General features: G+C 41.3%; 206 protein-coding genes, 2 tRNA genes and 4 pseudogenes (1 of these 212 cut by a window edge). 106 read left to right on the plus strand and 106 right to left on the minus strand.

The features are described from left to right. From JWG45_RS05535 to JWG45_RS05575, 9 genes are all read left to right on the plus strand, one after another. On the plus strand, nt 1-129 hold the 3' portion of the coding sequence (locus JWG45_RS05535; RefSeq protein WP_205278772.1) for a hypothetical protein. 108 nt of this gene lie to the left of the window's left edge; only the last 129 of its 237 coding nucleotides appear in the window; the start codon falls outside the window, past its left edge; it ends in the stop codon at nt 127-129. Between the two features lie 388 nt (nt 130-517). Then, the gene (locus tag JWG45_RS05540; protein WP_205278773.1) at nt 518-1162 is read left to right on the plus strand and encodes a hypothetical protein; all 645 of its coding nucleotides are present in this window, start codon (nt 518-520) and stop codon (nt 1160-1162) included. An 80-nt stretch (nt 1163-1242) separates the two neighbouring features. Beyond that, the gene (locus JWG45_RS05545; protein WP_205278774.1) at nt 1243-1767 is read left to right on the plus strand and encodes a hypothetical protein; all 525 of its coding nucleotides are present in this window, start codon (nt 1243-1245) and stop codon (nt 1765-1767) included. 121 nt (nt 1768-1888) lie between these two features. Continuing rightward, nucleotides 1889-3100 (plus strand): argininosuccinate synthase, encoded by a 1212-nt coding sequence (locus tag JWG45_RS05550; protein WP_205278775.1) that lies wholly within the window; start codon nt 1889-1891, stop codon nt 3098-3100. Then, nucleotides 3097-3579 (plus strand): pantetheine-phosphate adenylyltransferase, encoded by a 483-nt coding sequence (gene coaD / locus JWG45_RS05555; RefSeq protein ID WP_205278776.1) that lies wholly within the window; start codon nt 3097-3099, stop codon nt 3577-3579. Before JWG45_RS05550 ends, coaD begins: the two co-directional genes overlap by 4 nt. Nucleotides 3580-3588: 9 nt before the next feature. After that, nucleotides 3589-4002 carry a nucleoside-diphosphate kinase gene (locus tag JWG45_RS05560; RefSeq protein ID WP_100784672.1) on the plus strand — a complete coding sequence of 138 codons (414 nt, stop codon included), beginning with the start codon at nt 3589-3591 and terminating at the stop codon, nt 4000-4002. A 194-nt stretch (nt 4003-4196) separates the two neighbouring features. Continuing rightward, the gene (locus JWG45_RS05565) at nt 4197-4379 is read left to right on the plus strand and encodes a hypothetical protein (protein ID WP_205278777.1); all 183 of its coding nucleotides are present in this window, start codon (nt 4197-4199) and stop codon (nt 4377-4379) included. Nucleotides 4380-4570: 191 nt separating this feature from the next. Next, a complete protein-coding gene (locus tag JWG45_RS05570; RefSeq protein ID WP_205278778.1) occupies nt 4571-6037 on the plus strand; it encodes an NADP-dependent isocitrate dehydrogenase in 1467 nt (488 codons plus the stop codon). After that, a complete protein-coding gene (locus tag JWG45_RS05575; RefSeq protein WP_232380538.1) occupies nt 6034-7032 on the plus strand; it encodes an NAD-dependent epimerase/dehydratase family protein in 999 nt (332 codons plus the stop codon). The genes JWG45_RS05570 and JWG45_RS05575 overlap by 4 nt, the downstream gene beginning before the upstream one ends. Here the strand turns inward: JWG45_RS05575 and JWG45_RS05580 are convergent. The 3 genes from JWG45_RS05580 to JWG45_RS05590 form a co-directional block, all read right to left on the minus strand. Next, nucleotides 7014-7403 (minus strand): response regulator, encoded by a 390-nt coding sequence (locus JWG45_RS05580; protein ID WP_205278779.1) that lies wholly within the window; start codon nt 7401-7403, stop codon nt 7014-7016. The genes JWG45_RS05575 and JWG45_RS05580 overlap by 19 nt on opposite strands. Before the next feature lies 1 nt (nt 7404). Beyond that, nucleotides 7405-8943: a PAS domain-containing sensor histidine kinase gene (locus tag JWG45_RS05585; RefSeq protein WP_205278780.1), complete on the minus strand. Its 1539-nt coding sequence runs from the start codon at nt 8941-8943 to the stop codon at nt 7405-7407. A gap of 377 nt (nt 8944-9320) precedes the next feature. Then, a complete protein-coding gene (locus JWG45_RS05590) occupies nt 9321-9554 on the minus strand; it encodes a ferredoxin (protein WP_205278781.1) in 234 nt (77 codons plus the stop codon). 86 nt (nt 9555-9640) lie between these two features. Between JWG45_RS05590 and JWG45_RS05595 the strand changes: the two genes are divergently transcribed. From JWG45_RS05595 to JWG45_RS05615, 5 genes are all read left to right on the plus strand, one after another. Beyond that, entirely contained in the window at nt 9641-10210 is a 570-nt protein-coding gene (locus JWG45_RS05595; RefSeq protein ID WP_205278782.1) for a hypothetical protein, read from the plus strand. Then, nucleotides 10207-11772: an FAD-dependent oxidoreductase gene (locus JWG45_RS05600; RefSeq protein WP_205278783.1), complete on the plus strand. Its 1566-nt coding sequence runs from the start codon at nt 10207-10209 to the stop codon at nt 11770-11772. The genes JWG45_RS05595 and JWG45_RS05600 overlap by 4 nt, the downstream gene beginning before the upstream one ends. 263 nt (nt 11773-12035) lie before the next feature. Continuing rightward, nucleotides 12036-12659 (plus strand): hypothetical protein, encoded by a 624-nt coding sequence (locus tag JWG45_RS05605; RefSeq protein ID WP_205278784.1) that lies wholly within the window; start codon nt 12036-12038, stop codon nt 12657-12659. Nucleotides 12660-12750: 91 nt separating this feature from the next. Beyond that, entirely contained in the window at nt 12751-12990 is a 240-nt protein-coding gene (locus tag JWG45_RS05610; protein WP_205278961.1) for a DUF2905 domain-containing protein, read from the plus strand. Next, entirely contained in the window at nt 12987-14192 is a 1206-nt protein-coding gene (locus JWG45_RS05615) for a pyridoxal phosphate-dependent aminotransferase (protein WP_205278785.1), read from the plus strand. The genes JWG45_RS05610 and JWG45_RS05615 overlap by 4 nt, the downstream gene beginning before the upstream one ends. Before the next feature lie 198 nt (nt 14193-14390). Here JWG45_RS05615 and JWG45_RS05620 read toward each other — a convergent pair whose 3' ends face one another. The 9 genes from JWG45_RS05620 to JWG45_RS05660 all read right to left on the minus strand — a co-directional run bounded on the left by JWG45_RS05620 (nt 14391) and on the right by JWG45_RS05660 (nt 22402). Beyond that, entirely contained in the window at nt 14391-15383 is a 993-nt protein-coding gene (locus JWG45_RS05620; protein WP_205278786.1) for a M14 family zinc carboxypeptidase, read from the minus strand. A gap of 12 nt (nt 15384-15395) precedes the next feature. Then, nucleotides 15396-15821 carry an LA_2478/LA_2722/LA_4182 family protein gene (locus tag JWG45_RS05625; protein ID WP_205278787.1) on the minus strand — a complete coding sequence of 142 codons (426 nt, stop codon included), beginning with the start codon at nt 15819-15821 and terminating at the stop codon, nt 15396-15398. A gap of 10 nt (nt 15822-15831) precedes the next feature. Continuing rightward, on the minus strand, nt 15832-16560 hold the full coding sequence (locus tag JWG45_RS05630) for an OmpA/MotB family protein (protein WP_205278788.1): 729 nt from the start codon (nt 16558-16560) through the stop codon (nt 15832-15834). Continuing rightward, on the minus strand, nt 16557-17207 hold the full coding sequence (locus JWG45_RS05635; RefSeq protein WP_205278789.1) for an FFLEELY motif protein: 651 nt from the start codon (nt 17205-17207) through the stop codon (nt 16557-16559). The genes JWG45_RS05630 and JWG45_RS05635 overlap by 4 nt, the downstream gene beginning before the upstream one ends. Continuing rightward, complete coding sequence (locus tag JWG45_RS05640) at nt 17204-18349, minus strand: LIC13341 family surface-exposed protein (RefSeq protein WP_232380539.1); 1146 nt, start codon at nt 18347-18349, stop codon at nt 17204-17206. The genes JWG45_RS05635 and JWG45_RS05640 overlap by 4 nt, the downstream gene beginning before the upstream one ends. A 56-nt stretch (nt 18350-18405) precedes the next feature. Continuing rightward, nucleotides 18406-19242 (minus strand): DUF455 family protein, encoded by an 837-nt coding sequence (locus JWG45_RS05645; RefSeq protein ID WP_205278790.1) that lies wholly within the window; start codon nt 19240-19242, stop codon nt 18406-18408. A 2-nt stretch (nt 19243-19244) separates the two neighbouring features. Next, nucleotides 19245-19832 (minus strand): ATP-binding protein, encoded by a 588-nt coding sequence (locus JWG45_RS05650; RefSeq protein ID WP_205278791.1) that lies wholly within the window; start codon nt 19830-19832, stop codon nt 19245-19247. 75 nt (nt 19833-19907) lie between these two features. Continuing rightward, on the minus strand, nt 19908-21473 hold the full coding sequence (gene gltX, locus JWG45_RS05655) for a glutamate--tRNA ligase (protein WP_205278792.1): 1566 nt from the start codon (nt 21471-21473) through the stop codon (nt 19908-19910). Continuing rightward, nucleotides 21470-22402 carry an LIC_13346 family putative lipoprotein gene (locus JWG45_RS05660; RefSeq protein WP_205278793.1) on the minus strand — a complete coding sequence of 311 codons (933 nt, stop codon included), beginning with the start codon at nt 22400-22402 and terminating at the stop codon, nt 21470-21472. The genes gltX and JWG45_RS05660 overlap by 4 nt, the downstream gene beginning before the upstream one ends. A 202-nt stretch (nt 22403-22604) precedes the next feature. Between JWG45_RS05660 and JWG45_RS05665 the strand changes: the two genes are divergently transcribed. Further along, a complete protein-coding gene (locus JWG45_RS05665) occupies nt 22605-23993 on the plus strand; it encodes a DNA gyrase subunit A (RefSeq protein ID WP_205278794.1) in 1389 nt (462 codons plus the stop codon). Continuing rightward, nucleotides 23990-26125 (plus strand): toprim domain-containing protein, encoded by a 2136-nt coding sequence (locus JWG45_RS05670; RefSeq protein ID WP_118967153.1) that lies wholly within the window; start codon nt 23990-23992, stop codon nt 26123-26125. Before JWG45_RS05665 ends, JWG45_RS05670 begins: the two co-directional genes overlap by 4 nt. 453 nt (nt 26126-26578) lie before the next feature. Here JWG45_RS05670 and JWG45_RS05675 read toward each other — a convergent pair whose 3' ends face one another. Continuing rightward, nucleotides 26579-27229, minus strand: coding sequence for a TetR/AcrR family transcriptional regulator (locus tag JWG45_RS05675; protein ID WP_205278795.1), 651 nt, complete (start codon nt 27227-27229; stop codon nt 26579-26581). Nucleotides 27230-27389: 160 nt separating this feature from the next. Between JWG45_RS05675 and JWG45_RS05680 the strand changes: the two genes are divergently transcribed. Further along, complete coding sequence (locus tag JWG45_RS05680; RefSeq protein WP_205278796.1) at nt 27390-28061, plus strand: DAPG hydrolase family protein; 672 nt, start codon at nt 27390-27392, stop codon at nt 28059-28061. Nucleotides 28062-28194: 133 nt separating this feature from the next. On the opposite strand, the gene JWG45_RS05685 is transcribed toward JWG45_RS05680, so the two are convergent. Beyond that, nucleotides 28195-29541 carry a flavin monoamine oxidase family protein gene (locus tag JWG45_RS05685; RefSeq protein ID WP_205278797.1) on the minus strand — a complete coding sequence of 449 codons (1347 nt, stop codon included), beginning with the start codon at nt 29539-29541 and terminating at the stop codon, nt 28195-28197. Nucleotides 29542-30015: 474 nt separating this feature from the next. Between JWG45_RS05685 and JWG45_RS05690 the strand changes: the two genes are divergently transcribed. The 7 genes and pseudogenes from JWG45_RS05690 to JWG45_RS05720 form a co-directional block, all read left to right on the plus strand. Next, on the plus strand, nt 30016-30582 hold the full coding sequence (locus JWG45_RS05690; protein ID WP_205278798.1) for an LIC13354 family exoprotein: 567 nt from the start codon (nt 30016-30018) through the stop codon (nt 30580-30582). Nucleotides 30583-30637: 55 nt separating this feature from the next. Beyond that, the gene (locus tag JWG45_RS05695; protein ID WP_205278799.1) at nt 30638-31480 is read left to right on the plus strand and encodes an LIC_13355 family lipoprotein; all 843 of its coding nucleotides are present in this window, start codon (nt 30638-30640) and stop codon (nt 31478-31480) included. A gap of 14 nt (nt 31481-31494) precedes the next feature. Continuing rightward, nucleotides 31495-32133, plus strand: a complete 639-nt coding sequence (locus JWG45_RS05700; RefSeq protein WP_205278800.1) for a DUF6580 family putative transport protein — start codon at nt 31495-31497, stop codon at nt 32131-32133. Then, nucleotides 32096-33130 carry a nicotinate-nucleotide--dimethylbenzimidazole phosphoribosyltransferase gene (gene cobT, locus JWG45_RS05705; protein ID WP_205278801.1) on the plus strand — a complete coding sequence of 345 codons (1035 nt, stop codon included), beginning with the start codon at nt 32096-32098 and terminating at the stop codon, nt 33128-33130. The genes JWG45_RS05700 and cobT overlap by 38 nt, the downstream gene beginning before the upstream one ends. Before the next feature lie 47 nt (nt 33131-33177). Then, the gene (locus tag JWG45_RS05710) at nt 33178-33930 is read left to right on the plus strand and encodes an adenosylcobinamide-GDP ribazoletransferase (protein ID WP_205278802.1); all 753 of its coding nucleotides are present in this window, start codon (nt 33178-33180) and stop codon (nt 33928-33930) included. Further along, nucleotides 33915-34502, plus strand: a complete 588-nt coding sequence (cobC, locus tag JWG45_RS05715; protein WP_205278803.1) for an alpha-ribazole phosphatase — start codon at nt 33915-33917, stop codon at nt 34500-34502. Before JWG45_RS05710 ends, cobC begins: the two co-directional genes overlap by 16 nt. A gap of 216 nt (nt 34503-34718) precedes the next feature. After that, nucleotides 34719-35657, plus strand: a pseudogene (locus tag JWG45_RS05720) (vWA domain-containing protein); the annotation flags it as partial. 3 nt (nt 35658-35660) lie between these two features. Here JWG45_RS05720 and JWG45_RS05725 read toward each other — a convergent pair. The 7 genes from JWG45_RS05725 to JWG45_RS05755 all read right to left on the minus strand — a co-directional run bounded on the left by JWG45_RS05725 (nt 35661) and on the right by JWG45_RS05755 (nt 46414). Then, nucleotides 35661-37352: a mucoidy inhibitor MuiA family protein gene (locus tag JWG45_RS05725; RefSeq protein ID WP_205278804.1), complete on the minus strand. Its 1692-nt coding sequence runs from the start codon at nt 37350-37352 to the stop codon at nt 35661-35663. 1 nt (nt 37353) lies between these two features. After that, the gene (locus JWG45_RS05730; protein WP_205278805.1) at nt 37354-39465 is read right to left on the minus strand and encodes a DUF4139 domain-containing protein; all 2112 of its coding nucleotides are present in this window, start codon (nt 39463-39465) and stop codon (nt 37354-37356) included. A gap of 100 nt (nt 39466-39565) precedes the next feature. After that, entirely contained in the window at nt 39566-40867 is a 1302-nt protein-coding gene (locus JWG45_RS05735) for a sterol desaturase family protein (RefSeq protein ID WP_205278806.1), read from the minus strand. 212 nt (nt 40868-41079) lie between these two features. Then, nucleotides 41080-42564 carry an OmpP1/FadL family transporter gene (locus JWG45_RS05740; protein WP_205278964.1) on the minus strand — a complete coding sequence of 495 codons (1485 nt, stop codon included), beginning with the start codon at nt 42562-42564 and terminating at the stop codon, nt 41080-41082. 225 nt (nt 42565-42789) lie between these two features. Then, nucleotides 42790-44664 (minus strand): chloride channel protein, encoded by a 1875-nt coding sequence (locus JWG45_RS05745; RefSeq protein ID WP_205278807.1) that lies wholly within the window; start codon nt 44662-44664, stop codon nt 42790-42792. 68 nt (nt 44665-44732) lie between these two features. Next, the gene (locus JWG45_RS05750) at nt 44733-45506 is read right to left on the minus strand and encodes a hypothetical protein (RefSeq protein ID WP_332476295.1); all 774 of its coding nucleotides are present in this window, start codon (nt 45504-45506) and stop codon (nt 44733-44735) included. Continuing rightward, nucleotides 45503-46414, minus strand: coding sequence for a CPBP family intramembrane glutamic endopeptidase (locus JWG45_RS05755; RefSeq protein WP_205278808.1), 912 nt, complete (start codon nt 46412-46414; stop codon nt 45503-45505). The genes JWG45_RS05750 and JWG45_RS05755 overlap by 4 nt, the downstream gene beginning before the upstream one ends. Before the next feature lie 62 nt (nt 46415-46476). Between JWG45_RS05755 and JWG45_RS05760 the strand changes: the two genes are divergently transcribed. After that, entirely contained in the window at nt 46477-47397 is a 921-nt protein-coding gene (locus JWG45_RS05760) for a LysM peptidoglycan-binding domain-containing M23 family metallopeptidase (protein ID WP_205278809.1), read from the plus strand. Beyond that, nucleotides 47390-48472, plus strand: a complete 1083-nt coding sequence (locus JWG45_RS05765; RefSeq protein WP_205278810.1) for an SMP-30/gluconolactonase/LRE family protein — start codon at nt 47390-47392, stop codon at nt 48470-48472. The genes JWG45_RS05760 and JWG45_RS05765 overlap by 8 nt, the downstream gene beginning before the upstream one ends. A gap of 5 nt (nt 48473-48477) precedes the next feature. Here the strand turns inward: JWG45_RS05765 and JWG45_RS05770 are convergent, their stop codons facing one another. Genes JWG45_RS05770 through JWG45_RS05795 form a run of 6 tightly spaced genes read right to left on the minus strand, consistent with a single transcriptional unit; the run spans nt 48478 to nt 54507 of the window. Further along, the gene (locus tag JWG45_RS05770) at nt 48478-50163 is read right to left on the minus strand and encodes an NADPH-dependent assimilatory sulfite reductase hemoprotein subunit (RefSeq protein WP_205278811.1); all 1686 of its coding nucleotides are present in this window, start codon (nt 50161-50163) and stop codon (nt 48478-48480) included. A gap of 41 nt (nt 50164-50204) precedes the next feature. Continuing rightward, complete coding sequence (locus JWG45_RS05775; protein ID WP_205278812.1) at nt 50205-50807, minus strand: precorrin-2 dehydrogenase/sirohydrochlorin ferrochelatase family protein; 603 nt, start codon at nt 50805-50807, stop codon at nt 50205-50207. Next, nucleotides 50797-51600 carry a uroporphyrinogen-III C-methyltransferase gene (cobA, locus tag JWG45_RS05780; RefSeq protein WP_205278813.1) on the minus strand — a complete coding sequence of 268 codons (804 nt, stop codon included), beginning with the start codon at nt 51598-51600 and terminating at the stop codon, nt 50797-50799. Before cobA ends, JWG45_RS05775 begins: the two co-directional genes overlap by 11 nt. A 5-nt stretch (nt 51601-51605) precedes the next feature. Further along, nucleotides 51606-52856, minus strand: coding sequence for a sulfate adenylyltransferase subunit 1 (locus JWG45_RS05785; protein ID WP_205278814.1), 1251 nt, complete (start codon nt 52854-52856; stop codon nt 51606-51608). Next, a complete protein-coding gene (gene cysD / locus JWG45_RS05790) occupies nt 52856-53761 on the minus strand; it encodes a sulfate adenylyltransferase subunit CysD (protein ID WP_232380553.1) in 906 nt (301 codons plus the stop codon). Before cysD ends, JWG45_RS05785 begins: the two co-directional genes overlap by 1 nt. 8 nt (nt 53762-53769) lie before the next feature. Next, a complete protein-coding gene (locus JWG45_RS05795; protein ID WP_205278815.1) occupies nt 53770-54507 on the minus strand; it encodes a phosphoadenylyl-sulfate reductase in 738 nt (245 codons plus the stop codon). 676 nt (nt 54508-55183) lie between these two features. Between JWG45_RS05795 and JWG45_RS05800 the strand changes: the two genes are divergently transcribed. Continuing rightward, entirely contained in the window at nt 55184-56095 is a 912-nt protein-coding gene (locus tag JWG45_RS05800; protein ID WP_205278816.1) for a CPBP family intramembrane glutamic endopeptidase, read from the plus strand. Between the two features lie 534 nt (nt 56096-56629). On the opposite strand, the gene JWG45_RS05805 is transcribed toward JWG45_RS05800, so the two are convergent. Then, nucleotides 56630-58558 (minus strand): hypothetical protein, encoded by a 1929-nt coding sequence (locus tag JWG45_RS05805; protein WP_205278817.1) that lies wholly within the window; start codon nt 58556-58558, stop codon nt 56630-56632. Here JWG45_RS05805 and JWG45_RS05810 point away from each other — a divergent pair. The 6 genes from JWG45_RS05810 to JWG45_RS05835 all read left to right on the plus strand — a co-directional run bounded on the left by JWG45_RS05810 (nt 58557) and on the right by JWG45_RS05835 (nt 65840). Beyond that, nucleotides 58557-59681: a carotenoid 1,2-hydratase gene (locus tag JWG45_RS05810; RefSeq protein WP_205278818.1), complete on the plus strand. Its 1125-nt coding sequence runs from the start codon at nt 58557-58559 to the stop codon at nt 59679-59681. The genes JWG45_RS05805 and JWG45_RS05810 overlap by 2 nt on opposite strands. Nucleotides 59682-59786: 105 nt before the next feature. Beyond that, nucleotides 59787-60797, plus strand: a complete 1011-nt coding sequence (locus JWG45_RS05815; protein ID WP_205278819.1) for an ABC transporter permease subunit — start codon at nt 59787-59789, stop codon at nt 60795-60797. Continuing rightward, nucleotides 60794-61837, plus strand: a complete 1044-nt coding sequence (locus tag JWG45_RS05820; protein ID WP_205278820.1) for an ABC transporter permease — start codon at nt 60794-60796, stop codon at nt 61835-61837. Before JWG45_RS05815 ends, JWG45_RS05820 begins: the two co-directional genes overlap by 4 nt. Then, a complete protein-coding gene (locus tag JWG45_RS05825; RefSeq protein WP_205278821.1) occupies nt 61834-62826 on the plus strand; it encodes an ABC transporter ATP-binding protein in 993 nt (330 codons plus the stop codon). The genes JWG45_RS05820 and JWG45_RS05825 overlap by 4 nt, the downstream gene beginning before the upstream one ends. 9 nt (nt 62827-62835) lie before the next feature. After that, a complete protein-coding gene (locus tag JWG45_RS05830; protein ID WP_205278822.1) occupies nt 62836-63798 on the plus strand; it encodes an ABC transporter ATP-binding protein in 963 nt (320 codons plus the stop codon). Beyond that, nucleotides 63795-65840 carry an AsmA family protein gene (locus JWG45_RS05835; protein ID WP_205278823.1) on the plus strand — a complete coding sequence of 682 codons (2046 nt, stop codon included), beginning with the start codon at nt 63795-63797 and terminating at the stop codon, nt 65838-65840. The genes JWG45_RS05830 and JWG45_RS05835 overlap by 4 nt, the downstream gene beginning before the upstream one ends. A 74-nt stretch (nt 65841-65914) precedes the next feature. Here JWG45_RS05835 and JWG45_RS05840 read toward each other — a convergent pair whose 3' ends face one another. After that, complete coding sequence (locus tag JWG45_RS05840; protein ID WP_205278824.1) at nt 65915-67747, minus strand: MutS family DNA mismatch repair protein; 1833 nt, start codon at nt 67745-67747, stop codon at nt 65915-65917. Next, nucleotides 67744-67980: a hypothetical protein gene (locus tag JWG45_RS05845; protein WP_010573237.1), complete on the minus strand. Its 237-nt coding sequence runs from the start codon at nt 67978-67980 to the stop codon at nt 67744-67746. The genes JWG45_RS05840 and JWG45_RS05845 overlap by 4 nt, the downstream gene beginning before the upstream one ends. Before the next feature lie 176 nt (nt 67981-68156). Here JWG45_RS05845 and JWG45_RS05850 point away from each other — a divergent pair, with 176 nt between their 5' ends. Next, the gene (locus JWG45_RS05850) at nt 68157-68363 is read left to right on the plus strand and encodes a hypothetical protein (protein WP_205278825.1); all 207 of its coding nucleotides are present in this window, start codon (nt 68157-68159) and stop codon (nt 68361-68363) included. Nucleotides 68364-68659: 296 nt separating this feature from the next. Here JWG45_RS05850 and JWG45_RS05855 read toward each other — a convergent pair whose 3' ends face one another. The 3 genes from JWG45_RS05855 to JWG45_RS05865 form a co-directional block, all read right to left on the minus strand. Beyond that, a complete protein-coding gene (locus JWG45_RS05855; protein ID WP_205278826.1) occupies nt 68660-70282 on the minus strand; it encodes a caspase family protein in 1623 nt (540 codons plus the stop codon). A 590-nt stretch (nt 70283-70872) separates the two neighbouring features. After that, entirely contained in the window at nt 70873-71874 is a 1002-nt protein-coding gene (ilvC, locus tag JWG45_RS05860; RefSeq protein ID WP_205278827.1) for a ketol-acid reductoisomerase, read from the minus strand. A 382-nt stretch (nt 71875-72256) separates the two neighbouring features. Further along, nucleotides 72257-73846 carry a methyl-accepting chemotaxis protein gene (locus tag JWG45_RS05865; RefSeq protein ID WP_205278828.1) on the minus strand — a complete coding sequence of 530 codons (1590 nt, stop codon included), beginning with the start codon at nt 73844-73846 and terminating at the stop codon, nt 72257-72259. A gap of 276 nt (nt 73847-74122) precedes the next feature. Here JWG45_RS05865 and JWG45_RS05870 point away from each other — a divergent pair, with 276 nt between their 5' ends. Further along, nucleotides 74123-74569, plus strand: coding sequence for an OsmC family protein (locus tag JWG45_RS05870; protein WP_205278829.1), 447 nt, complete (start codon nt 74123-74125; stop codon nt 74567-74569). Nucleotides 74570-74582: 13 nt separating this feature from the next. Here JWG45_RS05870 and JWG45_RS05875 read toward each other — a convergent pair whose 3' ends face one another. The 3 genes and pseudogenes from JWG45_RS05875 to JWG45_RS05885 form a co-directional block, all read right to left on the minus strand. Beyond that, the gene (locus tag JWG45_RS05875; protein WP_205278830.1) at nt 74583-77750 is read right to left on the minus strand and encodes a SpoIIE family protein phosphatase; all 3168 of its coding nucleotides are present in this window, start codon (nt 77748-77750) and stop codon (nt 74583-74585) included. 192 nt (nt 77751-77942) lie between these two features. After that, a pseudogene (locus tag JWG45_RS05880) lies at nt 77943-79404 on the minus strand (NAD-dependent succinate-semialdehyde dehydrogenase). A 166-nt stretch (nt 79405-79570) separates the two neighbouring features. Beyond that, complete coding sequence (locus JWG45_RS05885; protein WP_205278831.1) at nt 79571-81340, minus strand: GMC family oxidoreductase; 1770 nt, start codon at nt 81338-81340, stop codon at nt 79571-79573. Nucleotides 81341-81458: 118 nt separating this feature from the next. On the opposite strand from JWG45_RS05885, the gene JWG45_RS05890 reads away from it, so the two are divergent. From JWG45_RS05890 to JWG45_RS05905, 4 genes are all read left to right on the plus strand, one after another. Beyond that, nucleotides 81459-82898, plus strand: a complete 1440-nt coding sequence (locus JWG45_RS05890) for a flavin-containing monooxygenase (protein WP_205278832.1) — start codon at nt 81459-81461, stop codon at nt 82896-82898. Beyond that, nucleotides 82885-83916: an alpha/beta hydrolase gene (locus tag JWG45_RS05895; RefSeq protein WP_205278833.1), complete on the plus strand. Its 1032-nt coding sequence runs from the start codon at nt 82885-82887 to the stop codon at nt 83914-83916. The genes JWG45_RS05890 and JWG45_RS05895 overlap by 14 nt, the downstream gene beginning before the upstream one ends. A gap of 114 nt (nt 83917-84030) precedes the next feature. Continuing rightward, the gene (locus JWG45_RS05900; RefSeq protein WP_205278834.1) at nt 84031-85356 is read left to right on the plus strand and encodes an alkaline phosphatase D family protein; all 1326 of its coding nucleotides are present in this window, start codon (nt 84031-84033) and stop codon (nt 85354-85356) included. A 7-nt stretch (nt 85357-85363) separates the two neighbouring features. Next, on the plus strand, nt 85364-86188 hold the full coding sequence (locus tag JWG45_RS05905; protein ID WP_205278835.1) for an alpha/beta hydrolase: 825 nt from the start codon (nt 85364-85366) through the stop codon (nt 86186-86188). A 7-nt stretch (nt 86189-86195) separates the two neighbouring features. On the opposite strand, the gene mtnP is transcribed toward JWG45_RS05905, so the two are convergent. The 8 genes from mtnP to folE form a co-directional block, all read right to left on the minus strand. Beyond that, entirely contained in the window at nt 86196-87059 is an 864-nt protein-coding gene (gene mtnP / locus JWG45_RS05910; protein WP_205278836.1) for an S-methyl-5'-thioadenosine phosphorylase, read from the minus strand. A 101-nt stretch (nt 87060-87160) separates the two neighbouring features. Then, nucleotides 87161-88729, minus strand: a complete 1569-nt coding sequence (locus JWG45_RS05915; protein WP_205278837.1) for a methyl-accepting chemotaxis protein — start codon at nt 88727-88729, stop codon at nt 87161-87163. A gap of 134 nt (nt 88730-88863) precedes the next feature. Continuing rightward, on the minus strand, nt 88864-90432 hold the full coding sequence (locus JWG45_RS05920; RefSeq protein WP_205278838.1) for a methyl-accepting chemotaxis protein: 1569 nt from the start codon (nt 90430-90432) through the stop codon (nt 88864-88866). 135 nt (nt 90433-90567) lie between these two features. Then, complete coding sequence (locus JWG45_RS05925; RefSeq protein WP_205278839.1) at nt 90568-91677, minus strand: poly(ethylene terephthalate) hydrolase family protein; 1110 nt, start codon at nt 91675-91677, stop codon at nt 90568-90570. Between the two features lie 113 nt (nt 91678-91790). After that, entirely contained in the window at nt 91791-92630 is an 840-nt protein-coding gene (locus tag JWG45_RS05930; RefSeq protein WP_205278840.1) for a bifunctional helix-turn-helix domain-containing protein/methylated-DNA--[protein]-cysteine S-methyltransferase, read from the minus strand. Between the two features lie 331 nt (nt 92631-92961). After that, complete coding sequence (locus JWG45_RS05935; RefSeq protein WP_205278966.1) at nt 92962-93735, minus strand: cobalamin-binding protein; 774 nt, start codon at nt 93733-93735, stop codon at nt 92962-92964. Between the two features lie 11 nt (nt 93736-93746). Beyond that, nucleotides 93747-95711, minus strand: a complete 1965-nt coding sequence (gene acs, locus JWG45_RS05940) for an acetate--CoA ligase (RefSeq protein ID WP_205278841.1) — start codon at nt 95709-95711, stop codon at nt 93747-93749. 116 nt (nt 95712-95827) lie between these two features. Continuing rightward, the gene (gene folE / locus JWG45_RS05945; RefSeq protein ID WP_205278842.1) at nt 95828-96379 is read right to left on the minus strand and encodes a GTP cyclohydrolase I FolE; all 552 of its coding nucleotides are present in this window, start codon (nt 96377-96379) and stop codon (nt 95828-95830) included. A gap of 190 nt (nt 96380-96569) precedes the next feature. On the opposite strand from folE, the gene JWG45_RS05950 reads away from it, so the two are divergent. Continuing rightward, nucleotides 96570-97781 carry a glycosyltransferase family 4 protein gene (locus tag JWG45_RS05950; protein WP_205278843.1) on the plus strand — a complete coding sequence of 404 codons (1212 nt, stop codon included), beginning with the start codon at nt 96570-96572 and terminating at the stop codon, nt 97779-97781. 107 nt (nt 97782-97888) lie between these two features. Here JWG45_RS05950 and JWG45_RS05955 read toward each other — a convergent pair whose 3' ends face one another. From JWG45_RS05955 to JWG45_RS05970, 4 genes are all read right to left on the minus strand, one after another. Next, nucleotides 97889-98086, minus strand: coding sequence for a DUF1289 domain-containing protein (locus JWG45_RS05955; RefSeq protein ID WP_205278844.1), 198 nt, complete (start codon nt 98084-98086; stop codon nt 97889-97891). After that, nucleotides 98087-99850 carry a cation:proton antiporter gene (locus tag JWG45_RS05960; RefSeq protein ID WP_205278845.1) on the minus strand — a complete coding sequence of 588 codons (1764 nt, stop codon included), beginning with the start codon at nt 99848-99850 and terminating at the stop codon, nt 98087-98089. Nucleotides 99851-100169: 319 nt separating this feature from the next. Continuing rightward, nucleotides 100170-100715: a hypoxanthine phosphoribosyltransferase gene (hpt, locus tag JWG45_RS05965; protein WP_205278846.1), complete on the minus strand. Its 546-nt coding sequence runs from the start codon at nt 100713-100715 to the stop codon at nt 100170-100172. After that, entirely contained in the window at nt 100712-101257 is a 546-nt protein-coding gene (locus JWG45_RS05970) for a SixA phosphatase family protein (RefSeq protein WP_205278967.1), read from the minus strand. The genes hpt and JWG45_RS05970 overlap by 4 nt, the downstream gene beginning before the upstream one ends. A 48-nt stretch (nt 101258-101305) precedes the next feature. On the opposite strand from JWG45_RS05970, the gene JWG45_RS05975 reads away from it, so the two are divergent. Then, a complete protein-coding gene (locus tag JWG45_RS05975; protein WP_205278847.1) occupies nt 101306-101983 on the plus strand; it encodes a hypothetical protein in 678 nt (225 codons plus the stop codon). Between the two features lie 42 nt (nt 101984-102025). On the opposite strand, the gene JWG45_RS05980 is transcribed toward JWG45_RS05975, so the two are convergent. The 7 genes from JWG45_RS05980 to JWG45_RS06010 form a co-directional block, all read right to left on the minus strand. Continuing rightward, nucleotides 102026-102631 carry a hypothetical protein gene (locus JWG45_RS05980; protein ID WP_205278848.1) on the minus strand — a complete coding sequence of 202 codons (606 nt, stop codon included), beginning with the start codon at nt 102629-102631 and terminating at the stop codon, nt 102026-102028. A gap of 1 nt (nt 102632) precedes the next feature. Further along, nucleotides 102633-104078 (minus strand): M43 family metalopeptidase leptolysin, encoded by a 1446-nt coding sequence (locus JWG45_RS05985; protein ID WP_205278849.1) that lies wholly within the window; start codon nt 104076-104078, stop codon nt 102633-102635. A gap of 117 nt (nt 104079-104195) precedes the next feature. After that, nucleotides 104196-105317, minus strand: coding sequence for a quinone-dependent dihydroorotate dehydrogenase (locus JWG45_RS05990; RefSeq protein WP_205278850.1), 1122 nt, complete (start codon nt 105315-105317; stop codon nt 104196-104198). A gap of 26 nt (nt 105318-105343) precedes the next feature. Next, nucleotides 105344-106420, minus strand: a complete 1077-nt coding sequence (locus JWG45_RS05995) for an ABC transporter permease (RefSeq protein WP_205278851.1) — start codon at nt 106418-106420, stop codon at nt 105344-105346. Next, a complete protein-coding gene (locus JWG45_RS06000) occupies nt 106417-107370 on the minus strand; it encodes an ABC transporter ATP-binding protein (RefSeq protein WP_232380541.1) in 954 nt (317 codons plus the stop codon). Before JWG45_RS06000 ends, JWG45_RS05995 begins: the two co-directional genes overlap by 4 nt. A 71-nt stretch (nt 107371-107441) precedes the next feature. Next, entirely contained in the window at nt 107442-108173 is a 732-nt protein-coding gene (locus JWG45_RS06005; protein ID WP_205278852.1) for an SDR family oxidoreductase, read from the minus strand. Nucleotides 108174-108234: 61 nt separating this feature from the next. Then, on the minus strand, nt 108235-109125 hold the full coding sequence (locus JWG45_RS06010; protein WP_205278853.1) for a fructosamine kinase family protein: 891 nt from the start codon (nt 109123-109125) through the stop codon (nt 108235-108237). A 108-nt stretch (nt 109126-109233) separates the two neighbouring features. Between JWG45_RS06010 and JWG45_RS06015 the strand changes: the two genes are divergently transcribed. Then, nucleotides 109234-110163 carry a glycosyl hydrolase family 18 protein gene (locus JWG45_RS06015; RefSeq protein ID WP_205278854.1) on the plus strand — a complete coding sequence of 310 codons (930 nt, stop codon included), beginning with the start codon at nt 109234-109236 and terminating at the stop codon, nt 110161-110163. Here the strand turns inward: JWG45_RS06015 and JWG45_RS06020 are convergent. Continuing rightward, entirely contained in the window at nt 110160-110870 is a 711-nt protein-coding gene (locus JWG45_RS06020; protein WP_205278855.1) for a hypothetical protein, read from the minus strand. The genes JWG45_RS06015 and JWG45_RS06020 overlap by 4 nt on opposite strands. Nucleotides 110871-111213: 343 nt before the next feature. Next, a complete protein-coding gene (locus tag JWG45_RS06025) occupies nt 111214-112203 on the minus strand; it encodes a GlxA family transcriptional regulator (RefSeq protein WP_232380542.1) in 990 nt (329 codons plus the stop codon). Nucleotides 112204-112353: 150 nt separating this feature from the next. Between JWG45_RS06025 and JWG45_RS06030 the strand changes: the two genes are divergently transcribed. Continuing rightward, a complete protein-coding gene (locus JWG45_RS06030) occupies nt 112354-112740 on the plus strand; it encodes a DUF1304 domain-containing protein (protein WP_205278856.1) in 387 nt (128 codons plus the stop codon). Nucleotides 112741-112863: 123 nt separating this feature from the next. On the opposite strand, the gene JWG45_RS06035 is transcribed toward JWG45_RS06030, so the two are convergent. The 9 genes from JWG45_RS06035 to JWG45_RS06075 form a co-directional block, all read right to left on the minus strand. Beyond that, on the minus strand, nt 112864-113685 hold the full coding sequence (locus tag JWG45_RS06035) for an NADH-quinone oxidoreductase subunit B family protein (RefSeq protein WP_205278857.1): 822 nt from the start codon (nt 113683-113685) through the stop codon (nt 112864-112866). Next, nucleotides 113682-115091 carry a hydrogenase large subunit gene (locus JWG45_RS06040; protein WP_205278858.1) on the minus strand — a complete coding sequence of 470 codons (1410 nt, stop codon included), beginning with the start codon at nt 115089-115091 and terminating at the stop codon, nt 113682-113684. Before JWG45_RS06040 ends, JWG45_RS06035 begins: the two co-directional genes overlap by 4 nt. Then, nucleotides 115092-116300 carry a proton-conducting transporter transmembrane domain-containing protein gene (locus tag JWG45_RS06045; RefSeq protein ID WP_205278859.1) on the minus strand — a complete coding sequence of 403 codons (1209 nt, stop codon included), beginning with the start codon at nt 116298-116300 and terminating at the stop codon, nt 115092-115094. Continuing rightward, entirely contained in the window at nt 116297-116917 is a 621-nt protein-coding gene (locus tag JWG45_RS06050) for a formate hydrogenase (RefSeq protein ID WP_205278860.1), read from the minus strand. The genes JWG45_RS06045 and JWG45_RS06050 overlap by 4 nt, the downstream gene beginning before the upstream one ends. A 17-nt stretch (nt 116918-116934) precedes the next feature. Further along, nucleotides 116935-117822 carry an NADH-quinone oxidoreductase subunit H gene (locus JWG45_RS06055; protein WP_205278861.1) on the minus strand — a complete coding sequence of 296 codons (888 nt, stop codon included), beginning with the start codon at nt 117820-117822 and terminating at the stop codon, nt 116935-116937. Next, nucleotides 117789-119510 (minus strand): proton-conducting transporter transmembrane domain-containing protein, encoded by a 1722-nt coding sequence (locus tag JWG45_RS06060; RefSeq protein WP_205278862.1) that lies wholly within the window; start codon nt 119508-119510, stop codon nt 117789-117791. The genes JWG45_RS06055 and JWG45_RS06060 overlap by 34 nt, the downstream gene beginning before the upstream one ends. A gap of 21 nt (nt 119511-119531) precedes the next feature. Further along, on the minus strand, nt 119532-121370 hold the full coding sequence (locus JWG45_RS06065) for an alginate export family protein (RefSeq protein WP_205278970.1): 1839 nt from the start codon (nt 121368-121370) through the stop codon (nt 119532-119534). Between the two features lie 364 nt (nt 121371-121734). Beyond that, entirely contained in the window at nt 121735-123399 is a 1665-nt protein-coding gene (locus JWG45_RS06070) for a SulP family inorganic anion transporter (protein ID WP_205278863.1), read from the minus strand. A 59-nt stretch (nt 123400-123458) separates the two neighbouring features. Next, nucleotides 123459-123821, minus strand: a complete 363-nt coding sequence (locus JWG45_RS06075) for a hypothetical protein (protein ID WP_205278864.1) — start codon at nt 123819-123821, stop codon at nt 123459-123461. 338 nt (nt 123822-124159) lie between these two features. Between JWG45_RS06075 and JWG45_RS06080 the strand changes: the two are divergent. Continuing rightward, nucleotides 124160-125321 (plus strand): annotated as a pseudogene (locus tag JWG45_RS06080) (FecR family protein). Nucleotides 125322-125446: 125 nt separating this feature from the next. Next, complete coding sequence (gene purT, locus JWG45_RS06085; protein ID WP_205278865.1) at nt 125447-126610, plus strand: formate-dependent phosphoribosylglycinamide formyltransferase; 1164 nt, start codon at nt 125447-125449, stop codon at nt 126608-126610. Here purT and JWG45_RS06090 read toward each other — a convergent pair. Then, nucleotides 126607-129030 carry a 1-acyl-sn-glycerol-3-phosphate acyltransferase gene (locus tag JWG45_RS06090; protein ID WP_205278866.1) on the minus strand — a complete coding sequence of 808 codons (2424 nt, stop codon included), beginning with the start codon at nt 129028-129030 and terminating at the stop codon, nt 126607-126609. The two genes, purT and JWG45_RS06090, sit on opposite strands and share 4 nt — an antisense overlap. Before the next feature lie 188 nt (nt 129031-129218). Between JWG45_RS06090 and JWG45_RS06095 the strand changes: the two are divergent. After that, nucleotides 129219-129920 (plus strand): annotated as a pseudogene (locus JWG45_RS06095) (LIC13411 family adhesin); the annotation flags it as partial. On the opposite strand, the gene JWG45_RS06100 reads toward JWG45_RS06095, so the two are convergent. Continuing rightward, on the minus strand, nt 129917-130288 hold the full coding sequence (locus JWG45_RS06100; RefSeq protein ID WP_205278868.1) for an LIC13410 family lipoprotein: 372 nt from the start codon (nt 130286-130288) through the stop codon (nt 129917-129919). The pseudogene JWG45_RS06095 and the gene JWG45_RS06100 overlap by 4 nt on opposite strands. A gap of 128 nt (nt 130289-130416) precedes the next feature. On the opposite strand from JWG45_RS06100, the gene JWG45_RS06105 reads away from it, so the two are divergent. After that, on the plus strand, nt 130417-131391 hold the full coding sequence (locus JWG45_RS06105; RefSeq protein WP_205278869.1) for an NAD-dependent epimerase/dehydratase family protein: 975 nt from the start codon (nt 130417-130419) through the stop codon (nt 131389-131391). Here the strand turns inward: JWG45_RS06105 and JWG45_RS06110 are convergent. After that, nucleotides 131388-131831, minus strand: a complete 444-nt coding sequence (locus JWG45_RS06110; protein WP_205278870.1) for a MarR family winged helix-turn-helix transcriptional regulator — start codon at nt 131829-131831, stop codon at nt 131388-131390. The two genes, JWG45_RS06105 and JWG45_RS06110, sit on opposite strands and share 4 nt — an antisense overlap. Before the next feature lie 40 nt (nt 131832-131871). Further along, complete coding sequence (locus tag JWG45_RS06115) at nt 131872-132357, minus strand: glutathione peroxidase (RefSeq protein WP_205278871.1); 486 nt, start codon at nt 132355-132357, stop codon at nt 131872-131874. A 146-nt stretch (nt 132358-132503) separates the two neighbouring features. On the opposite strand from JWG45_RS06115, the gene JWG45_RS06120 reads away from it, so the two are divergent. Together JWG45_RS06120 and JWG45_RS06125 are read left to right on the plus strand one after the other, a co-directional pair. Then, nucleotides 132504-133259: a type 1 glutamine amidotransferase domain-containing protein gene (locus JWG45_RS06120; RefSeq protein ID WP_408611606.1), complete on the plus strand. Its 756-nt coding sequence runs from the start codon at nt 132504-132506 to the stop codon at nt 133257-133259. 47 nt (nt 133260-133306) lie between these two features. Beyond that, entirely contained in the window at nt 133307-135103 is a 1797-nt protein-coding gene (locus JWG45_RS06125; protein WP_205278873.1) for a monovalent cation:proton antiporter-2 (CPA2) family protein, read from the plus strand. Between the two features lie 495 nt (nt 135104-135598). Here JWG45_RS06125 and JWG45_RS06130 read toward each other — a convergent pair whose 3' ends face one another. The 6 genes from JWG45_RS06130 to JWG45_RS06155 are packed head-to-tail and all read right to left on the minus strand — an operon-like array spanning nt 135599 to nt 140977. After that, the gene (locus JWG45_RS06130) at nt 135599-136396 is read right to left on the minus strand and encodes an LA_1326/LA_4305 family lipoprotein (RefSeq protein WP_205278874.1); all 798 of its coding nucleotides are present in this window, start codon (nt 136394-136396) and stop codon (nt 135599-135601) included. 50 nt (nt 136397-136446) lie between these two features. Then, nucleotides 136447-136701: a carbon storage regulator CsrA gene (csrA, locus tag JWG45_RS06135; RefSeq protein WP_205278875.1), complete on the minus strand. Its 255-nt coding sequence runs from the start codon at nt 136699-136701 to the stop codon at nt 136447-136449. After that, nucleotides 136702-137154, minus strand: coding sequence for a flagellar assembly protein FliW (fliW, locus tag JWG45_RS06140; RefSeq protein WP_205278876.1), 453 nt, complete (start codon nt 137152-137154; stop codon nt 136702-136704). It lies immediately after the preceding gene. 48 nt (nt 137155-137202) lie between these two features. After that, a complete protein-coding gene (locus JWG45_RS06145; RefSeq protein ID WP_205278971.1) occupies nt 137203-138468 on the minus strand; it encodes a flagellar hook-associated protein 3 in 1266 nt (421 codons plus the stop codon). A 39-nt stretch (nt 138469-138507) separates the two neighbouring features. After that, nucleotides 138508-140418 (minus strand): flagellar hook-associated protein FlgK, encoded by a 1911-nt coding sequence (gene flgK, locus JWG45_RS06150; protein ID WP_205278877.1) that lies wholly within the window; start codon nt 140416-140418, stop codon nt 138508-138510. A gap of 31 nt (nt 140419-140449) precedes the next feature. Then, on the minus strand, nt 140450-140977 hold the full coding sequence (locus JWG45_RS06155; RefSeq protein ID WP_205278878.1) for a flagellar protein FlgN: 528 nt from the start codon (nt 140975-140977) through the stop codon (nt 140450-140452). A 708-nt stretch (nt 140978-141685) separates the two neighbouring features. Between JWG45_RS06155 and JWG45_RS06160 the strand changes: the two genes are divergently transcribed. Continuing rightward, the gene (locus JWG45_RS06160; protein WP_205278879.1) at nt 141686-142753 is read left to right on the plus strand and encodes a M23 family metallopeptidase; all 1068 of its coding nucleotides are present in this window, start codon (nt 141686-141688) and stop codon (nt 142751-142753) included. A 33-nt stretch (nt 142754-142786) separates the two neighbouring features. Here the strand turns inward: JWG45_RS06160 and JWG45_RS06165 are convergent, their stop codons facing one another. Continuing rightward, nucleotides 142787-143899, minus strand: a complete 1113-nt coding sequence (locus tag JWG45_RS06165) for a hypothetical protein (RefSeq protein ID WP_205278880.1) — start codon at nt 143897-143899, stop codon at nt 142787-142789. On the opposite strand from JWG45_RS06165, the gene JWG45_RS06170 reads away from it, so the two are divergent. Further along, the gene (locus JWG45_RS06170; protein ID WP_205278881.1) at nt 143898-144494 is read left to right on the plus strand and encodes a hypothetical protein; all 597 of its coding nucleotides are present in this window, start codon (nt 143898-143900) and stop codon (nt 144492-144494) included. The two genes, JWG45_RS06165 and JWG45_RS06170, sit on opposite strands and share 2 nt — an antisense overlap. A 1-nt stretch (nt 144495) precedes the next feature. On the opposite strand, the gene JWG45_RS06175 is transcribed toward JWG45_RS06170, so the two are convergent. Continuing rightward, nucleotides 144496-144825, minus strand: a complete 330-nt coding sequence (locus JWG45_RS06175; RefSeq protein WP_205278882.1) for a hypothetical protein — start codon at nt 144823-144825, stop codon at nt 144496-144498. 25 nt (nt 144826-144850) lie between these two features. Beyond that, nucleotides 144851-146092: an ornithine--oxo-acid transaminase gene (rocD, locus tag JWG45_RS06180; protein WP_205278883.1), complete on the minus strand. Its 1242-nt coding sequence runs from the start codon at nt 146090-146092 to the stop codon at nt 144851-144853. Nucleotides 146093-146208: 116 nt separating this feature from the next. Here rocD and JWG45_RS06185 point away from each other — a divergent pair, with 116 nt between their 5' ends. The 3 genes from JWG45_RS06185 (at nt 146209) to JWG45_RS06195 (ending at nt 147578) form a co-directional block, all read left to right on the plus strand. After that, nucleotides 146209-146583 (plus strand): TRL-like family protein, encoded by a 375-nt coding sequence (locus tag JWG45_RS06185; protein ID WP_205278884.1) that lies wholly within the window; start codon nt 146209-146211, stop codon nt 146581-146583. A gap of 107 nt (nt 146584-146690) precedes the next feature. Next, nucleotides 146691-147170: a hypothetical protein gene (locus JWG45_RS06190; protein ID WP_408611609.1), complete on the plus strand. Its 480-nt coding sequence runs from the start codon at nt 146691-146693 to the stop codon at nt 147168-147170. 21 nt (nt 147171-147191) lie between these two features. Beyond that, entirely contained in the window at nt 147192-147578 is a 387-nt protein-coding gene (locus JWG45_RS06195) for a DUF423 domain-containing protein (protein WP_205278886.1), read from the plus strand. Here JWG45_RS06195 and JWG45_RS06200 read toward each other — a convergent pair. Then, nucleotides 147575-147904, minus strand: a complete 330-nt coding sequence (locus JWG45_RS06200; RefSeq protein WP_205278887.1) for a hypothetical protein — start codon at nt 147902-147904, stop codon at nt 147575-147577. The two genes, JWG45_RS06195 and JWG45_RS06200, sit on opposite strands and share 4 nt — an antisense overlap. Continuing rightward, nucleotides 147897-149450 (minus strand): carboxypeptidase M32, encoded by a 1554-nt coding sequence (locus tag JWG45_RS06205; RefSeq protein ID WP_205278972.1) that lies wholly within the window; start codon nt 149448-149450, stop codon nt 147897-147899. The genes JWG45_RS06200 and JWG45_RS06205 overlap by 8 nt, the downstream gene beginning before the upstream one ends. Nucleotides 149451-149525: 75 nt before the next feature. Here JWG45_RS06205 and JWG45_RS06210 point away from each other — a divergent pair. Next, a tRNA-Gly gene (locus tag JWG45_RS06210) sits at nt 149526-149597 on the plus strand. Nucleotides 149598-149916: 319 nt separating this feature from the next. Further along, nucleotides 149917-150531: a DUF6935 domain-containing protein gene (locus JWG45_RS06215; RefSeq protein WP_205278888.1), complete on the plus strand. Its 615-nt coding sequence runs from the start codon at nt 149917-149919 to the stop codon at nt 150529-150531. A 288-nt stretch (nt 150532-150819) separates the two neighbouring features. Here JWG45_RS06215 and JWG45_RS06220 read toward each other — a convergent pair whose 3' ends face one another. Both JWG45_RS06220 and lpxD read right to left on the minus strand, forming a co-directional pair. After that, nucleotides 150820-151017, minus strand: a complete 198-nt coding sequence (locus JWG45_RS06220) for a hypothetical protein (protein WP_205278889.1) — start codon at nt 151015-151017, stop codon at nt 150820-150822. A 64-nt stretch (nt 151018-151081) separates the two neighbouring features. Then, a complete protein-coding gene (gene lpxD / locus JWG45_RS06225; RefSeq protein WP_205278890.1) occupies nt 151082-152134 on the minus strand; it encodes a UDP-3-O-(3-hydroxymyristoyl)glucosamine N-acyltransferase in 1053 nt (350 codons plus the stop codon). A gap of 216 nt (nt 152135-152350) precedes the next feature. Here lpxD and JWG45_RS06230 point away from each other — a divergent pair, with 216 nt between their 5' ends. Both JWG45_RS06230 and JWG45_RS06235 read left to right on the plus strand, forming a co-directional pair. Continuing rightward, on the plus strand, nt 152351-153283 hold the full coding sequence (locus tag JWG45_RS06230) for a ferredoxin reductase domain-containing protein (RefSeq protein WP_205278891.1): 933 nt from the start codon (nt 152351-152353) through the stop codon (nt 153281-153283). Between the two features lie 154 nt (nt 153284-153437). Continuing rightward, nucleotides 153438-153656 (plus strand): transcriptional coactivator p15/PC4 family protein, encoded by a 219-nt coding sequence (locus tag JWG45_RS06235; RefSeq protein ID WP_100784761.1) that lies wholly within the window; start codon nt 153438-153440, stop codon nt 153654-153656. A 17-nt stretch (nt 153657-153673) separates the two neighbouring features. Here JWG45_RS06235 and JWG45_RS06240 read toward each other — a convergent pair whose 3' ends face one another. Further along, entirely contained in the window at nt 153674-155293 is a 1620-nt protein-coding gene (locus JWG45_RS06240; protein WP_205278892.1) for an anti-sigma factor antagonist, read from the minus strand. 58 nt (nt 155294-155351) lie between these two features. Between JWG45_RS06240 and JWG45_RS06245 the strand changes: the two genes are divergently transcribed. The 5 genes from JWG45_RS06245 (at nt 155352) to recR (ending at nt 158345) form a co-directional block, all read left to right on the plus strand. Then, nucleotides 155352-155819 (plus strand): nucleoside deaminase, encoded by a 468-nt coding sequence (locus JWG45_RS06245; protein ID WP_205278893.1) that lies wholly within the window; start codon nt 155352-155354, stop codon nt 155817-155819. A 35-nt stretch (nt 155820-155854) separates the two neighbouring features. Continuing rightward, nucleotides 155855-155938, plus strand: a tRNA-Ser gene (locus tag JWG45_RS06250). A 10-nt stretch (nt 155939-155948) separates the two neighbouring features. Then, a complete protein-coding gene (gene dnaX, locus JWG45_RS06255) occupies nt 155949-157406 on the plus strand; it encodes a DNA polymerase III subunit gamma/tau (protein ID WP_205278894.1) in 1458 nt (485 codons plus the stop codon). A 5-nt stretch (nt 157407-157411) separates the two neighbouring features. Further along, on the plus strand, nt 157412-157759 hold the full coding sequence (locus JWG45_RS06260) for a YbaB/EbfC family nucleoid-associated protein (RefSeq protein ID WP_205278895.1): 348 nt from the start codon (nt 157412-157414) through the stop codon (nt 157757-157759). Then, on the plus strand, nt 157752-158345 hold the full coding sequence (gene recR, locus JWG45_RS06265; protein WP_205278896.1) for a recombination mediator RecR: 594 nt from the start codon (nt 157752-157754) through the stop codon (nt 158343-158345). The genes JWG45_RS06260 and recR overlap by 8 nt, the downstream gene beginning before the upstream one ends. On the opposite strand, the gene JWG45_RS06270 is transcribed toward recR, so the two are convergent. From JWG45_RS06270 to JWG45_RS06290, 5 genes are all read right to left on the minus strand, one after another. Next, nucleotides 158342-159916, minus strand: a complete 1575-nt coding sequence (locus JWG45_RS06270; RefSeq protein ID WP_205278897.1) for a hypothetical protein — start codon at nt 159914-159916, stop codon at nt 158342-158344. The two genes, recR and JWG45_RS06270, sit on opposite strands and share 4 nt — an antisense overlap. A 3-nt stretch (nt 159917-159919) precedes the next feature. Then, nucleotides 159920-160768 carry a substrate-binding periplasmic protein gene (locus JWG45_RS06275; RefSeq protein ID WP_205278898.1) on the minus strand — a complete coding sequence of 283 codons (849 nt, stop codon included), beginning with the start codon at nt 160766-160768 and terminating at the stop codon, nt 159920-159922. A gap of 61 nt (nt 160769-160829) precedes the next feature. Beyond that, nucleotides 160830-162104: an OmpA family protein gene (locus JWG45_RS06280; RefSeq protein ID WP_205278899.1), complete on the minus strand. Its 1275-nt coding sequence runs from the start codon at nt 162102-162104 to the stop codon at nt 160830-160832. Nucleotides 162105-162207: 103 nt separating this feature from the next. Further along, a complete protein-coding gene (serS, locus tag JWG45_RS06285; protein WP_205278900.1) occupies nt 162208-163461 on the minus strand; it encodes a serine--tRNA ligase in 1254 nt (417 codons plus the stop codon). Beyond that, the gene (locus JWG45_RS06290) at nt 163454-164263 is read right to left on the minus strand and encodes a TatD family hydrolase (RefSeq protein ID WP_205278901.1); all 810 of its coding nucleotides are present in this window, start codon (nt 164261-164263) and stop codon (nt 163454-163456) included. Before JWG45_RS06290 ends, serS begins: the two co-directional genes overlap by 8 nt. 119 nt (nt 164264-164382) lie before the next feature. On the opposite strand from JWG45_RS06290, the gene JWG45_RS06295 reads away from it, so the two are divergent. The 4 genes from JWG45_RS06295 (at nt 164383) to JWG45_RS06310 (ending at nt 167223) form a co-directional block, all read left to right on the plus strand. Next, nucleotides 164383-165402 carry a M23 family metallopeptidase gene (locus JWG45_RS06295; RefSeq protein WP_205278902.1) on the plus strand — a complete coding sequence of 340 codons (1020 nt, stop codon included), beginning with the start codon at nt 164383-164385 and terminating at the stop codon, nt 165400-165402. Continuing rightward, a complete protein-coding gene (locus tag JWG45_RS06300) occupies nt 165403-165750 on the plus strand; it encodes a bactofilin family protein (RefSeq protein ID WP_205278903.1) in 348 nt (115 codons plus the stop codon). Continuing rightward, complete coding sequence (locus JWG45_RS06305; RefSeq protein WP_205278904.1) at nt 165747-166262, plus strand: YaaR family protein; 516 nt, start codon at nt 165747-165749, stop codon at nt 166260-166262. The genes JWG45_RS06300 and JWG45_RS06305 overlap by 4 nt, the downstream gene beginning before the upstream one ends. Before the next feature lie 253 nt (nt 166263-166515). Then, complete coding sequence (locus JWG45_RS06310; RefSeq protein ID WP_205278905.1) at nt 166516-167223, plus strand: hypothetical protein; 708 nt, start codon at nt 166516-166518, stop codon at nt 167221-167223. 122 nt (nt 167224-167345) lie between these two features. Here JWG45_RS06310 and JWG45_RS06315 read toward each other — a convergent pair whose 3' ends face one another. From JWG45_RS06315 to JWG45_RS06325, 3 genes are read right to left on the minus strand one after another with little or no spacing between them, the layout of a single operon-like run. Further along, the gene (locus tag JWG45_RS06315) at nt 167346-168218 is read right to left on the minus strand and encodes a ParB/RepB/Spo0J family partition protein (protein WP_205278906.1); all 873 of its coding nucleotides are present in this window, start codon (nt 168216-168218) and stop codon (nt 167346-167348) included. Between the two features lie 2 nt (nt 168219-168220). Continuing rightward, nucleotides 168221-168982, minus strand: coding sequence for a ParA family protein (locus JWG45_RS06320; RefSeq protein WP_205278907.1), 762 nt, complete (start codon nt 168980-168982; stop codon nt 168221-168223). Then, on the minus strand, nt 168960-169724 hold the full coding sequence (locus JWG45_RS06325) for an RsmG family class I SAM-dependent methyltransferase (protein ID WP_205278908.1): 765 nt from the start codon (nt 169722-169724) through the stop codon (nt 168960-168962). Before JWG45_RS06325 ends, JWG45_RS06320 begins: the two co-directional genes overlap by 23 nt. A 238-nt stretch (nt 169725-169962) precedes the next feature. On the opposite strand from JWG45_RS06325, the gene JWG45_RS06330 reads away from it, so the two are divergent. Beyond that, a complete protein-coding gene (locus JWG45_RS06330; protein WP_205278909.1) occupies nt 169963-170403 on the plus strand; it encodes a MarR family winged helix-turn-helix transcriptional regulator in 441 nt (146 codons plus the stop codon). 273 nt (nt 170404-170676) lie between these two features. Here the strand turns inward: JWG45_RS06330 and JWG45_RS06335 are convergent, their stop codons facing one another. Further along, the gene (locus JWG45_RS06335) at nt 170677-172131 is read right to left on the minus strand and encodes a M20/M25/M40 family metallo-hydrolase (RefSeq protein ID WP_205278910.1); all 1455 of its coding nucleotides are present in this window, start codon (nt 172129-172131) and stop codon (nt 170677-170679) included. Between the two features lie 153 nt (nt 172132-172284). Here JWG45_RS06335 and JWG45_RS06340 point away from each other — a divergent pair, with 153 nt between their 5' ends. Beyond that, entirely contained in the window at nt 172285-173013 is a 729-nt protein-coding gene (locus JWG45_RS06340) for a hypothetical protein (protein ID WP_205278911.1), read from the plus strand. A 2066-nt stretch (nt 173014-175079) separates the two neighbouring features. On the opposite strand, the gene mnmG is transcribed toward JWG45_RS06340, so the two are convergent. Next, nucleotides 175080-176987 (minus strand): tRNA uridine-5-carboxymethylaminomethyl(34) synthesis enzyme MnmG, encoded by a 1908-nt coding sequence (gene mnmG, locus JWG45_RS06345; protein ID WP_205278912.1) that lies wholly within the window; start codon nt 176985-176987, stop codon nt 175080-175082. A gap of 144 nt (nt 176988-177131) precedes the next feature. Between mnmG and JWG45_RS06350 the strand changes: the two genes are divergently transcribed. The 10 genes from JWG45_RS06350 to lenA all read left to right on the plus strand — a co-directional run bounded on the left by JWG45_RS06350 (nt 177132) and on the right by lenA (nt 190094). Next, nucleotides 177132-178055, plus strand: a complete 924-nt coding sequence (locus tag JWG45_RS06350; RefSeq protein WP_205278913.1) for a branched-chain amino acid transaminase — start codon at nt 177132-177134, stop codon at nt 178053-178055. A gap of 5 nt (nt 178056-178060) precedes the next feature. After that, nucleotides 178061-178999 carry a DNA polymerase III subunit delta' gene (locus tag JWG45_RS06355; RefSeq protein WP_205278914.1) on the plus strand — a complete coding sequence of 313 codons (939 nt, stop codon included), beginning with the start codon at nt 178061-178063 and terminating at the stop codon, nt 178997-178999. 321 nt (nt 179000-179320) lie between these two features. After that, complete coding sequence (gene dnaA / locus JWG45_RS06360; RefSeq protein WP_408611607.1) at nt 179321-180646, plus strand: chromosomal replication initiator protein DnaA; 1326 nt, start codon at nt 179321-179323, stop codon at nt 180644-180646. 307 nt (nt 180647-180953) lie between these two features. Then, the gene (gene dnaN / locus JWG45_RS06365; protein WP_205278915.1) at nt 180954-182075 is read left to right on the plus strand and encodes a DNA polymerase III subunit beta; all 1122 of its coding nucleotides are present in this window, start codon (nt 180954-180956) and stop codon (nt 182073-182075) included. Beyond that, nucleotides 182075-183172: a DNA replication/repair protein RecF gene (recF, locus tag JWG45_RS06370; protein ID WP_205278916.1), complete on the plus strand. Its 1098-nt coding sequence runs from the start codon at nt 182075-182077 to the stop codon at nt 183170-183172. The genes dnaN and recF overlap by 1 nt, the downstream gene beginning before the upstream one ends. Next, complete coding sequence (locus JWG45_RS06375) at nt 183169-183633, plus strand: DUF721 domain-containing protein (RefSeq protein WP_205278917.1); 465 nt, start codon at nt 183169-183171, stop codon at nt 183631-183633. Before recF ends, JWG45_RS06375 begins: the two co-directional genes overlap by 4 nt. A gap of 65 nt (nt 183634-183698) precedes the next feature. Then, nucleotides 183699-185624, plus strand: a complete 1926-nt coding sequence (gene gyrB, locus JWG45_RS06380; protein ID WP_205278918.1) for a DNA topoisomerase (ATP-hydrolyzing) subunit B — start codon at nt 183699-183701, stop codon at nt 185622-185624. A gap of 18 nt (nt 185625-185642) precedes the next feature. Then, the gene (gene gyrA, locus JWG45_RS06385; RefSeq protein ID WP_205278919.1) at nt 185643-188147 is read left to right on the plus strand and encodes a DNA gyrase subunit A; all 2505 of its coding nucleotides are present in this window, start codon (nt 185643-185645) and stop codon (nt 188145-188147) included. Nucleotides 188148-188151: 4 nt separating this feature from the next. Continuing rightward, nucleotides 188152-189108: a tRNA dihydrouridine synthase DusB gene (gene dusB, locus JWG45_RS06390; protein WP_205278920.1), complete on the plus strand. Its 957-nt coding sequence runs from the start codon at nt 188152-188154 to the stop codon at nt 189106-189108. A 242-nt stretch (nt 189109-189350) separates the two neighbouring features. Beyond that, nucleotides 189351-190094 carry a lipoprotein LenA gene (gene lenA, locus JWG45_RS06395; protein WP_205278921.1) on the plus strand — a complete coding sequence of 248 codons (744 nt, stop codon included), beginning with the start codon at nt 189351-189353 and terminating at the stop codon, nt 190092-190094. 131 nt (nt 190095-190225) lie between these two features. Here lenA and JWG45_RS06400 read toward each other — a convergent pair whose 3' ends face one another. Then, the gene (locus tag JWG45_RS06400; protein ID WP_100784522.1) at nt 190226-190789 is read right to left on the minus strand and encodes a lipoprotein LipL21; all 564 of its coding nucleotides are present in this window, start codon (nt 190787-190789) and stop codon (nt 190226-190228) included. A 138-nt stretch (nt 190790-190927) separates the two neighbouring features. Here JWG45_RS06400 and JWG45_RS06405 point away from each other — a divergent pair, with 138 nt between their 5' ends. Continuing rightward, nucleotides 190928-192481, plus strand: coding sequence for an LIC10012 family protein (locus JWG45_RS06405; protein WP_205278974.1), 1554 nt, complete (start codon nt 190928-190930; stop codon nt 192479-192481). A 23-nt stretch (nt 192482-192504) separates the two neighbouring features. Beyond that, on the plus strand, nt 192505-193374 hold the full coding sequence (locus JWG45_RS06410) for a sigma-54-dependent Fis family transcriptional regulator (RefSeq protein ID WP_205278922.1): 870 nt from the start codon (nt 192505-192507) through the stop codon (nt 193372-193374). On the opposite strand, the gene holA is transcribed toward JWG45_RS06410, so the two are convergent. Beyond that, nucleotides 193340-194428 (minus strand): DNA polymerase III subunit delta, encoded by a 1089-nt coding sequence (gene holA / locus JWG45_RS06415; RefSeq protein ID WP_205278923.1) that lies wholly within the window; start codon nt 194426-194428, stop codon nt 193340-193342. The two genes, JWG45_RS06410 and holA, sit on opposite strands and share 35 nt — an antisense overlap. A gap of 86 nt (nt 194429-194514) precedes the next feature. Between holA and JWG45_RS06420 the strand changes: the two genes are divergently transcribed. Further along, entirely contained in the window at nt 194515-194730 is a 216-nt protein-coding gene (locus tag JWG45_RS06420) for a hypothetical protein (RefSeq protein ID WP_205278924.1), read from the plus strand. Here the strand turns inward: JWG45_RS06420 and JWG45_RS06425 are convergent. Beyond that, nucleotides 194721-195284, minus strand: a complete 564-nt coding sequence (locus JWG45_RS06425) for a nucleoside triphosphate pyrophosphatase (RefSeq protein WP_205278925.1) — start codon at nt 195282-195284, stop codon at nt 194721-194723. The two genes, JWG45_RS06420 and JWG45_RS06425, sit on opposite strands and share 10 nt — an antisense overlap. A 60-nt stretch (nt 195285-195344) precedes the next feature. On the opposite strand from JWG45_RS06425, the gene JWG45_RS06430 reads away from it, so the two are divergent. From JWG45_RS06430 to JWG45_RS06450, 5 genes are all read left to right on the plus strand, one after another. Then, complete coding sequence (locus tag JWG45_RS06430; RefSeq protein ID WP_205278926.1) at nt 195345-196229, plus strand: hypothetical protein; 885 nt, start codon at nt 195345-195347, stop codon at nt 196227-196229. 9 nt (nt 196230-196238) lie between these two features. Continuing rightward, nucleotides 196239-196736 carry a hypothetical protein gene (locus JWG45_RS06435; protein WP_205278927.1) on the plus strand — a complete coding sequence of 166 codons (498 nt, stop codon included), beginning with the start codon at nt 196239-196241 and terminating at the stop codon, nt 196734-196736. Between the two features lie 6 nt (nt 196737-196742). Then, complete coding sequence (locus JWG45_RS06440; protein WP_205278928.1) at nt 196743-197486, plus strand: SDR family NAD(P)-dependent oxidoreductase; 744 nt, start codon at nt 196743-196745, stop codon at nt 197484-197486. Nucleotides 197487-197504: 18 nt separating this feature from the next. Further along, on the plus strand, nt 197505-198113 hold the full coding sequence (locus JWG45_RS06445; RefSeq protein WP_205278929.1) for an L-threonylcarbamoyladenylate synthase: 609 nt from the start codon (nt 197505-197507) through the stop codon (nt 198111-198113). Between the two features lie 129 nt (nt 198114-198242). Further along, a complete protein-coding gene (locus JWG45_RS06450; protein ID WP_205278930.1) occupies nt 198243-199934 on the plus strand; it encodes an FG-GAP-like repeat-containing protein in 1692 nt (563 codons plus the stop codon). Here the strand turns inward: JWG45_RS06450 and JWG45_RS06455 are convergent, their stop codons facing one another. Beyond that, a complete protein-coding gene (locus JWG45_RS06455) occupies nt 199935-200291 on the minus strand; it encodes an arsenate reductase family protein (protein WP_205278931.1) in 357 nt (118 codons plus the stop codon). A gap of 180 nt (nt 200292-200471) precedes the next feature. On the opposite strand from JWG45_RS06455, the gene fliG reads away from it, so the two are divergent. From fliG to JWG45_RS06490, 7 genes are all read left to right on the plus strand, one after another. Further along, nucleotides 200472-201485: a flagellar motor switch protein FliG gene (gene fliG, locus JWG45_RS06460; RefSeq protein ID WP_069605674.1), complete on the plus strand. Its 1014-nt coding sequence runs from the start codon at nt 200472-200474 to the stop codon at nt 201483-201485. 139 nt (nt 201486-201624) lie between these two features. Further along, nucleotides 201625-201813 carry a hypothetical protein gene (locus JWG45_RS06465; protein WP_205278932.1) on the plus strand — a complete coding sequence of 63 codons (189 nt, stop codon included), beginning with the start codon at nt 201625-201627 and terminating at the stop codon, nt 201811-201813. 289 nt (nt 201814-202102) lie between these two features. Then, entirely contained in the window at nt 202103-202294 is a 192-nt protein-coding gene (locus JWG45_RS06470; protein ID WP_205278933.1) for a hypothetical protein, read from the plus strand. 384 nt (nt 202295-202678) lie between these two features. Further along, on the plus strand, nt 202679-203173 hold the full coding sequence (locus JWG45_RS06475; RefSeq protein WP_332476322.1) for a hypothetical protein: 495 nt from the start codon (nt 202679-202681) through the stop codon (nt 203171-203173). Then, nucleotides 203145-204389: an LIC10025 family lipoprotein gene (locus tag JWG45_RS06480; protein WP_205278934.1), complete on the plus strand. Its 1245-nt coding sequence runs from the start codon at nt 203145-203147 to the stop codon at nt 204387-204389. The genes JWG45_RS06475 and JWG45_RS06480 overlap by 29 nt, the downstream gene beginning before the upstream one ends. A 145-nt stretch (nt 204390-204534) precedes the next feature. Then, nucleotides 204535-205239, plus strand: coding sequence for a urate hydroxylase PuuD (locus JWG45_RS06485; protein ID WP_205278935.1), 705 nt, complete (start codon nt 204535-204537; stop codon nt 205237-205239). A 4-nt stretch (nt 205240-205243) separates the two neighbouring features. Beyond that, nucleotides 205244-205600, plus strand: coding sequence for a c-type cytochrome (locus tag JWG45_RS06490; protein ID WP_408611608.1), 357 nt, complete (start codon nt 205244-205246; stop codon nt 205598-205600). Between the two features lie 169 nt (nt 205601-205769). Here JWG45_RS06490 and JWG45_RS06495 read toward each other — a convergent pair whose 3' ends face one another. Genes JWG45_RS06495 through JWG45_RS06505 form a run of 3 tightly spaced genes read right to left on the minus strand, consistent with a single transcriptional unit; the run spans nt 205770 to nt 209568 of the window. Continuing rightward, a complete protein-coding gene (locus JWG45_RS06495) occupies nt 205770-206618 on the minus strand; it encodes an inositol monophosphatase family protein (protein ID WP_205278937.1) in 849 nt (282 codons plus the stop codon). A gap of 20 nt (nt 206619-206638) precedes the next feature. Continuing rightward, on the minus strand, nt 206639-207550 hold the full coding sequence (locus JWG45_RS06500; protein WP_205278938.1) for an LIC_10030 family protein: 912 nt from the start codon (nt 207548-207550) through the stop codon (nt 206639-206641). A gap of 41 nt (nt 207551-207591) precedes the next feature. Further along, nucleotides 207592-209568 (minus strand): beta-galactosidase, encoded by a 1977-nt coding sequence (locus JWG45_RS06505; RefSeq protein WP_205278939.1) that lies wholly within the window; start codon nt 209566-209568, stop codon nt 207592-207594. 200 nt (nt 209569-209768) lie between these two features. On the opposite strand from JWG45_RS06505, the gene JWG45_RS06510 reads away from it, so the two are divergent. The 7 genes from JWG45_RS06510 (at nt 209769) to JWG45_RS06540 (ending at nt 217869) form a co-directional block, all read left to right on the plus strand. Beyond that, entirely contained in the window at nt 209769-210626 is an 858-nt protein-coding gene (locus tag JWG45_RS06510; RefSeq protein ID WP_205278940.1) for an Hsp33 family molecular chaperone HslO, read from the plus strand. A gap of 7 nt (nt 210627-210633) precedes the next feature. Then, nucleotides 210634-211146 carry a tRNA (adenosine(37)-N6)-threonylcarbamoyltransferase complex ATPase subunit type 1 TsaE gene (tsaE, locus tag JWG45_RS06515; protein ID WP_205278941.1) on the plus strand — a complete coding sequence of 171 codons (513 nt, stop codon included), beginning with the start codon at nt 210634-210636 and terminating at the stop codon, nt 211144-211146. Beyond that, the gene (gene tsaB, locus JWG45_RS06520) at nt 211143-211823 is read left to right on the plus strand and encodes a tRNA (adenosine(37)-N6)-threonylcarbamoyltransferase complex dimerization subunit type 1 TsaB (RefSeq protein WP_205278942.1); all 681 of its coding nucleotides are present in this window, start codon (nt 211143-211145) and stop codon (nt 211821-211823) included. The genes tsaE and tsaB overlap by 4 nt, the downstream gene beginning before the upstream one ends. Before the next feature lie 5 nt (nt 211824-211828). Next, nucleotides 211829-214093, plus strand: a complete 2265-nt coding sequence (locus tag JWG45_RS06525; RefSeq protein WP_205278943.1) for a ribonuclease R family protein — start codon at nt 211829-211831, stop codon at nt 214091-214093. 84 nt (nt 214094-214177) lie between these two features. Further along, complete coding sequence (locus JWG45_RS06530; RefSeq protein ID WP_205278944.1) at nt 214178-214684, plus strand: hypothetical protein; 507 nt, start codon at nt 214178-214180, stop codon at nt 214682-214684. Between the two features lie 2 nt (nt 214685-214686). Next, on the plus strand, nt 214687-216303 hold the full coding sequence (locus JWG45_RS06535) for a GMC family oxidoreductase N-terminal domain-containing protein (protein ID WP_205278945.1): 1617 nt from the start codon (nt 214687-214689) through the stop codon (nt 216301-216303). Between the two features lie 63 nt (nt 216304-216366). Continuing rightward, a complete protein-coding gene (locus JWG45_RS06540) occupies nt 216367-217869 on the plus strand; it encodes a tetratricopeptide repeat protein (protein WP_205278946.1) in 1503 nt (500 codons plus the stop codon). On the opposite strand, the gene JWG45_RS06545 is transcribed toward JWG45_RS06540, so the two are convergent. From JWG45_RS06545 to JWG45_RS06560, 4 genes are read right to left on the minus strand one after another with little or no spacing between them, the layout of a single operon-like run. Next, nucleotides 217866-218582: a type I 3-dehydroquinate dehydratase gene (locus JWG45_RS06545; protein WP_205278976.1), complete on the minus strand. Its 717-nt coding sequence runs from the start codon at nt 218580-218582 to the stop codon at nt 217866-217868. The two genes, JWG45_RS06540 and JWG45_RS06545, sit on opposite strands and share 4 nt — an antisense overlap. Nucleotides 218583-218586: 4 nt before the next feature. Beyond that, complete coding sequence (locus tag JWG45_RS06550; RefSeq protein ID WP_205278947.1) at nt 218587-219555, minus strand: KpsF/GutQ family sugar-phosphate isomerase; 969 nt, start codon at nt 219553-219555, stop codon at nt 218587-218589. Further along, nucleotides 219539-220078, minus strand: a complete 540-nt coding sequence (locus JWG45_RS06555) for a UpxY family transcription antiterminator (RefSeq protein WP_205278948.1) — start codon at nt 220076-220078, stop codon at nt 219539-219541. Before JWG45_RS06555 ends, JWG45_RS06550 begins: the two co-directional genes overlap by 17 nt. Continuing rightward, complete coding sequence (locus JWG45_RS06560) at nt 220062-220541, minus strand: LIC_10042 family TonB-like protein (protein ID WP_205278949.1); 480 nt, start codon at nt 220539-220541, stop codon at nt 220062-220064. Before JWG45_RS06560 ends, JWG45_RS06555 begins: the two co-directional genes overlap by 17 nt. Nucleotides 220542-220708: 167 nt before the next feature. Here JWG45_RS06560 and JWG45_RS06565 point away from each other — a divergent pair, with 167 nt between their 5' ends. The 5 genes from JWG45_RS06565 (at nt 220709) to JWG45_RS06585 (ending at nt 226949) form a co-directional block, all read left to right on the plus strand. Continuing rightward, a complete protein-coding gene (locus JWG45_RS06565; RefSeq protein ID WP_205278950.1) occupies nt 220709-221929 on the plus strand; it encodes a DUF445 domain-containing protein in 1221 nt (406 codons plus the stop codon). Between the two features lie 176 nt (nt 221930-222105). Continuing rightward, nucleotides 222106-223803: a methyl-accepting chemotaxis protein gene (locus JWG45_RS06570; protein WP_205278951.1), complete on the plus strand. Its 1698-nt coding sequence runs from the start codon at nt 222106-222108 to the stop codon at nt 223801-223803. 88 nt (nt 223804-223891) lie between these two features. Then, nucleotides 223892-224770: a M50 family metallopeptidase gene (locus JWG45_RS06575; RefSeq protein ID WP_205278952.1), complete on the plus strand. Its 879-nt coding sequence runs from the start codon at nt 223892-223894 to the stop codon at nt 224768-224770. Then, nucleotides 224767-225705, plus strand: a complete 939-nt coding sequence (locus tag JWG45_RS06580; protein WP_205278953.1) for a UDP-glucuronic acid decarboxylase family protein — start codon at nt 224767-224769, stop codon at nt 225703-225705. Before JWG45_RS06575 ends, JWG45_RS06580 begins: the two co-directional genes overlap by 4 nt. Nucleotides 225706-225779: 74 nt before the next feature. After that, on the plus strand, nt 225780-226949 hold the full coding sequence (locus JWG45_RS06585) for a Re/Si-specific NAD(P)(+) transhydrogenase subunit alpha (protein ID WP_205278954.1): 1170 nt from the start codon (nt 225780-225782) through the stop codon (nt 226947-226949). Here JWG45_RS06585 and JWG45_RS06590 read toward each other — a convergent pair. Beyond that, a partial coding sequence (locus tag JWG45_RS06590) for a phosphatase PAP2 family protein (RefSeq protein ID WP_205278955.1) occupies nt 226908-227217 on the minus strand: 310 nt, incomplete at its 5' end. The genes JWG45_RS06585 and JWG45_RS06590 overlap by 42 nt on opposite strands.

Genomic DNA, 227217 nt, shown 5'->3' on the forward strand with positions numbered 1-227217 from the left:
TTTTTAAAAAATCTTTCGTTGTTGGTTCTCAACCGAGATTATAAAGAAGAGACGTCCGCGGATGAATCAGAACGAATACTTCCTAAGACCGAACCATCCCATTCTTCTTCCGCGTTCCGGAAAATATAAATTCTTTCTTCGAAAATATCAACAACTTAGGATGAATTTTAAACCGACACAATCCTAAAGTTTAAAATCGGAGGAAAAAACCTTCTTCGTCGAGTGAAATCGAATTTTTGAAATTTCAACACAAACGATAATTTCTCCCGTATATTTTTTACAATTTTTCTTTCTTCGCTACAAAATTGTTTTTCCTAAAACCGCTTTCACACCTGTCGCATCTTTCCCTATTGAATCGCGGGGAGATCCGGTTTTAGAATCCTTCTTAGGAAAATTTTCCCCGCCCGCAAACTGATAAATATTTTATTTATTTTAGATTCCAGATTGAAATCTAAAATAATTCGTCTATTCTTTCTCGTTACGGAATTTGATTCCGAATTTTTTCTTTGGAGAAACCATGAAGAGATATTTAGTGTTTTGTTTGACGATTGCCTTATTCACGACCGCACTTTATTCGGAAGCGCCGACTCCGCCAAGTGAGGAAAAAGCAAAAGCGGACGTACGTTCGCATTGGGCCAAAAAATACAAAGGAGAAACGATCGAATCCATCGAAAGCGGAGGAGAACCCGTTGTTTTAGAAAAGACGGATTCGAAAGGAAAGGTCGTGGAAACGAAATACAAAATTCCTTTTATCGTTGTTTCTAAAAAGGGAAACTCAAAAACGAAATTCGAAGCGGGCGCAAATTACATTCTCAGCAAATCCAACCAGTGGAATTTTTCCGAAGTCGGAATCGGTAACGTTGAAAAGATGGCCGGCGGGGATCAGAGTGCTCCTGCAAAACCGAAGGTGAAAGAAATCATTCTCAAAACCCTGAACGATAAGTACTCGGGAGAATATACTTTTTCCGATCTCAAAATAGACGATGGAGAATTCGGAAGTTCCGGTGATAGATTCTGGTATCGATACCAGGGAGATATGAAACGGAAATCGGCTGACGGTACCTCGAACACTTGCAACGATTCGGATTTTACGATTCAAAAACAAAATACAAACGCCGATTGGACTGTTGAGATCACTTCTCTTGGAAGAGGTTGTTACTGATCGGATTGGAGATCGATTTCCGGTTAAGCGGTAATTGTAAAAAAGCGTAATAAGGATTTGGAACCGCTTGTTGAAAAGTTATGAGTTCCAAAAAATACATCCTCACGATTCTCGTCTTCGCCGTTTTTTGTATTCCGATTTTCGGCGAAGACGAACTGAATTACACCAGCAAATATACGAATCTGTCGAAAGACTGTAAGGAAGATCCTTCCTTTGCGATAGAAGGACAAGACATTCCAGTCATCTGCAAAGGTTACGGAGCTTACAAACTGGAAATTCATTCCGGAGAAAAATCAGTAAGAATCGGGATTTTTAACGGAACGGATGCGGCAATTCCCGTCGCAGAACAAGATCTCACCTTTTTGGATAAGGAACGAATGTTCGAATGGCGTTTTAAAAACGGCAAACCTTTTGCGATCATTTTTAGAATTTACCAGTATAAAAAAGATAAACACGATCAATCCGTTACTCATAAAAAGGCGCGTACCCGAGAAATTCTTTTTGTAAAAGGTTTACACGGATTTGAACATATCCGTTATGAAATCGAGACCAATCAGCCGAACGCAAATCAGAAGGCACGAGACTGGGCGGATGGAAATTCTTAAATCCTTTTTTCTAGGACTTTTCACACAAACGCCATTCTAATAAGAATGTTTCAAAATCCCCGGATAGAACCCATAAAATCCGGTTGTCCACAGACCTGGATCGGATTTCAGTGTTCTCAGAATGGCGCAAAGCAAACCAGTTAAGAAAATCGTCCTAGCTTACTCAGGCGGGTTGGATACATCCGTAATTCTAACCTGGCTGAAAGAAACCTACGGTTGTGAAGTAATCGCTTTTACCGCGGACGTGGGTCAAAAAGAAGAACTTTCGGGATTGGAAGAAAAAGGTATTAAGACCGGAGCCTCCAAGGTTTATATCCAAGACCTTCGTTTAGAATTCGCAAGGGATTTTATTTTTCCAGCCATTCAAGGAAACGCGCTCTATGAAATGCGTTATCTTTTAGGAACATCATTGGCACGACCACTGATCGCAAAAGCCATGGTAGAAGTCGCCGAAAAAGAAGGAGCGGACGCCTTCGCTCACGGAGCGACCGGAAAAGGAAACGATCAGGTTCGTTTCGAGCTCGGTGTAAAGTCTTTGGCTCCCGAAAAAACAATCATCGCTCCTTGGAGAATCTGGGAATTCGGCGGAAGAGCCGACCTCATCCAATACGCGAAGTCGAAAGGTATCCCGGTTCCCGTAACCGCGGAAAAACCCTACTCTATGGACAGAAACCTAATGCACATTTCCTATGAGGGGGGTATATTAGAAGATCCTTATAGAGAACCGGATGAGAAAATGTTCCTTCTGACGACTTCTCCCGAAAAAGCCCCGGACGCACCGGAATACGTAGAACTCGACTTTCAAGAAGGAAATTGCGTCGCGGTCAACGGCAAAAAAATGAATCCTCTAGAAGTTATGGAAACCCTCAATACGATCGCCGGCAAACACGGCATTGGTCGAGTTGATATCGTAGAAAACAGACTCGTCGGAATCAAGTCGAGAGGCGTTTACGAAACTCCTGGCGGAACCGTATTATTCATCGCTCATAGGGATTTAGAATCCATCACGATCGACAGAGATACACAACATCACAAAGACAAGTTATCCATAGAATTAGCGGAACTCATCTACAACGGACATTGGTTCTCGTCCAGAATGAAGGCGGTCCGCGCTTTTGTTTCGGAAACGCAGAGATACGTCACCGGAACTGTAAAGGTGAAAATGTACAAAGGAACCTGTTCCGTTGTGGGAAGAAAATCCTCGGTTTCCCTTTACAATCCTGAAATGGCTACTTTCGAAAAAGAAGAATTGTACAATCAAAAAGATGCGGAAGGTTTTATCAATATCTACGGACTCCCAGCGCAAGAAACGGCAAGGCTTCGTAAAAAATGAATCGAGTCGCGATCTATCCGGGTTCTTTCGACCCGTTGACAAACGGTCATCTGGATATTCTCCATAGATCTTTGACCTTGTTTGACAAGGTGATCATTGCGATCGCGGTGAATTCCAACAAAACGACTTTGTTTTCGATCGAAGAAAGACTCGGATTTATCAGCGAGGTTACAAAAGGAATGAAAGGCCTGGAGATCGATACTTTCCAAGGCCTTACCGTGGATTATTGTGCAAAGGTCGGAGCAACCAGCATCATTCGGGGTTTAAGAGCCGTTACCGACTTCGACTACGAATATGCAATTTCTCTGATGAACAAAAAACTCGCTCCCGATGTGGAAACCGTTTTTTTGATGTCTTCGAACGAATATTCTTTTATCTCATCCACGATCGTAAAAGAAGTTGCAAGGCACGGAAGAGATGTAAGCAATCAGGTTCCGGGGATCGTAAGCAAAGCATTACTTAAAAAACTCTCTCAATAAGGAAAAAAAATGTCCAGAACGTTTATCATGATCAAACCTGACGGTGTTAAAAACAAACACGTCGGAGATATTCTCGCAAGAATTGAAAAAGAAGGATTCAAAATTCTTGGTTTAAAATACCTCAAGTTGTCCCTCGAAGACGCAAAACAATTCTATAAAGTCCATTCAGCTCGTCCGTTTTACAACGACTTATGTTCTTACATGTCCTCCGGTCCGATCGTAGCTGCTGCTCTTGAAAGGGACAACGCAGTTCTTCACTGGAGAGAAGTGATTGGCGCCACCGATCCGAAAGAAGCGGCGGCGGGAACGATTCGCGCTCTTTTTGCGGAAAGCAAAGAAGCGAATGCGGTACACGGTTCCGATTCCGACGACAACGCGGCTCTCGAAATTTCCTTTTTCTTCAAAGGAAACGAGTTGTTCTAAGAATTTTCTCGGAGCCTGACAATCGTTAGGCTCCTTTATTCTCCTCCTTTTCAAAAACTTCGATTCCCACTCGACGCTACTTCGGCTAAAAAAATCGCAAAAATAAATCTTTTTTTGGTTATACCTTTGGAAAGAAATTATTAATTATTTCCGAAATCTGTCATGAAAAGGTTCTTTAAACCGACAATTCTAATATGAACGCAAGCACAAAAGATCAAATTCTGAAACACAGCGAAATCATGAGACAATACAGAGCCAACGATCCGTTTGGAGATCCCAATCATGGAACGCCGGATTGGATGGACGACGTGATGGAACTGATTTATTCCCGCGAAGAGTTTCTTGTGGATTCCGAATCGGACTTCGAAATCGAATAAGATCGATTTTACGATTCGAAGTTTCGCTTTTTTAGATTATAAAATTCTCCAATTCTTATCTTAGAATTTCGATCCCAAAAGGGATAATCCTCCGTTCGGTTCAAATTTTCTTTTCTTTCATCACGAGTGCGCAGGAAGGGAATTGACCGCTTTCCCGATTCTCTTTCTATTTGAAGTATTAGGAGACGAGAATGTCCGAAAAAACTAAAATCGCAATCGCTCATGGTGATGGAATCGGTCCTGAAATTATGGACGCGACTCTCAAGATTCTCAAAGCGGCCGGAGCCAAGATCGAACCGATCGAGATTCAGATCGGAGAAAAAGTTTATCAACAGGGACATTCCTCTGGAATCAAACCGGAAGCCTGGGACGTTCTAAGAGAGACAAAAGTATTTTTAAAAGCCCCTATCACAACTCCACAAGGAGGCGGTTATAAAAGTTTAAACGTAACTGTGAGAACTACGTTAGGCCTCTTTGCAAACGTTCGACCTTGTTTTTCCCTTTATCCTTACGTTGAAACCAAACATCCGATCTTAGACATCGTAATCATTCGCGAAAACGAGGAAGACCTTTATACCGGAATCGAACACCAGCAGACAAACGATACGGTCCAATGTCTCAAATTAATTTCTCGTCCCGGTTCTGAAAAAATCATCCGTTATGCGTTTGAATATGCAAAGGCCTACGGCCGCAAAAAAGTAACGGCTATGGTTAAAGATAATATCATGAAACAGACGGACGGACTGTTCCATGATATATTTAAGGAAGTCGCGAAGGAATACCCGGAACTCGAATCCAATTCCCAGATCATCGATATCGGAGCGGCGAACCTCGCCGATCGACCTCAAAACTTCGACGTAGTAGTAACTTTGAATCTCTACGGAGACATCATTTCCGATATCGTCGCGCAGATCGCGGGTTCGGTCGGTATGGCGGGATCGTCCAATATCGGTGAAATCGTTTCTATGTTCGAGGCCATCCACGGATCAGCCCCGGATATTTCGGGAAAGAATATCGCAAATCCATCTGGGCTCCTGAATGCGGCGGTCATGATGTTGGTTCATATCGGACAGCCCGACATTGCCGCGAAGATCAACAACGCTTGGTTGCTGACGATTGAAGAAGGAATTCATACCGGCGATATTTTTAAACCCGGTGTGAGCAGAATCAAGGTTGGGACAAAGGAATTTGCAGAAGCGGTGATCGGAAACTTGGGCCATCTTCCCGAAAAGTTCAAACCGGTATCTTTTGGAAAGGCTAAGAATATTATAATTCCTGAATATAAGAGAGTTCTACAGAAGAAAGAACTGGTTGGAACGGACGTTTTCCTAGACTGGACCGGAAACGATCCGAACGAACTCGGAAAAAAATTGGAATCCATCGCAGGCGACCTAAAGTTAAAGATTATCACCAATCGAGGCGTAAAAGTTTATCCGGACGGACAACCGGAAACGTTTCTAATCGATCATTGGAGATGTAGATTCGTCAGCAAAGAAGCTCTTTTACATCCAGAAAATCCGACCTACTACCCGATCTCTCACAAACAAATCGGGGAATTACTTTTGAAATTGGACGAAGCCGGTTTTGATGTGATAAAAACTGAAAACCTATATTACTTTAACGGAAAACGGGCTTTCTCCTTAGGTCAGGGAGAATGATAGATTTAAGAGGCAAAACCCTTTGTATAACCGGAATCGGCGGATTCATCGGAAAACGTTTAGCCGAGATCGCTAAGGAACGAGGAATTCTTGTTCGAGGAATCGAGCTCGATCCGACAAAGGTTAAGGTACTTCGTGAAGAAGGTTTTACGATCATTCACGGGAGCACGAGCAATCCCCTCGCATTACAAGAGGCAGTATCCGGATCGGATTACGTAATTCACACTGCGGCCATCGTGAGAGAAGGAGGTTCCTTAGAAGAATTCAGAAAAGTGAATGTGGATTCTTCGGTAGAATTAGCGAAGATCGCGAGAGCCTCCGGTGCAAAGGGTATGATTCATTATTCTTCCGTGATGGTTTACGGCTTTTCTTATCCTGCAAACATTTCCGAAGAAGGACCCTTTCGAGGCGAAGGAAATCCTTATTGTATGACAAAGATCGAGGGAGAATCTGCACTCCTCCCGCTCAACGATCCTCCGTCTTTCGGAATTTTATTTATCCGTCCGGGCGACGTTTACGGACCCGGATCAGGGCCTTGGGTCGTTCGACCGATTCAACTGATGAAGAAAAAATTATTTTCACTTCCGAACGGTGGCGAAGGAAGAATCAATCTAACCTATGTTGATAATCTCGTAGAAGGCACGTTACTCGCCTTAGAAAAAGAAGCTTGGGGCGAAGCGTTTAATATCACCGACGGAACCACGATGACTTGGAAAGAATACTTCTTCCTTCTGGCTGAATCCGCAGAACTTTCCAAACCACTCTCGGCTCCGGCCTGGTTACTGAAAGTTTTGATTTTTATATTGGCTGCGTTTTACAAATCCATCGGAAAAGAACCTCCCGCCACGGCGGAAGGGATTAATTTTATCCTTAGACAAAATGCGGTTTCTATAGAAAAGGCAAAATCGGTTTTAGGCTACAAACCCAAGATAGAAACAAAAGAAGGATTGCAGATAACGCGTTCTTGGATACAGACCTATTCTAAATCGTTATAAAGCTTTCGAATATGATCTTGCGTAAGCGGTTTGGAAATGTAACCCCTTACTTCCGGAAAAGAATTTGCTTTTACGATATCTCTTTCATCCACAGAAGAGCTTACCATAAAAATGGTGATTTTTTTGGCGAGATCATCTTGGATTTTTTTGAACTCGTCTAAAAATTGCCATCCGTCCATAAATGGCATGTTGATATCTAAAAGAATCGCATCCGGAAGTTCTTCCGATTTTTCGCTCAGAGTCCGAAGTTGTTTGATAGCGACCTCGCCGTCCTGAAAGTCTCTTAACTTTTTCGTTCTTCCGTCCTTTGCTAAGAATCGTTTTGCAATCATGATATAAATGGTGTCATCATCGATTAACCAAAAATTCATATTATCGTTTTTCAAAATCATTGTACTTGTTGAAATTTATGACGAAAGCTGTCCCACGCCCAGGGGAACTTTCGACCGTGATTTCGCCGCCTAAAGATTCTATCTGATTCTTAGTCATAAATAAACCGATCCCTTGTCCTTCTTTTTCCCTGTGAAAGGTCTTATTCATTTTAAATATTTGATGTCCGTATTTTTGAAGATCGATTCCGAGTCCGTTGTCTCGCGCCACTAAGAAAAATCGATTATCCTCTTTGAATGAGACGAAGGAAATTTCCAATTTGCGACTGGGTTCGCAATATTTCAAAGAATTGCTCATTAAATTCAGAAGAATACTCTCCAAATAAACTTTGGGATAAAGAATCTCAGGCGCTGCAGTAAAATCACATTTGATTTCAGCTCCGATCTCTTTGATTTGCGCGGAAAGTAGATTCTGCACTTTCAAAAAAGCTTCCTGGAAAGAAACAATCTGTTTATCGATATTTAAATTTCTTCTAATTTTTATTACTTCGATAATATCATTCAAGGTAGACATCAGATCGTTTGCACTGATTTCAAGAGATCCAAGAAGATCCTCTTTGTCCGTGGCGTCCTTTTCCAGAAGCATTTGAACCAAGGTAAAAATGTTTCCGATCGGAGCTCGGAGGTTGTGTGATACGATTTGATTGAATTCTTCCAGTTGTGCATTTCTCTCTGTTAGACGATTGCTCAGAGATTGTAGAGTTTCGTTTTTTTCGATCAAAGCGGAAAGCAAGTTTTTTCGATCCGTAATATCCTGAATCTGCGAAATAAAAAACAGAGGTTTCTTTTTAGGATCCGTTACGATCGATACGACTAAAAGGATCCAAATAATACTTCCGTTTTTATGAAAGTATCTCTTTTCCAATTTATAGCTGTCCTTTTTACCGTCGAGAAGCTCTTGAACAAGTGCAAGGTCTTCTATTAAATCGTCCGGATGAGTAATGTCTTGAAAAGTAAGCTTCAAAAGTTCTTCTCTCGAATACCCTAAAATATCCAAAAGATGCGGATTGACCTCCAGCCACTTCCCTTCCAAAGAAACCAAACCCATACCTACACCCGAATAGTAAAAAGCGTTGAAAAATTTTTCCTCGGATAAACGAACCTCTTCCAGAGCCTGTTTTTTTTCGGTCTCGTCTAAGATTGCAGTCAGCCCTAAATATTCTCGCGAGCTGGTAAGAATACCGATCACTTCTCCCTTTTCATTTTGGACGGATTGAGCAATCGTTTGAAGCCATATATACTTTCCGTCCTTTCGAAGGAACTGATATTCGATATGCTCGAAATCCGATCCTTTTTGAACGGGTTCATGAGAGTTCTTAAAAATACGTTCTTTATCCAAGGGATTGAAGAAATCATAAGGACTTCGTCCGATCAATTCCTCAGGTTGATAGCCTAACATCGAAGTGACCACAGGACTCACATAAATGTAAGAGCCGTCAGGATTATGATAACAAATCAGCTCAGGGCTTCTTTGAACCAATAGTTTAAAAAATTCTGGAGATTGAATATTCAATTTATTCAAAATAGGCCCGCCGTGAGTGATTCTAAATCAATCATTTTTTTACGAAAACAATCCGATACAAAATCGAATTCTCTTTTTTCGTAAAAAGTTGAAATAGAAAAAATAAGACGAATTCTTTCGCTAATATTCTTTTTGAAAAAAGAATCAAAAATCATTCCAAAATGACGATAAAAGCCGTTACCAACCGTCTTTCATACAAATTCAATGGAGACGATTTGCAATCATTAAACGACTCGATAAAGCCGCAAGTAACCCGAGATTTTTACGATAGAAGAGAAGAGAAGAGAAAGAAAAACTGGAAGGCAATTTTAAGCTGAAATTTGAGGAGAACGTTTTTGCCGAACTCAGGAACAAGTCCGGCTTATAGGGAATTTTATTTATTCCCCATCGTCCCCAAGAGCTTCGACAGGACAAATCTCCATAGCTTTTTTCGCCGCTACTTCTTCTTCAGGTGTCGCAGGTTGTCTATGAAAGTAAACTTTCGATTCATCATCCGTATATTTTAAAAGCATCGGAGCTTCTTCCACACAATCGTTGCAAGGAACGCAGCTGTTATCGATATAATATTTACCGGGAGCGTTTTGTTTGACTTTGTCGTTTTTGTCAGCCATGCTTAACAAAGTTAATCGAACGATTGTTTCGTCAACCCTGTTTTCAGAATTGACACCGATTCTAATATAAGAATACTCACGGAACGATGAACGTGTTTTCAGAAAAAATCTCAAGACGCAAACTTTTTGGCTTTGGTCTCGGGGGTTTGTTGAGCGTCGGTATCGGGGCCCTACTCTGTCGGAGATCGTATTCAGTCGCCGCTCCCAAGACGTTATTCTTTTCCGAATCCGAAGCTCAGTTTTTACAGGCGTATTCACAAACCCTTTTACCACCCGAAAACGGATTTCCCGATATCCAAAAAGCGGAAGTTGTTAGGCGATTGGATGAAGAATTCTTTTTCGTAGACTCCGCCATCACCGACGATTTTAAATCTCTCATTCTTATCTTAGAATTCCTCCCGCTCGTAAGCGGATATTGGAGTCGTTTTTCCAGATTAAGCGAAGAAGACAGAGCTGAATTTTTACGTTCGAAGGAAACGACAAATTCAGATACGGTTCGAGCTGCATTAGCAAATCTTAAAATGCCCGTCTTTTTGATGTACTACGGACACGAATCCGCCTTCAAAGCGATTTCATATGACGGGCCATTTGCGAATCCTCCGGAAAAATTAAGCGAATCTAGAATCTATTATAAAAAAATGCTGGGGGAATCATGAGCGGTCGCGTCTACGAATGGAAGAATTTAGGCGATTCAAGGACCGTCAAAGCCGATGTCGTAATCGTTGGAACCGGTTGTGGAGGAGCGACTCTTGCTTACGAGCTTTCCAAAAACGGAAAAAAAGTCGTTCTTATCGAAGAAGGCGGTTACTACCATACCGGAACTTTCGACAATCATGAGCTCAATATGGCCGGAAAGGTTTCTGCGGAAAGAAATATGGCCACCGACGGATCCGGAACCATCAATCTCGTGTACGGAAAGAACGTCGGTGGTGCCTCGGTTCACTATTGGGCGGACAGCTACAGAACTCCTGATGATCGGCTAAATCTTTGGAAAGAGGAATATGGAATCCACGCACATTCCCCCGCAGACCTCAATCCTTATTGGAAAGAACTGGATGAAACCCTCAGCGTACATCCAGCTAAAGAAGAATATCATAATAAAATGAATCAACTCGTTCGTAAAGCGTGCAAGTCTCTTGGTTGGGAAGGCAACCCGGTTCCGCAGGCAAGAAAAAATTGCCAGAAGTCCGGACATTGTATGCAAGGTTGTATGTTCGGCGCGAAACAAAGTCAATTAGTCACCCACATTCCGAGAGCGATGGCTAACGGCGCGGATATCTACGCTGACTGCAAAGCCGTTCGCTTGGAGCTCAAAGGAGATAAGGTAGAATTTCTAGAAGCGGTGATGATGGATCGTCCTTCCGGAAAGGAATCGGGAATCACCTTAAAATTCGAAGCTCCCGTTTTTGCGATTGCCGCGGGAGGATTCGGAAGTTCCACATTCTTACTCCGAAACGGATGGAAAAATAAATTACCCGCTCTTGGAGAGCATCTGGCAATCAATCCCTCCCCTTTCGTTCACGCTATCTATAACGAACCGATTATACAGTGGAGAAATATTCCCTCGGCATTCGGTGTGGAAGAATTTCGACTCGCCCGTTTTACAGAAGGACGATATGTCGAAGGCGGATTTCTGATCATGGCCAATCAACTACAACCCGGAAGTCTTGCGGCATTAATTCCCGGCTTCGGATCCGAACACAGGGAGCTGATGAAAATTCTTCCTCATTTCGGAGGAACGATCGGATGGATCGACGACGTTCCTTCTGAACTCGGAAATATAACGGTAAATTCTTCCGGTAAAAGAACTGTAACGTATAACTTCGGTAAGTTGACAAAAGCCTTTCTTCGAGATTGTATCCGCAAACAAGTTCAATTGAATTTTCGAGCCGGAGCAAAATGGGTCCTTCTTCCCGACCTCAAAAGAACAAAATTAGAATCCGAGAAAGAAATTGACAAAGTAGATCGACTCGAATTGAGTCCGGCCTCGATGATGATGGCTGCGCCCCATCCCGCGGGCGGTTGTAGAATGGGACAGGATCCTTCCCGTTCAGTCGTCGACTGGAAACATCGAGTCCATGGACTTAGAAATCTTTACGTCTCTGATTCAAGCGTGTTTCCAACCGGAGTTTCAGTGGACCCAAGTTATACGATTATGGCGTTCAGTAAACAGGCGGCCAAATTCATTTTAGAAGATTCATCCACATCTTCAAATTGACATAAAGATCATTTTTAGCTTAGTCTTTGAAGTAAGAATTCTCGAGTATTCGCTTCACTTTCAATCATTTCGATTTAGAATACTGATAAGAATAATTTCTTGCATTTGAAAAGGGAATGCGTAACATCTTGCTCCGTCGTCCGCAAACCATCATGAACATTTTTCGATTTCAGAAAGGGAGTATACTCCTATTCTTATCTTTTTATATAATAACAGGAAAATCATACGATCTTTCTTCATCGCCCACTCACCGGCAAGAGGACTTGAGTCCTATCATCGAAAAGATAAGACAGAGTTCTAAAAATGTCATCGCTACTTTTAAGGGAATCGATTATAAGAGAGAATTAAAAATTACGGAAACGGATCCCAAAACCGGAAAACAAATCTCGGTTTCCAAGGCTACGATAAGGAGGGTAGAATACTACTACGAGCGTCCGGTGGTCGTAGTTCTCGATTACATTAAAAACGGAGAAAAACTTCCGCCCCAAAATTACGAACCTGAAAAATCCTATCCCACTTACCCAATATTTGACGATCAATCCCAAAATCATTATTCGGTCAGGATAAACGGCCCTATCCTATTTAGAAATCGAGAAAGTTATGTGGTCGATGTTACTCCTCTTCAGCTTTCCCCTAGGCACTTTAAAGGAAAAATTTATTATGATAAGAATTCTTTACATCCTTATTATATAGAGGGAACAACTTCGAAATGGAAGTTCGGAGTTAAGGATATGCATTTTAAAATAAATATGGAATTGACTCGGGATAAAGTCGCGATCGTGCGATCAGGAGACGTTTTTGTCAAAACCCATATTCCAGTTTTGAGTCCCGAAAAAGATATCCATATTCGTTTGGAAACGATCGAAGCGGTACCGATTCGGAAATAACATCACAAAATCCGAATACAGATAACATAATCCTGTCAAAGTTGAATGCTCCTTGACTGAATCTATAATCAAAATAAGATCGAGAATGCAAATGGAATCCTTCGGAAAACCCTTTCTTATCCTAGGCGTTTTGTTTTTATTCCTCGGAATCTTTTTTCTTTATGGAAATAAACTCCCGTTTTTAAACGAGTTGGGAAAACTTCCCGGGGATATTCGAATTGAGAAGGAAAATTTTAAATTCTATTTTCCTCTTTCCACTTCGCTTCTCATAAGTATTTTGATTTCGATCGTCCTTTTTTTGATTCAGAAGTTTAGAAACGGCTCCCCATGAAAGGCGAATTTCGCTTTAGTAATCGATTCTCTTTTCAAGATGGGGAAAACGAATTCGCCGAAATCCTTTCCGAATACAAGAGTCAAAACGTTTTTTATATCGATCTGACAACTTCCAATCCTACTCAGGCAGGATTTCAATATCCCTCGGAAGCGATTCGACATAGTTTTCAAACTGCAGATTTAATCACCTATCTTCCGGATCCTCAAGGAGACAAAAAGGCCCGCGATACAATTCGCGAATACTATAAATCCAAAGGAATAGAAATCGAATCAGAGGATCTTTTTTTAGTTTCTTCCTCTTCCGAAGCCTACTCATACTTATTCAAACTCTTTTGCGACGCAGGGGACTCCATCCTTATCCCCGCCCCAGGATATCCCCTATTTGAATTTCTCTCCGTTATGGAAGGTCTAAGGACGATTTCGTATTATACAAAAAAAGAAAATCTTTGGAAATTGCAGATTTCGGATTTAGAACCTACGAATTTAGCAAGAAGCAAACTGCTTTTAATCGTAAGTCCGAACAATCCCACGGGTTCTATTTTCACTGCCGCCGATTTCGAATCGATAAAGGAATTATTAATAAATTATAATATTCCTCTGATAATCGACGAAGTTTTTTCGGATTACGTTTACGACGGCGAAGTCCATTCTACCTTGATCGACACGGAGACTCCCGTGATTACCGTAAACGGTTTGTCGAAGATTTTGGGAATGCCTGGAATGAAACTTTCCTGGATTCTACTCAGCGGTCCCGCACCTTGGAAAAGAAAAACGAAAGAATTTTTGGAATTAATTTCTGATACTTATCTTTCCGTAAATACTCCCGTGCAAAACGTCCTCTCGGATTTGATACAATGGAGAACAATGATCCAAACTCAGATTTTAAAAAGAATTCAAAGGAATCGGACTATTTTGAAGCAGATTTTTTCCGAGTTAGATCTCTCGAAAAAAATTCTCTGCGATCTACCGAAGGCCGGGTGGTATTGTATTTTAGAAAGTAAGGCCTTTTTTCCGGAAGAGACATTCTCACTTCGTTTATTAAAAGACAAACAAGTTTATATTCATACGGGGGAAATGTTCGGTTTTCCGGAAGTAGAAAATTCAGGAAGAATTATCTTAAGTCTTTTAACGGAAACTGAATCATTCGAATCCGGAATTGAAAGGATAATTAAAATTTTAAAAGAAGCCGAGAATTCTTAGACAAACAAGCTAAATCTTTTATACTTACTTCTTTCTGATTTTAGGATCCGACACTGATTAATTTTTGGAAAAAGAAAAATCCGTTAGTATCAAAACGAATCGTCTAAAGTATCTTGCGAAGTTTTAATTACACTTCTCATACGAGATTAGAAAAGAAGAATGTTGCGAAAGAAATTTTTCTTTCAAAAAACCGGAAATCTATTCAAGTCCCCAGTCTTTAGGCTTGGTCGCACCTATTTTGACAAAGTCCCTCAGAAATCCTCTATACCTTCCCACCGTCTCGATTTTGTTAAACGAAGCTGGATTAAAAATTCCTCTTTTTCGAAACAATTTGGAAGGATCCTCTTTGATATCGGACCAAGTACCGACTTCAAGAGTTAGAGGTAAGAATTTAGAATTCCAGGAAGATTCTTCCTCGTGATATTCAAGATAATGATCGTAAAATTTATCCCAAAGATCTCCGTGTGTAGTATAAGTCTCACTCTGAGGTCCATACTGAAAGTGAATGTGACCGCAGTGATTTTTGAGATGATCTCCAATCTTCTGATATAAAGGAGTATCGGGACAGGGAGCCTTTGTATAAGCATAAGGCCACCAAACATTATCTACCGTTCCAAAACCGGAATGAAGATCAAGAACCGGCATGATCGCATCTTTCACGTCAAAAAAACATTCTTGAACCAATCGAAACAAGGCTCTTGATTCGGGTTCCAATCCTTGACCTCGATAGTAAGGAAGTCGTTTGGAAATTTTTTGACCGCCAAAAAAAGGCAGAGCTTTTACAGCTTCAATTCCCGAGTTTCTCATAAGATCAACGCCGGCAGGATTCGATCTTTGTTTTAAAACGACTCCGCCTGGATTTACGATCGGCAAGATTACGATTCCCAATTTTCCTTTCTTCAATTCGGGAAGATATCCGGTTGAATCGGGATGTAAGATATATTCTAAAAAATCGAGTAAGATAAGAATCCCGATGGTCTCCAAACCGTGAACTCCGGCAACGATTCCAACGGGATGTTCTTTGAGACCTTTTTCGGTTCCAAGCCGAAGCGCATGGATCGGAAATCGAAAACCTTCCGCGGTTTTTCTGGAAAACCCGATCTGATTCAAACTAGCGAGTTTGCCCCCCAGCTTTAATATTCTGAGAAGTTTTTTATCGTATCGATTGAGTCTTTTGTAACCGCGTAACATAGATTTGACGATTTATCGTTTGGATTGAATCGATTGGAGCACGTTACAATCTTCGGAAAGGTTCAAAACACCGTTTTGAATTTTTTCGCAGGATGCAAGCGCGACAATTTGAAAACATCCTCGAACCGTCTTTTTGATCTTTTCGGGTTCTTCGTTTGCTAAAAGATATGCGTTGGATCTGCGAAATTTTTCCGCGCAATTCGCAGGATTGAGTCTTTCTTGCATCAGATTTTTTGTGGAATCCTTCAAATCCTTAGAGGTGGCTTCCGCACACGTCGCTATTTTTTGACAATAGGATGAGACCAATTCGGAAGATTCCTCTCTCCACTTTTCGTCTACGATTCCTTGCGGTGAGGAACTCTTTTTGCAGAGCGCGAAGTTAAGAATAAAGAATACTCCAAGAATGCTCAATAGAAAACTTCTGTATTTTTGTTTCATGGTTTCTCGATCAGTGTTCCGATTTTTTACGAATAAATATTTCAACTCTTTCCCCCGAGGCTTTTCCTTCCGGAGTGGAAGAAGAACTTTCAATGGCCTTGTAGGCACTCGATGCCTCGATCGAAATTTTATCTTTTGGAATTTTATAATTTTTTGACAAAGCATCCGCGATGAGTTCGGCTCTGTATGCGTTGTATTCCCAGGCGTTTCTAAAACCTTTTTGCGCGGCTTCATTTCCGTAAGGAATTTGCACTTTTAAAACGATATCAACGTCCATCGCTCCGGAAAGTTCCGATATTTTTTGAAATGCAAAAGTCATGTCTTCGTCCGGACTAAACTGACCTTCACCTAAGGAAGATCCGAAAAGGACGATCTTGATCTCTTCGGTTTCTTGAATTCCGATATTGAGTTTCGCCTTCTCTTTGAGTTTTTTCAAAGCATAGCTCACTCGTTCCCAAAAACGATAGAGTTGAGTCCGAGGTTGTAACAAAGGATCCTCTTCAATCGAAACCGCACTTCCTTGAAAAAAAGATTCTCCCAAACCGAAGCCGCCTCGTATTACGTCGGCTACCTGTTTGAGTTTCACTTGATCGACCTGTGAAATGGAATACATGATGATGAACAAACCCAAGAGCAAGGTGATCATATCGGCATACGTCAACAACCATCGTTCCCTGTTTTCGTGAGATTCATCCTTTCGACGACCCCTCTCCAAAAGTTGTCTTCGAAGACGGCTCATGCTTCCTTCCGACGATTCCCAAGCAAAGATTCGATGTATTCGGTTTCCCTCTTTTCCACTTCTTCGTAAAAAGAATTAAAGATGTTCGAGGAGACCGGCAAAGTCGCGTTATACGCTTCTTCTACGCTTTGAAAAAGAGCGGAGACTCCCAGCATTCCCGCCATAAATCGAGCAGGACGAATGAGATACGCGCTGATCGGCTTGTGTGCAAGTTCGTAAAAAACTTTCAAATTGCGAAGAACAATTTCGAGCTGTCGGATTCTTTCTTTATGATGACCCATCTGACCGTAATGAAGGTCGTATTCTTCTCTCGTAAGACGTTTTCCGTCCCAGCCGGAATCGACCAGATGTTTTGCAAGAATGGTATCCAGCTCTTCGGTCAAATTATTGAGTTCGATCAAATACTCGATATTTTCTCTAGAACTTTCCTTCATCATACCTTTCACTTTTTGGTATGTGTCCATTGCAAGTTGCAACCAGACGTCTCTTCCGTCCAAGTTATAGATTTTTTCAAAAAAATATTCCACCATAGGAATGGTTTCTTCCAGATGAAAGTAGTTGGCGTAAAAGACTCGAAACCGTTCCACTTGTGCGCGGACGACTTCGGCTCTCGCCGCTTTTAATTTTTTACCTGCTAAATCACTCATTCTTTTTTAGGAATCAACTCCAATCGGTAAGCGGAGAAACCCTGTTGGTCTGTTTGCTTTTGTACGGAACCAAATTGGTTCGGAAGATTTACGACATCTCGTCCCATACGAGTAGAAGATCGAAATAGAATGGTCGGAATTCCGTCCTTCTCAGGAGTTACGGTAAAACGAATTCCGTATTTATGATTTCTTCCCCATCCGTCTTTTGTAATTTCAACGAGCGGAACCGCCGAATTGATATACTTTCCTGCGGATGAAAAAACGCTCGAACCGGGAGAATAAATTCTCTGGCCTTCTTTTGTAGTATCGATGCTCACCTTTCCTCCGTCCGGAAACGAAAGAGAAAGATAGGTCGTTCCTGCGTAAGAGCCTCGATTCTTAAACCAAAGAACGGTCTCACCGGGAACGCCCTTTTTCCATTCAGAGGGAGCCTCTAAAGAAAGGAGGGACGGAACTGCGACTCTCGGTATATCGGGGACCATTTCCCAACCGTTGAAAATAAAATTTTGCGCATAACTTCGATTCGACGGAAAGATCGTGATATTCTTTTCTGCTTTATTGTAATCGAAGTCGATTCGTTTTGTCTTCATTAGAAATTCATGATCTTTCAGAGACAAAAGACCGTCCAAAATCTTTTGTCCTTTTCGAATACCGTAAGGAACCGAAAAAAGTCCGAGAGGTGGCTCTTCGCTTAACACTTCCAAAAATAGAGAATTGAACCCGTCACCCGGAAGTTCTTCCATTATAATTCGCTTAACTACAAAACCGGCTTCCTTTGTTTGAGGGTTTTCACCGTCGCCCGGAAGCCAAGAGTTCTTGGATGCGTCGTAGTGAAGAGGACCGATGTTCAAAAGGGAAAAGGAAAATTTATTTATCAAAGTCCATTCACCGTTTTTCTTTTTGAAAACGCCGAGAACTTCCTCGGTTCCGTTTCGAACCAGAGCGAAAGACTCTAAATCCGGATCTTCGTCGAGATTTCCCACCTTTTTCAGGACGACGTCGGGATTCTTTTGATCGGAAGGAGATAACGACAATTCTACGATTCGGGAATCGGATGGAGTTTTTGAGGAACAACTCACCGCGATAAAAATCAAAATCAATAATTGAAGAATTTTTTGAAAACAAGATACGATTGGATTCATGGTTCGATAACAGAATCCGGGAGGGAAAAAAGCCTGTCTATGATTTTCCGAGGCCCCTATTTTAGATCCAGAACCTCCCTCAAAATTCGAGAATTCACTCGTCCCGTAAACTCGTCTTCGTATCTTTCCAATTCTGTTACAAATTCCTGCGAAAATCCGGCCGCGATCCGAGTTTCCGGAAAGTAATGATACCCTTTCGCTCTCCTTGGCGTAAAAGGAAATTCAATGAGAGAAAGATAGTGCTCCCATTCATTCTTAGATTCGGGCATTTGTTTTCGAATGTATTGATATCCGCGACGTACGTGTTTGATCTCGTCTTCATAGACCTTCTTCATGATCTCAGCCTTTTGTGTATCACCAAATCGCTCGAAAGCCATTGTATAGATTTTTGAAAAGTCGAGGTTCGCTCCTTCGAAAGAAATTGCCATAATTGCGTAAAACTTTTCTAACGTTTGCATTCTTGGAATTTGCTTCCAAAAGATATAGTTGAGCGGCCGATCTCCGAGCTCCATTCCTCCGTTTTTCATTTCCGAAAGATAAAGACGGAGATGATTCTGTTCTTCCAAAAGAGTTCGATACAAACCAAAACGGACTGAAGAAGGCGCTTCTTGAAATTTAAGAATCGCGTAAGCAAAAAGTTCGATCGCCATCAACTCGTGATTGGCAAAATGATGAAGAGTAACGTATCGATTCTCATCCAGAAACAATTGTTCCAATCTGGGGATCTTGCTTTTATGATCGCTGATCTGAATCTTTTTTTCACGAATTGGAAGATTTGGTAAATTAGAAACTTCTAATGTTCGAACATCGTCCGGCGGAATTGTAGGGGAGAATAACTTATCTTCGAGGCCGGCACCGTAGAGCACCTGCTTTGCGAATTCATTCAGAGTCATTTTTAAGCAGGATGTTTAGAGGCGTCGAATCCGAGTTCGATGATGGACCCTTGAATATTCTTTTCATCCGGATTGAGAGAAATTTTTCCTTCTCCGCAGTGATACATGATCTTAAACGTATCCATCAAAGATTGAATGATCTGCAACCCTCGCCCGATATTTCTATGAGGAACCTGCGAACCTTTCCACGGAAGAATTTCACATTTTTTTTCTTGGTGTTTTTGAACACAACTGATGTAGTCTTTGAGGCTTGAATGTTCGGATGAAGTAGTTAGGGATTCTAATTTTTCGGCTTTGAGACCGGAACCGTAATCCATGATCCACAAAGTGAATTTACAATCTTGAATCATCCATCTACAGATGATCGTTTCGTCCGAACTGACTTTGACGTTAGCCGAAATTGAATTCGTTAGGGCTTCGTCGGCGGCCAACTCGATCTGTGTGATATCTTTTTTAGCAAAAGAATTCTCTGAAAGAGAATCTCTCAGGGCATTGCGGAGCGCTCGGATACTGGTTAGATCCGTTGGGAGGAACATAACGTAGGAACCCCCGTGATGTTTAACCAGCAATGATTCGTCAGAATCTCTCATTTCCGTTCCCGGTTACCCGCCTTCCAAGATTAACAGCCCAAAGCAGGCGATTTGAACAAAATATGCCGGTTTTTTTCAGGACGACAACGAAATTCCTGCTTCTCCGGCGGTTTTTTCAATTCTCTGGAGGAGTTTTTCCTTCCCCAAAAGCGGAAAAAGAATCGGTAACTCCAAACCAGCTGACTTTCCGGTGGTTGCGGCCCGGATCGGCATAAAGAGAGTTTTTCCTTTCTGACCGGTTAATTCCCCGATCTTGGACATTGAGTTCTTATAGTCCTCATCGGTTTTTGGATCAGAATTCTTCAGCATTGCATAGAATTCTTTTACTACCTTGGCACCATCGCCTTCTTTTAGGTAACCAGCCGCTTCTTCCGACTGAATCCTCAGGTCCGTGACAAAAAATTCTGCGATGTATTCCGGAGCCTGAGTCAGGTTATCCAGATACACCCTAACAGATTCGACGATCGAAGTAAGTACAGGGTTACTTATATTTTTTACTTCTTCCGGAATATCGGTTCTCTCTTTGAGAAAAGGGAGTAGGTTTTCTAATACTTTCGATATATCCAAATCTCGAATTGTTCGGTTTGACAACCAATTGAGCTTGGATTTAGGATTCATCGCTTCTGCGATCTGAGAAAGATCGGAAAAGTTTGTTACCACTTCTTCGTCTCCGCCTTTCGGTTTTTTAAATACGTCGAAAGTAGACGGCGACTTCGAACAACGATGGACGTCGAAGATTTTTTCCAACTCGTCGCTCGGAAGGTATTCTCTTCCGTCCGGAGAAGTCCATCCTAACAAAGCCATGTAGTTGCGAAAGGTTTCGGGTAAATAGCCGAGATCGCGAAACGCAAGAATCGAAGTGGCCCCCGCTCTTTTCGAAAGTTTTTTACCGTCCATCCCTACAATCTCGGAGGCGTGTGCGAACTCAGGCATTTCGTAACCCAGCGCTTCGTATAACAAAATTTGTCTTGGTGTATTGGAAAGATGTCCGACTCCCCGAATCACGTGAGTGATTTTCATAAGCGCGTCGTCCACGACAACCGCGTAGTTGTAAGAAGGAAACCCATCCGACTTTACGATGATAAAATCGCCGATCAATTTTGTTTCGAACTTTACCTTTCCTTGAATGATATCGTTGACGATCAACGTTTTGGAGGGAGTTTTAAAGCGAATCGAATACGGAATTCCCTGTTTGATTTTTTCTTCGACTTCTTCGTCGGACATGTTTGCGTGAAGACCGTCGTAGACGTACGGAACGCCCATCGCCTCTGCTTGTTTTTTCTTCGCTTCCAATTCTTCTTGAGTACAAAAACAACGGTACGCTTTTTTCTCTTTGAGAAGTTTATCCGTATATTCTTTATAGATCGAAATTCTTTCACTCTGAATGTAAGGACCGAATTCTCCACCGACGCCCGGACCCTCGTCCCAATGGATTCCCAACCATTGCAAAGATTCTAATATGATTTTAAAAGAGGCTTCGGTAGAACGGTTCTGATCCGTGTCCTCGATCCTTAAGATAAACTTTCCGCCTTGGGACTTTGCGTATAAATAATTGAAGAGTGCGGTCCTCGCGCCGCCTACGTGGAGAAATCCACTAGGGGAAGGTGCAAATCTGGTACGAACTTCTCTGTTTTGATTCATGGGGATTGGCTTTTCTCGTTCGAAATTCTTATGATAGGATAATTTTTGAAATTAGCCGTTGTGGTAAATGGTTTATTTGCTGAGAGATCGTAAAATGAAACGGTTTTTTTGAGTTCGTTCTTTCTCAGCGAAAAAAGATCCACATCCGAAGGAAAGTCCAAACAATAATAATCGACATAAGATTCTCCTTTTCTCAAAGGAAAGATCGGAATCGTTCCCGTAAGTCCGATCGCCGGCGGGTATGCCAAAGATTCGTAGTCGTAGTCTCGAGAAGAAGTTAAAGTTCCGTTTGCGGAAATAAATTCCGTCTGCATCATTCTTACCAAAATTCCCCGGAGGCTATGCTTCCACTTGAGAGTTCCGATTCCCGGAACAATCCTTGTCTCTTCGGTTTCCCGAATTCCGCCTTCGTCCCCGAGCACAAATTCTTTTCGAACGTCTTCCAAAGGTTCCGACTTTGGTTGCGGGTTGAAAATCTCCGGTAAAATTTTTGAATTTGATTTTTCGATTCTTTTGGAAATAAATTTCGGAACGAATTCAAGTTTGTTTTTGTCGTTCGGATTCGTTTGAAAATTTCCCTTCCACTCGGAAACGTCCAAAACGATTCTTTCCGTTTGTTCGGTCTTTCCGGATAATTCCATATATTTTAGAATTCCTTGAACCATTTCTTCTTTCCCGGCTTGGTTTCTTAGGAAGATATAACGAGCTTGAAAGCTTGAATTTTCGTAGTATGGAGAAACGATCGGTTTCGAAACAAAATAAATCCGTGAAGAATATTGCTCCGAAGGACTTCTCGAACTTTCAAACCAATTCACTGGAAAACTTCTACAATGAAAAAAGGAGAAGAAAATTCCGGATAAAATGAAGACAAAGAACGGAAATGGAAAACGGATTGATACCGACTCAAAGTGCCTGAAAACTTTTTTCATCTACTTGTAGATCGTGCTTTTCCGAAAAACCCGCAAGGAAAAACCCAAAAATTAAACTTTCTTTACAAAAACGGGGGGTCAGATATGCAAATGTCCGAAGGTGAATAAAACCCTCTTTCACCGGAAAAACACCCTTATTAAATCCAGTCAACTTTTTACAATTGACAGGATAGTGTTCTAGAATTTCGTTGGCCAAAACTGTATGAAGAATTCCAATCCACCAAAGCCGAAGGATGCATTCCCAAAACGTCCTTTTGAAGACCAGGTCAATGACGACCAAAGAAAATATTCGCGTTACGTTTGCGATTCCAGGGCGATTCCGCACGAAATCGACGGGCTGAAGCCAGTTCAGAGAAGAATTCTCTGGGCTATGTGGAATTCGGACGCGAGAAACCGTTATACAAAGACGGTAAAAGTCGCCGGTCTCGCAATGGGATATCACCCGCACGGGGATAGATCCATTCAAGATGCGCTTTCTCAAATGGCGCAGAACTTTACTTTTGCAAATAATATTCCTCTCGTTTCCGGTGAAGGAACCTTCGGAGACGTTTTGGATCCGAGTGCGATCGCTTCTCCTCGATACACGGAAGTAAAACTTTCCGACTTTGTAAAAGATTTGGGATTCTTTGAAAGTTTACCGGATATCGATTACGTTAAGAATTATGACGAAACCGAAGACGAGCCGATCCACTTTGTTGGAAAGGTGCCGATCGTTTTACTCAATAATATCCAAGGGATCGCAACCGGATTTCGTTGTTTTATTCCAGCTCACAGACTTTCGGATATCGTAAAGTCTCAAGTGAATTATTTAAAAACCAAAAAACCGCTCCCGCTCAAGCCCTGGTACAAAGATTTCGGCGGCGAAATCAGAATGGCGGAAACGGAAGCTGGAAACATTACGATGGCGACCTCCTTCGCTTTCAAATGGGAAGGAGACACTCTCTATCTTACCGATTCCCCGATGAACTGGAACAGAGAAAAGGTGGTTTCTCTGATCGACGATATCATCGAAAGAAAAGATTCCTGGTTAAAGGATTACGTCGACTACTCAAGCCAAACGTTTCGAATCGAACTTCAATATAAGAAGGGCGAAAAACCGACTCAAAAAGAAATCATGGCGCTTTTCAACAAAGAAGACGTTCAGACTCTTGCCATGAACGTGATTACCTATGACGGTAAATTGAAAAACTTCAAGCCGGAAGAAATCATCAAACGCTTTTGCGATTTTAGAAAAACGCATTTGATCCGAAGATTCAAACGACTGTCCGGATTGGAAGAGGAGAAGATCGAAAGGAACTCCGAACTGATCCGTTTTATCAAAGAAAAATGGAACGAAAAAGTGATCGGAATCAAATCGAAAAAGGACTTTGAAGACAAACTCAAAGCCTCTAAGTTTAAATACTTCGAATGGTTGTCCACGATTCCCGTCTATAGAATGACCATCGACGAAGTTAGAAAATGCGAGGAGGCGATCGTAGAAGCGAAGACCGCTCTTTCTCGTTACCAAGGTTTGGTGAAAGAGGACAAAAAATTGACCGACTTCATGATAACCGAATTGGACGAACTCCAGACAAAATGGGATAAAGTATGAGCGCCGACAAAACTAAAGTAAAAGAAAAATCATCCCAGGAACGAAACTTTAAAAAACTCTCCAACGTAGAACACGTTCGTATGAGAACCGGTATGTGGTTGGGACAGAATTCCTCCTCCACGTTCGAACAACATTTTTTCCGGAAGAACAACGAAGGAAAATACGAGATCGTTCACGAAGAACTCGAAGACGTTCCCGCAAAATTAAAATGTCTCGACGAAGCATGTATGAACGCCGTGGACGAATATCGTAAGAATCAAAAAGACAAAACGATTCCTGAAAAGGACAAAATGTCCAAGTTGATCATTCAACTTTCTTCGGACAGAAAGAGCGTAACGATCTCCGATAACGGAAGAGGAATTCCCGCCGCAAACGCCGAAGGCGTTTATCTTCATTTGATGTACGGTGAGAATTTCGACGACCACGTAAAACAGGATCACGTCGCCGGACAAAACGGAGTCGGAATTTCGCTCGTGAGAATGGTTTCCAGCTACTTCAAAGTAAAAACGGTAAATGGGGGAACTTCTTTTAAAAAACTTTTTACCGTTCACGACGACGTAAAAAAACAAATTCGTTCTTACAAACTTTCGAAGGACGAAACCGATCGAATCTTTCTCTATTTTGATGAACACGGAAAATTCACGGATTGTCCTCTTCTTACAAAGGATCAAATCGAAAAATTGGGTCCGCTTCTCAAAAAAACAAATATGCAGGAATTGATCGAAAAGGCTTCAAAAGAAGACCATGGAACTTCCGTGGAGTTCGAACTCAATCCGAAGTATTTCAACAATTTGGACATTACGTTTAACGTGGATTTGATGAAGCAATATCTTCAAGATATCGCGATGACAAACCCCGGATTGGAAGTCCAATTCGTCTTCAAGGGGAAAAAGGATAAGTTCAAGTTCAAAAAAGGACTCGATGAAATCTTTTCCCATTCCGATCTCGTTTACTACAAAATGGATTTTAGCGCTCCGACATCCGCTTCACAGCTTCATTTGGAGACCTATCTCGTAATCGGACAAAACAAAAACCTCACTTGGGTGAACTCGATCTTCGCTCCACAGGGTGGATCCGCGATCGAATATCTCGAAAATAGAATCTGTGACGAAGTTCGTAAAAAAAGTCAGATTGTGGCGTTAGAGAAAAAACTCAAAACGAGTTCGACAAGAAACGACGTAAGAAACTGTTTTCACATGTATGTGAATGCAAGACTTTTGAATCCACGTTTTAAATCTCAGGATAAATCCTATCTCATCAATGATTTGAACGAAGAGATTCGAAACGCGATCGATAAACATCTGGAGAAGTTCATCAAGAAGACCGGTCTTTTGGAAGAGATCAAACTTCAAATGGAAAAAAGAACTCAGCTCAAGGCTTTCGAAGACGCACAAAAAGGTCTCAAAAAAGCAAGCCGGATGAACATCCCAAAACTCATGCCGCCAACCGGGAAACCGGGAGATCCGGGAAGAGTTCTGTTTGTGGCGGAAGGAGACTCGGCGATCGCAGGTTTGCGTCCCGCAAGAAATCCGAAATTACACGGTCTATTCCCGCTTCGCGGTAAACCGCTCAACTGTAAAGGAATGAGCATCGCGAAAGCGATCGCAAACGAAGAATTAAAGAATATCGTAGCAATCGTCGGTTTACCTCTCGATCAAAAAGTGAAATCGATCGAAGAATTGAACTACGAAAAAATCAGTATCATCACCGATGCGGACTTTGACGGTTATGCGATACGTTCTTTAATGTTGTCTTTCTTCTACGAATACTGGCCAGAACTTTTCGAGTTAGGTTTTATTCACATCTCCAGCGCTCCCCTTTACGAAGTGGATGTGAAATTCGGAGATAAGAAAAAAGAAACAATCTTTTGTATCGACGACAAGGACTACGAAGACCTGATCAAACGTGTCGAAAAGGGCGGAGGAGAAATCACTCGCAAAAAACGGAATAAAGGTCTTGGCGAAACGGGCAAAGAAGCTATGAAATTCGCAGTCGATGAATGTATGACCAAGATTACGATTGGAAACAAAAAAGAAGCTTCCAAGATCCAGAATCTTTGGTTTCATAAAGATTTCGCCGAACAAAGAAGAGACGCGATTTCCGAATACGCAATGAGCGTCATCGAAGACTGATTTTTTTTCTTTTAGAATTTCCAAACGACTCGACCGAAAAAGTCGTTTGGAAATTTTCATTCCTATCTAAACCGACATTTCGAACTTTTTCTCTTCCATTCTGAAAAATCTCAAAACACATCTTACCCGATGTTGATGCGTTAAGAATGAACAGCAAGCTAAATTCATTCGTGATTCATTACAACGAAAATCCGGATAAACGAGGTCTACTTGACTAAATTGCGTTTCGTCAATCCTTTTGAAGCAGCGGGAATTGTTGTGAAAAACTGCCTTGCTCTGAAATTCTAATTTCAAAAAGATATAAAGTTCCTTTGTGATAGAATCCCGCAATCTTTCCTTACGACAAATAATTAAACACGACAAAAGAAACAGAACTTCAGGACCAAAATCACACTTTCACTAAATTCACTTATTAGAATTTTCTAAAATACTATAGATTGAAATATTTTCCGATCAATTTAATATTCCACGACCTATAATCTCGAGAATTTTTCTAAGTTCGGCCTCGTCGTCAAATTGCTCGTTCTTACTGAGGACGAATCTATAAATCAAATAAGATATATGAATGCTGTAAGAAGTTTTGACGAGCGTATCAGGATCGATCTCTTTTCGAATCTCGCCTTTCTCTTGAAAATAACGAATCGCCTTGTAGGCGGGAGCAAAGAGATTTTCCTTCCAGATGGACCCAAAGTATTCCGCGAAACTTGAGTCATGAAGAATCGCGGATGCTAGGATTCTCACTTTATGATGATTTTCCTTTGCGGCTCGGATACGATTTCTCATAATCGAAAGATACCACTGTTCAAAGGAGACATTTCTTTCTTCTAAGAATTTTCGAAGTTCGGGCATCTGTTCCGCAAAAGCGGTTTCATAGACGATGGACGACAATATTCTTAAATAGAGATCTTTTTTGGTTGGGAAATACTTGAACAGGGTTCTTTCCGTCACCCGCGCCGCTTTCGCGATCTCCGAGGTCGTGGTCCCCTCGAATCCCCTTTCTCCAAAAAGTTTTTCCCCCGCCTGAAGAATGTCCTTTTCCTTCACGCTTGTCGGATTGACGTATTTTCCGTATTCGCTTAGTAATTTTTTTCGATTCAGTTTCAAGCGGTTCCCTACACTCGATTCTGAAAATCGAGCTTAGAATGAAAGTAGAATTCCCGTTCAGATTTTTCTTTTTTTCCGATTTTACCGTAAAATTATCTTGTATAGTAAACACTATACTTATTTTTTGAAAATATAGCGTTTACTATATTTGAGGTATTTTATGAAAAAAGTAGATTTGACAATTCCCGAAATTCTTCCGGTGCCTTGGCTCAAGAAGGGGATCGAAACGGCCGCGTCAGGTTCCAAAATTCTTCCGGATGGAAGGGTTCAGTTTTGGATTCGTCATTCTCCCGTAAAAGGTGTTTCGCCGAAAATGCTTGTTTGGTGGTTTTCCCATCTGGAAGGAAAGATAAAATACGAAGGAGGCGAATATGAAAAATACAGAGTCTGGCATCCGGAAGACCACGTTCATGCGAGTTATGAAAAACGACTTCCCGACGGTTCGATCGGGCCAGGCGCTTCCATTCGTTTGGTGGAATACCTTGGGAGAAATAAAAAATTTATCGTCAATATCGTAACCGACATTGAAAAGTTAGACGAAACAGGGTACATCCACAACCCAAAGTTGGAGGGAAAGTATCCAGTTGCAAGAATGGAATATACCTTTGCGGCTTCGGGAAACGATACGATCTACGAAAACTGTTTGATTATTGGCTGGGAAGGCTGGACCTGGAAGCTCATTCGCCCCCTCTTTTTAAAGTTCGTCTTTAGTAAAGAAAGAGGATTGGCCTGGATTCGGCACAATATCGAAGAAGTTGGTCAATTCGAACGTTTTCTCCCGGAACTCTATCGAAAGGAAAATTCCCAGAGATCGGAAAGAGCCGCCGTTTGATCGAAAATCCGTTTTTAACGAAGCAAAATGAATTCGAAAAATAGAATATTCTAAATTTCTTAAAATCCTCTTGAGATCGACTTAAAAGTCTGAAAAGGAATTCTTCTTTTAAAATTCCTTTCTCAAGTTCTTTTCAGACCTGGTTGACGGCTCTGATCGCGGAAGCAAGAGCCCCTTCCACCGTCCCGTTCAATTCTGCGGTATGTTCCCCCGCAAAAAAGATTCGATCCATCGGTTTGAGCAGGGATATGATCGATCCGTAACTTCCCGGAGGAAAAGTTGCGATGCCCGAAGGAACGTATTTGGAATAAGAAGACTCGCTGCTTTGAATCCGAAGTACCTGTAGATCTTTTTTCTGACTCAAACGCTCCAAAGCCAGTCGGATGTATTCCACTTTCAACGCATCCGTCGACGTCGCCATCACTTCGTAACGATCACCCGTCGAGATCATTCCTAAAACCTTATCCTCCGAATTCGATTTTGTGCCCGCGTCGTAAAGAAAACCGGCCGCCGAATCCGAATATGCTGAAAAGTTTTCTCTTGTCCAAGGCGCCTCTCTAAGCATTAGAAAAGTTTTATAGATTCGGGAATAACGAATTCTCAGGGCCGAAAGTTTCTTTTCCTTATCCAATTCCGGATCCCATTGAATCGACGTAAGCTGGTTCGCCGGAATCGTCGAGATACAAGCGCTTCCCTCGACCTTCTTTCCGGACGATGTAGTCACAGAAACTTTTCCTTCTCCTTGAAAAACCGATACGACTGGGTCCGCAAAAATTGTCTCCGTATTTTCCAAAGAAAAAACGAGAGCCTTTGCTAGCGATTCCATTCCACCTTCGATTCTCGTGTTGTATTTTGGAAAGTTGATCAAGTCGGACAAAACTTTCTGTGCAGAAAGGGAACGAAGTGAATCTCCGTAATATAACGAATATTTAAAATTCAAAATCGCAAGATCGTCGGGAGTCATTCCCTGATAGATTGAAAAATTATAAAAGCTGATTCGATCCAACTCTTGTTGTTGTGCAGAGTTGATCTTCGAATTCATTTGAACGAGTTTATTTAGAATTTCCTGCGATTTGGAAGAAATTTCCCAGGCTCCCGCTTTCTGATAAGAACCGAAAAAAAGATCAGATTGAACCTCAAAGTCTGTAGTCTTCAATCCCAATTCTCGCGCCAAACTTCTTGCGGTTTTATGCTCGGCTTGAATCCATTCCGCTCCGAGGTCCAAAAAATTTCCGCTCGGATCAGCGACCGTCCGGATTCTTCCCCCCAAACGATCCGAAGCCTCGATCAATTTCACCTTGATTCCGGTTTTTCCCAAAAGATAGGCCGCATATAACCCGGAAATTCCGCCTCCCAGCACAATCACCGTCTTTTGTGGCCCGGTAGATCCCTGCGCCCTTAAATTCATCCCAGGAAGGCCTGAAATGCCGGCGGCGGTCAAAATTCCAAGTTTGATAAACTCTGATCTACTAATTTCCATTTTTAAGTCCGAATTGATTTCGGGAATTCGATCCCATTCTCTATTTTCGGCAATTGCCCTCCTTCCCCAAGGAAAGATTTTGACAAAAGGTTCGGAAATCTGTCGTATTTCTTCTTCGTAAAAACCTTGCACGGAAAGGACGGAAAAATTTCCCTGTCCCTAAGCTTTCAGGGAGGAAGTTGGGTGAAATTCCCACGCTGACCCGCAACTGTGATTTCGAGTTTCGAAAGGAATTCGATAAGCCAGATCTTCCCCGCGAACACCGTCCTCGAGGTAGGGACAGTTCGAAACTCGCCTACGCATTTTCATGCTTCCGCGATGGGGTCCCGAAAGACGAGAACGTCGGGGGACCCGAGTGGAAAATCTAACTTTTTCAATCCATTCGTTTAGATCGGATTCTAATTCGAATTCATACGATTCTAAACTTAGAATCTTATCTACCCCGACAAAAGACAACTTTTGTAGGAAACAACCATGAAACGAAACGTAATTTGGAACCTTTTAGTAACGGCCGTTCTTCTTTTTGGAACTGTGAACTGTTTTGAAACGAAGCAAGAAGAGAGTAAAGACGATCAAATCACCGCCCTCTTAACGATTGTGAATGCTACGAATTTGCAAATCGCAGGGACTTGGAACGCATACAATGGAACTCCGGCTTATGCAGGAGACGCCTTTAGCAGCGCCGGAACCGTTAAGACCGGAGAATATACTTTGACGAATTATTCCTTCAGACAAGTAAGCGGGACTTCCACTTATGCGGGAGTTATTTTAGAATTTGATAATACCAAACAAGTGATGTATGTCCAATTTACCGAACATCCTTTCGGTGCTGTCGGGAAATTTTCAGCTTATTATTGGAACTACTTCACGGATAATAAATTTTATCTCTGCGGCGATTTGACCGGCAATAAAAATACTTTAGACGCTATCAAAGCAAGCACACAAGTAAACGATAAAACAAATATGAATTCCGGTTGTTATACGAACAATACGTTCACTCCCGGAACCGGATTTGTTTGGAATCGTTTCGAAGCGAAGTAAACTGAAGAATGAGTTAGGCGAATTGTATATAAATTCGCCTAACTCGGATAAACTTATGAAAAACATAAAACTAAACGGGAAAAGTATTCTGATTATTTCCGCTCTTCTCTTTTTATTTTTCGGATGCAAAGAATCCGAAAGTGAAGAATCGGATTCTATTGCAGCGCTTCTTTTCCTCGCTCAAACGAACGTCAACAACTCATACAAAAATCCTTGCCGAAGTCGCTCGGCGATCGATCAGGTTGGAATCTTTAACGCCAAACAAATTGTAAGCGCACCTGCGGATACCGGAACCGGTTTTCAGGATTCATCCTGCGCGTCCGACGGTATTTTAGGACTTGGAAATTTTAACGGATCTCTCGACGTATTTACTTTGGATACGAATGGTGCGGGTGCGTCACTCGTCCTTGGATGGAATGGAAAAAAAGTCCAAAATACGACTGGCAACGACTTTATCGTTTTTGAAAATCCGTTTCAGCAGAACAGCAGTCCGACGAACGTTTTTCTAGAACCCGTGATAGTAGAAGTAGGAAACGACCTCACGAATTGGTGCGGTTGGAATCCGACTTACAACGGTGGCGTCACTTTCTCGACAGACCCAGCGAATTGGCTTCGATTTGCCGGACTTCGTTATGTGGATTACAATCAAGAAAAGAATCCGATGGATTCCACAACACTTTTCGCTTCCGGCGGAGGCGACGGATTCGACCTTCTCGACGCAAACTTTGGCGCTTCTGGAAGCGGATGTAACGGCGCTTTGACGGTAAATCTACAAACCAACGGATTTCTATACGTCAAACTGACTTCCGCAAAAGCGACTTTGACAACACTTCCGGTCCCGGGCGCCAATGAAAATCCGGACATAGACGGCGTAATCGCAAAACAACTCAGTCCTTAAATTAGGAGAATCTAATGGAAAAGATCAATCTTGCTCTTCAAAAATGGAAAACCGCTTTGAACCAAAACGAAGGTGTTTCGACTTTAGCGGTGATTTTAGCCGGAATTTCTCGCTTTCTTCCGCATCCTTCCAACTTCACATCGATCGGCGCGATGACGGTTTATTCCGGCGCTCGTGTAAGAGGTTGGAAATCATTTTTATTTCCGATGTTCATTCTCCTAACCACGGATTATATTCTTTCTCGAGTTCACAATTACGAAATGTTTTACGAAGGCTTTTTTCTAGTTTACTTTTCATTGATGATAAACGTTTTTCTCGGAAAGTGTTTTCTGAAGAATCAAAAAAATCTAATGTTCGTTTCCGGGGTGGCGCTTCTTGCGAGCGTTCAATTTTTTACGATTTCCAACTTCTCCGTTTGGGCGTTTTCTTCTTTGTATACAAAAACTTGGGACGGATTGTTGACTTGTTATTTGGTTGCAATTCCATATTTCGCTGGCACGTTGTTAGGTGACTTGCTTTACACTTCCGTGTTATTCGGTATTTTAGACCGGGTTGAATCGAAGGTTAAGGGAAGAATTTCGATTCTTAAAAACCGAATAAAAAAGGAACCTCCGTTTGAATCTAAACGAGTTACACTCCAAAATACAAAGTAAAATCGATCTAAAAACAAAACCTCCCGGTTCTTTAGGAACTTTGGAATCGCTTGCTCTCCAGATAGGCTTGATTCAAAATACCGATTCTCCCGAACTGAAGGAACCGCATCTTTTAGTTTTCGCAGGAGACCACGGCCTTGCAAATTCCGGCGTGAGCGCCTATCCTAAGGAAGTTACCTATCAAATGGTATTCAATTTTCTGAATGGAGGCGCGGCGATCAACGTTTTCTGCAGACAAAATTCGATTCGTTTGAAAGTGATCGACGCGGGGGTTGATTTTTCTTTTCCTCACGATTCCGTTTCCAAAAACTCGGATTTTATCAGCGCCAAGGTCGGCTTTGGAACCAAAAATATCCTTATGGAACCGGCGATGACCGAGGACGAATGTAAACAGGCGATCGAAAGAGGCGCTTGGGTGTCGACCGAATCTGTATCAAAAAATTGTAATGTAATAGGATTCGGGGAAATGGGAATTGGAAACACATCTTCGGCGAGTTTGATTACGGCTGCCGTCTTGGATAAGGATCTCAAAGAAGTGACCGGGCGAGGAACCGGATTAAACGATCAAGGGTTTCAAAAAAAAATCGTAATTTTGGAAGAATGTATCCGCAAATATAAGTCGGATCTAAAAACCCCGTTCGATATTCTTCGTTTTTTTGGAGGATTTGAAATCGCGATGATCGTAGGTGCGATGATCGACTCCGCTAAAAAAGGAAGGATCATTCTGATAGACGGATTTATTGCGAGTTCCGCTTTCCTAATCGCACAAAGAATGGAGCCTTCCATAATCAAAAATGCGATATTCTGTCACAAATCGGTCGAGCCCGGTCACGTTTATATATTAGAAGAATGGAATGCAACGCCACTGTTAGATTTGGAACTTAGACTGGGAGAAGGAACCGGTTGTGCAATCGCATATCCGATTCTACTTTCCTCGATCGCTTTTTTGAAAGAGATGGCTTCCTTTGAATCGGCTAAGGTGGACCAAAAGAATTGATCTTTTCTTTTTTAAGGGAGGAATGGAATCGCTTTTGTGCCTCGTGGATGTTTAACACGAGACTTCCCGTTCCGCCTTTTTACGTTTATTCGGAAAACTCCATATCGCGCTCGTCCAGATACTTTCCTTTTATGGGTTGGATCGTTTCCGCAGGAGCGTCCTTTGCCAGTTACGGTCTGGCACAGATTCTCCCGGTTGAAATTGCGATTCTTTTGGGAATGATCGTAAGCGTTCTGATAACGGGGGGGTTTCACGAAGACGGCCTCGCAGACGTCTGTGACGCGTTTGGCGGAGGATGGAGCAAAGAAAAAATTTTAGAAATTATGAAAGACAGTCGTATCGGAACCTTCGGTTCGATCGGTTTGATTCTATCGTTGGGACTAAAGTTTCTTCTCCTAATCCATTTATTCAAACTTTCACCTTGGATTTTTCTGATTACATCCTGGTTCGCACACGCAGCAAGCAGATGGTTCGCTTTGGTTTTGATGATGCTGATTCCTTACGCGAGAGACAACGATCTTTCCAAATCGAAGCCGATCGTTAAAAAATTATTTTTTTCGGACTTTTTAGTTTCTTCATTCTTTGGATGTTTTCCCGCGTTCCTTTTCGCGCAAAAATATCCGGATCAAATTCTCCGAATTCTTCTCGATTTTGGATTTGCGTTTCTTACGATTATCTATCTAAGGTATTATTTTAAAAAGTGGATCGAAGGATTTACCGGAGATTGTCTCGGATTTACTCAGCAAGTTACCGAGTTGCTTTTGTATCTTGGAATTTTAAGCTCTTGGAACTTTTTTTAATACGACATTCGACTCCGAAAGTTCCTGCGGGAATGTGTTACGGAAGAACCGATCTTCCTCTCGTTTCCGATTTTCAAAAGGAGTTTGTGAAAATTTTCTCCAAATTAAAAGCCCCGATCAATCGAATCTATTCGAGTCCGAGCCGACGTTGTAAAGAATTAGCCGAATTCTTATCCAAAGAATCGAATCAAACCGTAGAATATTCGGATCTACTTATGGAATTGAACTTCGGATCCTGGGAAGGAAAACTCTGGAACGAAATTCCGAGGACCGAGTCCGATTATTGGATGAAGGATTTCGTAAACCAAAGAACTCCTAACGGAGAAAGTTATCTCGATCTTTCAAAACGGATTTCCGATTTTTTAGATGGGATTCTTAAAACTATCCCTTCGAACTCAAAAATCGGAATCGTAACACACGCAGGCGCGATTCGATCTTTTCTCTGTCAACTCGCCTCTATTCCATTGGAAAGCGGGTTTCGGTTCGATTTGGATTACGGCTCCGTCAGTAAAATCTCCATAGATAAGAATGGGACAGAATTTTTTTCCAAAGTTGTCTATTGGAATCGTTAAACGAATTGCCTGAACAAATTCGATTTCGGTTTTAGAATTCGTTTTTCACAAAAGAAAATTTCCTTTTTTTGACAATTCCGGATTCTCCACTCGATAGATTTTTTAGAAATGGCCGATAGATTGTTTAGTATGCGTTCCAATCTTAAGGCGGTGTGGATCCTTTGTCTTTTACTCCTTTTGCACAAAGATCAGCGTGCATCGGAAATTCCGGAACGTTCAAAATTATTCATCATAGACGCATCCGGTTCGATGAACGAATATCTCGGAATCTATCAAAAGATTCATCTTGCAAAAAAGCACGTGAGTCACTATGTCTCGGCGCTTCCACTCGAGACGGATATAGGTTTTTTAGCGTATGGAAACCGAGTTCCAGGTTGTTCTTCCTCGAGACTTTATCATCCCTTGGAAGCCGGCAATCCCGATACGTTTAAGAATCGGTTGTTCGGACTGACACCGGCCGGCGCCACTCCTTTGGCAGAATCGATTCGGATTGCAGGAAACCTAATCGCTCAGAGAAAAAAGGAAACCGAAATCATTTTAGTCACCGACGGCGTGGAGAGTTGTTATGGAGATCCGCAGAAAGAGATTCAGGTATTAAAACAAAAGGGAATTCCGTTTAAATTTCACGTTCTCGGTTTGGGTCTAAAGCCCAACGAAGAACAACAGATGAAAATTCTGACCGAAGAGGGAAACGGTATTTACTTCGGAATCGAAGACGATTCTTCGTTTCACATCGCTTTGGATTCTCTCAAAAATCGTCCTTCCGGCGCAGTCTCTGTTCCAACCTCCAAACCACAACCTCAGCAGGACGCGACGGTTTGGTTTGAGAAAATTCATCGAAATCAAGAATCGGATTCTAAGACCGTTTATACGATCGATTTCGGATTCAATACGTTAAAAAGTTCAAAAAACTGCGTAGTTTTTAATTTGAAACAGGCGCCGATTCACTCGAATTCAAGTTTAGGTTCGAAAAGAATCTCCTCCCCGGAAAGTTTAATTTTAAGTAAGAGCGAATGTTTTGATCTCAGCGCAAGTCAGGGAAAATTTATGATCGAAATTCCAAAACAAAATCCCTTGTATGGCGTTTTGGAACTTTGGGATATGACCGAAGTTCCCACTCCTCTAGCAGTTTCAAAAGAAGAGGAACTCCGTTAGACGTCACAGGCTAAGATCAAACTCCGAAGGAAAACTTACTTTGTATTTCAGTTTAATCTCTTGTTTCTGATTCGGCTTTACTTCCATTTTCCATTCTAAAATTCCTGAATCTTTCCTTAACTCGGAGTAGTTCGGAGTTGTGGAAGAATCGATCGTGACCTGAACACTCTCCACTCCCGAAACAGGAATCGACTCTTGAAACGAAATGGATCTGGATTCCTTTCCGAAGTTTTCAAGTTCCACTCGTATTGATTTTTCGATCACCTTGGTTCCGGATAAAAGTCCCTCTTTGGTCTGATTGGACTCCTTTCTATAAATGGCTCGAACCTCGTTTTCCGATCCAAAAGAAATTTCTGCTTTTTCACCGGGGCTGATATAACCGAAACTGGAAGTTCCCACCATACCCGCTTGCCGAAAAACGGCTGCTTCACCGGGAAGAATCGGAAAACCCGATAAGTTTTTAAAACTCCCCCGAATAAGCGGATAACGTTTCAAACTCGGAACATAAAGAGCGCTAAAGGCCGCATCCGTAGTAAAGGAAGCTAAAGAAAGTTTTTTCGATTCCTTTCGGGAAAGAAGTGTCACCGGTTTTGAATATCTAAATAGAAACCCGCTTCCGGATTCTTCACTTTTTCCAGTCGTCGGATCGGTATTTGCTTCCGGTGCCTCCGCCTCGGGAGCGGCACCCGCTTCTCCTGCGGTACTTTGACTTTGAAAGGTGACTAGAGCGTCCTTTTCGGTTTGGCGTTTTTGGTCGTATAATTTTTGACTGGAAAGTCGAGGTCTTCTTCCGCTCACATCGGGGCTGGAGGTAGATAATAAAAGATTAATATTGTTCCAATCTTCTCCGCTCTCTTGAACGATTTCAGCCAAGTATTCGAGTTCGACTTTTTCCCTTCCGTCCATACGAACCGAATAAAACGGCTTCCACGAAACTCCGCCGGATTGATAGGTCAGATTTAACTTTGTTTCCTTTTTTTCGGTCCCGTTATAACTCACGAGAACTTTGGTGATACGGGCCGCCTTTTCGGAAAGGGAAAGAATGATACTCAGCTTATCTCTCAAATCGGAAAGTTTTTTTCGAAGGTCTTTGATCGAACGATTGATTTCCTGATTTGAATTCAGTGCGATTTGAATCGCATGACGATTATTATTCAGCGACAAAAACCATTTTTTAGACTCCGCTTCGTTCTTTTTGTAAAAAAGATTTTTAGAAACCAATTCGGCGATTTTCAATCTTGTATCGGTAAGAATCTTTTTCAGATTTTTTAAGTTGGAATCCTTTCCTTCGTAGGCTTCGATTTCTTTTTCCAGGGCTCGAATCCGTTTTTGCAGATCCAAAGCCTCTTCGTTGTGAATAATCGCACCGGTTTCAATCCAAGTACTCGAGCCGACAACCGACGCTCCCGAAGCATCGACTGAGGCGACCAGCGATTCGTCCTGAATTTGAACGGGAAGATTTCGAATGAGAAGTTCGTTCACTCCAGGTTCCAATTGAATTTTTCCGCTCCGTAAAACTCCGGCCGAGGATTCGTACAAGGTAACGTCTTGAACTTTCAGTTCGATTTCTTTCGCTTCCAGGGAAAAACTCTGTAGAAGACTTCCTAAAAAGAGAAAAATTCCAAATCGCAAGATTAAAGAATCGAATCGATTCTGTTTGAACGAGGACAACGCTCTTAACTGTAAAGGTTTCATTTTAATATCCTCCCGATCCAGGGGTTCTTATCAGGCGGTTTTCGGCGGGGTGACTTACGGAATATTCAAATTCTATAATTTTCTTTCCGCCGGCTGGAAGTTCGATCTTGTAAGTTAAAATTCCTTCGACATTTTTTGCAGGAACGTCTTTTCCTGGTTCGAACTTGATGTCGACGCTATCGTCGACCGTATACGGAATTCGATCGATCAACGTGATCATACTGGTTCTTTTTTTGCGATTTTTGACCTCGATGCTGACCTTGTATTTTATTTTCGTTCTTGAGGAAATCACACCTTCTTTTTGTTCAAAGGAAGTTTCTCTTCGATTTACAAGAATGTCCCGGTCCTGACCGAGTTCCATACGAATCGCTTCTCCCGGTTTACTGACGCTTAAGACCGTGTTGCCAAGAAGAGTATTCCCCGAAAAAACTTCCATCGGCCCCGCTAACAACGGTTCTCCTTCCGAATTCGAAGCTTCCACGGTAAGATACGCTCCCGGTCCGGCGATCGGAGAAGTCGCATAACCCGGAATCAACGAAAGGGATTTCTTTTTTAAGAATACTTTATTGAGGGAGCGATCGGAAGGTATTGTCTCTTGAATTCCGGAAGAATATTGATAGTCAAATCCTTCCAGAGGTGAAGGAGGAATCAATCCTCCGGGAATCTTTTGAGATGAAAGAATCAGACTTCCTTTACGAAGTAAATCTTCAGTATACGTTTCGATAGAATTCAATTCCTTTCTCGAAAAATCAGATAACTTGGAGAATTTCTTTAGAGCTTCCTGTCCATAATAATTCGCTTGGTCGTACTGGCCGTTCTTGAAGTTGTATTGCTGGTTCGCTAAGTCCGTTTTTAACTGATTGAGATTATCTTCGGTCCTAAGCGAGTTTGCACGATTGGAATAATTTTGCTCGATAATCTGACGAGATTGTTCCATCGGAGCCGGAACCGGTTTTCCTGAACTTTTCTCCTGAGCATAGCCGTCGGCCTTGGAGTTCGAAGGCATTCGTTTGCTTCTTTTTTTCGATTCTTCCCTTTTCTCTTTTACGATACCTCCGCTCATGGAGGGGGAATCTTGACTTCGTAACGTTTCATCGTTAGTTTCGTTATATTGTTGTTTGACCTCTTCCGTCGCTGATTGAGTTTGAATTCTCCACTCACGTACGACCGGAAGATCGATATCAAGATCCGGATTGGAAGCGGTAAAAAATAATTTTACCTTATCCCAATCTTCTCCGGTGTCGTTCCTGACAAGAGCAAACCAGCTGAGATCGCCGCTTCTCGATTCGTCGGTTAACTGAAGGGAATATCTTGGAAACCAACTCGCACCGGGAATTAAATATTTATATTCGATCAAAGCTTCCGTATCTTCCGTCGTCTCCGTTTCAAGATAAAGTTCTTTTCTCTGTTTTGCCTCGAGTCTTCCTAAGTGATCGAGGCGGGCGTCCACAACGAGTCCTTCTTCCCGAACTTGATCCAAGGATTCTAATTTCTTTTGTCGAAGAGAAGAGAGCTGATTGAGATGTTCTTGATATTGTTTTTGAAACGCGGCTAAGAATTCGGGATCTGCGACTTCTTCTTGTAAAGCATGATCCCCCCTTAAGACCGGAGAAATTCGTACGATCGTTTTTTCTTCGTCAATTAATTCTTGAATTTCCGCGCTCAACAATTCGATCTGATCATTGATCATTTCCTGTCTCTTAAGAAGAGATCCGATTTCTTTCGTCCTCGCTCTTCTTTCCACTTTGATCTTCCCTCGAATTCCGCGTATCTTTACCTTTCGTGAAGAATCCGGAAAACGAACCGAAATCGTTCTTTCGGAAACCTGATCCGGAATTTCACCGAGATAAATCTCGGAACTTCCTGCTTTAATCTTGGCTCGAAGATTTCTTGTAACGTAACCGAAACTAGAATACAAAACTACGGATTGAATCCGGGATGGATCCGTCTTTTCAGAGGAAACGGAAATCCGTTGTTCTTCGGAAGGCCGCTCGGAATTTTCGTCGTCACTATCTTCCTGTCCCTGCGTCGAAGTCGTCAGGATAAGAAAAATAAGGAGCAATTTTGGAAATAATTTATTGTTTGTCCGTAATTGCGGAAGGGATTTTTGCATACGGTTTTCTCCAGGAAACCAGAGTTTCTTCTCCACGAAAAGAAACTCCGATCATCGGCTTGGGTCAACCGTTTTCCCTTTGGTTTTTAGAGCTCGAGTTTCAGAATGTACTTTGTGGGTGAGGTTTTTGACCTTCCACGGTGAAGAATCGTTTCTGACTGATTAAAAAACTACCCAATACCGTCAAAGAAACGATCGATCCAATCTGAAGAATTCTCGGCAAAGCCGAGATCCATTCATGACTCAGGAGCATTCCAAGTTTTTCAACGCCGGTAAAATCCATCGGAAATAGGAAAGAAATTGCAACTATTGAGCTCATTCTTACGATCTCGGAGATCATACCGCTGGTCTTCGTTTCAAAAATCGCGCTGATATTCCAAAACGTCCAGAGGACATAAAATCCCAGAACCAACATTTCAAAAAGCGGAAGTTCCTTTTTGAATTCTATGTAAATCATGGAAGCGCCGATTCCAAATGCAAACTGGACCGCAGAATAAGTCATCAGAGTCGCAGGAATTTCAGTATTAAACTTTTTGTAGGTTTTTTTGTCGATTTCCGGCGGGGAAATAAATTTACCGATGTCTGACGGCATCCAACCGGGAGGTTTGAACCAAATCAGAATTTTATCTCTCCAGCTTTTTGTTTTCCAAGAAATCTTCGCCAGGTCTTCAAAATGGTGAATCTGAGCGTGAATCGGACTCCATGTTTGAAGAGGTTTTACGATTCCATAAATAGGTTCGTCTTCTTCTTCAATAAAAGTACCGAACATTCTATCCCAAATACAAAGGGTTCCCGCGTAGTTTTTATCGATATATTTCGGGTTTCTGGCGTGGTGAACCCGGTGTTGAGAAGGAGTATTAAAAACGTATTCGAAAATTCCCAGCTTTCCGATCAATCGAGTATGAATCCAAAATTGATAAGCGAAGTTCACTTGGATGCAGATTACAAACATCATCGGTGAAAAACCTATGACTGCCAGAGGAAGATAGAACGGCAGAGAAAAAAGATTTTGAAACATTCCTTGTCTCAAGGCGACCGTATAATTATAATCTTCGCTTTGATGATGAGCTACGTGCGAAGCCCAGAAAATATTGATTTCGTGTCCGAGCCGGTGATACCAGTAATAACAAAAATCGGCTAACACGTAGCATACGACCCAGCCGAAGACTGACGTTTCTGAAATTCTAAAAATTCCAAAATTCTTATATACCCATGCGTAAAAAGAAAGCAAGGCTACGGTTATAAAAACCGTAAAAACCTGCATATAGATTCCCGCGGTTAGATTGCTTACGGAATCCTTAAATCGATAGACCGGCTTTTTGATCGCGTAGCCGGTAATCAGCTCCACTGCGAGCAAAACAAAAAAAACGGGTGTGATCAATTCGATAAGATTTTTTTCCATTGTCGGTTCGCTTCCTATTCTCTTCTTATAAAAGGATTCATCCTAATCGCTGTGAGCTGATCTTGGGACAAATCCTTCACTCAAAATTGACTTTGTAACGAACGCTCTGTCAACAAAAAAGAAGACCGATGCTGGGATATAATCAGAAGTTAAAATAACGTGCGTTACAAATAGAATCCAATTCTAAATAAGCAATAGCCCTTGAGGATCATTTAGAAGAAGATCGTCATCGAAACACCGAGCGTCCAAATATATCCTCCGTAGGAATAATTTGGATTTCGCTCCGTTGGAGTGTATTTGTTTACTTCGTTCGCTTTTAATTGGTGATTTTCAATCACAATGTCAAAGATAAGAGGTTTTTTTAGTCGATTCATAAATTTAAACGTAGTAGGGCTGAATACATAAGAAAATCCTAAACTATAAATATTACGATCCGAATCCATCCAGTTATTGGTTCCGGGCATTGAGGGAAGTGGTGTCGGTTTAGTCGCGAATCCCAATCTCGCTTTTAGAAATTTAAAAAGGGCATATTCCGCGCCGATTCGAAAGTTAGTTGTATCGTGAAGATACAAAGGTTCGGAATACTTTTCCTTGATTCTGGATAATTTGAATTGGCTCCAAATTTCACGATTCACATCAAAACTCAACACCAAACGGTCGTTAGGTCGAAACGCAAGACCATAGGAAAACACTCTGGGGTTGAATCCGTCCAAAATCGCAAGATCAAAGTCCAACTGAATTCCAAGAAGAGTAGTCTGTGCTCTCGCAGGAACAGGATCCACCTGCATGACGGTTTCCCTCTTGTAGGAAGCTCCTAAACTGAATTTGCCGTACGAAAATTGCAGACCGTAAGTAGGATTGATCAGCGGTTTTACCGTAAGAATTACTTGCGAATTCGCCGTAACCGGATCGGGGGAAATTGGAACGTCCTTCATCAAAATGCTACCGGTTCCGCCTGCAAGCGCCGTAAAACCGATTCCTGCAAATAGACGATCCTTCCAAATTTCAAGCCCAAGTCCGCCCATGATGGTAGGCCTTTCATTGCTAATTCCCTGTTGCAGATAACGTGGAACCGTAGGATTCTGATCGTTGAGTGTTAGAAGATTTCCTGTTCCGGGAAGAATTGCGTTTATTCCAAAACGAAAACCTCTGCTCATATCGAACATATCGTTTAGGTTTAGAGTTAAACCCAAACCTACGAAACTATCTCGGATCTTGTTTAGATTTTGATTCCGCGGCGCAGTCGTATGCGAAGTTGGATTGGCGTACATATATTGAAAGGAAACTTCATGAACGCTTCTTTCCGGACGATTCGCCGGCTTGTATTTAAAAACGTCCTTTGTAAAACCTTCTTTCGTATCGGCCCAAAATCTTTTATACCAAGGGCCGATTACGGAAGGTGTCGGTTGTTGATTGGCCGGGTCGTTCGGATCCGCGTTAGGCGGAATCATAGGAGTGGTGTCTTTATTCTCCGGATTGGGATTTTCCGGATGATTAGTTCTAGCTTCTTTTTCCATTGCGGCAAGAATTAAATCACCCTCGGAAAGTCTTCCTAAACCGGCAGGATTGTAAAACACCGCAGATGAATTGTTCACAATCGAGGTAACCGCACTCCCCATCCCGGCCGCCGCCGGATGTGCGCCATAGATATCGCCATAACTTCCCGCGTGCAGATTCTCTCGAAATCCGAGAGCCATCAACAAAACTATCCCTATCGTTCTTTTTAACTTAAAAATTTTCAATTTCGCCTACCCTCTTTCCAAACAATCGATGAAGGAAAGATACAATCTTACTTCTACGATCCGCTGATATTATTATTAAATATCAGTTATTTTTAAAAAGTTCGGATTATTGTATAAAGGAAGGGTGAAAAAGTCGAGAAAAATATCTAAAAAATTGGAGCGAACGCTACAACGGTCTATTTAAGCTCCCTTTCCGGGAGAAGAATTCGAAGTTTTCCCACTTTTAGGAAATGTATTTTCGAAATATATCTTCATAAGATCGGCAAAACGCAAATATCCGATGAATTGCTCCTGATCTATAATCGCAATTTTATCCAAATCCTGATCTATCAAAAGCCTCAATAACCGTGCCAGAGAATCTTCGGGATTTCCAAATGGGGCTGCTGTATCCGTTACGTCTCCGACGGTGATAAGATTTCCTGCGACATTCCTGGATTCCAAAGTATGCCTTACTTTTCGAAGTGAAAGAATTCCTAAATATCGATTTTCTTTATCTAAAACAATGTAATCACTAGCCTGAATTTTAAGCGCTTCTTCCTCCAATTCCGAAAGAAGTAAATGATCTCTCGTCACAGCAATCGTCCTCAGTCGATTCTTCCATGTCTTAACCTGAATTTCTTCCAAGAAGTCGCGGTTCATATCCCAAAAATGTGCGGGGGATTGAAATCGAGTTTCTTTCTGCGCCTTATATAAACTTAGCTTGTGACTTAGAACAAATGTCAAAATCGACACGACCATCAGTGGAGGAAGAAGCGTATAACTTCCGATCATCTCGCAAATCATAATCATTCCGGCGATGGGCGCGCTTGCAACGCCGGCGTAAAAGGCCCCCATACCGACCAAAATAAAAGAAGTCACCGAAAGATCGGGATATATTAGAACTTTTGCAAGTGTCCCCACTCCTCCACCCAACATTCCTCCGATAAAAAGAGAAGGGCCGAACATTCCGGCTGAACCGCCTGTTCCGATCGTAAACGAAGTGGTAAGAATTTTTATCGCCGCTAATATAAAAAATAATACTACTAACCAAAGGCCGGTTCCTTGATAAACCGAAGAAAACAATCCTTGTGTTCCGATCGGATCCTTTCCATCTAAGGCTACTTGCAGAATTCCGGCTCCGGTTCCGATCGTTTCCGGCAAAAATAATCCGACGGTTCCCACAAAGAGGCCGCCTAACGCGGGTTTTAGAATCGGAGAAATTGTAAGGACGCCGGAAAACGTTTGGACCTTTCTAAAAATTCTTATAAAAATATCTCCGCATAAAAAGCAAAGAACACCCAAGCCCAAGTAAAAAATTAAGTCGGTGTAACGAAAGAATTCGTTGTCTGCGACCCGATAGACCGTTCTAAAACCGTTGAGACTCGAATAAACGAGATAGGCTGAAACCGAAGAGATAATACAAGGAATCAAAGAATCGCTTTCAATGTCCTCTCTATAGATCATCTCCACGGATGTCAGCGCTCCGCCTAACGGCGCGTGAAAGATTGCGCCTAAACCTCCCGCAGTCCCCGCAAGCAACAAAGTACGTCTCGCTCTTGCCCCGGCCTTGAGAAGAGTCGCCAACAAGGATCCAAAACCAGCTCCGATTTGAGAGATCGGACCTTCCTTCCCTCCGCTTCCACCGCTCGCAAGCGTAAAGACAGTGGCAACCGATTTGATAAGCGACACGACCGGATTCATCTTTCCTTCCTGATTGTGAAAGGAATCAATCATCGCATCGGATCCGGTTCCGCCTGACTCCGGTGAAAAACGATTCACAATCCAACCGGTTAGGAGTCCGCCAAGAATGGGCAACAAAAAGACCAACCAGGGACGATATTCGTCCGAAAAAGGAATTCCCCAGTTCGCAGTGTCCCTCGGCTCGATTAGAAATTCTCCGGAGGCGTGCGGAAGGTTCAACCCGGCCGCACGATCTAAAAACAAGTATTCTGATACAGCGAGAATTCTCGAAAAAAGATAGGCCCCTAATCCGGATACAATACCAGTTAGAATGCAGTAAAAGTATAAGGATCTTCTTCCACTGATTCTAAATAAGGGTTGTTTTGCTTCTTTCATTTTCGCCGAAGAATGAGATTGCTTCGATTCGACCGAAAGCGATCCTGTAAAAAAGAAATTCTCTAACTTTAGTATTTAAAAGAATAAGACAATTCGAACAAACGATTATGAGTTGTGGTATCTTCCAAGGCCCCCGTCGCACGATACAATCTCGGAATAGCAACGGCGGCGATAAAAATTCCACTGAATTTCGCATCGAAGATGTTTCCACTAGGACCGGGTTTGTTGAGAAGATTGTCAATCGCACTTTTCTTATCGTTATTGCTCATTACGAAATAATACGCAAGACCACCGATTAGTAGATCGGTGAGTAAATAAAAAGAAGATCTGGAAAAAGAGTCTCCCGAAGTATAAACCGGAGACTTGCGAGCATTGTACATCACTGAAAACGCTGGTGAAACTAAGTTCAAACCTTGTGAAATGATATGGGACTTTTTTTCCAGCTTCTCGATTCGATTCTCTCCTGCGGGGGAGGTCCCGGTTACAGAGCCGATTCCGTTCGCATCCTTTCTCTGTAATTCTTCCTGAAAATAATTCCGAAACGCTTTTTCCATTCCTGCTTTGGGAGCTTCGATTCTCATAATACTTACGTTATCACGCTTTGCAAATTCTCCCAAATATACGTTAAACGAATATTTTGAATACCAAGGATTCGTATAATGATATTTGAATCCTTTAGTTTTTTTACTGAGTTTGACCGAACCTTCCGCAAACTTATTCAAAGCAGCAAAAACCTTCATATTAGTATCTTCGATCTTTCCTTCGATCTCGATGACTTCGGAAGCAAATGTAGGAATCGCGGTAAAAAAGAATAGAATAGAAACCAGATAAAAACGATTCACTGAATATCCCCCCCTTTGATAAAGGCGATCAATAACATGATAGAATTGTAACTAACGTGTGCGGAAATGGAATACCAGATATTTCCCGTTCTTAAAGAAAAAAGACCGAAGAACATTCCGACAAAACTCAATAGTATAGGAACGCTTGCAGAAGATTGATCGCTATAATGAACAAGACCGAATACGACGGAAGTAAACAACAAGCCCGGTATTTCCAGTCCTTTGGCTTGGAATTGTTTGAGGCAAAATCCTCTAAAGAAAATTTCCTCCACGATTCCCGTGATCAATCCCACACTGTATAAGGACCAGAGTAACAAAGAACGATTTCCTTTCATCTCCCGAAAGAGGACTTCTTGAAATTCGTTCGGCGTTTGTTTTCCGAAAATTTTGGTGAGAAAAAAACCAAACACGATGACAAACAGAAATACCAAGGCTCCAAGTCCCGCACCCGTAAGCATCGTCTTTAAAGTGAACGGATCACTGAGATTGGAATATTCGGCTTTGAAAAAACGAACGAGTATAAAATAAGCGGGAAGAATAAAACAGAGCGCCCAAATCAACCGGTCCACAATCAGAAGCCAAGGTTTTTCCTTCACCATCACTTCGATATAACGTTGATAGATTTGTTTTGTGTCGGTTTGAATTTCCTTTTGAAATTTCTCCGTGGTTTCCTTGTAGATCTCGGCCCGCGTCTCCGCATCCAAATAAGGAAAGTCGCTCGGTAGTTCTTTTGAAATCAAGACCGTAAGCACGATCGAGGTGGCGATAAGCGGAAGAAGAACGTAGGTCCCAAGAATTAAAACGAGAAGCTGTTGAAATGCGATGAATATCGGCTCAAACGGTTTATTTTTCGGGGTGCCGGTATTTTCTAAGGATTCCATTGGATCGGGAGTCTCGGTTACAAGCATTTCTGTCTCTTTTTTTGCGTCATTGTTTTTTTAGAATCAGCCGATTCTACAAGTATAAGACCATGATACGATCTCTTAGGTATCCAATCGGAATGATTACGGTGATCCTCGCGGTTATTTTTTTCGAGAATCCAATCCACTCCCGTCAAAAATCGGAACTCCTCCGAAATCTTGATTACAACAATCAATCCATCAAACGCCTTCGGGAAGACGTGAAGAACAATCTTAGAATCTCGGTCTCCAATTTAGAAAGATCTGAACTGACGTCTCTTGAATTCTATCGATATGTGGTTAAGAAAGAAGATAATTTCTTCAAGATCATGGCGCGAACCGGAATGGATATAGACACACTTTCTTCCGTTAATAGCCTTTCTTCCCCTTATGATATTTATCCGGGAATGGAATTGTCGATTCCGAATATGCGCGGAATCTACGATTTGGAGGAAAGGGAGAATTCACCTTCCGTTCAGAGAAAACTTTCGAAAAAATACAACCTCGCGAAAAAATTCGTAAACTACGACGAAACCAAAGGAATGTGGTTTATCCCGGGAAAAGGACTTCCCAAAGAAGAAAGATCTTTCTTTTACGGAATGGCTTTTTTTCGTCCGCTCGGAGACGAAGGAATTGTTTCTTCGAAGTTCGGAAAAAGAAAGGATCCTTTTACGAGAAAGGAAACGTTTCATGGTGGAATGGACATCGCCGCCGACGAAGGTACTCCCGTGTTTGCTTCCGCGGATGGAGAAGTTTCCTTCTCGGATAAAAAAGGCGGTTACGGTAATTTGATAGTTCTAAACCATCGGCTCGGTTATGAAACGTTATACGGTCATTTGAGTTCGATTGCGGTTCGTCCCGGTGAAAAAGTCCGCAAAGGACAAAAGATCGGAGAAGTTGGTCAAACTGGAAGAGCCACCGGAAATCATTTACACTTTGAAGTAAGAAGATTCAACCAAAGGCAAAGACCAATTTTTAGAGATCATGCTTAAAAAAATCAGCCTCTTTCTGATCGTCTTAATTTTGACATCCTTCTCTTTCTTAGGTATTCTTTTTTTTCGCTCCGGAAAAGTCGCAACGGAAAGTTATCTTCCCGATTCACCCTTTGCTACCGAAAAAAACAATCATCTTCTGGAAGCGGAATGGATTCATAAGAAAGTTTTAGAAAAACCTTATGGAATCGCTGTCGATGCCTCCGGTTCCATTTATACGGGAACTCAGGACAAAAAAATAATCCGAATTCGCACAAACGAAAAGGTGGAAGTTTTTGCAACCGTCGAAGGAAGACCCTTAGGAATGAGTTTTGATAGTCAGGGAAATCTTTTAGTTTGTGTAGAAGAAATCGGAATCGTTTCCATCGATAAAGACGGGTCCCAAAAAATTCTGATTTCAAAACTTCCGGATGGATCTCCCTTACGTTTTCCGCACTCGATCGACGTAGCTAGAGATGGAAGAATCTACTTCACCGTTTCCAGTAAAATTCATTCCTACGACGATTCTTTTTTAGAGGAATTGTCGGCCCTTCCAAGCGGAATGATCATTACTGCGGATAAGAATTCTAACTCATTAGAAATCTTGAATGAAGAATTGTATTACCCGACCGGGATCAGCTTGTCTTCCAATGAAAGTTTTCTCTTGGTCGTCGAACCGTTTCGTCACCGAATTTCTTCAGTTCCACTTTTTGGATCGAAACGTGGAATCGAAAAATTCTTTCTTACGAATATGCCGGGAATTCCCGGGTTGGTTTCGAGCAATGGTGGATCGTTTTGGATCGGAGTTCCGTATTATAGAAACGAAATCTTGGATAAAACCCAAGAATATCCGGAGATCAAAAATCTTTTGGGAGGACTACCAAAGATTCTTTACGCGAAAAACTCGCCGAGAGGACTTGTGATCGCTATGAATGAATTCGGAGACATCACCGCAAACTATCAGGATTTTGCGGGAACCTCGATTTACGGAATCACTGCCGTTTTAAGTCACGCCGGAAATATCTATTTAGTTTCTTCGACTCAGGGAAAAATCGCAAAGATGAAACCCGTCGTCGAAGAAATTCGATTTTTCTAATATTCTTACATCGATCCTAAGGCTTCTCTAAATCTTTCGAGAGGAAAGCGGTTTACGAAATCTCCGAATTTTTCACCCGGAGTTCCTTCCTCTTTCCAGAGAATAAATGCTTTTTCGAGTTGTGCAGGAATGTCCGAAAACGCGACCTTTTTCGCGACGTATTCTCCAACTTTAGTTCCTTCGGAATCCGCTCCGAAAAATAAGGAGTATTTTCCACCTGCTTGTTGACCTACGATTCCAACTTCCGCAGAATAAGGTCTTGCGCATCCGTTCGGACATCCAGTCATTCTTACAACCGGAGCACGGTCGCTAAGCCCGTGCTTTTCCAATACTTTCTGAATTCCGTTTAATAACTCCGGAAACGTTCTTTCGGATTCAGTAAGAGCCAAACTGCAAGTTGGAAGCGCGGGACAAGCAAGAGCGCGATCAAAAAGAGGATGCGGGCTTTTCGGACTCACATTCAATTCTTCTAATCTTTTTTCGATCTTTGTTCGATCCGCTTTTTGAACTCCGATCAAAATCAAATCTTGATCCGCGGTAATCTGAACGCCGAGTTTATAATTTCCGATAATTTCCTTCAGAGCCGATTTCAGAGGTTTCCCAGGGAAGTCTTTGATTCGACCCGCAAGAGTATGAAATCCGAGGGAAAGAGTTCCGTCCTCTCTTTCCGTCCAACCTAAATAGGAAGGAGTTTCCCAAGCTGGAAGAGCTTTGTTCAGATCAAACTTCGTCTTCGAACGGGATTCGACTTCTCCTCTAAACCATTCTACGCCTTTATCGGCAAGAACGTATTTTAAACGCGCATGTTTACGGTTGGTTCGATCTCCAAAATCCCTATGCGCGGTGACGATCGCCTCTGCAACAGCGACTAACGCACTTTCTGGAATCCATCCCAAAAGACTGGCAGCGCGAGCAAAGGTTTCAGGTTTGTTATGAGTCATTCCGAAACCGCCGCCAGCAAAAACGAAATAGCCGTCGATCTTGCTTCCGTCCGAATTTAAAGTAGCCGCAAATCCCATATCGTTCGCATAGATATCGACCGTGTTGTTTCCGGCAAGTGTAACGGCGATTTTAAATTTTCTAGGAAGAAAGGTTTTGCCGTAGATCGGATCTTCTTCGTCTTTATTGATTTGTTTATCGCCTAACCAGACTTCTGCGTAAGCGTTGGTCTTAAATTTAAAATGGTCGGATAAGAGTTGAGCGACTCCGTCTAAAAGTTGAAGACTTTTTTTACCGTGTGGATTTACTGCCTGAGTTACGTTTCTAACCACGTCCCCGCAAGCGCCCATACTGGAAAGATTGATCTTATTGATTTCCTGCATCACGTCACGGAGATGAAAAATTCTCAGAGTATGAAGCTGAACCGATTGTCTCGTTGTTAAACGAATTGCACCGCCGCCGAATTTGTCTCCGAGCGCGTCCCAAACCAAATACTGTTCCGCGGTAAGTCTTCCGCCTGGAATTCTACCGCGAATCATGAATGTAGTCGGCGCTTCTACGTCGTTTCCATTCTCGTCCTTCTTTCGATCTCTATCCTTTTGCTGATAAAGGCCGTGAAATTTCAGGAGCTGTTTTTCATCCTCTTCGTAAGAATCGATTTTTTGGTCGATTCCCTCGGCGATTTTTCCTCTGAGATTATTTGAGTTCAGTTTAATTTCTTCAACCGGCGATAGTTCTTTTGTTTCTGACATGGTTTAGATTTTTCCTTTTTCGGGTTTATGATTTCGTTCTGTTATTTTTGGTCTGCTGACGCGCTGAAATATTCTTCTTTGAGAGTTTGTAAAAGATTCTTTAGAATTCTTTTTCTACGTTCCGGATCGGGTAAAATCGATTTGAGTTCTTTTCTAAAATCGATCAATTCTTGAAAATCTTCTTCATGATCCTTTGGGATGAGCTCTTCCAATGCTGATTTGACCACTCCGGATAAACCCGCGAAATTTCCTTCCGTTGAAATCGCGATTCTCAACGGTCCGCGATCCAACACGGCCGCCGAATAAAAATCGCAGCTGGAAGGATCGTCCGCACAGTTGATCCAAATCTTCCATGAATGCGCATATTCACAAAGTCTACGGTTCAATTCGGAATCGTTCGTCGCTGAAAAAACAAGAGCTCTGCCTTGGAGATCCGAAAAATCCACGGATCGGTATTCCACTTTGATCTCGGGATGTTTATCCAAGATGGCGAGCACTTCCCTACATGCTTCCAGAGTGATCACAGTAATTTTCGCCCCGCAATCAATCAGATGAGGAAGTTTTTCAAGGGCGACTTTTCCACCACCGATCAAAAGAATATTCTTATTTTCTAAATTAAGAAACGCTGGATACTTACGACTCATTCTTTTCCTCCGAAGTCTGCGAAAAGAATGCGGTCGATTTGTCTTTCTGTAAAAACTGAACCACCTTTCCTATATAGACGATACCGGGTCCTTTGGTTCTTTTTTCAAGATAAGAATTTGAGGCTTCTCTGAGAGAACAGGTTTGAATTTTGCAATTTGCGAGCGATGCATTTTCGACAAGAGCCACCGGAAGTTCTTCCGAGCTTCCATGATCCAGGAGCAGCCTTGCTATTTTAGGAAGCGAAGTTGTTCCCATAAAAAGAGCGATCGTTCCTTGGAACTTCGCAAACCATTCCCAATCCGTTTCTTCATTGAGAACGGTATGTCCGTCCATAATCAAAACCTGACGAGAAAGTCCTCTATGCGTTAAGGGAAAGCCTGCGAAAGACGACCCCGCGTTGAGAGAACTCACGCCGGGAATGATTTCATATTCTATATTATGATTGATTAATGTGATTAATTCTTCTCCGCCTCGCCCGAAAACGAAAGGATCTCCTCCTTTGAGACGAACCACGTCTTTCCCGGAAAGAGCGTAGGAAAGAAGAAGCTGGTTGATTTCTTCTTGTGTGGCGGAGTGAGCGCCGGAACGTTTGCCGACGTAGTGAACGATCGCGTCCTTAGGAAAAATTTCCAGAAAAGAAGGATCCAAAAGTGCGTCATACAAAATGACTTCCGATTTTATAAGAATCCGATACGCGCGCAGAGTTAAGTCTTCCGGATTTCCCGGACCGCCACCAACGAGAAAAACCTTTCCCGGTTTTATCGGCTCGGATTTAGAATCGTAGACCAACATAAAGTCTAGGCTCCAACTCCGGTGATCATACCGGCGCCGACGGTAGAATTGGTTCCCTCGTCTACAAGGATAAAACTTCCGGTGGTACGATTGATTCTATATTCGTCGAAACTCATCGGTTTTGCAGTTCTGATTTTGATCTTTCCGATTTCGTTTAACGTAAGACCTTTTCCAGCGTCTTGTTTTTCGTGAGTATCCGGCGCGACTTTGAATTCGATTTCTTTCACGATCGCCTTTACTGCGTTTGTTGTTTGACGAAGAAGGTATTTATTCCCCGCCAAAAGAGATTTGGAATCCATCCAACAGATATTGGCTTCGATGTCCTGAGAAACGATCGGAAGATTGTCCGATTTTACGATCATATCTCCGCGAGAAATATCGATCTCGTCTTTGAGACGAATCGTGACGGACATAGGAGGAAAGGCCTCTTCGACTTCTCCTGCATAAGTATCAATCGCTTCGATCGTGCTCGTAAAACCGCTTGGTAAAACGGTGATAGCATCACCCTTCTTAAAAATTCCACTGCGAACCTGACCGGCATAACCGCGGTAGTCATGGTGTTCGTCCGAAAGAGGACGAATAACGTATTGAACCGGAAAACGCGCGTCTTCGAAATTCTCATCACTTTCGATATAAACTTCTTCCAAATGGGAAAGGAGAGTTCTACCTTCATACCAGGAAAGATTTTCTGATTTATCTACTACGTTATCTCCGTTGAGAGCGCTGATCGGAATAAATTCAATATCCTTAATATCCAAGCGAGCAGCGAAATTGAGATACTCGGCTTTGATCTCTTCATATCTAGCTTGGGAAAATTCCACGAGGTCCATCTTGTTGATACAAACCACGAGATGAGGAATTCGAAGCATCGAAGTAATATAAGAATGACGATAGGTCTGTTCGATCACACCTTTTCTCGCGTCGATCAAGATGATCGCAAGATTGGAATTGGAGGCTCCCGTCACCATGTTTCTCGTGTATTGAACGTGGCCCGGTGCGTCCGCGATGATAAACTTTCTTTTCGGGGTGGAAAAATATTTATAAGCGACGTCGATCGTGATTCCCTGTTCTCTTTCGGCCTTGAGTCCGTCCGTAAGAAGAGCCAAGTTGATCTGGCCGTTGTTTCCTCTGCCGGTTTTTTCGATCGCTTCGAGTTGATCCTCAAAGATGGACTTACTATCATAGAGAAGTCTTCCGATCAAAGTGGACTTCCCGTCGTCCACGCTTCCCGCGGTAATAAAACGTAATAAATCCATCAGAAGTATCCTCCTCTTTTTCTATCTTCCATAGCGGCTTCGGAACGTTTATCGTCCAATCTGGAACCGCGTTCCGTGGTCCGAGTTGCCTGAATTTCGAGGATGATATCGTCGATGTTATCCGCTTGAGAATCGACTGCTGCAGTGCAAGTCATGTCGCCTACTGTGCGAAAACGAACGACCTTGTCTTCCACGCGATCGTTTGCATCGATAGTGATAAACTTAGAAACAGGGAAGAGAAGATTCTCGCGATAGATGATCTGACGAGTATGAGAAAAATATAAAGAAGGGAGAGCGATATTTTCCTTACGAATGTATTCCCAGACGTCCAACTCGGTCCAATTGGAAATCGGAAACACGCGCACGTTTTCACCCGGACTGATCTTACCATTGTAGATATTCCAGAGTTCTGGTCTTTGCAGTTTCGGATCCCACTGACCGAACTCGTCTCGAACGGAAAAAACTCTTTCTTTGGCTCTGGCTTTTTCTTCGTCTCTACGAGCGCCGCCGATACAAGCGTCGAATTTGAATTCAGCGATCGTATCGAGAAGGGTTACGGTTTGAATACCGTTTCTACTCGGGAACTTGCCTTTTTCTTCCACAGCCTTTCCTTGATCGATAGAATCTTGAACGTAACGAACGATCAGCTTCTCACCGATCTTGTTTGCGAGTTCGTCTCTGAAATCGAGGGCTTCTTGAAAGTTATGACCTGTATCAATATGCACCAGAGGAAAGGGAAATTTCCCGGGACGAAACGCCTTGAGAGCAAGGTGAACTAACGTGATGGAATCTTTTCCGCCGGAGAACAAAAGCGCGGGTCTTTCAAATTGGGAAGCGGTTTCACGAAGAATGTAGATCGATTCCGCTTCAAGTTGTTCGAGATGTGTAAGTCTGGATTTATTCATAGTTGAATTCATATTGCTCTTTTCGGACCGGACTTCTGACGGACTAATTTTCCGTCCACTACGTGAAGTCCGCATTCTTGATTGTCTTCTTCCCACCACCATCTTCCGGAACGAATGTCTTCACCGGGTGCAACCGCACGAGTACAAGGCGCACAACCGATCGAAGGAAATCCTTTGCTGTGTAAGACGTTCACGGGGATTCGATACGTCGCGATAAAGTCCTGGGTTCTTTCCAAGGTCCAATCGAGGATAGGGTGATATTTAAGAATATTACGAGAAGAATCCAGTTCCACTTTTGTGAGAGATCCTCTGGAATCCGATTGTTCGGAACGAATTCCGGTGATCCAAAGTTTGGTATCTTTTAGAGCGCGGTTGAGCGGCTCCACTTTGCGAATGTAACAGCATTCTTTTCTGTTATCGACGGAATCGTAAAAACTATCAGGGCCTTTTGTGTTGATCAAATTTTGAACCGCAGGGGTATCCGGGAAAAAGGTCTCTATTTTTTTTCCGTAGCTCGCGTTCGTAAGTTTATGAAGATCATAGGTTTCGTTAAAAAGACGGCCGGTATCCAGGGTAAAAACTCGGATTTTCAAGTTTCGAGAAAAGATTACATGAGTGATGACCTGGTCCTCAAGGCCTAAACTTGTAGAAAAGGCCGCAGATTCTCCAAATTCCTTACTGATCCATTCCAAGGAATCTTCCAAATCCAAGGATGCAAGTTTTTGTTCTAATTCTTGCGGTGACATGTTCGTGATATCTCAGTCTCGAATTGGATGCTGTCGCATCCAGCTTGATTTTAAAATACAACCTAGAAATAGCTTAAATTTTAGAAAAAAAGGAGCTATTCTTTTACCAAAGTCCTATATATTGGAATTTTTGTAAAGTATATTTGATATATAGCTCTCCTTTAGGATAAATGATCGGAATTACTGGAAATTTCGGAAACGAAGATCCGAATTTTGTAAGAACTCCTAGATCCTTGTCGAACAGCGCGGTCCCCACCTTGATTACATAACCTTATCCATAAAGTCGAGAGGAACTACAATGAGAATCCCCCGAGGGATTCTTATAAGGAGTTCCTACATGAGAATTTTTTCTTGTAAAATTAGAATTTTGTGATAGAGCAAAGTTTCCGGAATTTTTTCCACCACCCACCCCGCCACCCGAAATTTGGGCGGGGAGCGCGACTTTCACGGAAGAGCGTCGGAGTTCCGACAGATTTTCTAAAGATTCTCAGACAATTTTTGTGAGTAAGGTTATGCCCTGATTGGGTGGAGAAAGAGGGCTCGCCGGAAATTTTCCGAAATTTCTCCCTGTCTCAAAATACCATTCTTTCCGACGAAAAACAGAATCTCCCATTTGTAGGATCACCTACTAGAAAGGATTGGAAAATTGAATCAGGTCCGCTCGAATCGGTTTTCAATGGAAATAATTTCGGTCTTAAGAGGATTTTTTCGAAAAAATTCAAAGATCTACATTCTCCTTTTTGGACTTTACGGTTCAGTCTTTTTCCTCCTCTTTCTCAATGAAGAATTCGGATTTCCCCTCCTGACCTCGAAAGAATTTCCTACAAAGGCGATCAGTGCGGTCTTGGTCTATGGAATCCTGATTTTTCTTTTCTTTTGGAATCTTCCCAAAAAAAGAAAAGTTCAGTTACAAAAAAAAGGAGCCGTGAGTTTTCTTTTTGTATTTTGGATTAGTCTGATCTGTCTCGAAATCTTGAATCTTCCGTTTGAGAAAATTCTTATCCACCTACCGAAAGAATATATGTTCTGGTCGTGGAAGGTTCTCAAACAAATGGTTCAATTCTTTCCGCTCCTATTGTTTCCTTGGGTTTATGATTTTTATAGGTCCAAGACCAATCCAATTCCTTTTGAAAAAAAGAAAATCGTTTCCTATTATCCTATCTTGCTTCTCGGAATCGTGCTTTCCGCAATCGGATCATATATACCGGGATTTAAGGAATTTTATCCGAGAGCGCCCTTCAGCTCCGAACAATTTTTCTACAGAGCGACTTGGATCACAACGTTCGTTTTTGAAATCGTATATCTTGCGACTTTTTACTTTACGGAATTCTTTTTTAGGAAGTTTCTCATACGATATCTTTCAGGAGCTGGAAAATATCACGCGGTAGGAATGAGCGCGCTCGTCTACGGACTGGTTCACTTTCAAAAACCGAGCGGGGAAATTTTAAGTTCTTTTTTCGGAGGATTGTTGATGGGAGCATTGAGCATTCGAACCCATTCGATTCGAGGAGGACTTTACGCGCACATCGCTCTCGCAGCGGGAATGGAATTTTTTACGGGAATTTATGTTTGGGAAAAACTTTTATAAATTTCGGGGCGACTCCTGCGCGATCGATTCTTAAACAAATGGAACAACGATTTGGCGCAGGACCGGGCTCTTCATTCCAATCTGCGAAGCGCCATCCGAATCAATTCGAAAAGCTGAAATTAAAACTAAAACGATAGCGCATCGCAGGATTTCCATTTCGATCCCTGTCGCAAAACTTGTAAAAAAAAGATCCGACTCCAAATTAAAATTCTTTCCAAAACTAATCCCATCCGTTTCAAAATGGTATAAAAGAAAATGCCGTTCAAAAGAAAAAACCTTTCAGTTCGTTTTGAATCCGTCCGTATTGATTCAGGTAAAGTCTAAGAACTCGTCCAAAAATCTAAATGTAGGAACTCCCACTCAGAATTTAACACGACGCGATATGCCGTTAAAAAGTCCATAAACCGGCTCAGGGAAAGAATCCGTGGGAATTCCCGCATTTTTATTCCGAGCTGATCGATTATGACAAACGATTCCTTTTCGGATTTTGGAAGAAGCGCTCGATTTCAAATGTTATGACGTTATTATTAAAAGTTATGGGACACCTTTCACTTTAACAATACAAGCTCCGCGAATCGGAAATTGTTCGACCTCTTTTGAAAACTTGGGCTCCACTTCAGAAGACCAAAGATTTCCTTCGATCTCTTCGCAAGATGGAGCGGCGATAAACCAGTCCGGTTTTGATAAAAGATTTTTTTCGGAATTGAATTCTTCTTTTTTTTGTCTTTCTCTCACTTCTTGGCGATTTAAAAAACCGGCGCGGAAAAAAGAAAGGGTCAGATCGGGACGATTGTGATGTTCCAGAGGAAGCCGGTTCCAAAAAACGGAAGGCCTATTTAGATTCTTCTTAAAAACGTCTTCCGCGTCCTTTGCCATATAAAACAGGCTCGAATCGACGCCCGAAAAACAAAGATTGGTTCTTTCCCAGACACTGTGATGATTATAGACCGAATAACCCGCACCAAATATTATAAAAAAAGAATATATCGCAACGGAAAAGAATCTAAATTTTTCAGAAACAAATGTTTCATAACAGAAAATCCCGATCGAAACAAACATCGCAGGATATAAGTGATAGACATGTCGGTGCTGATGATTCGGAGTCATTAAGGTTAAACCAAGGATCGAAATCAAAATCGAAAGAATGAGGAAAAAAGAGGCGCTGATTCGTTTGTTTTTTTTGTAATCGAAAATTCCAAAACAGAATCCCAAAAACAAACCCGACAAAAGAAGCGTTCCCCCGTAAGGAACATAAGACGAATTCTCCAGAATCTCCTGAAAATAAGTCAGGGAAAAAACGGAACCGTCGCTTTGTCCCGGCATTAGACCGGCTCCTTGCGCGTGCCCGATCGTACTGCTCGAACTTAAAAATCGATCCGGATGTAATAAAACCCAGGATCCGATCGGAAGAATACAAAACGTCCAAAAATATTTCCAGATCGGAGAAATACTAACGTAAAAAGGAGGACCTGCCTCTTTCTTTTTAAGAGAAGGATAAAATTCTTTCCAAAGGGAACGACTAAGGCTGATCCAAAAGATTAGAACGCCCGCATAACGTAGAACTCCTTTCGTTTTTCCGGTTAAAATTTCTTTGGAAAAAAATGCGGAGACGAAAATCAAAAAAAAACCTAAAAAAATCGGGGTCAACTTCTTAAAATCGTTTCGATAGACATTCCATATTTTGAAAGTGAGACTTTTTGTTTCCGGAAATCGAAAAAACGAAATGAACAAAATTCCGAAAAAAACGAAAATATAGCCGTACGGATATTTGGTATGAAACAAAAGGTTTACGCTGAAGAATAAAAACCAAGGAGAATAGGAATCCACGTTAGGCGCTTTCTCTCCATTTGATGCCCGATCCTTTTCGTATTTCGAATTCTCCTCGGAAGAAAAATTCGAGTCCTTTTCCGAAGAGAAATGTTTTTGTAATTCCCAAAACGCGAGAATCGCAGGAAGATAAAACAACCCTCCTTGAACCTCAAGCATCCCGGAAAACGTATAATGCATCCATCCGGGATTCTGCAACAGACCACCCCAAACGATCGGAAACAAAAATGCGGTCGCGATCCAAGAACGTTTTTCCGTAAATCGAAAGAGAATCCAGGGAACGACGCAGAACAAAACGATCAATTCGGCGAACGTGAACAAAGAAACCGGAGTTCCGCCGGTACCGAAAAAGGAAACGATCAAGGCTTCCGGAAAATTTCGGAGCACGGGCCAAGTCGGAGAATCAAAAGTTAATCTCAGAACGGTCCAGAGATCGAAGGAGCGAAACGCTTCCGCAAATCGAATCGAAGTCACCAATCTCGCATCGGGATCCCAGGTCAAAAAGTTTTGATTGGGACAGAAGGTTAGAAATTTAAAATAGAGTTTCCGGAAATAGATTCCTAAAATGACGAACTGTGGAAGAAAAAGTCCATTGGAAAGAAATTTTGAAAATCGGAAAGGATCGGAAAATTGCATGGTGGATAAAAGGAATCAATACAACTTCATCCGACTCTCATTCAAAAGTCGAATCGGAATCTATCTTTTATTCTTCTTTTTTTCCCCGCTTTTCGCGGATGATCGTCCCTTTGTTTTTCCGAAAGATCATTCCTTTCACTCCAAATACAAAGTAGAATGGTGTTATTTCGTCGGAGTTTTAAAATCCGGCGAAGGAAAAGAATACGGATACGAACTGAGTTTTTTCAAAGGAACCTTTGGAAAGAATCGGGAAGTTTTTCCGGTTCATGTTGCGATTTCCGATTTTGAAAATCGAAAACACGATATCTCGCAAACTATAGAACGTAAGTTAGGCGGAATGGCGGGTTACGACTCGGGAAAAATTTTTAGCGGCGATTATTCGATGCAGATTCTTGGAAAAACGGATTTCCGTTTAATTGCAAAAGGCAAAGGAACGTCTCCCATATTCTTAGATTTAAAATTGAACGGAAAAATATCCGATATTCTTTTACACGGAGACAACGGCAAATCGATCAAAAGCAGAAAGAATCCGAATTTCTATTCTTATTATTATAGTATCCCCGGACTTTTTACAAAGGGAGAACTTAGGATCGGAGAAAAAAAAATCCAGATTGTAAGCGGGGATTCGTGGATGGATCACGAATGGAGCAGTCCGTTTGATTCTCCCCAAAACGCGGAACTTTCCGACCGAACCAATTCCTGGGATTGGATCTGCATTCAACTCGAAGACGGTACAAAAATCATGGCTTTCAATTTTAGGGAATCTCCAAATTCAAAATCTGAATCTTTTGCGACCGTAAAGTTAAACTCAGGAAAAAAATTCGATCTGGATCGGGAAGGAGAAGTCTTTTTGGTTCACGATTCTTCAAAATGGAGAAGTCCCAGAACACAAAAAGAGTATCCGCTTTTTTGGAATTTACGGACCCGTTCTTCGGAAAAAGACGCTATGTTTGATCTAAAAATCGAGCCCGTTTTTGAAGCCCAAGAATTTGACTCGAGATCGACGACCGGTTTTAGTTATTGGGAAGGAGCCGTTCGAATTTTAGGAACTCGCAACGGAAAAAAAGTAAAAGGGGCCGGGTATCTAGAACTCAAAGGAAATCAGAATGAACATTCAAACTGAAATTCAAAGATTTTCCGTACCAACAAAGACAAATTCTTTTTTCGAAAAAGACTTTGTCTTGGGATCTGTTTTCTCGAAACTGTTTATCCGGGAGACGGAAATGAAATGAAAAAATATTTCCTAAAACGATTTCTTCTCATCATTCCAACTTTACTAGGAATGACGTTTATCGTTTTTTTAATCTCTCATTTTGCACCCGGCGGACCTCTCGAAACTGAAATTGCAAAAATTCGAGGTTATGCGAACGCACAAGGTGGAAGTGCGAAAACAATTTCCGAAGAGGAAATCGATATCATAAAAAAAAGACTTCATCTGGACAAACCCGTGGGGATCGCTTATCTCTATTGGCTGAAGGAAATTCTTACTTTTAACCTTGGAGAATCGAGGTTGCACAGCCGTCAGGTAACGGATTTGATTTTAGAAAAATTACCCGTATCGCTCACGTTCGGTCTTTCCGGATTCTTACTTTCGTATCTAATTTGTATTCCTCTCGGAATTTCAAAGGCTTTACGAAACGGAGAAAAATTCGATATTACTACGAGTGGGATTATCCTAATCATCTATTCCATTCCGGCTTTCGCGTTTGCGGTTCTTCTTCTTTATACGTTCGCCTCGGGAGAACTTCTTTCTATCTTTCCGCTCGGACACGAGGTTTCCGACGAATATGAATCCCTTTCCGCGTGGGAAAAAATAAACGATAGAATCCAACACATGTTTCTTCCGGTGATCTGCTACGTTTCCGGTTCCTTCGCGGTTCTTACTTTATTGATGAAAAATTCCCTCCTTGATCAAATCTCGAAGGAATACGTTCGGACCGCGCTTTCGAAAGGATTCAGTTTTAAGGATGCGATTTTTAAACACGCGTTTCGAAATTCACTCATCCCGATTGCAACCGGTTTCGGAAACAATCTCAGCCTTGTTCTCGCAGGTTCCATCATCATCGAACTCGTGTTCAACATCGACGGAATGGGGCTTATGAGTTTTCAAGCCGTGACGGAAAGAGATACCGAACTGATGATGGGACTTCTATTGGTACAAAGTTTTCTTTCTCTTATAGGAAATATTCTTTCGGATTTTTGCTACGTCTTGATCGATCCAAGGATTCAATTCGAATGATCCTAAGCCCGATTCTTAAAAAAAGATTTTTAAAGTTCCGAGCAAATCGAAGAGCTTGGTATGCTTTGAATACATTACTGATTTCTTATGCGATTTCCTTGTTTGCGCCTTTGATCGCGACCAACCAACCGTTGATCGTTAGTTATCAGGGCAAATGGAGTTATCCCATTTTTGCTTTTTATCCGGAATCTCGATTCGGAGGGGAGAATCTAACCCCTCCGAATTATAAAAAACTAGCGCTGAGAGAGGACTTTCAAGCGGGACCAAATTGGATTCTTTTTGCTCCGGTTCCTTACGGATACAACGAAGATAACTTAGAGAGTTTAGAAGAAGGGGAAACACCACCTTCGGCTCCGAACGCAAAACATTGGCTCGGAACTGACGATCGCGGAAGGGACGTCTTTACAAGAGTTTTCTATGCGTATCGAAACGCTCTTAGTTTCGGGCTCATTCTCGTATTTTTAGAATTGGCGATGGGGACCTTGATCGGCGGAATGCAAGGTTACTTCGGCGGTAAGTTGGATATCCTAATGCAAAGAATCATCGAAATTCTTTCGGCAATTCCTTTCTTGTATTTGATTCTCATCGTCGGAGCTTTTTTCGGAAGAGGTTTTACGGTTCTTCTCATCACATACGGGGCTTTGAGTTGGATCGGAATTTCCTATTATATGCGCGGAGAATTTTATAAACTCAAACAATTGACTTATGTGGATTCTGCCAAAGCCCTCGGTGTGAGCTCCTTTCGAATCATGGTAAGACACATTCTTCCGAATGCGATCACACCGTTAGTCACGTTCTTACCGTTCACTCTGATCGGATCCATTTCCATCTTGAGCGCCTTGGACTTTTTAGGTTACGGAATTCCCGCCCCGAATCCATCTTGGGGAGAAATGATCGGACAGGGAAGAGAAAGATTGAGCGCATGGTGGTTGATCACATTTCCGTCCGCAGCGCTCTTTCTGACGATCCTTCTGACTTCCTTTATCGGAGAAGGTTTGCGCGATTCTTTTGATTCAAGAGAGAAGGCGGTGTACGAATGAGTTCTTCCGTTCTCTTACAAGTTAAGAATTTTTCACTCGATCTTTTTTCCGAAAATCATTGGATACCGGTTCTTCAAAATTTGACCTTCGATGTAAAACGGGGAGAGATTTTGTCTTTGATCGGAGAATCCGGATGCGGAAAATCACTGACCGCTCTTGCACTGACAAGACTCATTCCCTCCAATATTTCCAGAGTAAAATCCGGAGAAATATTGTATCAAGGAAAAGATCTCCTAAAACTTTCACCGGAAGAATTGAGAAAAATTCGCGGAAAGGAAATTTCTTATGTTTTTCAAGAACCCTTCGCGGCCCTCAACCCTTTGATGAAGATCGAAGATCAGATGATAGAAGCCTATCGAATGCATATTTCTCCCAATCGAAAAGAAGCGATCGATAAAGCGGAACATCTTCTTTCTTCCGTTGGAATCACCGATATCAAACAAAGACTTTATTCGTATCCCAATCAAATGAGCGGCGGAATTTTACAGAGGATCAGCATCGCGATGGCACTGATGTGCGATCCTTCTCTTCTCATCGCGGACGAACCGACGAGCGCGATCGACGTAACAATTCAAGCACAATTGGTGGAACTACTTTTGGACTTACAAAAGCAGAATCAAATGTCTATCCTCTTTATCTCGCACGATTTTGGGTTAGTGGGAACCATCGCTCACAGAATCGCGGTTATGTATGCGGGAAGAATCGCGGAGCTCGGAGATACGGATTCCGTTATTGATTCGCCAAATCACCCTTATACGATCGACTTACTCCGATCCATACCGTCTCTCGCAAAATCGGTTCACGACCTTCTTCCAATCCAAGGAATCGTACCGTCGCCGGATCAATATCCGCGCGGTTGTCATTATTCCACAAGATGCGGATCCGTGTTTCATCAATGCAAAGAGAGTAAACCTGGATTGTTTTCAATAGCAAATGGAGAATCGCATCAATCCGCGTGTTTTCTTTCTCAGAAAAAAGAATCCAATTAAGAATATCCAATGATTCGTATCCAAGATCTAACAATCAGCTTTTATTCCAAGTCGGGGTTCGGATTTAAGAAGAATCGAATCGCAGCCGTAGACGAAATCAACTTGGATATCGAAAAAAATGAAATCCTAGGCCTCGTGGGAGAATCCGGTTGTGGAAAGTCCACTTTGGGAAGGGGACTCGTAAAACTTTTACAACCGGAATACGGAAAAATTTATTTTGAGGATCAGGAAATCACTTCGCTTTCCTCCTCGGAATTTTTTCCTTTTAGAAAGAATATTCAGATCATCTTTCAAGATCCGTATTCCTCTCTAAATCCTCGTATGACGATTTCGGAAATCCTAAAAGAAGGATTGGAGATTCACGAAAAACTTACGGAAGAAGAAGCGGAGAATAAGATCAAAGATATATTAGAACGAGTCAATTTGTCTTCGGACATTCTCACGCGTTTTCCACATGAATTCTCGGGAGGACAAAGACAAAGAATCGCGATCGCGAGGGCCTTGGTTCTAAAACCGAAATTTCTCATCTGTGACGAATCCGTTTCCGCTTTGGACGTTTCCACGGGTACTCAGGTTTTAAAACTTCTTGTCGAATTAAAAAACGAGTTCGGATTATCATATTTGTTTATCTCTCACGATCTGGGTGTGGTAAAATCTATTTCGGATCGGATCGCCGTCATGTATCTGGGAAAAATAGTAGAAATCGGCAAAACAAAAGACATCATTTCGTCTCCGGCTCACCCGTATACGAGGGCTCTCTTTCAATCCACTTTTGACGTGTACGATCGTAAAAAAATAAGAACACCGCTCAAAGGCGAAATTCCAAGTTCAGTGAATAAACCTTCCGGTTGTCATTTCCATACTCGCTGCCCGATCGCCCAAGACATCTGTAAATCTGAATTCCCGAGTTGGAAAAATAAGGAAGCCGGACAAAAGGTTTTGTGTCACTTTCCTTTGGAACGGGAAAAATGAAATTTCTTCATCGCATTCAACATTTCTTTTATAATAATCGAATCAAATTTCTCGCAATTCTCCTTTTTCAAATCCTGGTTCTTGCACTTTTTACGATTCTTCCCATTCTTTCCCGTCAGGATTTTTATAAGGATTTTATACTTACTGAAATCGAAAAGTCGACGGGCTTAGAAATTCAAGTCGATCAGTCGGATCTGACTCTGTTTCCGTTCCCCGGTATCGAATTGAATTCCGTCCTCGTAAAAAAGGGCGATGTGATCGTCGGCGTAAGCGACCAGATCAAGATCGATATCTCCTGGTTTGGTTTGCTGGGTCAAAAAGTCGAGATTCGGGATATCTATATTTCAGGAGGAAGTATCAATCTCCACAAATCGAAAGACGGATCGATTGATTTGATCGAATATCTACAAAATGGAAAACAAGAACCGGACCAAAAAGTAAATTCGATTCGAATCTTTGATCCAACGTTAACCGAAAATACGGCTTCGATCAATCCGAAAGAAATACTCAAAATAGGACTCAAAAATGTCCATATCGAAAACTTCTACGTCAACTACCAAAACGATACTCACACTCGCAATTACGGGATCTATCTCTGGAAATCTTCTTTTGAAATCTCTTTTTATGGAAATACTTTCAATCTAAGTCTGGTCGGAAAACTCGACGGGCAGAGTTTTCAGATTTACGGAAGCGCCGATTTGGACGAATTTCCGACCACGCTGGAAAAGTTACAATTTCAAACGACGATCATTTTTGATAATTGTTCCTTATCTATTTTTCGGGATTTATTTTTTATTTTTCCCAAAGCTGATTTTTCGAAAACCGTCTTTAACGGAACCGTCCAAATTAAAAAATCCGTCTATGAAACGATCAATTTTAACATCATTGCACAAGCGAAAAACTTCGCTTACAAGGGTGGAAACCCCTTCGGAGATATCAAAGTAAACCTTGGAGTGAAGCTTGATATTCCAAATAAAAAATTAGAATTTCCTTATATCTCTATGACCTGGCCCGGAATCGCCGACGGAACTGCAAAAGGTACGGTCTTATGGAATCAGAAGACGAACGCCTCTTTTCAGATCACGACCAATTATCTGGACTACCAAAGTGTTTTCCGTTTAGGCAAACTTTTCGAATTTACCACCGCGTTCGACAATCCCAAAAGACCGGATGGGGTTTTTTATTTTACCGCCGATCTCAGAAACGTCTACGTATTAAAACATCGATTTCCGGTTTTAAAAGCGGACGTAAAATACAATTATCCTCTGATTACCGTTTCCAGCTTTCACGCGTATATTTATAACGGAGAAATATTAGGAAAATCTAAAATAAATCCGTTTCAATCCCGGTACGAAGTACAAGGAGAAGCTTATCGGGTACTTTTAGATAGGATTTTAATGCCTTACGTAAGCGATAGAATTATCAATGGAAATTTATTTAGTAAATTTAGTTTTACAACTGAAGTCGGCGCTCAATCCACCGACTTTTCGGTCGATTTTTTCCGAAATATGGAAGGATCGGGAAATCTTCAAGTTCTCAATGGAGAACTTTTAGGATATGCAAACTTCATGGTACCGGTTCTCAATACACTTGGAAAAATAATGTCCTTCAATGGAATCGACGGGCGCAAGGTAGAATTTGCTTCTTTAAAATCGGATTTTAAAATAGATAACAATCGATTCTATTTTCAGAATTTGAAATTACAAGGTACCGGTCTCGAAGCCGATGGAAAAGGAAACATCAGCTTTGAAAAGAACGTGGATGTGTTAATCAATTTACGTTTGGGTGGGAACATCGTCGGAAAGGCCTTAAAAATTCCGATTATTTATAAAGGTATTTTCAAACAATCGATTCCTTATGTGGATCCGATATGGCTGGGTTCGGTATTTGCCGGAAGTACGATCCTTGCTCCGTTTTTTACGCCTCTCGGCGGACCTTATGGAGGGGGAATCGCAGGCTCAGTGGTTTCGGAATACGTAAGAGACGCTTGGGAAGGATTAAAAGGGTTATTCTCTTCAAAAGAAGAGAATAAAAAAAAATAGATTAAGGAAGTGGAGACTTCAACGATTTATTTTTTTGAATATAATAAAAACTAGAATTTACGTTTTGAGCGATTCTAAGTAAAATCTAAATCCATTCCCTCTTGGATTAAAATCCGTAGAGCATTGCTCGTTTCTACAAGCCCGTCTCGAATTTTATAATCAAAGTGCATCGTACCATTCACAATTTCTTCCTGAAAGTGTTTCAGAATAACCCCTTCCACCTTGGCTAATTCTAAATCGTGGCTCGTTACAAGACCTATGACTCGATTTTTTTTGAGTTCCTTTAAAATTCCCTTACAAGCGAGCGAACGTTCTCTCGTATTCGTTCCTTTTAAAATTTCATCCAAGAGAACAAGATGAGGTCGAGCGGAATTCTTAATCTTCCGAACGATTTCGGAAAGTCTTCTCACCTCAGCATAAAAGAAGGAAATCCCCTCTTCCAAGTTATCCTCGTTTCTCATACTCGTATGAATATTAAGGACAGGGAGAGAGAAGTCCGACGCAGGTGTAGGACCACCTGCAAGAGCAAGAATCGAAGCTACTCCGATCGTACGAAGATAGGTTGTTTTACCGGACATATTCGAACCGGTAATCAAAACGATATCCTTTTCGTATATCGAATCCAAAATATTCGTGACCTTCGATTCGGACGGAATCAAAGGATGATGTATATTTTGTCCCTGGATCGAAGTCGGAGAATTATCGGGAAGAATATTCGGAAAACAATAATCCGGAAACATCCATTTTAGATTCGCGAAAGAAACAAGAGAATCAAAGACGATCAGATCTTCCATAGACTTTTCCAAAAGATTTGAATGTTTTTTCCTCCACTTCGAAATTCTCTGTAATATCCAAAGATCGTATAAGAATAAATTATTAAGAATGAGATGAAGCAGAGGAGCCTCCGTCAACGCGACTCGTTTTAGAATCCGATCCAGATCCTCGTAAGCGGATTTTAATTCCCCTTTTGAGGTGTCTTGCAAGAGAAATTTTCCGTTCAGATCTTGAATTCTCAAACCCTTTAGATAGATTAGAATTTTTTGAAGTCCGTTAATACTTCCGGAAAGCGAATAGTATTCTTGGAAAACTTCTAACGAAAGCGAACGATAAAGTCCGAACAAAATCAGATTTAAAAATAGAACGGAAGCCGGAAAAGGAACCCCTAATAAAATGTTCGCAGGGATCAACGCCAAAACAAGGATCGTAACCGGTTTATAAATTTTGAAAAGCCAAGGATATCGATTCCATAGATTGGAGGATAGATCGGATTGGATGAGCTTCGGACTCGTTTTTTGAAACGACTCGGAAGAATCCCGATTTTCCCTTAGATAAGAAGCCAATCTAAGTATTTTAGGAATTGCTAATGTTTTTTCGGAAATCGACTTTACGATCGATTGCCTTTGCAGAACATTCTCCCTTTGAAAATCGGAAGAGGCCTCGTTCGGATCCAATAGAAAGATTAATTTTTGCTCCGCATTCGTCGTAAACGTCGTATCCAACCATGGAAACAAACCGGATTCGCGGAAAAGATCCAAATCTCTCGCAAGAGGAGAAATATTTTCTAATGTTATGCGGGTTCCGTGTTTTTTTCCAAAACCTTTGATCTTAATTCTTGCGACTTCTTTTTCTAAAACGAACTGCCAGAGACGAATCCGTTCTCTTGATAAAAGAGTTTTCTTATATCTTCGTACGAAAAAGAAAAATACGAAAAGAAGGAGTAAGGACGGGAGATAAAAGAGCGACTCCGATCGGAGATAATAAAAGACGGAAATCCAGATTACGAACGTCGAGAAAAATAAAAGACGAAATAAGGAAAGTTTTGCGAGAAGTTTGGAAACTTGATCGTGAAGTCGATTTAATTTTCCGCTTCTACGTTCGAGCAATGCGATCTTAGAGGAAAAAGTCATCCTGTAAGAGAATTGATATTTTCATAATGTTCGTTTTCGCGTTTATAAATTTCGAAATCCAACAAACGAACCAAAGATCCGAGGTCAGGCATTACCCAGCGAGAAACGAGTTTTCCCCGCTCCTTTCCTTTGATCTTATCCACATAGACGTATCCGAACAAATCCGTGCCGTATTCGTAGGCGACGAATCTTCCCGTTCTTTTACCCGTGTTATTGATCAGCCGAATCTGCATTTTTTTGCAATTTTACCGTTCTGGGAAAATTCGTACAAGAAAAAAAATACTCAAGTATTCTCCAATTTCAGCGATAGGTAGTTTAGGGAGTCAATTGCTTTCTCAAGGACGAGAATCAAATAAACTTCCAATACATAAAACTCGAACCAAACCAGAAAGTCGCATGGAGGCGCAAAATGTTTTACCCAGAAATGGATCCCGAACTGAAAAGTTCCTTTCTCTCAATCGGCAAAACCACCGCAAATCTCATAAACAACACAATTCTCCCCCAATCCGGGTTGAAAGCAGGCGCGTTGCTCAATTCCGCACAAATGAATAAGTTAAAAGAAATCCGTAAACGCAGGTTTCAATCCAGCGAATGGAAGAATTTCTTAAAGGACTGATTTTTGCGTCCTGAGCGATTCCAAGTCTCGAGCAACAAGACAACAAGATCAGGACCGAAATTCGATTTTGAGGAAAGATTTGAAAGAAGACTTTCCTTGAAATCAGTTCCGATTCGAACTCTAAGTTCGATTTTAAACGGTTTGCAAGGGTCCGCTTCGAAGAATTACCCAAACGGATTCTATTTCCGAATCTGAATCCAAGTTTTAGCGATCGGATCTAAAGTTTTTTTGAGAAGAATTTATAATAAAAAAGCCTGCTCAACGAGCAGGCTTTTTTATTGGTACGGAATACTTGTTTAGTATTTCGTTTTCGTAGAAGGCATCTTCACATTGAGAATCACGTCTACCTTTGTGACATCCCCCTCTCTAACGTTGATCATCGAATTGTTCAGATTTAGATCTTCCGCAAAAGAGGCTTTGATTTCATAATCTCCAGGCTTGAGATTTGTGAACCAAAAGTTTCCTTCGTTGTCAGTATTCAATTTTTGAATTCCGGTTACGCTGGAAATCGTCGGCATGAAGATAGGTTGGTTGATCACCGGATTGTCCAATGTCTTATAAAAAACTTTTCCTTGAATCGCACCAAAACCGCTCATGGACGCGTTGATCGCGAGTTCATTCTTCTTATTTGGAAGAACGGCAAAAGTTTCTTGGATCTCAGGATAATCGTCCGCTTTGATTGTAATCTTATGAACACCGGCGGGAACCTTGCTCAGAGAAATCGTATAAATGTTTCCTGGAATCAACTTACCCTGTCTCTTCACTGCTCCCCAAAAATTGGAAGGAGATGCTGATACGGAAGACGTAAACTCCTGATCGTCGATAAAAACTTTTACGTTTCGATTTCCCTTTCTTTTCTTTTTAGCAAAGATCAAAACATCCGGTGGAAGATCGGAAAGTCCGTAAGCGCGGTCCTGAACGATCGTAGTTTTTAAAACCAAATCTCCTCTTTCATTGGTAGGAACCACAGGTGGTTCTTGCGGCGTCACTACAGGTTGTGCTGGATCGGGTTTAACCGGATCCGGTTCCGGTTCCACGGATGGAGGGGGAGGTTTTGGAGGATCGATCGGCTTAGGAGGTTCCGGATTCTTCTTTCCGGAAAGAAAAATCCCAGATGCGTTTCCGGAAATTTGCGGAACCTGCTCGTGTTGAAACTTCTTCGCCATCTGAACGGTTTCATCTTTCGATTTGAAGAAGGCCTCCAAGGCAGTGACCACGTTGTCTTTGTTTAGATCGGCGGTGCTGAGAGCTCTTCCAAAATTATAGGTAAAAATTCCGTGATTGATACTTCCACCCACTTCGATCGCGGTCTGATTATCGTCCGCGGAAGAAATAATCGCCTTATCTTGAAAGAAAAAGTCTTCGGAGTCCTGCTTCACGGTTCCGTCGCTTCCTTCGGGAATCGGAACGTCCGCCGAACCTCTGGTTGCTTTTCCTTTCTTAGCAATTCCGCCCGAAAAACAACAGTCGAAGATAAATACCGTTTTTGGAGATTTTACTTTTTCCAGATATTTGTTTAATTCATCGTCTTGGAGGTGAGGTCGATCATAACAGATGATCAAGTTTCGCATTCCATTTTTTGCGGATGCGTCTCTTTGAAACGCACCGTGGCCGGAGAAATAAAGAAGAACCGTATCTTCATCGCCTGCTTTTTTTCCTAAGGCTTTGATCTCTTTTTCAATATTATCCTTTGTAACGTCTTTTCCGAGGACAATTTTAACTTCGTCGAAATTTCCGACTCTTCGAATTTCATCGTTCAAATACTTTGCGTCCGCTTCGCAAAGATTGAGTTCCGGAATTCCTGCTTTATTACCGGTATAGTTAGAACCGAAAATGAGCCCGTATCTTTTTTGTGCAAAAGCATCCGTTGCAAAAAATAAAATCAAACAGACGCTGATTGCCGATAGCTTGGATTTCAAACCTGGCCTCCTGGGATGATTGAGAATGGAATCAGGGTAACAAAAGAAATCCTTTTGTCATTATTTTTTTAAGGAAAGAATTCGTTCTAAAGAATTTAGGAAAGAATTTTCAGTGCAAAAAGGAAGCTCGAATTTTTAAAAATTCTTAGAAACTCGGAAAGAATTCTAAGGTGCAAAAAAAATTTTGTCTGTTTCCCTTAAAAAACAGAATATCCTAGCATTTTTTTTCTTTGCAAAGAACGACTAAAGAAAACGGATTTATACAATTTGGAGAATCTAGATTTGCCTTCGTTTGGCGCCATGATGAAAGTGTTGGTATCGATCTATAATCGAAATACCCCCAAAATTCGAATTCAGGAATCTAAGAATTCTACCATTACTGAAATTGCGGGGATTTCCGAACTCTACGAAACGAAAAAAGCGAATCGATTCGGGATTCGTTTAGCGGAAAAAACTTTTAAAAAAATCAGAACGCCGGAGGTATCCCAAGATCGCACCTTTCGAAGCGGTTGATTTCGATTCTTCCGAAAACAAAAAACCCGGAAAGATTTCTCCTACCGGGTTGATTTAAAAAACGGAAAAAGAAATAATTATTTAGATAACCATTTCATCATGCTTCTCAGTTTTTTACCGACCGATTCGATCGGATGAGCCGCATTTTTTTCTCTCATATTCTTAAAGTTTGGATAACCTGCTTTTGTTTCGGCCATCCAGTTGTTTGCAAATTTTGCGCCCTTATCTTTCTGAATATCGTTAAGAACTTCTTTCATTCTTTGTTTTACGCCTGCGTCGATCACTCGAGGACCGCTAACGTAATCGCCGTATTCCGCAGTGTCGGAAATAGAGAATCTCATTCTTGCGAGACCGCCTTCGTAGATCAAATCGGTGATCAATTTTACTTCGTGAAGACATTCAAAGTATGCGATCTCAGGATCGTAACCCGCTTCCGTCAAAGTTTCAAATCCCGCCATAATCAAATTCGAAAGACCTCCACAGAGAACGACTTGTTCTCCAAAAAGATCCGTTTCGGTTTCTTCGCGGAAAGAAGTTTCTAAAATCCCAGCGCGTCCCCCACCTACTCCGGCAGCGTGTGCGAGAGCTCTTTTCTTAGCTTCTCCGGTGGAATCTTGATAGATCGCGATCAAACAAGGAACCCCGCCACCTTCGGTGTAAACTCTTCTTACAAGATGACCTGGTCCTTTCGGGGCCACCATATAAACGTCAACGTCCTTTGGAGGTTGGATAAAATCGTAATGAATGTTAAACCCGTGAGAGAAAACGAGCGCATCGCCTTTTTTCAGATTCGGTTCGATATCTTTTTTGTAAAGATCCGCCTGAATCGTATCCGGCGCTAAAATTTGAATGATGTCTGCTTTTTGAGAAGCTTCTGCAACGCTATAAACTTCGAAACCAGCGTTTTTTGCTTCTTGTACGGATTTGGATCCTTCTTTCAGACCGATGATAACTTTGAGTCCGGAATCCTTCATGTTTTGAGCCTGGGCGTGTCCCTGGCTTCCGTAGCCGATCACTGCAATGGTTTTACCTTTGAGTGAGCTTAAATCACAATCGGCGTCGTAATAAATATTTGCCATTTTCCCTTTCCTCGAGTGTTCCTTTTTACTAAACATTTGAAAAAGGGTAGAATGACAACTGAAATAAACAGACGTATTCTCTTCTGGAAAGCGGGATCAGAGGAATCGAATTCTTTTCCATTGGAGTCTGATTCTCCGTTCGGAAACGAAATCGAAACTGAATGTATTCTTTAGCACTTTTGCAAATGAAAACTCTTTTCATCCGGAAAACTATGAATTGATTCTTAAAATTATGTATCTTAAGAATGTAGAACTGAGCCGGAAATAAATCGGATCGGCTTCAAATTCTTTTACCGAATCAGGAAAATCAAAAACGTTTTAGAAGAACCGCTCGTTTTGCAGAAATGCAATTCCCATCATACCCGTTCGGATCGAAGCGGGATCAGAGTGTTTCGGATTTTGCAAGCGTATCCGCTTGAACTTCGAGTTCTTTTACGATCTCCGAAAGATTCTCACTTTTTTCCATCAGGGATTCCATAGAAGTTTGAAGAGAAGAAATCGCTTCCACAATTCCATGAAGTCCTAATTTTTGCTCGGATGAGGAGAGTTCGATTTCGGAAGAAAGCGAACGGAGGTGATCCAACGTCGAGAAGAACTGAGAATTGATTCTTTTCTGTTCTTCGAACATTTTGGTAAACTCATCGAATCGAGCAAATAAATCCTGGAACAAAGTATCTTGTTCTTTGACGTGACCTGCGGTTGTTTCTGCCGACTTCTGACCGGTGACAACGTGGTTCGAAGAATCTTTGATGATCTTAGAAATTAAGTCCGCATTTCCAGCGCTACTTTCAGCGAGTTTTGAAACTTCTTGCGCGACCACCGCGAAACCCTTCCCCGCCTCGCCCGCTCTTGCCGCTTCGATCGAAGCATTGAGGGAAAGTAAATTAGTGCGATCGGCAACTTCGGACATGATCCGGTTTACTTCTCCCACACTTCTAAAAGAATCTCCTAAAGAGGAAAGAGATTTAGAAAGTTCTTCCACAAATCCGGTTACCATCGAACCGGATTTCCGAACCTTTTCCAGACTCTGATCCAAGGTTTGGTTGAAAAGGGAAATCCTTTCGATGATGGATTTCAAATTTGAACTGTGATCAATTAAGGTTTCAATATTGCTAAATTGATTTTTTACGTTATCGGCGGAACTTTCCGTTTGAGATTGGAATTCTTCCATCGTAGAACTGATTTCCTCAAAAGATGATGCGTGTGTGGAAACCAGAAGAGAAAAATCGGACATGAATTCTTTCAGATTCTTGGAGGAATCCTTGAGATACATCGCTGATTCTCTCATCTTGTTGCTTCTTTCCGCAATCATCTTGTGAGACTCTTCCAATTCCGTTTGTCTGTATTCGGAATTCTCTCTTAAACTCATAAAAAGTTTTACGAGGGTTCTTACGATCAGAGCACAGGCCATTATAAAAAGAATCTTCGTTACCTGCTCCGAAACCGAAACATAGCCCAGAGAATTTGCGAGCTTCGTATCTTCGGTCAGAATGAGTCCGTATCTAGTCGCCGTTGAAACGACAATGATATTGGAGATGACTGAGAGTCCGCCGATCAGCAGAATAAAATTCGGAGCCAAAAGAAGACCGGAGGATATGATATAAAGATAGCTAATTCCGTATAACACCGGACTTTTCACCATTCCGGATGTAAATTCCGGAAGGTCCATCGCAGCCCCGACCATTACGAGAAACAAAACTAAAACGTCCGCAACGACAAAACCCTTACTCAAGTTATGGGAAATACTTCCCTTCGTCCTGATTTTAATAAGACTGTATAGGAAGTAAAAAAGCATCGCCGTAGTTCCGACCAAATACAGCGTATTCTGAACCGCATTGGTTCTTTTCCAACCGATCGCAATCGAGGAATAATAGAGTAAAATTAAACCGAGACGAATCCAGTTGATATACGCCGGACCGGAGGCGATGATTTCTTCGTCTGTTTTTCTTTTCGATTCTTGCTTCGAGGACATGATACTAATGACGAGAATTTACTTTGAAAATCAATGGTTTTTCTAAAAACCGCAATTTATAATTTATAATCGAAGAAGTCTCTATTCTGAAGATTGACGAGATCGTCTTTTGTATTCTTAACTTTGCTAATATTTCAATTTCCACGATTACTGGCAGGATTGTTTTTTGTCGCGTTGGACAAAGAATCAAAGAATGAAGTCGATTTTTTTCGGGAAAAATTTATTCTTGAATTAACGTTCTATTTGGCCGCTATTTAAAAATAGGAAGGTTTAAACATGTCCGAACACACAATTGGCTTACATTGGAAAAAAGGTCCTGAAGAATTCAAATATGATTCTTATGATAGAACTCACACCATTGAGTATGCGGGAGGACAAAAATTAAAAGGCTCTTCCACAACGGAAACCTTCGGAAAAGCCGAACACGCAAATCCGGAAGAGTTGCTGGCGTCTGCGGTTTGCAGTTGCCATTTTCTCACTTTTCTTGCGGTGGCTGCGAAGAGTCGATATATAGTTTCCTCTTACGAAGATAAGGCGATCGCCCTTCTGGAAAAAAATTCCGAGGGTAAGATGGTGGTCACCAAGATCGATCTTCACCCTAAGGTAACATTCGAAGGCGAGAGAATTCCGGATCAAGATGCCTTAGCCGAACTCCATGAAAAAGCCCATAGAAATTGTTTTGTTTCCAATTCGGTAAAAAGCGAAGTCACAATCCATCCTTAAAGGAAACTAATTTTCAAGTCTCGCTTTCCGCAAGGTTATGGGAATACTTCCTCAGGATCTCTTGGATTTTTAAAATGACTTCGTGATGGGGATCCACGGTCAAAGCGATGTCGACCATTTCCATAGCTCGTTTATAATTTTTCAAAGCGATATAGATTTGAGCAAGGTTGACTAAATTTTTAATATGTGTCGGCTCGCGAAGTTTGAGTCTTTCGCCAAAGTCCAGAGCCTTTTGAAAACTTCCGGATTTCCTCGCCGCAGTGGAAGCGATGTAAAGAATTTCTTTATCCACCGGTTTTAGATTTAAATAATCTTCAGCATAAAGCGCGGCGTTTCGATAGTCTTTCTTTTTGAGAAAAAGACTTACGAACAATTTTTTTACTTCCGGAATTTGATTGTTCAGAGTTTCCGCTTGTTCCAGAAAAGAAATTGCTTCTTCGATTTCCTTATTATTAGCGCCTTCCTTCGCTTTTTTTAAGAGTTCACGAATCTGTTCTTTCTCGTGAGCGAGTGCGATTTTGGATTCGCTTAAATTTTCTTTAAACGAAACTCGGACCAAAGAAAGGTCGTCCGTCAGAGCACCATGATTGTGAATTCCGTCGTAGATTCCCTGCAATTCTCCGCGAGCTTCTTCTACTTTTCTTAAAAATTCTTTTTCATCGTCGTTGATGATTCTTCCGCCTTCTCGATCCATACCTAGCAAGATATCGTCTCTTCCGTCCGAACCTGCGATGATAATGTCTCCCGGTTCCATCTGGAACGTTTTGATAAAGACGGTTCCTTCCATTCCCGTTGTTCCCAGTTTACGAAACATCAAATCGTCTTCGATAAAACTTGCGATTCCGTCCCTATACAAAACGGTCCAAGGATGTTCCGCGTTGATGAAATACATCAGTCCTGCTTCGTCGTCCACAACGCCTAACACGAGTGAAACGAGCATAGAGCCGTCAAAACTTTCAAATACTTTATGCAATTCTAAGAATGCGTTTTTCAACCAACGTTCCGGAGATTGTTCCTTCATGGTGGTGGCCATTCTCGTTCTTTCAATGATCGATTCAAAGACGGCTCCGAGAACCAACGCTCCGCCGGCACCTTGCATCGATTTCCCCATCGCATCCGCATTTAAGAACACAGTATAATAACGGTCTTGCAAATCGATATAATTGGAGATATTGATATCGCCGCCGATCTCATCGTTGAATCTTCGAAAGGAGAATTTCTTTTTCTGTTCGATTAAAAAATCGACTTTGACGTTTTCCTGACGCGCCTTATTGGACCCGAGAGGCTTGATCAAAAGAGAAGTTAAGAAATAATCCCCGTCCTGTTGTTGTTTCAGTTCCTGTACTTCTTCCAAAGTCTGTTGGAGTTCTTTCGTACGTTCTTGTACTTTTTCTTCCAATTCCTCTGCGTACTGTTGAAGTCGTTTTCTTGCCGCTTGGATAGAACGCGCCATTCTGTTGAACGAACGAGCGATGAATCCGATTTCGTCTTCGACTTTTACTTGAAGTCTATAATCCAAGTTTCCGGAATTGGCTTCTCTCAAACCGATCACAACTTCTTCCAGAGGATTGAGTAGAGCTCCTTGAAAGAAAAATCTGAATCCCAAAAGTACGAGTAGAATGATACAAATGGCGGAAATATAAAGGATCTGCCCCGTCGGATGCAGATAGTCTCTTAAAGACTCGTATCGAAAACCCACATCGTAGATCTTTCCATTCGAAGGCGAAACATAAAAATAAGCGATGTAGTGTTTTGGAATCGATCCGCCGAGTTCGTAAATCCTTTCGCCCTTATAAGTCCTCTCATCTTGTTTCCGAACTTGAGTGAGAAGAGCTTCGATCATTCGCTCTCTTTTAGCGGGATCGGCAACATTCTCCGATAAAGCGTTTTTTCTTAATTCTTTTAAATAGGCCGAAATTCCGGGTTTATCGGATTGAAAGAGTTTTTCCAGTGCGAGAGGATCATTTTTTTCCTTCGGGGGCAAATGAAAATATTTATTCCTAAGAACGACCAACTTCTTTTCCAAATTGTCAAAGAAGAATTCAACGTCCTTTCCTGAAAGTTCGGCTTCTTTTGCAGAGGAAAAATATTCCCTAATACCGGCTCGATACGCTTCAAAGCCCGCAGGCGATTTACTTAAAATCAACTCAACTCTTTCGCCGAAATCTTTATTGGAAAGTGCAGGAAGTTCGAACAAACTATGCGAAATTTTAAAAAATCGAAATTCTCTCAAGACCGTTTCATTGGGTTGTAAAGAACTATGCGAAGAGTAAGCGCGAGCGGAATCGGATTCCGCATCGTATTCAAAAACGTACTCCGCGTCCCTGGATACGTCTAAACCGGAAACCGACAGTCTGACTTCTTTTCTTTTAATCAGATCATATGAGTTTTCGTATTCATTGAAAATAAATAAACTTACGATCTGCAATACGAGAAAAAAAGTCGCGAGTGTGATCCCGGAGATCCTCGAGAGAATAGAGGTTTTTTCACTCGTATAATTGATATAACCGACAAGAATTACAAACAATCCGATAACAAGAGCGATATCCAAAACGGTCTGATATAATTCTCTGGAGACCGCCCCATCTCGGCTCATCGCGTTCAAAATTCCCGGAACAAGAGTGATGATCGTCAACGGAATCAAAATGATTCCGGTTATAATCCTTTCTTTACCTTTGAGCTTGAACATTCTCCAAATTCCGATCCCCATAAAAATGACCGTATAGAGAATAACCGTAACCGAATAAATTTTATAGAATAGGTTGATCTGAAAATCCCAGTAATGACCTGAAAAATAAAAAACTCTTTTTGCGGTTAAGGACTCATAGAAATACCAAGCGAAGATAACGATCACACCCGCGAGAGCGCTGAAAAAAATCGGCATTACTATCTTCTTCGAAACTGGTTCCGGATAATGAAGAAAAAACATGATGAGAAAAAGAAATCCTAAAAACGGAGACGGAATGACGATCCATCTGTGAAAGACGGACCAAGGTCCGTAAAACGGAAATCCGACCATATAACCCAAGTGAAAGATCCCGAGGCTAAACAATCCGATGCAGAGGTAGATCGTGCCGGACGCTTTTTCCTGAATCGAAAAGAAAAAGAAAACGGTAAACCCGATAAAGAGGACTCCGATTAACGAAGCCAAAGAGAAATAATTTAAATAGATAAGATCCATGGCAGGCACTCTAATAACTTCTTAAAATTTATATCGTCAAGCAAAAAGGAATTTCGTACATGCCTATCGAATGTTATAATTTGTTTAAAAAAACAAGATTCAATTTTCGGAAAAAGCGGAAAGATTTCATAAAAATCGAATATTGCTCCGTGGAAAGGCGATTGCCGTAACCTAACTGTGATTGTTTGCTACTTAAAAACCACCAATGCAGACATATTTGACGTTAAGATATTCCTGGATCCCGTATTTCGATCCTTCTCTTCCAAAACCAGATTCTTTGAGGACCGCCAAAGGGAACTTGCTCCGTCGATATCAGGCCCTCGTTGATCCCCAACATTCCCGCTTTTATATTCTCGGCTAAAAACCTCATCTTACGATAATCTTCAGTAAACGCGTACGAGGCTAAACCGGACGGTGTAGAATTCGCGACCTCGACCGCTTCTTCTATGGAATCGAATCGAAAAACGGGTGCGACCGGACCAAAAACCTCTTCCTGCATAGAAAGAGAATCTATCGACGCCTCGGATATTATCGTTGGAGAAAAAAAGAACCGATTGGATTCGGTTCTTTTTCCGCCTAAAAGAAGTTTGCCCCCTTTTTCTAAGGCATCTTCTATATGACTTTCCACTTTTCGAACCGCGACTTCGTTGATCAAGGGACCGATCGAAGTATTCTTTTCTAAACCGTTTCCGACTTTCAATTTTAGCACTGATTCCGAAAACAAACTTACAAAATCGTTATAAATTCCCTTTTGAATCAAAAATCGGTTCGCACAAACACAGGTTTGTCCCGAGTTTCGAAATTTAGAAAGAATCGCGCCCTTCACTGCGGATTCCAAATCGGCGTCGTCGAAAACTAGAAACGGCGCGTTCCCGCCGAGTTCAAGAGAAAGTCTTTTCAAAGTTTTCGAACATCGCTCCATGATCAGTTTACCCACTCGAGTCGAACCGGTAAAACTGATCTTTCTCACTTCGGAATGATCCATAAGAGTACTGGCAATTTCTTCCGGATAACCCGTTAACACTTGAAAAACTCCATCCGGAATCCCGGCCTCTTGTGCAAGAACAGCTAACGCGAGTGCGGAGAATGGTGTGAGCTCGGAAGGTTTGCTGATAACGGTGCAACCGGCCGCTAACGCAGCCCCGGCTTTACGAGTGATCATAGAGGAAGGAAAATTCCAGGGAGTCAAAATCCCACAAACGCCGACCGGTTCTTTGATGACTTCTATCTTAGTGTCTCTTCTATGACTCGGAACGATATCTCCATAAACTCTCTTTCCTTCTTCCGCAAACCATTCCAGAAAAGAAGCCGCGTAATCGATTTCTCCTCTCGATTCGGCCAGAGGTTTCCCTTGTTCCAGAGTCATCAGAATCGCCAAGTCTTCCCGATTCTTCTTCATTAGATCGGACCAAGATCGAATTAAGTTCGAACGTTCTTTTGCGGGTCGTTTGGACCAATCTTCAAAAGCAAACAGAGAAGTCTGAATCGCTTCCAAGGTTTCCTTTTTACCTAAGGAAGGAACCGCGCCAAGGACTTCCAAAGTCGCGGGGTTAATGACTTCGATTTTGAGATCGGAGTATCCTTCCTTCCAGGCGCATCCCCAAAATGCTTCCTGTCTGAATAATTCTTTTCTTTGAAGAAGTTCTAAACTCAATGAAAAACCTCGAGTCCTTTTATGATCGTAAAAGAAAGAAAGAAAGAAAGAAAAGAAGAATCTCTTTCCAGATCTTATTTTATTCAATCGAATCGGGAAAGGACGTTTGGACGAAATCCTTTTTGGAAAGGAAATTCGAGTTTTAGAATTCCTTAAAGAATCGCTATTATTTACGAACCTTTCCTTTTTTTGGCAATGCAGGTTTCATCTTAGAATTTTTTCTTGGTGAACGTATCGAGCCTGCGATCAACAAAGGGGTGATTCCGAACTTCTTCTCAAAAAGAAATTGTATCGGCTTAAATCCTTTTTTGGGAGGAATCAGGGACATCGCCCTTTCCGTAAGTGCGGTGATCGAAAGACTCGGGTTGACTCCAAGGTTCACCGTGATCATGGAACTATCACAGACTCTAAGATTCTGATAACCAAAGACGCGATTTTCAAAATCGATCACACCTTCTTTCGGGGAATCTCCCATGATACAGCCGCCCATGATATGACCCGTGATCGGTGCATTTAACAAAACGTCGTTGATTGAACTTCTCGGAATTCCGCCCGTTTTCTGCGCGATCCTTCTTGCGGTCTCATTAGCGACGGGAATATACGCGGGAGTTTTTTCTCCTTCCGTAAGAGTAGAACTCATACTTTTCTCAAAGGGCCAAGCAAATCTTCTGGTGCGGACCAATCGAATCTTATTGTCCAAGGTTTGCATAACCAGAAGAATCAAAGATTTTTGAGCGAATCCAAACGGCCAGGACGCTTTGAAAAAATAAACAGGATTGGTGAACAATGTGAAGAAATATTTTAGAGGTCTTGGAAACTTTCCACCGCCGTCGGTAAGAACCGAAGCGATCGTTCCGAAAAAGTCGGAGCCTTTCGGATAACGCACTGGTTCCATGTGAGTGTGTTCATCCGGATGAATCGAAGAAGTAATCGCAACTCCGCGGGAATAATCGACGTCCTTTGTAAAGTTTGTAATCGCCAAGACAGTTTCACTATTTGTACGGACGCTGTCTCCGAGCGCCGGCGAAAGTCTTGTCATCTTTCCTTTTTGTTTCATCTTCAAAAGAAGTCCGACTGTACCCATCACCGCCGCGGAAAGAATTACATTTTTTGCATATAACGTTTTTTTAGGGAATCCGAGAAATCCGGTTGTGGAGCGGGTTTGAATTTGATAACCGAATTCTCCAGTCGCAAAAGAATCAGCTTCTCCTTGTTCGTTGATCGGAATTAGAGAAACCACTTTTGACTCGGGAAAAATTTTCGCTCCCATTTTCTCCGCAAAATAAAGATAATTTTTATCCAACGTATTCTTAGAATTAAACCTGCAGCCTACCATACAACCGCCGCAGTGATTGCAGGAAACACGATCCGGACCTTCTCCTAAAAAGTAAGGGTCTTTTGAAAGTTTACCGGGTTTTTCTCCGAAATAAACTCCTACTGGAGTAGGACGAAAGGTTTCCCCTCTTCCCATCTCATCCGCGATTTCTTTGAGGATATAATCCGATTCGTACAACTGAGGATTTTGAGTTACTCCGAGCATTCTCGAAGCGATCGAATAAAACGGGAGAATTTTCTCTTTACCGCCTAACTTTTTAAAGGTGGGAGAATTGAGAACCTTATCTCCGGGAACATAAAGAGTATTCGCATAAACAAGACTTCCCCCTCCGACTCCGGCTCCGCTTACGAGAAAAAAATCTTTCAAGAGGTTTAATCTCTGTATTCCGTAAAATCCGATTCTTGGCATCCAGAGATATTTGTTAAGCGACCAATTTGATTTCGGAAAATCTTCCGATCTCCATCTTTTACCCGATTCTAGAACGGCGACGGAATATCCTTTTTGGCTCAGTCTCATGGCGGAGACACTTCCGCCGAAACCGCTACCTACTATGACGTAGTCATAATCATAGTGAACATTTGTTCTCTTTTTTTGTTCCATAAGTATTCATTAATAATCGGATGAATTATAAATTCAAAACTTTTTTTAATTGACTGTCTCATATTTTAAAGCTCTATCATAATTCCTAACGTATTGTTTTATTAAATAGGAGAAGGATATGTCTTCATTGCCTCGTGTTTGTGTTATAGGAGCTGGTTCTAGCGGAATCACGGTTTGTAAAGCTCTCAAAGATAAAGGAATCCCTTTTGATTGTTATGAGGCGGGAAGCGAAGTCGGAGGAAACTGGAGATTCAACAACGACAATAAGATGAGTAATATCTATAAGTCTCTCCATATTAACACTCACAGAGATAGAATGGAATACAGAGACTATCCGATGCCTAAGAGTTACGCCGATTATCCTGGGCACCAAAGAATCTTAGAATACTTTATCGACTACGTTCATCATTTCGGACTTCGAAAGAACATCCACTTCAAAAATCCGGTGGTTCACGCGGACTATCAAGACGACGGAACTTGGTTGATTACGACCGGAGACGGAAAGCAAAAATTCTATGATGCGTTGGTAGTTTCCAACGGACATCATTGGTCACAAAGATGGCCGGATCCTCCGTTTCCAGGTAAGTTTACCGGGAAGATCATCCACTCCCATTCTTATGTCGATCCTGATAACCCGATTAAACTCACCGGTAAACGAGTTGTGGTTTTAGGAATGGGTAATAGCGCGATGGACATTACCGTCGAACTTTGCAGACCCGGTGTCGCCTCTAAAGTTTTTCTGGCCGCGAGAAGAGGAGCTTACATCATTCCAAATTATCTTTTTGGAAAACCATTAGATAAGTCCACGGAAATGATTCCGGTTCATACTCCATTCTGGATTAAGAGTTTTATCATGGGACTGGTTCTTAGATTTGGGGTCGGAAATGTGGAGGACTTCGGTTTGCAAAAGCCGGATCACAAACCGGGGGCGGCCCATCCGACGATCTCTCAGGATATTCTCGTACGATTAGGAAGAGGGGACGTAACTCCAAAACCGAATATCGAATCTTATAACGGCAACAAAGTTCGTTTTGTAGACGGAAGTGAAGAAGAAGTGGACGCGGTAATCTACTGCACGGGTTATAACGTCAAGTTTCCGTTCTTTGAGGAAAGTTTAATCGCTGCTAAAGACAATCATTTACCTTTGTTCCATCGTATGATCAAACCTGAGTTTAAGAATTTATTCTTTGTCGGTTTGTATCAACCTTTAGGAGCGATTATGCCATTGGCAGAATTTCAAGGTAAATGGATTTCAGAATATCTAACCGGCAATTACCAGCTCCCGACCACAGAAGAAATGAATCAAACGATAGAAAAATACGAATCGCAAATGAAAAAACGTTATGTGGCATCGACCAGACATACGATGCAAGTCGACTTTGAAGATTTTCTCTACGATATGAAAAGCGAACTCAAAAAAGGGACACAGAGAGCAAAGAAAAATGGAAACAAAGTAAACGTGGAAGCGATCGCCGAACACAAACAAGTTTCCAAAAACGGAGTCGGTTCGAGCAAACACGGAGTGAAAAGGAAAAAGGGCGTCCTTGCAAAAGCTTGAACGTATAATTCTTCGATGGATTTTAAAACTACCGGAGGGAATTCTTAGAAGAATCTCCGGCGGAATCCTGCAAAAACGAGAGAGGATTTTAGACGCGAAACTCCAAATGTCCTTGTATCTCGCAAAGACAAAACCCCGTCTTGAATCTCTCGCTCCAAAAGATGCAAGGACGTTTTACAAAAACTCTATGCTTCTGTTCGATCTCGAATCGGAAGAACTCTTTCAAGTCGAGAATTTTACGATTCCGGTTTCAAGCGGAAGAATCGGAATCAGACTCTATCGACCCACACTAACCTTGACCCTCCAACCCGCGCTTGTCTATTTTCACGGAGGCGGATTTGTAATAGGCGATCTCGATTCTCACGATAGGCCTCTGCGTTACCTCGCAAAAAAAACCGGGTCAATGATTCTTTCTGTCGATTACAGACTTGGACCCGAGCATAAGTATCCGACTGCTGTAGAGGACAGTTTTGTCGCTTATCAATGGATTCTTAAAAACGCAAAGGAGTTAGGAATTCTTTCCAAAAAAATCGCGGTCGGCGGAGACAGCGCCGGAGGCAATCTTGCGGCAAATCTTTCCATTCTATCTAAAAAGAAAAGAATTCAATCTCCTCTTTTTCAACTATTGATTTACCCTTATTTAGATCTTCTCCGAATGAGCGCGAGCCGAAATGAATTTGGCCGCGGATATGCTCTAACGAACAAGTTATTGGAGTATTTTAATTTTCACTATTTGAAAAATCCGCTCGATGCAAAAGAGATCTCAGCGTCGCCGATTCTTCATAAGAAAAAAACGGACTTCCCAAAAACTTATATTCAATTGGCTGGATTTGATCCGTTACAGGACGAAGCGTTGGAGTTGATCGAATCTCTAAAAAAAGCGAAGGTTCCGGTCACTCATAGTATGTATGAGAGTTTAGTTCATGGGTATTTTAATTTTGCAGGAGTGATTCCGGAAGCGAAGAAGGCTTTGGACGAACTCGTGATTTTTATAAAAGAAGGATTTCAGATAAAATAAATGTTCGTCTCAATCGGATAAAATCGTTTTTTAGAGGAGAAACAAAGATCAAAAGTTTCTCTTGAATTTTTTAAACGTTCATGAAATGGTTTGGATTTCAGGGGAAATTTCTTTATGAAATCCAAAATCAAATCGATCCAAAAACTTCTACTATTCTTTTTTATTTTTTCTCAATCCACACTCAACGCCGATTCTTCCAGAATTTCTTCGGGTCCCATCGTAGGTTATTCCACACTAAAAGAAGTTTTGGTCTGGGTTCAAACGGAAAAGAAGGCTTCGGTAATATTAGAATATTCTGAAATTGAAAATCAAAAGCGCAAATTTCTCTCAGAGGAAATTCAAACACAATCCAAAACCGGATTTGTCGCAAAGCTGATCGCGAATCAGGTTCAGCCCGGAAAACGTTACACTTACAATCTAATCTTAGATGGAAAAAAGATCGAAGCAAAACATCCTCAAACCTTTCAAGCGCAGTCTTTTTTTGCGACCGGACAAAATCCTCCGTCCTTTACGTTTGCACTCGGAAGTTGCGCCTATGTAAACGAAACGGAATATGACGTTCCCGGAAAACCCTATGGCGGAGATTACTTCGTCTACAACTCGATTCTTTCCAAAAAACCAGATTTTATGCTCTGGCTCGGAGACAATATCTATCTTCGAGAAACGGATTGGGATTCAAAGACTGGATTTTTACATCGATACAAACATCAAAGAGGAATTCCTGAGTTAGGTCCTTTGTTCTCTTCTCTTCATCACTATGCAATTTGGGACGATCACGACTTTGGGCCGAACGACGGAGATTCTTCTTTTTGGATGAAAGATACCGCGGAAGAAATGTTCAAACTTCACTGGGGAAATCCGAACTACGCCAAAGAAGGCATTTACGGATCCTTTACTTGGGGAGACGCGCAATTTTTTCTTCTCGACGATCGAACATTTAGGACGGCTAACAATAACAAGGTGGTCGGTCCGAGACAAATCTTAGGCGAAAAACAATTTCAGTGGCTCGTAAATTCTTTGGCGTTTTCCAAAGCAACCTTTAAATTTGTCGCGATCGGCGGACAATTTCTGAATCCAAACGCGGTCTATGAAAACTATGCGACGTATCCAGAGGAAAGAAATAAAATTCTTTCGGCTATCCGCGAATTGAAAACAAAGAACGTAATTTTCTTAACCGGAGATCGTCATCATACGGAATTGAATCTTCTCAAAGAAGACGGTGTCGAACCGATCTATGATTTTACGGTTTCTCCATTGACTTCGGGAGCTTATCCCGTTACTGAGAAGAATCCTTTGAGAATCGAGGGAACCCTTGTCGAACAAAGAAATTTCGGACTTGTTTCCATTACCGGAAAACGAGGAGAAAGAAAATTGTTACTCCAGATATTCGATGTAAACGGAAAAGAACTCTGGAAAAAAGAAATCATTCCAAGTCCTTAAAATTTTTATGAAACAAACTATGACAATCTTCTTAAGTATTCTTCTTTCCTTCTTTTCCCTGATCCTTCTACTCGCCTGGTGGAATCAGGATAAATTGATATTCTTCCCTGAAAAACTACCGGAAGATTACTCGTTTCGATTCCCGTCTGAATTTCAAGAGATAGAACTTTCAACACGAGACGGAGAAAAAACTTACGCTCTCTATTTCAAAGCAAAGAACAACATTCAAAACAAAACGATTCTTTTCTTTCATGGAAACGCGGGAAGCCTAAGAAGTTGGGGAGGAATTTCGGAAGATTTTGTTTCCTTAGGCTGGAACGTTCTGATAAGCGATTACCGAGGTTATGGAAAGAATACGGGAAAACTTTCAGAGGACACAATGTATGAAGACGGAAAACTCTGGCTCGATCATACAATCAATAAATTGAATATTCCGAGAAAACAAATCGTTGTCTATGGAAGATCGATCGGAACCGGAGTCGCGGTCGACTTGGTTTCCAAAAACCCGGATCTCATTTTATTTTTAGAAACTCCGTTTACGGATCTGCCGTCCTTGGCTATGAATTATTATCCATTCTTACGATCTTGGATGTTACGCTTTCAATTTGAAAATTTAAAAAAATTAGAGCTGATCAATTCAAAGATTCGGATTTTTCACGGAACCGAAGATGAAATCATTCCGTATCAGAACTCGGAAATTATATTCGAAAAGTTGAAATCGAAAAAGAAAGACGTGGTTCTTTATACGATCCAAGACGGAACCCACAACGATTTGACGGTCTTTCCGGAATATCACCAGGCTTTGAAAAAAAGCCTGGATGAAATTCGTTGATTCTTTGTTAGAAATATTCGGGGAAAAGAACCTTGAGTTTCTTAACGGTTTCAGGATTTCTTTTTTCCGGAGCCGTTATGATGGAATACTTCGTACTGTTTTTCAGACTCAGGTCATCTCCGTTTCCGATAACGTCGATGAGTTCTGCGAGTAGTTTCTTTGCGGTTTCGGCGTTCTTCGTGAGATTGGCGATTACCATCTCCAACGTAACGGATTCTTCTCCTTCTCTCCAACAATCGTAGTCGGTGGACATACAGATCATCTGATAGGCGATTTCAGCCTCTCTTGCGAGCTTCGCTTCCGGAAGTACAGTCATGTTGATGATATCGGCCCCCCAAGAACGATAAAGATGAGATTCCGCTTTTGTGGAAAACAAAGGCCCTTCCATGCAAACGAGGGTTTTGTTCGTATGAATTCCCAATCCTATTTTCTTTGCAGTCGCTTCAATTCGTTTACTCAGATTGGATGAAAAAGGTTCTGCGAAAGGGGCGTGAGCAACAACCCCATTTCCAAAATAAGTCGCGTTTCTAAGTCGAGTTCGATCGATCACCTGAGATGGCAAAACGAAATCGAGAGGTTTGATTTCTTCTCTTAAACTCCCAACGGAACTGAAAGCAATGATCTCTTCTACACCTAACTGTTTTAAGGCGCAGATATTTGCATGATTCGGAACTTCAGGCGGTAATAAGAAATGTCCGACTCCGTGTCTTGGTAAAAATGCGATGAGCTTTCCTTTGTAATTACCGATTTTGATTTTATCGGAAGGTTTACCCCAAGGGGTGTCAGGAAAAATCTCCTCGATCAATTCCATTCCGTCGAGACTATAAAGCCCCGTTCCTCCGATGATAGCCGCCTTTACATGATGAGACATGAATCCATACTCCTAAACGAAAGTTCTCACATTCTTCAGGGTCAGTTTTGGAAGATGGACTTAAATTGTAAATCGGAAGTGCTTTTCCAGCACTAAGAGTTTTACGAAGTGCTAAGATTTTTTAATTCCAAAGACTGGTTTCGAATTTTCTCGACTTCCATTTGAAGTTTGCCGGACTCTTGATTGATCTGGTTGATTTCCTTTTCCAAATTCACCATAGTCTTTACCATCTCTTCCTGTCCGACCATCTGTTCTTTTGTGGATTCGAAAATTTCTCCTGAGAGTTGTTTGATACGTTCGACTTCCGATACAAAGTCTTGGATAATTCTTCGTTGCTCCTGATAGAGTTTGCCCATTTCTTCGATTCGATTAACCGTCTCTGAAATTTTCAACTTTTGGCGATTGGTCAAATCTCCCGTATCATTCGAAGCCTTATTTGCTTCTCCAATAAATTCCCGAGATTGTTTTACGATTACGGAAATATTCTTTGCATTTTCCGAAGTAAATTCCGCGAGTTTACTGACTTCGTTTGCAACGACTGCAAACCCCCTTCCGGCGGCTCCGGCTCGAGCCGCTTCGATCGAGGCGTTGAGTGCGAGCAAATTAGTTTTATCCGCGATTTCGCCCATGATCTGATTGATCTCGTCAACTCTATTAAAAGAATTTGATATGTTTTTCAGGAAGTGTGTGGTCTTTCCCGCCGCCTCAGAAACGTTATCCATATCGACTTTGTTCTCGTTCGCATAAGAACCAAGATCCTTTGAAAATTGAGCGATACTTTCAATAATGTCTCCGAGATTTTTGGATTTTAGATTCAAATCCACCAAACTTCGATTTTGCGTTTCTATGGAACCGGATGTACTCTGAGAGGAAGCGGATAATTCTTCGATCACCGCGTTTACCTCCTCTAAGGAGGCCGCTTGTGATTCCATTTTTTCACCGGTATTATTGATGAACTCGGCAAAATTCTGAATGGAATTTTCCAAACTTTCAGCGGAAAGGTGAATCGACTTTTGATTGGATTCCAATCTTGCCAAAAATCCACTGCTCTCCTCCGAAAGTTTCACCGCTTGATCGGCAAGTTTCATAAAGAGATTCATGAGTTGCGCAAGAATAATTCCCGCAACAAAAACGAATAAAATTTTGATAATTTCCACACTTGTGGTCAACATCCCCGGTTTGTTCGCGAGATTCGGATCCTCGGACAATTCTACTCCAAAAAGAACGGCTACGCTGAGTGCGATAGTCGATCCCAATGCACCTAAGAATCCGATCAAGATTACGAATTTTTTTTCTCCTAAGAGACCTGCGTAGATATTGATATAAAAATAGATGAAAAAAAGAATTACGTTCTTCATTACGCCGGATGCGACGGTTGGAGAAATCATGGCGTCAAAAATCAAAGTACAACTGAGGATGACCGAGTCGAGTATTACGGAAGTCTTATGAACCCATTTCGGAACGTCACCAAAACGATTCCAGATAAAAATTCCGATACAATAAATCCACATTGCAAGCGTCCCACCGGAATGAATGATCAATTGTGTTGGGTTGAAAACCTTCATTGCTCCCAAAATCGAGAGCGTAAACAGTATCACGAGGCCGAGGCGGATTCGATTGATTAAAACGGCGCCATTCTTTTGAATGAGGTCGAGAGAACTTTGACTCATATTTCTATGAGAGGATCTAAATTTCGTAATTCAAACAATTCCCCGATAAGGAACTGGTTTTTTAGACTTCCAATTTGTCTCCGAAAGACACAAAATGAAATCAGATTTTTCTCATTCTGAAATCGATAAAGAACTCAAACGACACTCAGCGCCTTCAAGTCTTTTGATTGGGACTTGATACTCAAGACGCCGTCTTGAATCTTGCCCGATTCACGAGTAATCTCGTTGATCTCTTTTTCGAGGGCAAACATCGCTTTCATCATTTCTTTTTGTCCTACCATCTGCTCGTGTGTGGAGTGAAAGAGTTCATCCGAAAGATTTTTCACTTTGCTTAAATTCCGAGCAAAGTCTTGAACGATTGCCGTACCTTTTTCATACAAGCGAGTCATTTCTTCGATACTAGAAACTGTTCCATTGATCTTAAGACTTTGACCTTCGGTCAACAATCCAGTATCTCTTGAGGAATGATTTGCTTCTTCGATAAACTGAAGCGAATCATGAACAACTTTGGAAATCATCTTTGCATTGGAAGCGGTGAATTCTGCAAGCTTACTTACTTCTTGCGCGACAACCGAAAATCCTCTTCCGGCCGCTCCGGCCCTTGCGGCCTCGATCGATGCGTTTAAGGAAAGAAGATTTGTTTTATCGGCAATTTCTCCCAAGATACGATTGATTTCATCGACCCTTTGAAACGAATTCGAGATATTCTTCAAAAACGTGTCCGTCTTTTCCACCGAATTCTTAACCGTTTGCATTTCGATTTTACTTTCGTTTGCGCTGATTTCCAAATTCTTAGATAGTTGCGAAATTTTAGTTATGATTTCGAGAAGAGTTTGGGATTTCCGATTCAGCTCGATCAGATTTTCGTTCTGAGTCCGGATCGAATCCACATTGTTTTCCGAAGACTTAGAGAGAGAAGTGATAACTGCGTTCACTTCCTCTAAAGACGCCGCTTGCGATTCCATCTTAGAACTTGTTAAACTCGTAAACTCCGAAAAATTAGAAACTGAAATTTCCAAAGTTTCTGCAGAAGAATGGATGACCTTACGATTGTTTTCCAAACGGGAGAGAAAGTCTTTGTTTTCTTTAAAGTAAGAAGCCGCCTCGCGATAAAGATTGTCGAACAAGTCCATCAAACGATACAGGATAAAACTGACGGCAAACATAAAAATAATTTTCGTTATTTCGGAACTCAATTTCATAAAACCGGGCGCCGTGTTGATCGTATTGTTTTCCGAAAATTGTAGTCCGTGAAAGGTCGCGTTGACCAAACCAATCGAATATCCGACCGCACAAAACAAACCAGTGACCAAAACAAATCGAGGGCTTCCAAGTAAGCCTGAATAGGCGATGATAAAATAATACACCGAATATAGAATTGCGTTTTTTAGAACGGGAGCTATGATTTCCGCTGAAACCATCCCGTCGACTAAAATCGTCCCGCTCAAAAGAAGCGTATCAAATATGATAAAAATCTTATGCGCAAGCGGACTTATATTATATTTTTTATACAAAGCAAAGCCGATGAGCGTATAAACGCACATAAAACCTGCGGCAAAACTATGATTGATCAGAATCTGAGGATGTAACGTTTTAACGCTCGATGCAAGAGAGATAAGCATCATGACCATAATTCCTATTCTCGAATAATAGGTAAGGGTTTCTCCCTTTTTGCGGATCGATTCAATGGACTGTTTGGACATAGACCAATCGTCTATAGAATTTCATTTAAGTAAATGAAAAGTACTCGGCGAAATCCGAAATAGTTAACTTTATTATAAGAAGACATAGTTTCATTCCCGAAGATTGGTGATTCGTTCGGGTCTTAGGCAATTCGCTTAAAATCTTGGATTCAAAGAATTGGAAAATGGATGAATGAAATAGCTTTCGGGATGCAGAGCCGCCGGCGTATCGGAAACACTCATCACTTTCACGGATTGTCCGTCGGGATATGTCCCCATCGTCTTCTGATCATTTGATCCGTTTCCCAAAGCAATGCCCTTTGCGATTACGGAATTATAAAAGCTATAATCGGTCAACGCGTCCAATTGTCTCCAGACCCCAAAGTAGTCTAACGTGTCCAAAGAACCGAGTCCGATCACGGTATTCTTAATGGGCGTATAATGATCCGCATTGAGAACATAATCGTTATGGGTATCGGAATAAACGACTTGAAAATCCTTTTCCGAAGCGGCAGTGCCGATTCGTGTAAAAATATCGATCGCCATTCGATTATCCACTTCGTCGTCGTTATCGTAAATCTGTGCGATCATTTTCGTTGAATTCGTAAACTGCGCGAGTTGTGCATTGCTGATTGAAAAAGAATACCAAGGCGCCAAAAGAAAAATAAAGGAGCCGTTGCTTCCCCATCCTTTCTGAACGATTCCTTGATGAGCCAGATACGGAGTTGCTCCACCTCCGTACGAATGTCCCATATAACCGACTCGAGTCGTATCGATGATATTCGCATACTGCTCGACAGCGAAGTTGATTCCATCCAACATAAATTTATAATTTTCGGTAGGGTCTCTTCTATCGGAAATATATATGGGGAAAACTACCACATATCCTTTGGAAACATAAAAATCGATCAGCGGGAAATAGGCTTCCGCGGAAGGCGAACTAAAACCGTGCATGAGGAAAAGAACCGGGGCTTTTGTCGTTTGACCCGTTGGATAGTAAACACAGACATTACGGGGTGCGCTCGGATTTGGAAGAGCCGCGACAGAAACTGCATTTGCACCGCGAGAACCGTATCCTTGTGAAATCGGAGCGATCGGACCGTAATAGCCGACGGGAGTGATTGCACAAGTATTGATCAAATAGGGATAACTTATAATCAAGAGAGCCTCAAAGAGAGGTTCCAAAGTTTCCTCTTGAAAACTTTTTGAATTTTGTTTACAAAAGAAAAGTCCGAAGATAATAAAAATTCCTAACAAACGTTTCATAAATTCTCCGAATACTTTCTCTTGATAAAAACGTAATTTATAGTATTCATTTCCGCTTGAAAATGAATATTATAGATCGATTCCAAATTCTACCCCAAGAGCCAAGATCTGATTCAAGCGGAAAGTGAATTTGATTTACTGACTTCCCAGCCGATCATCGCCATCTTTCTTTCGGAACCCCATCTGTATTCTCCAATTCCTCCAGTGCTTTTGATCACTCGATGACAGGGTATCAAATACCCGATCGGGTTTTTACCGATCGCAGAACCAACCGCTCTCGATGCGTTTTCTTGATCGATTGAAGTCGCAATTTTAGAATAAGAAGACAGGTTTCCTTCCGGGATTTTGAGTAGGGCTTCCCAGACCTTGATTTGAAAATCGGTTCCTTTTAAGTGAAGTTTAATTTTGTCTTTGGTATCCAACGTATTATCGAAAAAACGAACGACCCGCTCCTGGTTTTCGTCCACTTTTTGTATCAAATCGGCTTGATCCCATTGCTCCCTAAGTTCGGAAAGAATTTCTTCTTTTGGAATATCATAAAAGAATAAATTACAAATTCCTTTTTCAGTCGAAGCCACCAAGTATTCTCCGAAGATTCCTTTTTGAAAACTATAACGGATCGTGAGTTTTTCACCTCCGTTTTTGAATTCGCCGGGAGTCATTCCTTCTATCTTTACGAATAGATCATGAAGTCTGCTTGTTCCGGAAAGTCCGGTTTCAAAGGCCGCATCAAATAAGGTCGATTGAGGTTTGGAAAGAATCGATTTTGCATTTTGAAGCGTGAGGTATTGCAGGAATTGTTTCGGACTAACTCCCGCCCATTCCGTAAAAAGTCTCTGAAAATGAAACGGACTTAGATTTACGGATTTTGCGATCTCTTCTAATTCCGGTTGTGACGTGGAATTTTCTTGGATGAATTGAATGGCTGTTGCGATTTTTTGGTAGTGATCCATAGCAAAAAGAATATATCAAAAGAGACTTTTTAAAACCCGATCCTTGCTGTTTTCAATTTTTTTACATTCGCTTTTGGAGATAATTTTAATTCTTTCGCAACCAAAAAAAGAAAGGACCATTTGTTCCGACAAACTAAATGTTCCCGTAAAAATCCATTCAAACGGACTTGAAGCCGACTTGAAATCGAACGCGAAAAAAAGTCCTTTTCCTTTTAGATTTTGCTTCGGCTCGTGCCTTCTTCCGAAAATAAAAAATTGAGAAACTCAACCCAATCTTTGAACAAGATTATTTACAAACGTTTCGACTTTCTGAAAAGACAAAATTTTCCGCTTAAGAATGGATGAATTTTGCGAGTTGGTCAATCCCTTCTTCAAAGAGAGCAGGTCCGGGTTGAAGGATGATAGAAGGATCCAATTCAAAGATCTTCTGATTTCGAATCGCGTTTGTCTTTTGCCAATCGGGATGAGTTCGAACCCAATCGAAGTTTACGGGTTTTCCGCACCAAGAACCGAGATAAATATCCGGATTTTTTTCGGCGACATCTTGAGAAGAAATGATTCTTTCCTTCGCCATAGATTTATTTCTGAGATTATCGAAACAATCCTTTCCGCCCGCAATCTCAATCAATTCTCCCACCCAAGAAATTCCTGTAATGATCGGCTCATCCCATTCTTGAAAAAATACGCGCGGCGGTTTTTCCGTTCTCCTCTCCGCTTGAACTCTTTCTAATTTTGTTTTCCATCCGTCGATCAGAAGTTGTGTTTCTTTTCCCTTACCGACAATCGATCCAAACAAAAGCATCGTTTCTAAAATTTCAGAGATCGTTCTTTGGTTGGTTACGAGGACATTCAATCCTTCCGCAATCAAATCCTTTGCGAGACTCGCTTGGATATCGGAGAATCCGATTACAAGATCCGGTTTTAGATCTTTGATCTTCTTTATATTCCCGTTGATAAAGGCTGAGACTTTTGGCTTTTCAGACTTTGCTTTTAGAGGACGAACCGTATACGCTGAGATTCCGACGATACGATCCTGTTCTCCCAAAAGATAGAGTAACTCCGTTGTTTCCTCAGTGAGACAGATGATTCTTTTCGGACCGGCCAGATTATTTTTCCTTAACTATGGAATTCTTTCTTATCATCGATTAACTTTTGTACAACCGAAGGATCGGCAAGCGTCGAAGTATCGCCGAGCCCTTCGAATTCCGCAGAAGCGATCTTTCTCAAAATTCTTCTCATGATCTTTCCGGATCGAGTTTTCGGAAGCCCCGGCGCCCAATGAATTACATCCGGTCTGGCGATCTTTCCGATCACTTTTTCAACGGTTGCTATGAGTTCTTTTTTGAGTTCGTCATTCGTTGTAACACCTTCTTTCACGGTCACGTACGCATAGATTCCCTGGCCTTTGATATCGTGAGGAAATCCTACAACTGCGGCTTCGGCGACGGCCTTATTTTCGACAAGAGCGCTTTCTACTTCGGCGCTTCCGATTCTATGGCCGGACACGTTAATCACATCGTCAACGCGTCCCGTGATCCAATAATAACCGTCTTTGTCTCTCCGCGCACCGTCTCCGGTAAAATAATAACCTTTGAACTGAGAAAAATAAGTATCGAAGAATCTTTTGGAATCTCCGTAAACTCCTCGCATCATCGAAGGCCAAGGCCCTTTGATACAAAGGTTTCCGGAAACATCTCCTTTCCCGTTGAGTTCCTTTCCATCGTTGTCCACTAGAATCGGTTGAACTCCGAAGAACGGTAAAGTCGCTGATCCCGGTTTTTGAGGAATCGCCCCGGGTAACGCAGTGATCATAATCGATCCGGTTTCGGTCTGCCACCAAGTATCTACGATCGGACACTTGCTCTTTCCGATATTCTTAAAATACCATTCCCAAGCTTCCGGATTGATCGGTTCTCCCACGGAACCTAAAAGACGAAGAGAACTCAGATTTCTTTTTTTGATATGGTCCAGACCTTCTCTCATCAAAGCTCGGATCGCAGTCGGAGCCGTATAAAAAACGTTAACTCCGTATTTGTCGATCACATCCCAAAATCTTCCCGCGTCCGGATAAGAAGGAACTCCTTCGAACATCACGGAAGAAGCTCCGTTAGAAAGAGGACCGTAAACCAGATAAGAATGACCGGTCACCCATCCGATATCCGCCGTACACCAATACGTGTCTTCCGGTTTGATATCGAATACATAATGAAAGGATAGATTCGCGCCGAGAAGATAACCTCCGGTCGTGTGCAAGACCCCTTTTGGTTTTCCCGTGGATCCCGACGTATAAAGAATAAAAAGAGGATCTTCCGCGTCCATCGGTTCGGGTTTGCAATAATCGGGCAGGTTCGGATCGTTCATCAAAAAATGATACCAGTGATCTTGACCGTCTTTCCAAACGAGTCCCGATTCGTTTCCGGTTCTTCGAACTACGATGACGTCTTTTACTTTCTCTTTAGCCGTTTCGATCGCAACGTCCACGTTTTTCTTGAGTTCCACAGGTTTTCCGCCGCGATAACCACCGTCAGCGGTCACGATCAATTTCGGTTTGCAGTCGTCGATTCTACTCTGAAGCGCTTCCGGAGAAAAACCTCCGAATACAACGGAATGAATCGCACCGATTCGGGAACATGCAAGAATTGTAATGGCTAACTCCGGAATCATCGGAAGATAGACAAGAACTCTATCCCCTTTTTTTACTCCGTATTTTTTCAAAACGTTTGCAAAACGATTCACTTCTCTATACAGATCATAGTAAGTGAGAACTCGAGATTCGGAAGGACTGTCTCCTTCCCAGATTAAGGCGGCTTTGTTTTTAAGAGGAGTTTCGATAAAACGGTCCAAACAATTATAGGAAACGTTGAGCTTCCCGCCCTTGAACCATTCTACTCTTGCATTTTTAAAGTCGTGACTGAGAACCTTTGTCCACTTTTTAAACCAAGTAAGACGGTTTGCTTCTCTTCCCCAAAACTTGTTCGGGTTCTCTATAGATTCTTTATAAAGCGATTTATATTCTTTGAGACCGAGGTTAGCTTTTTTTTTGAAATCTGCCGACGGGGGAACGATCCGTTCTTTTGCCATGACTTCCTCCAGATTCGGTAAAGAATGTTTCTTTTTTTTTCTCTGTCTACCAAATTGCGGAAAACCGATTGAGAAACCCCCTCCCAAAAATTTCTGAAAGAGGAGGCCTTCGTTACTTAGGTGGAGCCGGTTCGAATCAAATCTAAGAATTCGGAGCGAGTCACCATATTATCTTTGAACGCTCCCAACATACAAGAAGTGAAGAGTTCGGAGTTTTGTTTTTCGACTCCTCGCATCATCATACAAAGGTGTTTTGCTTTGATAACAACCGCTACCCCTTGCGGTTCGAGAACATCTTGTAACGCGTATGCGATTTGTTCAGTAAGGCGTTCTTGTACTTGAAGTCTTCTCGCGAAGACGTCCACGATTCTTGGAATTTTACTGATCCCGATGATTTTTTTATTCGGAAGATAGGCGACGTGCGCTCTACCGTAAAAAGGTAAAAGGTGATGTTCGCAGAGAGAATACATTTCGATGTCTCTCACAAGAACCATTCCTTCTGTCGGTTCGTCGAAAATAGCTCCATTTACGATCGTCTTGATGTCGGCACGATAACCCGAGGTCAAAAAATCATAGGCTTTTGAAACTCTTTTCGGAGTGTCGCGAAGTCCTTCCCTATTCGGATCTTCGCCGATCGATTTTAGAATTTTTACAACTTCTTCTTCCAATTTAAACTCTCTTCAGTTATATTTCCCAAGATTGGATAAGGGGCCTCTTGTTAGATTCCATTCTGACGAATTCGGCGACTTTTTTTAGAATCTAAAGAGATACATTCCCATTCTCAAAAGAGGCTATAGAATCTTCCATCGGATTTTCATTTTCTTGCGGATTTCCCAGCGCAGGCGAATTTGTCCTTTCATGAACGCCGAGAATTTCCGAATAAAACGAAATTATCCCGTAAAGATTGGGTTAGACGCCCGTATGATCGCGCATTCGGGGATCGGGATGAGAATTCGAGGAATTCTAAAATACATCGGACCTTTGGCCGCGGATGAGAATTTTCAGATCTATCTTTTTGGAAATAAAGAAACCATCGAAAAAGAAGGAATTCTCTGCCGTGAATTTATCGGTTTTGAAGAAGAGTACGAACGCTCAAAACTTCCGGCTCTTCGTGGAAAAAAAAACCCTCCGTATTCTTATCCAGTGATCTCCTACGAAGTCGGCATTTATTCTCTTCGAGAATTTTTCGGACATCCGTTGATGAAAAAAATGGATTTTCTCGACATCCCACATTTTAACGCACCTCTTCGTTATCTTTCAAAATCGATCGTTACGATTCACGATATCATTCCTTTTCGTATGAAAGAATTCCATTCGAGCTTCGCAAAAAGAATTTATTTACAAGTTGTCTTTCGATGGATTCGAGCGTTTTCAAAAAAAGTCGTTTCCGTTTCCCGATATACCGCGCAAGATTTGGAAACCGTTTTTCATTTTTCAAAAGACGAAATCCAAGTAATCCCGAATGGAATCGACGAAACCGTTTTTTATCCGGCTTCTTCCCAAGAGAAAAAAAGGTTCTTAAAAAAATACGGACTCGAAGAAGGTTATCTACTGAGCGTCGGAATCGGAAAAGGTCATAAGAATTTAAACTTTGTTCTCAATGTTCTGAAGTCCTTCTGGGATTCAAAACTACTAAAGAGGAGCTGGGTTCTCGGAGGAGCCTCCGGAAAAGTTCCGGACTATCTAGAACAGGACGTTCAAGGTTATGAGAATCGAATCCTTCCGATGAAAAGGCTTTCTTTGGAAGAACTTCGTTGTCTTTATTCTTCCGCAGGAGTTTTAATCTTTCCTTCTAAATACGAAGGATTTGGATTTCCTCCAATCGAAGCCCAGGCCTGCGGTTGTCCCGTATTTTCTTCCGACGCTACGGTTATGCCGGAAATCTTAGAAGATAGCGTTCTTTATTTTTCCCCGGATCGACCGGAAGAACTCGAAATTCTTCTGAATCGCTTTTTGAAAAACCCAAAGGAAATAAAAACTCTAATCGGAAAAGGAAAAAAGAATTCGGAGAAATTTTCCTGGAAAATCGCCGCGAAAAAAACATTAGAAAATTATAAAATTGTTTACTAGAATGATCCTGTCGTTTTTACCTTGAAACCAAATTTGAAATTCGCGCCTACGAAATGATTACGGCTTCGTTTCCGGCAAAAAAATGAAAAGAAAGGGGATTCTAAAACTCAGAGGTCCTTTTTTGCGAATTTTTTTCTGGAAAGGATTTCATCTTTCCGGGCTTGGATTGTCAAAAAAAGTTTCTCCCTTTCCAAGTCGGAATAGCGGGACCAATTTCCGATTTCTTCGATTGTACGAAAACATCCCTCGCAATATCCGGTTTCGAAATCCATTGTACAGATTTTATTGCAAGGTGATCGAACCACTCATTTGCCTCGAACTTTAGACTTCACTGCGGCTTTCTTTTTCGCAGGTTTTTTCTGAGTTGGTGCCTTTAGTTTTTCATGACCATTCTTAGAATGATCGACAATCGTTTTCATTTCTTTAAAAAGAGACATCCCGCTGATTCTTCCCGGAACGATAACGTGCGCGGCGCCGCTTTCGACAAGAACGTCCGCTTCCTTCGTATCGTCCGTCGTAAGAATGATGGATGGTTGTGTATGATGACAGATCGTTTTGAGAGATTCCAATAACCTCCGATTGGTGGTCCCCTTTAGGATCATATCGGAAATCGTGCAGATCACATATCTCGCGTCTTCGATTCCTAAATGATGAAGTGTTTCCGGATTCGCAAGATCCCCATATGCCCAACGGATTCCTTTTGCTTCCAAGGCCTGTCTAAAAACGGGATTGAAATCCACAATCAGAATCCGATTCAACCACTCGGGTTTTTCTCTTTCAATTCCTTCGAGAAGCCCCTGAGCGATTCTAAAATAACCCAAGATGACGATGTCGCGTTTCGGCAGACCGGTCAGATCCGACTCGGATCGATTCTCTTTTTTTTCTTTCAGACCTATACCGGCTAACAGACTTAAGATGAATCTCGAAATGGGATCGTTAAAAAGAATGATATAAGTCGAAACGACGGAAGCGAGAATCATCGAAGTCAGAACGGTGGATTCCAATTCTTTGCTGATATGTCCGTAGCCCATTCCCAAAGAAAGAATCACGAGTGAGAATTCGCTGATCTGAGCCAAATTTAAACCGGTTACAACACCGGCTCTCAATCCCTTACCGGAAAAATAAACTGGAGTCGCAACTGTGATCACTCTACTCACGATCACAAAAGCCACTGCAATTAAAGAAACCGTGATGATCTGAATCGAAGGAATTGGAATTTTCATTCCAAGGGCAACGAAGAAAAGGGTAATAAAGAAATCTCTAATTCCTGAAAGTTTCGCGATCACATCCGCTCCATATGGAAAGGCTGCGATGCTAACTCCCGCAATCAAAGCTCCCATCTCTTTCGAAAGCCCGGCCTTCTCCGCTAATCCACAGAGTAAAAAACACCAAGCAATCGAAGTAATCAAAATGAGTTCCGGCTTCGAAGCCGCTGCTTCAAATAACTTGGAAAGAAAAAATCTACTGATCAAAAAAGCGACGCCGATCAGAACCAAACCGATTCCAAGAGAACTTGCGATTTTAAGAATTTGAGGATCTTGAAGATTCGGTTGAACCCCCATAAAAATAATGGCCCAGATGTCTTGTAGGACCAAAACTCCGATCGTAAGTCGGCCCGCGATCGTACTCACTTCAAATTTATCGTGCAGAAGTTTGACGACGATCATCGTAGAACTGATCGCCAACGCGATCGCAAAGTAAAGGAGGTCGAACTTTCCGGTGTATCCAGAAAGAATCCCTTTAAAAAAAATCAAACCGAAGAGAACGCAAAAAACAAATTGGCTGATCCCAAGAATAAACATGGACTTTCCCATCCGCGCCAATTCTTTTAGATCAATCTCAAGACCGATGATGAATAACAAAAGGATCAAACCGATCTCGGAAATTAATTCGATACTCTCTTCATTTACGACAAGACCAAAACCCAAATTAGGACCGAGCAAAAGTCCGCCTGCAACATAGCCGAGAATCAAAGGCTGTTTCGTAACTCTGGCAATATGGGAAAAAAACGTGGCAAAGATGATGCTCAACGCAATGTCATTTAAGAGAGAAAGGGAATGGTGCTCCATATTTACAGTTCGTCCTAAAATCTAATTTCTTTTTCTAAGGAAACCCGAAATGCAAACTCCGTTCAAAACAAGAATCAACGGTATTCCTTTTCTGGTTTCTTATAAGCGAACGACAGAATCTTATAAAAAGCTTCTGCTTGCTAAATTAAAGAAGAATCCTCACGTAAAAAACATTTTTTTTATCGATCTCATAAAAACTTAAAATTCAGGTGAGAAGCATTCTTCCTCATCCTTGTTTTAAGAATTTTGTGCTGTCAAAGAAGGATTTTCGCAAAAAAATAAATCAGTTCTTTGAAATTGAGAACATCTCTGGATCGTTTTAAACGGAAAAATCCCCAGGTTCCAAAACGTGAATATCCGGAAGATTTCTATACTTCCCGTCGAAATCAAGACCGTAACCCACAACAAATTCGTCCGGAATTCTCCAGCCGACATATTTTACCGGAAATTCAAGGATGTTTTTTCTTTCCTTTAAGAGAAGTGTAACGATCTCAAGACTCGCGGGATTGCGCGTAAAGATATGTCTTACAAGATATTGTAACGTGAAGCCGGTATCCAAAATATCTTCCACAAGAATGACATGACGATCGGAAAGATCGGTGTTGATGTCTTTTAATAAATCGATCTTTCCCGTGGAAACGGTTCCCGAATATGACTTTGCTTGAACAAAATCGATCTCCACGGAAAAGGGAATCGCCCTCGTTAGATCCGAAAAAAAGTAAACCCCACCTTTGAGAACGCAGATAAAAACCGGATTTAGTTTTTTGTAATCTTTTGCGATTTCGGAAGCTAAGGAGTTGACTTTTTTTAAAATTTCTTCTTGAGAAAAACGAGGATGAAGAATGTCTGAATTTTTTTTATTCATCCAGGAATCCAGAAGCGAATTATTTTTCCAGGAACTTTGCCGATCTCTCCCCAAGAATCGATATCCACTTGTATACTCAAAAATCCGGAAGTCGGAAACTTAAAAAGAATCGATTCCGAAAGAGCTAAGTCTTCATTCCCTCGGATCAAACGATTTGCAATTTCCTCCATTCCCGGATTATGACCCAACAATGCCACACTCTCAAATTTAGAATTCAATTCTCGGAGCTTAACTAAAATATCTTCGCTGTCGGATTCATACAATTTTTCCGTTACTTTGGTCTCGGGAGAGACATCCTTATTTTTAGTAAGAATTTTATAAGTATCCAATGTTCTTTTCGAATCAGATATTAAAAACAAATCCGTTTTGAAATCAATTCTCTCCAAATACTTTCGGAGGAATCGAGCGTTTTTCTTTCCTCTGTCCGATAAGGGTCTTTCTCGATCCGATTTGAATTCGGATTCCCAATCTGATTTTGCGTGCCTGACTAAATGAATTTGTTTCAACGAACTTTGTCTCTCGTTTTCCGCTTCTCCGGTCAACTTTAAATTCATTGACAAGAGTTAAAAGATCTCTTTAATTATGGTGCTATGAAAAAGGTCTTCGCGTTAGCAGGAACTGCTTTGCTCATTCTTATACCTACTCTGTTAGGTGCACAATTAGCAGGTCCTCCTGACGAAGAAAGAGCAAAAAAAGACGTTCAAATCCAGTGGTCCAAAAAACACGTTGGAGATAAAATTCAATCGATCGAAAGTAACGGCGAACCGGTTCTGATAGAAAAAGAAGAACCTAAATCCAATGCGGATATACTTTACAAATTTCCATTCTTAGTTACTGCAAAACGTAAGGATGGAAGTATTACTAGAACGGAAGTTGGTGCGAATTATATTTTCATTCGTACTAAGGGTTGGCTATTTTCGGAATTGGGATTCGGTAAGAATATTGTTTTATCCGATCCAGGCAAAGAATCGCCCGATAAAGAAACAGCTTTCAAGTTAATCGAAGAAGGTCTCTTGCAGGATCGTTGGAAAGGTAAGACTGTAGAAAATTTAAAAATCGGGGAGCCAATATCCGGTAGCGATCTCGAAGTTCACTGGTTTCGTTATTCGGGAGATTACGAAGTTTCGACCGATACGAGTCTTCGTTATTCGTGTACGAATTTTATAGTTCGTCTTTTCAAAGACGATTCCGCCAATGAATGGAAGCTGGATTGGAAAGAAAAAGGAATTTGCAGACCGGTAACCGCGACTTCTAACGATTCTCCCTGAACGAAATATTTATACTATTTCACTCAGAGAGATTTTTGATTTTTATCGATCGTTTTTGTTGTTTGAGCCCGGTTTACGAAGATTTTTATCTTTGAGGCTTTCAAGATTTGATTTTTTCAATCGATCCGAAAAACGAACCGAACTAATTTTTCCTGCTCTAAGATCTTTTAACGTGTTCTGAATCGAACTTCCAATTCCGATATGATTTTCATATTGTTTGAGAAAATTTTCAGTACTCGCTTTATCGAAAGAATAATACGACTTTCCGTAAGCAAATACAGCCGCATTTCGAACCGATGGATGAGAATTTTCGTTCGCGATCGTCGATTCTAAATAGGTCTTCGCAGAATTTCCGCCAAAGTCGGCGATCAAATCGTTGATTTGGGAAAGCGCATAAACTCTCATACCGGGCTCTTTGGAGATCGCAATTAAGTATTCCTGAGGATTCGGATTGATCGAGTAAATTTCTTTGATCAATGATTCTCGATCGAAATGTCCGGTCTGAAGAACTACAGATTTTATCTTTTCGTATTGGGCCCCATCGAGAGGTTCGGCTTGTGTTGAAGTTGAGACCCACATTAGAACGATCCAACTGATCGCAAGAACTTCCCCGATTCTAAACTTGATTGGATTCTTTTTAGTTTTCATATTAATAAACCAACGGATGTGATCGTAACACCCAGCCTTGTTCTCCCGTCAATTGTGTTTGATTGATTGTTGGATTTCCCGCGTAAAACATAAGATTAAGTCCCCCACTGTTAAAGAATCCCGTTCCTAAACATTCTCCTAAACCGACGAGATTATTACCGTTTTGATCCTGACATTCAGGTGTTTCCGGTAAAGGATCCAGTGAATAACGTCCTCTGATTACATCTTTTTCGACAGGATGATAAAGTCCTAAGAAATGAGCGCCCTCGTGTGCGATCGTTTTCGCCAAAAAAATCTGATCCGCTGCACAGGTGAGATCCGAACCAACCGCACCGCATCCAGTGGCAGTTCTATGATTCTCGATAAAAACGATCATTCCGGATTTAGGAGTTCCTGCGATCGGGATTCCAGGAATTCCGGAAGAGATTCCTAAAATTCCCGCCGGCGCGCTGCTCGAAACTGTGTAGCCTCTGGTTATATAAATATTTAAAGAATTCGGATCTTGAACTCCGGCCGGATTCGTTTTGTATAAGGTTCCCAAAGAGCCAGCGACATCTCCAAAATCGTCGGATAGATTTGCGACCGTTAGAAAATTTGCTTCGGCCCCCGCCGCGACAACCGCCGTTACGGTAACGTCTATCTTAACCGTATCTTGCGCGTAGATTTCTTTTAAAGTTTGTATCATCGTTGCCATCCCCACAGTGGTCGGAGTGGTTACTGCATTGGGAACAAAGATCAAATTGATATGTAACTTCTTTCGAGATTGCCAAACCTTCGCTAAGCCGGATGCCGCGCTTCCCATTATTCCGTTCGCTTCGGATCGAAATTTATATTCCTCGCAAGTATGAGGTGTGTTGTTTGTAACTCTTCTAGTAGGGATGGAAGGACTTGGCACGCTCGGTAAAATAAAATCCACTCCCAAAATATTACTTCCGAAATTATTATACCCCGAACTTGGCGCATAGTAACTCGGAGTGGCTCCGATCGGAAAGGCGGTCGTTACAGAACGCGATCCGGCAGCTTCACTTTTACCGTTATCCTGAATTAAATTGCCTGCGGCATTTTCCCAAAGAGGATACATAAATCGATTGGCGTTCGATGCAAACGTATGGTTCTGCTCGGCGTAAACGATTCCAATCGGATTGCTTTTACCCAAACCGGGAAAATTTACAGTCCCCGTAAGATAAGCGGTTCCACCGTCGGCATAAGCGTTACTTTCCGTTAATAAGACTTGGCTCAGTGAAGAAGTGGAAACGCTAAAATTCGGAGCAGCACCGGAAGTCCTTTCATTTTCTGCGGGCTCGCAACGATAGAGTGATTCGTTATACAAATATAAACCGAGCAAAAGATTTAGAGTTTCGGATGTTTTGTCTTTGTCTTTTTGAATCGGACAACCCCAAAAGAACCAACATAAAATCAAAACTGAGACGAGAGATTTTCTAAACATATTCACTAATTTCCTAATGCTTCTTTTAGAGAGCGAATCTATTACGATTGACGAGCTGAAATTCTTTTTTTAAATTCCAAGCTCAAGGAAAGATTTCTTCACTTTGGGGAACGAACGTTAACTTTTTAAGAGCAAACCGATTTCCTTTTCCTTTCCCACTATCTGAGAAATGGAATCGAGTTGATTTTTTTTCAAAAATCGATCTAAGAATTCAAGAATACGCAACGGCAAAAACGGACCCTGATAAATATAACCGGTATAAACTTGAACTAAGTCAGCTCCGGCTAGAATTTTTTCCAATGCCGCTTCACCGGAATCGATCCCGCCCACCCCGATGATCGGAATTCTTCCCTTCAAAAGATTATACGCAACCCGAATAAATTTGGTCGCTTTTTTTCGCAACGGTCTGCCAGAAAGACCGCCTTCTTTTTCAACATTCGGATATTTTGAAAGAAACGATTTATCGACCGTCGTGTTCGTAAGAATCACTCCGTTTAGTCTTAAACTCAAAGAGGTTTCCAACAAAGCTTCCAGATCCTTTTCTTCCATATCGGGAGCGAACTTTACAAAGATGGGAATTCTAAAATCCTTTCCAAGTCCGGAACGAATCCCCTCTATCAAGGAAACAAAATTCTCCTGCTTTTGAAAATTCCTGAGTCCGGGTGTATTGGGGGAACTTATATTGATTACCGCATAATCCGCATAAGGCGCCAAACGTTTCAGCGTATAAACGTAGTCTTCGACCGCCTTGTCTTCCGGAACGATCTTCGTTTTTCCGGCGTTGATTCCGCGAATTTTTCCTTTATTTTGTTCGGTAAGAATTTCGAACGCGAGGTCTGCACCCGGATTATTAAAACCCATCCGATTGATAAGAGCCTGATCTTCCGGATAACGAAAAACTCTGGGTTTCGAATTTCCAGGTTGAGCTTGTCCGGTAATCGTTCCGACCTCGACGTGACCAAAACCCATCCTGCTCAAAAAAGGATATAACTCTCCGGTTTTATCGAAACCCGCCCCCATTCCCAAGGGATTTTCAAATTCAAGGCCTGCTACCGTGGTTTTCAATCGGTCGCTTCGATACGAAGTCATGGACTCCAGAACGGAAAGAAATCCAGGAATTTTTCGACTCACACCAAGAAGTGTCTTTGCAAGCTCATGCGCTGTCTCCGGATCTAAAGAAAGAAAAAGCGGTTTTAGAAAAGCGGTATATGCACCGTGTCTCAGTGAAGAAGAAATCATCTCTGAAACTATTTTCTCAGCTTAGATCAAGACCAGCGAAAAATTCTACTTCCCGCAAAAAGAAATACGATTCCATAAACGAGCAATTCGGCGACGACCGGAAGCGATGCAGATAAACCCGCTCCCTCGATAAAGACCGCACGCAAAGAATCCGCCATCAAAGTAAGCGGAAGATTTCGAATGAAAGGTAGAACCGTCTCCGGAAAATTTTGATAGGAGAAAAAAATTCCGGAGAGAACCATCATCGGGAAAGTAACCGCGTTCACCAATCCGTTTCCAACTTGAGAACTCGCGGCCCTGGACCCGATAAACATTCCGATACAAGCAAAAGCGAAGTTACCTGCTAGATAGATAAGTAGCGCGGCTCCGATCGAACCCTCAAAAGAATTTTCAAACGTCAAAAAAGTGAAACTTAGGAGAATCAGAGATTCTACGGCAGTAACGACCAATCTTGTGAAAAAGAAAGAAAGTAGAAAATAGATCTTATTCATAGGAGTTGCGGACATTCTTCGCAAAAGTTTTTTCATCCTCATTTCGATAAGATTCCATCCAACCCCCCAAAGACAGGAATTCATCACTCCCATAGCGAGCATTCCTGGTACGAGATAATCGATGTATCTTGTACCTTTCGAGTCCAAAGTTTCCACTTCAAAATCGAACTCGGATCCGTTCGAACGAATTTTCGCGAGAATCAAAAGATAGTCCCTTTGTCCGTTCGGATTTTCAGGATCAAACGAAAAGTGAATCTTACCGTTTTCCGTTTTTTCCAGAATGAGATTTATCTTTCCTCTTTTCAGATCTCGAATCGCTTCCGCTTTGGAAAGAATCAAAAATTTAAGCGAAGGCAAGGATCGGGAACTTTCGCCTTTTGACGTGGACTCTTCCTTTGAAAAATCCGCGACTTCGAGAGTTTTTCTGAGCTCTTCGAGTTTATAAGAATTTTCTAATACTGCAATTTTAACCTCTTCAGACCCTCGATTCTTAAATGCGATTCCGAGAACTCCCGCCATCGCGATCGGAAATACAAAAGCCCAAAAAAGAATACCGGGTTCCCTATAAAATTCCTTGAGCTGAATGCTCACCAATTGAAGGATTTGTTTCATTCTTCCAGTCCTCTTCCGGTCATACTTAGAAAAAGATCGTCCAACGTCTTTTTATGGCATTCCAAATTCTTCAGTTTTTTTCCGGAAACGGAAATGGCTTGAATCAATCGGGGCAAATAATCGGTGATCGCGGAGACATAGATTCTCGCTTCCATCTTGGCCGAATCCCAAACATATTTATACATCCCGTCGGAAGGAATCAAACTCTCCGGATCGGATCCGTCTTCGATTGAAAAACGAATGATCTCCCCTCCACCGGTTCTTCCTAAAAGATCGGGTAAAGTTCCCTGGTCCAAAATTTTTCCCTTATCCATGATGATGATTCTTTCACAAAGAGTTTCCGCCTCTTCCATATAGTGAGTTGTAAGAATCATCGTCGTTTTACTTTGTCGGAGACGATCTAAAATTTTCCACACGTCTCTTCTTGCACCCGGATCCAATCCAGTTGTCGGCTCGTCCAAAAAAAGTATTTCGGGAAAATTTAATATCGAAACTCCAAGCGCCAATCTTTGTCTTTGACCTCCCGAAAGGTGACTAACGTAAGACTTTCGCTTGTCCTCCAAATTGATCAGCTCAAGGATTTCCTCGAGTCTTTCCTTTTTACTTTTATAAAACGTTCCGAAAAGATTGAGAGTTTCCTGAACGGTGATTCTATCCATAAACCTGGTCTCTTGTAAGGCCAATCCGATTTTGGATCGAAGAAAGGTCTCACTTTCTTCCCAAGTTGTTCCTAAGATGGATATGGACCCTTCGTCCGGCTTTTGAATTCCTTCCAACATTTCGATCAACGTAGTTTTACCCGCACCGTTCGGGCCCAAGAGCGCAACAAACTCACCCCTTTGGATAGCCAAACTCAGATCATTGACCGCGATCGTATTTTTGAAACGTTTGATCACGTTACGAACGTCGATGACGAGGTTCGCCGACTCGATAGAATTTTTTGGATTCAAGAAATCATCCTCTTTCCTATGGATTTTAAAATTAAAAGTTCCATTCTTCGATTTCCGAACCACTCAAAAGTTCAGGAGTTCTTCACAACTCTATAAATCAAGGAAGGGAAAAGGCGGAGTAAAAATCGAAGGTAACGAACCACGCCGATACCGATATAAACTTTATCCTTTTCCAAAGCCGACAAAAATTGATCCGCCAATTCCACTGTCGTCAATTTATTCTTTCCTCGGCCCGCCGTCATCGGAGTATCTACTTGCGGGGGCAACATTTCTACTACTTGAATATTCGAACCTTCCAGTTGATAGCGAAGAGCCTCGGTAAACAGATGAAGTCCGGCCTTCGTTCCACAATAAAGAGGTGCGGATTTTTTCGGAACCAAAGCCAAACCCGAAGTCACGTTTACGATCGCGGAATTAGCGTGAACTTTTAGGATCGGAATTAGGATCGAGATCAATCGTATCGGAATCGTTAGATTCGTTTGAATTTCTTTTTCTATGTTTAGGCTTTGATCCGAATCCTTTAGAAAATTCGGATTGAATTGAATTCCCGCGTTATTGATCAGGATGTTAAGCGAAGGATATTTCTTTTTGATAAGCGAAATCAACTTATCAAAATCTCCCGGTTTGGTAAGATCGCATTGAATCGTTTGAACGCATGGAATGGAAGCTAGGTTGGAAAGAGATTCTTTATTTCTTCCCAAAGCAAGAACCGTATTGTTCAGAGAGGCGAATCTTTTCGCGAGTTCAAGACCGATTCCGGATGTCGCTCCGGTGATTAAGATCGTATTTCCGGAAAGTTTCATGATCCGCATATCTTTCCTTTGCAAACGGATCGATCAAGCAATTCCCGATCGGATTTAAGAATTAACTTTTACCGTAGTAACGAAGGATTTGTCTGAGCGAGGAAAGATAGGAAGGTCCGAAAAGATTGATGTGGACTAAAACCGGATAAATCTGCCAAAAAGGAATTCTATCCTTCAAATGTTCGGGATCATCCACGCCTATAAAAGAAAGAATCTGTTGCATCTCTTCGAGATTCAGAGAACTACCGAATAAATTCAACATGGCGAGATCTTGTTCGGGATGAGAAAAGGAAATCGATGGATCGATCAGATACGAATGTCCGTTTTTTCCCGTTAGAATATTTCCGGACCAAAGATCTCCGTGAATCAATCTAGGACGGGAACGATTGAGGGACCATTCTTCCGTGAACTTTCGAAAAATATCGGTCACACTCTCTAAGTCTTTGGAAGCGATCAACTTTCTTCCGAAAGCTAAGTCCAACTGCGGTGATAAACGACATTCCCAAAAAAATTCCTCAAAAGACGCAAACCACCGATTCTTTTGAGAAAGAGTTCCGATAAAATTGTTACGCTTCCAGCCCCAGGAGTTGCAATCCTTTTGGTAGAGCAATTTCAGACTTCGGATCAGATCTTCTCTTGCGTCTGAACTAGTTCCGGATTCGATATAATCCATCACGAGAAACCAGGAATTTCCTACCTGCACGGATCCGTAACATTCCGGGACGCGGACTCCGACTCTGTAGAGTTGTTCGAGGGATTCTTTTTCGGTTTCCGCCATTTCTCGATTGGGAATAACTTTTATGGCAAAAGAATGGGCAGGAACCGTCACAAGATAGATTTCATTGAGGCTCGAAGAATGCAGTGAAATTCTCGGTCTCAAGCCGGAATTCAAAATTCCCAGTCTTTCTAGACCTTCGTAGATCGCCTCTTCTAATCCTGCTTTGATGACCAAACTCGCTTCCTCCCGGATTAGGTCCGGTCCTATTCTCTGATTAAAAAATCGGTTCGAAAGGTTCCCGGATTGATTGAAATTTAAGAAAACGTATTATATCCGTAAGACGTGATCATTCTCAAAATTCTTACCTTACTCTGTTTATGGAACGTTTCCTCTCTTTTTGCCAAAGATCCAAAGCCGATCTGGAATTATACGACCCACGAATCGATCGAAAGGGAATCCCTTTCTTATTGGACAGATTTTTTTTCCAAATCGCATACTCTTTGTTTTACGGGAACTTATCTCAAAGCGGACGGAACTCTAAAATCTGCCCCGCTTCCGAAATCGTTCTCATCCTTGAGTCAGAGATATAAGGTCCGGTTGATTCCCTTGGTCACCGTCTATCATCCAAACGGATGGCATTTCTTGAAAACGGAAACCGGAATAAAACGAGCCACGGAAAGCCTGGTTCAATTTATAGAACAAAATCCTAATCTCTCAGGATTGCATTTGGATATCGAATCCATTTCAAATTCTCAAAAATCGAATTATAAAAGATTTCTAAAAGATCTCAGAAAAAAACTTCCTCAGGAAAAAATCCTGACTTTGGCTCTCTTTCCTCAGGTGGATTTTCCAAATCCGAATTCTAAAATTCACTCGGAACTTTTAAACGCGGATTTTATCGACGAGTTCGTACTCATGAGCTACGATTTCCATTCTTCGAAAACGGATCCGGGTCCGGTGACTTCCATTTCCTGGACAAAGAAGAATTTGGAATTCTTATCGAACCAAATTCCTTCCTCTAAACTTTGGTTGGGGCTTCCGCTTTACGGTTACCTTTGGAAACGAAATGGAAAGGTTCGTATCATCAGCCAAAGGGAATTCATCAAAAGGCAAAATCGTTTTAAAATCACGGAAGGAGAAGACGGTTATCTTAAGATTCAGGATTCTACGGGAATCGGTTTTATCTCGAACACGAAATCGATTCTTCAATTGCAGAAATTGATCGAAACATACCAACTTAAAGGAACAGCTTTTTGGAGAATCGGTTTTTAACGAAAATCGTAAACGATCTTTACGTTAAGGCTTTTTCCCTTTTCGTCGTTGATGTTCGACGTACCTTTGTATTCCATAATTCTTCTAGACTCGATATCGTAGACCATATCGATCGGTTTTACAAAAACTGAAAATAGAGCGTTGTCGATTTTCATTCTTAAGAATAAAGCGGGTTTTCCTTTGTATTCTCCCGTTTTTGTTTTGAAAACGGAAAAAGCAAACGTATCTCTTTCGACCGGAACCAAAAATCGAAAACGAATCGTTTTTCCATCGATTAAAGATTCCCAATTATTTTTTACAAAATAATCAAAACCTCCGTCCATCGAAGCCGGCTCCGAGAAGGAGATCGTTTTTTCCTCTAACGGTTTTTCCGAATTCCGTCGTGCGAATAATTTTGCGGATCCGGATTTTAAAAAGGTTCCACCTTCCAGATAACCGTCCCGTAAATCGTCCAATTGGAAATCGGGGATGGAGGGATTTTTGGAGAATTGGATTTTCTTTTTAGCAAAAACCTTTCCCTGCGGATTTTTATATTGAATCCTAGAATAGGAATGATTTCCGTTTTCCCAAATCTCTTCGTGATGATCGTAATAGAGAATTTTCCCGGATTCTAGATCCGTCGCCGTTCCAAAAAAATGCATCTTTTTTGTTTCACCAAAAATCGAAACTGATAAATTCAAAATTAAGAATGGAATGATGATTTTCATTTTATTTCCCTTCGAATTCCTTTTCTTAGACTTAAAAGACGGGATTTAGAAATTTATTTTTGACTCTTAAAAATATAAGAGTGAGTCCACTTTCGGATTCGAAAGAATTTTGGTAAGATTTGTTTTTCCCAAAAGCGAATGTCTTTGAGTTTAATTGGAAAATTCCTTCCTTTGAAAAATGAAAATTTGTCGGTCGGACCCCGGATTTTGCTTTCAGAATAAAAATCCGAAGAGTGAATCGACCCTACGTTTCGAATTTTATAAAAGGAAATTCTAATGAAATCAGTTCTTTTTGTAGAGTTGAAAACAGGGATCAGCTTTACACGATCCGGAAAATGAATCGTTATTTAAACCGAACCGGGATTTTAATCGAATGCCGACGCCGATGTTCCAGAGGATTGATTCCGACGTATCTTTTAAAAAGGACTCGAAAAAAACCTACGTTTTCATATCCGACGGCGTAACTTATCTCTTCGATGGAATCTCCGGATTCTTCCAAACGACGCCGGGCCCATTCTATTCGAAGACGTTGCAAATATGTCGAAGGCGGATCGCCAGTCGCTTGTTTGAATCTTCTTTTTAAACTTCGAGAACTCAAGCCTACTCTTTGTGCTAAGGTTTCCATAGAAATCGGATTCGTGAATTCGTTTTCTAGAATGTCCTGCGCAGCTGCTATCGGTACATCGTCGTGGTGTTTTTGTACTGCAAAGGTCATAAAGGGCGTTTGCGAAATTCTGTCTGAATCGAGAAGGAAATGTTTCGCACATTTAAGCGCAACTTCTCTTCCAAGGGATTGTTCCAAGACGTGAAGACTAAGATCATAGAATGCGTTACTTCCGCCGGAAGTCAAAAAATTGCCTTGGTCGATCACCAGTTTGTCTACATCAAGATTTACATTCGGAAACATTCTTCGAAAAAGAGAAGCAAAGTGCCAGTGTGTTGTCGCGGATTTTCCTTCCAACAATCCCGTGGAAGCCAACAAAAAAGCCCCCGAACAAACGCTCGCGATTCGAACTCCTTGCGCCGCCGTTTCTTTCAGCCATTCTATCTCAAGCCCACACCTCCGTTTGATCGCGACTACGTTTGGCCCGATTGCCGGGACGATTACAAGATCCACTTTTTCGCACCGACCTACGAGATCCGGTTTGATTTGTACACTTCCATGAAGTTGCACCGGCTCCGATTGAATCGCGGCGGTACGAACTCGACATATCGGAGGTTTCCTACGCTTTTCGAGATCCATTCCCGCAAATTCAAAGAACTCGAAAAGGCCGGTAATCACGGAAGCAGGCGCTCCGGGAATCAACAGAATGACAACGTCCATATTCGGCATTCAAAGTCTGTTTTGGCAGAATCACAATAAAAACTTCATTTTGGCAATATTTTATGAGGCCGAATCACGTCTAAAATTGGCCTGGTTGTGCCTTTACAAAAGAATAGCCGCCTGCTAAACTACCGGAACAAATCTTTAGGAGATGATAGGATGATTTTAACCGCAAGAATTCTAGCCGGCATCGTAGGTGCACTTCACGTTTGGATATTTCTCATGGAAAGCGTTCTTTGGATGCGTCCGGCAATTCACAGACGTTTTGGCGTTACGGACAAAAAGTTAGCCGAGGCAATGAAGGGTGTTTTTCTAAACCAAGGTTTTTATAATCTTTTTCTCGCAATCGGAGTTCTTTACGGAGCGCTCTTCTTCGAAGTTCACGCGAATTTTGCACCGGCAATTATGATCTTTTCTTGCCTTTCCGTTTTTGGAGCGGGCCTCGTCCTTTTTGCTTCCAAACCAGCTATGGCCCGCGCCGCGATTATTCAAGGTTTACCGCCTTTGATCGCAATCGTGCTAATCGGAGTTTCAATTTACGGTTGATCGATAGAAAAATCCGGAGCAGGTTTGAACCTTTCCGGATTCGTTTTTTCAGTTCGCTTGAAATACATTAGAATTTTATAATTCTTTTTGTAATTCGAGTTTCGACCATTCTTTCTTTTTGAGTTACTTTTTCTCTCTTAAGTTTAGAACGTGTTTCGTCAATTCCGCACGAAAGGAAAATTCTCTAATTCCCATCAAGTAACGAAACGCCGATATCATCACGTCCGGTCTAGGCGGATCCCCGCCGATGAAAAGATCCGGTTCCTTAGGAAGTTTTCCCCGTTTGAACAATCCACCCGAGACGGCTTCCGTTCCACATGCGATCAATGCTTTTGGAGAAGGCATCGTTTCCCATGCTGTGTCCAACGGCCCTTCCATATTCTGACTGACCGGACCGGAATATACGAGCGCATCCGCGTGTTTGGGAGAAGCAACCACACGAACTTTACTGGCTTCGCTGTCAAAAAGCGCGTTGAAACTCGCGTTGATTTCCGCTTCCGTCGTATTGTTTCCTCCGGCTGCGATTTCTCTATATTGAAAACCGGTTCTTTTTGTGATCCTTTGAAATTCTTTCACTTCATCCGAAACGTTTTCGTTTTTTTCATCGGGAATTCCGTCGGTATAAATCACCTTAAGAGAATCTCGATCGAAAGAATAAACATGAACAAAACCTGAATCTACGATCTTTCCATCGGAACATGCTTCCGAACATCTTCCACATTGAAGACAAGCGCCGTAATCAAAGCTCATCTTTTCCTTGGAATGAATTTTGAGGGAATGCGTCGGACACACTTGTTCGCAGGATTTACAGGATAAGCAGGACTCGTTGGACCTTAAGACCGGAACCGGAATTCCTCTCGCATTCGAATTGATCGGCGAGACTTTTTCATAGTTCATCGTTTTTGCACGACGAAAGATATTCAAAATTTCGTATATTGCTTTCATAGGTCCACTCCGACATAACTGAGGTTGAACGATTTGTTATTTAGCGGGAAATCTCCGATATATTCGTCTCGAACCGCTAATTCCAGAGCATGCCAGTTGGGAACGGAAGGATCCCTAATATATGCGCCTTCGATCGTTCCGTCGTCTTCCAGATCGAGAGAAACCAATACCGGCCCTCTCCAACCTTCCACCGCCGCATGATAAGATCCTTTTTTTACGGTTTTAGACGCGCTTATTTTTCTATCCCTAAAATCCGAAAGAGCTTCTATTTTAGGAATAGCTTCCACTAACCATTTACTGCTTCTCAGCAATTCTTCATATCGTATGTAAAATCGAGCCCAAGCGTCACCGTTCATGTGATTGTGATTTAATTCCAAGTTGATCGGCGAGCTGAAGTCATAGGATTTTTCCAACTTGCGTAAATCTCGGTTAAGACCGGTGCATTTTTCCACCATACCGATAAAACCAAGCTGTCGAACTTGCTTTTGTAGAATTACGCCGCAGGTTTGTAATCTTTCACGATTGGTTGAAACGGAAGCGGCTCTCAGAAAATGTCCGGCTACGTCAGCCGTCACCGATCGAATCCTTTCTGCCAACTCGGCTAATTTTTCGCGAGTCAAACCCGGCCTCAAAGAAATCTTCCCCGGTGACAACGCCCCTCGTCCGAATCGATTCCCGGTCAGCGCTTCCATAACACCGAGCGGAACTCCCCTCTGCAGGGAACAAACCCCGTGTAACGGATAATAGCCGATGTCTTCCGCGATGCCGCCCATATCGCCGATATGGGTCGCGATTCTTTCTAATTCTAAAAGCACCAATCTTGCAAAATCTATTTCTTGAGGAACTTCGATCTTCTGAGCTTCCTCAAAAATTCTTGAAAACGCGATTCCGTAGGAAATCGTACTATCCCCTGATATCGCCTCGGCGTAAGGGAAAGAATTTTTCGGACCTTTTCCTTTTATCATTTCGATCAAACCTCGTTTTTGAAAACCCAAACGAATGTCCAGATTCTTAATCAATTCACCTTGAACGATAAAACGAAAGTGCCCCGGTTCTATAACGCCGGCATGTATCGGTCCGACTGCATGGGAATAGTGGTCGGCAGGGATCGGAACTTTCAGTCCTTTATATGATAAATCCTTAATTCCTTTTTTCGTTACAAATTTCTCGAGATCCGTTTTGCGTCCAATGTTGATGTATTTTTCAAAATCAAAAGCCGAATAATCTTCCTCTCCTTGATCGACGCCTAATGAATGTCGTAGAATCCAGATAGGATTTGCGGAATCCTCGATGATTTCCTTTTGTGTGTGTTCTATAACTTCGCGTTCGATTCCTTCGCTGGAAATCCAAAAGCGATGATATCCTTTTTTTCCTTTTCTCGGATATAAACCTGTGACGGTACGCATTCAAAATTCTCCTTGCAACAATCGATAGAATCCCCAAATTCCGAGCCCTATGACCGTGAAGCAGAGAAGTAAAGAATCGATCAGTCGAACATTCAACGTGAAAGCGAAGTTTTTTGCAAAAGGTCTGTGTTTTAGATTAAACAACGGAACGGTCTTATAGATGGTCACTCCAAAAAAAACCAAACCGAGAAACGGAACTAAAATTACAAACCATTGCTTTTGTGCCCAGCCAGCCTTTAGAAGCAAGAGATCGCTTACAAAAATCGGAGATCCCGGAAGTACAAACGCAAGAAACAACGCGATGGTATAAAGGGAAAGAGCTCGTTTATTGATCGCTTCCGAAAGAAATATCTTACTCAACTCCCTTCCTCCCGAATCCATTCTCACGATTCCCATGGTCAAAAAGAGAAGCGATTTTAAGACGATGTTACCCGCCATTATATAATTGAAAGTTGTCTCCGGTAGATCCATCCAAAGAAAAATAGCAAGCGCACCGCTGTGAAATAACGCGACTTTCGCGGTCATCATTCGTAAATCATTCCTTTGATACAAAGCGACGATACTCTGAAGCATCGTCGCAATTCCTAAAATCAGCAATCCGTCGGCCGCGCTAAAAGTGGTCGGGTACAACTTATGGTCCATCTGAACAAAAGGACGAATCGCAAAGCATACGGAGACGGGAATAAAGGCCGCAATGAGAGCTGAAATTTGACTCGGGCTATCGCCATAGGTATCCACGACCCAAACGTGATTCGGAAACAATCCTAACTTCGCCGAATAGCCGAAGATCGCTAACCATAGACCGATTTCGATCCATAAGTTTTCCGGATGTTCCGAAATACGGCCGGCGAGAATTTCAACAGGATGATCGATACCGTGTAACGTCGCCGTTACGATGATAATACCTAAAAACGCTAGACCCAATCCGAACGAATTGATTAACAAAAACTTCCAAGCGATCGGGAATGATTTCGAAGTTCCGCTGGAAGAGACGAGTAACGTTCCCGTAAAGGTAGTGGCTTCAATGAGCACCCATTGAAAAGCTGAACCTTCCGAATTCCAAGCTGCAAAACTCAAACCTGCACAAAGCAACATCAAAAACGACCACATCGTAATCTTACTTTGACCTTTGGTCGGCGCGAAAATATATGCGATCAGGATGAGAAGAAGAACAACCGCTCCAATACTGTTTAAATAAAGTAAACTCACGCGGAAACCTCCTCTTTTTCGGATTGAGGATCATTCTGCATACTGACTCGAAGCGTAGAAGCCGCGCCGATAATAAACACGGCGTCCAGGAAGGATCCGAATTCTATCCCTAACGGTAAACCGGTCCGTAAAATTTGAGTTAATAGAAACGTTCCATTTTCAAAAACTCCGAAGGAAGCGATCACAGGAACCCAATGACGACGAACCACAAAGCCGACCATTCCTACATACAAAAGCAGGAATGTATAAAGAAAGGACATTTGATTTACTTCACCAAATCGATATTTGGTGAAACCGAACATCAAGAATCCTATCAATGCGCCGACCGAAAGAAGTGCAAAAGTTGGTATGTAGCCGATCTTCGGAAATGTGGATTCTACGGAGTTCGTCTTTCTCGCCGTCCAGAAAAGTATAAGAGGCGTCAAGATAACCTTAAAGAAGACGATCATCCCCGCTAAAAAAAGACTATGAGTGTTAAAACCCGAGTCTTCAAAAAGTGGGACTAACAGAAAGATACTTTGAAAGCCGAGAAGTAAAACTAAACGTTTTATCCTATTTTCCAGTAGAATCACAACTCCTAGAAGAAGGAGAATTAAATAACTAAATTCTGTTCCCATATATTTTCCTTAGGATCTCATCCTAATTTGAGGAGAATGCCCAGAAAGAGCATAAAGATAAAATTTAAACCCAATAACTCGGGAATCCAGCGCCAACGTCTTCTTGTGCTATTCGATTCTATATAGCCGACACAGACGGAGACAAAAAGCGCACCCAAAATCGCCACGACGTCCAACCAAAATTTCGGGATGGTATGATTTATAAAAAATTCCCCGTGATAAATTCCGATCTTTGCGACGAATAAGAATAGAGAGCTTGTTTTGAGTTGTTGAGCTAATTCGAAAAATGCACGCCTACTTCCCGAAGCTTCCAAAAGCATCGCTTCGTGAACCATCGTTAACTCGAGGTGGGTTCTTGGGTCGTCAAACGGCGGTTTGGCGATCTCGGCGAGAATTACGAGCGAAGTGCCGAGTAAAAACAAACCACCGAATGCAAGACTTGCGAAATTCGCGTTTACTACGATATGCGACTCGAAAACGACCAAAACAAGAATCAGAACCGGTTCGCAGAACACAAACAAGATCACTTCTCTTGCCGATCCCATTCCCGCAAAGGAAGTTCCGTTCTCCACGGCGTACGCCAATAAAGCGAATCGGATGATTCCTATTAAGAATGGAATCAAAAGAAAAGGCGCCCATTCGTAACTGACCAAACTCCAAAGAACCAGACCCGCGACAAAAGCGATGATCGGCGAGGCTTCCGTAAAAAATCCGGAAAACGGACCATCCACCGGTTTTTTACGAATCATCCGAATTGTATCGTATAAAATCTGTAGAACGGGCGCGCCGATTCTCCCCTGTGCATAAGAACGGATTTTGAGTACGATTCCTCCGCAAAGAAACGGAAGAAATAGAAATGAAATCACTCGAACTATTGAGTCAAGGTATCTAAGAATAATTTCCATAAATCTCCTTCGGCCAATTTCAAGCCAATGATCAAGAATAAGAGCAAAACAACCGTTGCCGATGAAAATGCGAGATTGATTGATATCGTTTCTTCGTCAGCTTCGTTAACCTGCGTTTTAAAGGTGTCTAACAATTTCACAATTCCTTTCAAAATCGCTTCATCCAGCCTTGAACTTCCGTCTTCGTTCGTAAAATATCTCCCTAAGGAAGCGAACAACGGATTAGAGACTCCCTCTGAAGGAATAGCCACATCGGGCCCTTTGTAATCTCCGCCGCAGTCCCAAAGTTTTCTACGTTCGATTTTTGTCCTTAAACCGAATATTCCGATCACCAAAAACATTAAGAACCCGATCAAATTCACACTCGCCAAACCTCGATACCAATTCTCATCCAACCAAACTTTGGTCGGGGAATAATAGAGAGTATAAGCGGATATACCAAGTGATACTCCGAGAATCAACAAACCGCTTACAATCAAAGAGTATCGAACAAGTCTCGGGGGAACGTGTTCCGGCCAATTTACGCGAGGTCTGGAAACCACCATTCCTAAAAAAATTCTCAGATGCCCGACAGCGCCTAACGCTAGTCCGGAAGAAACCAATATCAAAAGAGGAAGAATTAGAATTGCACTTTGTCCCGGGATATCCAAAACTCCGGCAACGAGTTTCACAAAAGTCGCCTCGGTTAGAAATCCCGTTGTTCCGGGTAACGCGAGAAAGCTAATCGTTCCCAAACTCAACAAAGCTGTCGGCAGTCCCGAATTCTTACCGATACCGGTATTGTGATCGATATGAGAACTTCCTGAAAGTTTAAGAAGATAACCGACTGATAAGAATTGAAAAGTTTTGCTTATACTATGATGGATGAGAGAAATAAAAAAGAGAAAAGAAAAGGATCTGCTTAAAACCTTGAGTCCTTCGACATCGCTGTCCTTCCATAGTGCGGAAAGTAACAAACATAGCATTAGAAAATTTGTATTTTCAATCGTGCTGTAAGCGATAGCTTTTCTGACATCCTTCGCGAATACCGAACTTAGTCCAGCCCACAAAACCCCGAAACCCGCCAAAGGAATCAATACTTTTATGATTACCGAACTTCCGATCCAAGGAACGGCGAGTTGATGAAAAAGAATCAACGGAAGATTGACTAATATTCCCGAATAGGCCGCGGAAGCGTGAGGTGGAGCGCCTGCATGCACTTCCGGGAGCCAAAAGTGAAAACCGAAAAATTCAGCCTTAACCAGCAAACCTAAAACTAAGAAGAATTTTCCCAAATCATCGTCAGGAGAATAAATCCAATAGGTAAAACAGAAAATTCCGATCCCGCTCGCAAGCAGAAGCGCGATAAAACTTTTTGCCGAAGAAGAAGTCCACTTTTCTCCTTGATAAAGCAGAAATCCGCTGACTGTGGACAATTCCCAAAACAGAATCAACCAAAGCGTCTTACCTGCAAAAAAACAAAGTCCCGTGCTCAGAAAGAAAATCGCGTATCCCAAAAGAACCGTCTTCTTTTTAAGTCCTTCATACCCGACTACGAAAACGGAAATTATTAAACCGACTACCGCTTGAAGACTCAATCCAACAAGAATAGCGCCTTCATGATCAAAAAGACTCTTACCGAAAGCTTTTCCAATCAGAAAAGGAGTGATAAGACTCATTAAAACGAGTAAATAAGATACTATGACCATCGATTATTAAACCTCCTTTGCTTACAGTGCCGCGTTTACTTGGAAAAAATAAACACTCGCATTGTTTGCGGACGTATGTTGTTTTATAAACGCCGCCCCGTTCAATTCAAATTGATTCGTACTTCCGTTATAGAATAGAGGACTATTTCTATAATTTCGCACAGAATTTCCTGCGATTAAAAATCCGGCCCCCATCCAAATGGAAACGTTATCGTTCAGCTGATACATCCAAGTTAAATCCAATTCATTGTAAATATTCCTTCCTAATGAATAAGATTGTGTATAAGCGTTTCCGGTATAATTCTCGGAAGACCCCGCAATCGCCGATTGTCCCGCCGAATTCGTTGAGACCGCAACAGGCGATGCGAGCGCGGAACCCGCTATTGAATTGGCGCCTCCGTTGATCGCATACCACGCGTCGTTCTTTTGCACCTTATCATTGATGATATACGCCAACTGAAACGTTCCCCATTTTTCAGATTTGTAGGTTATATTCGAATTCCAAGAACTTAGATTTTTTGTATCGATATTCTCCGATAAACCGGCTACGTTATTCCAATAAGGAATCACGCCGAATCTCGGATTAACAAGAGTTTGAAACGTAGACGAGGTTCCGTCGGCGCGATTATGGTCACCCGATGCATACGTATATTGAAAACCGAAACGAAGTTTTTCATCGAGAGTGTATCCGGTTTGAAAAACATGGAAGGAACCCGAGTATTTCACGCGTTCGGTTCTCATATCCGCTAGTTGAGCAGAACCGATCGTGCCGGAAAGATCACTTCCTAAAAATTGTTTGTGAATTCTCCTTCCGTCATAACCGTTTTGCCACGCACTTTCGACGGTCCAGTCCCAGGATTTTCCCTTCGGAAGATTATTCTTTGCTGTTCTATTTGTAAGTCGAAAGCCGGTCGTGTAAAGCTCGTCGTTTTGCCTTTTCCTGTTCGTAGCCAAAACATCGTCCGTGGTCGAAACCGGTGTCGAATTAGGAATCCATTTTTTTACAACATCTATATTATAAATATCTAACGTTACTTCGTTTAAGATATTAAAACTATTATAGGTTCCAAATAAAGTCGTGTCCGATTGAGAAGCGGAAGGATTCGAATTTCCGACAGTGAAATTGAATTTCGGATCATTAGAGGATAAAACCCCGTTCACTCCGCTTTGAGTCCAGAACGGCCTCGCCGCAAAAAAGTGAAAGTTCACTTTCTCATAATCAAACATCAGTCGTGCGCCGTCGAAAGAAAGTCCGTTGATCGTCCAGTTTGCTCCGCCGATCATCCTTTGATCCCCGTAAGCCCAAATCTGTCGACCGATCTGAACCTTCGCCTCGAAAGGAAGTTTTTTTAACATCACAAACGCCTCACGAATACTCGTGTTATTCGGAGAAATGGAGTTATTTGTTTTTCCGGGCGTATTCGGATCCGAGCTCAAAGTTGGAGTGTTGCTAAAAAAACCGGAGCGAATATCTCCCGCGTTAGCGGGTGATTCCCCTCCCCAAACTCGGGCGTCTTGCACCGTAATCTTAAAACTTACATATTGACTGGGGTCCATTAAAAAATACAGAGCAGACGTCTGCATGATTCGATCCGTGTAAGCATGATTCGATCGATCAAAGTTCAAGTTATTTCTGGACTCGAATCGAGGGCGAATGTAAACTCCGATTCGAATCCAATCGTTCAACCACATCTTATCGGAGAAATTAACCTTTTTAGATAGTTCAGGTTCTAAGAACGAATGACGTGTGTATTCCGAAGTGAGTCCGTTTTTTCTCATGGGAGAAACGTATTTTTCGGAATTCTCTTCATCAGTTGATTCTACGGTTTTATTTTCCGCAATCGGATCGGCGGCCTTCATGGTCGTTTGTGCGAAGACGGAAAACTGTAGACTTAGAAAAACCGTACAAAAAAGGAATGGATTCCAATGTAAGCTCTTGAAAACGAATCTCTTCGAATGAAAATAACAACCCGACGTCGTATTTGGGTTTTCTTGGAACAAATCCGTAAAGTCGAAAAGTATCTTTCTCATACATTTACCCTAATTGATTCAGTTAAACTTTAGAAAAAGCGTCTTATGAAAGAAGAATCGATACGCTTGAACTGTTGAACTAGTTTGAAACGGTCAAGACGCAATCTTTCACGAAAGATTTCTAAATTCTTTTCGTCAAAAATTTCGATCCTTCTCTCCGCTACGCTCGTAGTCGGCGAAAGATTTTATACTTTTACCAGGTTACGTTCTTTCTTCCGGAAGAAGGATGATTTGAAAGGGGTTTCAATTTTTCCAAACCTACAAGTTCAAATTTGCCGCCTTCTTCTTCATACTTTTCAGAGAACGTCAGTAAATTCTCCATAACGGAATGATCGACTAACAGGACTCCCGACAAATCAATTTGTACACTTTTGTTTTTCGGAATAGAATACAATACTTTTCTAATGGATATAAAATTCAGGAATATCGCTAAACCGTAAAATTCGATTCTAATCTTTTGATTGGTTTCATGTAATTCCGATCTGATCCTAAAAAAGTCATTTAGAGTAATCCCTTTCGGAAGAATGATATTCAAGATATGAATCGCAAATTTTGCGAGGACACCGGCAAAGATACCGACCAAAAGGTCGTCCGCGATCGTGAAATAAATCGTGATAAAAAAGAGGAATACTTGGTCCATTCCGACTTTCCAAGTTTTTTTCAGCTCGGGAATCGCAAGTCGATATCCCGTCACCATAAGAATGGCCGCGAGTGCGGCGAGCGGAATCATTCTGACGATATCAGGCAAGGCAAGAATGAAAATGAGAAGAAAGGCTCCGTGAAAAAAATTGGACCATCTAGTTTTTGCGCCGTTGTTGATGTTTGCGGAACTTCTCACAACTTCGGCGATGATCGGTAATCCCCCGATCCAACCAAGAATGAAGTTACCTACACCCTTTGAAAAAAGGTCTTTGTTTAAATCGGAATTCCTTCGATAAGGATCCAATTTATCGATCGCGGCTACCGTTAGTTGTGATTCTAAACTCGCTACGAGAAAGATCGCCATGACCTGAGAAAAGAATTCTACCGTGTTGACCCTGCTAAAATCCGGAAATGTAAACCCGTCCAAAAAGCTCGCCGGAATGGAAACTAAACTTTTCGGTCCTACGGTAAATTCGTTTCCCATAAACGAATACGCGTGTTCAACGTTGAACTGAAAGAAAACTCCCATCGCAATACCAAGCGTTGCTACCACCAACGGACCCGGCACTTTTTTCAATTTCGGATTCGGTAAAAAAGGAATACTTACCAAAAGAACAATGCTGATAAACCCGATGATCGCGATTTCCGGATTCAGATGTATCAAACCGATCGGAAGTTCGTTGATCAATCCGATGATCGTTTTTGTCGCGGGAACATAACCGACTGCGACAAAGAATTGTTTGAGGAAAATGATTACACCGATCGCCGCCAACATCCCGTGTATCACCGCAGAAGGAAAGATCGTAGCCAATATTCCGGCTTTTAAAAAACTAAAGAAGATCTGCAAAGCTCCCGCGATTACTGTGGCGGCTAACGTATATTTAAAACCTGCCGCGATATCGCCGTGACCCAAGGTTTCAATCGACCCAAGAACGATCACGATCAAACCGGCCGCAGGGCCGTTGATTGTAACATAAGAACCGCCTAAGATCGATACAACCAATCCGCCCACGATGCCGGATAAGATCCCGGCCATCGGAGGAGCTCCGGAAGCGATTGCAATTCCGATACAAAGCGGAAGCGCGATTAAGAAGATGATAAAACCGGATACAATGTCCGATTTCCAATTTTCCAGAAGTCCCGGAAAAAAATCCTTTGGAGTGACGAGTTTTGTTTCCACGGAACGGGATGAATTTTTATTTGATGATGATTCCATACACTTATCCTAAATTTCAGAGTAATCAAGGTATTACCTGAAAATCTAGGGTAAGATTCTCAGGTAGCGAAGTAATACGGAGGAGGAATATTCAACTTCTCGATTCTAAGAATATTCGATACCGAAAAAGCGCCGGAATCGCACAGAAATAATTCTCTGGTCTTGACGATCAGTATATTTATAGAGTTCGAAAGCGTAAGCGCGGAAAAAACAAGAAAGAAAACAAAGACGATCTCTAAGGATTGAATTTCGGATTCTGAAATCGATTCCGAAGATTCCACACCTGGGTTTTTATCCAAGTATCCTGGGTTTTGAACCACACTTACTGAGAAAATAATTAAAGAAAGAAGAGTAATGGAGAAAACAATAGACAACGCTACTTTTCTAGATAAAAACATAGAATGTCTAAACCAGTCGTTCATCCGTAAGGTAATCTTCGAGCAAAACCAATTTCGTGTCAACTGAAATCAATAGACTCTCAAAACCTTCGATGTCGCAAAAATTATGGAGTGAAACCGCTCTGTGGAATTTTTTAAAAACATACGATTTGTGTGAAACTCAAAAGAACCGCAAATTTTTTAAACATCTTTCCTCCAAAACCCTGGACATGATAGGGAATTGCTGGATTCAAAATATCTGAAACTCTTGTCGAATTCTCTGAGAATTCTGGAATATTCACAATGATTATGGAAAAATGAAAATCGTATATGTTAGAATCATCATAAGAAGCTAAATTCTTAAGCTCCTCAGGACAATCTCAATGCCAAATAAAAATTTAAAATTGATTCTTTTAACTTCGTTCTTCCTGTTTTCATTTGTAACTTGCAGATTCATTTCTTCCCTTTTTCTAAAAGACGATCCGACTCCATCGGGAATGATCGTAGTATTTCAAAAAGGCGAAGTCGAGATTGAACGTAGCGGTAAAAAAAATCCGGTCGGCTCCTGGGATGATTCTTCGGGAGAATGATGAGATCAAAACCTCTTCCGGTTCCATAGATATTCAAACCGGTAAAGGGGACATAGTAAGAATCAAATCCTTCAGTCAAATTACTCTGAAGGAAATTTCTAAAAAAGGAAAGCCGCATACCAATCTTTATGTCCAAGCGGGCGAACTTCTGATTAAAACGAATAAACTCAAATCAGAAGATTCCTTTTTACTTAGCACTCCAACGGCGGTCGCGGGAGTTCGAGGAACTACCTTTTCTTTCGAACTTACGGACGGAAAACCGCCTAAGGTAAAAGTTTACGAAGGCGCTGTCGCAATTACATTCAAAATTTATAAAGAGATTCTCGAAAACGTCAAAGCCCTTGATAAGGAACTTTACGGCGAGTTCGTTCAATTTCTCGAAAAAAACGAAGTCGTTTTAGAAAATGGGGAAGAATCTTACGTTAAGCCTAATTTGGATGAAATGATTCAACTCGTTTTAACAAGAATAGAACAAGACCAAAGTATTGCAAAAAAGTTCGATCAGTTAAAAAGATTGGTAAACCCTGAATTTCAAAAGGAAGAATTCATCGCTACCCCTCAAGAAAATGCCGAGATAGAAAAGATGGTTTCGGTCGACCAAGGTATTTTAGACAAGGCCTTGAATGAAAATCCGGATGCTTCTTCGGATCATTTTATTTCTTCTGTTTCGAACGAAGTCGCTGAAAATCATGAATCTAAACTGGATCAAGCTCTCGAACAAATCGAGGCGAACGCAGTGGCGAGCGATCTTAAGGACGAAGCCAAAATCAAAGAATACTACAACATTCTCGAAGCAGTCGTCAAAACGGATGGAACAAAACTTTCAGGGGCCATAGTCACTCAGATCGGAGATAGATTGATTCTTCATACTCCTTCTAATGTGATTCGTTTGAAAAAGAACGATGTCGATTTTGTGGATTATCAATCGTTTCAAATTAAGACAAAGAAAAAATAAGGATTCGAAAAGTTTGCTTCGAATCCGATCGTTTCAAACCTATTTTTCTATTCTTACGAAATTCCTTTTTTCTCCGATTTTCTTTTTGATCTTTCGGAGAATTTTCTCATTCTGCCGGAAGGACTATGAAAAAGAAAATTCTTCTCCTCGGTTCCGGGGAACTCGGTAAGGAATTTGTGATCGCGGCTCAAAGATTGGGTCAACACGTCGTCGCCGTGGATTCTTATGACAACGCTCCCGCAATGCAAGTCGCTCACGAAAAAGAAATCATAAACATGCTCGATGGCGATCTTTTGGATCGAATTGTCGCCAAACACAAACCGGATCTGATCGTTCCCGAAATCGAGGCGATTCGAACCGAACGTTTTTACGAGTACGAAAAACAAGGTTATCAGGTAGTTCCCTCGGCAAAGGCCGCGAACTTTACGATGAATCGAAAATCGATCCGAGACTTGGCCGCGAAAGAATTAAAAATTCTCACCGCAAAGTATCTCTACGCATCCTCCGAAGAGGAGCTTCGCAAAGCCGTGAAAGAATTAGGGCTTCCCTGTGTAATCAAACCTCTCATGTCTTCTTCTGGAAAAGGACAATCCGTCATTAAATCCGAAGGAGATATCGGCAAGGCTTGGGAAGCGTCTCAAACAAAAGGTCGTGCGGGCGCCGCAGAGGTTATCGTCGAAGAGTTCATACGTTTTGAATCGGAGATTACCCTATTGACTGTAACCCAAAAAAGCGGCAAGACTCTTTTCTGCCCACCGATCGGGCATCGCCAGGAAAGAGGAGATTATCAGGAAAGTTGGCAGCCTACGGAAATCTCCGATTCACAACTCAAAGAGGCTCAGAGAATGGCGGACTTGGTAACGAGGGAATTAACCGGAGCCGGGATTTGGGGTGTCGAATTTTTTCTTACAAAGGATCAGGTCTATTTTTCCGAACTTTCTCCGAGACCTCACGATACGGGAATGGTCACGTTAGCCGGAACACAAAACTTCAACGAATTCGAACTTCATCTTCGAGCGGTTCTCGGTATTCCGATCATGGAAATCACTCTGGAAAGAAAAGGCGCAAGCGCCGTGATTCTCTCTATCTCCGACGGAAAAGTTCCATCGGTAAGCGGTTTGGATATTGCATCCGGAATGTCGGAATCGGATTTTAGAATATTCGGAAAACCGATTACTAGACCGTATCGAAGAATGGGAGTAACACTCGCTTATTCGAATAAGGGAGAAGAAATCAGCTCGCTTCGGAAACGAGCTGCACTTTTAGCTTCTAAGATCAAGATCGATTAGGAAATCTCATCGGTGCACATATTTCCATAGTATTGGACCAAGGACGGATCCAATACTTTTACAATTCCATTCTCGACGGAAATCATCTTTCTTTGTTTTAAAACTTTTAGACCTTTCTGTAAAATTTCTTCGGGGTCATGAGTAAGATAATTTTGTTTTTCAGTTAAGACGGTTTCTTTGATCAGAGTTTTCAATTCGCTTAAACCGATCTCGGTTTCGGCTTCAACCAACATTCTCGCGACCAATTGGTTTGGTAGAATTCTACGATACTTTTTCCATCCTTGTGTGATCTCGAAACCGATCGATCCGGTCGGATCCTCTTCGTGTATATATCTCGAAACGGGAATCGGCTCGCAAAGATCCATGTAGACTTCGGTTCTTTTATAAAAGAAATCCCGAAATCCCGGCTTCTTATCCTTTCCGGCAAACTCTTCATCCTCAGGGACGTTTTCGTACGAAAGCGCAATCGGAACTACAATCACCTCGGAGCCCGTGTGTTTATATGCTTCCACTGAGGTCGATAAAATTCCCGTTTTGATCGGTATGATTCCACCGGTACGAGAACGAGTTCCTTCCGGATATACGAGAGTCGGAATGCCGGCCTCCAACATCATTGTCGAATACTGAGTCAAACATTCCAAATATAGAATATTCCGATTTCTTTTTCGATCCACCATATATGCGCCCAAGGATTTGAGAACGCTCGCAAGACCCGGAGTTGCCATAACCTTTTTATCGGCCGCGTAGCGCGGCACCGGAAGGCCCAGCCACTTTAAGCCGAAGGCAACCTCGACAGAATCCAAATGAGATCGATGAGTAGGTGTATACAGAATATCGTATCTCGAAGCAAGAGCTTTTACTTCTTTTACACATCCTCCAATCTTAGGTAAACCGGCGCCAGGTTTAAAACCGCTAAGAACATAACGAGTCGGCGCAATTAAATGAATCAGGGTATCCCTCAGAAACGGTTTGTAATCGTCGGCAATTTCGGAAACATAAAAATCTAATATTCGCGAAAGATCGCGACTTCCTTTTTCTTGAAAGTTCGTCTCGATCTCCTTCCAGAGCTGAATCTCTTTCGGAATCTGCAACAGATCGGTGATGTCGTTCGTTTCTTCAGCTTCCTTGAAACGTTTTTCCAAGGATTTTACGATCAGTGAAGACTGTTTGATAATTCTGTCCGTCATGCCCGGTTGACCGTTGATATGACGAAGGACGTTTTTTCCAAGAGCTTGTTGAAATTTTTTTCCCGAAGCCATTCCTAAACCAGAACGTTTTGTTGCGGTTTTCGAAATATGCTTTTCCTCGTCGGATGTGGATTTTGAAACAAAACGGATCAACTCGGTCGGTGAAACCCTTCTTGTGAGAATTTGGAACAACGTATTGTAGAGTGGAATATCGACATTCTTCTCTTCCGCCAAAGCGATGATCGACGCTAGGGCAAAGGCGCCTTCCACATGACTCTCACTTTGACTTACTTCTTTCTGAATGAACTCGGCGGGATTAAAAAATAACTCTATCCTTTCGATCAGATTAGGTTGATCCTCTCCGGATATCAACTTTCGAACAAAACGGTGTCCGTAAGCTTTGTTTCTGCTGTATCGGGAAGTACAAGAAGCGATCAAATCGGCAAGACCGTATTCTTGAACCGGCTTGATAGGAATTTCCAATGCCCCTAGGAGGGTTGTGATTTCCGAATAACCAAGACTGATCAACTCCCCTTCAAAATTACTGCCGCATTCGGGAATCCCGGACGCGATACCGCAAGCAATGGCGATCGGATTTTTCATCACTCCGAAAATCTCCAGGCCAACTAGATCTTCGTAACTTTTTGTATGATTCCTTGCGCCGTTAAAAAGAGTATCAAAGATTTCGATGGACTTAGGTCCCGAAGTGGAAAGGCAGTAAAAACTATGATGCCCTCGTTTCAACTCTCCAAGCAGATTCGGACCGTTTACGGCCGTATATTCCATATCCAGAAAACCAGAGTTCGATGAAAGTTTCTGAATATATTCGGAATAAGTAATACAATTACTCTTGCGTCTTGTTGAAGCGGACAAAATTCCTTTCGTAAACGTAAAGATCGAATGTGAGCAGTCTTTATCAAGCGACTTTACGAGTTCCTCTAAAATCCCTTCCATGAGACGCGAAGGAACGGCGATGATGATAATCCAAGAACCGCTTTTCAAAAAATCAAATTCATTCGTGACTTGAACGTTATCCGGAAGAGTGATCGAGTCCTCCAACAAAGAGGTGATTCTTTCCCTTTCGATTTTTTCAGCTCGCTTACGATCATCATACCAGAGGAACATTTTCTCGGTCTTAGAAGAAAGCGAAGTGGAAAGAAAGACACCCATCGGGCCTCCTCCCAAGACGGCGATATTTTTTAAAATTGGTTCGGATGGTTTTATTTCTTCCATTCTAATTGCTATTGAGAGCTTAAGAATTTCAGGAACAATCAGAAAACGTCCGGTTTTGTTTTCTTTTTCTGGGTTGCCTAAGTAGTAAAAGAAAAGAGAGTGGGTTTGTGATTTTAAACGAATCCAAAAAACAACGCAGAGAATTCTTATATTTTTTCTTTGTCTTACTAATATCTTTGCTCGCGAGCAATTGTTCCACCTATCTTCAGAATCGAAAGAATGATTTCAAAGATATCTTTACGGCCGGAGTTGAAAATCCGGGTTATGGCGCCGGGGTAAGAATCGGACCCTTGGCCGCAGGCTTTGTATTCCAAGGCGGAGAATCTTCTCCTGGAAGAAGAGATTTAGGAAAAGGTTACGGTCTAAGGGGTGGGCATATAGGAGCTTACCGATCACAACAGCTTATCTTCGGAATTTTGGGAAGTGATACTTTTTTTCCTTTGAATGTGGAAACACAAACAGCAGAAACCGGCGAAGAAGAAATAACTCCGGAGATGCAGGAGGAACTTAAGAATCTGGAAAACGCAAAAATCCCGGGCGACAAGGTTCCTGAATTTTTAAACGAACGATACAATATCAAAAGCCAAAAACTTCGTTACCTTTCCTTTTATCATATTCCGGTTGCGGAACGAAGAAAAAGAAAGAAAGAAGAATTTTACAGAAGATTTATCGAAGAACAAGACTTTGATCGAAACGACCCTTCGATTCAAAACGCATTGCAAGCCCTCAACAAAAAGAAAGATGGTTATCCAAAAAGTTTTCTTTTCCAGTTAGAAGTTTATTTGGGAATTTATTACGGGGTAAGAATCGGGTTCAACCCCGCCGAGCTCGTAGATTTTTTAGTAGGACTCGCGGGATTGGATTTGTTAGAAGACGATATTGCCGACTAAAGTTTGTATTCCATCTTTTTGATGACGCCTTTTTTATCGATCGTCAACTTGATGAATTTCGTATCTTCCGTGATACTCGCCGGTTTTTCGGCCAATGTTTTATAAGAATTCTTTTGATAATCCGTAGAAACAAGATACCATTCTAAAACAGCCCCGTCTTGTGTGTTCAATTCCACGGATGGAGTTCCCAATACGGCCTCCGCTTTCAGACGTTTGTCTCCTTCTTTTATCATACCTACTTCAAAGGTTCGAATATCCGAATTTGGTTGGAATTCCTGCTTTGGAGGTTGTTTTTTATCCTCCGATTTACAGAACGAAAGAACGGAGATACAGGTTAAAATCATGATCGCTGAAAATATTTGTTTCATCGTAATCTTCTCTAAGGTTGAATTTTGAACTGCAATGCTTATCTTTATTTAAGCTCTGTCGAGATTAAAAATCGGAATAAATTTTAAAAAATTCTTCTTTAACACCGCTTATGGATCACGATGGTTCCATGAAAGAAAGGGAAGATACAATTCGAACGATTCTTCTAACCGGCGGAAGCGGCTCCTTGGGTTTGGCCCTTTTACCAAAATTATTGAAAAAATACAGAGTCGTTTGTATCGGCCGAAATTTATCCTCATTTCCGGACTCAATTCGTTTTGATCCCGACTTCGTATTTTACGAATTCGACCTCGAAGGTTCCAAAGAACTCGATCTAAACGAAGAACCTGACTTTATAGTTCACCTTGCCGGAAAAGTCAGCGGAGAAGGATCGACGTACGAAGACTATAAAAGAGGGAACGGTGCGGCGACAGAAAAAATTCTGAACTTTGCCTCTAAACATAAGAAGACCGGCATTCTTTTTTCCAGTTCCACCTCCGTATACGGATTTTCAGAGAAACCCGTCGCTGAAACTTCCGCCTTAAAAGGAAAAACGTTCTATGCTCTTAGCAAAATCGAATGTGAAGCTCTCTTACAAAAATCAAAAAATAAAATCGTTATACTGAGAATCGCATCTGTTTACGGCCCGACGAACAAAAGTTTTTTGAATAAGCTCCTCCGGATTTTTAAATACGGTTTTTTACTTAGTTCGGGAAATTCTAAATTCAAAAAATCGATGGTCTATTCTTCGGATGTTATCGATACAATTCTTATCGTTTTGGAAAAGTGGAAAAAAGCTTCCGGAAAAATTTACAACGTAGCATATCCCAAACCCTTTTCGTTTAAGGATTTTGAAAATTTAATCCGTGACGTATTTCCCGGAAAAATCTACGTTCGAATTCGAATGAAAGGAATTGTATTATTATTTTTTAATATTCTTAACGGAATTTATTCGAAACTCACCAAACGGAAGATAAGCGTAGAATACATTCAAGATACCACTATCGTGGATTCTTCCAGAATACAAAAAGAATTAGGGTTGGAATTTAAGATTTCTTTGGAAGAGGGAATTCGCGAGATCGTACGAAACAAATCGATAGTTTAAGAATCCGTTCTCTCAGAAAGAATTTTTAGCATTTGATCGAGAACGTTCTTTAAATCGGTCAGACTCTTTCTATCTATGTCTACGTTTTCGAGAAGTTTGTCAGGAACACAAACCGCCCTCTCTCTGAGTTTTTTTCCCTTCGAAGAAAGGAAAATTTGCACCGAACGTTCGTCTTCGGATGACCTTTTTCTAAGAACCAACTCGGATTCTTCCAAACGTTTGAGCAGAGGAGTTAAAGTACCGGAATCCAAATAAAGTTTCTTCCCGATCTCTTTTACATTGCACCCATCCTCTTTCCAGAGAACCAAAAGAACCAAATACTGAGGATAGGTAATTCCAAGTTCTTCCAAAATCGGTCGATACAAGGAGGTTACGGCTCTTGAACAAGCGTACAAAGGAAAGCAGATTTGGTTTTCTAAAAAGAGTTCTTTAGCGAGCATAAAACGGACCCGTCTCGGTTTTTCAAGGCGGGTATCATCCTTATTTTTTTAAAAGGTCTTGAATTTCTTTTTCGATCTTTTCGGGGGTAGTGATCGGCGCATAACGTTTGATAACCTTTCCGTTTTTGTCGACTAAGAATTTCGTAAAATTCCACTTGATTGCATTTCCGAAAAATCCGGAAGCTTCGTTTCTAAGAAAACGAAAAACGGGATGTGCGTTGTCTCCGTTTACGTCGATCTTTCTGAAAATGGGAAATTCAACTCCGTAATTTCTTTGACAAAAACTCTTGATAGCCTCGTCCGAGCCGGGCTCCTGATGTTTGAATTGATCGCAGGGAAAACCTAAAACTTCCAATCCTTCCGAGTTGTATTTCTTATAAAGTTCTTGAAGTGCCGCATACTGAGGAGTAAACGCACATTCACTGGCAGTGTTTACGATTAGGAGGACTTTTCCTTTATAATCTTCTAATTTCTGTTCTTTGCCGCTGTTTAAAGTTGCGGTTAAGTCATACAATGTTTGGCTCATTTCAATCTCCATTTAGATTGTGCACAATATAATTTTATAAAATATATTTTTTGAGATTCCGTCAAGAGAATTTTATATTTTTTGAAGATACAAATCCGAAAAACTCTTAGGGTTGATTTTTTATAGATCCGGTTAGAATGATTCCTATGAGTTCTAAGCACAAAATTCTCATCCCACTTCCATCGGAAGATTTCGACCCTTCCGAAGCTGCAATTCCCTGGAAGATGCTTACGGAGAATCGTTTCGAAGTGGTTTTTGCAACGCCGCATGGAAAGCCTGCTCATGCTGATTTTAGAATGCTAACTGGAAAGGGGCTCGGAATTTGGAAACCCATTCTGATTGCTCATAAAAATGCAAGAGTGGCTTATCAGCAAATGTCTGAAGACTCGCACTTTTTACATCCGTTGACTTACGAAGACCTGAGACCCGAAGATTTTTCAGGCGTTATTCTTCCCGGTGGACACGCACCGGGTATGAAGGAATATTTAGAATCGAAAACGCTTCAAAATTTTGTGGGGGCCTTTTTTGCCACTGGCAAACCGCTCGGAGCGATTTGTCACGGTGTCGTACTAGCGGCGAGAAGTAAACTTCCGGGAACGGATCTTTCGATTCTTTTTGGAAAAAACACGACTGCACTTTTGAAATCGCAGGAAATGGCCGCCTGGAATCTCACAAAATTATGGTTAGGTGATTATTATAGAACCTACTCTCAATCCGTAGAAGACGAAGTGAAAGAAAATTTAAAAGATCCAAAGGATTTTCAGTTCGGACCGAAACCTATCTTTAGAGATAACCTGAAAAATATCAAAAGAGGTCATTCCATCACGGACGGAAACTACGTTTCATCACGATGGCCGGGGGATGCACACTCTTTCGTAAACTCGTTTATGAAGTTATTTTAATGTTTTCGATTCGTCCCGTTCATAGTCAAAAAAATTCAGGATAAAGAATGCAAGACCATAGTTTATTGATAACGCTCATCGTATTTCTTTCGGCGGCAGTCATATCGGTCCCCTTATTTAAAAAAATAGGATTGGGTTCAGTCGTCGGTTATCTCATAGGAGGAACCATCATAGGGCCTTGGGGGATCGGCTTAATCACGGATGTCGAGAGTATTCTTCATCTTTCGGAATTCGGCGTAATCTTACTTTTATTTTTAATCGGTTTGGAATTAAAGCCGCAAAGACTTTGGGTGTTGAGAAGACCCGTTTTCGGTTTAGGCGGACTCCAAGTCATTCTTACTTCGTTGATCTTTTTTGGAATCCTATATCTGTTCGGTTTGACCGTGGCGCAGTCGATCGTTATAAGTATTAGCATTTCCTTATCCTCAACTGCATTCGCTCTACAGGTTTTAGGAGAGAAAAACGAATTAAACACTGCTCACGGAAGAAGTGCATTTGCGATTCTTCTTTTCCAAGACTTAGCCGTAATCCCGGTAATGGCGATTCTTCCTTTTTTGGGAGAATCTACGGGAGAAGCCGGAACCCAAAACAGCCATATATCGATTCTCATCGCAATTGGAACGATCCTCGGTGTTATCCTCTCCGGGAGATTTTTAGCGAGACCGCTGTTTAGACTCGTTGCCTCTTCTGGAAATCACGAGATCTTTACGGCCCTTTCTTTGTTAATCGTAGTAGGTCTTTCTCTACTGATGGATCAAGTCGGACTTTCTATGGCTCTCGGTTCCTTTTTAGGAGGGGTCATTCTTGCCGATTCGGAATACAGACATGAGTTAGAATCCAATCTTGAGCCGTTCAAAGGTTTACTTTTGGGTCTTTTCTTTTTAGCAGTCGGAATGTCGATTAATTTGGGAGAGGTTTTGAAGGATCCGATTCTTGTGATTCTTTTTGCGTTAGGACTTATGACGGTGAAAGCTTTAGTTCTATATTTTTTAGGAAGAGTCAGCAAACAATCCGAAGATACTTCGCTCAACCTCGCTGTTACGATCTCGCAGGGAGGAGAATTCGCCTTTGTCATTTTAGGGGTCGGCGTCTCCTTGTCGATTTTACCGAGAGAAAGGGCGGATCTTGTCATCGCGGTAGTCACTTTGTCAATGGGGCTGACACCGATTTTAGGAATCGCCAAAGACAAGGTCGTAGATTTGTTTTTTAAAAAATCCGATGTACTGGAGGAAGACGATATTGAAGAACAAAATCGTGTAATTATCGCGGGTTTCGGAAGGTTCGGGCAGATCATTGCGAGGATGTTATTCGTTCATAGAATCGGATTCACCGCTTTGGAACACAATCCGGATCAAGTCAACGTAGCAAGAAGATTCGGTTATAAGATTTACTACGGCGACGCGAGCAAGCTCAGCCTTCTTCGTTCTGCGGGAGCTGAACAAGCAAATCTTTTTATATTAGCAGTTCAAGATATAGAAGTTTCAGTTAAAGTCGCTGAAATGGTAAAAAAACATTTTCCGAACCTCACAATCATCGCTCGTGCTCGGAACAGAGAACACGTTTTTAAATTGCTGGAATTGGGCGTAAAGATCATCAGACGCGATACCTTCGCCTCCGCGCTCGAATTGGCCGGCGAAACGTTGAAAAACCTGGGTTTTATGGATTCCGAAGTGGAGCAAAAGGTAAAAAAATTCCGAGCTCACGACGAATTAACTCTCAAGGGCCAATACCAAGTTCGACACAATGAAAAAGAGTTTATCCAATTTTCCAAAAACTCGATCCGACAATTAGAGGCCGCTTTCGAAGCGGATCGACTCGAAAAAGAAGGGAAAACCGGGAGTTAGTCCTTACGTCCGTTTCTCCGCAGAAAAACGGACGATTTGATAAAAAAAGAGTCAAATCGAACACAAGTTACTCAATAAATTATTCTCCGTTTAACTTTTAATACTTTCTTTCCCCAAAAATATAAACCTGAGCCGATTTTTCTTTGTCTTTTAGATCCAGTTTGTCGGATATGTTCAATTAGGAAACTTTTCCGCTTCCGGCTTCCCATAGAGTTTGAGGCGGAAAAATCCAATTCTCTTCACTATTCTCTCCGGAGTGGCTCTTCATCGAGCCGCTCCGATTTTTTGAATAACGAGCCCCTTGTTTCTTTGTTCCGTTTTTTCATTTGAGAATTTATAAAAAACTTCGATCTTGATTTTTTAAAATCGGTTCTACTTTTCTTTGAGTTAAAATCCAAAACAAACAACGGACGAAACCAATTCAAGCCGAGGGTCATTTTCGAAATTTAATTTGGCTCGAATTATAACTTGAGCCATTCATCGTTTCGGAGGATTTCAGATCGATTTTAAAATTTCTTCCCGTTTTTTTCTATATTCTTCTTCCGATATCAACTTTTTATCGAAGAGGCCTTTGAGCTCGATCAGTCTTTTTTCTGAGTCGCTTATGTTTATTTTTTTTACTGGGTTCGAGGATTCGGAGGCTGCATCCGATTGAATTTGGAAATGAGCGAGAATGTGAAATTTTTTATATTCACCTTTGGCTTCATCTTTGAAATACTTGAGTTTGCCAATTGCTGAATCCGGAATAAAAACTTCCAGAGAAGGTTTGAGGTTCGATTCCGAGATCGAAAAGTTCGACCAATCTTGAAACGTATAAGGAGTTTGAAAGTCTATAAACTGATTCAATTCGAAAAAAATAAAGTGAATCGCCTCCGAAGTAGGATACAATAGAAAAGCCGTTCTTCGAATTCTTCGTCCCGGATTGATAGAATCTTCTTTTTTTAAGATCCAAAGCTGATAAATCTGTTCGGGCGACTGTTCAAGCTTTTCGAAAGAACGATTTGCAATTTCTTTACTTAGCTCTTTCGAAAAGATACGCAAGGCGGTATCGTTCACCAAGGAATCGTTTCTGTTCCCCAGTTGAAACAGGGATTCTTCCAAAACTTTTATAAAAGTGAGGGAATCTACGTTTGTCGGGTATACTGCATTTGTATCGATCCAGAAAGGAAGTTCCGAACTTTTTGTAAAGGAGTAGAATGCTATGGAATCCGAGGAATAATTGAGTTCTTTTCGAATTCCCGAAAAGCAGGAGAAAAAACAAAGACCTATTAAGATTGCAGTAAATCGATTCATATACGATCTCGAAGAGAGTTTCTTCTAAAATTAGAATCGATCAAGAAGAATTATTCTTTTTTATCCGAGTCTTTCTTTTTAAGAATATTTCCTATCTTTCCGAGATCTTCCGGTTTGATTTTTGTACCTGCGGCTTTTTTGTTTTCTTCTTGGATATCCTTGTAAACTTCCGCTCTGTGTACGGAAACATTCCGCGGAGCCTTAACGCCAATCTTTACCTGATCTCCTTTTATATCGACGATGACAATTTCTATATCATCGCCGATCATTATCGACTCGTTGGTTCGCCTTGCCAGAACCAGCACTTAACCCATCTCCACTGCTGCGGTTTCGAGAATTTTCTCTCGGACCGAATGAGACTCGTTTCTTGAAATAAACTGTTTACCGATCAGATTCACTTTGTTAATGAGAATCGGACCCTGCATGTTCGCGGTCATCGACGCAGGATCGTCTCCTGGAATCGTAACGATAACTAGGGTGAGACCTTCCTTGATCTCTTCGATTCCGATCAATTGTAGTTCTTGTTCCGGAATCAACGGTTTGTATTCTTTCTTAAAAAGCGACGGCGGAATCACGACGAAGGCTAAGTCCACTTCTTCCGTCGATTGTAACCATTTGAAAACAGATTCCTCTTCTTCTTCAATCAAAGCAAAGTTTTTGTAGTCTTCAAACCCAAGAAGACCTTCCGGAAAAGAAAGAATTTGTTTTTCCGATATTTGTATCTTTCCAAACGGTTTTGTTTGAATCTCGATTCCCATTTTAAATTCTTACCCCAGAGCTTTCCTTTCAGAATAATCTATCTTTTTTTATCTTAGAAAATCCATCAATGTCGGTTTAATGATTTTAGACCCGACGTTGAGCGCATATTGGTGAACCGTCTCCAACCACTTCATGTTCATTATGGTCTCCGGAAAATCCACTCCTTCGTTTTTGGCAAGAAGTTCGGTCATGTAAGATTTATCAAAGTCAACCCTTTGCGCGTGTTCTTCCATTCGATTCATCCTTGCTCCGACGACAGCACGATAGCGGAGAATATTTTCCATAGCAAGATCCAAGTCTTGGAGGTCGCGTCCAGAAATTCTTTCCTGATCCTTTTGGATCAGGTCATTTCGAAACTGAATCATCACATCAAAAACAGAAAGTCCGGTTACCGTTGCCGACTTAGAGTAATTGTTCGGCGGTTCGGAAGTCGCAGAATCCACAAGTCCGATATCTCTAAGAATCGTTCCACCTTCGGTGTCTTCCATCCAGATCTGATGCGGAGCCGTTGAACTCAAACTGATATTGTCCTGCGCGAGTTTGTTTGCTTTTACTTCCAGCGGAGAATTGTTGATCTTATCGATGATATCATCAATCGTATCTCCTGCGGAGACGTGAATCTCAACTCCGTCGATCTTAAATTTCTGATCCGAGGTCGCGATGTATCCGGAGTTATCAACTTTACTCGTGATACTCATGTTTGTTCCCCAGAAAACTTTGTTTCCGGGAATCGTTACGGGAATGTATTCTCCCTTTTCAATTTCGCGAAGTTGTTCACCGATATCGCCTCGATATTCCACTCCGATAAATTGATTTTTGAGTTCTATCCCTTGAAGACCTTTGATCTTAGATTCGATCGGTTCAAAAGGTGGTCTTTCAATAACGTGTCCGCCGAACAAAGGCCTGCCGGTCGCATCTCTTGTATTTGCAATATCGACGAGTGCTCTCAAAATTTCATCGATCTCTTTTCCAATCGCAATCTCAAGTTCAAATCCTTTATCACCCTGGTAGATACCGTTCGAAGCTTGAACCGCAAGAACTCTGGCTCTCTGGAAGAGAGATCCGATCCGATCCAATTCTCCGTCGATTTGTTGCAGACGAGAATTTCCGTCGTCGATATTTCTTTGAAACGTATCCAGTTCATTCAATCTGGAACGAAAGAACATTTGATTGGTTGCACGCCCAGGCTCGTCGGAAGGAAGACGAATCCTTTGTCCCGTTGCTAGTTGGTTTTGTGTTTCATCCATTTGTAGCTGGTGTCTGTTTAAATTCTTAACCAAGCTGTTGTTCTGCATCATATTCGTTATGCGCATCATAAAATATACTCCTTACTCACCGATTTTCCCGTGAGCTTACACACCGAGGCGATTGATGATGGTATCTAGAATTTCATTCATAGTGTTGATCATCTTTGCCGAAGCGTTGTAAGAATGCTGAAACTGCACCATGTTGGCCATCTCTTCGTCGAGATTGACCCCCATAACGGATTGTCTCATGTTTTCCAATTCGGACATGAGATCGTTTTGAATACCGAATTCTTGCTTTGCTTCTCTTGCTTCCGTACCTAATTTAGAAATGAGAGTGTTGTAGAAATCATCCGTAGTTTTTGAATAATCCACCATAACCGGATTGTTTCTCAAAGCGGATGCGACCATCAAAGCGTTGCGTCCGTCCTTATGCCCTCCGGGAGAATTATAATCGCCCGTTCCTCCTACATCCTTTCCTCGAGCCGCCGCAATGTTCGCCACGTTATTTGCGATTGAATCAGAGATTCTAAAATGAGAAGAAGGATGAAAGTGCGGAGTCAGAGTAATGTCTTCCGGACGAGATTGAAGCTTATTGATTTCTCCGAGACGTTTGTAATCGTACGCTCCGGACGGACCGGAAGCCATCAAGATACCCGTCATTCCGACTAAAAGATCTCCTGAATCTTCGATATGTCTTAGGATGAAATTTTTATTCGGATGATCGTCAGCAACGGTAGCCTTCAGAGCCAATTGGTTGTCATGGTTCATATAGGCCACAACACCTGAACGTGACGCGTTGATTTTTTTGATGATCCCGTTCAACGTATCATTGGAAGAATAAGGAATCAATACAGGAGCTTCTTTCGCGTCTGATTGATTGAAGCTGATCGTTCCGTTAATACCGACCGGACGATCCGGATCGATCGTATTTCTACCCGATACGCGAAAGATAGCCGTGACATCGTTTTGTCCGTCCCCGTTGGAATCATATTCACCAAACGTGTTGATAGAAAGGGATCGGATATTGAAGAAGGCTTGGTTCGTGTTTCCATTGATTCCAAAACCGTCTTTGTGGATTTCGTTCACCGCATCCATAACGTTGATGGAAAGAGAATCCACTTGATCGATTTTTTCACGAATGATCTTATCGCGAACTTCGATCAAACCTTGAAGTCTCCCTTTTCTTAAAAGAACAGGATCGCCAGTCGAAGACCAATAGAGGTCGAGAAGTCCGTCTTTCGAAGGGTTTCCAAGAATATCGATCTTATTTGCTTTATTTCCTTGTACAAGGATCTGCTGACCGATGAATACCATCAGTTCGTCTTCGTCAGAACGTCCGATCGTAACGTCTACGAGCGAGGAAAGTTCCTGGAGGAGCGCGTCTCTTTTATCATAGAGGTCGTTCGGTCTATCGCCTAACGCTTCCGATTTACCGATTCTATCATTTAACGTACGAATGTTTTCCGCGATCGTATTCATGTGATAGGCTTTGGTTTCGATTTCCCGGTTTGCCTGATCTTTTAATTGCGCGAGCTTACGATAAACGTCTTCGGTTCGGCTGCCGAGTCCGTTTGCTCTTTCTAAAACCACGGAACGATGCGCGTTGTCTTCCGGATAATTTGCAAGATCTTCCCAAGAAGACCAAAACTTATCCATCAGAGTTCGAAGCGTGGTTCCGTTCGGTTCGTTAAAGACGGTTTCTAATTGATAAAGATATTCGTTCCGAGCGGCCCAGTAGTCTTTGTTTCCGGATGTTTCGATAATTCGATCGTCCACAAAGTTGTCTCTGATTCTTTCAATCGAGGCGATTTCCACACCTTGACCGATTTGTCCGGGAAGATTGGAACGATTGAGAGAAGGATCGTACAAAGGATCCGTCGCAGTCATCGTGACTCTTTGTCTCGCATACTGCTTGTTATCCGCATTGGAAATGTTATGACCAGTTGTCTGAAGCGCCTGTTGGTGAGCGGTTAAACCTCTCTTTCCGATTTCAAGTCCTGAAAATGTGGATCCCATGGCATCCTCCTATTAAGAAAATATCTATCGACTACGCCGAAGCGTTCAGCATAAGAGCAGGTCTCTTAGCTTGTTTCCGTTCCGGATTTTTTCCGGAACCGTATGTGCTTAAACCCGAATCGGAAGCTTTTTCTTTTACTGCTTCGATCGTACGGGTAAGAATTTCCTGACGAGTGATGATTAATTTTTCATTGGATTTGATTTTTTCTTTCAAACGATGAAGGATTGCTTTCAGAGAAGATCCGAATTCTTTTAAACGGAAATTGGATTCTCTATCCAGTTGATTTAAAAAATCGGACAAGGTCGGAGCTCCGTTTTCCGGAAGAGCAAAATTCTTTGAACGATAGACTTCTTCGATAGATTTCATTCGAACTCTCTCGATTTCGGAGGCCATCACCAAAAGCTCATAAGTTTTTTTTGTAATCGTTTCGAGCGACTTTCCATCCGCCTGAACCACTGCGGAAGACTTTTGGATTTCCAAGTCCAGGACATTTGAGTAGAGATTGATCTCTTCCTGAAAAAGTTTCGTAAGTTGCTCCAACCATTCCTCTTGTTTCATCTGTTTTATCCGATCCCTGCTATGAAGAATCGGTAAAAACAGAAATTTGCTTAGGCAATTTTCAAAGAAAAAGAGGATTCTAACCGAACGAATCCGAATAGGACATAATAAAAAAGAGTGAAAAAAGAATCCATAAAGGGAAGAAGATACGGTGAAGAGAAAGTATTGATCCGAATATAAGCAAATGGATTAGGAGAACAGGATTTTTCGACATCGATTCGTCACTCTCTGAATATCTACTCACGCGAAACAATTTTCGGGAACCGCTGGATTTCGCTTAGCAAAACGGTGAATAAACAAAGTTCTCACCGGATGACTTCGACTCCACTGGAATGTTTAGTTTCCTGTTCGATCTTTACGATCCGTGTTTCATTGGGCCGCGTCTTTCTTGCATTCAAACAGGAAGGGTAAAAAGGTCTCCACTCCGGCTAAAATTTTTCAAGGAAGAGAAAAGTCGTTTATGAAAATTATTTGGGAAAATAGAATATAACAAAGGATTGTCTGCAATATACTGGCTTCAGCAGGATATTCCGAAAATTTACAATCCGCCTATTTACGAATCTTTGCAAACGAAGAAATCCTATAAAAAAAAAGTCTGATTTAGAAAGAAAGAGTTGTTATTGATTTGTATATAACTCGTTTCCATAATTTATTTCCAATAAACGGATTTGACCTTATACCTTATTTTTGAAATTTTAACGGTATCCGATGCAAAAGTTTCTTAGAATTCTTATTTTCACCCTGCCCTTTATTTGTCTTTTTCAGAACGGTTTGGTATTTTCGAAGGACAAACCTTCTTCCAAGGATAAAGAAACCAAAGTGGCTTCCACGACTCTCGCGAATTCAAAGAAAGAATCCGACTCAACCGCAAAGGTAAGGAAGGAAACTAAAAACGAACTTCGCGACTTTGAGATTGTTAGTAAGAAGGAACCTCTTTTTTTCTTTTCCATTCAAGGCAGGCGCTTTGCACAAGGAGAACTTCTACTCCTAAAACTCGTTCCTGAAAAAACCGTACTTTCCAAATTGGATAGAATCAAAATTTTATGGGAGAAAAGGGAAGTTCCTCATACGAAAAAGGACTCGGTCTTTTATGCTTGGATCCCAATTTCACCGGAATTTGATAAGAAAAGTGGAATATTAGAAATTCAAGATAAGAATCTTTTTCGAAAAAACGACTTCAAAGAATACGAGATTCCAGTGCAAAAGACTAACTTTTCGGAAACTAAGGTTTCTTCCCTTACGATGGATAAAAAGTACACTTCAGAAGTGCTGCCTCAAGAGACCCTTGATTTTATCGCGGATTGCTCGAAGTCTAAAGCGGAAGCTTTTCAAACGAAAACCGATCTTCAGATAGAATCGGATTTCGTTTTCCCCGTACAGGAAGTTCATTTTACAAGTCCATTCTACAAACGAAGAGTTTATAACAAAACCAAGGGAAAGGCACACGGAGGAGTGGATTTTAAAGGAGGAATCGGCACCCCGATTTACGCGATCAACGACGGAACGGTTATTTTATCCAGACCTATGTATTACGAAGGTAACTTCACAATCATCGACCACGGTCTAGAAGTTTATTCTCTCTATATGCACCAATCCGAGCTGAATGTTAAAGTGGGTGATAAAGTAAAAAGAGGAGATCCTATTGGGAAGATCGGATCGACTGGAATGTCAACGGGACCACATTTACATTTGGGAATGCGCGTGAGAGGTACCTTGGTTGACCCTCGTTCCGTCTTAGGTTTGAAACTCTTTGAAAAAAAAGAAGTTTCCAATTAAATTCGAATTCTATCAAAAGAAAAATAATCAATCCTAAGGTTTTTGGGATCCTTCTCTTTTTACACTCTGAAGAATTTTCTCCACGGATTCTTCATGTTGTCTTCCTTTGACAAGGCTTTCGGAGATATGAAACAGCAGAGAATCTGGTAACTTATCCCCTGAAGAGATAAAAAATCCTGTCTTTGCATATCTTGGCCTTAGATTGTCGTAATAAGTCCAAAAAACTCCATCCATCCTTTTTTCGAAGTTTTCTTCGCCTAACTCGTGCACTTCGATCATATCACCTTGATTGATGGCGAGGTCTAAAAACTTCTGAAACTCCGGTCTGATTTTATCTATTTCCAAAAACGGTTCCGGAAAGTAAAAAATTCGAATGGAAGGATATCGGTTCGGGTCCGTTTCGCTTGAAGAAATAATTCCAGCGATTTGACCCGTTCCGGTTTGATCTTTTAGAGTTAAATTTTTGGGGTTGTGAAAGTAAAAATCTTCAGGTAAAGTGATTTGAACTTGAATGTCCGAATTTTTTACGAGCCTTGATTCCGCATCATATTCCCAATTTGTAAGTTCCTTTTCTTCCCAATTCGGTTTAAAAAGAATATAAGATGTTAGAATTTCAGCCTTTTGTAAAGTTTTGAAACTCAGTAAACCTCCGGTTAATACCAAAAGTCCCAGGAGAAAAATTCTATAAAAAACGGTGCTTTCTAAAAAACGTAAAGTTAGACCCACCGCGGAATAGAGTGCTATGAAGAAAATTCCGGAACGATTGGAATAAAAGTCGGTGACTAATAACAGAAGAATACACGATACAAAAACGCCGGCCTCTACGATCGGGTTGAGAACGATCCGAGTAGTATCGATCGCTTTTGCGGAATCGGGTCCGATTTGATACTGTTTGACGGATTCTTCTTTTAATAATTTTCCAAAGGCAAACGAGATTAAAAAGAAAAATGCAGATGCGACTCCATAGGCCCCAAGAACGAGAATAAAGATAAAGAATACGGGAAGATGACTTTCATGTAAGATGAGAAACGAAATTCCGACGAGAGAATAGATCAGGAAGAGCTTTCGCAAAAAGGAAAGTTCTTGCAGTTTCAAACGAAAAGTTTGGAGTTTCTTCCAGCCAGGAATTTTTTGGAGTAATTTCATGAGTCAGATTACCGGATTTTTTTCAGATCTGAAAACGAGTTTTGACAGCCTATCTCAGTCTATCCAATCATTTCTAGAAACGGTTGAAGTAATTACATCGTTTTTGAAGATTCTTTTCTCCATCGTTCCTTTAGATCTTTTCTTGGTTTTGATATTTTCACTGGTCTTGGTCTTTTTGTTCAATACCATTTCCCCCAGCACGAGCCGATCAAACTACACTTTGGCAGTTCTAATCGTTTCCGTACTTCGAACTTTTTTCCATCATTCGATTTCTCAAACATGGAACGTAGTTCCCGTTCTTTTAACAGCATTTTATCTTTTGTTCCCGGCTTACTTTTTCTTCTTCCTTCGTTTCGGATTCGCCTTTTGGAAAAAATTAATTCGAAAAAATAATATGATCCGACCTAAAGATCTTGAAAGCGCTCTCAACAATATTCAGAAGTCGTTTCAGAATCTTATGGCGAAAGGTTATTCCAAACTTTACATTTCGGATTCTAAAACGATTTCCGATCCGAATTCTTTGAAAGAGCCGCTGGAAGATTTGGAAAGAGCACTTCAGGGTTTAAAAAATATTCTCAATGATAAAAAGGAATAAATCAATCGACCGGTTTAAATAGATCTTTAACCGCATCCTTTGCTTTGGATTGATTGAAATCTTCGCGATCGATGAGAACCACATCCAAACCTTCTTTTTCCAATCGATTCAATATTTTAACAATCTCGGCGGCGGATTTAGAATTTGTCGCCAAATACCGAAATTGAGCCCCACATTCCGGGCAAGTTTTATCCTTAGTATAGTTCAAACCAAGATGTTTACAATTGGTGCAGGTTCCGTACAAATCATCGATCAACATCAGTTGAGAAGAAACTTCAGAAACGCTTAACTTTTTCCAAACCCGAATGTACTTTTTATCGTCGGCTTGCATTTGTTTCCTTTGGATAAGTTAAATTTTACTTCGAGTCAAGACAAAACTTTACGGCATTTTCAATAATATCACAGGCTATATTCATTTCTTCCGATTGGATGACCAGAGGTGGAGCAAAACGAACCGTATGATCGTGTGTAGTTTTTGCAAGTAGTCCGAGCTCCATTGCCTTCTTACATACGTCCTTGGCAATGGATTTTCCATCCGTTTCTCGAAACTCAATCGCGTTTAGTAAACCTTTCCCACGAATTTCCTTCAGATCATCATATTTAGATTTCAGAATATTCATTCGGCTTCGAAAGACTTCTCCCATAGCGAGCGAGTTTTCGATCATCTTTTCTTCTATCAAAACTTCGACGGCCCGTTTCGCAACTGCGCTCGCGAGCGGGTTCCCTCCATAGGTAGAACCGTGTTCACCCGGCTTTAATGTAAGCATGATTTCGTCATTGGACAGAACGGCGGAAACAGGCAAAATTCCGCCGGAAAGCGCTTTACCAAGTACTACGATGTCCGGTCTTACGGATTCGTAATCTCCAGCAAGAAGTTTCCCGGTTCTTCCTAATCCGGTTTGTACTTCATCGAAAATGAGAAGGACACCCGCTTCTTCACAAAGTTTTTTACAAGAAGCAAGATAACCTTCGTCTGGAACGATCACGCCGGCTTCTCCTTGAATCGGTTCCACCATAAATCCCGCAACGTTCGGATCTTGGAGAGAATTCTTAAGCGCTTGCAAATCGTTAAAGGGAATAATTTCAAACCCGGGGACGTAAGGACCGAACTCTCTTCTACTTAAAGGATCGGTCGAAGCGGAGATCGCGCCGATACTTCTTCCCCAGAAATTACCGGATGCAAAAATAATCTTAGCATGATTTTCAGGAATTCCTTTAACTTGATAACCCCACTTTCTACAAAGTTTAACCGCGGTTTCCGCCGCTTCAACACCCGTATTCATAGGAAGAATTCTTTGATAGTTTAAAAGTTTCGTCATGTATTCTTCGTATTCTCCGAGTTTGGAGTTATAGAAGGCTCTTGAAGTAAGAGTGAGTTTTTGCGACTGTTCGATCAGAGCCTGAATTAGCTTCGGATGACAATGCCCTTGGTTCACGGCGGAATAAGCGGAAAGAAAATCAAAATATTTCTTCCCTTCAACGTCGAAAAGATATATTCTCTCCCCTCGATCCAAGACGACAGGAAGAGGTTCGTAATTGTAAGCTCCGAATTTCTTTTCTAATTCAATGTAGTAAGACGAATTTTGAACGAGCGACATACTTTCCTATTGAAGAATCTGATTCGCTTCACACAAGGAAATTTTATTCTTTTACCTTGACTTTTCCTTTTTGAGAATCATTCTTTCAAAAAGATTTCAATGATTAGGAAAACTCAATGAAGATTTCAGCCGTAAGAATGTGTTTCATTCTTTTCATTACATTTATTACAAATGGAAACTGCCTTTACACAAATGTAAAAACTCCAGGTTGGTTCTACTCGCAAAGTTATACGGACGTAAGGGGAATGAAACCGGTTGGAAAACTCTCGGGACAATCTTGCGGAGAGGGATGGTTATGGCTCGTTTATACAGGAGACGAGAGTTATGAAGCGGCGGTGCAAAATGCGATTCAAGACAAAGCGGATTTGCTTTTCGACGTTCAGACGGACTACTATATAAAATCATTTCTCTTTAACCTTTACTTTTATAAATGCACTCGAGTATCGGGAATCGGTGTTAAACTTCCTCATCGATTGATGAAAAAAGAATAACGATGCGCACGTTTTACTTTTTATTACTACTTTTTATCAGTTCCGTTTTTATAATCGATTGTACATTACCGATCGGGAATCGGCGAACATTGATTAAACGAAATCCGATGCCTTATCCGACGGATTCCATCCTAGCTCCGGAAAATCGTGTTTCGGTTGCCGGTACGTATTTTAGAGATCCTTCGGTTCATTATGGAAACGCTTCCACAAGACTGAAATTAGTCGGTTTCGACGGCTTTATCCATTCAACCTCTTCTCTTCCGCATAAAGACATGTTTCATGGCTCCCTGGACGATTGGGATTGGTCCAAACATCGGATCATTCGATTTGAAGGACAAAGCCAAGGTTGTCAAAGGGGAGTAACGTTGATTTTACCTTTACGTCAAGGGGAACAACAGTCCTTGATTCCCGTTTCCTTCGTTTTCGGAAAAACGAGTTTTTACGACGAACTCAAACTGGAAATGGAAAAAAACAAGATCAAAGCCCTTTTCGACTCTAAATTGGATATCGAACAGACATCCTTTTTATTCTGGCTCGTTCAGAAAAGATGCATTCGATTTAAAAGTTATGCTATTCAAGAATTTTGAGTTCAATTCTTTAAGAGTTATATGACAGGAAAACAAAAGATAATTCTGATCCTTTCCTCCTTATCCGGGTTTCTCGGAGTGGCGTTAGGTGCGTTCGGCGCTCATGCGCTGGAATCAACGATAAGCCCGCGAATGCTCGAGATTTACGAGAACGGAAATCGATATCACCAGATTCTCGGTATTCTTCCGTTAATACTGGCAATAACCGGTTACGTGAACAAGAGTCGCCTCGCATGGATTTCTTCGATTCTTTTTCTTACGGGAATTGTATTATTTTCCGGATCTTTGTATATATTGGCACTGACGGAAATCAGAATCTTAGGTGCGATCACGCCAATCGGAGGAATTTGTTTTTTACTCGCTTGGACTTTTCTCGGCTGGTCCGCGATCTCAAAGAAGAACGACTAACGTTGAGTGCCGTAATAGAACTGTCCTTTTTTTTCAATGAGTTTACGAGTAATCAAACCTTCGGCGATGATGAGCAAACCCTGAACGGCTGCTTGTTTTTTCGCCGCTTCGGCGTCCTGTTGTTCCGCCATAAGTTGATGAACATACTCTCTGCGCTTTCCCTCCAAAACTCCTAACATCGAACCGCAGACTTTTTTATCTCCGATCAAAAACGCGAGGGCGAGCGTCTGAGGCGGGGTTTCGTTGCAAAGATAGTAGAGCGCCAAATTATCGAAGTAAGAAAGCTCTTCGAAGGATTTAACCGTTAATTCTTCTTTATCATCCATGATCGATAGATTCCAATTCAGTAAGTTTATTTTCGAGATAAGCGACCAGATGAGAAGAATCCGGATCGGCGCTCGTCGCAGTACGAATCAAATCTTCCGCAGAAAAGAACTTTCCTTTCCAATGAACATTCTTTTTTAACCATTCGAGAAGAGAAGAAAAGTCTTTCTTCTTTAAGACCTGTTCCGGGAAATTCGGGGTCTGCTTTGAAAAAGCCTGAAAAAGCTGAGCGGAATAGATGTTTCCCAAAGTGTATGTGGGAAAATATCCGAACGCACCGCCGCTCCAGTGAACATCTTGGAGAACACCTTCGCGATCGGAAGGAACCTCGATTCCCAATAAATCCTTCATCTTAGAATTCCAGAGTTCGGGAAGTTCCGACACTTGGACTTGTCCGTTTATCAAAGCCCTTTCAATTTCAAAGCGAAGAATGATATGCAAATTGTATGTGATCTGATCGGCCTCCACACGAATGAGGGAAGACGAAGATTGATTGATATACGAGAAAAGTTTTGAAAAACTCAAATCCGATTCCTTTAACTCCAAGGAATTCAAAAAAATCGGATAATACATTTCCCAAAATTCCCTCGATCGACCGACTTGATTTTCCCAGAGTCTACTTTGTGATTCATGAATTCCAAGCGAAACAGAATCGTGTAAAGGAGAAGGGCCTCCGACAATTTCGGAAATTCCCGCTTCGTAAAGGGCATGTCCGGTTTCATGCAAAATACTGAATATAGAAGAAAGAGGATCCTTTAGATCGTATCGAGTTGTTATTCTTTTGTCCTTCCTTCCGAGAGAAGTAGAAAAAGGATGTTCGCTCGGATCTAAACGGGAGATTTTAGAAGAAAGCCCAAGAATCGACGGAAGATTTTCTCCCAATTTTTTTTGAAACAAAATTGGAATTTCTTTTGGAAATGGATTGTTGAAATTTTTTCCACGCGCGACTAAAGGTTTCAAAGAATTCTTTAAATTAAAAAAAAGATTTTCTAAGTTAGAAGCTCGCTCACCCGGTTCATAACCTTCCAGAAGGGCGTCATAGGCTTCGGTTTCATAACCGTAACTTTCGGTTTGTTTTTTGCAGAGTTCTACGATTTTAGTCAGAATCGGCGCGAAATCTGCGAATTGATTTTCCTTTCTGGCCTTTGCCCAAACAGCGTGCGCTTTGCTCGTAGTGACTGAAAATTCTTCTACAAGATCTTGAGAAAGACAACGAGAACGGTTAAGGTCTTTAAAGAGAATTTCAAGTTCAACTCTTCGTTCTTCCTGACCGGGCAAGTTCTTCTTTTCATTTTCTTCTCTTGCCTTTTCTGCGAGGACGTAAAATTTTTCACCCGCGTATTTGGAATGAATCAAGCCCGAAAGAAATCCGATCTGATCTCCCCTTTCAGCCCTACCGTCTTCGGGCAAAGTGATTTCAGAATCCCAATGGAGGACGCTGAGAATATTTCTTAAGGTCCAAATTTCCTTATAGGAGGTTCTGTATTCCGCAAAGGATTTTAATTCTTCACGGATCGAATCTGTGAACAGCTGCTCGTATTCTTTCATCTCAGTGGATAATAAAAAATCTTCTTTTAGATTGACAAGCACCCTAACCGCAAAAAAATGATTTTTGCACGATTTGCGGGCATGGTGTAATGGCTAGCACTGTAGCCTTCCAAGCTTCCAGTGAGGGTTCGAGTCCCTCTGCCCGCATATCTCTTCTTTTCACAATAATACACTTCTAATCTAATTTGCTCACTGACTCGAACGCGAGCTTGGAAAAGCGTTCATAGCGACCCATAGGGAGCGTAATGAACGCGACCGAGGAGCAGGATGATCCGAGGACCAAGCGAGACGACTCGGAGCAAAGTCGAGCACGATGCGAGACTGCGTAGAGGGCGAGTCCCTCTGCCCGCATATCTCTTCTTTTCACAAATTTCACCTTATCGCTCGAAGAAAACAAAAACTTACAGTTTTCACTCGACAAAGTTCCAAGAAGTCAATAAATTACTTCCACCATTTTGGAGGTTTTATGAAACTTCGTATCCTACTTGTTTTTTTTCTTTTTTCCGCGTTAATTCCGATTTCAGTACGGGCACAAAACGAAGCGGTCCATATAGAAATTTCCTCCTGGCCGACCGATTTGACATCCTTCGATTCCTTTCGAGCAGAACGATCTTCTTCTCCTCAAGGAGCTTTGATTTCGCTGATCGCAGCCTTGGATTTATATTCTAAAAATCAGGAAGAGGGTACCAAGGCGCTGATTCTGATCGTAGATTCTTCCCTTTTAAATTCGAACCTAAACGGTTATAAAGGATTTTCGTTGAATAAGAATATTGCTGACTTAATCAAAAGACAATTGGAGCAACATCCATATCTGATTGGATCCTATCTTCCCGGATCTTCCGTCTCAAACAACTATAAGCCGGACCCAGCTCCATACCAATTTAGTCTTACCGCAAATCGTTTTAGTGGAACCGAAGAATCCGGACAAAGAAAACTTTTCATTCCTTCCTCCGGAGCGGATTCCGCAAGACCGGTTACTCTGAAAAGAAACGCAAAGGGCGCCTGGAAAGCCCAAGAGTTCTCCAGCTTGCTGGTAGGAATTAAAAAGCCGATCACAAAGAACGCGGCTGACGATCTATGATAGGAATTTTCTTCGTTTCTTTTTATGAATTCATTTTGCTAAAATGGAAGATTCGACTGAAGTCAAGATTCTTTTCTTCCAGTTTTTAATTGTTCCGACAAAGTGTTTCACTGAAATTGAAATTGATTCCGGTTCGTAAGCTTTCTTGAAATGAAATTTTCGCAAAATCCATCGGTCCATTCGAAAATCAATAAGAGATTCTTCGATTCAAATTGAGAGTTTTAGAGTTTTGAAAAGAACAAGAAATCGGCCCCCTCAAGGAACCGATTCAGGTTTTTAGAAGAGATTCTATTTTCGAATAGAACTCTCGGATCGAACGTTTTGAATCTCATTCAAGAAAACTATATTTGTAGAATCGTTTTCTAAAATGCTATCGGCGAGGGTCTCCAACAACCTTCCTAACTTTTTGCTTTGGGAAAGGTCCGGCTTACGGGAGATTCTGTCCGGATCTTGGACCGGGTTATCTTCGTTCGCTCGGGAATGCACGGGAATCCTCCAAAAGGGTGTGGAGAAAGACTGAGTCCGGTTTTTGGAAACGTCAAGCTCAATCCTATTCTTCGATCTCAATTCCGGAGAGTTTTTCTAGGGTTTTAATTCTTTTAGCCCATTTTTGGAAATTGACCAGGTTACGAATATTGACCCGAACCTTTTGATATTCCGCGAAAGTAAGCCCGTAATCCCAACCGACAAAAATATCTTTTTTCTTTGGAGAGTTTCTAAGAGAAGAACCTCCGCCTAGGATGGTTCCCTTTGGAACATGGAGGTGATCCGAAACGGCGCAAGCTCCGCCGATAATTACGTCATCTTCGACAATCGTACTTCCCGCGACCCCGCTTTGACCGGCGATGATGATGTTCTTACCCAGAACACAATTGTGCGCAACGTGAACCATATTATCAAACTTGCATCCGTCTCCGATGAGCGTATCCTCTAAACCGCCTCGATCAATCGTACAAAGGGAACCGATTTCAACGTCGTCTCCGATTCTAACCGTACCTACATGAGGGATTTTATGGTGTTTGCCGTTTACGGTTACGAATTTGTATCCGTCTCCTCCGATGGAACAATTTCCGGAGCATATAAAACGTTTTCCGATAATGACTCCGTGCTGAATCGAACTGTTCGGACCAATATGGGAATTTTCTCCGATTGTCACGTTTCTTGAAATCTTAACTCCATCTTCTAAATGCGTATTCGCGCCGATCACGGAGTTTTCGCCGACGACTACGTACTCGCCCACCGTAACACCTTCACCTAACTTAGCAGTTGGATGAACGATGGCCGTGGATGAAATTTTTCCAGAAGGGACATAAGGTGGGTAAATACAATCCAAAAGTTCGACAAGGCTCAATTCCGGATTTGAAACGATTAAACAAGGAAGTGTAATTTCTTTAGCAAATTCTTCCGTAGTCAAAATGACGCTTGAAAGAGAATTTTTTACTTCGGATAACATCTTCTTATTGGAAAGAAAGCTGATTGAATTCTTAACACCAGGCGTTAGCGGAGATACTTTCTCGATCAAAATCGCTTCCGGTTTGTCAGAATTTGCAATCTTCGATCCGCTTATTTTCTTTGCGAGATCAGAAAGTGTAAATTGGGGCATGATTCCCTCGTTTTATTTTGGTTGGTACACGGAGATTTGAAAGAGCTGAATCGTCACGCAAAAAAAATACGGCCTAATAAATCCTATATTTCATTTTATAAGATTTATTTAGCGCCTCTGAAATCCTGTCAAATATCCCGTTTGACGAAATGCCTTCCCTTAAAACCATGTAGGAAAATTTGAAAAATTCTTCATTTTTAGGAACTGTTACCGCTCATGAAACCGATTAGAGAACCTCAGATCAATCTATTCAAAAAATCGAACCCTTACAAGGCTAAGGTTATCAGCAATACTCTACTGACCCCGGAACCTGGAACAGGTAAAAGACCAAAAAAAGAAGGTGAGTCTTTGGTTCATAGAATCACCCTCGCAATCGATCATTCCGCTTACCCTTATGTAATCGGACAAAGCGGCGGAGTGATTCCTCCCGGAGAAGATCCGGAGAAAAAAGCGAAAGGTCTGGCAGACGCGGCATATACCGTAAGGTTATACTCGATCGCTTCTCCGAGTTATTCTTTCGGCATGAAGGAAGATACGATCGAATTTATCATCAAAAGAGATAACGTCTATGATGAAAATGGAAACGTTCAACACAAAGGGGTGTGTTCCAATTATATCTGCGATTTGAAACCCGGCGAAGAAGTGGTTATGACCGGACCTTCCGGAAAGAAATTTCTTTTACCTACGACCGATTTCAGCGGAGACATTATGTTTCTTGCAACCGGAACCGGAATCGCCCCATTTATCGGGATGAGTGAAGAATTATTAGAACACAAACTTGTCAACTTCACGGGAAACATCACTCTTGTTTACGGAGCTCCTTACTCCGACGAATTAGTGATGATGGATTACCTCAGAGGTTTGGAGTCTAAGTTTAAAAATTTTAAACTAGTGACTGCGATTTCAAGAGAAGAAAAAAATCCGTTCGATGGCGGAAGAATGTATATATCCCACAGAGTACGCGAACAAGCGGACGCAGTGAAAAAGATCCTGAGTGGTGGAGGACGTTTTTATATCTGCGGCGGACCTAAAGGAATGGAAAAGGGTGTGATCGAAGAGATTCAAAAAATAGCCGGAGATACGGGATCTTATGAAGATTTTAAACATCACCTTGAGGGCGCCCAACAACTGTTTGTTGAAACTTATTGATTCGATTCCGACTTTTTAAAATTAGAAACCGAAAGAAACGAATGTTTCTTTCGGTTTTTTTATTTTTGAATTCAATCTCATATCAGAAAAAACGAATGGATTGAATTTCTATCATCAACTTATATTGGTCTAAATTTCGCCGGGAGAATCAGAAATGGGTGTAATCCGTGACGTGGACAAAGGAAGAGGAGAAGTCATTCGTGTAGAAGTATCCGAATATAAAGGAACAAAGTATCTCAACCTTCGAGTTTGGTACACAGACAAAGACGGCGAAAAAAAACCCACTCAAAAAGGAATTGCAATTCCTCCGGAACTTTACGACGAAATTCGCGAAGCCGTGATCGAAGCTGAAAGCGAAGTCAAAGGAAACTAGATTTTAAGCGATGTAGTTTAGAGACTCCTTTCTTGAATGACATCGCTGATAATCGAACGTGCGGCTTCTTCCGTTTCCGCGACACGGATATGGCTTTCCAATCGAGTGATGGAAAAAACCTTTTTTACGGAATCTCTGAGATCGGAAACGATCAATTCTCCGCCCCTTCTTTTTAACCAACCAGATATCTGAATGAGAGTGCCTATCGCGGAAGAATCGATATAAGAAGACGCTTTTAAGTTGATGATAACAAAACGATATCCTTCCAGCATTTTATCCTGAACGTTCGATTTTATTTCAGGGCATTTATAAAGATCGATATCACCGATCGACTTATACACGTAGATATGATCGTGATACTCCACCTCCTCCGAAATCGGATCCATTGTACGATATTGGATATCATAAGCTCCTGCCATAAGATGTTTTCCCGCGGTTTTGGAGTTTTCTTTGATCTTTGCTTCCAATGCCTCTAAGCGAGATTTTAACGAACCCATAACGTCCGGAGCAAGATCCAGCTGATTGTCGACATCCTTGATCAAGGAACTCAATATTTTCAACGCGTCTTCCAGCGAACCCTCTTTGATCAGCGCACTTGCTTTTTTAAGAGTTTTACCGGACTTTGCCACGATGGATTCTACAATTACGTCTGCGTCTTCCTTTATCGAGTTCGACTTCCAGTCCGGATTCAACCGGAACTCCGTCGTTTCCAACTTCATTTTATCCGAGAGATTATAGAATGTACTCGTTATAAAAACACCGGATTCTTTCTCTAAATTGTGTATAAGATTTTCCGGATGTGTCTTTACTTTCAGAACGATATTACGAATGTCGTCAGCCCGCATATCCCCACATTGAATGACGATCGTTTTGATCCTGCTGGATTGATCCGGATCCAATTCGATATAGTAGGGGATGTCGCTTAACAATTCTAAAAATTCGACGTCTTTGCCGAAATTAATCTTTGTTTCAATCGATTGTGCGTATAAGGAACCGATGTCACCGAATTCTCGGAAGAAAATATCGCCGGTCGCTTCCGGACTTTCGATGTAATAAAAATTCCCACCGCCCGCATCGGCAATGTCTTTCAAAAGAATTTCATTGAAGTCGTCGCCAAAGCCTATAACGGTGGTCGAGATTCCTTTCTTATAATGATCGCCCGCAATCTGAATCAAATCCAAGGGATCCGTGATTCCCTGCGTCGGATTTCCATCCGTAAGTAGAATCGCTCTTTTGTAAACGGTAGAATCAGAAAATAATTCCAGCCCTCTCAGAGTGTGTAACCAACCACCGGAGAGATTTGTGGAAGTTCCCGGTTGAATCGTATGAATCCGATTGATGATGGAAGATTTTTCGACAAGCTGAACGATTGGCTGTATTACGTGGATGTCTTCCGCATAGGCGATTACCGAAAGAAAATCCCTTCGAGTCAGCCAGTTGACAAGGGAGGAAGCGGATTGAATGACAGCTTCCAATTTTTCCCCTTTCATAGACCAACTTCTATCGATCGCCAAACCTAAAACGATCGGTCTTCGATCGGGATTAGCTGCACCCGTCGGAGAATTCAGCCGGATCAATACCGAATTGTTTCTGTTTTCCGAGACTGCGTTATGTAAAAACTTCGCGGAGAGAATCATTCCGTTGAAAAAACCATTTACCGAAGGTCTTATCAAGAAGAATTTGTAGAGTAACTCGATGGATACTTTCCTAAATCATAAGATTCTTCCCGATTTTCTGGATCGGATGAAAAGTCTCATTTCGAACGAAGGAAAGGAAATCCCGAGCCTTACGAGAATCTACCAAAAAGAGAAATTGATAGCCGAGTCATCAAACGAAGTTGAAAAGAATTCGGATTCATCCTATCATAGTGAAATTCTTTGTTTAAGAGAAGCAAAAGAAAGAATCGGAACTCGATATCTTACAGATTGTTTGCTCATCACTTCCTTAGAACCTTGTTTGATGTGTGCCGGGACAATTCTTCTTTCAAGAATTCCAACAGTTGTATATCTTCTTCCCGCAAAACAAGGAGAAGGAATTTCCTCGTTAAGCATTGAAACGATCTACTCTCGCAATTTTTTCCCTGAGTTGATTTGTATTCCCGCGAATTTGTCGAAAGAAGCATTCAAATCGTTTTTCAAAGCCAGGAGAAAGAAATTCAATTGACGTACAGCCTCTCGACAGAATTCCTGAATGCTATAGGAGAAGTGTCAGAGTGGTCTATTGTGCATGCTTGGAAAGCATGTGTGCCAAAAGCACCCCGGGTTCGAATCCCGGCTTCTCCGACTCCATTTTATGGCAGGAACTCACGAAGTCCTTTCTCGGAAATATCGCCCGCAAAAATTCCGGGATGTAATCCACCAAGATCTCGCCATAGGCGCTCTGCAAAACGCCCTTAAATCCGGAAAAATCGGTCACGCTTACATATTCTTCGGCCCTCGCGGCGTTGGTAAGACGACGATCGCGAGAATTCTCGCCAAACGCCTCAACTGTCAAAACCCGATCGAAAACGAACCCTGCAATGAATGCAGCTCTTGTACTGAAATCACTCGCGGAATTTCGAGCGACGTACTTGAAATCGACGCGGCAAGCAATCGTGGAATCGAAAACATTCGAGAGCTCAGAGACAACGTAAAGTTCGCTCCTATGGGCGGCAAATATAAGGTTTATATTATAGACGAGGTCCACATGCTCACGGACCAGTCTTTCAATGCGCTTCTCAAAACTTTGGAAGAACCGCCTTCGCATATCGTTTTCGTTCTTGCGACGACTGAGTTTCATAAAATTCCTGAAACGATCCTTTCTCGTTGTCAGGACTTCATTTTCAAAAAAGTTCCTCTTTCCGTACTACAGGACTACTCTGAAAAACTGTGCAAAATAGAAAACGTTCAGTATGACCAGGAAGGTCTTTTCTGGATCGCGAAAAAAGGAGACGGCTCCGTAAGAGATATGCTTTCCTTTATGGAACAAGCGATCGTATTTACGGATTCAAAATTGATCGGCGTCGCGATCCGAAAGATGATCGGATATCACGGAATAGAATTTTTAACTTCGTTTATCAAAAGTTTAATCGATCCGGACAATCATAGCCGCGCTTTGGAAATTTTAGAAACTCTTTATCAAGAAGGGCAGGACATCTACAAGTTTCTCTGGGATTCTATAGAATTCACTCATACTCTAAATTTGATTCGAGACTCTCTTGCGGATCCCGAGTCCGTCAATTTTCCAAAAGAAGATTTGATAAAAATGAAATCCGACTTCGAATCGGTCGATACTTCGAAATTGAATTTTCTCTCCGGTAAACTTTTCGAACTCTATGAAAGGATCAAAACCATTCGTCTTCGGAATTCCTTCGAGATTAAGGTTTTTACCGAAATTCAAATCAAAAAACTCGTCGAGGAATTGACTTACCCTAGTTTGGCGGGTTTGGTTGATAGAATCAATCACCTAATTCTGATGGTTCAAAATTCTAAAAATAATGCGCCGGAACCAATGCAAATAAGTTCGGTTCAAAAGAATGTATCCGAAGTAGAACCCTCAAAAAAAAAAACTGAGTCACTTTCTCAGTCCTTAGAATCTCAGATAGAGTCTAACTTTAGAGACGCGGAAGAAGCTTTGTCAAATCCCGAGCCTCCAAAACCAACCGGAAATTCGGGAGTCATTCCCCAGAAGTTTGATACGAGCACGGAGATCAAAAAGAAATTTCTGGGAACTGAAGTAGATCGTAGTAAATATCCAAAGTTGGATTCTTAATCGTCATGTTTGATAAAATAAAAAACTTCTCTGAAATCCTTTCGAATATGGGCGCCTTCCGTGAGAAAATGGAAGAAGTCAAAAAACGTATCTCCGCTCTTCGAGTAACCGGCGATGCAGGCGCGGGAATGGTAACCGTCACCGCTACTGGAGAAGGGCTGATCACAAACGTCTTTATCAACAAGCAACTGTTCGACGCCGATGACAATAAGATGCTCGAAGATCTCGTCTTGGCAGCGACAAACGACGCTCTTAAAAAAGCAAAGGAAGCCACCGCTTACGAATTTCAGTCCGCTTCCGGCGGTTTAGATTTTTTCGAAATTTCTAAAATGTTCGGTGGAAATCTTGGCTAATCATCTTTTAGATGAAATGGTCGAAGCTTTATCTTCTCTTCCCGGTATCGGGAGGAAGAGCGCCTTTCGTATCAGTTTTCATCTGTTAAGATTGGAACAAGGTCTTTTCAATCAATTCATCCATCAACTTACCGATACGAAGATTAAAATTCAATTTTGTAAACGTTGCGGATCCTATTCCGAAACATCGATCTGCGATATCTGCACTTCTGAAAAACGCGATTCCCACACCTTTTGTGTTGTAGAACAACCCGAAGACATTTTCTTTATCGAAAACACGAGAGAGTTTCAGGGAAAATATCACGTCCTAAACGGAGTCATATCTCCGTTGGAAGGTATCGGACCGCGCGATCTTAGAATCAAAGAATTGATAGAAAGAATCGAGCCCGAAGAAGTAAAAGAAGTATTGATCGCAACCAATCCGACTTTAGAAGGCGATGCGACGGCGGATTATTTAGCAAGTCAGCTGAAACCTCTATCGGTTAACGTAACTCGAATCGCATACGGGATCACCGTAGGCGGTTCTATAGAACTTTCTGATCAATATACATTGGGCAGAGCGATTCGCTCTCGATTACAACTTTAGAATCTGTGTTCTGCAGTTACGAAAAATTCCCTAAGAACTTTTCCTTGCGTTGTATCTAAGTAAGCCTTCAAACCGTCTCCCGCTATAAAGTAACCCGATCTCATCAAAATCTGCATGTCGCGAAACACGTTCCATCGCAGGTTGACATTGAATTCTTGTCCGAAGTAGGCGCTCGTTTTATAACCGTTCTCAAAATTGAAATAACGATTGTTTTCTATGTAAGGAGATTTGGTGCCGTAAAGTCGGTAATAACCTATCGTTAGAAGCAGAGGACCATACACAACGATATCTCCGTTGATTCCGTATTCATACAGACCACTGGAATCTTTTCCAGAGAAGAGTGCGTAACCCCCGGTAAAGTCGTTCGCGATATTCGAAATCGAATAACCAGGTAAAAGAGTTTTGAACCCTCCGCCTCTTAGATTCGCCTTGGATCCGTCCTTGTCATAACCGGGTCGTCCGGTCGTTCCTACTCCGACCAAATTAAAAGTCAAATTCTCGCTGTAACGGTACGAAAACTGAAGATCGATCATTCCGCCGGAAATATTATGTTTACTGTATTTATTATATAGAATGTTTCCAGCTACGTCACGATAAGGATCCAAAGCCTGTATCTTTCCGTGATTATAAATTCCGTGAACCACAAAACCGAAATTCGAAAGATTAATTTCCGTCATCAATCCGTGCCAAAAAAGCTGACCGACTTCGCTGTCTAAAGCGATTACGTTTCCCTTAACATTTGTAGTCTTATCGATGGAATTGATCGTATCATCCAAGAAGTAGGAATAGAGTTCGTTCTTTACGTTGTTCAGGAGACTGGTTTTAATTTCATAAAAGTAAATATTAGTCCCTATATAATTCTTATCCGCATAAGTATTTTTATCAAGATCAAGTTGAGCATTTTGCCTCGCGACAAACCAACCCGCTTCGATCGTAGTATTCCACAAACGAAAGTCTTTGTTTAATGTTACACCCGTTCCGGGGGTGAATACGACTCTTCCTCTCGCTGAAGAAAATAACTGTTGTCCCACCCGAAGACTGAATGCATCTTCAGGAAGTTTGAAGTTGAGATAGAGAAACGTCGTTTGAATATTCACAGGCGCGGAAAAACCGGCCTCACCGCCTTGCCCGGGTCCGACGTTGGAGTTTTGACCAAAACCTTTTCCTCCAAAGGTTATATCTCCGACTTGGACACCCCAGAGCGCTTCGAAGTACTTCGAAGTGTTGAAGTTCATATTCACTGTCATTCTCGTATCGAAGTAAGAAATATCTTCCTTTCGAGGAGAGAGAGTCGATGGATTCCCTTTTAATCGTTCGGCTACTTCAGTTTCAGTAAGTGTTTGTTGCGCCGCCTGATCTTCCGATTTGAAAACCGTTTTATCATAGGGAGTAGCCGCCGTTTGGCGTGCCGTAAGAATATCTCTTCCGAGGTTAAAACCACGAACCCTGTAATTTCCTTGAAAATCCAGTTTCGTTTTTTCTTCGATTTCTTGTGAAAAGATAGAAGTTGGAATAAGAATAAACGCGAGGCAATAGAAGCAAGCCGCCCTTTTCAAAAGGTCAATAGACACAGATCATTTTACCCAGTTATTCTGATTAAAATATCGGCTTCTTAAGTCGTCCAAAACACCGGTTCTCTTTAATTCCTTGATAAAGAAGTTTAAATTATCGACAAAAATCAAATCATTCTGCGGCAGCGCGGCGCTGATATATTCTTCCTGAACACTTCCTAAAAGCGGGAGATAGTTCGCTTTTAAAGAAGGATTTTTTTGAAGCAAAGTTAGAATAAAAAAACTGTCCGCTACAAAACAAGTCACGTTGTTGCTCAAAAGATTATCCACCGCGATCGAGTCGGAAAGATAACTGTAGATCGGAAGTTTAGCGTATTTTTTTTGAAGATAAATATGGTTCGTAGTATTCGATCGCACCGAGAAGCTCACGAGACCGCTTAGAGTAGAAAGATCCCCAAGACTCATAAATCTCCGGGACGTAACGATGTTACCTTCCGGTTCCGGCGGGAGAATTTTTTTACTCACCAATCCGGCGGGCGTCGTCACAAGATACGGTTCCGAAAAAGTGACTTGTTTTCCTCGATTAAGGTCGGTCGACATTCCGGCTAACGCGAGATCGATTTTTCCAGAGCGAATGTCTTCGGAAAATTGTCGAAACGTTTTCAAAGGAACGATCTTTAAGGAAACTCCCAAGTAATCGGCATAAAGTTTTGCAACTTCGACATCAACCCCTGGAAAACCGTCTTTCGGATTTTCGATGTAAAAAGGTTCGTACTGTTTATTCACGCCGACTACGAGTTCTTTTTTGGAAAAAATTTTCTCAAGACGAGAACCGGCATATTCAGATTGAGAAAATAGACCGAAAGGAAAAAGCCAGAGTATAACAAAGCATTGAATTCGTTTCTCAAACATGAAACATATCATGGATCGAACCCTGTTTTTTTCCAGAGCATTTTCATGAAAAATCGAAATTCTAAGGGCTAAGAATTTGAAACTCGGTTCTTCGATTCTTAAAATCCGTCTCCGGATTTTTTTGAGGTACGATCGGTTCCGAACTTCCTTTGCCGTCCGTGACGATTCTGGCGGAATCGGTTCCTTTCTTTACCAGATACTCTTTCACGGAGTTTGCTCGATTTCGGCTTAGAATCAGATTATCTTGAGGTTCCCCGTTTAAATCCGTATGACCCGTAATCTTAATTCTTACCTCCGGATTTTCATGTAGAAACGAACTTAGATTTTCTAGGATCGGAAACGAACTTTCGAGAATCTCATAAGATCCTAATGCGAAATGAATGTTGTCCAGAGAAACAAGTTTGCCCTTTTCCAAGTCTTGAAAAGGATTTGTCGAATTCGAATATATATCGTAATCCCTCCCGGTCCTCCTGCAAAAGTAGAATTTTCCCGGGTTGTTCGTATCTAAATAAAAGGCTTCATCGCCGACGGTGTTGATTTCTGGTCCTAGATTGATCGGATCTGAAAAACTTCCATCAGGTAGGAATGTCGATTTGTAAAGATCGTAACCTCCAAAACCTCCTGGACGATTTGAAGAAAAATAGATCGTTTTACCGTCTTTACTGATCGTTGCAGCTATTTCCGAATAAGGACTGTTAATCGGTTCCGGAAGACTTGAAGCCTTTTCCCAAAGTTTATTTTTATAGAGGGAAACGAAAATGTCGGCTTCCGCAACTTGTCCAAAAGGATATCGAGTAAAATAAAGTTTATTGTTAAACAGAAATGGGTTTTCTTCAATTTCTTCCGTGTTAACCGAACCCGGAAGTACAACGGGTTTAACCCAAGAAGAGCCATTTCGTTTTGAAAAAAACAAATCTCTCGAAACCCCGATCTTGCCGTTCGCAAGTTGAAATTCGATCGCACCGTCTCGATTCGAAGAAAATAAAATTCCCTCTTCCTTGTTCATTATAAAAGGACTTTGATCGTCGTAGTTGGAATTGAGAACGGAGATTTCCTCTCCTTGCGACCAGTTTTCTCCGTCGCGGGAAGATCGATAAAGATCCGTATAATTTGAATTCTCTCTTTTGGAATAAAAATAAAGAATATCACCGTCGTCCGTAAGGCTGATACCGAACTCGTTGAGTTTCGTATTGATCGCACCTTTCAACTTTTCTGGTTTTTCTTTCGAAAATCCTTTCGCACGAACGGATTCTTGAGAAAGAAGAATCCAATTGAACGAGAGAAAAGCGAAAACAAAGAGGAACCACAACAGCCTTTTTTTTGAAAACAAGAACATTCACGAACTCCGAGAATCCCAAAAGATAGAATCCTAAGATTATTATCCGTTCTTTTGAAAAAAACCTGAGACTAAAAGTTTCTAAAAAGTAAAAATTCTAAACTTAGAGATATCGTTTTAACACTTCCGGAATTCGAACCGTTCCATCTTGATTTTGAAAATTTTCCAAAATGGCCGCATAGGTTCTTCCAAGCGCCAAACCGGAACCGTTGATCGTATGTACGAGCTGATTTTTTCCATCCTTCGACTTATAACGGATTTTTCCCCGACGTGCTTGAAAATCTTTAAAGTTGGAAACTGATGAAATTTCCATGTAACGATTTAAACCGGGCATCCAAACTTCGATATCGTACGTGATGGAAGAATTTGCGGAGATATCCCCGCTGCAAAGAATGATGACTCTGTAAGGCAGTTCTAATTTTTTAAGAATATTCTCTGCATGCGCCAGCATTTGTTTGTGTTGTTCTTCGGATTCTTCCGGTTTGCAGAATTTCACGAGTTCCACCTTTTGAAACTGATGCACTCGGACGAGTCCACGCGTATCCTTTCCATAGGAACCCGCTTCTCTTCGAAAACAGGAAGTGTGAGCCGTGACAGAAATCGGTAGTTGATCTTCAGGTATGATTTCATCTCGATAGAGATTTGTAAGAGGAACTTCGGCCGTTGGAATGAGGTTGAGTTCGTCCTTTTCGATTCTATAGAATTCCTCTTTGAATTTAGGGTATTGACCGGTCGCCATCATAGACTCGTCATTCACCATAGCGGGAACCCAAACCTCAGTGTAACCGTGTTCTTCTGTGTGGACGTTGAGCATAAAGTTCATGAGCGCCCTTTCTAACTTTGCGCCCTCTTTCCAGTAAGTATAAGATCTTGCCCCGGAAAGTTTTACACCTTTCTCAAAGTTGATCCAATTCAACGCTTCGCCGATTTCAAAATGCGGTTTTGGGGAGAAGGAGAATTTTGGAATCGTCCCGACTTCGTATTGAACGACGTTGTCGTGTTCCGATTTTCCAGCGGGGACTTTAGAATCTAGAATATTAGGAAGAGTTAAATTAAGGTCGTTAAGAGCGGTTTCCTCGATCTCGAATCGAATCTCTATATCCTTTATCTTTTCACCGACCAGTTTTACCGCCGCGGAAATTTCAGAGATATCGCCGCCCGCTTGTTTGATCTTACCGACTTCTTTGCTGACTCTGTTTCTTTCTTCCCTCAGAACATCAACTTCTCTTTGAAGTTCCCGCTTTCTATGAATGATCGAAGTAAGTTGATCGATAATTCCGATATCTTTAAAACCTCTAAGTTCTAAAATTTTTCTGAGGTCTTCCGTATTTTCAGTGATATAACGCAGATCAAGCATTGTGGTGGTACGCCTTTCGATTCATAAATTTGATACTATTTTCGAAAAGTCGATTTTCGACTTCCGAATTCGACTCTTGTCTCAATGAAAACATTTTGTCCAAAACAAACTTCATATAGGAAGGTTCGTTTCTTTTTCCACGGAACGGAGGAGGGGCTAAAAAAGGAGCATCCGTTTCGATCAACATCGATTCGAGAGGGAGTTTTTGCGCAGCCTCTTGAATTTCGATCGCATTCTTAAACGCCACGATTCCTGAAAAAGAGATATAATAGCCGATGTCGACTAACGCTTTTGCAGTGGGGTAATCGTATGTAAAACAATGGATCACACCAAAAGCTCGATCTCGGAAATTTTTAAGAATGGAAATCGTATCTTCCTTCGCGTCCCGCGAATGAATAATGACAGGAAGTTTAGTCTTAGCGGAACATTCTAAAAAAATTTCTAAAATTTCCTCCTGCTGTTTTTTGGTATCGTCCGTGTGATAATAATCAAGACCGATCTCTCCGATTGCGGAAAGTTTAGGATCATCCAAATTCTCATAAATCAATTTGAGAATTTCATCCTTATTCGGAAACTCGTGAGTTTCGGTCGGATGGCAACCGATCGAATAACGGATTTCTAACAAATCATTTGAATATTCGTTCGCTATCGAACGAGCGCGAATAGAACTCTCAAGGTCGATCCCTATTTGGACGATCTTCTTTACACCGGATTCCGACGCATTTTTCAGACTGTCCGCGATTTCTAGACCCTGGGATTGGATGATATCAAGATGGCAATGTGTGTCGGCTATAGAAACCATAGAATTCCGGTTTTAGTGAGTCACTTTTTGTGAATTCGATTGACTGAAAAGAGATTTTTTAGGATCACTTCAGACAGGTGAAAGCAGTTCGCTAAAAACCAAGTTTCGGGACATAAACCGTGGATATCAAAGCAACTTTTGCACTTATCTATTATAGACTCCGTTATAAGTATCAGGAGTATAAACTTAAACTCGATCTCAAACTTTCTGAACTCAATCGAAAAGGGAGAGAAAGACTGACGGTGATGGTAATTCCGCACTCGGAACAAAAAACCATCAACTTTCACATCTCTTACAGAGCGATTTCCATTTTTATCGGAACGATTTTTATTCTTCTTATCATAAGTTCAATCAACGTATTGAGCCATAGCGGTTCCGTACATCAACTCACGGAGCTCAATCTTTCAAACAAAGATTTTATCAGACAATCCGCAAAAATGAAAGAAGAGATCAACTCTCTTCACGAATATGTAGAATACTATTATGGAAGATTGGCGAGACTTTATGTAAGACTCGGTGGAGATCCCGCTAAGGTTTCGAAAGGAATCGGCGGGGCGGAACAACTTTCCACACAACCTCCTTCCATTATTGAGCCTAAGTCTTCCAATTCTCAAACAAACGATTTGCCGGAAGGAGCTGCGGTCTTTCGATTGAAAGAAGACGTTCACAACTTAAAGATCAGCAACGAATTGACCCAAGACATCATTTCGATTCTTAAAAAAAGAAAGAATATTCTAAAACAAACTCCGTCTATCTGGCCAGTGAAAGGTTACGTTCTTTATCCTTACGGCGCTTACTTCAATCCTATCTCAGGAAGAAAAGAATACAATAGCGGAGTCGATATCGGATCCTTCGCAGGTTCCGAAGTTATGGCGACCGCCCCGGGAACCGTTTACGAAATCGGTTATACAAGAAACACCGGTTACTTTGTGAAAGTGGCGCATAAATACGGATGGAAAACGATCTACTCGAATATGGATCGTCTGAAGGTCAGACAAGGACAACAAGTTTCCAAAACCGAAGTGATCGGCTTTGTTGGAAAAACGGAATCATCTCCCAATTACATGCTCCACTATGAAATCCACGTTGGTACAAGAGCGATCAACCCGTTTGCTTTCCTCAACCAAATTCAGGACTGAATGGCGACCACAGAAGAACACCTAATCGTAAATAGTATCATTGGCGAAGGCGCTGAATTCAGCGGCGAATTTAAACTATCTGGTTTGTTAAGAATCGACGGAATTTTTCGAGGTTCGATAAAAACCGAAGGAAAAGTCCTAATCGGTAAATCCGGAATCGTCGATACGGATATCAGAGCCCGAATTGTTGTCGCTGGTGGTGAAATCAATGGGAATATTTACGCCACCGAAAGAGTCACTTTACTTGCTTCTTGCAGAATGAAAGGGGATATCGTTTCTCCTCGAATCGTGATGGAAGAAGGAGTTCAATTCGAAGGCAATTGTAAGATCAACCCAGTTGCACATTGAAAGTATTTATTCCGCCTTATCAACCTCCACGCAAAGAATCAGAAACAAGACAGACTTCCAAAGGGAAGAAGAATGGCCTTTCTTCTTTAAACGGTACCGGTTCCGCGCAAGAACTTGAAACAATAGAGGCCCCCGCTTCCTCATCCTTCCTTGATATATTAGAAGAAATTGTTCCCTCCGGTTCGGAATCTACAAAGGACCTCAATGCGCTCTGGAGAGATTTGCCGGAAATCGAAAAACGATTTCTAGACCTTCCCTCCATTGGAAACTTAGAAGCCTATCAAAAACACGTCCAGGCAATCACCAAAGCCGTAATTGATCAGAACATGAGAGTGGAAACTCTTTCCAGAAGAATGAAAGGGGAAGGCAAGAAAATTTATCACGTTGTGAAGATCATCGACGAAAAGATCCAGATTCTTGCTGAATTGATCATGAACGAGGGAAATTCAGCATTTAAACTTCTCAAATCGCTGACGGATATTCGCGGTTTCCTGTTGGATATTTTAGAGTAGAATTTTACAGCACCGCTTCAGTTATCGCCGAATATTCCCATACATTTGTCATTCACTCCAAACCGCTATTTTAGCTTTTATCCATTCTCGCTTTTTAAATTTTGATAAATTAAGAATCGATAATGTATTAATTTATAAAATTGCATATATATTTTATCCATCTAGATCCCTCCTAATGAAAGACTACGAGACAGCGCTTGTTATAAACTATAGAAATTAAAATCAACTTCTAATCAAAAAAGTGAGGATATAAATGGATTCAAACTTCCATTCTTTATGCGAAGGATTAAAAAAGAAAAATTTACCTAAGAAAATTTTGATCTTATGTTTTTTATTCTTTCTAAATTCCTCTTTCGTAGCCTGCGCGAGTCTGAATTACATAGCGAGGTTCGAAAAAAAAGGTCAGGTCGTGGATACGACTGCAATGACGCACGAAGCGGAAAAACTTAAACTTTCCGATGTTGCAAATCTTAACGCCTACGTGATCGAGTTTCCTCCAGGCTTTTCTTGGGATGGCAAAACACTCGTATATGATGAGAAAAAATGGGAGCTTTTAGGACATGTTTATTCTGATTACAACCAAGATAGTCACTTGTTTTGGTTTTATGATTATATAGAAGAGGAATCTTGGAAAAAAACTTATTGTTACTGGCAAGTTCCGATCAACTGGGTAACTCTCGGAATCTGGGCTTTTACTCCACTTTATTACCCTTGTATCGTTCGCGAACCGAAGGACGACGTACAAGCCGAAAATAATCGAAAAATGAGAATCACAAATTCATTAAAAAAAATCACCAAGGTCGCGGGCGGCGACACGGTCATTGTTGAATCCTTTGGTGATCTACAGATAAATTTTTTCAATGCCAACACAGGTCAAAATGTGGGGACCGTAGGGATCAAAACAGTTTCCGGAGCTGGATGGGCATTCAAACGAAAAAAGGATAAAAAAGATAAATCCTAGTTTCTAAAAGAAACGATTTATCATTCGATAAGGACTTCTAAGTTACGGTTGCAGGGTTTTACGATGATATAACATCTAAAATCTTGCAACACCCCGCTCTTTGTCAGAAAATTTCTGTTACCTTACAAACCCAACGCATTCAAAATTTTTTCCATCGCTTCTAAGTTTGGATAAACGATCGTCATCTTTCCCTTACCAGATCCTTGGTTGTGACCGATCTCGATTTTCATCGAATATTTTTTACGAAACTTATTTTCTAAATCGACGATGTTTACGTCTTTGCGGGATTTTTTCTTTTCCGTAACGGGTTTTTCATCCGTAAGATTGGAAACTAATTCTTCCACTTGTCTTGCGGTTAAACCTTTCTCTGCAATTTGAAAGGCGAGTTGTTCGATCTTCTTTCGATCAGCCAAAGAAAGAAGAGGTCTTGCGTGACCTTCGGAAATTCTTCCATTCTTAATCAGATCCTGAACTACGTCCGGAAGTTGAAGAAGACGAATCAAATTTGAAATTGTGGAACGATTCTTCCCAACCCTTGCCGAGATATCCGTAATCTTGAGATTTAATTTTTCGGAAAGTGTTTTGTATGCGATCGCTTCTTCAATCGGATTGAGATCCTCTCTTTGAATGTTCTCTATGATGGCCATTTCCATGGATTGATTTTCAGAGACATTCTTAACGATCGCGGGGATTTTTACAAAGCCAGCGAGCTTACAAGCTCTGTAACGTCTTTCACCGGATATAATTTCATATCCGGCATCCAATTGTTTTACGACAATCGGCTGAATAACTCCATGAGCTTTGATCGTTTCAGAAAGTTCTCTTAGAGATTCTTCTGAAAAAGTTTTTCTCGGCTGTCCCGGATTTGGTCGAATCTCGCTGATACGAATTTCTCGGAGCGCTCCATCCGAGGAAGAATCCATCGGAGTTTTACTTTCATTGACCGGAATTAAATTTCCAAGGCCTCTTCCTAGGGCTTTGGGTTTGATCGCCATTCTTAATTCTTCCCTGCAACTTCCAGAGCTAAACTTCTATAACTCTGCGCGCCGACTCCCTCCGGATCGTAGCTCATAATGGTTTGTCCAAAAGACGGGGCTTCACTTAATTTTACATTTCTTGGAATGATCGTCGTATAAACTTTATCTTTAAAATAGGACTTCACATCTTCCGCAACCTGATTTGCAAGGTTGGTCCTTTTATCGAACATCGTAAGAAGAACTCCTTCCAATTCTAAGGAAGGATTCAATTGTTTTTGAACGAGAGAGATAATTTTCATCAGCTGCGTAAGACCTTCCAAAGCGAAATATTCCGTCTGAAGGGTGATCATCACACTGTCGGCAGCGCAGAGCGCATTGATCGTTAGAATTCCCAAAGAAGGAGGACAATCGATGAGAATATAATCGTATTCAGTGCGAAGTTCCGAAACCGCGTTCTTCAATCTATATTCTCTTTCGTCTTCGGCAAGAAGATCCGCTTCCGCACCGCTCAAGTTGATGTTCGAAGGTATGATATGAAGATTGTCTACGTTCGTTCTATGAATACATTCGTTTGCAGAGGATTCTCCTAGCAGAAGTTCGTAGGACGTTTTTCCGAGAGTATTGATTTCTAATCCAAGGCCGGAACCCGAATTTCCTTGCGGATCCATATCGATGATCAGAACTTTCTTTCCGATCGAAGCAAGGTTAGCCGCAAGATTGATAGAGGTTGTCGTTTTTCCGACCCCGCCCTTTTGATTACTAATGGATACTATTTTTCCCATTTCCGCCCTTACTCTCCTTGCTGATATCCTTCCAAGCTCTAGGATAACCATGCCTCGGGCTAGAAACCTTTTTCAAGAATTTAATATGTCGCATCCCTAAAAATTCAAGAGAAGGAAAATTTTCCATTGATTCGAGTTTAAACCCTGAGTTTGTAAGAACTTCTTTTTCTATTTTTGCAGGAATATCATGTTTTGCTAAAAATGGGACATAAGTTCCTCCCATCTTCACAAGATTACAAACCGCTTCCGCGCTGTAAGGATAAGGAATAAAACCTCGTGATACGACATAATTAAGATTTAACTTTGATTCTTCCGTCCGAATAAACTTAAACTTCACATCAGAAATTTGATTCAGATTCACAAACTCTTCTGTATGAGCTAATTTTCTTTTTTGAGAATCGATCAGTACTACGATCGGATGATCTTTCAGACAACGAAAAAAGAAGCCGGGAACCCCAGGACCGGTCCCAGCGTCTCCCAATTGAATGCCCTTCCAGGATCCGACTTTTTTTGAAATTTTATAAATGTGATAAAGAGATTCTAAAACGTGGCGATCTAGAATTTCTTCCGAATCTCTTTTGGAAAAAAAACCACCCGCTTCATTTTTTTCTCTTAAGAATGCAGAAAACTTACAAATCAATTCCCAATCAAACAAAGGAAGAATTTCATCCGCTTCTTTCGGAAATCTTTCTTTCAATCTTTCTAAAATCGATTCAACGGAAAATTCTTTTGGATCTTGCATGATGCTACGATAGAATGCGGATCGCCTCTGTCTCTACAGATTCTATGATCTAAAAGAAAGATTGAGAACTTCTCCTATGATTCCGTCAAACTCTTACAAAGACGATCACACCTAAAACTGGTCCAAGGATTTATTCTTTCTAAAACATCACCTCGCTTCAACTCGAAGTCGAACCCTCTTCAATATTTGTTCGAGCAAATATATTTGACCGAACAAGTGGATAAAAAAAGATCTTACAATGCTTATTTTAGATCAACAACTCGGCTTCAATCTTCATCGAGTCGCTTTGCTTTTTCGAAGAGAACTCTCGCGTTGTCTCCGAGACTATAACCTAACCCCGGAGCAATGGCAGGTCCTCGCTACACTTTGGGAAAAAGAATCACTTACTCAAAAAGAAATCATTCACGTCACTTTACAAGACGCGCCTTCCGCTTCCCGAATGGTCGCGAGAATGGTTCAGAATCAATTAGTAAAAAGCGATGTCTCCGATGAAGACAAACGTGCAACGATCATTACTCTTACAAAGACAGGCCGCTCTTTAGAAAAAACTCTTCCTAAAAAAATAACGAATCATTTTGAAAACATTCTTCAAAACTTTCCAATGCAGAAGAGACAAGAATTGTTACTTGTTTTAAAGGAACTCCGGCTGATCTTTAAAGATTTGAATGAAGATCGTTGATAAGAAATTTACGTCCTTTCGTTCGATTATTTTTTTGTAAGAAAGCCTCTTTTTATACAAGATTCAATCCCGCGCTTCAGAACGCGAAATTCAAATCGGCTGCCCTTACTTTGTGAATGGAAGTTTGAAGTTCTGAGTAGAAATTTTAGAATAAAGTCGCTTTTTCTGAAAATTCTAAACATCAGACTCAAAAGGAATCGAAAAGAATTTCGATTAAAAAAGAAAACAACTTCAAGGAAGGATTTTCCCACCTTGAAGCTTAAGAAAAAGAAATCAGTCTTCGACGTTGTTAAATTCGATTACCGATTTGTGAAGAATTTCAATACCGGTTTTCAGATGTTCGATCGTTGTGCTTTCATTCTTTCCATGAATTCCGTCGATCTCTTCCGAACTCATCAAGGAAGGAATCAATCCGTAACATTTAAAACCCGCAACCCTTAGATAAGAAGAATCCGTTGTTCCCGGAGATAAGAATGGAGTGACCACGGATCCGGGGACCACTTGCTGCACAACCCCCGAAAGAATTTTGAAATACTTAGAATCAACCGGCGAAGTTGTTCCCGGTTCTAAATGTCTCGCCGTTACTTTGATCTTATATTTTTCCCCGAGCTTCTTTACTTTTTCGTAGACTTCATTCTCATTAAAGCCGGGAAGAATTCTGATATCGATACTACCATTTGCTTTTGAAGTGATGACGTTGATTCCCGCGTAGTGTGTATCAACGCCTGTGATGCTTACCGAGTTACTCGTCATCGCTCTTAAATGTTTATTCGTCTGAATGACGCCTTTCAGAATAATTCCTAACAATGGATTTCTCGATCTTTTCAAGACAAATGAATTCGGAAAGGGACTTACTTCACCCATTTGATAAAAGAAAGAAGCGGTCTCATCTTTGATGATGGTAACTTCATTCATCTTCTTTATTTCTTGAAGGAAATCTATAAGATTGAGCGCCGCGTAGTGAACCGGCGGAGTACTTCCGTGACCGGAGATATCCTCGCTTTCCAAATCCAACCAAACCGCTCCCTTTTCCGCGTGCTGAATGTTAAAAATCTTACTCCCTTTCAGGACCACATCCTTGGTTCCAACTCCACCTTCGTTGTGAACATATTCGTATCCTTTAAAAATCTCTCGATGGTTCGCGATCAAAAAACGCATTCCAAATTCGGAACGACTTTCTTCGTCAGATACTGCTAGATACATCAGATTCTTTTTGAGTTTTATTTTTGAATCGTGAATCAAGAAAAAAGCATAGAGCTCCATAATCCCTAGGCCTTTTGTGTCCACAGCTCCACGACCATAAATTCTATCTCCGACTCTGATTCCGGAGAAGGGAGGATGGATCCATTCACTTTCATTCACTTCCACAACGTCCAAGTGATTTGTAAGAATCAAACCTCCTTCGGGATCACTCCCTTTGATCTCGGCCATGATGCTTGCTCTCTCCGCTTTACCCGGAACTTCAAAGATCGTAGTTTTAATTCCTCTTTTGTCAAAGAGTCCTTTTAAAAACAGAGCCGCTTGTTTTTCATTTCCTCGAATTGTTTTGATTCTAAGATAAGCCTGCAAATCCTTAGAGGCTTCTTCCGCTAATTTTCCATAGTCCCTTTCTTCGAACTTCGTCTTTGGGGATAAGGAATGAATTCCTTTCTCCGTAATAAAAATCGTATATAGTAAAAAAAGAACCAAGACCCCCAAAAGTCCTAAACCGATCTTCTTCCAATTCATCTTTAATTCTCCTCAGTGCGGAAGAAAATAACGTGTCTCGATTTCCTTTCAAGGCATTAAATCGTTCAAACTTCGTCTTTTTAGTATAACCAAACAGAATTGAAGGTTAATCTTTTGAATTCTTTTCCGATGATTGAAAGGTAGAGGTTAAGAATGATCCGAGTTATATTTCTATTTTTATTTTTTCCGTCGCTTCTCCTTGCGGTCACACCGGGAAAATGGTCGCACATCGATAAATACGTTTTTGGAAACGCTCAAAATGGTCCGATTCGAGAGGTTGTTAAGAATCCGGCCGGCAAAATAATTTACAGCGCAAGCTATGAATACGATACAAACGGGAAACTCATCAAAGAATCGTATCAAAATGCTGAGGGGAAAACCGATGGTTTTACTCAATTTCAATACAAAGGAGGTAAGGTCGTAAAAGAAGAACTCTTCAATAAAGAGAATCTTCTCGTTGAAACAAAAACGTTTCGATACAATCCCAAAGGACAAATCGATTTGATCGAAGTCTTTGACCGGGAAAATAAACCGTTGCTAAGATCCAACGTCACCGCCTGGGAAAAAGAATTTGCGAAAACCGGAAATACGAATTGGTCGGATTCGAAAGAAATTGAAACGTTTACTTTGGTGAAAGATGAGAAGAATCCTAAAATTTGGATTCAAAATATCTACAATGAAGAGAAAAAACAAATCGCTTCGACGAAGTTTGAGTATGATGAAAGAGGAAATCTTCTGACGAGAATCAATGTCCAAGGTGAGCAAGAGCGGAAAAATCAACTCAGTTACGGACCCAATTTCCAGCTAATCAGTTTTTCGTTTCACGTGAAACAGAACAATCAATGGGAACTTCTCAAGACTCACGAGCTTATTTACAAATAGGCCTTTACCGATCGAAGAACCGAATTAAAGGCTCGGTTATAAAGCTCAACTTTCACTTTGCCCTATTGACAAGATCGAAATGAAGCTTCTTATCCTGACTTTCATTTCAAAACTTGGCTTCCGTAAATTTAAAACCTCCTCTACGGAGCAAACTTTTGAATGTACGGAAGCTCCCACTATAAATCAACGTTGGCTTGTCACAAAAATATTGTAAAAATTCTTCTGGATCAGATCCTTTCTGATCGATAAAAAAATGGAAAAGGCTTTCCACGTTTCCTTTCAAGTCGCTTATTTCATCCGCTTTACTTGGAGAAGTGAAATCCGATCTTTTTTGGAATGATCCGCTCCCGATATAAAAACTCCAGCTCCAAATCGTGACGCTTTCATGGTCGTAAAATCATCTTTGTCATTTCTATCTACTTCAATCATCTCTCTAAAAGAGATTGGTTGTTCTGGAAATGGATATTTTCCGAGACTACCGTATCCAAAGATTCTTCCTCACTCACAAAAATAACTCTTCCATATTCCGTTTGTATCGTATCGTTGTCAGAAAAAAAGCAGTCGACCTGTCGGAGAAATCTCTTTCTCAAATTCTTTTAGATTCAGTTGGCACAAGAAAGGAATTTTTTCTTCGAATCATTTTGCGGAATAATGTTCCTTGCGGAAGATCAGGACTACCGCCGAATTTAGATTTTCCTAAACCAATGATTGAAGAATTGGAAATTAGAATTCTTTTGGGTTTCATATGAAAGTCTCCATCTGTTTTGAGATCTATTCGAAAGTAAAAAACAATCCGATACACTTTGCGAATCATCTTCTCTTTCCATCTGATCCAACCAATCGTAACTCATGCACAGAAGCCTTAGCCACGTTTTCGATGAAATAGAGACTTCAATTTTAGGTCTATAAATTCAGACGAAGAATTCGAAGTTCAAAATGATTCTTAAAAATACATTCACGAGTTGCAAAAAGCGGAATGAAATTCTTCAAACTAGAATAACTTTCTTACATTTTGCAAAAATGTTTCTGTAAACAGAGTGGCGAATCGCATTTATTGTCTGATCTCTTATTCAATTTTGATAACAGCCGAATTCTCTCACGCCTCTCAGAAAATTCATCTTAGTCAAAATAGAAACAGACCAAGAGAGATTCGATTTTTTTACGAACTTCTCACTGGAAAGAAAAACAAAGGTCGGCACTCCGAGTTGATTCTTGCTGGATCGGCTTTACTTCGCCAAGAGCAAACTTCGATTCTTTTCTTATATCGATTTCGATTTGTCTTGAATTCGATTTCTCTTTCTGAGCGGTTCCTATCATGGAGAAGATAAGAGCAAAGGATAAATTTGACGGGTCGTTTAGCCTCGGCTTTGCGATCAAAAATTATTAGGTATTTTCATAGTGAACTTCTCAGGCTTCCGATATTTCGAGATACATCGTATCATTTTCCGATTCTATTTCTGAGAAACCGTAGGAACTCCTAAGATAATCCGAAAAGCAAAACTTCAAATTGGTTTTCCTACAAAAAAGAACGCGAAGATATCGATTCTACAGCAAACCTTCTGTCTGAGCATTCTCCCAAAACAAATAACCTTGCCCACAAGCTGCGATGAACTTTAACGAAGATCCTCTCAAGAAAAGAGATTTGTCGGAGTTCCTACATGGGATTATTATTTGTGAAATTAGAATTTTGTGATAGAGGAAAGTTTCTGAAATTTTTCCACAACCCGTCCAGCCACCCGAAATTTGGGCGGGGCTTTCACGAAGGCGTTTTCGGAATTACGACAGATTCTTTTCAAGATTCAGTCAATTTGCGGATAAGAGTTCTCAAAAGCGGAAACTGCCGAAGCTCATAACTTTCAATCAACGCAAAGTGCTCTCAAGGAACCAAAAAGAATGAAATGTAAGACTCTGTTTGAACTTTCACAATGCCTCTTTCTTGATTTCAGGCTAACTCTAAATAGAATTTGATTCTACGTTTAATAAAAAAAACCAGAGAAATCTCGGGCTTTTTTAAAAACGTTTCATGTGAAACGGGTCGGAGTTACGACAAAAAGCTCGAAAAAACTTTAAGAAGCTTCCGCCTCTTGTTTCTTTCTTCCTTTGATATGATAAAGAAGTAGATCGATATCGCTTGGATCCACGCCTGAAATCTGAGCCGCCTTTTCCAGAGTCATCGGTCGATGTGTTTTCAATTTCTGAATCGCTTCCTTCTTCAGGCCCGCGATCGACTCGTAACTCAAATCTTCGGGAATACTAAGATCCAAATATTTAGTCTTCCACTGAATCGTTTCAAGTTCTCTTTTGATATAGCCTTCATACTTAATTTCCATCTCAAGAATACTCTTATCCAATTCCGACCATGACTGAACTTCCGGAATCATAAACTCGACGTCGGTGATTTTGATCTCAGGTCTTTTCAAAAACGAATCCAACTTCATACCGAACTTGTAGTTCGTGATTCCTTTTTCATCTAAAAGAGTTTGAAATTCTTCCGATGGTTTCAACGGAATCTGGTAGATCTTTTCTCGAACGGAATTTACCCGATCGTATTTTTCATTCATCCGATCATAGGAAGCTTGATCTACGAGCCCAAGTTCGTATCCGTATTTCATAAGCCGATGATCGGCATTGTCTTGTCTTAAAAGAAGTCTATGTTCCGCGCGGGAAGTAAACATTCTGTAGGGATCTTCCACTCCTTTATGAACAAGATCATCGATCAAAACACCGATATAAGATTCACTTCTTTTAAATAAGTGGGGAGGTTGGTTCTTTAAAGAACTCAAGACGCTATAAGCCGCTACCAATCCTTGAGCCGCCGCCTCTTCATAACCGGTGGTTCCGTTGATCTGTCCGGCATGATAAAGTCCTTTTATCTTTTTAGTTTCTAAGGTCGGTTTCAATTCCATTGGATCAACATAATCGTACTCGATTGCATAACCTGGTCTAAGAATCTCTGCGTTTTCCAATCCTTTTAAAGAACGCACGAGTTTCCATTGGACTTCTTCTGGAAGACTCGTCGAAACTCCGTTGAGATAAATCTCCGCAGTCTCGTATCCTTCCGGTTCCAAAAACACCTGATGCCTTTCCCGATCCGCAAATCTTACGATCTTATCTTCAATTGAAGGACAATAGCGCGGTCCCGTACTCTGAATCTGTCCCGAATACATGGGAGAAAGACTTAGGTTCTCATGAATAATCTTATGAGTCTCCGCATTCGTGTACGTGATATAACAAGGAATTTGTTTTCGCGTAATCGTATCCGTCGCAAAAGAAAAAGGGGAAGGAATTGGATCACCGTCTTGAATCGCAAGCACGCTTAAGTCGACGGAGTTTTTATGAATTCGCGGAGGGGTGCCGGTTTTCAATCTTCCTAATTTCAAATTGTACTTTGCGAGAGACTTTGATAAACCTTTAACCGTCGGCTCGCACATTCTCCCGTTTTCATTTTGATAAGTTCCAATATGAACAAGCGATGATAAGAATGTACCAGTAGTTAAGATCAAGTGGTTTGTATAAATTTCAAAACCGCGGCCGGTTTTGACTCCGATCACAGAATCATTTTCGATTAGCAATTCTTCGACTGTGTCTTGACGAATCGAAAGATTCTTCTCTGCCTCCAAAGTATGTTTCACTTTGAGCTGATATTCTTTCTTCTCGGCCTGCGCTCTCGGCGCCCAAACGCTCGGACCTTTCGAAGTGTTGAGCATTTTAAATTGAATTCCAGTATGATCGATCACCTTGCCCATAATTCCACCGAGCGCGTCGACTTCTCGAACCATGTGTCCTTTCGCGATTCCCCCGATCGCAGGATTACAAGACATCTGACCGATCGTATCTAAATTCATCGTGATCAGCAAAGTTCTTGCTCCACCTTTGGAAGCAATGTAAGCGGCTTCGGAACCTGCGTGACCTGCACCGACTACGATACAATCAAAACGATTTGGAAAAACGGATGGGATCTTGGATTCAACCATTGAGATTCAACTTCCTGAAAGTAGATTATAAATTTAAGAATGAGACGTTTCGCAAGTAACGAGTGCTTTCATTGCAAGATGCAATCGACAAGAGACCTAACATATTGATTCATGGAATTATATCACTTATCAGGTTCCTGTTCTATGGCAGTATCTATCAAGAAACTATCCTATTTTGAAGGAAAAATCCTTCCCGAATCCGAAGCAAAGATCAGCATCCAGACGCACGCCCTTCAATATGGAACCACCGTCTTCGGTGGATTGAGAGGTTATTACGATAAGGATACAGATAACGTCTACTTGTTTCGTATCTTAGACCATTTCCAAAGGCTGATCAATTCGACAAAGATCATGCAGTTAAAGTTAGAAAAGACAAAAGAAGAATTGAGAGACATAACAATCGAATTGATTCGCCAGTGCGGATACAAAGAGAACATCTATCTTCGTCCTTTTGTTTACACGTCAGCTTTACAACTTTCACCTCGCTTTCATGACGTTCCAACTGAACTTGCGATCTACATTCTTCAGTTGAACGATTACTTAGATACGAAACGCGGTTTAAGAACGATGGTTTCGAGTTGGAGAAGATTCGACGACGCAGTGATCCCGACTCTTTCCAAAGTCTCCGGTGGTTACGTAAACTCGGCGCTTGCAAAATCCGAAGCGGTTCAAAATGGATTCGATGAAGCGATCTTTTTGGATGCCCGAGGTTTTGTAAGCGAAGGATCCGCTGAGAATATTTTTCTTGTGCGAGATGGAAAGATTATAACACCCGGTGTGAATTCTTCTTTGTTAGAAGGAATTACAAGAAGAAGTGTTCTTCAAATCGCAAGGGACAACGGAATCGAAGTCGTTGAAAGAGATATTTCTCGAAGTGAACTCTATATCGCCGATGAAGTTTTCTTTTCCGGTACCGGCGTTCAGATTGCTTGGGTTTCGGAAATCGATCACAGAAAAATCGGTACTGCGGAGATAGGACCGATCACGAAAAAAATTCAAAGTTTATTCTTCAATCTTGTGATCAACAAAGATGAAAAATACAGACATTGGCTGACCCCGGTTTATTAATATAAATGAATTCACCTACATTTCATCTGGATGATATCTTAGGTCAAGAAACTGCTCTTACCTTTTTAAAAAGATATTCATCCAGACCGGAGATGATTCCTCCTCTTTTAATTCTTCATGGACCCGACGGAACGGGAAAAGAATCTGCATCTGAAAGATTTATCAAACAGGTTCTTTGTTTTGAAGGAACCTCTTGTGGAACTTGCGCGTCCTGCAAGGCATTCATGCACAATTCCCATCCTGATTACATTCGTTTTCCGGAAGAAAGCGGCAAAATAATTCCCATAGGAAACGAAGAGAACCCTGAAGAGTTTACGATTCGATGGTTGATTCGTTCCAGGCTTAACTACAGACCTCATCTTTCTAAGTTCCGTTTTATCGTTTTTCCGGATGCGTCTTTGATCGGCAACGAAGCTGAGACTGCACTTCTAAAATCTTTGGAGGAAGCTCCTCCTTTCTCGCGATTTATTTTCATCGTAAATAATTTGGACAAACTGAAGGAGACGATCGTTAGCAGAGCGATTTGTGTTCCATTTCATTATCTCAACCGCGAAGCGCTCCAAAAAATTCATTCTCGACTCAACTTTCCGATCCTTCCCTTTCAGGGAGGAAGTATGCTTTCTTTCGAATGTCCCAAGGAAGTGATGGATTTAGTTCAGGAAAAAATCAAAGATAGGATTGAAACGCAGCTTGATTTATTAAAATTAGAATCTTGGATTCATTCTTACAAAGACGAACATCCCGAATGGAAAGAAAATTTTTCTTATAAAGAATTCTTAGAATTAGTAAGTCTTCTTTTGATCTACGAATATACTCGAACCGACTACGAAAATCATCTTTCAAAAATAGAAGCTATCTTTCAGTTCAAGTCGGAGATTCACAAAAGAATTATCGGCTTAGAAAGTCTTGCCCTTTCCAGACTCTTTTTTCACCTTTCCGTCTAAAAATATTCCCTTTTACGAATATAGTTTCTTATAATCTTTTAAAATAGACGTTAGACGAAACCGAGAATAGACTCGAAAATCGTTTAGAGACATAGTTAATTATTCAATGCATAAACTCTCCCTTTTTTCAGGAGAAATTTCCGATTCCGGAATTTTCATTTGAGTACAAGAGTTCTTTCAAAAATAGTGTATTCTCATTCATCGAGCTCCGGGACTCCGGAGGAAAAGTGAAAAATAGCCTTAATCGATCGATTTGGAGAAATCAATCCAAATCAAACTCGTAAAAATCTCTTGTGAGAGAGAATTTTTGTTTTTGTTTCCTTGGAGGAAGAGTTGAACCTAGTTTGGAATAAAATTTTAGAGGAAGTTTCCAAGAAAATATCACCTCAATACTTTGAAAGGTTCATTGATACCCTAAAATTAGAAACTCTTAACTCTGAAAAATGTACAATCATAGCTCCTTCCGCGACGATTAAAACTCACGTTGAAAGAAAATACCAAAGTATCATTGAAAGTGCAATTTTAGAAGCTTGTGGAGATAAAATTCCGGTCGAAATTCTGATTGAAGCAAAGCCCGCCTCCCCGCTACAAACAATTCTTGAAAAATCTTTCGATCAAAAAGATTTCCAATTCAATCCGGATTATACGTTCGAGTCCTTTATCGTAGGCGATTGTAATCGTTTGGCTTATACAGCGGCGAAAGAATGCGTAAGAAAACCTGCCGAGATCAACCCGCTTTACTTGTTCGGGAGCGTCGGAGTCGGCAAGACACATTTACTTCACGCGATCGGTTCTGAACTTTTAAAAAAGGATCCCTGGAAGACCGTTTGTTATGTTGATATCTCTTCGTTTATGAATGAGTTTCGTTTTGCTCTTCAATCACGAGAACTGATAGAAAGTTTTAAGATGAAATATCAATCTTACAACTGTCTTCTCGTTGACGACATTCAACTTCTTTCCACAAACGCTGAAAAAACCCAAGACGAATTCTTTGCCTTGTTCAATTTTCTTTTTGAAAGAAGAAGACAAATCGTGATCGCATCCGATCGTCCAAGTTCGGAACTTCCGATTCACGAAAGGTTGAAATCAAGATTCGTAACCGGTGTTCAAGCCGACATACAATATCCGGATCGGGAAATACGAAGAGGCATTGTTGCCTATCATTCTCAAATTATGGATTTAGGATTGAGCGAAGACATTCTGGATTTTCTCGCGGATCAAATCGAAGAAGACACGAGACTTCTTCTCGGCGCCCTCAATGATATTTATCTTTATAAAAAATCTTATTCTTTATTATTTCTAAACTTGGAAAAAGTAAAAGAGATCGTCAAAAACCGTCTTTATAGAAAGAAAAACGTTGAATTTTCCCATGATCGAATCATTGAAGCCGTTGCAAAAGAATTCAGTCTGAATCCTTCCGAAATTATGGGAAAGAGTAGGAAAAAAGAGCTCATCATTCCTCGTCATATTTGTTTCTATCTATTACACACCGTTTTTAAAGTGAATAAATCACAAGTCGGAAGACTTTTTCAAACCCAACATACCACGGTGATCCACGGAGTCAGAAAAGCCGAAGATCTACTTTCAAAAAACAAAGATATACGATTCTTAGTCGAGAGAATTAGCTCTCGATATCGACTCCAATAAAATATTAAGCGGAAGATTTTATCTCAGTTTATGAACACTGTAAATAAACTGTCCATAAACCCTCTTTTCTCTGTATAATAAGATTCATAAATCTGTAAATAAGACATAATGCAAAATTACTGTCACTTCAAGTAGAGAAATTTACAAAGAATTATGTCGGAAATGAAAATTCACTTTTCAAAAAGAATGAGACATATTTCAGTATTCAGAAGGAATACGATTTTATGTACATATTTACAGGTACTACTCCTACAACTGTACAATAATAAGAACCTATTTAATTAAGTAAGATATTAGGAGAACAAAATTGAAAATTAAAATAAACACATCTGAATTCTTAAAAGCAATCCATGCCGTGGAAGGCGTTATCTCTGCAAGAGAGATTAAATCTGTATTATCAAATCTTAAAATAGAAGCGGAGGGAAAAGAAGTATTTCTTTCTGCCACCGATCTTGAGATATCTATAAAAACATCGGTGCCGGCGGACGTGATTCAAGCGGGAAGTATTTCCTTACCTGCAAAACAACTTTCCAGTTTTTTTAAAACGATCAACTTTGAAGAGACGATTCTTTCTTTGGAAGAATCCGACGGAGAATCATCGATCGCTTACATCACCGATGCTTCCGGAAAGAACGATTACAAATCTAAAATTTCGGGGATGGACGCAGAAGAAATTAAAACGATTTCCAAAGTTAATTCTTCACAAGTTTCTTCTTTTCCAAGTACTTTGATCAACGATATGATTCGTAAGACTTCCTACGCCATCGCGCACGAAGATCAGAGATTCATTTTCAACGGTCTTTATATGATTCCGAACGAAACAAAATTAATCTTTGTGGGAACCGATGGAAGAAGACTTTGTAAGATTGAAAGAACGCTTCCGGCACCTTTACAATTCAAAGAATCGATTATCGTTCCCGCGAAAGCAATCCGCGAAATTTCGAAGATGATCGCCACATCGGAAACCGGTAACATTGGTTTGATCGATAGTCAGATTTATGCTTCCGCAAACAACATAGAACTCTTATGTAAATTGATTGAAGGAAATTTTCCGAACTACGAACAAGTCATTCCTAAGAGCACAAAATTCTCCACTTCAATTTCGAAAGAAGAATTCCAAGTTTCTCTAAGACAAGTTATGACCGCCGCCGAAGAACCATCGAGACAGGTCAGACTTACGTTTACAAAAAACAATCTGAACTTCTTTGCACAAACTCTCGGCGCATCAGAAGCAAGTATCAACAAATCGATTGAATACTCTGGAGACGAAGTTACCATTGCTTTCAAAGGAGAATATCTCATGGATATTTTCAGATCCATCGATGATACTGAAGTAAAGATAGAATTTTCGGATTCAAGTTCTCCGGTGATTTTTAAGGATCCATCCGATCCGGAATTTATCTCAGTGATTATGCCGATGAAACTTTAATGTTCTTAAAACATCTTACACTTCAAAACTTTAGAAGTCACGAAGAACTGAGCCTGGACTTTCATTCCAGGCTTATTTTTTTTGTAGGCGATAACGGAGAAGGAAAAACAAATCTTCTCGAAGCGATTTGTATGTTGTCTTGGTTAAAAAGTTTCCGAGAGTCCGAAGACGGAAATTTAATTCGTTGGGGCTCCGAAAATTATTTTCTACGAGGTAGAATCCAAGAAAATCAAAAAGAAGCCATTTTAGAAATCGGATATACTACAAAACCAACTGTAAAAAGAAAATTAAAATTCAATCAGGAAGAAATCAAAAAGAGAACGGACCTGATCGGTAAATTTATCACGGTTCTTTTAACTCCTATAGATTTGAAAATTATAGAAGGTGGCCCTGCGGAAAGAAGAAAGTTTATGGACGCTTTTATTTCCTCTTTTGATCCGTTTTACTTGGATTCTTTATTGGAATACAATAAAATTCTAAAACACAGAAACGCTCTTTTAAAAACGGGAAATTCGGATTCTTCTCAACTTTCGATTTGGGAAAAGAAACTTGTGGAAAAAGGCGTAATTCTCCTAAATAAAAGAAAGGAAATCGTTTTAGAACTGAATTCATTCTACCGATCAAACCTGGAAAAGCTGAGCGGCGGAAAAGACGATCTTACGTTGGTTTACAAACCGGATGTCGAAAACGAAAAGGAATTTTTGGATAAGCTGAACCGTAATCTCGGAAGAGATTTGAGACTCGGTTATACTTCCGCAGGAATTCATCGCGACGATCTTTTTATCGGAACCGATTCCAGAGATATTACGGAATTCGGCTCTCAAGGCCAAAAACGAAGTACGGTGATCGCTTTGAAAGCGGCAACTTTTAATTATTATAAGAATGTCCTGAACAAAAGTCCGGTCTTATTGATCGACGACGTGATCCGAGAATTGGACGTAAAGCGAAGGGAATATTTTGTCGACTTAGTCGTCAATGCCGGCCAAGCTTTTTTTACGACGACCGACTTGGAAGGAATTCAGGATTATGTCGGCAAACTCGAAGATCAAAAACAAATCTTCATTATCAAGGACGGAGAGGTTCTTTCCGTAGAATGAAAGACGACCTTATTTCATCCAAAAAGATTGAAACCGACGAATTTAAGTCGGTCCTCAATCAGCTCGGTATTACGGAAGAAAGCCTTCAGGAAAAAATTTCTCTAAACACACTCCGAAATCGATGGAAAGAAATTGTAGGTCCAATCTTTGCTTCTCATTCCGAAGTCAATTCAATCCAATTCGGGAAATTAAGAATCATAGTTTCCCATAATGCCTACAAACAAGAATTGCTTTTTCTTCAAAATCGAATTCTGAGACAGGCTTCCCAATTTCTCGGAAAAGGTGTGGTTCGTTCTCTCGAAATTTCAATCGGTAAATTAGCGAATTCTCTCTCTTCCAAACAACCTGAAACAACAGAAAAAAAAGGCTTAGAAGGTAAAGAGGATTTAATCGCCATCCTTGAGAAAGAAACCGATCCGGAAGTTAAAAAACGTTACCTTGAGATTCTTCAATATCTTTGATTAATAAATGAATTTCCTTGCCTCCCTATGGTTTTCAGGAAAACTATTCCTGAGGTCTGAAAAAAATGAGCCAAGAAGAAGCAAGCTACAGCGCCGGTCAGATTAAGATTTTAGAAGGTCTGGAAGCTGTTCGAAAACGTCCCGGGATGTACATTGGAACTCAGGATGAGACAGGGCTTCACAAAATGGTCTACGAAGTTGTTGATAACTCCGTGGATGAGGCAATGGCCGGTCACTGTACAGAAATCAAAATCAGCATTCTTCCCGATAACATCATCGAAGTAAGAGATAACGGCCGTGGTATTCCGGTCGACATTCACCCGGACAAGAAAATTTCCACGATCGAAGTTGTGATGACCATTCTTCATGCCGGTGGTAAGTTTGAAAACGACGCATATAAGGTTTCCGGCGGACTTCACGGAGTCGGGGTTTCGGTTGTGAACGCGCTTTCCGAATGGCTCGTCGTAGAGGTTTTTCAAAGAGGCAAAATTTATACTCAAAAATACGAAAAGGGCATTCCCGTTTCTCCGGTAGAAGCAAAAGGAGAATCTTCAGAAAGAGGAACAATCGTCCGTTTTAAACCGGATGCATCCATCTTCACTACCGTAGATTTTCAATTCGACATCCTTTCCGCTCGTTTTAGAGAATTAGCTTTTTTGAATAAAGGTCTGATTCTTACCGTGGAGGATAGAAGACGCGGAAACGAAGGCGAGAATCTTTTAAAGAATGAATTCCAGTTTTCGGGCGGTATCGTTTCTTTCGTGGAACATATCAACGAAAACAAACATCCTATGCACAAAGTGATTCACTTTGAAAGAAATAAAGAGGATGTGATTGCCGAGATTTCGATTCAATACTCAGAAACTTACACGGAAAGTATTTTTTGTTTCACCAATAACATCAATAACAACTTAGGTGGAACGCACCTCGAAGGTTTTCGGGCCGCTCTCACGAGAACACTCAACGACTTCCTAAAAAAAGATACCGTCATGGCAAAGAAACATCCAACCGGGTTATCCGGTGAAGATGTTAAGGAAGGATTGACTGCGGTTATTTCGGTTAAGATTCCTCAACCTCAGTTCAATTCTCAGACAAAAGAAAAATTGGTGAATGCGGAGATCAAAGGTATTATGCAAACTTTGACTTCGGAAGGTCTGACTCTTTTCTTTGAAGAGAATCCAAACATAACAAAAAGAATATTAGAAAAATGTATTCTTTCCGCGAAGGCGAGGGAAGCCGCTCGGAAAGCCAGAGATCTAACCAGAAGAAAAACGGTTTTAGAAGGCGGTGGTCTTCCGGGAAAACTCGCTGACTGTTCCGAAAAAGATCCTGCTCATTCTGAAATTTATCTCGTCGAAGGAGATTCTGCTGGCGGATCCGCGAAACAAGGAAGAGATCGAAACACACAGGCGATTCTTCCTTTGAAAGGAAAAATTCTCAACGTGGAGAAAGCAAGATTGGATAAGATTCTCGCGAGTGAAGAGATTCGGATTTTGGTTTCTGCGCTTGGAACTGGAATCGGGGAAGACGAGTTCAATATCGATAAGATTCGTTATCATAAGATTATGATTATGACCGATGCTGATATCGACGGCTCTCACATTCGAACTCTTCTACTTACATTCTTCTTTCGTTATATGCGGCCAGTGATTGAAAGAGGATATCTCTATGTCGCGCAACCCCCTCTTTATTTAATCAAACACGGTAAAAATTCTACCTATGCTTACTCTGATAAAGAAAAAGACGAGCTCTTGAAAACGGTAGGCACGGACAAAGTTGTAATTCAACGATACAAAGGTTTGGGCGAGATGAATCCAGAACAACTTTGGGAGACGACGATGGATCCCTCCAATCGAGTCGTTTTGAAAGTAAAGTTAGACGACTTCGTGGAAGCGGAAGAAACGTTTAACGTCCTTATGGGCGACGAAGTTCACCCAAGAAAAATGTTTATCGAAGTAAACGCCGCAAAGGTAGCAAACTTGGATCTTTGATCCGAAGGGAATTCAGAAATGAGTCAAGAGATGGAAAACGAAACAAAAGTCCTAAGCTACAATATTGCAGGAAAACCGGATATCGCGGAAGCGTTGAGAAACGGAGTCCGAGTAATTCCTGTGGAAATCGAAGACCAAATGAAAGAGGCGTATCTTGGGTACGCAATGTCCGTTATCGTAGGACGCGCGCTTCCGGACGTCAGAGACGGTTTAAAACCAGTTCATAGAAGAATTCTTCACGCCATGAATGAGCGTGCTTGGAGAAGCGATCGACCTTACGTAAAATGCGCTAAGATCGTCGGGGAAGTAATCGGTAACTACCACCCGCACGGTGACGCTTCCGTTTACGAAGCTCTCGTAAGAATGGTGCAGGATTTCTCTTTGAGAGTGCCTTTAATCGACGGACAAGGAAACTTCGGTTCCATCGACGGTGATAATCCGGCCGCCTATCGTTATACCGAAGCACGGCTTGAAAAGGTCGCCGAAGAACTTTTGCGAGATATCGAAAAAGACACCGTAAGTTTTTCACCTAACTATGATGATACGAAACAACAACCGGACGTACTTCCGGCAAATTTTCCTAATCTTCTCGTAAACGGTTCTTCCGGAATTGCGGTGGGAATGGCGACTAACATTCCTCCCCACAACCTGAAAGAAACGATCGAAGCCGTTATTGCAGTGATTCGAAATCCTGAAATTACGATTCCTGAAATTCTTAAAATCATTCCCGGTCCCGATTTCCCGACTTCCGGGATTATCATCGGTGGAGAAGGATTGATCTCCGCATACACGACTGGAAAAGGTTCGATTCGAATTCGATCCAAGGTCGATATTGAAGAAAAGAAAAACGGAAGGGAAGTAATCGTTGTAACGGAGATTCCGTATCAAGTCAACAAGAAGGTACTTCTCGAAAAAATCGGAGATCTTGTTAACGATAAACAGATCGAGGGAATTTCCGAAATTTTAGATCTTTCCGATCGTAAGGGAATTCGAGTAGAAATTCATATTAAAAAAGATGCAAATGCTCAGGTTATTTTAAATCAACTTTATAAGATGACCCAGCTTCAGGTGAGTTACGGAATCACGATGCTTGCGATTTTGGATAACAAGCCGAAAATTTTTAATATCAAGGAAATTCTCACCGCATATTCCGCTCACAGAAGAGTCGTAATTGTAAGAAGAACTCAGTTTGATTTAGACAAAGCCGAAAAACGCGCGCATATTTTAGAAGGTTTGAAAATCGCCTTAGAAAATATCGAAGACGTAATTAAAGTGATTCGCGCTTCTAAAAACCCCGCTGAAGCAAAAGAACAATTGATGTTGAAGTTCAGTCTTTCCGACGTTCAGACGGATGCGATTCTCGAGATGAGATTGCAAAGACTTACTTCCCTCGAAGTCCAAAAAATCATCGATGAATTGGAAGAAGTCAGAAAGCTTATCGTAGATTTAAAAGACATTCTCGCGAAGCCGTCCCGCGTAAACGATATCGTCTGTACGGAACTTCAAGAAGTCGGGGATAAATACGGTACAAAAAGAAAGACTGAAATTTCTTTTGAAAGTATCGAAAGTTCGTCTTTTAACGCAGAGGATTTAATCGCTGATGAAGAGATCGTGATTCAGATTACATACGACCAATTCGTCAAACGTCTTCCGATCGATACTTTCAAAAGGCAAAAACGCGGCGGAAAGGGAATTCAAGGTCTTTCACAGAAACGAGACGATGTGATCAAAATCATGAAAGCCGCGATGACCCATGATAGTATCATGTTCTTTTCCAATATCGGTAAAGTTTATGTGATGAAAGCTTATGAACTCCCGATTGCATCCAAGGAAGCGCGTGGAAAATCCTTAAAAGCGATCATCAACTTAAGAGAAGACGAATACATTTCCTCCATTTTTGCGTTTAGGGAAGAGGATATGGATAAGGATCTTCTTCTCGTTACTAGAAAGGGTTTTATCAAGCGGATCCATCTCAACGAATTCAGTAACGTAAAAAAATCGGGGATTATTGCGATCGGGCTTCGTGACGGAGACGACCTTATCAAAGTCGAAGCGATCAATGATAAGGATGAAGTGATCATCTTCTCGAGAAAAGGTTTAGCGTTAAGAATCGAAGGAAACATTATTCGCCCTCAAGGCCGTACTGCGAGTGGCGTCACCGGTATGCGACTTTCGGAGGACGACGCGATTGTAGGTCTCAGCAAATTTAAAGAAGGTGAAGACATTTTCGTTGTTTCCGAGGAAGGTTACGGAAAACGTCTCGGCTTCGAAGAATTCGCCGCTAAAGGAAGGGGCGGAAAAGGAATGGCTTACTTGAAAGTCACTGACAAAAACGGCTTCTCCGTAGGAACCGGATCCGTGGGTGCTGAGGATGAAATCATTCTGATCACCCAGCAAGGTATGACGATTCGAATTAACGCATTCGATATTTCTAAACTCGGAAGGACTGCCGTCGGCGTACGTCTTGTCGATTTGAAAGACAATGACAAAGTTCAAGACTTTACCGTTCTAGGAGAAAGTTAAGAAAATGATTCAGATCGGAAATGTTACGATCCCAGGGAGAATTTCTCTTTCTCCGATGGCGGGCATTTCCGATTCTCCCACTCGTAGAATTTGTAGAAAGTTCGGAGCCGCATTTTCTTATACTGAATTTGTAAATACGGATGAAATTATTCATAAGGCGCCGAAAGCCTTAAAGATGTTTCAATTTCATCCGGAAGAAAGACCGATCACATTTCAGATTTTTGGAAATCGACTCGAGGTGATCGCGGAAGCTGCGGAAATCATCCAAGAACTAAAACCAGATATCATCGATCTCAATATGGGCTGCTCCACTCGGAAGGTTTCTCTTCGAGGCGCTGGCGCCGGTCTATTGCGAAAACCTGCACATTCAGGAAAAATTATAGAGGCAATCAAAAAAAGAGTCTCCGTACCAGTCACCGCTAAGATTAGAATCGGCTGGGATTCTGAAAGTCGTAATTATCTTGAGGTTGCAAAGATTCTGGAGAATTCAGGAATCGATGCGTTAACCGTCCATGGAAGAACCAAAGAGATGGCGTATACAGGACTCGCTGATTGGGATGCGATCGGAGAAGTAAAAACGAAAGTTAAAATTCCGGTTTTCGGCAATGGAGATATTAAAACTTTTCAGGAAGCGCAACGAAAAATTCAGGAATACAAAGTCGATGGAGTTCTCATCGGAAGAAACGCAATCGGAAACCCTTGGATTTTCTCTGAAATCAAAAAGGAAGAATTGTCCTGGGAAGAAATCAGAAAAGTGGTTTTAGAACATCTTCGATGGATGATGGAAAGTTTTGGCGAAGAATTCGGTATTCTCCTTTTTAGAAAACATCTCGTGAAATATCTTTCTGGTTTAGAGTTCGATCCACTCTGGAAATCGGAGCTCTTAGAAATCAGGGAATATGCTCGTTTTGAGGAACTTTTGATTTCCCTTAGATCCGGCACTTCCTTAGTACTGCATTGATGTAACATTCCATATTTGGAAAGTACGATTCTTTCATTGCCTCTCTTCCTAAACACCCCCAGTCAATAAGAATTCGATAATTCTCTTATATCTCTTCTTCCTTATAAAAAAAGTAATCTAAAACGGACTTTTACTCTTAGATGTTCTGAGGTAAACGTGAGTTTTAGAAGTGCATTCTAAGCGTTTTTCTTGACTATTTTAGATCCATCAGCGATAACTTCGCGAAACGGAGAAATTACTTTATGAAACTTGTAAAAATATTCTTAGTTCTCTCTTTTGCTTTGTTAGTTTCTAACGCCTGCAAAAAGGAAGAAAAGAAAGACGTTCCGCAAATACTCGGAACTAGATTTGCGAATTACGACCAATGGATTTATAAAACTCCTGGCACCGACAAAAAGGAAGATCAAGTCACTCTTGTCTATGGAATGGAGGAAGTTACCGGACTGGAAACCGTCGAGGCTCAAATCCCGACGAAGGATAAAAAGGGTACGGTTTCCGCTACCTTTTTAAAAGTTAGAACCGTGGAAAACAAAGAAGGTTATGCCCCGGTAAAAAACTTTTCGGAAAACGTATATTTTGTTTTGAACGCGAGTGAGGATGCATTCGTGAAACCGACAATCACCGCAAACACGAAAGGTAAATTGAAACGAGGAATGTATTGTTTAGAACAAGAAATCATCGGAGAATTCTCGAAAGTAACTTGTTACGATTCTATTCTCGAAGAAGAAAAGCTTACAAATTATTATGATGTGTGGATCAAGACAGCTTCTCCACATTTGAGTAAGGACGCGCTTTTGGGAGAAACAATTAAACTTTTAAAAAAGGCGAGTCAGGAATTAGCGAAGTACAATTCAGCAACGGAAGAAGAGAAATCGAAAATTCTTAGCTCGGCTACCGAAGCTCTGAAAAAAGCGGCTTCCAAACAGGATGAATTTTCTTCGGATATCAGCAATCTTGCGAGTAAGTTTAATATTTCCTTGGAGTAATGAAAACCCGAGTTTAAACTAAGCCGGTAGACTCTGATTGAAAGATGTTTCTATCCGACCGAGTCTTGGGCAATAAAAAAACCCCGCTTTTAAGGGCGGGGTTCATCAAACGAATATTCTAAAAAATCAGATTACTGTTTGTTGGAAACTTCTTGTGCTTTCGCTACCAGAGCATCTTTTCCACCAGGAAATTTTGCATAGATAACACACTGACATTCTTCCCAGTTGTCTTTAGAAACGTCTTTTGGATCAGAACCGGAACCAGTTGCTTTACATTCGTAAACCCCAACTCCTTTTACAACCCCTTGAGACTGAGAAACGATTACGGAAGCGGTAGCTTCACCATCGGATACGCCGGAAGCGGCTTCTACAGTTTCACCAACCATCTTCTTCACAACGTCAGATGCACCTTGAAGTCTAGAAGCTTCACGGCAAGTTGATTGCATCATAGCTTGACTTTTCTTAGCTACTGCTTTAGCGGATGCTCTGGAGGAAAATTTAATATAGTACCAGTCTTTTGGAGCAGTATCTCTTGGTGTTTTTCCGTCGTTTCTTTGTTCTGGAGCTCCACCCCATCCTTCAAATGTCCATCCGCCGTCACCGACAGTCGTTGCATCTTTTTGTCCAGTGTCGGTGCTGGAGCAAGCTGCAAAAATCATTGTTGCTACAGATAGAGCGATAAGTCTATTGATCATTATTTTCTCCTTGATCTACTAAAAGAAAAAATCTAATACTTCGCCGAGTTTATGCAACACATTTTTTAATAGGTTGCTTTGAAAGATAGATTTCCCTAAATGAATATCAGAGAGAGATTTGCGTCGCACTATTTATTTATGTTAAGAAATTTATTATTTTTATTACTTTTCTTGGCTCATCCATTGCTCGCTACGAGTATAATTTTTCTTCCGGGAAAGATAGAGGGTAACCTGCCGAATTCTTTTCAAAGAATCAATGACAGACCGCAAGAAATTTCCAAATTTGGGGCTTTTTACGCAAACCTGCTCTTAAGGGCCAAAGTAGAGACAACGGAGAGGATTCAGGATAAGGAACATTTTGAAAAATTTCGAATCGCTCATTTTGGAAAGGAAGACTTTTCGAAAATTTGCTCCACATTTTCAGCGGATATCGTAGTTCGTGACGAACTGAATTTTCAGAATCAAATTTCTCTCGATCGAGCTGTTTATAATTGTACACAGAAACAATTGGATGAACTTCATCTTTCGGAAAAGTCCGATCTTTTTAGTCTGATGCGTTCTATGACGGAGAAATCGTTTCCTTGGATCCCATCTAAAAAGAGACAGATCGCTCAATCTTATTCAAAAAAATCGTCAAAAGGGTTGATTTTCGTTATTGATCTCTCCCCGTCTTTTCAAAGGGAAAGAGACGAATGGGTTCAATTCGTAAAAAATGCCTCTTGGGAGTCGATGACCGGAATCAGAGTTGCGACTTTTACCGAAGGAAAAACTACGATTCTTCCAAAACCGGGTTCACTTTCGGAGCTAAGGACGCAAATTTCCAATTTGAGGTCGGGTGGAAAGTCTTCTTTAGAAGATCTGTCGGACGCATTGATCAGCGTAAAAAGAATTCTTCTTCAATCCGGACCAAAATCGCAAACGCTTCAGGACATAATCGTGCTGACCAATGCGAAGGGAAAAATTCCGAATCCGACTCTTTCCTCAATTTTGCAGGATCTACAATCCGGAGGTTACGGAGTTCGTTTTTTTACGGCCCCTTATTTTTCACTCTCACAGACTCAGTTTTATAAGGGAATTCTCCGGAAAGATAGTTTCTACGAAATTACGTATTCTCGAAAAGTAAGTACGGCGAAGGATTCAAAGACGTTGGTCTTTCGCGGAAGAAAGATTTATTTTACATATTCCGAATTGTCTCCGGGACAATCGATTTCCGAGTCTTCTTTAAATCAGGTTTCCTATTCCGGAAAGTATACCGAGTCGGAATCGATCAACCCTCTAAATTTTACGGAAATTTACGCGGAGCTGACTGGGGATAAAATTCTCGCTTCGGAGCCTCTGCAAGACAATTTGAGTTTTCTGCTTTCCAACATTCTTTTAAAGGACGAGTTCAAATCGGAAGGACCGGAAATATTGGTTAAGTCGGGTGAGAAAGCATTTTGGGTTTCTTTACCGACCGGAATCAAAGCGCCGGAAATCGAAGAGCAAGTAAGTTATCAAACGACTTATGTTCCATCAGACGGATCCGTGGATGGGGTGAGTAATCTTGCCGGTCTAACGGAAGTGTATAAAGGGAATCCTTCTCAAATTCTGGAATGTACGCCTGTCCAGGTTAGAAATTATTTTCAGAATACGAACAAAAGTTCCTTCGATTGTATCGTCCGAGGTCGGGTTCTACAGGTCAAAGGATTATAAACTTTTACTTAAGGGATCCTCATTTGAATTCCGACGAACATATTTTTATCAGCAACGCTTCGACTTCGGTTAAAATATTAGATCGACTCAAATCTTTTTCCCAAAATCGAATGCCTTTGTTCCTCACCGGCGGGCCCGGAACGGGGAAAACTTTCATTTCTAGGTTGATCGCAAAATTTTCGGGAAAGGAGCCTGAGGTTCGAATCTTGGAATCCGAAAACCTGGAAAACGAATCGACACTTGAAAAAGCTCTTTCCGAAGATCAAAACACTTACTTCGTATTTAAGAATTTTACGAAGTTTCCAAAGGAAGCTCAAGCCTACCTGCTAAAGCGACTTCGTGAGAATCAAACGGATTCGAGATTCCTCTTTTTATCCGGAAAAGAATGGAAGCAAAAGCTCGAAGCGGGTGAAATCTTAGAATCCCTTTATCTCGAAATTTCCAATTACAGATTGGATCTTCCCGATCTACGGGAAAGAAAGGAAGATATCCCGCTTCTTATCAAACATTTTCTTGAGGTATTATCCGATAAATACAAAAGAAAGGAAACTCGATTGAGCGAAAAACTCTATCACTTCCTTTTGAATTACGATTTTCCGGGAAACATAAGACAGTTGAGAAATCTTTTGGAGAGTATGGTTTCCTTGTTTCCGGTTCGTATTTTAGATACAAAACACCTCCCACCGCAGATGTTTGAACCTTCTTACGTTTATAAAGAATTTATAGAGGTTAGAACCGGTATTCCGCTCAGAGATTATGAAAGAGAAATTATAAAGAAAAATCTGATCCTCGTAAACGGAAATCGAGAAAAGGCGGCCAGAATTTTGGGAATTTCCGAAAGAACGATTTATAGAAAAATTATAGAATTCGATCTTTCCGGCGAAGCAGAATAAAAAAATCCTCCATCTTCCGATTGAAATGGAATTCCGATTCTTCTTTTTCAGATCCTGTTTTGATTCGAATATTCATATCGATGATAAAGTCATAAAGTTCTCCGATAATCTTATCGGAAAAAAAAGCGGCTTCTTTTCTGAGACGATTTCTGACAAAATTTTTTCTAGCGGGACTATAGGACTGAATGTCCAAATATTCATAAATCTCTTCGTCGGAAAGCGTGGCTTCGTATTTTTTTGAAATGATTTTGTATTTCCGCAGCTGATCGATTCTTTCCTTTAAGATCGTAAAAAATAGAAGTAGAGAATCTTTTCCTTTTTGGAACTTTCTAAATTCCTTAAAAAAACGAATCCGGTCCGACTCCATAAAAAAATCGACTAAACCGCTCGAGTTGAGTTCGGAGTTAAAAAAGAGCACGTCTTCGATATCTTGTTTATTAAAAACTTTTTTACTAAGATATAGTTTTAGTTTGGAAAGGGATTGTAGATAAGCTCCCATGGAAGGAGGAATTTTGTGCAGAAATTCATCCATCGCATCTTCTTCCAATTGAACGCCGATTTCTTTGCAAGCCTGGAGAAGCCCGCCTTTGGTTTCGTTTGGATAAAAATTCTTAGTTTTGATAAGATGGGCTTTTCCACCGAATAGTTGTAAAACTTTGCTCGGCACTTCCCAGTGATTGTAATGAACTAAAAGCTGAATCGATTCCGGAAAATCAGAGAATCTTTTTTGTAAGGATTCGTTGTTTTTTCCTTTTCCGCCGGAAACGGGCTTAAAAAAATCCAGACCCGATTTGATGATAAACAATTTCCGATTGGAAAACATATCGAGATTAAAGGCTTCGGATTGAAATCTTTCGAAGTCTCCTGGTTCCGAAACAAAGATTACGATTTCGATAGACTCGCCGGTTTTTCGAATCGCTTCCTTATATTTTTCCGCAAGAATCTCGAACTCGTAAGATTCTTTAGCGGCTACGAAAACGATGGAAGGCAAATTCTTTCCAAAGTCGGAAAGAAACTCGATCGAATTTTTATATTCTTTTGTTTTTGCGGCCATTGGTTTCGGGGAAGAATTCGATTTGTTACCGAAAAAATCGGAACATTTCACTTAAGCTAAGGAATTGATTCTCCGAAGAATAGAATATGAACATCAGTTCCGGAGTCCAGAGGATTTCTTTTCCAGGAGAAGGTTTGGCTTATGTCAGTCCGGCTCGTCTTGGAGGAAGAGTCGAGGCCGTGGAGCGTATTCAAAGGGAAGATTTTAATCCTGATCGAAGTTTTCCTGGTAAAAATTTCGCTCGCCCTCCCGCAGACGCTCCATCTCAGTCTCGTGGAAGTCTGATCGATTTCTACGCTTGATTTCCCTTCAGATATTTTTCCCATAATTTGTGATATTGAAAAAACATTCGGATCGGAAACCCGAGAATGTTCGTATAAGATCCTTCGTATTCTTTCACTGGGCCGTTCGAATCCTGAATTCCATAACTTCCCGCCTTATCAAATGGAGAATGAGTTTCCACGTATTTCCGGATTTGATCGCGATTCCAATTTTGAAAAGTGACTTTGGAAGAATCGAAAGCGAATTGTTCCAAACCTCGATCGTAGATTCCCAAACCTGAATAAACGATATGTGTGGTTCCGGATAAGCTCTCTAAGATTTCTACGGCTTCCTGAAAATCGGACGGTTTTTGAAGAATTCTATGATTTTGAACGACGATGGTATCACAAGATACGAGCAATTCGGAGGCTGACTTCGTACCGAGTTTGGATAATGTGATCCTTTTGAGATATTCTAAAGGGCTTTCCTTTACAAAAGAACTTTCGTCGACGTCTTCCGGCTCGACCCGAAAATCCAGATCCAGCGATTCCAAAACCTGTTTTCTGCGAGGGGATCTGGATCTAAGGACGATCATAGATCCACAGTTTGAGAAAAGCCTTGCTTTGCACCCGTTTTCCTGTCGATATTGGTATGGATGAAAGAGAATCAAAAATCATCTTATCTTCGCGCTTTTTTCTGTTTCCTATTTCTACTTTCAATCGGTCCTATTCTCTCTCAAGAAAAAACGAACGATCCAAAGAATTCCAATGAAAATACAAAGATCAGTTCCGAGAAAGATTTGGTTGAAACCGGAAAGTTAGAATCCGTTCGTAAAAAAGCCTTTCTCGGCTTAAAGGGGATTCGAACCTCTCTTTTGAACTTTGGAAAAAAACAAGATCTAGATAAAATTACGGCGGATTATGGACAGGCTGAAACTTCGTATCTCAGAGCGGAGTATTCTGCGGCAACGACAGGATTTGAGAACGTCTACAAAGCACTCGTTCCTCTGGAAGAAATTTTGAGAAGAGATTACGAGACAAAGGCGATTCAACTGGGGCAAGAGCTGGCTCCTATGATCGTCGCGATTCGATTGGATCAGAAAAATAGAAATCGCAACATTCTCCCGGTTTTAGAAAAATATTATGTTCGTTCTGGGGAGACCGCAAAAACTTCAGTAAGAGAATTGGGAAAAGGGGAACGTACGACTGCTTTGTATTTTCAAAAACAAGCATTGATTTCCCTCTATCAAATTAAAATTCTTCTTGGAAAGAGGGAAGATTCCGCAATTTCGCTTTCGGATCGAATTTCAAAAAACAGAATTCTAGAAACGGATTATTTAAAACCGGACGAGTTGATCTACTGGGATGATGCGGAAAACAAGCTTCATTCCGAGTCTGAGGAAGAAAGAAAGAAGGATCGAATTCGAACCTTGAAATCCTATGAGTGGAAACTCGGGATTTCATCCGGTAAACTTCAGAAAGAAAACGAATCGAAAAACGATTCTCCGTCTCCCGAGAAACAAAATAGTACAAAACCTTAATATTTTAAGATGAAGTTCATGAGCTCACCCTATTTAAGAAAAATTTTCGCATTCTTTTTAATCGCAATTTTGCTACCATCGTGTAGAAGAGGAAGTTTTGATCGTGTAAAAGAACAAAGCTTCCAATATCTTTGCAAAGAATACCTGCTCTTCTGCGATAAGATCATCACTAAAATCGATATGTTTGATTGTGATCCCCTGCACAACACTTATGAAAGCGATGGAGCACATTATATCAATAGAGAAGTTCTTGTTGACGACTTAACGATCGAAAAAGATGAAAGGGGTGTCGAAATTTTCGATCCATATTCGGATAAAAAACCTAAGAAAGAAAAAACCCGTGATACTAGTTCGGACTTTGGAAAGAATATTAGAATCGATTCTAGAAAACTGATCCGCACTTTCGATACGGAACGCGGAAAACGTCCCGAGGGCGCGACGAACGAAGAATCGATAGAGAATATAAGACCTTGTTATCCGGTAAAACCAAAATACAATCAGGAGTAAATACAATTGAACGATCTATTCAATTTAAAAAATAAAACGGTTCTTGTTACGGGGTCCACCCGAGGAATCGGAAAATACTTTGCCCAGGGATTTAAAGAAGCCGGAGCTATCGTTTACGGAACGGGTTCTTCGGAGGAATCGGTAAAAAAATTTGCGGGCACTGGCATCAAAGGTTTCGCTGCGGACATTCGTCAGCCGGACGCGATGACTTCTATCATCGAATCCATTGTAAAAGAACACGGTAAACTGGATGTTTTGGTGAACAACGCCGGGATCGCGGCAAACAAACCGGCCGCTTTTTTAAAAGAAGACGAGATCGAATCGATCATTCAGACTAACTTCACCGGAGTTTTTAGAACCTGTGCTTCGTATTATAAAATTCATAAAAAGAAAGGCGGAAATATCATCAACGTTGCTTCCATTCTTGGAATGAGAGGAACTAAATTTGCATCCGTTTATTCCGGTACGAAAGGCGCGGTTATCAACATGACGAGGGCCCTGGCTGTCGAATGGATCGGATCCGGTTATCGAGTCAACGCGATATGCCCTGGTTTTATCGATACCGATATGACGGAGATGATCAAAGAAAAACCGGAAGTGATGGAACAGATGGTAAAGGCGATTCCGATGGGGAGAATGGGGAAGCCGGAAGATTTAGTCGGAGCCGCGATTTATCTCGCGAGCGATGCTTCTGCCTATGTTACAGGTCAAACGATCGTTGTGGACGGGGGAATAACCGCGGGACTTTGAAAAAGAGTCTAATCACTGATGATCGTTTTTCTTCATCCAATCAATCCTGAAAAAAGAAAACTCCAACAGATTTCAGAAAATCTGTTGGAGGGGAAGGTTTATATTTTTCCAACTGACACTGTTTATGCGCTCGTTGCAGATTCTCAATCAAAGATTGGTGTGGAAAAATTATACGAACTGAAGAATATTCCGAAAAATCAGCCTCTTTCCCTTCTTTGTCCAAACATTTCCGTGGCTTCGAATTACATTGAATACCTTCCGAATGAAGCGTTTCGTTTAATGAAAAAACTTACGCCGGGACCGTTTACTTTTATTATTCGAGCGAATAAACACCTTCCTCGAGTCTCCTTTTCCAATCAGAAAGAAAAACAAATCGGAATTAGAATTCCCGACGCGATCTATTTGCAAGAATTGATGAAAATCCATCCGAATCCGCTTACTTCCACTTCTGTTTTCGCAAACGACGAGTTTATCATTGAAGTAGAATCCTTAGAGGAAATTTATGGATCGCGGATTGAAGCAATTATAGACGGTGGAATTGTCGATGTGGAGCTCTCGACTATTCTGGACGTTACCGGGGACGAACTTATTGTTCAAAGAGAAGGTAAGGGCTCGGAGCTTTTATAAATCTTTTTAAGTACTTCGATCTTGTACATTCCTTCCGAAAAGAAATTCAATTTTTCTAAACGAAAATTCGTCCACTGATATGGATTTCGCTTTAATTTTTAGTAAATATATTATCGACTACCCTTAAATATGCGATTCAATATTTTTCTCATTCTTATAAACGTATTGCTTTTGTCGTCCTGCGCGGTGAAGTCCATGGAAAATTTATGTGACGGAACCGGATCTTTATTTTATAAGAATCTGATAGTGAGTTTCTTTGTGAACGGAGGTGAAGCGAATTCTTGCGGAGTTAGCTTCAGTGAAGCGTTGCAGCCGCCACGTCTTCTAAGCGTTGGTCCAAAAGGGCTTTTAAACTCTGGCTTTATTTCAGGAGATTTCGATTCTTCCATTACTGGAGTGGAGGTTTCTTTAGATTCAGGTCCGTATACCGGTGCGAAAATATGGGGAGCGCAGTGGAAATTTCAGCTTCCGGCGGCCGGAGTTCCTTCCACAATTCCTGATTCCGGAATTTGGAAGGATTGGAGTTTGCATACGATTTCCATACGATCAGTTTCAAACAACGGACGTAAGTCTCTTCCTTTCACTGTAACCTTACAAAAAGGTTTGAATAAAGATATCAATGGAGACGGTTATCCGGATGCTTTGATAGGGTCTCAGAATTCGGCCCGGGCAAGAGCCTATCTTTCGCTGGGAGAAGGAAAAGGTTTGGACGGAACTCCAATAACGACGATTAATGGAGTCGGCGGTTTTGGTTACTCGGTAGTACTGAGTGATATTGACGGTGATGGTTATGCGGATGCGGCCGTCTCAAACGCCGCCGCCAATTTTGCGATCTATCGATCCTTAGGTGGATCAGGCGGACTTTCCCTTACTCAGTTGACCCCAACTACGGTTGGAACTGGAATCTTAAATCTTGCCGCCGGAGATATTAACGGCGACGGATTTTCGGATCTTCTCGTTGGATCCCCTTATGACGCCGGAAACAACGGGGCTGTTTACGTTTTTACATCCAATGCAATCATTGGTCAAGGAGTCAGTTTCGTTCAGCAGATGAATAATCCTGGGCTTGCCGGTAGCAATCAATTCTACGGCTATTCGGTCGCTCTTGGAGATATCAATGGGGATCGGAAATCCGATGCTTTGATAGGGGCAGTCGGTTCCGGTCAAAACGGGGCGCTCTTTGTACATCTTTCTCAAGGCAACACGTTAGCTACGCTTTCTCAATTACTTCCTGGTTCCATAACCAATAACTGGTATGCAAATTCTGCAGCGACTGCGGACATCAATAGAGACGGTCTTTCCGATTTAGTTCTGGGAGCCTATCAAGAGCCGTCGACTTCGGGGAGAACGTATCTGTACCTTTCCAATGGCGGACTTCTTACAAATGCATTGAACAGTCCCGTCGCTGGTTTTGCCGGTTCACAATCGGGAACTTCCGTGGCTTCGGGCGATATCAACGGCGACGGATTTCTCGATATTCTAAATGGAGGTTATTCTTACACGAGCGCATTTCCGGCACAAGGATGCGTTCAAACGTTCTTGTATGATGGAAATCTTTCTACGCTTGCTTCTACTCATTTAAACTTTTTAACTCAAGACGTGAATCAGGGAAACATGGGAAATGTGATTAGTGCTGGAGATATCAATGGAGACGGATTTGCGGATTTCTTAGTAGGAGCTCCAAATTCAATCGGAGGAGGCGCCTTTGTCGGTAAAGCCTATCTCTACATTTCGGACGGGGCCACAGGTTACGTTTCAGCGCCTCAAGTTCTTAACGACCCCGATGCCACGGGGGCTTTTGGAAGTTCGGTCGATTTGTAACTAACGGATTTCCTTTTTCCAGTCCTCTTCTTTAAAACCTACAAAGCCGAAACCTTCGCCAAGGACAAAAGGACGTTTAACTAAATTTCCGTTTTTAGAAAGAAGATCCAATTGGTCCTCTAAAGGCATTGTGGCTAACTTATCTTTCAGACCCAATTCTTTGTAATCACCACCGGAGGTGTTGAAGAGTTTTTTAGAATCGTTTCCGACATATTTTAGCATCGTCTTGAGTTCTGTTTTTTTGGGTGGCGTTTCTCGAATCGGAAGAACTTCCAATTCAACTTTTTTACCGGAAAGGTATTTAAGAGCGTTTCTGCAAGTGTTGCAGTTTTTATATTCGTAAACTTTGAGTTTCAATGGAATTCTCCTGCTCCGATTGTTTTTACGTCTCGAGAAAGGTCAAGTTTTCTGAGATAGACTCCTTCAAAAGGAAGAATCCGTTCTTTTCTGCGGAACAAAATTCTTCTCCGATCCCAAAAATCTTTTCATTGAAAAGAACCGTTTTAACCGATAGGATTCATACAGGTAGACTCGGAAGTGCTCAATAAGAAGACAAATTTAACCGGAAGACAAAAGGCCGCAATTTTTCTCATCGCGGTCGGTAGCGAAGTGTCTTCGGAGATTTTTAAGCACCTCCGAGAAGATGAAATCGAACAGATTACGTTTGAGATCGCCCGTCTTGATAAAATCACTCCGGAAGATAAGGAGAAAGTTTTAGTAGAATTCAACGAGCTCATGATGGCTCAAGAGTTTATCTCAAACGGCGGTATCGACTTTGCCCGTGGTCTTTTGGAAAAAGCGCTTGGAAATCAGAAAGCGATCGATATCATCAATCGTCTTACCTCTTCTTTGCAGGTAAGACCTTTCGACTTTATTCGAAGAACGGACCCGCAGCACTTATTAAACTTTATCCAGAACGAACACCCTCAGACCATCGCCTTGATTCTTTCCTATTTGGATCCGCAGAAGGCTTCGAATATTCTTTCCAACTTACCTCACACGATCCAAGCCGAAGTCGCAAAACGAATCGCAACGATGGACCGGGTGAGTCCGGACGTATTGAGAGAAGTGGAGCGGGTTCTTGAAAGAAAACTCTCTACACTGGCTTCGGAAGACTATACTTCTGCCGGTGGTATAGATTCCGTCGTCGAGATTTTGAACTTGGTCGACCGGGGAACGGAAAAGACAATCATCGAAGCTTTGGAAGAAGAAGATCCAGAGCTTGCCGAAGAGATCAAAAAACGGATGTTCGTCTTCGAAGATATCGTCCTCTTGGATGACCGCGCGATTCAAAAAGTGATGCGAGAAGTGGATAACTCAGACCTCGCAAAAGCGTTGAAATCGGTCGATACAGAGGTTCAGGAAAAAATCTTTAAAAACATGTCTAAGCGCGCGGCGAACCTGTTGCGCGAAGATATGGACTTTATGGGCCCGATCCGGATCAAAGACGTGGAAGACGCTCAGCAAAAAATCGTAAACATCATTCGTAAATTGGAAGACGCAGGTGAAATCGTGGTGGCCCGTGCGGGTGAAGACGAACTTGTTATGTGATTCGATCTTTTATTTTCTTTTTGACTAAGAAATTTCCATCGCAGGATTCCGAATTTGTTGAGCGATGGTCTCAAAATCCGGATTCTAAAGAACTTTATAATCTACTTATCCTTTTTGCTCGTGCAATAGTTCCGAAATTTTGGATCTGATAAAAGCGGAGTGGAAAGTGATCCGAGACAATCAGCTCGATCTCAATCCGAATCAGAGGATCGCATTCTTAAATTCTTATTTTTCCGAAATGGAAAAGATAGCTTATCGATCGGCAGGTTTTGTGGACAAATGTGTAAGTGCGGCCGTCTTCGCGTTGTTCGCTGATTACGATGATTGAGTCGATATAGAAAATTTTAATTTCGCGGACAAAGCTCGATTTCAAGATTTGGACAATTTTCGTTTTTCAATCCGGAATGATTCAAAACGATTTGCTGCCCCTCCCGGATGGAACTTAGAAATCAGAATCAACGCGGGATCGTTGATTTTAGGAACGGTAGGATCCGATCGATGAATGGGTACTGTAGTTTAGCAAAGGTGATCAATTCTGCTTTCGCGCTACGATCTCTTACATCCCTTTATCAAAGTAAAATTCTGATTCTCATCATACCTACTTTCAACTAAAGAGAATGAGCGAGGTTGGGATTAGACTGATAGAGACTGAATTTGTAAAAGGAAGAAAACAACCCGTAGACATTTATGAAGTTTATGAAAGCGGTTTGGAAGAGTTTAGAGAGTTCAAATTCAAAGACGTATTTTCGGAAGAGTTGTACGAATGCAAAGTGGGAGAATTTTGCCAAGCATCGATGAATTTCGATTAATTGTATCGTGAAGAACCAAGAGATATTTTTTTGAAAAGATATCTAAAACGATGCAAACTTTATTCGACAAAGCCTTCCAATCTTCTTTGCATAACCTTAATCACAGATAAGAGGAGATACGACGAGAATCGTCCCGAGAGGAAAGGAATTTTGTAGGAGTTCCTACACGAAAATTTTTTCTTGCGAAATTAGAATTTTGTGATAGAGAAAAGTCTCCGGAATTTTTCCACCACCCGCCCCGCCACCCGAAAATCGGGCGGGGCGCGCGACTTTTACGGAAGATTTGTCGTGGTTCCGACAGATTTTTTTAAGATCTGGCAATTTGTGATAAGGCTGTGATTCATTGGGCCGATGTTTTCCGTTATCAGACCAGGTAGGAATCAGATGATGAAGTGGCTTTTGTTGTTATCTTTCAGTTTTTTTTCGATCTCAATTTTTTCTTCCGATCTTCCCGATTTTCAGGTCAGGGATCAAAGGGGACGTAAACTCAATTCCAAAAATCTAAAAGGAAAAACTTCGATGTTCTTAGGTTGCGGATTTCGGGATATCGTTCTTTGTAGAAAACACGGAAGAAAGATTTATTGGAGAATGCAGAATCTCATCGATGAGTCCAAAGACGAGATAGAATTTGTGGCGTTCATCGATTTACGAAACGCACCTGAAATGGTCTATTCTTATATCCAGGAGAATGAATCAAAAAATTACGAATCGGTTTTTTTTGATGAGACGGGAATTTTATCTTCCGGTATTAAACCGAATTTTTCCTGGTTAAGAATTTTTTCAGGGAACAAGAAGTTGATCTATGAATCTTATTATCAGACGCTAGACGATAGCACGGTGGATAAACTCTATGAAATCATTCGAAAGCAAAGAAAGTAACCACCGCCGGATTCTTCTCTGGATTTTAATTGGATTTTTAACATACAATTGTGTTCAAAAAAAACCGAATCAAGCTGCCTATTGGCAGGAATACCTTTCTTTTCAAAAAGCTCTTTCGATAGAATATCCTTCGGGTGGAATTCGAAATGCACTCTATGGGAATTTGACTTCTGCCGACGAGTCCTTTCTTCAGGAAAAGGAAGGGATTCTCTCAATCGATTTTTATCTTCGTAAAACCGATCGTGGATTTCAATCCGTTCTAACAACTGAAAAGCCACCAGATAATTCTCCGTACAAGATTCATGTGGATTACGTTCCTTCTTCTTTTAAGGATCAAAAAACATATCGAATGAAAAGAAAAACTGAATCGATTCTTCCAGCTTTTAGTTATCATGAATTTTTTTCCCACGTGGATCAATTGCAGAACTATTTTCGTTCTAACGCGGATCTTTCCACAAAATTCGAGAAAATTTCCGCCGCACACCGCTACCTTTGTTCCGTTTCCAATTGTGATGTCGGCCGGTCAGAAAATTCTTCGTGGCTTATGTATGAAGTCGACGAATCCACCGGTAAAAGATTCCCCGAATTTTATAAGAAGATGCTTAAACTTTTAAATCAAACTTCTTATCGAATTACAATTTTTAAATCCGGAGATTTTTTGAGCGGAATTGAACTTTATAATGAAAAAACAAAAACATTCTTAAAAATTCCGGATACACCTCCCGGTTACTGGCTCAGACCCGAAACTCTTCACATTCGAGTTTCCTTATTCATTCAAGCATACGGTCTAAAAATTGATATTAGAAGTTTAGGATATAAGCTTCGTTTTTTTTCATCTAAGAATTATGAAAAGATGACGGGAGAATTTTCAAAAATTCCCGAAAAGAAAATAAGCGGAAGATTCTTACAAATTTTTCCGCCTGGAATGGTGAACTGGTTTATTCCGGGTAATATCGAAGAATACTTTGATAATTTTTTTACGCTTCTTGTTCACGGATCCGATGGAAACGGAGGAAATAGATTTGTCTCGGAATCTTATCGAACTGGAAATAAAGTTACGGTTACGTTAAGATCCGAGTCCGAAATTTTTCGAGAGCGTTTTAAACTCTTCCAATCGAACGGAGAAAAAGACGACTCCCCATCTTTTTTTGAAGTGTTGGAAAAAGTTTTAATCGAGGATCTGCGAAAATTTCCGGAAACTACTTCATCCTTTTAGAAGTGGATTTTATTTTCTCTTTAAAATTAGAATCTTTCTAAAGTGCTTGACTGAGCGTCTAATTTCCAGGATTTATTTTTAGTTCAGGCGCTTGGTTTCTTTAAGCGTTTAAAAAATCAAATTCTATCGATGAATTGGAGGTATTATGGAAGGGATTGCTCTCTTTACAAATCAAGGTTTGTATTTCATCTTCAAATGGATACATTTCCTCGCGGGCGTTGCCTGGATCGGCCTACTTTGGTACATTAACTTCGTACAAGGATCTTTCTTCGCTGAGACGGATGCGGATACAAAGAAAAAAGCGACTCAACAATTAGTTCCGCGCGTACTCTGGTGGTTCCGTTGGGGCGCGATGTTTACGTTCTTAAGCGGTTGGACGATGATCGGGATCTCCCTTTATAACGGAACTACTCTTTCTTCCGGTCAGTGGCTCGCAATCATTCTTGGTGGAGGACTTTTAGGTTCTCTTATGTGGTTTAACGTTTGGTTTGTGATCTGGCCCGCACAAAAAGTTGTGATCGCGGCAGCAAAAGGGGAAACCGCAGAAAATCCCGCTCCAAGAGCTGCGAGAGGTCTTCTTGCTTCAAGAACCAACACATTGTTATCCATTCCTATGTTGTTCCTTATGGGCGCTGCGAGAAACTTAACTGTTTCCGTAGACGTTACCGGTTCGGAAGCTCATACGTTTTTGGGTGTGATTCTGGTTCTTCTCGCATTGGTTGAAACAAACGCGTTAACCGCAACGCCTGAGAGCGCTACTTTTAAGCCGATTAAAACCGTAAAGGGCGTCATCACGTCAGGGTTTGTTCTTACCTTGATTATCTACATTCTTCTTGAGGTTCTTCTTTAATTCAATGGGGAGAATGAATATTAGAGGCGGAATTTTCCGCCTCCTGTTTTTCTCTGGGATTTTGGTTTTGATTTTTGCCAATTGTAAGGAAGAGAATCTGACTCCCGAACAAAAGTTACTCACTCAGGGAAAAGGTTTGTATGTGGCGAATTGTTCGGCTTGTCACAATCAAAATCCAGCGTTGGACGGAGCTGTCGGACCGGCGATTCAAGGTTCGAATTTTGAATTGTTAAAGGCAAGAATTGTGAGCGGCGCTTATCCGCCGGGATATACGCCGAAACGTTCTAGCCAGTTAATGACTCGGCTTCCGCTCAACGACGAACAGATTCGAAGTATCGAAGCGTATTTAAACGCACCTTAAAGAAATTCTACATTGGGAAGAAGAAATTCATTCCCAATGTCTTCTTTAATATGCTCTGAAATCAAATTGATTCCAGAGTTTCGAATTTTCCGATTATTTTTTTGATAGATTTAAAAATGTCATACAACGTGTCTCGAAAAGTTTATCGCAATGAACTCGTTGAAAGTTTTTAGTTCCTGCCGATCGAGTCTCTTACGTTTCTCATGATATCCACAATCTGAGAATGAATTCTTCCATTCGATACTACAACTTCCGAATTTCCGGATAAGAATCGTTTTCCACCGAAGTCGGTCACCTTTCCACCCGCTTCTGTAAGAATGACAGAGCTCGCGGCGGTGTCCCAGAGTTTTACGCCCTTTTCCCAAATACCGTCTAACAAACCTTCTGCGACCCAGCAAGAATCGAGAACAAAGGATCCGGTTCTTCTCATGGACCGACCGCAACTGATAAATGCAGTGATATCGGAAATCACTTCGTTTAATATTTCTTTTCTGTTTGTAGGAAAGCTCGGAACGAGCATAGCGCGTGCAAGGGATTCAGTATTGGAAACGTCGATTCTAAGTCCGTTTTTAAAAGCGCCTTGAGAAAGAATGGCAGAATACTTGGTATTTAGCCCAGGAACAAAAACGACACCCGCAACCGGAGATTCTCTATGCTCCAAGCCAATCGAAACACAATACAAAGGAATTCCACGGACGAAGTTCATGGAACCGTCGATAGGATCTAAAACCCAACGAAAAGAATTTGTCCCTTCGTGTTTGTAATTGTCTTCCGAAAGAATCGAATCGGAGGGAAAATTTTGTCTGAGATATTCAACAATGAATTTTCCCATCATCTCGTCGGCTTTATGAATTTGATCTTTCTCTTCGGCTTCGGTAGAAAAAGCGAAAGCCTTTAAATCCTTCTGAAGTTTCAAAGCGGATTCGATAAAAATTCCGGAGACAGATTGAACAGATTTGATCCTGCGTTTGATTTCCTCTAAAGGAAAATCAATGGGAGGGGCAAGTGGTTGGTCCATGGGTTTCTCTTCAAAAAAGATTACTTTCGTTTTAGGATTTTCCAAAGCATATTACCGGAGGGAGTTACGTCCCTTTCCGTTCCAAAAGAACGAAGCCAGTTATGCAAAGGTTCCTGTATTACTGAATCTATAGTCATGCTTTCCGGCGACAACAAAAGATCAATCAAATGCCGTATGGTCGAAAATTGACTAAAAATTCTTTCTTGAGAGCCGTCCAAAAAACGAGAACTGATCGAATGAAATTCGACGTCGATCGGCTCAAAGACCTTACCCGGTTGCCAGACATCCTTTGTTATGTTCAGAATCGAATGAATCAATGAGATCTGTTTTGAATAATCGACGTCGTCAAAGAGTTCGGAATACGTGTGTTGAATCTTATTAAAAGCCGGAACGGTATCCACATCCACCATAAATTCTGTCTCTTTGTATTGGCGGGTCAGAAAATTCACGATCTGTTCACTTTCGATTTCTAAAGAATCTAAGGGAAGAATTCTCGCTAGGAAATAAATTTTTTGAGTTCGAACCGACGCCGTTTTTCCCTGAGCGGGTTGTTTTACAAACATCGACGCTGGAGATCCTCCGAGATAGGAAAGAAAAAAACTCACGACAAAGATAAATTTTTTATCTTCGTTTTCCTGATTCGAAGGTAGCGGTTTTACCAAAAACAATTGATTCGAATTTTTCTTAGGCTTTGCCTCCGGAAGCACATGACAACCTGCGATCAATTCCGGAATGAGTTGTTCGGCTTGCAGGAGAAATTCCTTAGCCGCGGAGAATTCAACCCCGTATACGGAAGTGGGTGGAAGAATATAACTTTCCTCGAATTTCAAAAAAGGCGTATGTAAATTGTCTACAAAAATTTCGTAAGGACGATTTTGACCGGAAGCGGACGCAAGAATTCGGTTCAGCTCTTCGACTTGATTTAGCTCCAACAATTTCTTTCCTTTCTACTTCTTTTCAACAACAGTTCGATTTATTTATTTTTAACAATAATCCTAACTTCATAAGGATCGAGAATTTTGAAACCAGCTAAATTCTTTTTACCGGAATGATTGATAAAAATCTCATAATTCTTTTTTCTTCCATTTCGGTTTAATTTTTCCACGCTTGGTCCATAAAACGTAAACGGAATTTTCGCTTCCTTTAAAATACGACGATAGAGAAGCATAAAACTCAAAGGTTCCAAGGATGCGCCGATATAAATAACTCTTCCTTTATGATAAGAATTTGCCGTAATTATAGGTTGTCCTTTATAGAATTTTCTTTTGTCCGTGTAACGAGCCCAGACTTCAGCGGTTGTGGGTTCTAAGATTTCGCAAATTTTAGAACACGTTCCGGGAAAGAGGCGGAACTTAAACTTTACTTTTTGATTTCCGACCGCTTCGAACTTTCGAACTTTCACACCGGCCATTTCCGTAAACGGTCCCGGGATTTGAGAATCATACATCCAGCCGTTTAAATCTTTAGCCCCGGTTCTATATCCTAAAACAAGCGTTCCCCCTTCTTTCACAAAGCTTTCGAGTTTCTGAAAAATGGAATCGGTCACCATCGTGTACATCGGAAGTATGATGATCTTATAATCTTTGAAGTCGATTTTGGAGGCAGGACGAAAGTGCGTGTTTACGTTGAGAACGTTCATCCCAGAAAACCAAGTTGCCATTTCGACGTCATAGCCGAGTTGAGCCCAAGGAACCGGAGAATACTTGAGTCCGGTGGAAATCGGCTGGTGTTTCCAGTTTCTCGCATTTTCGATGTCGTGAACAACCGCAACCTGTGCTGGAAATAATTCTTCCACAAAGTCGTCTGCATATTCGCTCATTTCTTCGATTCCCTTTTGAAGTTCGAAATAGCGCTGAGTCTTTTCCTTATCGTGATCTAAGATTCCGTAGCAGAGTTGTTCCTGACCGAAACGAGCGGTTCGATAACGAAAAAAATAGATCGAGTTAGAGCCGTGAACGATCGAATGCTTCATCCAGAGTTTTGTTTGCCCCGGCGCGGGAAGATATCCTAAAAGATCGTGTCCCTGGAATCCGGAAATTTGTTCCATCACTGTGAATGGGAGATTCTTCAAACCTCGATTGTATTGCTGCATAGCAGCGATAAAGGGATGTGGAAACGGCTCTTCTTGTTCTCCCCAAGTCGGATAATTATCCCATGATATGTAATCCAAGTAAGTCGCAAGCTCGGCCATGTCAATGATGGGAAGAAAAGGAGAAGGATAAAGATTCGTTGTAAGAGGTCTTCCCACCGAGAATTTTCTTAAGATCTGCGCTTGAAGCTTTACGAAATCAACGATCGTATCGGAATGAAAACGATAGAAGTCCTGGATCATGGAGGGATGAAAGTTGCTCGAAACGTGCGCGCCTGGAATTGGAATTTCATCGAAAGAATTATAGAGAACTCCCCAAAATACGTTTCCCCAAGTTTGGTTGAGATTGTGAATCGTTTTGTATTTGTTTTTCAACCAAACTCGAAAGGCTTTTAAGGAGGTAATCGAATGATCGATATCGGAACCTTCGTGGCCGATTTCATTATCGATTTGCCATCCGATTACCGCGGGGTGATTTCCGAAATGTTTCGCCATCGCAGTAACGATCTTTTCCGCAGCCTTTCTATAATCCGGAGATGAGAAACAGGCTTGTCTTCTCGTTCCGATGGTTCTTTTGATTCCATCCCGCTCTTGTATTATGTCTGGAAATTTCTTTACCAACCAGGGCGGAAAGGTAGCGGTGGGAGTTCCAAGGATCGCCGTCATTCCGTTCTTTTGAATCAGATTTAAGATCTTGTCAAAGAAGGAAAAATCATATTTCCCTTCTTTGGGCTCCATGAGCGCCCAACCGAACTCTGCGAGTCTAACCGAGGAAAGACCCATCTCTTTCATGATCCGAATGTCTTCCTCCCAATCTTTTTGCGTCCATTGTTCCGGATAATAATCTGCGCCGAATATCATTCCAAATCTCCTTTTAGTTCCGGAAAGAGATTTCAAAGGATGGCTTCAATCTGAAAAGAAAGAAAACCGCAATTCTCGGAAGTCTAAAAGAAAAAATACTGTCTTTTCCGGGGAAAGTCTGAGAGGATACGAATGACGTAGAGATTATTTTACTTCTGCGCGTAACCGAATTCTCGGTTATTCCACCACAGAAGGATTCCATGCACAACCAGGACTCACTGATATACGGAATTTTACCGGATGTTCACTTCCGATATTCCGCGACCGAAATTTCATATTCCGTAACAGCGGCTTCCAATTTACACAACTTAGACGACGCTAACACTGAACTTTTAGCTAGAGCTATGATCGGGGCTTTTTTTCTAGCGGATCAAATCAAGGAAGATACAAAGGTAAGCTTACAAATCCAATTCAACGAAGATTCTCCCATTCACTCGGTTCTTGCCTACAGCGATCGTAAGGGAAGAATGAAGGCCGTTTTAAGAGCCAGACCGGAGGAAAATATCGAAGCTGGTCAGCTCATGGAAGACTATTCCGGAATTTTGAAAGTTTTCCGCTGGAAGGACGGAGCCTGTATCTATCAATCGGTCGTTCCGTATCAGAATCGAAGTTTCGAAGAGAATTTTCAAAATTATCTCAATAGCTCGGAACAGATCAGTTGTTTTGTGACGATCTCCATAAAAAAGACGGGATTTCATTGGGACGTAAGAGGAATCTTGCTCCAATCTCTTCCCGAGGCTAAGGAAGAACACATTCAAAAAATCGCAAGTCTTTCAACCGAGATCAATGAAAATGTGAACGATTTTTTAGGTAAGGATATTTACAATTGCCTGAACAAAATCGGCGAAGTGACACGTTCTGCGGTTCAGATTTTAGAAGAAGGCCAACCCGAGTTCCGCTGTGATTGCTCCGAAGACAAAATTCGAGAGTTGATTCAGACGCTTGGAAAAGAAGAGGCTATGAATATTCTCGAAGAAGTCGGAATGATCGAAGTCACGTGCGAATTTTGTACTTCCGTTTATCGTTTTGAAAAAGAAAGGGTAAACGAATTATTTTGAGGAAGAATTGGAAATCGAATTTCAGAATCTAAGGTTGGAAGAATTAGACAAACCGGCATTTTTCCTTGCCACCTTGATAGAAACATCTTTGAAACAAAACTTATTTCCGGTCTTATTGTTTACCGGTTCTATGGGAGCCGGTAAAACTACGTTCACTTCGAAATTGGTAAAAAAAATCACACCTACAGCAAACGTTAATTCTCCAACATATACCTTGATCAATCAATATCCGATTTCGGATAGGAATGACTTTTTCCATCACTTTGACCTTCATCGATTGAAAAGCCGACAGGATTTGGAAGAATTAGGCTTCGAAGAAATTTGGGGAAAAAGTGGTGTATCGATCATAGAATGGTGGCAAATTGCAAACGAAGAAATCAGAGAATTACCACTCAAGATCCAAGTGGATTTTCAAATCGTCTCCGAAGAAGAAAGGAACATTACATTCAAAAGTGATGATATAGATTCTTACCCAATTCTTAAAAACATTTGGGATTCGTTGGAGAGGTATCCCGTATGAAGAAAATCCTTTTCTTTGACGCCACGAATCAATGGGTTTTAGTAGAATCGTTCCATCTGACTGACAAAGCCGATTTGGAAAACGTCGCTTCATATTCCGGAATTCATCCCAGAGAATCCTCTAAAGTTTTGATTCAGGAACTGCAAAATATTCTAAAAAAGTCGAGTTGGAAAAAACCCGATTTGATCGTTTGCGCGCTTGGTCCTGGATCTTTCACCGGTCTTCGAATTGCAGTAGCGACTGCGAGAAATTTGGCGCAACTTTGGAAAATTCCCGCGATCGGAATCGATAGTTTAAACGTTTATACTTCTTTCTATTTTCAGGAAGTCGGAGATCCCGTCGTTGTCGCTATCGAGGCAAAACAGAAAAAAATTTATTTCGCGATGGAAGATCAACGAGGTTTTTTTGGATCCATCGACGTAAAACCCGATGATATAATAGAGAGAATTCCCGAAGACCGCCTGCAGACATATTTGACCTCGCAAAAATATTCGGACAATCCGGCCTTTTTTGGAGGAATTTCGATTTTAGAAAATCTTCCGTCGGCTTCTTCCGTGATCCATCAAATCGGAGATCGAATCGAGGAAGCGCTGGAATATCCCGATCGTTATCCATATTGGAAGTTGGTTCCAAATTATGTTCGCGGAACCTATGTCGACGAAAAATCGACGGTTTAGTTATTATGAATAAAAAGAAAAAACAAACAAATCAAAAGAGGACAACTCCTCAACCGAAAAAGAAAACCCATTCTAAATCCGATAGAAATAGGAACGAAAGATCCTCCGGTAGATCGGATGGTTACAGAGAAAACGACGTTGGCAAAAGAATTCTTAAATATCTTCAATCCAGAGCAGGCTCTGTGATTTTATATAAGGATTTAACGGCAAAAATTCTCAGAGACGACAATCAAAATTCTTACGGTAAAAAAAGAGAGAAATGGCAGATCCAAGAAAGGGAAAGAGAGATCACCGAAGCCCTTCAACTTCTGGAAACCGAAGGATTGATTGAATTAGAAAAAAAGAATATAATCGTCAATTCCAATCAAAAACTTCAAGGAACTATTTCGATCAGCAAACGCGGCGACGGTTTTGTAAAGTTAGCTTCCGGGATGGAGATTTTTGTTCCGGGTCAATATACACAATCCGCGATTCAAGGTGATCTCGTAGAAGTCGAACCTTACGGAATTGGAAAGAAGGGACGTCTCGAAGGAGAAGTTTATGAGATTCTAAGACGGGGCCGCGATCTCTATCGAATGATCATCACTGAAAAAGATCCCAAGTTTATCTTCGGAAAACTTTTGGATATAGATGGTGAGGAAAAAGAAGGATATCTTCTTCGTAAAACGATTCTTACAGATCTCCAGGATGAAATTAAGTCCGGCGATGTTTTGATCGTTAAGTTGAAGGAAGACACGGAACAAGAAAGAAATCTTTACGAAGTTCAGTTTCTTAGATTCGAATCCGATACGAAGGAAGATTTGGATTTGATGAGAATGCTCATGAAATACAATTACAGCATTCTTTATCCGGAAAACATCACTCTTGAACTCCCCGAAGAAGTGGACGAAAGCAACGTGGAGGATTGGAAATCCAGAGTTGATCTGAGAGAACTTAAATGTATCACGATCGACGGAGAATATTCTAAAGATTTCGACGACGCTATCAGTTTTATTGAAGAAAAAAACAAAATTCGTTTCTTTGTTCACATAGCCGATGTTTCGTATTACGTGCGCTTGGGAACGGAACTCGACGAAGAAGCTTACAACCGTGCGACTTCCGTTTATGTAGGAAGTAGAGTGGTTCCTATGTTACCTCCGGAACTTTCCGAAAATCTCTGTTCGCTTGTCGCCGGAAAAAATCGTCTCGCATTTACAGTGGAGATGGAAGCGGATTGGAAAGGCAAAATCACAAGTGCGAAATTTTATAAAAGTGTGATCAAGGTCGCGGAACGTTACACATACAATCGCGCTGAAGCCGAAATTCTATCAGGAGATACGAAAAATTGGATTTATCGAATGAACGAATTCGCAAAAGCTCTTCGAGCCAAACGAGTGGAAAACGGACGAGTGGATCTGAATCTTAAGGAGAATAAGGTCGTCACCGATTCCGAGCATAATGTGATCGAAATAGCGGTTCAAGATCGCCTTCAGGCGCATATTCTCATCGAAGAATTTATGCTTTCCGCGAATATTAAAGTGGCGGAATTCATTCGGAAAAAGAAACAACCGACGCTCTACCGAGTTCATGAGCCTATGGACGATGAGAAAATCGAGTCTCTCAATGCATTCTTAAAATTGAATGGAATCAAAACTTTACTGAAAGATTCAAGTTACAAATCCATAAGCGCTGTTTTGAAAGATTTGGAAGGAAAGTCTGCGGAAAGACTCTTCAATATGTTTTTGTTGAGAACCTTTATGCAGGCCTATTACTCGGGTGAACATTTGGGTCATTGGGGGTTGGGTTTTGAAGACTATTGTCATTTCACATCTCCGATACGAAGATATCCGGATCTTATTTGCCACCGAGTCCTGCAAAACATTCTCCTTGGAAAAAAACCTTTATACACTCCGGACGATATGATCACGGCCGGACTTCATTGTTCTCATCAAGAAAGAAAAGCAACCGATTCGGAAAGAGATTATTACAAGTTAAAGGCTTGCAGATATTTGGAAAAAACCGGAATCAAAGAATTCTCAGCCACAATCACAGGCTGTAAACCGTTTCTTATTTTTGTGGATCTAGAAAATCCGACGGTCGATGCGTGTTTGCTTGCTTCCGAATTTACGGACGAGGGCGAAATTAGAATGGATACCGACTTTTCCTTTTATTCTAAGAAATTTACCAAGATTTATACGCTGGGTGATAAGGTCGAAGTGGAACTGGATCGGATCGATTACGAAGAAATAAAGATCTTCGTGAAAATGAAAAAATTCCAGAAGAAAGTATAGACAAAGAGATTCCTCTCCTGTACAACTGTTGGACAGTTGTTATATATAAAACCGTGGCCGCTGTTCGGCGTGCGGGAGGTGAACTTGGAGAAGTTTTTACAAGAACCGATTCCTCGGAGTCGTTTTCTAAAGCTCAGTCTGAAATTTATGGCAATCACGGCATTCGTTCTTCCGGGATTGACCGCTTGTTCCGCCGGATCGATTCCTCGTCTTCGCGGTTTGAAAGAGGATCACTATCTTTCCTTCAAATCGATCGGCGAGGTTTTTTTGAAAGGAAATCCAATCTCCGACTTCGATTTGGGTGTTGCGGTGGATGATTATATTTACGGTCATCCGACGCCGATCGATACGGAGGATGTACTTCTTCTATTAGGTTTGATTCCGTCTTCAAGACTTGCGGCCTTGGCCCTGGATTTTTCCTTTACCCCAATGACTGCTTTGAATGTGGAAGAAAGAGAGAAACGTCTTTTGTCTTGGAAGAATTCTTCCCTGAATTTGAAACGCGGTGCGTATTCTATCATGAGACAAATTTCATTTTTCCTCGTTTCAAAAGATAAACGAATCCAAAAATTAGCGGGATATGAGGCGTAAAGATGAGCGGAATTCCAGCAGCAAATGATAAAATCATAACTCCAAAGAAACACAAAGAAATTATCGAAAGAGAAAATATCCAAGACGGTACTTGGGAGCTAAAAACCGAAGCCGTTGTCATCGGTTCGGGCGCCGGTGGAGCCGTCGCCGCGGCGACGCTTGCGAAGAAAGGTTGGAAAGTTATTTTGATCGAAGAAGGTTCTTACTTCACTCCGGCACAATTTACGGGTGAAGAATTTATGGCCTCTGCAAGACTTTATCGCGACGCGGGCTTTATTGTTTCGGAAGAACAAACTCTCAGTATTCTTCAAGGAAGAACGGTGGGTGGCTCTACAACCGTTAATTGGCAGACGTCATTGTATCCGCCGGATTACGTTACTTCGGAATGGGATCAAAGGTTCGGTCTGAAGGGATATTCCAGAAAAGACATGGATCCTTACGTTTCTTCCGTTCATGAAAGGCTCGGCGTGCACCCGGTTCCTTCCAATCTAATCAATCCGAATAACAATACTTTGATGAAGGGCGGTAAGGCTTTGGGTCTTCATCCCGAAGTATTAAACAACAACAATCGAGGTTGTATCGGTTTAGGAAGATGCGGGTTGGGTTGCCCTATCAACGCAAAACAATCCATGTTTTTGACTTACATTCCCGATGCGATTGAGGCGGGAGCAACGGTGATCGCAAACATGAAGGCGAAAGTCATTCACGACGGAGCGACAAAAGTTGTGGTCGCCGAGTTTACTCCGGACGCGTATGAAAAAGCTCCGGATCAAGTAATTCAAAAGATAAAAATTTCGGCCCCCGTTGTAATCGTAAGCGCAGGCGCAATCGAAGGGCCCGCTCTTTTACAAAGATCCGGTTTAGGAAATGATTGGGTCGGAAGAAACTTAAAAGTGCATCCGACGAGTTCGATCTTCGCCATATTTGATGAAAAAATCAATATGTTCTCCGGACCCCCTCAGTCGGCGGTGATCAAAGACGGTCACAATCAAGACAACACAGGATACGGTTTTTGGTTAGAAGTCGCTCCTTTTCGTCCGACGTTAGCCGCTTCTTTGATACCATTCTACGGTCCTAAACAATTCGAGATGATCGAAAAGTATCCTAACATGAGCGCCGGGATTGTTCTTGTCCGAGACGGGGCCGATGGGGAAGCCAATGCTTCCGTAAAATGGTCTTTAGGTTCCAGAAAGGTTTATTTCGAACTCACACAAGGAGACGGCAAAAATATGCTCCGTGGCTTGAAAATGCTTGCCGAAGTTCAAGCGGCAGCGGGCGCTAAAGAATTGATTTTTCCGTTTCCTGATATGGAAGAACCCGTAAAGGTAGATCGTAATACCAAATTTGATTGGGTCTTGGAAAAAAAATTCAATCCGGGCAGTTTGATCGTCGGCTCGGCCCATCCCCATGGATCGATTCAGGCGGCAGATTCTCCTGAAAAAGGAGCCGTGGACCCAAGTTTGGAATTGTACGGTCACAAAAACATTTTCGTGATCGATGCGTCCGTATATCCGACCGGTCTTTCCGTAAACCCGCAGATTACGACGATGAGTTTTGCTTTGCGGGCTTCGGAAGAGCTTGCTTCTAAAAAGAAGGAAAAATTAGGAAATTTATTATAAACCGGGGTGGAGAGGGATTGCAAATTCACTTTTAAAAAAGACTTCCTCTCTGAAACTGGTCCTATGCACTTCCGGATTCTTCTTTTTTTCATTCTTTTCACTTTCGTTTTAGATCCGCTTTTTGCGGATCTAAAAGAAGGAAAGAAGGCTTATGCCCGAAAGGATTTTGCGAAGGCAATCGACGAGTTTCAAAAATTTAACAATGGAAATCCGTCCTCCGGCGAAGCCTGGATGTACATGGGTTACATTTACGAATATCGAAGGGATTATCCGAAATCGATTCAGAGTTTTAAAAAGGCAGTCAGTCTGAATCTTCCAAAAAAAGATCTCGTAAACTGTTATCAAAAGATCATTCTTTATTTTAATTATCAAAGGGATTATCACGAAGTAATCGCTTATTCAAATCGGGTTTTGAGAATCGATCCGGATCTAACCCACATTCAAAAAATTAGGGCTACAGCCGAGGAAAGGCTTTCTTCCGGTCACGTAGTTCATCATAAACCGAAACGAAATCCTGAAGAAGTCGAAACTTCCGGACCTAACTCGGAAGAGGACTATCAAAAAATTCTAAACAAGGAACCTGGGAATGAATCCGCAAGATGGAATCTTTCCTTGATCTATTCGAATCGTAAAGAATTTCAAAAGGCGGAAACTCTTTTGGAAGGGCTTGTGAAAGACCATCCGGAAAAACAGGATTACCTCTACAAATACGGAGTAATTCTGATTCGTAACGGAAAATATAAGGATGCTCTTCAAGTGTTGGATAAGCTCGAGAGTAAAATCGACGCCGGAAATTCAAAGATGCTCTATTATGCGAACTTGAACCAAGCGGTGGCGTATCATAAAATGAAACGTTACGAAGACGCGGCTAAATACTACAGAAAGTCTTATTCGGCAAATGCAACCGTTCAACCTCTAATCGGTTTGACAAAATTGAAGTATGAAGTGAAGGATTGCGAGAATTCCATAAAGACTGCGGAAAGAGCTTTGGAATTCGGCGAAAGAACTCACGAAATTAGAATGTATCTCGCTCTTTGCAAAATACAGAATAAAGAAGAAGCCGAAGGATATACAATTCTCAAAGAGATCGCTTCCAAGTTGGAAAAGGATAATCCCGAATTCAAAAATCTTCCCGACGTCTACAATGACGGCATTCTAAAATTAGCGCGCTATTATACAAACCACGGCGAATATGAGAAGGCTCTGAGATATTTTCATTCGGTACAATCAAGTGAAGAGGAGGAACGAGAATATCGTTTTTATCTCGGTAAAGCGTATTTTTATACCGGCAAAATTGATCAGGCGATTCTTATGTTGGAAAAGGTCGGAGGTTCGTCCGGAGCCTACTATCTTCTAGCAAAATGTTATGCGAACAAAGACGATCTTGAAAAGACCATGGAATACATCCGACTTGCGGCGAATATGAAACCTTCCATTTGGGCCACCGCCGCCGAAGAAAAGGAATTTGATCGTTTTAAAGGAAAGTCATCTTTTAAAAAATTCTTAGAATCCAAAGGATCGGAAAAAGATAAAAATTTCGATTCACAAGCCTTGGATAAAACCTAAGAAAAATCTACTTCTTTCCTAAGTTTTAGCAAAGATTTGAGATCTACTTGACCGGGCGCCTTGGGTTCGTCCAAACAACAATAAGTAAAAATAGATCCGAATAATTCCGGATAGACTCTGGAAAGAATTCCCATCGTTCCCATACAAATTCCTGTTAGGTGAATATCCTTATCTTCGTAATCGTTTGCAACGATGGAAAAGCCGGATAAAAAATCAGCGAGTTCTTTCACTGAACTCGGAAACACCGCAAACTTATAAATTAATGGAAGATTTCTTTCGTAATTTTTACCACTGAGATAGGAATCATTTTGAATCCAGTTTTTGATTTCTTGTTCTGATAAAATTCCATCGAATTTATGAACGGATCGGATCAAACCGAAACCTTTTTGCGCGAAAGTCTCAAAGAGTTCGTTTGACCGGTTTAACTCAAGATCTAAGTAGTGTTTTTGAATTTGCAGTCCGTCCGAGATTCTTTCAAAATCGATTTCGGATTCTTTTGACCGATGCATTTGATCCGTATCTCCGCTTTGTCTGTAAGTAAAGATACATTTCGCATTCAAACGATCGATTTGAGCCGTTAGTTTTTCTTTGAGAGCCTTAGGAGTAAAAAGGTCCAATCGTATTTCGATCCAATCGCTATGAGGGTGTTCTTTTAGATCGAAGAACTCATCTTCGCTGACGGTCAAAACGATTTGAAATTGTTTCCGAGTCACAGGTTTAAAGGCCTTTCTGCAAGAGATCGTGAATAGATACGATTCCAATCAAAACCTTTCGTTCGTCGATGATCGGGGCCACGGAGATCGGATTAGGCCGCGATTCCATTTGTTTGAGAACTTCGTATGCGTTTTCACCGGAAAGAAAAGCGATGGGATTTGAATTCATTAGTTCTTTGGCGGTAATTGAAGAATCCAGTCCGCCGTCTTTTAATTTTTTGCGAATGTCGAAATCGGTGATAATTCCCAAGAGCCGACCGGAAGCGTCCGTAACTCCGGTCGCACCTTGTCTTTTAACGGTGATTTCCGTTAAAATTTGTTCTAAGTTAGAATCCGGCGATACCTTCGCCAAATCCTTATCGCGACGCATAACGTCGTCTATTTTGAGACTGAGACGTTTTCCCAGTCTTCCCGCCGGATGATAAAGAGCGAAGTCCTCCTTTTTGAAGTCCTTGAGTTCCATAAGACACATCGCAATCGCGTCTCCTAGAATAAGCGCGATCGTAGTGCTGGAGGTCGGAGCCAATTCGAGAGGACAGGCTTCTTTTAGAACCGGCGTTATCAGAACTACATTCGATTCTTTAGCGAGTCTGGATTCGACGTTGGCGGTCATCGCGATTAACTTTGCTCCGATATTTTTGATCGTTGGAATTAAGTTGAGGAGCTCTTCACTTTCGCCGGATTTTCCGATTGCGATAACTACGTCATCGTTTGCGATGATTCCGGCGTCGCCATGAGCTGCATCGGCCGGATGAAGAAATATAGAGGGAGTCCCTGTCGAAGATAATGTGGAAGAAATTTTTTTACCGACGTCACCCGATTTACCCACGCCGATCACAATTAACTTTCCCTTTGATTGAAGAATGAGCTCGATCGCTTCTTTAATTGAAGGATCCAGATTCTTTCTAAAATACAAAATGGATTCTATTTCGGTGTCGATTGCTTTGGTTATTTTTTCAAAAATTGGGTCCAATATTTTCCTCCAGTCTCAACTTTTCAATATCCAGAGTCACTGAAGTCATTAAATTCATTCCCGGGAACTTGACTATAATCTGCTCTTGGTTTTTTCTTTGTATAATTTCGGCATTATATCCGGCGAAAGGTCCTTCTTTGATAAGAACCTTTTTGCCGGGGGAAAGTTTTTCCTGGATATCTATTTGGATTTTATCCGGAAAGGTTTCCAAAAAAGTTTTCACAAGTTGAAGATCCTCGTTCGGAATCACATAAGGTTTCCCCGCGTAGAAAACAAAATGATGCGCCCCCGGCAGTTGGAGAACTTTTACTCGATCTTCAAAAAAGGAAATTTTTACAAAAATATAAGAAGGATACATCGGCTCTTCCACGACCTTCCATCGATCCGACCATTTTTTCTTTTTCGAAATCAACGGTAAAAAACATTCAATCTTTCGTTCCTGAAAAAGTTTTTTAAGTTTTTTTTCAGCCCTTGGATTGGTATACAACGCATACCATTCGTTGTGATCAGAATTCTTTATCATCTACTTTAAACGAAACTGGAATGATTAAATTCGTTCCTTCTTTGAGATTGAACTTCCAGGTTTTCAGAGCTCTCTTAAATTCTATTTCAAAAACCGAATATTTACAAGGTTCTAACGTTTTGAAAATCTCGGCCTTACCGCCAGGTTTTATTTCTACTTCCCAAGAACAATCTGATTCCAATCTCTGTTCCAGGGCTCCCTGTGGAAAGTGGATTTCATTCTTAAATTTTTCAATTTCTCTCTGTATAGTTCCGGAATCGTTTCGATCTTCCAATTTATTTGATTTCGAATTCTTACCGGCCCCTTCGTTTGAAAACTCGAAAGTGAGGTGAGCGCTGCTTCCCTTTTTCAAAAAAATTCTAAAGTCGGATTTGACGGAAGAATCCGGATTATAGAATAAAAAAGATGTTAATATTAGAATGTGAAAAAGGCCTGAAATTAAAAAGGAAAGTTTTGTACTCACAACCCACTCTTTCGATATCGAATGAACAATTCTATAAACGGAACATCTTCCTCCAAGATACGATTCGATTATAACGAAACAAGCGAAATAAAAAATAGTTGTTTTAACTTTTCGGATCTGAATTCTTACGATACTTTTTAAGATCGTGTCATAATAGGATTTATAAGATGGAATTGCTTCGTGAGCATCCGCAACTGTTTGAGATAATTTCGATTTTATTCACTTGTTCCTTCGTGGGTTGGATCACCAATTACATAGCCGTTCAGATGATCTTCTATCCTAATGATTTTATTGGAATCGGCAATTTCGGATGGCAGGGAATCATTCCGAATCATGCTGTAAAAATGAGTAGTTTGATCGGAAAGGTTTTAACATCCAAAGTGGTCCGCCCACATGAATTGTATGAGAGGGTGGATCCTCATCAGATCAACGATTCGATTCGCGACATCGTAAGAGAAAAAGCGAAAGAAATCGTTCACGACGTAATCGTTGCAGAAAATCCGACTTTATGGTCTCTGCTTCCTAATTCTTTGAAGGAAGATTTGGAAAAAGAAATCCGATCTGAAATTCCGAAACAGATCGAACAGATTTATAAATCCTTTGGAAGAGAGCTTGATGAAGTTTTGGAACTGGATGAAATTATCCGTGTTTCCTTGAGCGGGAAGAATACTAAATTTCTAGTCGAGATGTTCATGCGGTGCGGCGGTCCTGAGTTTTCTTTTATCATTCGCTCCGGAATCTATTTTGGCTTTTTAATCGGATTGTTTCAAGTTGCGTTCATCAATTTTTTTAATCAGTGGTGGACAATGCCCATTATGGGAATCGCCGTTGGTTATTATACCAATTGGCTTGCAATTCTTATGATCTTTCGTCCCTTAAAGCCGAAACGATTTCTATTATTTCGGTATCAAGGTTTGTTCTTAAAAAGACAAAAAGAAGTTTCCAAGGAATTTGCCGCAGTTATCGCTTCTCGCGTCTTAAATCCAGAAAATTTAATCCGACTAATTTTTTTAGGCAAAGGAGGTGATCTGATCATTCAGCTCGTGATTGAAAAAGCGAAATTAATGACGGAAGATAAATTAAAAGAAAAGGCTCCTTTTGCCCCTCTTCTTTTTGGTTCCGAAAGAATCGATAATCTCAAGATAAAAATTGCTGATCACATTCTATGGATCATTCCACAAGTTGCGGATCGAATTCAAAGTTATATCACAGATTCGCTTCAAATTGAAAAAACTGTGGCAGATCGTTTAAGCGTGTTGCCGGCCGATGAATTTGAATCCTTATTACATTCAGTTTTTAAAGAAGATGAAATGACTTTGATTATTTTAGGAGCCTTAATGGGAGGTTTCGTTGGTCTTATTCAAGCCTATCTCGTTTTTATGTCTTAAATGAAATCCGATTCATCTAACCCTTTCGTATTATATTAGAAATTTCTTAAATAATTATTCGAAAATTTACCGTATTTCTTGCTGTTATAAAGAATGGTATCTTTTCCAATCGAAAATAAAATTCTCCTTTATAGGAACCATTCCTTTTTATGCGATGTAAATGTTAGGGTATTCGAATGAGAAAAAATCTTCCGGTCACAAATCGAGAAATTCAAATTCCTCCGAGTGCGGTATTAATTTCAAGAACCGATGTAAAGGGTAGAATTTCTTATGTTAGTCAAGATTTTGCGGAAATAAGCGGCTTTTCTGAAAAAGAAATGTTAGGCGAGCCGCATAATTTAATTCGTCACCCAGATGTTCCTCCGTTTGTTTATCGTGAAATGTGGGAAACGATTCTAGGAGGAGATCCTTGGAACGGAGTCGTAAAAAATCGCGCTAAGTCGGGCGATCACTATTGGGTAGACGCGACCATTACTCCGGTAATGAGCGACGGAATCGTAACCGGTTATATGTCCGTTCGCAAGAAAGCTTCCGCAAAACAAATTGCAAGGGCCGAGATTCTTTTTAGAGAATTGCAAAATACGGATTCGCTTGTCTGGAAATTTAAAGTTATCATCAAGTCCTTGCTCAAAAGGTTGGGTCTTGCAGGAAAAATTCTCATCTACAGTTTACTCGTTTTTGTTCCGCTTCTATTTGCGAATTTCGAATGGATTGGTAAAGGTGTTATTCTTCTTCCCTTGTTGGGAATCACTTGTGGTTCTTTCGGGATTATTCTTCTGATTCTTACTATCCTCGGGTATCGAAAGAGAATTCAAGAGATCATAAAAATTCAAAAGGAAATCGTAGCCGGAAATTTTTTGATAGAGATTCCCGCGAGAAGAGAATATTCCGAGGTGGCCGAAATTTATTCTACGCTAAGGGTTCTCGTGATCAGCATCTGGGGATTGTTGGTTCAAATCAAAGAGAATTTCGAAAAGAATAACGAGCTCTATAAATATCTTTCTTTATCTTCGGATAAATTTCAGTCAAGTACCCATTCTCAAGCGACTTCCGTTGAAGAAACTGCATCCGCTTCTCATGAGCTTTCCTCAACTTTGGAGGAAATCGTAAAATCGATTCAATTTCAGTCTTCGGGATTGGCGGCAATTAACGAAGGAATCGGAAAAGTCAACGAATCCATTCAAAACGTTTCGAAATCGATGGATACTCTTTCGACTCAAACGTCTTCTGTAAAACAGAAGGCGTCTCAAAGTGAAGAAACTTTCAGTAGAGCGATTCTTGCGATGGATGAGATTAAAGAATATTCGAACGGTATTTCCAAAATTATAGGAATCATTACCTCTATCTCCGAAAAAACGAATCTACTTGCGTTGAATGCTTCGATTGAATCTGCAAGAGCCGGGGAAGCCGGAAAAGGTTTTAGCGTAGTCGCAGAAGAAATTTCAAAACTTGCAGATCAAACTCGAAATTCCATCAAAGATATCGTAAGTCTGATCGGAAACACAACAAAAGCAGTGGATTTTGGTGCGGAAAAATTTCAAGAATCCTTATCGATCGTAAAGGAATTAACCGATTATATTGGTGAAGTGAATTCTTCCGCGACGATCGTAACCGCATCCTTGGCCGCTCAAGCCGAAAAATTAAATGAGATCCGAAAGAATACGGATCAGGTGAATCGACTCGGAGAAACAGTGACGGAATCCTCTCGCTTTCAAAAAGTGGCCTCCGATGAAATCGCATTGTCCATGCAGAATATCGCGGAGAACTCGGAGTCGATAGCAAAAACGTCCGAAGAGATCAAACTGACGGTCGACGAATCGGTTCATAAAGCGATCAAGTTGAAAGATATTCTGAAACATTTTAGAACGAATTGAATTCTAAAATAAACGAATCTATCAATTCTTAGAAGAAGCGGCTCATTTTACTTCTCCGGCTTTCCAATTTTGCCGATAATGAAAACGGATGGAGAATCGATTCCTAAGACTAACGATTTTTATTTCGATAGCGATTACGCTTTTTTCTTTTTGGGATCATCATCTTGTTCGTTACCTGAAAGATTTTATCGTTTTTATTCATGAGATAGGACACGCTATCGCAGCGCTTTTAACGGGCGGCACCGTACATGCGATCGAACTTCACGGAAACGAATCCGGAGAAACGATTGCGATTCCGAGTTCCGGAAAAGGTTCATTTATTTTTGTGGTTTCGGCCGGATATCTCGGTTCTTGTTTGATCGGCGGTTTTCTTTTGAACCGGGGTTTTTCAGGCAAAATGATCCGTCCGACTCTGATTTCTTTTGGAGCGATTCTTCTCCTTATGACGATCTCTTATTCGAAACCCGGTAACTTAGCACAGTATACCGGAATCCTCTGGGGTTTGGGCTTCGTTTTACTCGGATTTTTCAATCTTAAAATGAACCACTTTGTTTTGGTGTTTATCGGAACGAGTATCACTCTCTATAGTTTATACGATCTTTTAGATTTCACCGGTAACATCGTTTATACCGACGCCGGGATTATGGCGATGTGGATTACTGGCGCAAGCGCTTCTCAAAGCATTCCGAAATCAGTCATTGTCTTGGGATATTTGATTGCTCTCCTCTGGTCTTTTTTTAGCTTATCCATCATATTCGTCTCGGTGAAGAAAGTCTTCCAGTCCGGATCTCAGGATTCGGAATCGTTATTAGAAGAAGATTCTTTCCACTTTCCCGAGGGTGCAAATGCAGAAACTCCTTTTCCCGGAGATGTTACTCCGGAAGTTATGGAATGGTTTTTCAGTAAGGGACTCGATTTAAACGGAAAACCCTTGCCCGCTGAATTTTTGGAAAAAGAAGAACAATGAGCAAAAAAAGAATACTTATTACCGGTGGAGCCGGCTTTATCGGATCCCATCTTTGTAGCAAACTTTTAGATGAAGGCAACGAAGTTATCTGTCTTGATAACTTGCATACCGGAAGAAAGAAAAATATCGAAGAACTTTTCAAACATCCGAAATTCGAATTTATAAGACACGACGTCACGGATCCGATCAAACTGGAAGTGGATCAGATTTACAACATGGCTTGTCCAGCAAGTCCGGTTCACTATCAATCGAATGCGATCAAAACGATAAAGACAAATGTTCTTGGAATGATGAATATGCTCGGTCTTGCTAAAAGAGTGAAGGCAAGAATTCTTCAGGCATCCACGAGTGAGGTCTACGGGAATCCTTTGGAACATCCGCAAAAAGAGTCCTACTGGGGAAACGTAAATCCGATCGGAATCCGCAGTTGTTATGATGAGGGGAAACGCGTTGCTGAAACTCTTTGTTTTGATTATGAGAGGAATCACGATGTGGACATTAGAGTGATTCGTATTTTTAATACATACGGACCGAAGATGCTTCCCGACGACGGAAGGGTGGTCAGTAATTTTATTGTTCAAGCTCTCAAGAAAGAAGACATAACCATTTATGGAGACGGAGAGCAAACTCGTTCTTTTTGTTATGTGGATGATCTTGTAAACGGAATCATCCGCATGATGAATACCGAGGATTTTTCAGGTCCGGTTAACCTCGGAAACGATGGAGAATTTACGGTGAGAGACCTTGCGGAATTGGTTCTGAAAGAAACCGGCTCTTCTTCAAAAATCATTCTTAAACCTTTACCTCAGGACGATCCCGCACGAAGAAAACCGGACTTAACCCTTGCAAGAAAACACTTGGGTTTCGAACCAAAGGTCGCTCTCGTTGACGGAATTCGGAAAACGATCGAATACTTTAAAAATAACTTGGATTAAATTTACGCGAAGAAAATCTGGACGTACCTTAACGAAACGTGTCCGGAACACGCTTATATCACCGGGAATAAATTATGAATATTGGAATTCTAAAAGAAGCTAAAGAAGAAACAAGAGTATCCGTAACTCCTGACATCATCGATGCGTTAAAAAAGATCGGCGCTTCGGTTCTGGTGGAAAAGGGAGCCGGAGAACAGTCCTTTTATCATGATGAGGACTATAAGAAAGCGGGAGCCAGTCTCGTTTCTCGTCAAGATATCATCAGCAAATCTAATATCATTGTGAGTCTTCATCTAGCGGATCCTGCAACGCTCGCAAAAATTAAACCGGGAACAATCTATCTCGGAATGTTTCAGCCTGCTATGAATGCCCCAACGATTCAGAAACTTGCCTCTAAAAAAGTGGAAGTTCTCAGTTTGGATGCGATTGCCAGAATTACCAGAGCACAGTCTATGGACGTTCTTTCTTCTCAAGCGACGGTTGCCGGTTATAAGGCGGTAATTCTTGCGGCTTCTCATTTAGCCAGATTCTTCCCGATGCTCACAACAGCGGCCGGAACGATCACACCCGCTTCCGTGTTGATTATCGGAGCAGGTGTGGCGGGTCTTCAAGCGATAGCATCCTCCAGAAGACTGGGGGCGGTAGTCGATGTGTTCGATACTCGACCGGAAGTGAAAGAGCAGGTACAATCTCTCGGCGCAAAATTCGTCGAAGTGGAAGGCGCTCAGCATTCTGCGGCGGCTGGCGGTTACGCGGTGGAACAAACCGAAGAATACAAAAAGCGTCAGCAAGAAGCGATTGATAAATTTGCACAAAAAGCAGATGTAATCATCACAACAGCATTGATTCCGGGTAGAAAGGCTCCGCTTTTAATTACGAAAAAGATTGTGGATAATATGAAATCTGGTTCCGTAGTGGTCGACCTTGCTTCTTCTATGGGTGGAAACTGCGAATACACAAAGCACGGTCAAAACGTAGTAACTCCAAAAGGTGTTACAGTGATTGGTCATAAGAATCTGGCTGGATCGATTCCGAACGATGCATCAAAAATGTTTAGCAAGAACGTTCTTAACTTTTTGAAGTTGTTGATTAAAGAAAAGAAAATCAATCTGGACCTGAACGACGAAATTCTTTCATCCACAGCGATCACTCACGCTGGGGAAATTCGTCATAAGCTTACGTTAGATGCTCTTGGATCGAAATCAGGCGCAGCAAAACCTAAGAAAAGCGCTTCCAAGAAATAATCCCACTACACCGAAGATGGATCCTATGATCCATCCGCCGATCACATCGCTTACAAAGTGATGTAGAGAAAGCAACCTTCCGAATCCGGCTAAGAAACTGATAAGAATCAAGGCCGGAGAAAATTTAAATAAAAATACAAGAATTAAGACCGCTGTCATCGAGTTTGCGGCGTGTGCGGAAGGGAAAGAATGTTTCATATCCGGATTGGAATCAACTTTTCCGGCGACCGTGATCAAGGGCCGCTTTCTCGCGATTAGTTTTTTTAGG

Origin of the sequence: Leptospira ainlahdjerensis (assembly GCF_016919175.1) — a bacterium.
GTDB classification, from domain to species: domain Bacteria; phylum Spirochaetota; class Leptospiria; order Leptospirales; family Leptospiraceae; genus Leptospira; species Leptospira ainlahdjerensis.

Coding starts and splice junctions, on each gene's coding strand:
- JWG45_RS05540 (WP_205278773.1), top strand. CDS start 518: ATGAAGAGATATTTAGTGTTTTGTTTGACGATTGCCTTATTCACGACC.
- JWG45_RS05545 (WP_205278774.1), top strand. CDS start 1,243: ATGAGTTCCAAAAAATACATCCTCACGATTCTCGTCTTCGCCGTTTTT.
- JWG45_RS05550 (WP_205278775.1), top strand. CDS start 1,889: ATGGCGCAAAGCAAACCAGTTAAGAAAATCGTCCTAGCTTACTCAGGC.
- coaD (WP_205278776.1), top strand. CDS start 3,097: ATGAATCGAGTCGCGATCTATCCGGGTTCTTTCGACCCGTTGACAAAC.
- JWG45_RS05560 (WP_100784672.1), top strand. CDS start 3,589: ATGTCCAGAACGTTTATCATGATCAAACCTGACGGTGTTAAAAACAAA.
- JWG45_RS05565 (WP_205278777.1), top strand. CDS start 4,197: ATGAACGCAAGCACAAAAGATCAAATTCTGAAACACAGCGAAATCATG.
- JWG45_RS05570 (WP_205278778.1), top strand. CDS start 4,571: ATGTCCGAAAAAACTAAAATCGCAATCGCTCATGGTGATGGAATCGGT.
- JWG45_RS05575 (WP_232380538.1), top strand. CDS start 6,034: ATGATAGATTTAAGAGGCAAAACCCTTTGTATAACCGGAATCGGCGGA.
- JWG45_RS05580 (WP_205278779.1), bottom strand. CDS start 7,403: ATGAATTTTTGGTTAATCGATGATGACACCATTTATATCATGATTGCA.
- JWG45_RS05590 (WP_205278781.1), bottom strand. CDS start 9,554: ATGGCTGACAAAAACGACAAAGTCAAACAAAACGCTCCCGGTAAATAT.
- JWG45_RS05595 (WP_205278782.1), top strand. CDS start 9,641: ATGAACGTGTTTTCAGAAAAAATCTCAAGACGCAAACTTTTTGGCTTT.
- JWG45_RS05600 (WP_205278783.1), top strand. CDS start 10,207: ATGAGCGGTCGCGTCTACGAATGGAAGAATTTAGGCGATTCAAGGACC.
- JWG45_RS05610 (WP_205278961.1), top strand. CDS start 12,751: ATGGAATCCTTCGGAAAACCCTTTCTTATCCTAGGCGTTTTGTTTTTA.
- JWG45_RS05615 (WP_205278785.1), top strand. CDS start 12,987: ATGAAAGGCGAATTTCGCTTTAGTAATCGATTCTCTTTTCAAGATGGG.
- JWG45_RS05620 (WP_205278786.1), bottom strand. CDS start 15,383: ATGTTACGCGGTTACAAAAGACTCAATCGATACGATAAAAAACTTCTC.
- JWG45_RS05625 (WP_205278787.1), bottom strand. CDS start 15,821: ATGAAACAAAAATACAGAAGTTTTCTATTGAGCATTCTTGGAGTATTC.
- JWG45_RS05630 (WP_205278788.1), bottom strand. CDS start 16,560: ATGAGCCGTCTTCGAAGACAACTTTTGGAGAGGGGTCGTCGAAAGGAT.
- JWG45_RS05635 (WP_205278789.1), bottom strand. CDS start 17,207: ATGAGTGATTTAGCAGGTAAAAAATTAAAAGCGGCGAGAGCCGAAGTC.
- JWG45_RS05640 (WP_232380539.1), bottom strand. CDS start 18,349: ATGAATCCAATCGTATCTTGTTTTCAAAAAATTCTTCAATTATTGATT.
- JWG45_RS05645 (WP_205278790.1), bottom strand. CDS start 19,242: ATGACTCTGAATGAATTCGCAAAGCAGGTGCTCTACGGTGCCGGCCTC.
- JWG45_RS05650 (WP_205278791.1), bottom strand. CDS start 19,832: ATGAGAGATTCTGACGAATCATTGCTGGTTAAACATCACGGGGGTTCC.
- gltX (WP_205278792.1), bottom strand. CDS start 21,473: ATGAATCAAAACAGAGAAGTTCGTACCAGATTTGCACCTTCCCCTAGT.
- JWG45_RS05660 (WP_205278793.1), bottom strand. CDS start 22,402: ATGAAAAAAGTTTTCAGGCACTTTGAGTCGGTATCAATCCGTTTTCCA.
- JWG45_RS05665 (WP_205278794.1), top strand. CDS start 22,605: ATGAAGAATTCCAATCCACCAAAGCCGAAGGATGCATTCCCAAAACGT.
- JWG45_RS05670 (WP_118967153.1), top strand. CDS start 23,990: ATGAGCGCCGACAAAACTAAAGTAAAAGAAAAATCATCCCAGGAACGA.
- JWG45_RS05680 (WP_205278796.1), top strand. CDS start 27,390: ATGAAAAAAGTAGATTTGACAATTCCCGAAATTCTTCCGGTGCCTTGG.
- JWG45_RS05685 (WP_205278797.1), bottom strand. CDS start 29,541: ATGGAAATTAGTAGATCAGAGTTTATCAAACTTGGAATTTTGACCGCC.
- JWG45_RS05690 (WP_205278798.1), top strand. CDS start 30,016: ATGAAACGAAACGTAATTTGGAACCTTTTAGTAACGGCCGTTCTTCTT.
- JWG45_RS05695 (WP_205278799.1), top strand. CDS start 30,638: ATGAAAAACATAAAACTAAACGGGAAAAGTATTCTGATTATTTCCGCT.
- JWG45_RS05700 (WP_205278800.1), top strand. CDS start 31,495: ATGGAAAAGATCAATCTTGCTCTTCAAAAATGGAAAACCGCTTTGAAC.
- JWG45_RS05710 (WP_205278802.1), top strand. CDS start 33,178: ATGTTTAACACGAGACTTCCCGTTCCGCCTTTTTACGTTTATTCGGAA.
- JWG45_RS05725 (WP_205278804.1), bottom strand. CDS start 37,352: ATGAAACCTTTACAGTTAAGAGCGTTGTCCTCGTTCAAACAGAATCGA.
- JWG45_RS05730 (WP_205278805.1), bottom strand. CDS start 39,465: ATGCAAAAATCCCTTCCGCAATTACGGACAAACAATAAATTATTTCCA.
- JWG45_RS05735 (WP_205278806.1), bottom strand. CDS start 40,867: ATGGAAAAAAATCTTATCGAATTGATCACACCCGTTTTTTTTGTTTTG.
- JWG45_RS05740 (WP_205278964.1), bottom strand. CDS start 42,564: ATGGCTCTCGGATTTCGAGAGAATCTGCACGCGGGAAGTTATGGCGAT.
- JWG45_RS05745 (WP_205278807.1), bottom strand. CDS start 44,664: ATGAAAGAAGCAAAACAACCCTTATTTAGAATCAGTGGAAGAAGATCC.
- JWG45_RS05755 (WP_205278808.1), bottom strand. CDS start 46,414: ATGCTTGTAACCGAGACTCCCGATCCAATGGAATCCTTAGAAAATACC.
- JWG45_RS05760 (WP_205278809.1), top strand. CDS start 46,477: ATGATACGATCTCTTAGGTATCCAATCGGAATGATTACGGTGATCCTC.
- JWG45_RS05765 (WP_205278810.1), top strand. CDS start 47,390: ATGCTTAAAAAAATCAGCCTCTTTCTGATCGTCTTAATTTTGACATCC.
- JWG45_RS05770 (WP_205278811.1), bottom strand. CDS start 50,163: ATGTCAGAAACAAAAGAACTATCGCCGGTTGAAGAAATTAAACTGAAC.
- JWG45_RS05775 (WP_205278812.1), bottom strand. CDS start 50,807: ATGAGTCGTAAGTATCCAGCGTTTCTTAATTTAGAAAATAAGAATATT.
- cobA (WP_205278813.1), bottom strand. CDS start 51,600: ATGTTGGTCTACGATTCTAAATCCGAGCCGATAAAACCGGGAAAGGTT.
- JWG45_RS05785 (WP_205278814.1), bottom strand. CDS start 52,856: ATGGATTTATTACGTTTTATTACCGCGGGAAGCGTGGACGACGGGAAG.
- cysD (WP_232380553.1), bottom strand. CDS start 53,761: ATGAATAAATCCAGACTTACACATCTCGAACAACTTGAAGCGGAATCG.
- JWG45_RS05795 (WP_205278815.1), bottom strand. CDS start 54,507: ATGTCACCGCAAGAATTAGAACAAAAACTTGCATCCTTGGATTTGGAA.
- JWG45_RS05800 (WP_205278816.1), top strand. CDS start 55,184: ATGGAAATAATTTCGGTCTTAAGAGGATTTTTTCGAAAAAATTCAAAG.
- JWG45_RS05810 (WP_205278818.1), top strand. CDS start 58,557: ATGGTGGATAAAAGGAATCAATACAACTTCATCCGACTCTCATTCAAA.
- JWG45_RS05805 (WP_205278817.1), bottom strand. CDS start 58,558: ATGCAATTTTCCGATCCTTTCCGATTTTCAAAATTTCTTTCCAATGGA.
- JWG45_RS05815 (WP_205278819.1), top strand. CDS start 59,787: ATGAAAAAATATTTCCTAAAACGATTTCTTCTCATCATTCCAACTTTA.
- JWG45_RS05820 (WP_205278820.1), top strand. CDS start 60,794: ATGATCCTAAGCCCGATTCTTAAAAAAAGATTTTTAAAGTTCCGAGCA.
- JWG45_RS05825 (WP_205278821.1), top strand. CDS start 61,834: ATGAGTTCTTCCGTTCTCTTACAAGTTAAGAATTTTTCACTCGATCTT.
- JWG45_RS05830 (WP_205278822.1), top strand. CDS start 62,836: ATGATTCGTATCCAAGATCTAACAATCAGCTTTTATTCCAAGTCGGGG.
- JWG45_RS05835 (WP_205278823.1), top strand. CDS start 63,795: ATGAAATTTCTTCATCGCATTCAACATTTCTTTTATAATAATCGAATC.
- JWG45_RS05840 (WP_205278824.1), bottom strand. CDS start 67,747: ATGACTTTTTCCTCTAAGATCGCATTGCTCGAACGTAGAAGCGGAAAA.
- JWG45_RS05845 (WP_010573237.1), bottom strand. CDS start 67,980: ATGCAGATTCGGCTGATCAATAACACGGGTAAAAGAACGGGAAGATTC.
- JWG45_RS05850 (WP_205278825.1), top strand. CDS start 68,157: ATGTTTTACCCAGAAATGGATCCCGAACTGAAAAGTTCCTTTCTCTCA.
- ilvC (WP_205278827.1), bottom strand. CDS start 71,874: ATGGCAAATATTTATTACGACGCCGATTGTGATTTAAGCTCACTCAAA.
- JWG45_RS05865 (WP_205278828.1), bottom strand. CDS start 73,846: ATGTCCTCGAAGCAAGAATCGAAAAGAAAAACAGACGAAGAAATCATC.
- JWG45_RS05870 (WP_205278829.1), top strand. CDS start 74,123: ATGTCCGAACACACAATTGGCTTACATTGGAAAAAAGGTCCTGAAGAA.
- JWG45_RS05875 (WP_205278830.1), bottom strand. CDS start 77,750: ATGGATCTTATCTATTTAAATTATTTCTCTTTGGCTTCGTTAATCGGA.
- JWG45_RS05885 (WP_205278831.1), bottom strand. CDS start 81,340: ATGGAACAAAAAAAGAGAACAAATGTTCACTATGATTATGACTACGTC.
- JWG45_RS05890 (WP_205278832.1), top strand. CDS start 81,459: ATGTCTTCATTGCCTCGTGTTTGTGTTATAGGAGCTGGTTCTAGCGGA.
- JWG45_RS05900 (WP_205278834.1), top strand. CDS start 84,031: ATGAAATCCAAAATCAAATCGATCCAAAAACTTCTACTATTCTTTTTT.
- JWG45_RS05905 (WP_205278835.1), top strand. CDS start 85,364: ATGAAACAAACTATGACAATCTTCTTAAGTATTCTTCTTTCCTTCTTT.
- mtnP (WP_205278836.1), bottom strand. CDS start 87,059: ATGTCTCATCATGTAAAGGCGGCTATCATCGGAGGAACGGGGCTTTAT.
- JWG45_RS05915 (WP_205278837.1), bottom strand. CDS start 88,729: ATGAGTCAAAGTTCTCTCGACCTCATTCAAAAGAATGGCGCCGTTTTA.
- JWG45_RS05920 (WP_205278838.1), bottom strand. CDS start 90,432: ATGTCCAAACAGTCCATTGAATCGATCCGCAAAAAGGGAGAAACCCTT.
- JWG45_RS05925 (WP_205278839.1), bottom strand. CDS start 91,677: ATGAAACGTTTGTTAGGAATTTTTATTATCTTCGGACTTTTCTTTTGT.
- JWG45_RS05930 (WP_205278840.1), bottom strand. CDS start 92,630: ATGGATCACTACCAAAAAATCGCAACAGCCATTCAATTCATCCAAGAA.
- acs (WP_205278841.1), bottom strand. CDS start 95,711: ATGGCAAAAGAACGGATCGTTCCCCCGTCGGCAGATTTCAAAAAAAAA.
- JWG45_RS05950 (WP_205278843.1), top strand. CDS start 96,570: ATGAACGCCGAGAATTTCCGAATAAAACGAAATTATCCCGTAAAGATT.
- JWG45_RS05960 (WP_205278845.1), bottom strand. CDS start 99,850: ATGGAGCACCATTCCCTTTCTCTCTTAAATGACATTGCGTTGAGCATC.
- hpt (WP_205278846.1), bottom strand. CDS start 100,715: ATGAATAAAAAAAATTCAGACATTCTTCATCCTCGTTTTTCTCAAGAA.
- JWG45_RS05975 (WP_205278847.1), top strand. CDS start 101,306: ATGAAAAAGGTCTTCGCGTTAGCAGGAACTGCTTTGCTCATTCTTATA.
- JWG45_RS05980 (WP_205278848.1), bottom strand. CDS start 102,631: ATGAAAACTAAAAAGAATCCAATCAAGTTTAGAATCGGGGAAGTTCTT.
- JWG45_RS05985 (WP_205278849.1), bottom strand. CDS start 104,078: ATGTTTAGAAAATCTCTCGTCTCAGTTTTGATTTTATGTTGGTTCTTT.
- JWG45_RS05990 (WP_205278850.1), bottom strand. CDS start 105,317: ATGATTTCTTCTTCACTGAGACACGGTGCATATACCGCTTTTCTAAAA.
- JWG45_RS05995 (WP_205278851.1), bottom strand. CDS start 106,420: ATGAAACAAATCCTTCAATTGGTGAGCATTCAGCTCAAGGAATTTTAT.
- JWG45_RS06005 (WP_205278852.1), bottom strand. CDS start 108,173: ATGAAACTTTCCGGAAATACGATCTTAATCACCGGAGCGACATCCGGA.
- JWG45_RS06020 (WP_205278855.1), bottom strand. CDS start 110,870: ATGAAAATCATCATTCCATTCTTAATTTTGAATTTATCAGTTTCGATT.
- JWG45_RS06025 (WP_232380542.1), bottom strand. CDS start 112,203: ATGCCGAATATGGACGTTGTCATTCTGTTGATTCCCGGAGCGCCTGCT.
- JWG45_RS06030 (WP_205278856.1), top strand. CDS start 112,354: ATGATTTTAACCGCAAGAATTCTAGCCGGCATCGTAGGTGCACTTCAC.
- JWG45_RS06035 (WP_205278857.1), bottom strand. CDS start 113,685: ATGAAAGCAATATACGAAATTTTGAATATCTTTCGTCGTGCAAAAACG.
- JWG45_RS06040 (WP_205278858.1), bottom strand. CDS start 115,091: ATGCGTACCGTCACAGGTTTATATCCGAGAAAAGGAAAAAAAGGATAT.
- JWG45_RS06050 (WP_205278860.1), bottom strand. CDS start 116,917: ATGGGAACAGAATTTAGTTATTTAATTCTCCTTCTTCTAGGAGTTGTG.
- JWG45_RS06055 (WP_205278861.1), bottom strand. CDS start 117,822: ATGGAAATTATTCTTAGATACCTTGACTCAATAGTTCGAGTGATTTCA.
- JWG45_RS06060 (WP_205278862.1), bottom strand. CDS start 119,510: ATGGTCATAGTATCTTATTTACTCGTTTTAATGAGTCTTATCACTCCT.
- JWG45_RS06065 (WP_205278970.1), bottom strand. CDS start 121,370: ATGAAGGCCGCCGATCCGATTGCGGAAAATAAAACCGTAGAATCAACT.
- JWG45_RS06070 (WP_205278863.1), bottom strand. CDS start 123,399: ATGGAATCATCATCAAATAAAAATTCATCCCGTTCCGTGGAAACAAAA.
- JWG45_RS06075 (WP_205278864.1), bottom strand. CDS start 123,821: ATGAACGACTGGTTTAGACATTCTATGTTTTTATCTAGAAAAGTAGCG.
- purT (WP_205278865.1), top strand. CDS start 125,447: ATGAAAAAGAAAATTCTTCTCCTCGGTTCCGGGGAACTCGGTAAGGAA.
- JWG45_RS06090 (WP_205278866.1), bottom strand. CDS start 129,030: ATGGAAGAAATAAAACCATCCGAACCAATTTTAAAAAATATCGCCGTC.
- JWG45_RS06100 (WP_205278868.1), bottom strand. CDS start 130,288: ATGAAACAAATATTTTCAGCGATCATGATTTTAACCTGTATCTCCGTT.
- JWG45_RS06105 (WP_205278869.1), top strand. CDS start 130,417: ATGAAAGAAAGGGAAGATACAATTCGAACGATTCTTCTAACCGGCGGA.
- JWG45_RS06110 (WP_205278870.1), bottom strand. CDS start 131,831: ATGCTCGCTAAAGAACTCTTTTTAGAAAACCAAATCTGCTTTCCTTTG.
- JWG45_RS06115 (WP_205278871.1), bottom strand. CDS start 132,357: ATGAGCCAAACATTGTATGACTTAACCGCAACTTTAAACAGCGGCAAA.
- JWG45_RS06120 (WP_408611606.1), top strand. CDS start 132,504: ATGAGTTCTAAGCACAAAATTCTCATCCCACTTCCATCGGAAGATTTC.
- JWG45_RS06125 (WP_205278873.1), top strand. CDS start 133,307: ATGCAAGACCATAGTTTATTGATAACGCTCATCGTATTTCTTTCGGCG.
- JWG45_RS06130 (WP_205278874.1), bottom strand. CDS start 136,396: ATGAATCGATTTACTGCAATCTTAATAGGTCTTTGTTTTTTCTCCTGC.
- fliW (WP_205278876.1), bottom strand. CDS start 137,154: ATGGGAATCGAGATTCAAACAAAACCGTTTGGAAAGATACAAATATCG.
- JWG45_RS06145 (WP_205278971.1), bottom strand. CDS start 138,468: ATGCGCATAACGAATATGATGCAGAACAACAGCTTGGTTAAGAATTTA.
- flgK (WP_205278877.1), bottom strand. CDS start 140,418: ATGGGATCCACATTTTCAGGACTTGAAATCGGAAAGAGAGGTTTAACC.
- JWG45_RS06155 (WP_205278878.1), bottom strand. CDS start 140,977: ATGAAACAAGAGGAATGGTTGGAGCAACTTACGAAACTTTTTCAGGAA.
- JWG45_RS06160 (WP_205278879.1), top strand. CDS start 141,686: ATGCAAAAGTTTCTTAGAATTCTTATTTTCACCCTGCCCTTTATTTGT.
- JWG45_RS06170 (WP_205278881.1), top strand. CDS start 143,898: ATGAGTCAGATTACCGGATTTTTTTCAGATCTGAAAACGAGTTTTGAC.
- JWG45_RS06165 (WP_205278880.1), bottom strand. CDS start 143,899: ATGAAATTACTCCAAAAAATTCCTGGCTGGAAGAAACTCCAAACTTTT.
- JWG45_RS06175 (WP_205278882.1), bottom strand. CDS start 144,825: ATGCAAGCCGACGATAAAAAGTACATTCGGGTTTGGAAAAAGTTAAGC.
- rocD (WP_205278883.1), bottom strand. CDS start 146,092: ATGTCGCTCGTTCAAAATTCGTCTTACTACATTGAATTAGAAAAGAAA.
- JWG45_RS06185 (WP_205278884.1), top strand. CDS start 146,209: ATGAAGATTTCAGCCGTAAGAATGTGTTTCATTCTTTTCATTACATTT.
- JWG45_RS06190 (WP_408611609.1), top strand. CDS start 146,691: ATGCCTTATCCGACGGATTCCATCCTAGCTCCGGAAAATCGTGTTTCG.
- JWG45_RS06195 (WP_205278886.1), top strand. CDS start 147,192: ATGACAGGAAAACAAAAGATAATTCTGATCCTTTCCTCCTTATCCGGG.
- JWG45_RS06200 (WP_205278887.1), bottom strand. CDS start 147,904: ATGGATGATAAAGAAGAATTAACGGTTAAATCCTTCGAAGAGCTTTCT.
- JWG45_RS06205 (WP_205278972.1), bottom strand. CDS start 149,450: ATGAAAGAATACGAGCAGCTGTTCACAGATTCGATCCGTGAAGAATTA.
- JWG45_RS06215 (WP_205278888.1), top strand. CDS start 149,917: ATGAAACTTCGTATCCTACTTGTTTTTTTTCTTTTTTCCGCGTTAATT.
- lpxD (WP_205278890.1), bottom strand. CDS start 152,134: ATGCCCCAATTTACACTTTCTGATCTCGCAAAGAAAATAAGCGGATCG.
- JWG45_RS06230 (WP_205278891.1), top strand. CDS start 152,351: ATGAAACCGATTAGAGAACCTCAGATCAATCTATTCAAAAAATCGAAC.
- JWG45_RS06235 (WP_100784761.1), top strand. CDS start 153,438: ATGGGTGTAATCCGTGACGTGGACAAAGGAAGAGGAGAAGTCATTCGT.
- JWG45_RS06240 (WP_205278892.1), bottom strand. CDS start 155,293: ATGATTCTCTCCGCGAAGTTTTTACATAACGCAGTCTCGGAAAACAGA.
- JWG45_RS06245 (WP_205278893.1), top strand. CDS start 155,352: ATGGATACTTTCCTAAATCATAAGATTCTTCCCGATTTTCTGGATCGG.
- dnaX (WP_205278894.1), top strand. CDS start 155,949: ATGGCAGGAACTCACGAAGTCCTTTCTCGGAAATATCGCCCGCAAAAA.
- JWG45_RS06260 (WP_205278895.1), top strand. CDS start 157,412: ATGTTTGATAAAATAAAAAACTTCTCTGAAATCCTTTCGAATATGGGC.
- JWG45_RS06275 (WP_205278898.1), bottom strand. CDS start 160,768: ATGTTTGAGAAACGAATTCAATGCTTTGTTATACTCTGGCTTTTTCCT.
- JWG45_RS06280 (WP_205278899.1), bottom strand. CDS start 162,104: ATGTTCTTGTTTTCAAAAAAAAGGCTGTTGTGGTTCCTCTTTGTTTTC.
- serS (WP_205278900.1), bottom strand. CDS start 163,461: ATGCTTGATCTGCGTTATATCACTGAAAATACGGAAGACCTCAGAAAA.
- JWG45_RS06290 (WP_205278901.1), bottom strand. CDS start 164,263: ATGGTTTCTATAGCCGACACACATTGCCATCTTGATATCATCCAATCC.
- JWG45_RS06300 (WP_205278903.1), top strand. CDS start 165,403: ATGGCGACCACAGAAGAACACCTAATCGTAAATAGTATCATTGGCGAA.
- JWG45_RS06310 (WP_205278905.1), top strand. CDS start 166,516: ATGGATTCAAACTTCCATTCTTTATGCGAAGGATTAAAAAAGAAAAAT.
- JWG45_RS06315 (WP_205278906.1), bottom strand. CDS start 168,218: ATGGCGATCAAACCCAAAGCCCTAGGAAGAGGCCTTGGAAATTTAATT.
- JWG45_RS06320 (WP_205278907.1), bottom strand. CDS start 168,982: ATGGGAAAAATAGTATCCATTAGTAATCAAAAGGGCGGGGTCGGAAAA.
- JWG45_RS06325 (WP_205278908.1), bottom strand. CDS start 169,724: ATGCAAGATCCAAAAGAATTTTCCGTTGAATCGATTTTAGAAAGATTG.
- JWG45_RS06330 (WP_205278909.1), top strand. CDS start 169,963: ATGCTTATTTTAGATCAACAACTCGGCTTCAATCTTCATCGAGTCGCT.
- JWG45_RS06335 (WP_205278910.1), bottom strand. CDS start 172,131: ATGAATTGGAAGAAGATCGGTTTAGGACTTTTGGGGGTCTTGGTTCTT.
- JWG45_RS06340 (WP_205278911.1), top strand. CDS start 172,285: ATGATCCGAGTTATATTTCTATTTTTATTTTTTCCGTCGCTTCTCCTT.
- mnmG (WP_205278912.1), bottom strand. CDS start 176,987: ATGGTTGAATCCAAGATCCCATCCGTTTTTCCAAATCGTTTTGATTGT.
- JWG45_RS06350 (WP_205278913.1), top strand. CDS start 177,132: ATGGCAGTATCTATCAAGAAACTATCCTATTTTGAAGGAAAAATCCTT.
- JWG45_RS06355 (WP_205278914.1), top strand. CDS start 178,061: ATGAATTCACCTACATTTCATCTGGATGATATCTTAGGTCAAGAAACT.
- recF (WP_205278916.1), top strand. CDS start 182,075: ATGTTCTTAAAACATCTTACACTTCAAAACTTTAGAAGTCACGAAGAA.
- JWG45_RS06375 (WP_205278917.1), top strand. CDS start 183,169: ATGAAAGACGACCTTATTTCATCCAAAAAGATTGAAACCGACGAATTT.
- gyrB (WP_205278918.1), top strand. CDS start 183,699: ATGAGCCAAGAAGAAGCAAGCTACAGCGCCGGTCAGATTAAGATTTTA.
- gyrA (WP_205278919.1), top strand. CDS start 185,643: ATGAGTCAAGAGATGGAAAACGAAACAAAAGTCCTAAGCTACAATATT.
- dusB (WP_205278920.1), top strand. CDS start 188,152: ATGATTCAGATCGGAAATGTTACGATCCCAGGGAGAATTTCTCTTTCT.
- lenA (WP_205278921.1), top strand. CDS start 189,351: ATGAAACTTGTAAAAATATTCTTAGTTCTCTCTTTTGCTTTGTTAGTT.
- JWG45_RS06400 (WP_100784522.1), bottom strand. CDS start 190,789: ATGATCAATAGACTTATCGCTCTATCTGTAGCAACAATGATTTTTGCA.
- JWG45_RS06405 (WP_205278974.1), top strand. CDS start 190,928: ATGTTAAGAAATTTATTATTTTTATTACTTTTCTTGGCTCATCCATTG.
- holA (WP_205278923.1), bottom strand. CDS start 194,428: ATGGCCGCAAAAACAAAAGAATATAAAAATTCGATCGAGTTTCTTTCC.
- JWG45_RS06420 (WP_205278924.1), top strand. CDS start 194,515: ATGAACATCAGTTCCGGAGTCCAGAGGATTTCTTTTCCAGGAGAAGGT.
- JWG45_RS06425 (WP_205278925.1), bottom strand. CDS start 195,284: ATGATCGTCCTTAGATCCAGATCCCCTCGCAGAAAACAGGTTTTGGAA.
- JWG45_RS06430 (WP_205278926.1), top strand. CDS start 195,345: ATGAAAGAGAATCAAAAATCATCTTATCTTCGCGCTTTTTTCTGTTTC.
- JWG45_RS06435 (WP_205278927.1), top strand. CDS start 196,239: ATGAAGTTCATGAGCTCACCCTATTTAAGAAAAATTTTCGCATTCTTT.
- JWG45_RS06445 (WP_205278929.1), top strand. CDS start 197,505: ATGATCGTTTTTCTTCATCCAATCAATCCTGAAAAAAGAAAACTCCAA.
- JWG45_RS06450 (WP_205278930.1), top strand. CDS start 198,243: ATGCGATTCAATATTTTTCTCATTCTTATAAACGTATTGCTTTTGTCG.
- JWG45_RS06470 (WP_205278933.1), top strand. CDS start 202,103: ATGAGCGAGGTTGGGATTAGACTGATAGAGACTGAATTTGTAAAAGGA.
- JWG45_RS06475 (WP_332476322.1), top strand. CDS start 202,679: ATGATGAAGTGGCTTTTGTTGTTATCTTTCAGTTTTTTTTCGATCTCA.
- JWG45_RS06480 (WP_205278934.1), top strand. CDS start 203,145: ATGAAATCATTCGAAAGCAAAGAAAGTAACCACCGCCGGATTCTTCTC.
- JWG45_RS06485 (WP_205278935.1), top strand. CDS start 204,535: ATGGAAGGGATTGCTCTCTTTACAAATCAAGGTTTGTATTTCATCTTC.
- JWG45_RS06490 (WP_408611608.1), top strand. CDS start 205,244: ATGGGGAGAATGAATATTAGAGGCGGAATTTTCCGCCTCCTGTTTTTC.
- JWG45_RS06495 (WP_205278937.1), bottom strand. CDS start 206,618: ATGGACCAACCACTTGCCCCTCCCATTGATTTTCCTTTAGAGGAAATC.
- JWG45_RS06505 (WP_205278939.1), bottom strand. CDS start 209,568: ATGATATTCGGCGCAGATTATTATCCGGAACAATGGACGCAAAAAGAT.
- JWG45_RS06510 (WP_205278940.1), top strand. CDS start 209,769: ATGCACAACCAGGACTCACTGATATACGGAATTTTACCGGATGTTCAC.
- tsaB (WP_205278942.1), top strand. CDS start 211,143: ATGAAGAAAATCCTTTTCTTTGACGCCACGAATCAATGGGTTTTAGTA.
- JWG45_RS06525 (WP_205278943.1), top strand. CDS start 211,829: ATGAATAAAAAGAAAAAACAAACAAATCAAAAGAGGACAACTCCTCAA.
- JWG45_RS06535 (WP_205278945.1), top strand. CDS start 214,687: ATGAGCGGAATTCCAGCAGCAAATGATAAAATCATAACTCCAAAGAAA.
- JWG45_RS06540 (WP_205278946.1), top strand. CDS start 216,367: ATGCACTTCCGGATTCTTCTTTTTTTCATTCTTTTCACTTTCGTTTTA.
- JWG45_RS06555 (WP_205278948.1), bottom strand. CDS start 220,078: ATGATAAAGAATTCTGATCACAACGAATGGTATGCGTTGTATACCAAT.
- JWG45_RS06565 (WP_205278950.1), top strand. CDS start 220,709: ATGGAATTGCTTCGTGAGCATCCGCAACTGTTTGAGATAATTTCGATT.
- JWG45_RS06570 (WP_205278951.1), top strand. CDS start 222,106: ATGAGAAAAAATCTTCCGGTCACAAATCGAGAAATTCAAATTCCTCCG.
- JWG45_RS06575 (WP_205278952.1), top strand. CDS start 223,892: ATGGAGAATCGATTCCTAAGACTAACGATTTTTATTTCGATAGCGATT.
- JWG45_RS06580 (WP_205278953.1), top strand. CDS start 224,767: ATGAGCAAAAAAAGAATACTTATTACCGGTGGAGCCGGCTTTATCGGA.
- JWG45_RS06585 (WP_205278954.1), top strand. CDS start 225,780: ATGAATATTGGAATTCTAAAAGAAGCTAAAGAAGAAACAAGAGTATCC.